This is a genomic window from Enterococcus sp. AMC2644 (assembly GCF_058216475.1).
Window position 1 is genome coordinate 1,876,201 of the sequence record NZ_CM177095.1, and the last position, 230,686, is coordinate 2,106,886.

At 35.1% G+C, this 230,686-nt stretch carries 213 protein-coding genes, 5 pseudogenes and 2 riboswitches (2 of these 220 running past the window's edge); of the genes and pseudogenes, 158 read left to right on the plus strand and 60 right to left on the minus strand.

All coding sequences use genetic code 11. The features are described 5' to 3' along the window. Positions 1-269 carry the end of an AI-2E family transporter gene (locus AC4BC5_RS09090; protein ID WP_490495119.1) on the plus strand. The gene continues 889 nt to the left of window position 1, outside the view, so the window shows 269 of its 1,158 coding nt (coding positions 890-1,158); its start codon lies off the left edge, out of view; its stop codon occupies positions 267-269. Positions 270-318: 49 nt separating this feature from the next. Here the strand turns inward: AC4BC5_RS09090 and AC4BC5_RS09095 are convergent, their stop codons facing one another. Continuing rightward, positions 319-939: an NAD(P)H-dependent oxidoreductase gene (locus tag AC4BC5_RS09095; protein ID WP_207871542.1), complete on the minus strand. Its 621-nt coding sequence runs from the start codon at positions 937-939 to the stop codon at positions 319-321. Between the two features lie 149 nt (positions 940-1,088). On the opposite strand from AC4BC5_RS09095, the gene phnX reads away from it, so the two are divergent. Next, entirely contained in the window at positions 1,089-1,892 is an 804-nt protein-coding gene (gene phnX, locus AC4BC5_RS09100; protein WP_207871541.1) for a phosphonoacetaldehyde hydrolase, read from the plus strand. A 27-nt stretch (positions 1,893-1,919) separates the two neighbouring features. Here the strand turns inward: phnX and AC4BC5_RS09105 are convergent, their stop codons facing one another. Further along, positions 1,920-2,210, minus strand: coding sequence for a rhodanese-like domain-containing protein (locus AC4BC5_RS09105; RefSeq protein ID WP_207871540.1), 291 nt, complete (start codon positions 2,208-2,210; stop codon positions 1,920-1,922). 302 nt (positions 2,211-2,512) lie between these two features. Here AC4BC5_RS09105 and rpsO point away from each other — a divergent pair, with 302 nt between their 5' ends. The 3 genes from rpsO to AC4BC5_RS09120 all read left to right on the plus strand — a co-directional run bounded on the left by rpsO (position 2,513) and on the right by AC4BC5_RS09120 (position 5,695). Beyond that, positions 2,513-2,782: a 30S ribosomal protein S15 gene (gene rpsO / locus AC4BC5_RS09110; RefSeq protein ID WP_016174218.1), complete on the plus strand. Its 270-nt coding sequence runs from the start codon at positions 2,513-2,515 to the stop codon at positions 2,780-2,782. 338 nt (positions 2,783-3,120) lie between these two features. Next, a complete protein-coding gene (gene pnp, locus AC4BC5_RS09115; RefSeq protein ID WP_490495120.1) occupies positions 3,121-5,241 on the plus strand; it encodes a polyribonucleotide nucleotidyltransferase in 2,121 nt (706 codons plus the stop codon). 58 nt (positions 5,242-5,299) lie between these two features. Further along, on the plus strand, positions 5,300-5,695 hold the full coding sequence (locus AC4BC5_RS09120) for a zinc ribbon domain-containing protein (RefSeq protein ID WP_490495121.1): 396 nt from the start codon (positions 5,300-5,302) through the stop codon (positions 5,693-5,695). A 700-nt stretch (positions 5,696-6,395) separates the two neighbouring features. Here AC4BC5_RS09120 and AC4BC5_RS09125 read toward each other — a convergent pair. Continuing rightward, positions 6,396-6,860 carry a GNAT family N-acetyltransferase gene (locus AC4BC5_RS09125; RefSeq protein ID WP_207871537.1) on the minus strand — a complete coding sequence of 155 codons (465 nt, stop codon included), beginning with the start codon at positions 6,858-6,860 and terminating at the stop codon, positions 6,396-6,398. Positions 6,861-7,021: 161 nt separating this feature from the next. Between AC4BC5_RS09125 and sufC the strand changes: the two genes are divergently transcribed. Genes sufC through sufB form a run of 5 tightly spaced genes read left to right on the plus strand, consistent with a single transcriptional unit; the run spans position 7,022 to position 12,200 of the window. Next, on the plus strand, positions 7,022-7,795 hold the full coding sequence (gene sufC / locus AC4BC5_RS09130; RefSeq protein WP_490495122.1) for a Fe-S cluster assembly ATPase SufC: 774 nt from the start codon (positions 7,022-7,024) through the stop codon (positions 7,793-7,795). Positions 7,796-7,809: 14 nt separating this feature from the next. Then, complete coding sequence (gene sufD, locus AC4BC5_RS09135) at positions 7,810-9,102, plus strand: Fe-S cluster assembly protein SufD (RefSeq protein WP_490495123.1); 1,293 nt, start codon at positions 7,810-7,812, stop codon at positions 9,100-9,102. Then, on the plus strand, positions 9,099-10,334 hold the full coding sequence (locus tag AC4BC5_RS09140) for a cysteine desulfurase (protein WP_490495124.1): 1,236 nt from the start codon (positions 9,099-9,101) through the stop codon (positions 10,332-10,334). The genes sufD and AC4BC5_RS09140 overlap by 4 nt, the downstream gene beginning before the upstream one ends. Then, a complete protein-coding gene (sufU, locus tag AC4BC5_RS09145) occupies positions 10,321-10,803 on the plus strand; it encodes a Fe-S cluster assembly sulfur transfer protein SufU (protein ID WP_490495125.1) in 483 nt (160 codons plus the stop codon). The genes AC4BC5_RS09140 and sufU overlap by 14 nt, the downstream gene beginning before the upstream one ends. Before the next feature lie 5 nt (positions 10,804-10,808). Continuing rightward, the gene (gene sufB, locus AC4BC5_RS09150; protein ID WP_490495126.1) at positions 10,809-12,200 is read left to right on the plus strand and encodes a Fe-S cluster assembly protein SufB; all 1,392 of its coding nucleotides are present in this window, start codon (positions 10,809-10,811) and stop codon (positions 12,198-12,200) included. Positions 12,201-12,297: 97 nt separating this feature from the next. On the opposite strand, the gene AC4BC5_RS09155 is transcribed toward sufB, so the two are convergent. The 5 genes from AC4BC5_RS09155 to AC4BC5_RS09175 all read right to left on the minus strand — a co-directional run bounded on the left by AC4BC5_RS09155 (position 12,298) and on the right by AC4BC5_RS09175 (position 15,542). Beyond that, on the minus strand, positions 12,298-13,488 hold the full coding sequence (locus tag AC4BC5_RS09155) for a site-specific integrase (RefSeq protein ID WP_002367047.1): 1,191 nt from the start codon (positions 13,486-13,488) through the stop codon (positions 12,298-12,300). Positions 13,489-13,567: 79 nt separating this feature from the next. Next, on the minus strand, positions 13,568-13,774 hold the full coding sequence (locus AC4BC5_RS09160) for a hypothetical protein (RefSeq protein WP_003744413.1): 207 nt from the start codon (positions 13,772-13,774) through the stop codon (positions 13,568-13,570). Positions 13,775-14,395: 621 nt separating this feature from the next. Continuing rightward, positions 14,396-14,596 (minus strand): helix-turn-helix domain-containing protein, encoded by a 201-nt coding sequence (locus AC4BC5_RS09165; protein WP_002372173.1) that lies wholly within the window; start codon positions 14,594-14,596, stop codon positions 14,396-14,398. A 65-nt stretch (positions 14,597-14,661) separates the two neighbouring features. After that, positions 14,662-15,066 (minus strand): sigma-70 family RNA polymerase sigma factor, encoded by a 405-nt coding sequence (locus AC4BC5_RS09170; RefSeq protein WP_002415733.1) that lies wholly within the window; start codon positions 15,064-15,066, stop codon positions 14,662-14,664. A 17-nt stretch (positions 15,067-15,083) separates the two neighbouring features. Continuing rightward, positions 15,084-15,542, minus strand: a complete 459-nt coding sequence (locus AC4BC5_RS09175; RefSeq protein WP_010783800.1) for a hypothetical protein — start codon at positions 15,540-15,542, stop codon at positions 15,084-15,086. A 267-nt stretch (positions 15,543-15,809) separates the two neighbouring features. On the opposite strand from AC4BC5_RS09175, the gene arsD2 reads away from it, so the two are divergent. The 14 genes from arsD2 to cadA all read left to right on the plus strand — a co-directional run bounded on the left by arsD2 (position 15,810) and on the right by cadA (position 29,645). Beyond that, positions 15,810-16,121 carry an arsenite efflux transporter metallochaperone ArsD-related protein gene (arsD2, locus tag AC4BC5_RS09180; protein WP_003744430.1) on the plus strand — a complete coding sequence of 104 codons (312 nt, stop codon included), beginning with the start codon at positions 15,810-15,812 and terminating at the stop codon, positions 16,119-16,121. 19 nt (positions 16,122-16,140) lie between these two features. Further along, on the plus strand, positions 16,141-17,880 hold the full coding sequence (gene arsA / locus AC4BC5_RS09185) for an arsenite efflux transporter ATPase subunit ArsA (RefSeq protein WP_003744432.1): 1,740 nt from the start codon (positions 16,141-16,143) through the stop codon (positions 17,878-17,880). Between the two features lie 90 nt (positions 17,881-17,970). Then, a complete protein-coding gene (locus tag AC4BC5_RS09190) occupies positions 17,971-18,264 on the plus strand; it encodes an As(III)-sensing metalloregulatory transcriptional repressor ArsR (RefSeq protein WP_002333381.1) in 294 nt (97 codons plus the stop codon). A gap of 1 nt (position 18,265) precedes the next feature. After that, positions 18,266-18,637 (plus strand): arsenite efflux transporter metallochaperone ArsD, encoded by a 372-nt coding sequence (gene arsD, locus AC4BC5_RS09195; protein ID WP_003744436.1) that lies wholly within the window; start codon positions 18,266-18,268, stop codon positions 18,635-18,637. Between the two features lie 132 nt (positions 18,638-18,769). Beyond that, positions 18,770-19,135, plus strand: a complete 366-nt coding sequence (gene arsR, locus AC4BC5_RS09200) for an As(III)-sensing metalloregulatory transcriptional repressor ArsR (protein ID WP_003744438.1) — start codon at positions 18,770-18,772, stop codon at positions 19,133-19,135. A 35-nt stretch (positions 19,136-19,170) separates the two neighbouring features. Next, the gene (gene arsA / locus AC4BC5_RS09205) at positions 19,171-20,913 is read left to right on the plus strand and encodes an arsenite efflux transporter ATPase subunit ArsA (protein WP_002333378.1); all 1,743 of its coding nucleotides are present in this window, start codon (positions 19,171-19,173) and stop codon (positions 20,911-20,913) included. 79 nt (positions 20,914-20,992) lie between these two features. Beyond that, positions 20,993-22,072 (plus strand): arsenite efflux transporter membrane subunit ArsB, encoded by a 1,080-nt coding sequence (gene arsB / locus AC4BC5_RS09210; RefSeq protein WP_003744447.1) that lies wholly within the window; start codon positions 20,993-20,995, stop codon positions 22,070-22,072. Positions 22,073-22,101: 29 nt separating this feature from the next. After that, entirely contained in the window at positions 22,102-23,157 is a 1,056-nt protein-coding gene (arsB, locus tag AC4BC5_RS09215; RefSeq protein ID WP_003744449.1) for an arsenite efflux transporter membrane subunit ArsB, read from the plus strand. Between the two features lie 20 nt (positions 23,158-23,177). After that, complete coding sequence (locus AC4BC5_RS09220; protein ID WP_490495127.1) at positions 23,178-24,851, plus strand: FAD-dependent oxidoreductase; 1,674 nt, start codon at positions 23,178-23,180, stop codon at positions 24,849-24,851. 24 nt (positions 24,852-24,875) lie between these two features. Beyond that, the gene (locus AC4BC5_RS09225; protein WP_003744454.1) at positions 24,876-25,055 is read left to right on the plus strand and encodes a hypothetical protein; all 180 of its coding nucleotides are present in this window, start codon (positions 24,876-24,878) and stop codon (positions 25,053-25,055) included. Between the two features lie 77 nt (positions 25,056-25,132). Further along, the gene (locus AC4BC5_RS09230; RefSeq protein WP_002372158.1) at positions 25,133-26,068 is read left to right on the plus strand and encodes an ABC transporter ATP-binding protein; all 936 of its coding nucleotides are present in this window, start codon (positions 25,133-25,135) and stop codon (positions 26,066-26,068) included. Continuing rightward, entirely contained in the window at positions 26,061-26,831 is a 771-nt protein-coding gene (locus AC4BC5_RS09235) for an ABC transporter permease (protein WP_003744460.1), read from the plus strand. Before AC4BC5_RS09230 ends, AC4BC5_RS09235 begins: the two co-directional genes overlap by 8 nt. A 338-nt stretch (positions 26,832-27,169) precedes the next feature. After that, positions 27,170-27,526 carry a Cd(II)-sensing metalloregulatory transcriptional repressor CadC gene (gene cadC / locus AC4BC5_RS09240; protein WP_003744462.1) on the plus strand — a complete coding sequence of 119 codons (357 nt, stop codon included), beginning with the start codon at positions 27,170-27,172 and terminating at the stop codon, positions 27,524-27,526. A 16-nt stretch (positions 27,527-27,542) separates the two neighbouring features. Next, positions 27,543-29,645 carry a cadmium-translocating P-type ATPase CadA gene (gene cadA / locus AC4BC5_RS09245; RefSeq protein ID WP_003744464.1) on the plus strand — a complete coding sequence of 701 codons (2,103 nt, stop codon included), beginning with the start codon at positions 27,543-27,545 and terminating at the stop codon, positions 29,643-29,645. Between the two features lie 151 nt (positions 29,646-29,796). Here the strand turns inward: cadA and AC4BC5_RS09250 are convergent, their stop codons facing one another. From AC4BC5_RS09250 to AC4BC5_RS09305, 12 genes are all read right to left on the minus strand, one after another. Then, on the minus strand, positions 29,797-30,822 hold the full coding sequence (locus tag AC4BC5_RS09250) for a lysozyme family protein (protein ID WP_010785418.1): 1,026 nt from the start codon (positions 30,820-30,822) through the stop codon (positions 29,797-29,799). After that, positions 30,809-32,596, minus strand: coding sequence for a CD3337/EF1877 family mobilome membrane protein (locus tag AC4BC5_RS09255; protein ID WP_003744468.1), 1,788 nt, complete (start codon positions 32,594-32,596; stop codon positions 30,809-30,811). Before AC4BC5_RS09255 ends, AC4BC5_RS09250 begins: the two co-directional genes overlap by 14 nt. 12 nt (positions 32,597-32,608) lie before the next feature. Next, positions 32,609-35,131 carry an ATP-binding protein gene (locus AC4BC5_RS09260; RefSeq protein WP_490495128.1) on the minus strand — a complete coding sequence of 841 codons (2,523 nt, stop codon included), beginning with the start codon at positions 35,129-35,131 and terminating at the stop codon, positions 32,609-32,611. Positions 35,132-35,145: 14 nt separating this feature from the next. Next, a complete protein-coding gene (locus tag AC4BC5_RS09265; protein ID WP_490495129.1) occupies positions 35,146-35,835 on the minus strand; it encodes a TcpE family conjugal transfer membrane protein in 690 nt (229 codons plus the stop codon). 2 nt (positions 35,836-35,837) lie between these two features. Next, complete coding sequence (locus AC4BC5_RS09270) at positions 35,838-36,176, minus strand: TcpD family membrane protein (protein ID WP_003744475.1); 339 nt, start codon at positions 36,174-36,176, stop codon at positions 35,838-35,840. Next, positions 36,177-37,196 carry a conjugal transfer protein gene (locus AC4BC5_RS09275; protein ID WP_003744477.1) on the minus strand — a complete coding sequence of 340 codons (1,020 nt, stop codon included), beginning with the start codon at positions 37,194-37,196 and terminating at the stop codon, positions 36,177-36,179. Positions 37,197-37,200: 4 nt separating this feature from the next. Further along, a complete protein-coding gene (locus AC4BC5_RS09280; RefSeq protein ID WP_010785415.1) occupies positions 37,201-37,575 on the minus strand; it encodes a hypothetical protein in 375 nt (124 codons plus the stop codon). Further along, positions 37,572-38,057, minus strand: a complete 486-nt coding sequence (locus tag AC4BC5_RS09285; RefSeq protein WP_010785414.1) for an antirestriction protein ArdA — start codon at positions 38,055-38,057, stop codon at positions 37,572-37,574. The genes AC4BC5_RS09280 and AC4BC5_RS09285 overlap by 4 nt, the downstream gene beginning before the upstream one ends. Positions 38,058-38,069: 12 nt before the next feature. Then, on the minus strand, positions 38,070-39,371 hold the full coding sequence (locus AC4BC5_RS09290) for an XRE family transcriptional regulator (protein ID WP_002367017.1): 1,302 nt from the start codon (positions 39,369-39,371) through the stop codon (positions 38,070-38,072). A gap of 376 nt (positions 39,372-39,747) precedes the next feature. Further along, positions 39,748-41,184 (minus strand): FtsK/SpoIIIE domain-containing protein, encoded by a 1,437-nt coding sequence (locus AC4BC5_RS09295; protein WP_010785413.1) that lies wholly within the window; start codon positions 41,182-41,184, stop codon positions 39,748-39,750. A gap of 16 nt (positions 41,185-41,200) precedes the next feature. Then, complete coding sequence (locus AC4BC5_RS09300) at positions 41,201-41,599, minus strand: DUF961 family protein (RefSeq protein ID WP_010783787.1); 399 nt, start codon at positions 41,597-41,599, stop codon at positions 41,201-41,203. Positions 41,600-41,614: 15 nt separating this feature from the next. Continuing rightward, positions 41,615-41,935 carry a hypothetical protein gene (locus AC4BC5_RS09305; RefSeq protein WP_002367014.1) on the minus strand — a complete coding sequence of 107 codons (321 nt, stop codon included), beginning with the start codon at positions 41,933-41,935 and terminating at the stop codon, positions 41,615-41,617. Positions 41,936-42,067: 132 nt separating this feature from the next. Between AC4BC5_RS09305 and AC4BC5_RS09310 the strand changes: the two genes are divergently transcribed. Next, positions 42,068-43,066 carry an IS30 family transposase gene (locus AC4BC5_RS09310; RefSeq protein ID WP_490495130.1) on the plus strand — a complete coding sequence of 333 codons (999 nt, stop codon included), beginning with the start codon at positions 42,068-42,070 and terminating at the stop codon, positions 43,064-43,066. Positions 43,067-43,110: 44 nt separating this feature from the next. Here AC4BC5_RS09310 and AC4BC5_RS09315 read toward each other — a convergent pair whose 3' ends face one another. Further along, positions 43,111-45,804 (minus strand): SpaA isopeptide-forming pilin-related protein, encoded by a 2,694-nt coding sequence (locus AC4BC5_RS09315; RefSeq protein ID WP_077150399.1) that lies wholly within the window; start codon positions 45,802-45,804, stop codon positions 43,111-43,113. Between the two features lie 411 nt (positions 45,805-46,215). Between AC4BC5_RS09315 and AC4BC5_RS09320 the strand changes: the two genes are divergently transcribed. Next, positions 46,216-47,082 carry a DNA processing protein DprA gene (locus tag AC4BC5_RS09320; RefSeq protein ID WP_002367012.1) on the plus strand — a complete coding sequence of 289 codons (867 nt, stop codon included), beginning with the start codon at positions 46,216-46,218 and terminating at the stop codon, positions 47,080-47,082. Then, entirely contained in the window at positions 47,066-48,229 is a 1,164-nt protein-coding gene (locus tag AC4BC5_RS09325) for a phosphoribosyltransferase (protein WP_077150400.1), read from the plus strand. The genes AC4BC5_RS09320 and AC4BC5_RS09325 overlap by 17 nt, the downstream gene beginning before the upstream one ends. A gap of 349 nt (positions 48,230-48,578) precedes the next feature. On the opposite strand, the pseudogene AC4BC5_RS09330 reads toward AC4BC5_RS09325, so the two are convergent. Both AC4BC5_RS09330 and AC4BC5_RS09335 read right to left on the minus strand, forming a co-directional pair. Next, positions 48,579-49,737: pseudogene (locus AC4BC5_RS09330) on the minus strand (site-specific integrase). Positions 49,738-49,801: 64 nt separating this feature from the next. After that, a complete protein-coding gene (locus AC4BC5_RS09335; RefSeq protein WP_490495131.1) occupies positions 49,802-50,536 on the minus strand; it encodes a helix-turn-helix domain-containing protein in 735 nt (244 codons plus the stop codon). Between the two features lie 186 nt (positions 50,537-50,722). Between AC4BC5_RS09335 and AC4BC5_RS09340 the strand changes: the two genes are divergently transcribed. From AC4BC5_RS09340 to AC4BC5_RS09370, 7 genes are all read left to right on the plus strand, one after another. Next, a complete protein-coding gene (locus AC4BC5_RS09340) occupies positions 50,723-50,998 on the plus strand; it encodes a MerR family transcriptional regulator (RefSeq protein WP_490495132.1) in 276 nt (91 codons plus the stop codon). A gap of 134 nt (positions 50,999-51,132) precedes the next feature. Continuing rightward, positions 51,133-52,011, plus strand: a complete 879-nt coding sequence (locus AC4BC5_RS09345; protein ID WP_490495133.1) for a DNA replication protein DnaD — start codon at positions 51,133-51,135, stop codon at positions 52,009-52,011. A gap of 246 nt (positions 52,012-52,257) precedes the next feature. Beyond that, positions 52,258-52,965 carry a hypothetical protein gene (locus AC4BC5_RS09350; protein WP_490495134.1) on the plus strand — a complete coding sequence of 236 codons (708 nt, stop codon included), beginning with the start codon at positions 52,258-52,260 and terminating at the stop codon, positions 52,963-52,965. Positions 52,966-53,470: 505 nt separating this feature from the next. After that, the gene (locus tag AC4BC5_RS09355; RefSeq protein ID WP_490495135.1) at positions 53,471-53,773 is read left to right on the plus strand and encodes a helix-turn-helix transcriptional regulator; all 303 of its coding nucleotides are present in this window, start codon (positions 53,471-53,473) and stop codon (positions 53,771-53,773) included. Further along, positions 53,748-55,217 carry a GmrSD restriction endonuclease domain-containing protein gene (locus AC4BC5_RS09360; protein WP_490495136.1) on the plus strand — a complete coding sequence of 490 codons (1,470 nt, stop codon included), beginning with the start codon at positions 53,748-53,750 and terminating at the stop codon, positions 55,215-55,217. The genes AC4BC5_RS09355 and AC4BC5_RS09360 overlap by 26 nt, the downstream gene beginning before the upstream one ends. After that, positions 55,195-56,304, plus strand: coding sequence for an AAA family ATPase (locus AC4BC5_RS09365; RefSeq protein WP_490495137.1), 1,110 nt, complete (start codon positions 55,195-55,197; stop codon positions 56,302-56,304). Before AC4BC5_RS09360 ends, AC4BC5_RS09365 begins: the two co-directional genes overlap by 23 nt. After that, positions 56,297-57,163, plus strand: coding sequence for a hypothetical protein (locus tag AC4BC5_RS09370; RefSeq protein ID WP_490495138.1), 867 nt, complete (start codon positions 56,297-56,299; stop codon positions 57,161-57,163). Before AC4BC5_RS09365 ends, AC4BC5_RS09370 begins: the two co-directional genes overlap by 8 nt. Before the next feature lie 280 nt (positions 57,164-57,443). Here AC4BC5_RS09370 and AC4BC5_RS09375 read toward each other — a convergent pair. Further along, positions 57,444-58,559: pseudogene (locus tag AC4BC5_RS09375) on the minus strand (site-specific integrase); the annotation flags it as partial. Between the two features lie 56 nt (positions 58,560-58,615). After that, positions 58,616-59,398 carry a helix-turn-helix domain-containing protein gene (locus AC4BC5_RS09380; RefSeq protein ID WP_490497532.1) on the minus strand — a complete coding sequence of 261 codons (783 nt, stop codon included), beginning with the start codon at positions 59,396-59,398 and terminating at the stop codon, positions 58,616-58,618. Positions 59,399-59,926: 528 nt separating this feature from the next. Between AC4BC5_RS09380 and AC4BC5_RS09385 the strand changes: the two genes are divergently transcribed. Then, positions 59,927-61,819: a DNA methyltransferase gene (locus tag AC4BC5_RS09385; RefSeq protein ID WP_490495139.1), complete on the plus strand. Its 1,893-nt coding sequence runs from the start codon at positions 59,927-59,929 to the stop codon at positions 61,817-61,819. After that, positions 61,812-62,156 (plus strand): DEAD/DEAH box helicase family protein, encoded by a 345-nt coding sequence (locus tag AC4BC5_RS09390; RefSeq protein WP_490495140.1) that lies wholly within the window; start codon positions 61,812-61,814, stop codon positions 62,154-62,156. Before AC4BC5_RS09385 ends, AC4BC5_RS09390 begins: the two co-directional genes overlap by 8 nt. Before the next feature lie 196 nt (positions 62,157-62,352). On the opposite strand, the gene AC4BC5_RS09395 is transcribed toward AC4BC5_RS09390, so the two are convergent. Continuing rightward, positions 62,353-63,672 carry an IS1380 family transposase gene (locus AC4BC5_RS09395; protein ID WP_003140845.1) on the minus strand — a complete coding sequence of 440 codons (1,320 nt, stop codon included), beginning with the start codon at positions 63,670-63,672 and terminating at the stop codon, positions 62,353-62,355. 141 nt (positions 63,673-63,813) lie between these two features. Here AC4BC5_RS09395 and AC4BC5_RS09400 point away from each other — a divergent pair, with 141 nt between their 5' ends. From AC4BC5_RS09400 to AC4BC5_RS09430, 7 genes are all read left to right on the plus strand, one after another. Beyond that, positions 63,814-66,204, plus strand: coding sequence for a DEAD/DEAH box helicase family protein (locus AC4BC5_RS09400; RefSeq protein WP_490495141.1), 2,391 nt, complete (start codon positions 63,814-63,816; stop codon positions 66,202-66,204). 156 nt (positions 66,205-66,360) lie between these two features. Beyond that, on the plus strand, positions 66,361-66,510 hold the full coding sequence (locus tag AC4BC5_RS09405) for a hypothetical protein (RefSeq protein WP_490495142.1): 150 nt from the start codon (positions 66,361-66,363) through the stop codon (positions 66,508-66,510). Continuing rightward, complete coding sequence (locus AC4BC5_RS09410) at positions 66,491-66,823, plus strand: hypothetical protein (RefSeq protein WP_490495143.1); 333 nt, start codon at positions 66,491-66,493, stop codon at positions 66,821-66,823. Before AC4BC5_RS09405 ends, AC4BC5_RS09410 begins: the two co-directional genes overlap by 20 nt. Positions 66,824-66,838: 15 nt before the next feature. Next, positions 66,839-67,723 carry a hypothetical protein gene (locus AC4BC5_RS09415; protein WP_490495144.1) on the plus strand — a complete coding sequence of 295 codons (885 nt, stop codon included), beginning with the start codon at positions 66,839-66,841 and terminating at the stop codon, positions 67,721-67,723. Between the two features lie 13 nt (positions 67,724-67,736). Further along, positions 67,737-68,651, plus strand: a complete 915-nt coding sequence (locus AC4BC5_RS09420; protein ID WP_490495145.1) for a hypothetical protein — start codon at positions 67,737-67,739, stop codon at positions 68,649-68,651. An 832-nt stretch (positions 68,652-69,483) separates the two neighbouring features. Then, a complete protein-coding gene (locus tag AC4BC5_RS09425) occupies positions 69,484-69,675 on the plus strand; it encodes a hypothetical protein (protein ID WP_490495146.1) in 192 nt (63 codons plus the stop codon). Continuing rightward, positions 69,668-70,288: a Fic/DOC family protein gene (locus AC4BC5_RS09430; RefSeq protein WP_490495147.1), complete on the plus strand. Its 621-nt coding sequence runs from the start codon at positions 69,668-69,670 to the stop codon at positions 70,286-70,288. The genes AC4BC5_RS09425 and AC4BC5_RS09430 overlap by 8 nt, the downstream gene beginning before the upstream one ends. Before the next feature lie 353 nt (positions 70,289-70,641). On the opposite strand, the gene AC4BC5_RS09435 is transcribed toward AC4BC5_RS09430, so the two are convergent. Together AC4BC5_RS09435 and AC4BC5_RS09440 are read right to left on the minus strand one after the other, a co-directional pair. Then, positions 70,642-72,033, minus strand: a complete 1,392-nt coding sequence (locus AC4BC5_RS09435) for an MmgE/PrpD family protein (RefSeq protein ID WP_490495148.1) — start codon at positions 72,031-72,033, stop codon at positions 70,642-70,644. A gap of 39 nt (positions 72,034-72,072) precedes the next feature. Next, the gene (locus AC4BC5_RS09440) at positions 72,073-72,909 is read right to left on the minus strand and encodes a phosphosulfolactate synthase (protein ID WP_207871528.1); all 837 of its coding nucleotides are present in this window, start codon (positions 72,907-72,909) and stop codon (positions 72,073-72,075) included. Between the two features lie 274 nt (positions 72,910-73,183). On the opposite strand from AC4BC5_RS09440, the gene AC4BC5_RS09445 reads away from it, so the two are divergent. From AC4BC5_RS09445 to AC4BC5_RS09470, 6 genes are all read left to right on the plus strand, one after another. Further along, a complete protein-coding gene (locus AC4BC5_RS09445; protein ID WP_207871527.1) occupies positions 73,184-74,098 on the plus strand; it encodes a LysR family transcriptional regulator in 915 nt (304 codons plus the stop codon). Between the two features lie 225 nt (positions 74,099-74,323). Then, entirely contained in the window at positions 74,324-76,267 is a 1,944-nt protein-coding gene (locus AC4BC5_RS09450; protein ID WP_490495149.1) for a bifunctional metallophosphatase/5'-nucleotidase, read from the plus strand. Positions 76,268-76,568: 301 nt separating this feature from the next. Beyond that, on the plus strand, positions 76,569-77,015 hold the full coding sequence (locus AC4BC5_RS09455) for a PTS sugar transporter subunit IIA (protein WP_490495150.1): 447 nt from the start codon (positions 76,569-76,571) through the stop codon (positions 77,013-77,015). Between the two features lie 8 nt (positions 77,016-77,023). Then, positions 77,024-77,875 (plus strand): PRD domain-containing protein, encoded by an 852-nt coding sequence (locus tag AC4BC5_RS09460; protein WP_490495151.1) that lies wholly within the window; start codon positions 77,024-77,026, stop codon positions 77,873-77,875. Between the two features lie 95 nt (positions 77,876-77,970). Next, complete coding sequence (locus AC4BC5_RS09465) at positions 77,971-79,359, plus strand: PTS transporter subunit EIIC (protein WP_490495152.1); 1,389 nt, start codon at positions 77,971-77,973, stop codon at positions 79,357-79,359. 14 nt (positions 79,360-79,373) lie between these two features. Further along, positions 79,374-80,228: a Nif3-like dinuclear metal center hexameric protein gene (locus AC4BC5_RS09470; protein WP_490495153.1), complete on the plus strand. Its 855-nt coding sequence runs from the start codon at positions 79,374-79,376 to the stop codon at positions 80,226-80,228. 54 nt (positions 80,229-80,282) lie between these two features. Here the strand turns inward: AC4BC5_RS09470 and AC4BC5_RS09475 are convergent, their stop codons facing one another. The 3 genes from AC4BC5_RS09475 to AC4BC5_RS09485 are packed head-to-tail and all read right to left on the minus strand — an operon-like array spanning position 80,283 to position 82,528. Then, positions 80,283-80,759 carry a YehS family protein gene (locus AC4BC5_RS09475; RefSeq protein ID WP_490495154.1) on the minus strand — a complete coding sequence of 159 codons (477 nt, stop codon included), beginning with the start codon at positions 80,757-80,759 and terminating at the stop codon, positions 80,283-80,285. 43 nt (positions 80,760-80,802) lie between these two features. Continuing rightward, positions 80,803-82,041, minus strand: a complete 1,239-nt coding sequence (locus AC4BC5_RS09480; protein ID WP_490495155.1) for a hypothetical protein — start codon at positions 82,039-82,041, stop codon at positions 80,803-80,805. Continuing rightward, positions 82,025-82,528 (minus strand): RNA polymerase sigma factor, encoded by a 504-nt coding sequence (locus tag AC4BC5_RS09485; protein WP_490495156.1) that lies wholly within the window; start codon positions 82,526-82,528, stop codon positions 82,025-82,027. Before AC4BC5_RS09485 ends, AC4BC5_RS09480 begins: the two co-directional genes overlap by 17 nt. 177 nt (positions 82,529-82,705) lie before the next feature. Here AC4BC5_RS09485 and AC4BC5_RS09490 point away from each other — a divergent pair, with 177 nt between their 5' ends. The 3 genes from AC4BC5_RS09490 (at position 82,706) to AC4BC5_RS09500 (ending at position 88,572) form a co-directional block, all read left to right on the plus strand. Further along, a complete protein-coding gene (locus AC4BC5_RS09490; protein ID WP_490495157.1) occupies positions 82,706-87,415 on the plus strand; it encodes an InlB B-repeat-containing protein in 4,710 nt (1,569 codons plus the stop codon). 160 nt (positions 87,416-87,575) lie between these two features. After that, positions 87,576-88,085: a GNAT family N-acetyltransferase gene (locus AC4BC5_RS09495; RefSeq protein WP_490495158.1), complete on the plus strand. Its 510-nt coding sequence runs from the start codon at positions 87,576-87,578 to the stop codon at positions 88,083-88,085. A gap of 79 nt (positions 88,086-88,164) precedes the next feature. Next, a complete protein-coding gene (locus tag AC4BC5_RS09500; protein WP_490495159.1) occupies positions 88,165-88,572 on the plus strand; it encodes a hypothetical protein in 408 nt (135 codons plus the stop codon). 35 nt (positions 88,573-88,607) lie between these two features. On the opposite strand, the gene AC4BC5_RS09505 is transcribed toward AC4BC5_RS09500, so the two are convergent. Then, a complete protein-coding gene (locus AC4BC5_RS09505) occupies positions 88,608-90,773 on the minus strand; it encodes an amidase family protein (protein ID WP_490495160.1) in 2,166 nt (721 codons plus the stop codon). Positions 90,774-91,330: 557 nt separating this feature from the next. Between AC4BC5_RS09505 and AC4BC5_RS09510 the strand changes: the two genes are divergently transcribed. The 3 genes from AC4BC5_RS09510 (at position 91,331) to AC4BC5_RS09520 (ending at position 93,528) form a co-directional block, all read left to right on the plus strand. Beyond that, on the plus strand, positions 91,331-91,831 hold the full coding sequence (locus tag AC4BC5_RS09510; RefSeq protein WP_490495161.1) for a hypothetical protein: 501 nt from the start codon (positions 91,331-91,333) through the stop codon (positions 91,829-91,831). Positions 91,832-91,920: 89 nt separating this feature from the next. Further along, a riboswitch (PreQ1 riboswitch) is annotated at positions 91,921-91,965 on the plus strand. Positions 91,966-91,983: 18 nt separating this feature from the next. Continuing rightward, positions 91,984-92,958, plus strand: a complete 975-nt coding sequence (locus AC4BC5_RS09515) for a nucleoside hydrolase (protein WP_490495162.1) — start codon at positions 91,984-91,986, stop codon at positions 92,956-92,958. A 15-nt stretch (positions 92,959-92,973) separates the two neighbouring features. Then, entirely contained in the window at positions 92,974-93,528 is a 555-nt protein-coding gene (locus tag AC4BC5_RS09520) for an ECF transporter S component (RefSeq protein WP_490495163.1), read from the plus strand. Between the two features lie 219 nt (positions 93,529-93,747). Here AC4BC5_RS09520 and AC4BC5_RS09525 read toward each other — a convergent pair whose 3' ends face one another. Beyond that, a complete protein-coding gene (locus AC4BC5_RS09525) occupies positions 93,748-94,404 on the minus strand; it encodes a Crp/Fnr family transcriptional regulator (protein WP_490497533.1) in 657 nt (218 codons plus the stop codon). 277 nt (positions 94,405-94,681) lie between these two features. On the opposite strand from AC4BC5_RS09525, the gene AC4BC5_RS09530 reads away from it, so the two are divergent. The 3 genes from AC4BC5_RS09530 (at position 94,682) to AC4BC5_RS09540 (ending at position 97,029) form a co-directional block, all read left to right on the plus strand. Next, positions 94,682-95,914, plus strand: a complete 1,233-nt coding sequence (locus tag AC4BC5_RS09530) for an MFS transporter (protein WP_490497534.1) — start codon at positions 94,682-94,684, stop codon at positions 95,912-95,914. 1 nt (position 95,915) lies between these two features. Beyond that, a complete protein-coding gene (locus AC4BC5_RS09535; RefSeq protein ID WP_490495164.1) occupies positions 95,916-96,098 on the plus strand; it encodes a hypothetical protein in 183 nt (60 codons plus the stop codon). 91 nt (positions 96,099-96,189) lie between these two features. Further along, a complete protein-coding gene (locus tag AC4BC5_RS09540) occupies positions 96,190-97,029 on the plus strand; it encodes an alpha/beta hydrolase (protein WP_490495165.1) in 840 nt (279 codons plus the stop codon). 212 nt (positions 97,030-97,241) lie between these two features. On the opposite strand, the gene AC4BC5_RS09545 is transcribed toward AC4BC5_RS09540, so the two are convergent. After that, on the minus strand, positions 97,242-97,991 hold the full coding sequence (locus AC4BC5_RS09545) for a MurR/RpiR family transcriptional regulator (protein ID WP_490495166.1): 750 nt from the start codon (positions 97,989-97,991) through the stop codon (positions 97,242-97,244). 176 nt (positions 97,992-98,167) lie between these two features. Here AC4BC5_RS09545 and AC4BC5_RS09550 point away from each other — a divergent pair, with 176 nt between their 5' ends. From AC4BC5_RS09550 to AC4BC5_RS09560, 3 genes are all read left to right on the plus strand, one after another. Next, positions 98,168-99,478 carry a family 4 glycosyl hydrolase gene (locus AC4BC5_RS09550; RefSeq protein ID WP_490495167.1) on the plus strand — a complete coding sequence of 437 codons (1,311 nt, stop codon included), beginning with the start codon at positions 98,168-98,170 and terminating at the stop codon, positions 99,476-99,478. 11 nt (positions 99,479-99,489) lie between these two features. Further along, a complete protein-coding gene (locus AC4BC5_RS09555; protein ID WP_490495168.1) occupies positions 99,490-100,236 on the plus strand; it encodes a carbohydrate deacetylase in 747 nt (248 codons plus the stop codon). A 185-nt stretch (positions 100,237-100,421) separates the two neighbouring features. Beyond that, positions 100,422-101,972: a PTS transporter subunit EIIC gene (locus tag AC4BC5_RS09560; protein WP_490495169.1), complete on the plus strand. Its 1,551-nt coding sequence runs from the start codon at positions 100,422-100,424 to the stop codon at positions 101,970-101,972. 154 nt (positions 101,973-102,126) lie between these two features. Here AC4BC5_RS09560 and AC4BC5_RS09565 read toward each other — a convergent pair whose 3' ends face one another. Then, the gene (locus AC4BC5_RS09565) at positions 102,127-103,176 is read right to left on the minus strand and encodes an ABC transporter permease (RefSeq protein ID WP_490495170.1); all 1,050 of its coding nucleotides are present in this window, start codon (positions 103,174-103,176) and stop codon (positions 102,127-102,129) included. Then, the gene (locus AC4BC5_RS09570) at positions 103,166-103,891 is read right to left on the minus strand and encodes an ABC transporter ATP-binding protein (protein WP_490495171.1); all 726 of its coding nucleotides are present in this window, start codon (positions 103,889-103,891) and stop codon (positions 103,166-103,168) included. Before AC4BC5_RS09570 ends, AC4BC5_RS09565 begins: the two co-directional genes overlap by 11 nt. Before the next feature lie 78 nt (positions 103,892-103,969). Between AC4BC5_RS09570 and AC4BC5_RS09575 the strand changes: the two genes are divergently transcribed. After that, a complete protein-coding gene (locus tag AC4BC5_RS09575) occupies positions 103,970-104,599 on the plus strand; it encodes a TetR/AcrR family transcriptional regulator (protein WP_490495172.1) in 630 nt (209 codons plus the stop codon). Positions 104,600-104,635: 36 nt separating this feature from the next. Here the strand turns inward: AC4BC5_RS09575 and AC4BC5_RS09580 are convergent, their stop codons facing one another. Together AC4BC5_RS09580 and AC4BC5_RS09585 are read right to left on the minus strand one after the other, a co-directional pair. Continuing rightward, positions 104,636-105,388 (minus strand): esterase family protein, encoded by a 753-nt coding sequence (locus AC4BC5_RS09580; protein WP_490495173.1) that lies wholly within the window; start codon positions 105,386-105,388, stop codon positions 104,636-104,638. 10 nt (positions 105,389-105,398) lie between these two features. Next, positions 105,399-106,577, minus strand: coding sequence for an ATP-grasp domain-containing protein (locus tag AC4BC5_RS09585; RefSeq protein WP_490495174.1), 1,179 nt, complete (start codon positions 106,575-106,577; stop codon positions 105,399-105,401). A 236-nt stretch (positions 106,578-106,813) separates the two neighbouring features. Here AC4BC5_RS09585 and AC4BC5_RS09590 point away from each other — a divergent pair, with 236 nt between their 5' ends. Next, complete coding sequence (locus tag AC4BC5_RS09590; protein ID WP_490495175.1) at positions 106,814-106,954, plus strand: hypothetical protein; 141 nt, start codon at positions 106,814-106,816, stop codon at positions 106,952-106,954. Between the two features lie 38 nt (positions 106,955-106,992). On the opposite strand, the gene AC4BC5_RS09595 is transcribed toward AC4BC5_RS09590, so the two are convergent. Next, positions 106,993-107,775, minus strand: coding sequence for a PHP domain-containing protein (locus AC4BC5_RS09595; RefSeq protein WP_490495176.1), 783 nt, complete (start codon positions 107,773-107,775; stop codon positions 106,993-106,995). Positions 107,776-107,880: 105 nt separating this feature from the next. Between AC4BC5_RS09595 and AC4BC5_RS09600 the strand changes: the two genes are divergently transcribed. Next, complete coding sequence (locus AC4BC5_RS09600) at positions 107,881-108,714, plus strand: aldo/keto reductase (RefSeq protein WP_490495177.1); 834 nt, start codon at positions 107,881-107,883, stop codon at positions 108,712-108,714. Between the two features lie 104 nt (positions 108,715-108,818). After that, a complete protein-coding gene (locus tag AC4BC5_RS09605) occupies positions 108,819-110,138 on the plus strand; it encodes an APC family permease (protein WP_490495178.1) in 1,320 nt (439 codons plus the stop codon). Between the two features lie 51 nt (positions 110,139-110,189). On the opposite strand, the gene AC4BC5_RS09610 is transcribed toward AC4BC5_RS09605, so the two are convergent. The 3 genes from AC4BC5_RS09610 to AC4BC5_RS09620 form a co-directional block, all read right to left on the minus strand. Continuing rightward, positions 110,190-112,232, minus strand: a complete 2,043-nt coding sequence (locus AC4BC5_RS09610) for a methyl-accepting chemotaxis protein (protein ID WP_490495179.1) — start codon at positions 112,230-112,232, stop codon at positions 110,190-110,192. A gap of 118 nt (positions 112,233-112,350) precedes the next feature. Beyond that, complete coding sequence (locus AC4BC5_RS09615; protein WP_490495180.1) at positions 112,351-114,405, minus strand: methyl-accepting chemotaxis protein; 2,055 nt, start codon at positions 114,403-114,405, stop codon at positions 112,351-112,353. A gap of 246 nt (positions 114,406-114,651) precedes the next feature. Beyond that, positions 114,652-116,175, minus strand: a complete 1,524-nt coding sequence (locus AC4BC5_RS09620) for a flavocytochrome c (RefSeq protein ID WP_490495181.1) — start codon at positions 116,173-116,175, stop codon at positions 114,652-114,654. Between the two features lie 224 nt (positions 116,176-116,399). Between AC4BC5_RS09620 and AC4BC5_RS09625 the strand changes: the two genes are divergently transcribed. The 4 genes from AC4BC5_RS09625 (at position 116,400) to AC4BC5_RS09640 (ending at position 120,581) form a co-directional block, all read left to right on the plus strand. Beyond that, positions 116,400-116,624 (plus strand): DUF1858 domain-containing protein, encoded by a 225-nt coding sequence (locus AC4BC5_RS09625; RefSeq protein WP_490495182.1) that lies wholly within the window; start codon positions 116,400-116,402, stop codon positions 116,622-116,624. Position 116,625: 1 nt separating this feature from the next. Further along, positions 116,626-117,951, plus strand: coding sequence for a DUF438 domain-containing protein (locus AC4BC5_RS09630; RefSeq protein WP_490495183.1), 1,326 nt, complete (start codon positions 116,626-116,628; stop codon positions 117,949-117,951). Positions 117,952-118,102: 151 nt separating this feature from the next. Further along, positions 118,103-118,834 (plus strand): metal ABC transporter ATP-binding protein, encoded by a 732-nt coding sequence (locus AC4BC5_RS09635; RefSeq protein ID WP_490495184.1) that lies wholly within the window; start codon positions 118,103-118,105, stop codon positions 118,832-118,834. Continuing rightward, positions 118,827-120,581: a metal ABC transporter permease subunit gene (locus tag AC4BC5_RS09640; RefSeq protein WP_490495185.1), complete on the plus strand. Its 1,755-nt coding sequence runs from the start codon at positions 118,827-118,829 to the stop codon at positions 120,579-120,581. The genes AC4BC5_RS09635 and AC4BC5_RS09640 overlap by 8 nt, the downstream gene beginning before the upstream one ends. Before the next feature lie 18 nt (positions 120,582-120,599). Here AC4BC5_RS09640 and AC4BC5_RS09645 read toward each other — a convergent pair whose 3' ends face one another. Both AC4BC5_RS09645 and AC4BC5_RS09650 read right to left on the minus strand, forming a co-directional pair. Continuing rightward, positions 120,600-121,466: a metallophosphoesterase gene (locus AC4BC5_RS09645; protein ID WP_490495186.1), complete on the minus strand. Its 867-nt coding sequence runs from the start codon at positions 121,464-121,466 to the stop codon at positions 120,600-120,602. A gap of 150 nt (positions 121,467-121,616) precedes the next feature. Next, positions 121,617-122,255 (minus strand): hypothetical protein, encoded by a 639-nt coding sequence (locus AC4BC5_RS09650; protein WP_490495187.1) that lies wholly within the window; start codon positions 122,253-122,255, stop codon positions 121,617-121,619. Positions 122,256-122,412: 157 nt separating this feature from the next. Here AC4BC5_RS09650 and AC4BC5_RS09655 point away from each other — a divergent pair, with 157 nt between their 5' ends. From AC4BC5_RS09655 to rsmA, 3 genes are read left to right on the plus strand one after another with little or no spacing between them, the layout of a single operon-like run. Beyond that, the gene (locus tag AC4BC5_RS09655) at positions 122,413-123,183 is read left to right on the plus strand and encodes a TatD family hydrolase (protein ID WP_490495188.1); all 771 of its coding nucleotides are present in this window, start codon (positions 122,413-122,415) and stop codon (positions 123,181-123,183) included. Next, positions 123,180-123,743 carry a ribonuclease M5 gene (gene rnmV, locus AC4BC5_RS09660; protein ID WP_490495189.1) on the plus strand — a complete coding sequence of 188 codons (564 nt, stop codon included), beginning with the start codon at positions 123,180-123,182 and terminating at the stop codon, positions 123,741-123,743. Before AC4BC5_RS09655 ends, rnmV begins: the two co-directional genes overlap by 4 nt. After that, on the plus strand, positions 123,740-124,627 hold the full coding sequence (gene rsmA / locus AC4BC5_RS09665) for a 16S rRNA (adenine(1518)-N(6)/adenine(1519)-N(6))-dimethyltransferase RsmA (RefSeq protein ID WP_490495190.1): 888 nt from the start codon (positions 123,740-123,742) through the stop codon (positions 124,625-124,627). The genes rnmV and rsmA overlap by 4 nt, the downstream gene beginning before the upstream one ends. A 614-nt stretch (positions 124,628-125,241) precedes the next feature. Here the strand turns inward: rsmA and AC4BC5_RS09670 are convergent. Beyond that, positions 125,242-125,715, minus strand: a complete 474-nt coding sequence (locus AC4BC5_RS09670; protein WP_490495191.1) for a GNAT family N-acetyltransferase — start codon at positions 125,713-125,715, stop codon at positions 125,242-125,244. Between the two features lie 301 nt (positions 125,716-126,016). Between AC4BC5_RS09670 and AC4BC5_RS09675 the strand changes: the two genes are divergently transcribed. Next, positions 126,017-126,586 (plus strand): hypothetical protein, encoded by a 570-nt coding sequence (locus AC4BC5_RS09675; protein ID WP_490495192.1) that lies wholly within the window; start codon positions 126,017-126,019, stop codon positions 126,584-126,586. A gap of 102 nt (positions 126,587-126,688) precedes the next feature. Continuing rightward, a riboswitch (THF riboswitch) is annotated at positions 126,689-126,785 on the plus strand. 30 nt (positions 126,786-126,815) lie between these two features. Then, a complete protein-coding gene (locus AC4BC5_RS09680; protein ID WP_490495193.1) occupies positions 126,816-127,355 on the plus strand; it encodes a folate family ECF transporter S component in 540 nt (179 codons plus the stop codon). A gap of 67 nt (positions 127,356-127,422) precedes the next feature. Here the strand turns inward: AC4BC5_RS09680 and AC4BC5_RS09685 are convergent, their stop codons facing one another. From AC4BC5_RS09685 to AC4BC5_RS09695, 3 genes are read right to left on the minus strand one after another with little or no spacing between them, the layout of a single operon-like run. Next, positions 127,423-129,258, minus strand: coding sequence for a carbohydrate-binding domain-containing protein (locus AC4BC5_RS09685; protein ID WP_490495194.1), 1,836 nt, complete (start codon positions 129,256-129,258; stop codon positions 127,423-127,425). A gap of 18 nt (positions 129,259-129,276) precedes the next feature. Next, positions 129,277-129,951, minus strand: coding sequence for a DUF4956 domain-containing protein (locus AC4BC5_RS09690; protein ID WP_490495195.1), 675 nt, complete (start codon positions 129,949-129,951; stop codon positions 129,277-129,279). Beyond that, positions 129,941-130,657 (minus strand): polyphosphate polymerase domain-containing protein, encoded by a 717-nt coding sequence (locus AC4BC5_RS09695; protein ID WP_490495196.1) that lies wholly within the window; start codon positions 130,655-130,657, stop codon positions 129,941-129,943. The genes AC4BC5_RS09690 and AC4BC5_RS09695 overlap by 11 nt, the downstream gene beginning before the upstream one ends. 126 nt (positions 130,658-130,783) lie before the next feature. Between AC4BC5_RS09695 and AC4BC5_RS09700 the strand changes: the two genes are divergently transcribed. The 4 genes from AC4BC5_RS09700 (at position 130,784) to AC4BC5_RS09715 (ending at position 135,438) form a co-directional block, all read left to right on the plus strand. Next, on the plus strand, positions 130,784-131,464 hold the full coding sequence (locus AC4BC5_RS09700; protein ID WP_490495197.1) for a response regulator transcription factor: 681 nt from the start codon (positions 130,784-130,786) through the stop codon (positions 131,462-131,464). Next, the gene (locus AC4BC5_RS09705; protein WP_490495198.1) at positions 131,461-132,753 is read left to right on the plus strand and encodes a sensor histidine kinase; all 1,293 of its coding nucleotides are present in this window, start codon (positions 131,461-131,463) and stop codon (positions 132,751-132,753) included. The genes AC4BC5_RS09700 and AC4BC5_RS09705 overlap by 4 nt, the downstream gene beginning before the upstream one ends. A gap of 21 nt (positions 132,754-132,774) precedes the next feature. Continuing rightward, complete coding sequence (locus AC4BC5_RS09710) at positions 132,775-133,923, plus strand: glycoside hydrolase family 3 protein (RefSeq protein ID WP_490495199.1); 1,149 nt, start codon at positions 132,775-132,777, stop codon at positions 133,921-133,923. Positions 133,924-134,031: 108 nt separating this feature from the next. Then, positions 134,032-135,438, plus strand: coding sequence for an aldehyde dehydrogenase family protein (locus AC4BC5_RS09715; protein WP_490495200.1), 1,407 nt, complete (start codon positions 134,032-134,034; stop codon positions 135,436-135,438). A gap of 148 nt (positions 135,439-135,586) precedes the next feature. On the opposite strand, the gene AC4BC5_RS09720 is transcribed toward AC4BC5_RS09715, so the two are convergent. Both AC4BC5_RS09720 and AC4BC5_RS09725 read right to left on the minus strand, forming a co-directional pair. After that, positions 135,587-137,338: an ABC transporter ATP-binding protein gene (locus AC4BC5_RS09720; protein ID WP_490495201.1), complete on the minus strand. Its 1,752-nt coding sequence runs from the start codon at positions 137,336-137,338 to the stop codon at positions 135,587-135,589. Beyond that, a complete protein-coding gene (locus AC4BC5_RS09725) occupies positions 137,335-139,047 on the minus strand; it encodes an ABC transporter ATP-binding protein (RefSeq protein ID WP_490495202.1) in 1,713 nt (570 codons plus the stop codon). Before AC4BC5_RS09725 ends, AC4BC5_RS09720 begins: the two co-directional genes overlap by 4 nt. A gap of 301 nt (positions 139,048-139,348) precedes the next feature. Between AC4BC5_RS09725 and AC4BC5_RS09730 the strand changes: the two genes are divergently transcribed. From AC4BC5_RS09730 to galU, 16 genes are all read left to right on the plus strand, one after another. Beyond that, positions 139,349-140,575 carry a 3D domain-containing protein gene (locus AC4BC5_RS09730; protein ID WP_490495203.1) on the plus strand — a complete coding sequence of 409 codons (1,227 nt, stop codon included), beginning with the start codon at positions 139,349-139,351 and terminating at the stop codon, positions 140,573-140,575. A gap of 290 nt (positions 140,576-140,865) precedes the next feature. Then, the gene (locus tag AC4BC5_RS09735; RefSeq protein ID WP_490495204.1) at positions 140,866-141,945 is read left to right on the plus strand and encodes a hypothetical protein; all 1,080 of its coding nucleotides are present in this window, start codon (positions 140,866-140,868) and stop codon (positions 141,943-141,945) included. Positions 141,946-141,975: 30 nt separating this feature from the next. After that, on the plus strand, positions 141,976-142,926 hold the full coding sequence (locus AC4BC5_RS09740) for an LCP family glycopolymer transferase (RefSeq protein ID WP_490495205.1): 951 nt from the start codon (positions 141,976-141,978) through the stop codon (positions 142,924-142,926). A 21-nt stretch (positions 142,927-142,947) separates the two neighbouring features. Then, on the plus strand, positions 142,948-143,733 hold the full coding sequence (locus AC4BC5_RS09745) for a YveK family protein (RefSeq protein WP_490495206.1): 786 nt from the start codon (positions 142,948-142,950) through the stop codon (positions 143,731-143,733). Positions 143,734-143,742: 9 nt separating this feature from the next. Next, positions 143,743-144,441, plus strand: a complete 699-nt coding sequence (locus AC4BC5_RS09750; protein ID WP_490495207.1) for a CpsD/CapB family tyrosine-protein kinase — start codon at positions 143,743-143,745, stop codon at positions 144,439-144,441. Positions 144,442-144,462: 21 nt separating this feature from the next. Beyond that, positions 144,463-145,227: a tyrosine-protein phosphatase gene (locus AC4BC5_RS09755; protein ID WP_490495208.1), complete on the plus strand. Its 765-nt coding sequence runs from the start codon at positions 144,463-144,465 to the stop codon at positions 145,225-145,227. A gap of 10 nt (positions 145,228-145,237) precedes the next feature. Further along, entirely contained in the window at positions 145,238-145,900 is a 663-nt protein-coding gene (locus AC4BC5_RS09760; RefSeq protein ID WP_490495209.1) for a sugar transferase, read from the plus strand. After that, positions 145,901-146,659, plus strand: a complete 759-nt coding sequence (locus tag AC4BC5_RS09765; RefSeq protein WP_490495210.1) for a DUF4422 domain-containing protein — start codon at positions 145,901-145,903, stop codon at positions 146,657-146,659. It begins immediately after the preceding gene. Positions 146,660-146,663: 4 nt separating this feature from the next. Beyond that, the gene (locus AC4BC5_RS09770; RefSeq protein WP_490495211.1) at positions 146,664-147,470 is read left to right on the plus strand and encodes a LicD family protein; all 807 of its coding nucleotides are present in this window, start codon (positions 146,664-146,666) and stop codon (positions 147,468-147,470) included. A 12-nt stretch (positions 147,471-147,482) separates the two neighbouring features. Next, the gene (locus AC4BC5_RS09775) at positions 147,483-148,658 is read left to right on the plus strand and encodes a glycosyltransferase family 4 protein (protein WP_490495212.1); all 1,176 of its coding nucleotides are present in this window, start codon (positions 147,483-147,485) and stop codon (positions 148,656-148,658) included. A gap of 41 nt (positions 148,659-148,699) precedes the next feature. After that, positions 148,700-149,854 (plus strand): hypothetical protein, encoded by a 1,155-nt coding sequence (locus tag AC4BC5_RS09780; protein WP_490495213.1) that lies wholly within the window; start codon positions 148,700-148,702, stop codon positions 149,852-149,854. A gap of 14 nt (positions 149,855-149,868) precedes the next feature. After that, positions 149,869-151,281 carry an oligosaccharide flippase family protein gene (locus AC4BC5_RS09785; protein WP_490495214.1) on the plus strand — a complete coding sequence of 471 codons (1,413 nt, stop codon included), beginning with the start codon at positions 149,869-149,871 and terminating at the stop codon, positions 151,279-151,281. Between the two features lie 22 nt (positions 151,282-151,303). Continuing rightward, positions 151,304-152,410, plus strand: coding sequence for a UDP-galactopyranose mutase (glf, locus tag AC4BC5_RS09790; RefSeq protein ID WP_490497535.1), 1,107 nt, complete (start codon positions 151,304-151,306; stop codon positions 152,408-152,410). Between the two features lie 135 nt (positions 152,411-152,545). Then, entirely contained in the window at positions 152,546-153,712 is a 1,167-nt protein-coding gene (locus tag AC4BC5_RS09795) for a nucleotide sugar dehydrogenase (protein WP_490495215.1), read from the plus strand. Positions 153,713-153,885: 173 nt separating this feature from the next. Continuing rightward, on the plus strand, positions 153,886-154,293 hold the full coding sequence (gene tagD / locus AC4BC5_RS09800) for a glycerol-3-phosphate cytidylyltransferase (RefSeq protein ID WP_490495216.1): 408 nt from the start codon (positions 153,886-153,888) through the stop codon (positions 154,291-154,293). A gap of 19 nt (positions 154,294-154,312) precedes the next feature. Then, positions 154,313-155,185, plus strand: a complete 873-nt coding sequence (galU, locus tag AC4BC5_RS09805; protein WP_490495217.1) for a UTP--glucose-1-phosphate uridylyltransferase GalU — start codon at positions 154,313-154,315, stop codon at positions 155,183-155,185. A gap of 46 nt (positions 155,186-155,231) precedes the next feature. Here galU and AC4BC5_RS09810 read toward each other — a convergent pair whose 3' ends face one another. After that, a complete protein-coding gene (locus AC4BC5_RS09810) occupies positions 155,232-156,041 on the minus strand; it encodes an alpha/beta hydrolase (RefSeq protein ID WP_490495218.1) in 810 nt (269 codons plus the stop codon). A 98-nt stretch (positions 156,042-156,139) separates the two neighbouring features. Between AC4BC5_RS09810 and AC4BC5_RS09815 the strand changes: the two genes are divergently transcribed. The 8 genes from AC4BC5_RS09815 (at position 156,140) to AC4BC5_RS09850 (ending at position 163,278) form a co-directional block, all read left to right on the plus strand. Beyond that, positions 156,140-156,346, plus strand: a complete 207-nt coding sequence (locus AC4BC5_RS09815) for a hypothetical protein (RefSeq protein ID WP_490495219.1) — start codon at positions 156,140-156,142, stop codon at positions 156,344-156,346. A gap of 198 nt (positions 156,347-156,544) precedes the next feature. Further along, complete coding sequence (locus AC4BC5_RS09820; protein ID WP_490495220.1) at positions 156,545-157,624, plus strand: DUF871 domain-containing protein; 1,080 nt, start codon at positions 156,545-156,547, stop codon at positions 157,622-157,624. Continuing rightward, a complete protein-coding gene (gene murQ, locus AC4BC5_RS09825; RefSeq protein WP_490495221.1) occupies positions 157,617-158,507 on the plus strand; it encodes an N-acetylmuramic acid 6-phosphate etherase in 891 nt (296 codons plus the stop codon). Before AC4BC5_RS09820 ends, murQ begins: the two co-directional genes overlap by 8 nt. 15 nt (positions 158,508-158,522) lie before the next feature. Further along, positions 158,523-159,962, plus strand: a complete 1,440-nt coding sequence (locus tag AC4BC5_RS09830; protein ID WP_490495222.1) for a PTS transporter subunit EIIC — start codon at positions 158,523-158,525, stop codon at positions 159,960-159,962. Then, positions 159,962-160,579, plus strand: a complete 618-nt coding sequence (locus tag AC4BC5_RS09835) for an HAD family hydrolase (RefSeq protein ID WP_490495223.1) — start codon at positions 159,962-159,964, stop codon at positions 160,577-160,579. The genes AC4BC5_RS09830 and AC4BC5_RS09835 overlap by 1 nt, the downstream gene beginning before the upstream one ends. A gap of 62 nt (positions 160,580-160,641) precedes the next feature. Then, positions 160,642-161,490 carry a MurR/RpiR family transcriptional regulator gene (locus AC4BC5_RS09840; protein WP_490495224.1) on the plus strand — a complete coding sequence of 283 codons (849 nt, stop codon included), beginning with the start codon at positions 160,642-160,644 and terminating at the stop codon, positions 161,488-161,490. 12 nt (positions 161,491-161,502) lie between these two features. Then, positions 161,503-162,498: a dTDP-glucose 4,6-dehydratase gene (gene rfbB / locus AC4BC5_RS09845; RefSeq protein ID WP_490495225.1), complete on the plus strand. Its 996-nt coding sequence runs from the start codon at positions 161,503-161,505 to the stop codon at positions 162,496-162,498. 201 nt (positions 162,499-162,699) lie between these two features. Next, the gene (locus tag AC4BC5_RS09850; protein ID WP_490495226.1) at positions 162,700-163,278 is read left to right on the plus strand and encodes a VanZ family protein; all 579 of its coding nucleotides are present in this window, start codon (positions 162,700-162,702) and stop codon (positions 163,276-163,278) included. 542 nt (positions 163,279-163,820) lie between these two features. Here the strand turns inward: AC4BC5_RS09850 and AC4BC5_RS09855 are convergent. Further along, on the minus strand, positions 163,821-164,633 hold the full coding sequence (locus AC4BC5_RS09855; RefSeq protein WP_490495227.1) for a hypothetical protein: 813 nt from the start codon (positions 164,631-164,633) through the stop codon (positions 163,821-163,823). A 181-nt stretch (positions 164,634-164,814) separates the two neighbouring features. Between AC4BC5_RS09855 and AC4BC5_RS09860 the strand changes: the two genes are divergently transcribed. The 23 genes from AC4BC5_RS09860 to AC4BC5_RS09970 all read left to right on the plus strand — a co-directional run bounded on the left by AC4BC5_RS09860 (position 164,815) and on the right by AC4BC5_RS09970 (position 185,227). Next, positions 164,815-165,294: an RNA polymerase sigma factor gene (locus tag AC4BC5_RS09860; protein WP_490495228.1), complete on the plus strand. Its 480-nt coding sequence runs from the start codon at positions 164,815-164,817 to the stop codon at positions 165,292-165,294. A 78-nt stretch (positions 165,295-165,372) separates the two neighbouring features. Further along, complete coding sequence (locus AC4BC5_RS09865; protein WP_490495229.1) at positions 165,373-165,579, plus strand: DUF1659 domain-containing protein; 207 nt, start codon at positions 165,373-165,375, stop codon at positions 165,577-165,579. Between the two features lie 13 nt (positions 165,580-165,592). Then, positions 165,593-165,805 carry a DUF2922 domain-containing protein gene (locus tag AC4BC5_RS09870; RefSeq protein ID WP_490495230.1) on the plus strand — a complete coding sequence of 71 codons (213 nt, stop codon included), beginning with the start codon at positions 165,593-165,595 and terminating at the stop codon, positions 165,803-165,805. A 52-nt stretch (positions 165,806-165,857) separates the two neighbouring features. Next, complete coding sequence (locus tag AC4BC5_RS09875) at positions 165,858-166,697, plus strand: GH25 family lysozyme (protein ID WP_490495231.1); 840 nt, start codon at positions 165,858-165,860, stop codon at positions 166,695-166,697. Positions 166,698-166,796: 99 nt separating this feature from the next. Next, positions 166,797-167,447 carry a DUF1361 domain-containing protein gene (locus AC4BC5_RS09880; protein WP_490495232.1) on the plus strand — a complete coding sequence of 217 codons (651 nt, stop codon included), beginning with the start codon at positions 166,797-166,799 and terminating at the stop codon, positions 167,445-167,447. A 143-nt stretch (positions 167,448-167,590) separates the two neighbouring features. Next, entirely contained in the window at positions 167,591-168,607 is a 1,017-nt protein-coding gene (gene lplA, locus AC4BC5_RS09885) for a lipoate--protein ligase (protein ID WP_490495233.1), read from the plus strand. Positions 168,608-168,616: 9 nt separating this feature from the next. Then, positions 168,617-169,339 (plus strand): ATP-binding cassette domain-containing protein, encoded by a 723-nt coding sequence (locus AC4BC5_RS09890; protein ID WP_490495234.1) that lies wholly within the window; start codon positions 168,617-168,619, stop codon positions 169,337-169,339. Continuing rightward, on the plus strand, positions 169,336-170,007 hold the full coding sequence (gene emtB, locus AC4BC5_RS09895; RefSeq protein WP_490495235.1) for a metal ABC transporter permease EmtB: 672 nt from the start codon (positions 169,336-169,338) through the stop codon (positions 170,005-170,007). Before AC4BC5_RS09890 ends, emtB begins: the two co-directional genes overlap by 4 nt. 8 nt (positions 170,008-170,015) lie before the next feature. After that, a complete protein-coding gene (locus AC4BC5_RS09900) occupies positions 170,016-170,846 on the plus strand; it encodes a MetQ/NlpA family ABC transporter substrate-binding protein (protein WP_490495236.1) in 831 nt (276 codons plus the stop codon). Between the two features lie 129 nt (positions 170,847-170,975). Further along, positions 170,976-171,728, plus strand: a complete 753-nt coding sequence (locus tag AC4BC5_RS09905; RefSeq protein WP_490495237.1) for an SDR family NAD(P)-dependent oxidoreductase — start codon at positions 170,976-170,978, stop codon at positions 171,726-171,728. Further along, positions 171,729-172,868: a glycosyltransferase gene (locus AC4BC5_RS09910; RefSeq protein ID WP_490495238.1), complete on the plus strand. Its 1,140-nt coding sequence runs from the start codon at positions 171,729-171,731 to the stop codon at positions 172,866-172,868. Next, the gene (locus tag AC4BC5_RS09915) at positions 172,861-173,484 is read left to right on the plus strand and encodes a hypothetical protein (protein WP_490495239.1); all 624 of its coding nucleotides are present in this window, start codon (positions 172,861-172,863) and stop codon (positions 173,482-173,484) included. The genes AC4BC5_RS09910 and AC4BC5_RS09915 overlap by 8 nt, the downstream gene beginning before the upstream one ends. Continuing rightward, positions 173,465-174,712, plus strand: a complete 1,248-nt coding sequence (locus AC4BC5_RS09920) for a glycosyltransferase (protein WP_490495240.1) — start codon at positions 173,465-173,467, stop codon at positions 174,710-174,712. The genes AC4BC5_RS09915 and AC4BC5_RS09920 overlap by 20 nt, the downstream gene beginning before the upstream one ends. Beyond that, the gene (locus tag AC4BC5_RS09925) at positions 174,709-175,686 is read left to right on the plus strand and encodes an NAD-dependent epimerase/dehydratase family protein (RefSeq protein ID WP_490495241.1); all 978 of its coding nucleotides are present in this window, start codon (positions 174,709-174,711) and stop codon (positions 175,684-175,686) included. The genes AC4BC5_RS09920 and AC4BC5_RS09925 overlap by 4 nt, the downstream gene beginning before the upstream one ends. Beyond that, entirely contained in the window at positions 175,661-176,461 is an 801-nt protein-coding gene (locus AC4BC5_RS09930; protein WP_490495242.1) for an MBL fold metallo-hydrolase, read from the plus strand. The genes AC4BC5_RS09925 and AC4BC5_RS09930 overlap by 26 nt, the downstream gene beginning before the upstream one ends. Further along, a complete protein-coding gene (locus AC4BC5_RS09935) occupies positions 176,458-177,726 on the plus strand; it encodes a F390 synthetase-related protein (RefSeq protein ID WP_490495243.1) in 1,269 nt (422 codons plus the stop codon). Before AC4BC5_RS09930 ends, AC4BC5_RS09935 begins: the two co-directional genes overlap by 4 nt. Before the next feature lie 13 nt (positions 177,727-177,739). Next, complete coding sequence (locus AC4BC5_RS09940; RefSeq protein WP_490495244.1) at positions 177,740-178,669, plus strand: 3-oxoacyl-[acyl-carrier-protein] synthase III C-terminal domain-containing protein; 930 nt, start codon at positions 177,740-177,742, stop codon at positions 178,667-178,669. Between the two features lie 215 nt (positions 178,670-178,884). Continuing rightward, on the plus strand, positions 178,885-180,702 hold the full coding sequence (locus tag AC4BC5_RS09945; protein ID WP_490495245.1) for an LTA synthase family protein: 1,818 nt from the start codon (positions 178,885-178,887) through the stop codon (positions 180,700-180,702). 124 nt (positions 180,703-180,826) lie between these two features. After that, complete coding sequence (gene efp / locus AC4BC5_RS09950) at positions 180,827-181,390, plus strand: elongation factor P (RefSeq protein WP_490495246.1); 564 nt, start codon at positions 180,827-180,829, stop codon at positions 181,388-181,390. Between the two features lie 59 nt (positions 181,391-181,449). Then, on the plus strand, positions 181,450-182,643 hold the full coding sequence (locus AC4BC5_RS09955; protein WP_490495247.1) for a chloride channel protein: 1,194 nt from the start codon (positions 181,450-181,452) through the stop codon (positions 182,641-182,643). Between the two features lie 256 nt (positions 182,644-182,899). After that, on the plus strand, positions 182,900-183,934 hold the full coding sequence (locus AC4BC5_RS09960) for a GtrA family protein (RefSeq protein ID WP_490495248.1): 1,035 nt from the start codon (positions 182,900-182,902) through the stop codon (positions 183,932-183,934). A gap of 13 nt (positions 183,935-183,947) precedes the next feature. Continuing rightward, positions 183,948-184,856 (plus strand): phosphodiester glycosidase family protein, encoded by a 909-nt coding sequence (locus tag AC4BC5_RS09965; protein ID WP_490495249.1) that lies wholly within the window; start codon positions 183,948-183,950, stop codon positions 184,854-184,856. Between the two features lie 11 nt (positions 184,857-184,867). Then, the gene (locus tag AC4BC5_RS09970) at positions 184,868-185,227 is read left to right on the plus strand and encodes a hypothetical protein (protein ID WP_490495250.1); all 360 of its coding nucleotides are present in this window, start codon (positions 184,868-184,870) and stop codon (positions 185,225-185,227) included. A gap of 79 nt (positions 185,228-185,306) precedes the next feature. Here the strand turns inward: AC4BC5_RS09970 and AC4BC5_RS09975 are convergent, their stop codons facing one another. Together AC4BC5_RS09975 and AC4BC5_RS09980 are read right to left on the minus strand one after the other, a co-directional pair. Beyond that, positions 185,307-185,609 carry a GIY-YIG nuclease family protein gene (locus AC4BC5_RS09975; protein WP_490495251.1) on the minus strand — a complete coding sequence of 101 codons (303 nt, stop codon included), beginning with the start codon at positions 185,607-185,609 and terminating at the stop codon, positions 185,307-185,309. After that, on the minus strand, positions 185,599-186,336 hold the full coding sequence (locus AC4BC5_RS09980; protein WP_490495252.1) for a tRNA1(Val) (adenine(37)-N6)-methyltransferase: 738 nt from the start codon (positions 186,334-186,336) through the stop codon (positions 185,599-185,601). Before AC4BC5_RS09980 ends, AC4BC5_RS09975 begins: the two co-directional genes overlap by 11 nt. A 224-nt stretch (positions 186,337-186,560) precedes the next feature. Between AC4BC5_RS09980 and licT the strand changes: the two genes are divergently transcribed. The 28 genes and pseudogenes from licT (at position 186,561) to AC4BC5_RS10120 (ending at position 219,352) form a co-directional block, all read left to right on the plus strand. Next, a complete protein-coding gene (gene licT / locus AC4BC5_RS09985; protein WP_490495253.1) occupies positions 186,561-187,397 on the plus strand; it encodes a BglG family transcription antiterminator LicT in 837 nt (278 codons plus the stop codon). A 143-nt stretch (positions 187,398-187,540) separates the two neighbouring features. After that, a complete protein-coding gene (locus AC4BC5_RS09990) occupies positions 187,541-189,418 on the plus strand; it encodes a beta-glucoside-specific PTS transporter subunit IIABC (RefSeq protein ID WP_490495254.1) in 1,878 nt (625 codons plus the stop codon). A gap of 236 nt (positions 189,419-189,654) precedes the next feature. Then, positions 189,655-190,275 carry a lysophospholipid acyltransferase family protein gene (locus AC4BC5_RS09995; protein WP_490495255.1) on the plus strand — a complete coding sequence of 207 codons (621 nt, stop codon included), beginning with the start codon at positions 189,655-189,657 and terminating at the stop codon, positions 190,273-190,275. A 102-nt stretch (positions 190,276-190,377) separates the two neighbouring features. Then, the gene (locus AC4BC5_RS10000) at positions 190,378-191,502 is read left to right on the plus strand and encodes an exonuclease SbcCD subunit D (RefSeq protein ID WP_490495256.1); all 1,125 of its coding nucleotides are present in this window, start codon (positions 190,378-190,380) and stop codon (positions 191,500-191,502) included. A 1-nt stretch (position 191,503) separates the two neighbouring features. Then, positions 191,504-193,075 (plus strand): annotated as a pseudogene (locus tag AC4BC5_RS10005) (AAA family ATPase); the annotation flags it as partial. Between the two features lie 921 nt (positions 193,076-193,996). Then, positions 193,997-194,596 (plus strand): annotated as a pseudogene (locus AC4BC5_RS10010) (SbcC/MukB-like Walker B domain-containing protein); the annotation flags it as partial. Positions 194,597-194,614: 18 nt separating this feature from the next. Next, positions 194,615-197,782 (plus strand): DEAD/DEAH box helicase, encoded by a 3,168-nt coding sequence (locus AC4BC5_RS10015; RefSeq protein WP_490495257.1) that lies wholly within the window; start codon positions 194,615-194,617, stop codon positions 197,780-197,782. Between the two features lie 177 nt (positions 197,783-197,959). Beyond that, positions 197,960-198,658: a TIGR00266 family protein gene (locus tag AC4BC5_RS10020; RefSeq protein WP_490495258.1), complete on the plus strand. Its 699-nt coding sequence runs from the start codon at positions 197,960-197,962 to the stop codon at positions 198,656-198,658. Between the two features lie 246 nt (positions 198,659-198,904). After that, positions 198,905-200,620 (plus strand): ABC transporter ATP-binding protein, encoded by a 1,716-nt coding sequence (locus tag AC4BC5_RS10025; protein ID WP_490495259.1) that lies wholly within the window; start codon positions 198,905-198,907, stop codon positions 200,618-200,620. A gap of 588 nt (positions 200,621-201,208) precedes the next feature. After that, positions 201,209-201,607, plus strand: a complete 399-nt coding sequence (spxA, locus tag AC4BC5_RS10030) for a transcriptional regulator SpxA (protein WP_016174349.1) — start codon at positions 201,209-201,211, stop codon at positions 201,605-201,607. Positions 201,608-201,760: 153 nt separating this feature from the next. Then, the gene (locus AC4BC5_RS10035) at positions 201,761-202,474 is read left to right on the plus strand and encodes an adaptor protein MecA (protein WP_490495260.1); all 714 of its coding nucleotides are present in this window, start codon (positions 201,761-201,763) and stop codon (positions 202,472-202,474) included. 171 nt (positions 202,475-202,645) lie between these two features. Continuing rightward, positions 202,646-203,602: a competence protein CoiA gene (locus tag AC4BC5_RS10040; RefSeq protein WP_490495261.1), complete on the plus strand. Its 957-nt coding sequence runs from the start codon at positions 202,646-202,648 to the stop codon at positions 203,600-203,602. Between the two features lie 79 nt (positions 203,603-203,681). Continuing rightward, positions 203,682-205,502, plus strand: coding sequence for an oligoendopeptidase F (pepF, locus tag AC4BC5_RS10045; RefSeq protein ID WP_490495262.1), 1,821 nt, complete (start codon positions 203,682-203,684; stop codon positions 205,500-205,502). Positions 205,503-206,085: 583 nt separating this feature from the next. Continuing rightward, positions 206,086-206,318 (plus strand): annotated as a pseudogene (locus AC4BC5_RS10050) (transposase); the annotation flags it as partial. 533 nt (positions 206,319-206,851) lie between these two features. Beyond that, entirely contained in the window at positions 206,852-208,780 is a 1,929-nt protein-coding gene (locus AC4BC5_RS10055) for a BglG family transcription antiterminator (protein ID WP_490495263.1), read from the plus strand. After that, positions 208,773-209,237, plus strand: a complete 465-nt coding sequence (locus AC4BC5_RS10060; protein WP_490495264.1) for a PTS sugar transporter subunit IIA — start codon at positions 208,773-208,775, stop codon at positions 209,235-209,237. Before AC4BC5_RS10055 ends, AC4BC5_RS10060 begins: the two co-directional genes overlap by 8 nt. Before the next feature lie 14 nt (positions 209,238-209,251). Next, the gene (locus tag AC4BC5_RS10065; protein WP_490495265.1) at positions 209,252-209,566 is read left to right on the plus strand and encodes a PTS fructose transporter subunit IIB; all 315 of its coding nucleotides are present in this window, start codon (positions 209,252-209,254) and stop codon (positions 209,564-209,566) included. Between the two features lie 25 nt (positions 209,567-209,591). Then, positions 209,592-210,650 carry a PTS fructose transporter subunit IIC gene (locus AC4BC5_RS10070; protein ID WP_490495266.1) on the plus strand — a complete coding sequence of 353 codons (1,059 nt, stop codon included), beginning with the start codon at positions 209,592-209,594 and terminating at the stop codon, positions 210,648-210,650. A gap of 29 nt (positions 210,651-210,679) precedes the next feature. Next, positions 210,680-211,957 (plus strand): class II D-tagatose-bisphosphate aldolase non-catalytic subunit, encoded by a 1,278-nt coding sequence (locus tag AC4BC5_RS10075; RefSeq protein ID WP_490495267.1) that lies wholly within the window; start codon positions 210,680-210,682, stop codon positions 211,955-211,957. A 17-nt stretch (positions 211,958-211,974) separates the two neighbouring features. Beyond that, positions 211,975-212,619, plus strand: coding sequence for a fructose-6-phosphate aldolase (gene fsa, locus AC4BC5_RS10080; RefSeq protein ID WP_490495268.1), 645 nt, complete (start codon positions 211,975-211,977; stop codon positions 212,617-212,619). 58 nt (positions 212,620-212,677) lie between these two features. Beyond that, positions 212,678-214,672 carry a transketolase gene (gene tkt, locus AC4BC5_RS10085; protein ID WP_490495269.1) on the plus strand — a complete coding sequence of 665 codons (1,995 nt, stop codon included), beginning with the start codon at positions 212,678-212,680 and terminating at the stop codon, positions 214,670-214,672. Positions 214,673-214,857: 185 nt separating this feature from the next. Continuing rightward, a complete protein-coding gene (locus AC4BC5_RS10090) occupies positions 214,858-215,040 on the plus strand; it encodes an RpiB/LacA/LacB family sugar-phosphate isomerase (RefSeq protein WP_490495270.1) in 183 nt (60 codons plus the stop codon). 194 nt (positions 215,041-215,234) lie between these two features. Continuing rightward, positions 215,235-215,948 (plus strand): HAD family hydrolase, encoded by a 714-nt coding sequence (locus AC4BC5_RS10095; protein ID WP_490495271.1) that lies wholly within the window; start codon positions 215,235-215,237, stop codon positions 215,946-215,948. 230 nt (positions 215,949-216,178) lie between these two features. Then, complete coding sequence (locus AC4BC5_RS10100; protein WP_490495272.1) at positions 216,179-216,691, plus strand: HAD family hydrolase; 513 nt, start codon at positions 216,179-216,181, stop codon at positions 216,689-216,691. A 20-nt stretch (positions 216,692-216,711) separates the two neighbouring features. Next, complete coding sequence (locus AC4BC5_RS10105) at positions 216,712-216,876, plus strand: hypothetical protein (RefSeq protein WP_490495273.1); 165 nt, start codon at positions 216,712-216,714, stop codon at positions 216,874-216,876. A 153-nt stretch (positions 216,877-217,029) separates the two neighbouring features. Continuing rightward, positions 217,030-217,206 carry a hypothetical protein gene (locus AC4BC5_RS10110; protein ID WP_490497536.1) on the plus strand — a complete coding sequence of 59 codons (177 nt, stop codon included), beginning with the start codon at positions 217,030-217,032 and terminating at the stop codon, positions 217,204-217,206. 134 nt (positions 217,207-217,340) lie between these two features. Further along, positions 217,341-218,243: a phosphogluconate dehydrogenase (NAD(+)-dependent, decarboxylating) gene (gene gnd, locus AC4BC5_RS10115; RefSeq protein ID WP_490495274.1), complete on the plus strand. Its 903-nt coding sequence runs from the start codon at positions 217,341-217,343 to the stop codon at positions 218,241-218,243. A 254-nt stretch (positions 218,244-218,497) separates the two neighbouring features. Beyond that, positions 218,498-219,352 (plus strand): MurR/RpiR family transcriptional regulator, encoded by an 855-nt coding sequence (locus AC4BC5_RS10120; RefSeq protein ID WP_490495275.1) that lies wholly within the window; start codon positions 218,498-218,500, stop codon positions 219,350-219,352. A gap of 66 nt (positions 219,353-219,418) precedes the next feature. Here AC4BC5_RS10120 and AC4BC5_RS10125 read toward each other — a convergent pair whose 3' ends face one another. The 4 genes from AC4BC5_RS10125 to AC4BC5_RS10140 all read right to left on the minus strand — a co-directional run bounded on the left by AC4BC5_RS10125 (position 219,419) and on the right by AC4BC5_RS10140 (position 223,260). Further along, positions 219,419-220,567 (minus strand): cation:proton antiporter, encoded by a 1,149-nt coding sequence (locus tag AC4BC5_RS10125; RefSeq protein ID WP_490495276.1) that lies wholly within the window; start codon positions 220,565-220,567, stop codon positions 219,419-219,421. A 163-nt stretch (positions 220,568-220,730) separates the two neighbouring features. Then, positions 220,731-221,879 (minus strand): cation:proton antiporter, encoded by a 1,149-nt coding sequence (locus tag AC4BC5_RS10130; RefSeq protein WP_490495277.1) that lies wholly within the window; start codon positions 221,877-221,879, stop codon positions 220,731-220,733. Between the two features lie 84 nt (positions 221,880-221,963). Continuing rightward, positions 221,964-222,605 carry a DsbA family protein gene (locus AC4BC5_RS10135; protein WP_490495278.1) on the minus strand — a complete coding sequence of 214 codons (642 nt, stop codon included), beginning with the start codon at positions 222,603-222,605 and terminating at the stop codon, positions 221,964-221,966. A gap of 85 nt (positions 222,606-222,690) precedes the next feature. Further along, positions 222,691-223,260 (minus strand): CYTH domain-containing protein, encoded by a 570-nt coding sequence (locus AC4BC5_RS10140; protein ID WP_490495279.1) that lies wholly within the window; start codon positions 223,258-223,260, stop codon positions 222,691-222,693. A 144-nt stretch (positions 223,261-223,404) separates the two neighbouring features. Here AC4BC5_RS10140 and yjbM point away from each other — a divergent pair, with 144 nt between their 5' ends. From yjbM to mgtE, 4 genes are read left to right on the plus strand one after another with little or no spacing between them, the layout of a single operon-like run. Continuing rightward, a complete protein-coding gene (gene yjbM, locus AC4BC5_RS10145) occupies positions 223,405-224,079 on the plus strand; it encodes a GTP diphosphokinase (protein ID WP_490495280.1) in 675 nt (224 codons plus the stop codon). Positions 224,080-224,084: 5 nt separating this feature from the next. Beyond that, a complete protein-coding gene (locus tag AC4BC5_RS10150) occupies positions 224,085-224,882 on the plus strand; it encodes an NAD kinase (RefSeq protein ID WP_490497537.1) in 798 nt (265 codons plus the stop codon). Positions 224,883-224,887: 5 nt separating this feature from the next. After that, positions 224,888-225,790 (plus strand): RluA family pseudouridine synthase, encoded by a 903-nt coding sequence (locus tag AC4BC5_RS10155; protein ID WP_490495281.1) that lies wholly within the window; start codon positions 224,888-224,890, stop codon positions 225,788-225,790. Between the two features lie 5 nt (positions 225,791-225,795). Beyond that, positions 225,796-227,163: a magnesium transporter gene (gene mgtE / locus AC4BC5_RS10160; RefSeq protein ID WP_490495282.1), complete on the plus strand. Its 1,368-nt coding sequence runs from the start codon at positions 225,796-225,798 to the stop codon at positions 227,161-227,163. Between the two features lie 48 nt (positions 227,164-227,211). Here mgtE and AC4BC5_RS10165 read toward each other — a convergent pair whose 3' ends face one another. Both AC4BC5_RS10165 and AC4BC5_RS10170 read right to left on the minus strand, forming a co-directional pair. Continuing rightward, on the minus strand, positions 227,212-229,350 hold the full coding sequence (locus tag AC4BC5_RS10165; RefSeq protein ID WP_490495283.1) for a GH92 family glycosyl hydrolase: 2,139 nt from the start codon (positions 229,348-229,350) through the stop codon (positions 227,212-227,214). 18 nt (positions 229,351-229,368) lie between these two features. Continuing rightward, positions 229,369-230,415 carry a GntR family transcriptional regulator gene (locus AC4BC5_RS10170; RefSeq protein ID WP_490495284.1) on the minus strand — a complete coding sequence of 349 codons (1,047 nt, stop codon included), beginning with the start codon at positions 230,413-230,415 and terminating at the stop codon, positions 229,369-229,371. Between the two features lie 153 nt (positions 230,416-230,568). On the opposite strand from AC4BC5_RS10170, the gene AC4BC5_RS10175 reads away from it, so the two are divergent. Beyond that, positions 230,569-230,686 carry the 5' portion of a glycoside hydrolase family 125 protein gene (locus AC4BC5_RS10175; RefSeq protein ID WP_490495285.1) on the plus strand. The gene runs 1,175 nt beyond the window's last position, so 118 of the gene's 1,293 nt are visible here — the first part of the coding sequence; the start codon lies at positions 230,569-230,571; the stop codon falls past the right edge of the window.

The following is a 230,686-nucleotide window of genomic DNA, read 5'->3' on the forward strand; positions in this document are numbered from 1 at the left end:
TAGTGAAAGTTCTGGTTGTATTTGTTATTGAACAAACGATTGAAGGCCGTGTGATCTCACCATTAGTTCTAGGAAGTCAGTTATCGGTTCATCCCGTTACGATTTTATTAGTGCTATTAACTTCTGGAAAACTATTTGGTTTAGTGGGCGTAATCTTGGGAATTCCAGCATATGCCGCAATTAAGGTAGTGATTGCTAACGTGTTTGAATGGTACAAACGCATTTCTAATTTATATGAAGAAGAAACAGAAGTTGTATCAAAAGAATAAGCAAAAAAAGCTAGAGACCTTTTTTCAAGGTTTCTAGCTTTTTTGATGACTAAAAGTTTAAGCTAATTTCTTCAGCTTTTTCAATAGCTTCATTGATAATTGATTCTGTTTTTTCTGGAAAATGATCGGCGCCTTCAACAAAGATTTGGTTGAAATCAGTCACGCCAATAAAGTTTAAAATACCTTTGACATATTGTGAAGCGAAATCCTGTCCTTCATAAGCACCACCACTCGCTTGAATATGCAAGGCTTTTTTGCCTTCTGTTAAAGGTTGTGGTCCAGCTTCTGTGTAACGGAATGTTTTTCCCGCAACGTTTATCGTATCAAACCATGCTTTCAAACGTGTAGGAATGTTTAAGTTCCACAAACCGTTTGCAATAACTACTTTATCAGCAGCTAAGAATTGGTCTGTTGATTCGTTGAAACGCGCAATTTTGCGTTGTTGTTCTGCTGTTAATGTAGAAAAATCTTTGCCTTCACGTAAATCGTTCCAACCAGACATAATATCATAATCAATTTCAGGAAAATCTTCATGATATAAATCTAATGTAATGATTTCGTCTTCCGGGTGACTTTTTTTGTAACTATCTAAAAAAGCATAAAAAACTTTCATGGATTTTGATGCTTCATCTGTCATTGGGTGCGCTTTAACCGCTAATAATGTTGCCATAGAATCTCTCCTTTTAATTTGTAAGTAAGTTCTTAAAAATAGTATACAAGATAAAAAAAGGAATTCAAATATATTTGTTTAATTTTTTTCTGCTTAAAGGCAATGTCTATTGTAGAATTAATTAAAACGTATATGGAGGATTTGAATGTATGATTAATACCGTAATTTTAGATTGGGCAGGAACAACAATTGATTTTGGATGTATGGCGCCAGTGGATGCCTTCTACCAAGCCTTTAAAAAAGAAGGTATAATAGTAACAAAAGAAGAAATTCGATTACCAATGGGGACAAAAAAACACGATCATATTATGACTATGTTAAAGATGCCGCGAATTGCTCAAGAGTGGTTAGCTGTTCATGAACAAGAACCAACAGAAACCGATATTAATCGTATCTATCAAACATTTGAAGACGTGATTTTTCAAACCTTAGATCAATATTCAGACGTGAAATTAGGTGTGTTAGAGGTAGTCGAACAATTAAAAGCGATGGGGATATCGATTGGCAGTACAACAGGATACACAAGTGACATGATGAAAATTGTTGCTAAAGTTGCAGCTGAACAAGGTTATGAACCAGATTTCATTGCAACTCCTGATTTAACAAAAGGAATTGGTCGTCCGGCACCGTATATGATTTTTCATATCTTAGAGCATTTTTGCACACCATCAGTTCAAAATGTTGTTAAAATTGGTGATACGATTTCAGATATTGAAGAAGGCAAAAATGCAGGTGTCTTTTCGATAGGTTTAATAGAAGGCAGTTCATTAGCGGGTTATTCTTTTGACGAGTATCAACAGTTATCAGAAACAGATAAACAGGAGCTGGATGAACGTGTGCGTGAGGAATATTATGTTGCGGGAGCAGATGCGGTGCTTGATAACTTAGCTGAATTGCCAGCGTTTATTGCGATGCTAAATAAAAAATCAAATGAATGCAAAAAGAGCAACTGAACGAGAACGCTCAGTTGCTCTTTAGTGTTATGCAGCTTCTTTTCTAAGAGCTTTCATACCACCGATGACATGTATTGCTTTATATCCATGATTATTTAAAAATTGTGCAATGATGTCTGAACGACGACCAGAATGACTGAGCACATAATAAGTTGTATTTTCATCTAATTCATTTAAACGATTCGGCAAACTAGTTGTCGGCATAGAAATAGCATCAGGTAGGTGACCTTCGCTAAATGCACTTGCATCACGAATATCCAAAATAGCAATAGATTGATTTAGCAACAGTTGAAAGTCTTGTACATTGATTGAATTCATAAAAAAATTCCTTTCTTTCTTGAATGAATTGATTTTATGTGCTTTTTTGAAAATATGCAACGTTTTTGTATATAGATGAAAAAATAATGAAACAAATCTTAATGTTTTCAACATCAAACATAGAACAACATACGTTTTGTTTGTATAAATATTGTTTTTCCGTAAATTAAACATAGAAACTTGCTTTTTTAGAGAGAATCAAGTAAAGTATATCTGTGCGTTAAGCACCACCTGTCACTTGGTTTGACGAATCACCAACGTTTTACTCAGTTGCAGGGAAATAATCGAAAGAGGTGGAAAACATGGCAATTTCTAAAGAACGTAAAAACGAAATCATCAACCAATTTGCTCGTCATGAAGGAGATACTGGTTCTCCAGAAGTACAAATCGCTGTATTAACTGAAGATATCAATACTTTGAATGCTCACATCCGTGAACACAAAAAAGATCACCATTCATACCGTGGTTTGATGAAAAAAGTTGGTCACCGTCGTAACTTGTTAGCTTACTTACGTAACAAAGACGTAGCGCGTTACCGCGAATTGATCAAAGCTTTAGGATTACGTCGTTAATCATTACAATGAGAAAAGTGAGGTTCAACCGAATCTCACTTTTTTGTTGTGAAACACAGCGATTCGCCAACTGAAAGGCGAGCGAGAGCTGATGTTGAACAATACTAGCTGAGCGAAAGCGAGGGTAGTAACCTTTTGTACCAAAGGATGGTCAGAAGAGAAAGCTTATGTTGCACAACATGATTTGGGTAAAGCAAATCATGAATTTCAAAAAAACAAAAAAATAAAATCGCTGTGACTGTTGGCCTGGCTTACTACTAACCAAATGAAAGCACTGAATTTTCAATGTTTTCATTTGTTTAGTAGCAGCCTTGACTCACAGTAGAAAAGGAGTTCTTATGACAAAGCAAGTATTTAAAACAACTTGGGGCGGACGCCCATTAGAAGTAGAAGTCGGACAACTTGCAAAACAAGCCAATGGGGCTGTTTTAGTCCGTTATGGAGACACTGTTGTCTTGAGTGCAGCTGTTGCCTCAAAAGAAGCAAAAGATACAGACTTCTTCCCGTTAACAATTAACTATGAAGAAAAAATGTATGCAGTAGGGAAAATCCCTGGAGGTTTTATCAAACGTGAAGGTCGTCCAAGTACTGATGCGACATTAACTGCACGTTTAATCGATCGTCCTATTCGTCCAATGTTTGCGGAAGGTTTCCGTAACGAAGTACAAGTAACGAATATTGTTATGAGTGTTGAACAAGATTGCTCACCTTCTATGTCAGCAATGTTGGGTTCTTCCTTAGCATTATCAATTTCAGATATTCCATTTGATGGTCCGATTGCCGGTGTGGATGTGGGTCGTGTAAATGGCGAATATGTCTTAAATCCAACTGTTGAACAAGCAGAAGCAACAGATATCGAATTAACCGTAGCAGGAACAAAAGATGCGATTAACATGGTAGAATCTGGTGCCAAAGAAGTATCAGAAACAGATATGTTAGGGGCATTATTATTTGGACATGACGCAATTAAAGAAATCGTTGCTTTCCAAGAAGAGATTGTTGCAGCTGTGGGTAAAGAGAAAATGGAAGTTACTTTGTTACAAGTTGCTGAAGACTTGAAAAAAGAAATTTTCGATGCGTATTATCAAACAATGAAAACAGCCGTTTTAACAGAAGAAAAATTAGCTCGTGAAGACGAAATTGACAAAGTAAAAGATACTGTCAAAGAAGTTTATGCAGAAAAAGCAGCTGAATTAGAAGCAGATGCTGCTGCGCAATTAACAAAAGAAGTAAAACAAATTGCTGAAGATCTTGAAAAAGATGTTGTTCGTGAATTGATTACAATTGATAAAATTCGTCCTGATGGGCGTAAATTAGATGAAATTCGTCCATTGGCATCAGAAGTAAGTTTATTACCTCGTGTGCATGGTTCTGGTTTATTCACTCGTGGACAAACACAAGCATTATCTGCTTGTACTTTAGCACCATTAGGCGAACATCAAATTATTGATGGTTTAGGTGTGGAAGAATCAAAACGATTCATCCATCATTATAATTTCCCTCAATTCTCTGTAGGTTCAACTGGACGTGCTGGTTCTCCAGGTCGTCGTGAAATTGGACACGGTGCATTAGGTGAACGTGCATTAGCTCAAGTAATTCCAAACGAAGAAACATTCCCTTACACAATCCGTTTAGTTGCGGAAGTTTTAGAATCAAATGGTTCTTCTTCTCAAGCAAGTATTTGTGCAGGCACCTTAGCTTTAATGGATGCCGGTGTACCAATTAAAGCCCCAGTTGCAGGGATTGCAATGGGCTTAGTTTCTGACGGTGAAAATTATACAATTTTAACAGATATTCAAGGTTTAGAAGACCATTTAGGCGATATGGACTTTAAAGTTGCTGGAACAAAAGATGGGATTACTGCGTTACAAATGGATATTAAAATCCAAGGTATCACAGAACAAATCTTACGTGAAGCACTAGCGCAAGCGAAAAAAGCACGTATGGAAATTCTTGAAGAATTAACTTCAACAATTGCAGAACCACGTGAAGAATTAAGCCAATATGCACCGAAGATTGAAATGATTAAGATTGACCCAGCGAAAATCAAAGACGTTATCGGTAAAGGTGGCGACACTATCAACGGAATTATCGATGAAACAGGCGTTAAAATCGATATTGATCAAGATGGAAATGTGTCAATCGCTTCTGCGGATGCCGATATGATTAAAAAAGCGATTAAGATTATTGAAGATCTAACAAAAGAAATCAAAGTTGGCGAAGTTTACTTAGGTAAAGTTGTCCGCATTGAAAAATTTGGTTGTTTCGTAAACTTAATTAAAGGAAAAGATGGTTTAGTCCACATTTCTCAATTAGCAAATGAACGTGTCAATAAAGTAGAAGACGTTGTGAAATTAGGCGACGAAATCTTAGTGAAAGTCACAGAAATCGACAAACAAGGTCGTGTGAACCTTTCAAGAAAAGCTTTATTAGCAGACGAAACAAAAGAAGAGAAATAAACAAAAAAGTTAGGATGGCAACATCCTAACTTTTTATGTATCTTAAAGGAGATTTCTTATGAAACAAAATTGGAAATTAAAAATCATGAAATTCATGCAAGGACGTTATGGACATTTTGATGCATTGGGTAAAATGCTTATTATCATTGCATTAATTGTATTGTTACTTTCTAGCGCATTTCGTTGGTTAGCCTATGTATTATTTATTGTGGCTTATTATCGCTTCTTTTCAAAAAAGATTTATGTACGCGCGAATGAAAATAAAAAATATTTAGTCATTCAAAATAAAGTCACAAATTTTTTTAAACAAAAAAAAGAAATGTTTCAGCATCGTAAAACCCATAGCTATTTTCGTTGTCCTGAATGTAAACAACAATTACGCGCACCAAAAGGGAAAGGGAACATTAAAGTGACCTGCAGTAATTGTCACCATCAATTTGTCAAAAAAGTTTAGCTTCAATCAAAAGGAAACTTTTGTATAAAAGAATAAAAGATGCTATAATACTTTTCCTTGCCCTTTGAAAACAGATGAATCGATGAACTCTGTGCAGAGCGTCTAAACAACGTGCAGTAGATAATTTGGGATCAGACCTTGCTGTTGCTTGATGGGATACTGTCAAGTAATGAGTTGAGAAATATGGTGACATATGATGAACGAGGAGTAAAAGCTCCTTAAGGCGAAGAATTATGCAAAATATTGCTAGATATAAGGTATGGTAGCTTACGGGGAGGAGAATAAAAAGCGTAGAGAAATACTCTCGCCTCTCCTTGCTGGCGCTTAAAAAGGGATTTTTAAGAAAGTCGAAGGAAGATCCAATTAACTCCTATGCTGTGAAGGTTAGAAATAATCTATAACGTAAGAAACGAGTAAAAGTAGCTCAAAGGCAGAAATTAAACCTAGAATGGTAGACAATTGACTGAATGTTTGAGTAAAATTTGTGGTCCGTTGTGATCGACAGCACTTAAGGTTGTTTTTACAACTGTATAAAGCAAGAGAAAGTTTCAGGTCGCTCCTGTGGCTCAGTCTTCTTGGGTGCGTGACTGAATAATATCACACCAATATGGCGTAGAGAGAAATACTCCAGCGATTCATTTGTTTTTAGAGGGTAAGTAAAAACTGCGAGAACGTTATTAACAATGTTCTCGCAGTTTTTTTAATTACGTGTAATTGTACATTGCATAATTAGTTCGCCATTTTTTGAATCTTCTTCATTTGTATGTGTGAAGCCAAATGATTCGTAAAAAGGAAAGGCTTTAAGATTTTCTTTGTGCACACTTAAATAAATAGTATCGACTTGTCTGTAGTGATCTTTTAAATAATTCAAAACAGCACGAAAGAGTGCATGTCCGTATCCTTGTTTTTGATGACGATAATCAATCATAAAACGATCAAACCAAATTGAGCGCTCTGTAGTATTTTCAGCGCCAATCATCGCAAAACCAACCATTTTATGATCCACATACAATCCGATAGGTGTCCATTGTAACGAACGATCATAAGCGGCTTCCAGTAATGAATCACGATTTTCTTCAATTAAATTTTTTTGGTTTTCCGCAACAGATAAGTTTGCTGCTTCACGCCAATTGTCTTGGGTAATTGGTTTTAATTGGTATCTCATATAAAAATCACTCCTTTCCCATAGTATATCAAACTTGAAATAATTCTAAAGTAAAACGTATTCATTTTTTAGAAAGCGTTTTTTTCAGTTCCAGTATTTGAACTTCATTCTCAATTAGTCTACAATGAATAGGAATAAATAATGAATTTGGAGGGAACGGAATGTCTGTTTTAGAAATCAAAAACTTGCATGTTTCAATTGAAGATAAAAAAATCTTAAAAGGTGTTAACTTAACTTTAAATACAGGTGAAATTCACGCAATCATGGGACCAAATGGAACAGGTAAATCAACTTTATCTGCGGCTATTATGGGAAATCCTAACTTTGACGTTACTGAAGGAGAAATTCTTTTGGACGGCGAAGATGTTTTAGAAATGGAAGTTGATGAGCGTGCGCGTTTAGGTCTATTTTTAGCCATGCAATACCCTAGTGAAATTCCTGGAATTACAAATGCAGAATTCATGCGTGCGGCAATTAATGCAAAACGTGAAGAAGATGACAAAATTTCTGTGATGGATTTCATCAAAAAATTAGATGAAAAAATGGATTTATTGAATATGCCAGAAGAAATGGCAGAACGTTACTTAAATGAAGGCTTCTCTGGTGGGGAGAAAAAACGGAACGAAATTTTACAATTATTGATGTTAGAACCAACATTTGCTATTTTAGATGAAATTGATTCTGGTTTAGATATCGATGCTCTAAAAGTTGTGGCAAAAGGGGTTAATGAAATGCGTGGCGAAGGTTTTGGCTCGTTAATCATTACGCATTACCAACGTCTATTGAACTACATCACGCCAGATGTTGTGCATATTATGATGGAAGGTCGCGTTGTAATGACTGGTGACGCTGACTTAGCTCGTCGTTTAGAAGCAGAAGGTTATGCTGATATCAGTAAGGAATTAGGTATTGATTACAAAGAAGAAGAAGCGTAAGGAGGTCAAGATATATGAAAAACAACTTGAAAGACTATCTTGACGCAGTCAACGTTTTTTCAGCTCTAAAGGAAGAACCTGCTTGGATGCTTGAATTGCGTCAAGCTGCGTTAGACAAAGTAGATGCACTACCATTTCCAGTAATTGAACGTGTAAAATATGAACGCTGGCCATTATTGAACATTGATGAAGCTGAATTGAATGGTGAAAATGTGGTAGAAGGAACTATTCCGTCATTTGACGAAATGAGCGACCATCCAATTTTAGTACAACAAGATGGCGCAACCGTTTTTGAACAACTTCCACAACATTTAATCGATCAAGGCGTCATTTTTACCGATTTGTTTACAGCAATGCAAGAGCATTCCGATTTAGTAAAAGAATACTACATGACGAAAGCTGTACCAGTGGATGAAGATAAAATGACGGCCGCACATGCAGCCTTTATGAATGGTGGTATGTTCTTATATGTACCAAAAAATGTTGTCATTGAAGAACCAATCGAAGCGGTTTTCCATCATAATGGAAATGCAGCAACGCATTTCTTCAAACATGTGTTAATCGTTGCGGATGAACACAGTGAATTTAGCTATTTAGAACGTTTTATTACAAAAGGTGCAGAAGCTGAAAAAGTTTCTGGGAATGTGGTTGTTGAAGTAATTGCTAAACCAGGTTCAAAAGTGAAATATTCAGCGATTGACCAACTAGGTGTGAACTTATCCACTTATATGAATCGTCGTGGTTATATCATGCGAGACGCTTCTGTTGATTGGGCTTTAGGCGTAATGAATGAAGGCAATATCGTAGCTGATTTTGATTCAGATTTAGTCGGTGAAGGTTCTCATTCGGAAGTAAAAGCAGTTGCAATCAGTGCGGGACGTCAAATTCAAGCAATTGATACGCGCGTAACCAATAAAGCACCACATTCAATTGGTCACATTTTACAGCACGGAGTTATTCGTGAACGTGGAACCTTAACATTTAACGGAATTGGTCACATTCTAAAAGGCGCAAAAGGTGCCGATGCCCAACAAGAAAGTCGTGTTTTAATGCTTTCAGATAAAGCTCGTGGCGATGCTAACCCAATTTTATTAATTGATGAAAATGAAGTAACCGCAGGACATGCAGCCAGTGTTGGTCGTGTTGACCCAGAAGAAATGTATTATTTAATGAGTCGTGGTCTACGTAAAGAAGATGCAGAACGTTTAGTTATTCGTGGTTTCTTAGGTTCTGTGTTAACAGCGATTCCAGTCAAAGAAGTTCAAAAAGAATTAATTGATGTTATTGAAGGGAAGTTGAACGCATGATCAATGCCCAAAATCTTCGACAAGAATTTCCCATTTTGAATCAAATTGTCAACGATGAACCGCTTGTTTATCTTGATAATGCTGCAACGACACAAAAACCGGATGCTGTTTTACAAGCCTTGACGGACTATTATCATAGAAATAACGCGAATGTTCATCGAGGAGTGCACACATTAGCAGAACGTGCGACCCATGATTACGAAGCCTCAAGAGAAAAAGTTCGTCGTTTTATTCATGCGAAAGAAACTGCAGAAGTTTTGTTCACTCGTGGAACGACAACTGGATTAAATTGGGTATCACGAAGTTTTGGGGATGCATTTGTTCAAGAAGGCGATGAAATCGTCATTTCATATATGGAACATCATTCCAACATTATTCCTTGGCAACAATTAGCAGCTCGTAAAAAAGCGAAATTGAAATACATTGCGCTAACACCAGAAGGCTTTTTAGATATGGAAGATGCCAAACGTCAGATTACAGATAAAACGGCACTTGTCTCTGTCGCGCATGCGTCAAATGTGCTAGGTGTGATTAATCCAATCAAAGAATTGGCGGAGATTGCCCATGCACACGATGCAGTGATGGTGGTCGACGGTGCACAAGCAGTCCCACATATGCCAGTTGATGTGCAAGCTTTAGACGCTGATTTCTATGCGTTTAGTGCCCATAAAATGTGTGGTCCCACAGGAATGGGGATTTTATACGGCAAACGTAAATGGCTAGAGCAAATGGAACCCGTGGAATTTGGCGGCGAAATGATTGATTTTGTCCATTTATATGAAAGTACATGGAAAGAACTACCGTGGAAATTTGAAGCCGGCACGCCTAACATTGCTGATGCAATTGGCTTAGGTGCGGCTGTGGATTATTTAGAAGCGTTAGGAATGCAAGCAATTCATGATTATGAAGCAAGTTTAGTGGCATATGTTTTACCAAAATTACAGGCGATTGAAGGATTGACGGTCTATGGACCACAAAATCCAGATGACCATACAGGTGTGATTGCCTTTAATTTAGATGGTATCCATCCACATGACGTGGCAACCGCATTGGATATGGAAGGGGTCGCTGTACGTGCAGGACATCATTGTGCTCAACCGTTATTGAATTACTTAGATGTTCCGGCAACTGCTCGCGCAAGTTTTTACATTTACAATACCAAAGAAGATGCTGATCGTTTAGTGGAAGCAATTCAAGCAACAAAGGAGTTTTTCAAACATGGCACTATCTAGATTAGATAATTTATACCGTCAAGTGATTTTGGATCACTCCAGTCATCCACATCATCACGGTAGCTTAGAAAAATCAAATCAACGAATCGAATTAAACAATCCAACCTGTGGCGATGTTATCCATTTAGAATTAAATATGGAAGATGACGTCATTCAAGAGATTGCCTTTTCTGGACACGGCTGTTCCATCAGTACCGCTAGTGCGTCAATGATGACTGAAGCTGTGATTGGCAAAACATTGGCAGAAGCAATGGCGTTATCCGAAAATTTCTCTCAATTAGTCCAAGGAAACGATGTCCCAGAGTTGGATAAATTAGGCGATGCAGCCATGCTTGGTGGCGTCGCAAAATTTCCCGCACGAATTAAATGTGCAACTTTAGCTTGGAAAGCCTTAGAAAAAGCCTTAGAACATCCTGAAACAGGAATTGGCGAAAGTGGCTTTATGAAGCATGAAGAAGAGAAGGAGTGAGAAACATGGGAGTACCTGAATTAGAAGAATATAAATATGGTTTCCACGATGATGTGGAACCAGTCTTTAGTACCGGAGAAGGACTAACAGAAGATATCGTCCGTGAAATCTCACGTGTCAAAGGCGAACCAGAATGGATGTTAGAATTCCGTTTGAAATCATTAGAAGCCTTCAATAAAATGCCGATGCAAAAATGGGGACCTGATTTATCAGATATTGATTTCAATGCCATTAAATATTACCAAAAACCAAGTGACAAACCAGCCCGTGATTGGGATGACGTTCCAGAAAAAATCAAAGAAACCTTTGAACGTATCGGGATTCCCGAAGCAGAACGTGCCTATTTAGCCGGTGCTTCTGCTCAGTACGAATCAGAAGTGGTTTACCACAATATGAAAGAAGAATTTGAAAAATTAGGGATTATCTTTACAGATACTGATTCAGCATTAAAAGAATACCCAGAGATTTTCAAACAATATTTCTCAAAATTGGTGCCACCAACCGATAACAAATTAGCCGCATTAAACTCAGCCGTATGGTCAGGCGGCACCTTTATCTATGTACCAAAAGGTGTTCGTGTTGATGTCCCACTACAAACGTATTTCCGTATTAATGCCGAAAATACAGGCCAGTTTGAGCGTACATTGATTATCGTTGATGAAGGCGCCAGTGTTCATTACGTAGAAGGCTGTACCGCACCAACCTATTCAAGCAACAGCTTACATGCTGCGATTGTTGAAATCTTTACCTTAAAAGATGCGTATTGCCGTTATACAACCATCCAAAACTGGTCAGATAACGTGTATAACTTAGTAACAAAACGCGCCAAAGCAATGGAAGGTGCAACCGTTGAATGGATTGATGGAAACCTAGGTGCCAAAACAACCATGAAATACCCAAGCGTTTACCTTGAAGGTGAAGGCGCACGTGGAACCATGTTGTCAATCGCCTTTGCCGGTGCCAATCAAGTCCAAGACACTGGTGCCAAAATGATTCACAACGCTCCAAACACCTCTAGTTCGATCGTATCTAAATCAATCGCTAAAGACGGTGGCGAAGTGAACTATCGTGGACAAGTAACATTTGGTAAGAGAAGTAAAGGCTCCATCTCTCATATCGAATGTGACACTATCATTATGGATGACCAATCCAAATCGGATACTATCCCATTCAATGAAATCCACAACAGCCAAGTCGCCCTAGAGCACGAAGCCAAAGTATCAAAAATCTCAGAAGAACAATTATATTACCTAATGAGTCGCGGCCTTTCAGAAGGCGAAGCAACAGAAATGATTGTTATGGGATTTGTCGAACCATTTACCAAAGAACTTCCAATGGAGTATGCAGTTGAGTTGAATCGATTGATTTCGTATGAGATGGAAGGCAGTGTTGGCTAAAGCCTTTTTTAGCACTAGAAACGTTGATTTATCAATGTTTCTAGTGCTTCTTTTTTTCGTAAAAGCAAACTAACTACAAAACTAACTACAACAGCGATTAAAATAAATATTTCTCTTTTTCAATGAATTGTGCGAATTGATCTGCACTGCGTTCTTCACGTTCAGGATAGAAGTAGTTATAGACCTGACGAGTCATTTTAGAATCTTTATGACCAACTCGGTACATAATATCCTCTAAGTTCATATCAGCCATTGCGCAAAGAGAGACATGTGTTTTTCTAAATTCATGAAGTGTAATTCGTTTTAAGTTGTACTTAGTCGCTATGACATCATACCAGTCATTTGGCTGACCGGGGCGACAAAAAAGATTATCTTTATTAGGGAAGACTAGCTGATGCTTATTCGTTGCTCTAATTCCCAAAACCTTAAACTCAAACTGCTGTCTAGTTCGCCATTCCTGTAACATAGCCATCGTTTCTAAATCAATTGAAATAGTCCTTTTACCGGCATTTGTTTTGGCGCTTTGACTGGCTACTTTAGTTTTTTTAGATTTTGGATCGTACTCAACTTCTGCCAATGTTTTACTGATTGTTAATTTGTTGTTATCAAAATTAATATCGTTCCATTCTAAGGCAAGTATTTCAGATTTTCTTGCACCAGTGTAGGCTAAAATACGAAAATAGGTTTCGATTTTCATATTGCCATGTTTTTTACAAGACTCCAAGAAAATAGCTAATTCTTTTGGTGTATAAACAGTCATTGTTTCTGTAGCGACTAAATGTTCATCAATTTCTTGACGTTTGATTGGTTCAGTTTTACGCATGGGATTTTCAAGAATCAATTCCTGTTGAACACCATATTGTAAAATTTGAGCAACAGCCCTGCGGAAATAATAAGCTTGCTTATAACCATCTCTTATCCAGCGACGATTGACTTGAGTACAAAATCGGACTGAAATGTCTTTAAGCATTTTATTTCCGAAGTATTCAAGTGCATGATCTTCAATCGCTCTTCTTGTTATCATGATAGTAGATGGTTTTACTTTTAAACGATATTGTTCAATAAATTCTTCATAAAGCTCTTTAAACGTAATATTACCATTCATCTTTAACTTATTTTTATCAAAATCAAGTTGTAACTGTCGATAAGTTTGCTGGGCTTCTTTTTTTGTTTGGAAACCACTTCTAGTAGTGCGTACTTCTTCACCAAATTCCGTTTTTCCAAGGTAACATTGGAATTTCCAAAGCTTTTGATTATACTTAGTGTATTGTTTAAAAGATACTGACATATAAAATCTTCCTTCCTAATTCATTATTTGGATTAGGATATTTTGTTGTTTGTAAGATTTTAATATTCGTTTTTATTCCCTATTTATGTTCAGCGCTTTTTAATTGATTTAAAACGTTCTTTAAGTCTTCTAGGTCATATAAATGTTGTCTCCCGATAATAACCGCTTCTAAACCGTTTAGATGAAGCATTTTTAACGTGTCGAAACCAATATGCAGCTCTTTCATTAAGGTTTGTTGGTTCACATATCTACCAAGAATCAAAGGTACTTTATCAGGAGTATTCATAGGCAATTTCCTTTCTGAGACTAATAGAATATTCAAAATTAATCAATAAAATTTTATTCAACCTTTCTTTCAGATATAGTATATGTTTCAAGGGATGCGAGCTAGAAGCAAATACTGTATATTGATTATAAGACTTCCAGCTCCCATTTCCTAGAAAAATATTGATGAGTTAAAATCTTACTTCTTACAAATATCGTTTTGATTTTATAAATTGGATAAATAGAAATATGTGTTTAAGCTTCAATATCTTAAATAGTTATCTGTAAATTTGTCTCTTTTCTTCTATCAAATTATCTTTTGTCAAAAGATATCATAGGAGTTTCACCTCTCCCCAGTTTATGGCGAGCTTTACAGAAGTATCATTATATTCTTTGCATGTCGTGGCAGTAGGTGACAAGTCTACTTTGCTTGAAAAAAATCGCTCGCAATAAAATACACGGTCATGGCGCTTTTCAAGCGTTGCTCAATACAAAGAAAACGTATTTGATAGAAGATTATTCAATTATCAAAGAACAATGTTTCTATAAGTAAATTGGAAAAAGAAGAAATAAAAGCAACATAATTCTGATTTTTTTCAAAAAAGATAGAAAAGAGACAGGCAAAGTAGCCTGTCTCTCTAATTTAACCAAGGTATTTTTCTGGATCAAAATTGCGGACTATTTTTATAAAAGTTTCAGTTAAGTTTTGAAAGCAATCTTCATCCAAATAGCCTTGTCTGGATGCTTCTTTAATTAGCAAGGGCTTGAAATCTTTAAGTAACAATTCCATAGCTTGTTCATCCCCTTTTTTGGCTTGTTCAATTAGTGGTAAGAAATTTTTCATTATATCCCCCCTTCCTTAATGTTAGGTGAAAGAAGGAAGGGGGAGCACGATTGTTACACCATTGATTATCTTTTTAAAAATACCTCAAGTTTTTTTAATAATCTTTTTCTGAATATAGAGACTCCTTGACGGCTGATATCAAAAATTCGGGCAATTTCACTATCTGTTTTACATTGAATATATTTTTCATAAAGTAGTTTTTTTTCTTTGAAGTTTAGTTGTTCAATAGCCCTAGATAGCGCTTCGTTCTCAGCGAAATTTTCTAGATTCATAATTTCAGATTCTGAGATAAAATCAAGAGATAAATAAGATTCGGATATACTGCTTCTCATAATATCTTCTAATGAATCAGTTGGAAAGTAGGTATGAGAATATTTTTGTTTCTTTTTTAGGCAAGCACTGGCAGAATTTTTAATAGATTGCTGTACATAACTAACAAATAAATAGTTAACTTCAACTTCTGATTTCATGATTGAATCATCCTTTACTAATTATTTAATTTATACTGCCAGTAACCTCGAGTCACTTTCTCGACGTTTATAGAAGAATCTGAATTCATTCTTGGTAAAATATTGTTCGTCAAATTTGAGTAGTTGATAGATAGTTGAAAATCATTAATCAATTTTTCATATATTTGTTTATTACTTAGTGGCACACCATGACTTTTAAGAAGATGAGAAATTTGTAATGCTATTTTTGAGTAAGGAAGGTAGGATTTTCCTTCTTTTTTTGCTAATAAGTACTTAGCGTTCTCAATATCTTCTTTTTTAATATGATTTTGTCTCATTGTCGAATATTCATTATTTTCGTGAACATTCGTGTTAGTTTGACTAAGCTCATTTAATCGCTCTTTTAAGTCAAAATATTGTTCAGTTAGTTGTCGTCTTTCAGTCATAATTGCTTGCATAAGATGGTAAATGACTTTTTTTTCTTCTGAAATATTCATGTTTTCTCCTTTCAAATTAGGTATTCAACAATAAATTGAAATACCTAATGGAAAAAGCAACAAATATTATATATTGACAACACATAGATTCTCATCTATATTATACATAGATGTCCGTCTATATGAAAGGGTGAGGCGTATTGAAATGAAAAGACTTAGTTGATATCAAAAAAGTATAAAAATAAACAGTAGTCTTAAGGGAGACAATCTCCTTATTTTTTTGAGCATCACATAGATGTGCATCTATGTGGTTGAGGAAGGGATAAAATGAAATCATTAGTTTTATTTGAGTCAGAGATGTGTTGTGGTATCAAGATGACAGGAGCAGAAGTAAATAAAAATCTATTATATTTGAGCCCAACATTACAGAAAATTCAACGAGAAACAAATTACGAAGTGGAGCGTCATAGCTTAACAATTGAACCAAATGTATTTTTGGAAAATGAGGAAGTCAAATCATTAATAGATAAAAATGGCATTAGTGTCTTACCGATAACCATTGTGGATGGAGAGGTAAAAAAGTTTGGTGCCTATCCCTCATTAAAAGAATTTGAAAATTTTACAGGTGTAAATGAATAAAAATTTAGGAGGAAATATCATGGAAATGTATCAACCAGAGGCAATTCATTTAACGAAATATCTATTTTTCACAGGTAAAGGAGGCGTTGGGAAAACTTCTACAGCTAGTGCTACAGCAACTTATCTAGCTGACAAAGGGAAACAAGTCATGTTGGTTAGTACCGACCCAGCAAGCAATTTGCAGGATGTCTTTGAATTAGAACTCTCAAATAAAGGGACTAAAATTCCTAATGTAGAAGGTTTAGTTGTCGCCAACTTTGACCCTGTGGAGGCGGCTAATGACTATAAAGAAAGTATTGTAGGACCTTATCGTGGTAAATTGCCAGATTCAGTTTTGGAAAATATGGAAGAACAATTGTCAGGCTCTTGTACTGTAGAGATAGCCTCATTTAATGAATTTGCCAATTTTTTAACGGATAAAGAAGCCTCTACAAAATTTGATCATATTATTTTTGATACTGCCCCAACAGGTCATACTCTGAGAATGCTTCAATTACCTTCTGCTTGGAATAATTATTTAGATGAGAATGAGACCGCAACTGCTCCTTTAGGACAATTATCAGGTGCTGTAGACAAAAAAGAAATGTATGATCTAGCTGTTAAAACCTTAATTGACGGTCAGAAAACGACGTTGATGTTGGTAACGAGACCGCAAAAAACTTCTTTATTAGAAGCAGATAGAGCGTCAAAAGAATTGGAAGAAATGGGGATTAAAAATCAAGCATTAATTATTAATGGGGTACTGGAAGAAGCAACAGATAAAGTCTCTGAGGAATTTTATGCTATTCAACAGGAAGCATTAAAACAGATGCCAGCAAGTTTAGCTAAGTATCCAGAATATTTTGTACCATTACGTCCATATAATTTAACTGGAATTGAAAATATTAGAAAATTATTGAATGAACATCAAGAAGAACTATTGACGGGATCAATTAAACCAAAAGAATTTCCCCACTTACAAGCCATTGTGGATAATTTATATAAAACGGATAAAAAAGTTATTTTTACAATGGGTAAAGGTGGCGTAGGGAAGACGACGATAGCCGCAGCAATTGCAATGGCATTAGCGGATAAAGGGAAAAAAGTTCATTTAGCAACGACTGATCCAGCAGCACATCTTCAATTTGTTATTTCAGAAACTGACAAAATTAGCGTGAGTCATATTGATGAAGAAAAAGAACTAGCAGATTATCAGTCTGAGATATTAACAAAAGCTCGTGAAACAATGTCAGAAGAAGATGTGGCATATGTTGAAGAAGACTTACGTTCCCCTTGCACACAAGAGATTGCTGTTTTTAGAAAGTTTGCGGAAATAGTTGAAGGAGCAGATAGTGATGTTGTTGTGATTGATACCGCACCAACAGGTCATACACTATTGCTATTAGATTCAACACAAAGCTACCACAAAGAGATTGAACGTTCTTCTGGAGATATACCCGAGTCTGTTCAAAAGCTACTGCCTAAGTTACAAAATGGGGATGAAACAGAAGTAGTAATGGTCACATTACCCGAAGCAACACCTGTTTATGAATCAATTCGATTAAAAGATGACTTGGAGAGAGCGGGAATCGCTCGTACTTGGTGGGTAGTGAACAATAGCATGCTTTCTAGCGGAACAACGAACCCAATGCTTTTAGCAAGAGCACAAAATGAAGAAGTTTGGATTGATAAGGTAGCAGAGCTGTCTAACAATCATTACGCAGTGATTGAATGGAAAGCTGAGGATATTTCAGGAGATGCTTTAAGAGATATTTTATAATTTACGAGATAACTCATATTTTACTCATTGACAAAACATAGATAAAGTTCTATATTAAATATAGATGAACATCTATATGGAGGTGAGAATATGGATTATTTAGGATTATCAAAAATTATGAAGGCAATTGCAGAGCCTAATAGACTTCAAATATTAGATATGATTTCAACTGGTGAAAAGTGTGCATGTGATATTTTGGATAATTTTGATTTTACTCAGCCGACACTATCACATCATATGAAGGTTTTAATTGAGGCGGGAGTAGTAACCGCACGTAAGGAAGGCAAATGGCAATATTATTCTCTGGTAACAGAGAACATTGAAGAATTTCAAGAATTAATACATCAGATATTGAATATAAAACAAAAAGAAGGAGTTATGTAAAATGAGTAAAGTATCGTTGTATGAACCAGCAATGTGTTGTGACACAGGAGTTTGTGGTCCCGGAGTAGATACAGAATTGCTTCGAGTTTCCTCTATTATTCAAACATTGGAAAAAGCCGATGGTGTAGAAGTAGAGCGTTTTAATTTAACAGGTAATCCTGCGGCATTCATAGAAAATGAAAAAATTGGGGAGTTGTTACAGTCTAAAGGAGCCGACATACTACCAGTTGTTTTATTAGATGGTGAAATTGTGAAAATGGCTGGTTATCCGTCAAATGAGGAGTTTAGTGTCTATACTGGTGTTAATTTCTCAGAGGATAAGAAAGAAGAACAATCAAATAGTTGCTGCTCTCCATCATCTGGATGTTGCTAAACGAAGAAACTAAAGCTTATGAGAAGAAATTCTCATAGGCTTTTTTATTAAGTGAGACAGAATCTATTGACAATAGATAGATGAACATCTATATTATATATAGAAGAACTTCTATGTATGGAGGGATGAAAGATGGATTATGAATTAACAGCAAAAGTTTTTAAAGCATTAGGAGACCCAAAAAGAGTTCAAATTGTGGATATGCTCTCTTGTGGTGAGCGTTGTGCATGTGATTTATTAGAGCATTTTGAATTTACGCAACCAACGCTTTCCCATCACATGAAAGTGTTAATGAATGCAGGGATTGTTCAAGCCAGAAAATCAGGGACATGGCACAACTATTCATTGAATGCGGAGAATATGAAAGTATTATCTGGTGTTATTCAAACAATAATTCAAAACACAGATGACTGTATTTGTCATACGATTGATAATGCTGCATGTTCTTGTGAGGGTAAAGGGAGAGTAACAGCTACAAAGAAAGTAACAACTGCTTAGAATGATGATGTTAAATTTAAAGGAGGAAACCAAACATGAAATTGTACCAACCAGATCAGCTACCATTAACAAAGTATCTATTTTTTACAGGAAAGGGAGGTGTTGGTAAAACAACGACTGCTTGTGGCACTGCTACTTATTTAGCAGATAGTGGGAAAAAAGTTATGTTAGTCAGTACCGATCCAGCAAGTAATTTACAAGATGTTTTTCAAACAGAATTAACAAATAAAGGGAAAGAAATTCCAGAAGTTCCGGGATTAACTGTAGCAAATTTTGATCCAGTAACAGCAGCTGATGACTATAAAGAAAGTGTTGTAGGACCATTTAGAGGGAAACTACCTGATTCTGCTTTAGCGAATATGGAGGAACAATTATCTGGTTCTTGTACAGTAGAGATTGCTGCCTTCAATGAATTTTCTGGTTTTTTAACTGATCCAGAAGCAGAGAAAAAGTATGACTATATTATTTTTGATACCGCACCAACAGGTCACACGTTAAGGATGTTACAGTTACCGTCTGCATGGAGTAATTTTATGGATGAAAATACAACAGGAGCTTCATGCTTAGGTCAATTATCTGGTTTAGGTGATAAAAAGGAAATTTATGAGCATGCTGTAGCCACATTAGCTGATGGAGCAAAAACAACTTTAATGCTTGTAACTAGACCACAAAAGGCACCACTTTTAGAAGCAGATCGAGCTTCTAAAGAATTACAAGAGATAGGCATTGAAAATCAAGTTTTATTAGTGAATGGCGTCTTAGAGGAAGCAACAGATAAAGTATCTCAATTGATTTATGATGGACAACAAGAAGCGTTGGCACAAATGCCAGATAGTTTGAAAGCTTTTCCTGAGTACAGTATTCCTTTACGTTCTTACAATGTGACTGGTGTTGAAAATCTACGCCAATTGTTGAAATCCAATCAAGGTGAATTTTTAACTGAAATAGTCACACCAAGAGCATTTCCTAGATTGAAAGACATCGTGAATGAGTTGCATCAATCTGGTAAAAAAGTGATTTTTACAATGGGTAAAGGTGGCGTTGGGAAAACGACTATTGCTGCGGCAATTGCCACTGGTTTAGCAGATAAAGGCAAGAAAGTTCATTTGGCTACAACCGATCCAGCTGCTCATTTACAATTTGTGATTTCTGAATCCGATCAAATCAAGGTGAGTCATATCGATGAGGACAAGGAATTAGCAGATTATACAGAAGAAGTATTAAGCAAGGCTCGTGAAACGATGTCACCAGATGATGTTGCTTATGTAGAAGAAGATTTACGTTCGCCTTGTACACAAGAAATCGCTGTATTCAGAGCTTTTGCAGAGATTGTGGATGATGCCGATTGTGATGTGGTAGTTATTGATACCGCACCAACAGGACATACATTACTATTACTTGATTCTACCCAAAGCTACCATAAAGAAGTAGAGCGGACATCTGGTGAAGTACCAGAATCAGTGAAACGTCTCTTACCTCGTTTGCAAGATGGAAAAGAAACCGAAGTGGTCATGGTCACTTTACCTGAAACAACACCTGTTTATGAATCTATGCGACTACAGGAAGACTTGGATCGAGCAGGCATTGCTCATACATGGTGGGTCGTGAATAACAGTATGTTAACAAGTGGTACAACAAATCCAATGTTATTAGCCCGAGCACAAAATGAAAATACATGGATTGATAAAGTAGCAGAATTATCTAATAATCATTATGGGGTTGTAGAATGGCATGCAGAAGAAATCTCTGGAGAAGCACTACACAATATATTGAATTAGAAGCATTTTATTTTTTTTATTGATAGATAGAAATTTTTCTATCTATCATGCACTTATTTGAATTTTATGATGGAGGAAGATGATGATGGAAAAAGAAGAACAAAAAGGATTGGGAATATTTGAAAAATATTTAACGCTTTGGGTGGCTTTGTGTATGGTTACGGGTGTTTTAATTGGGAAATATTTGCCAGCTGTTCCAGCAACTTTAGGGAAATTCGAGTATTATCAAGTATCTATTCCAACAGCAATCTTAATTTGGTTGATGATCTATCCGATGATGTTGAAAATAGATTTTACTAGTATTGTCAATGCAGCTAAAAAACCTAAAGGTCTGATTGTAACCTGTACAGTGAATTGGTTAATTAAGCCATTTACGATGTATGCCATTTCAGCATTTTTCTTTTTCGTTGTATTTAAAGGGATTATCCCAAATGATTTAGCCAAAGAATATGTTGCAGGAGCAGTATTGTTAGGTGCGGCACCCTGTACTGCAATGGTCTTTGTTTGGAGTTACTTAACCAAAGGAGATCCAGCTTATACATTAGTTCAAGTTGCGATTAATGATTTAATTATTTTAGTGTTGTATGCGCCAATCGTTGCTATTTTATTAGGTGTTGGAAATGTAGCTGTTCCAATTAATACATTGATTTTGTCGACTGTTTTATTCGTAGTGATTCCACTTCTTTTAGGTGTTGTCACTCGAACATTCATCATAAAAAATAAAGGACTTCATTATTTTGAAACAGTATTTCTAAAAAAATTTGATAAGGTTACGATTATTGGGCTTCTCTTAACGCTAGTGATTATTTTTTCTTTTCAAGGTGAAAGAATCTTGAATAATCCACTGCACATTCTTTTGATTGCAATTCCGCTAACCATTCAAACACTATTTATTTTTGCTATTGCGTATACATGGGCTCGCTTTTGGAAGTTGCCTCATTCGATTGCTGCTCCGGCAGGCATGGTTGGAGCTAGTAATTTCTTTGAATTATCTGTAGCAGTAGCCATCTCACTATTTGGTTTACAGTCAGGGGCAACATTAGCAACAGTAGTGGGCGTATTGGTTGAAGTACCAGTCATGTTGCTATTAGTTAAAGTTGCGAATAGTACAGTTGGATGGTTTCAAAAAAATGAGTTACCTCAATCGTTAAGAAGCTAGTTTAAGAAGACTAAATTTATTACTTGGAGATGTTGATTGTGGCAGGTGTAACAAAAAAATTATCATTATTGGATCGTTATTTAACCCTCTGGATTTTTCTTGCAATGGGCTTTGGTATTGGATTAGGTTATTTTGTACCAGAGGTTGTGACAGGAATAAATAAACTGGAAGTTGGAACAACTTCTATACCTATTGCGATAGGCTTGATATTAATGATGTATCCACCGTTAGCTAAGGTGAAATATGAAGAGATGTGGCGTGTCTTTAAAGATTGGAAGGTTTTATTATTATCACTTTTCCAAAACTGGATTGTCGGTCCCATTTTAATGTTTATTTTAGCTGTTGTCTTTTTACATGATTATCCTGAATATATGGTGGGGTTAATTATGATTGGTCTGGCTCGTTGTATTGCAATGGTAATTGTGTGGAGTAACTTAGCTCAAGCGGACAATGAGTATACGGCAGGATTAGTGGCGTTCAATTCCATTTTTCAAATTATCTTTTATTCAGTGTTTGCCTATATTTTTGTGACAGTTATTCCGGGATGGTTAGGCTTAGAAACGCATGCTGTTTCAATTGGAATGGGTGAGATTGCAACAAGTGTTTTCATTTATTTAGGTATTCCTTTCATTGCAGGCTTTTTATCTCGTTGGATTCTAATAAAGAAAAAAGGAAAGAAATGGTATGAAGAAAAATTCATTCCTAAAATTAGTCCAATTACATTGGTTGCCTTATTATTTACAATTGTTGTGATGTTCTCCGTTAAAGGAGAAAAAGTCATTGAACTTCCAATGGATGTAGTAAGGATTGCCATTCCATTACTCATTTATTTTGTCCTTATGTTCTTTGTTTCATTCTTTATTTCTAAACGTATGGGAACCAGTTATCCAATTGCAGCTTCATTATCGTTTACCGCAGCGAGCAATAATTTTGAATTAGCAATTGCGGTAGCAGTTGGCGTATTTGGTATTAATTCAGGGGAAGCCTTTGCAGCAGTAATTGGTCCACTAGTGGAAGTTCCGGTTTTGATTGGTTTAGTAAATGTAGCATTGAAATTTAAGCAAAAATATTTTAAGCAAACTTAAAAAAGGAATGAGGCATCTTTATGAAAATTGTGATTATTGGTTCAGTAGCAGCTGGGACAAGTGTGGCTGCAAAGGCTAGACGAAATACAGAGGAAGCAGAGATTGTTGTCTACGACCAAGACAAGGATATTTCCTATTCAATTTGCGGGATTCCTTATTATATAGGAGATGAAGTTGAAGAGTTAGATAAGTTGACCCCTAGAAATGCTGCATGGTTTAAAAAGCGTTATAATGTAGATATTTTTACAGAGCATCGAGTGACAGCTATTCATCCTGAAACTCAAACGCTTGAGGTTGAGAATCTTCAAACAAAGGAGAAGAAAACCGAATCCTATGATGAATTGGTTTTAGCAACAGGATCCAAACCGATTGTGCCAGAGATTTTTAAAGCACAGCAAGCTAATAGAAATCTTTTTCATGTTCGTACTATTCAAGATGCTGCTGCCATTCACTCATTTATTGAAAAAGAAAAGCCACAACAAGCTACTATTATTGGTGCAGGCTTTATTGGATTAGAAATGGCAGAGCAATTGGTTCATAAAGGAATAGAGGTAACTATTATTCAACGTGGCAATCAAGTCATGAAACAAATGGATGCTGATATGGCTTATCGTGTCCAAAAGGAGCTTGAAAAGAATCATGTTAAGCTCCAACTGAATACAACAATCACAAAAGTAATAGAGAAGGATGGCTATATTACTAAATTAGCAACCAATCAAGAGCAAACAATCAAATCGGATTTAGTCATTCTTGCAGCTGGTGTTACTCCGAATACTTCACTTATTCAATCGACAACTATTCAATTGGGAAAATCTGGTGCGATTAAAGTGAATAAGAAAATGCAGACAACGGTACCACATATTTATGCGGTAGGAGATGTTGCTGAGAGCTATTCTGTCATTACAGATAAACCAATATATCGTCCACTTGGATCAACTGCTAATAAGATGGGTAGAATTGCTGGTGATATCATCACAGGAGGAACACTGGAACATCGTGGTATTTTAGGAACTGGTATTGTTCGAGTTTTTGATTTAGCGGTTGCATATACTGGTTTAACAGAAAAAGAAGCTAAATTAGAAGGATTAGAGACAGCTATTCTTTATAATATTAAGCCAGATCATGCGGACTACTTAGGTGGAAAAGAGCTGACAATCAAAGCTTTAGCAGATAAAAGTAGCGGGAGAATTCTTGGAGCTCAGATTATTGGAGAGCAAGGTGTAGATAAACGAATTGACGTAATTGCCACTGCAATTTCATTTGGTGCAGTAGCAGAAGATTTGTTCCATTTAGACCTTGCTTATGCACCACCATTTGCGACAACGAAAGACCCCGTTCTTTATACTGGAATGGCGTTAGATAATGCAATAAGCAATGGAACACCTTTAATGACCCCAACTGAATTGATTGAGCGACAAGCAAGTGGAGAACAACTGCAAATTATTGATACTCGTTCCAAAAAACAATATGAAATTTCTTGTGTTAAAGGGGCTATCCATATTCCATTAGCAGAAATACGTGATAGAGTGGCGGAGCTAGATAAAAATGTAACAACAATCACGTATTGTAATAAGGGCGTAACTGGAAATGCTGCTCAAAATATCCTGTTAAACGAAGGATTTAAAGAAGTCTATAATTTATCTGGAGGAAATAAAAATTACCAGATAATTGCCCAAATGCTCGCCTCTAACTGATTTAATGATGAAGGGATTAAATAGATGACAGAAGAAAAAAGAGCGCTGGCAAGACTTGCTGGTATCTTGGGAGCTTTCCTCGCTGCCAAACTATTAAACTATCAAATAAATGTTAGTATATTTGTAAATTTTGTTATAATTGTTGTGGTTCTATATGTTTTAGCTAAAAAAAGAGAATCTAAAGCTAAAGAAGACAGAAAATAGTTTGTCGCAAATGCAGTTGCACCTTGACTGCATTTGTTTTTTGACAAAAGAAATATGAGTAAGGAGGTAATGAGTAAATGAGCTATGCACTAGATTTAAAAGGCTTAAAAAAAGTATATGCGACCGGTGTTGAGGCGCTGCGTGGTATTGATTTAACTGTAGAAGAAGGAGATTTTTATGCACTGCTAGGTCCAAACGGTGCTGGAAAATCAACAACAATTGGAATTATTACCTCACTTGTTAATAAGACTGCTGGTCAAGTAAAGGTTTTTGATTATGATATTGATAATGATTTAGAGCGAGCAAAGCAACAGATTGGTCTTGTGCCGCAGGAATTTAATTTTAATCCGTTTGAAACGGTTCAACAAATTGTAGTAAATCAAGCAGGATATTATGGTGTCTCAAGAAAAGAGGCACTGAAACGTAGTGAAAAGTATTTGAAGCAGTCCAATTTATGGGAGAAAAGAAACGTTCGTGCCCGTATGTTATCTGGAGGGATGAAACGAAGACTTATGATAGCTCGAGCATTAATGCACGAGCCACGTCTGCTAATTCTTGATGAACCAACTGCTGGAGTGGACATTGAGCTTAGAAGAGAAATGTGGGCATTTTTAAAAGAGTTAAATGAAAGTGGCACAACAATCATTCTTACAACTCATTATTTAGAAGAAGCAGAGATGCTTTGTCGTAACATTGGAATTATTCAATCAGGTGAGCTAATTGAGAATACAAGTATGAAAGCACTTCTATCAAAACTACAATATGAGACTTTCATTTTTGATTTAGATAGCTACGACAAAAAGCCTGTGATAAAAGGTTATAAGCACTTTTTTGAAGATGATCTAACACTTGCTATAGAAGTTGAACGAAATCAGGGAGTTAATAATATTTTTGAGCAGCTCAATCAGCAAAATATCAAGGTTCTTTCTATGCGCAATAAATCAAATAGATTGGAAGAGTTGTTCTTAAAAATTACCGAAGACAAACATCAAAAGGAGGAGAAAAATGTTTAGTATCTACTTTACAGCACTTAAAAGCTTAGCAGTTAAGGAAACCAACCGTTACCTACGGATATGGGTACAAACTTTAGTGCCTCCTGTTATTACGACCTCATTATATTTTGTTATTTTTGGAAAAATGATTGGTGGTCGTATTGGTGATATGGGCGGCTTCTCCTATATGGAATTTATTGTACCAGGTTTAATTATGATGTCTGCAATCACAAGTTCTTACGCAAATGTTTCTTCATCTTTCTTTTCTCAAAAATTCCAAAAGAATATTGAAGAGCTATTAGTTGCACCTGTACCCACACATGTTATTATTTGGGGATTTGTTATTGGTGGACTGGGTAGGAGTATCTTAGTTGGGACATTGGTTACAGTCATTTCTCTATTTTTTGTTCCACTTCATGTTTATTCATGGTTTATTGTGGTGATTACATTATTGATGACTGCAATTTTATTTTCATTAGCAGGCTTAATTAATGGTGTTTTTGCACAATCTTATGATGATGTTTCAATTGTACCAACATTTGTTTTACAGCCATTAACTTATTTAGGTGGTGTATTTTACGCCATTTCAATGCTACCACCTTTTTGGCAAGGAGTTTCAAAAGTCAATCCTATCGTTTATATGATTTCTGGGTTCAGATACGGTTTTCTTGGGACAACTGATGTGCCACTCGTCATTTCTATAACGATTCTAATTCTTTTTATTATCATCCTTTATTCTGTTTGTTGGTATCTTGTTGATAAAGGGAAAGGGCTGAGAAGCTAGTAAAGAAGGAATATCAAAGGTTGAGAGAGTAAAAATTAGATTATTAAACAGTAAAAAGATAGAAACTTATTTGTATTTCAATAATAAGCTTCTATCTTTTTTAATTTTAATGTCATCAAACGAATTAATTGAACAACAAATGATTGGAACAGGATTCAAATATTGAAACTTTTTCTAAGAAATTGCATATAGCGAAAATGACAAAGCTTGCTGTCTGTATAAGTTAGTATCGGAACAAGGGAGCGTTCATAGACAATTGTATGGAATCAACATTGACATAATAAATTTGAAAGGCTACAATACAGTTGAGTGATTGCTCAATTGAAAGGGTGAGAAATATGAATAAACAAGAATTGATCTGTGATTGCGATGTTATACATAAAGAAGTTGTAGAGAAAGTGAAAGAAGTGATGCCTGAAAAACAAGCAATAACTAATTTAACTAGTTTATATAAGGCATTTGCAGATAAAACTAGATTGGAAATACTGTATGCATTACACGAGAGTGAAATGTGTGTTTGTGATTTGGCTGTGTTGCTGAATATGACGAAATCGGCAATTTCTCATCAATTAAAAACTTTAAGGCTCGCTAATCTGGTAAAAAACAGACGTGAGGGTAAGATTGTGTATTATTCACTTACTGACAAACATGTGTATGAAATTTTCGAACAAAGTTTCAAGCATGTAGCAGAATGAATCTGGAGGTCCCGATATGAAGAAAGAGTATATTTTAGAGGGGTTAACTTGTGCAAACTGCGCAGGGAAAATTGAGAATGACGTTAAGAAAATAAGCGGTATAGAAAATGTGACACTTAACTTAATGAATACGACGTTAGCATTTGATAAGAAAGATGACAACGGTCTTGATGAAGAAATCGAAAAAATCGTGCATACGTACGAACCAGAAGTTGGTGTTTTTCCTAAACAGGAATATAAAAAAGAACCAACAAAAAATTTGAGTCTTAAAGATAATAAGATTTTTCTTCGACTAGTAGTTGGTGCAATTATACTTATATTTGCAGTTATAGCCAACATGCAAGACGGTATAAATGATTGGTTGAAGTTAGCGTTATTCTTAATCAGTTATGCAATTCTTGGTGGAGATGTATTGTTAAAAGCAATTCGTAATATTTTTAAGGGCCAAGTATTTGATGAAAACTTCTTAATGAGTATTGCAACGATTGGAGCCTTTATCATTGGAGAAACCGCAGAAGCAGTTGCTGTTATGCTTTTTTATCAAATTGGTGAATTGTTTCAAGATATTGCCGTTAAGCGTTCTAAAAAATCAATTACAGATTTAATGGATATTCGACCAGATTATGCTAACTTGAAAGTTGGAAACGACATCAAGAAAGTAAAACCTGAAACAATAAAGATTGGTGATATCATTATTGTTAAGGCTGGCGAAAAAGTATCTCTTGATGGAATTGTCGTTGCTGGCGAATCCCTGTTAGATACAAAAGCATTAACAGGTGAATCGGTCCCACGAAAAACAAAAACTGGAGATAACGTATTGTCTGGTTGTATCAATCAGAGTGGTGTCTTAACGATTGAAGTTACAAAAACATTTGGTGAATCAACGGTGGCAAAGATTATTGATCTTGTTGAAAATGCTAGTAGTAAAAAAGCCCCCACTGAAAACTTTATCACAAAATTTTCAAGATACTATACTCCAGTAGTGGTAATTGTTGCAACCCTATTAGCAGTCATTCCTCCCCTATTCTTTGGTGGTGAGTGGTCTGATTGGGTAAATAGAGGGCTAATCTTTCTTGTAATCTCTTGTCCATGTGCATTGGTTGTTTCAATCCCGCTAGGTTTCTTTGGTGGAATTGGTGGTGCTTCTAAACATGGTATTCTAGTAAAAGGCAGTAATTTTCTTGAAGCCTTAAACAATGTTGATACAATTGTATTTGATAAAACAGGAACACTAACAGAGGGAGTATTTGAAGTCACTTCTATTAATACAAGCAATGGTTTTACAGAAGAGCAATTAATAGAGTATGGAGCAAAAGCAGAAACACTGTCTAATCACCCAATTGCTATGTCAATTAAGAAAGCTTATGGTAAAGAGATTGAACACAGTGAACTTGATTCTTATCAAGAAATTGCAGGACATGGAATTAGTGTATTGATTAAAGAAAAACCTGTTCTTGCAGGAAATGAAAAATTAATGAAACAGCATAATATTGAGTATATGTCGAACAGCGAAACAGGAACGGTTGTTTATATTGCTATTGATAATGTATTTGCTGGTTCAATTGTGATTTCAGATAAAATTAAAAAAGATAGTTTTGAAGCCATTCAATCACTTAAGAGTAAAGGTGTTCAAAAGACAGTCATGCTAACAGGTGATAATAAAGTGATTGCTCAAAATATTGCTAAAGAATTGTCATTAGATGAAGTTTATTCAGAATTACTTCCAACAGACAAAGTGGATATTTTAGAAAGACTTGAAAATGAGGAAGTTGACAAAGGAAAACTAGCCTTTGTCGGTGATGGAATCAATGATGCTCCCGTATTAGCAAGAGCAGATATCGGAATTGCTATGGGCGGTTTAGGGTCAGATGCTGCTATTGAGGCAGCAGATATTGTCTTAATGACCGATGAACCTTCTAAAATAGCAAAAGCCATTGATATTTCAAGTTTTACAAAGAAAATAGTATGGCAAAATATTATTTTTGCATTAGGTGTTAAAGCCATCTTTTTAACTCTTGGTGCATTCGGAATTGCAACAATGTGGGAAGCTGTATTTGCTGATGTTGGTGTATCTGTATTGGCGATTTTAAATGCTACACGTGTCATAAGATATAAATAATCAGAAGCAGATATTGTAAAAAGTACAATACCTGCTTCTTTATCTGAATAGTGTAAAGAATAATTTTTTAGTTGATTTTACAAAATTAAGCTGCGACAAATATAGTTGTGCGAACTAAAAACTCTTTCTCAAGTATTTTTAGTTTTAAAATTTATGGTGTTCCATACCCTATAATATAAGGGCTATTTTTTTCATAACTTAGTTTAGCAATCTTGTCTCCTGAATTACCTTCAATTGTATAAACAACTTCATTTTCTACTTTCTCCACGATTCCTACATGGTCGCTGACAGAATCACCATCCCAATCAAAAAAAATGATATTGCCACTTTTAGGCAAATTACCTTTCCCTAGCCATTGGTTTTTAGCTTTAAAATTTTCAATACCTGTTGGGCAATAAGCAAACCGTTCCATTTTAACACCAGCTTTTTCAGCATTATAAGAAACAAAAATGGCGCACCATTCAACACGTCCGTTGAAGCCATACCATTGCCAATACTTCATCCCTCCATCATGTGTTCCTTCATCCAATTCTTTAAGTGCTGAGTTTACAATAGCCGAATTTCCTTGACTATTATTGCCGGAAGTAGAAGTGGTGTACTGTTTAACAATTTGAGCGTAAAACATATTGCCATACGCATAACGATAATCATAGCCTAAGTTAACAGCTATAGGATTAGTGTAAGTAACTGTTTTTCCACCTGCTTGATTTTTTGAGAATTGAATCGCATTATCCAGAGAGTAGCTCTTACCTGAATGACTTAGAAAGCCACCTCCAAAATTATATGATTGTACAATATTTAAAACATCGTATTCTCGGTGTCCTTTCCACATATCTGCAAAATATTTTACGCCAACTTCAATGGATTCATTTGGATCTTGAATTGAATTAGGTGGCTTTCCTTGGCTTTCGGAACATTGCATTACATCGGGATATTTTTCTGAATTTCCCCCTGATTCTGCCATAATGATTCCTAATAAATAAGGAACCGCTTCGGAAATCTCATTTTTAGCAGCTTCTTTTGTGACTTTATCTTTCCAACGAAGCACTGCTTCTGGAAGGTTTTGTCCTTCTTCCGAGCCAGAGTTGGTAGTTGAAGAGTCACTTCCAGCAATGAGCATGAAAAATATAAAAAAGAAACCTGCCAGTAATAAAAGAGATAACTTACGTGGTTTCATAGGGCTGTTCCTCTTCTAATTCTGGAGTGCTATAGGCTTCCTGTCTTAAATGACTAATTTCTTTTTCAAGTTGCTTTGCTTCATGTTGTGTTACTGGAGATGGAGAAGGTGATGAAGGGGTTTCTTCTAGAGAAACATGTTCTATAGTTTCTGTTATCTCTTTATTCTCAACAACTTGTTCCACAGAAGTTTCAATTTCTTCCGCTAAAGGACTTGGTGCAATTAATGTATCATCAACTTCTTCCATTGGTAATACAGTTTCCGTTATAAAAGGTTCTGTACTTGTTTCAAAGTCTGATACGTTTTTAACAGGATAGTTTGGCAATTCTGCTGAATCTTTTACACCAACAGTATTTATAGGGAGCGTTTCTTCTTTGGATGTCATTGGATGTTCATCAAAAGCTGTTGCCGTTTTATCAAGAGAAGTTTCTTCTTCACCAGCTTGCACTAATAAATTATCCTGTAGTTCGTTTTGACGATAAGCGTGATCCAATTCTACTCCAGAACGAAGGTAATCATTTTCTGCGGCTTGTGTTTTATAGGCTTGTTCAGCATAGCGATTTTGCTGATCTTCTTTTTGTGCTCGTTGCTGCTGCCTTTCTTGAAGAGCTTGTTTTGGATTGAAAGAAAAGTCTTTTAACTCTGCTTTTCCTTTGATAAGTGAGCGAACGATTTGTCCTTTATTCTTCCAAATGAATAGACCTAATAAAACTTTTACGAACAGTCCAACAATCATTGTGACAATGTTTGTTACAACAAAAAAGGAATCTAGCAAATTTAGAATAGAGAACAAGAGACCAAAACCGAATCCAATCCCTATTTTTGAAGCAAACAGTGTTCCTAGTAACATGAATCCATTTTTTAACAGATGGTGCATGTTTGGAATCAAAGCTAAAAATAGTAGTGAGGGGAAGAGAAACAGAATTCCGTAAATTAATAGCTGGATTAAAATATTTGCAACCCCAATGATTAGTACCGCTGTTCCAATCACAATCAGCATAATAAATGTATTTAGTAAAACAGCTACTTTTTCGGTCATACGATCAGAGGTGAGATAAGAATTTTTTTCGGAGTCTTTTTTTATTTTATCTGCAATTTCGTCTGTCTTTTTTTGATTAAATGTTTCGCCACTTTTAACAAGATAGGATTCAAATTGCTCTTTTGATAAGTCAGTTTTCCCAAAATTGAGTAAAGCATAAGGTTTAATAACAAATTCATCAAAAATAAGATTTCGGATATTGCTTGTTCCATCTAATTGTTGGTTTGATCCGAGTAAGTTCTCTGAAATATTGCCATTGCCTTTTGTCAAACTACCACTTGTTAAATCAACTAATTGTCCTTGAACATTTTGAGATAGTATATTCACTTCTTGGATTTTGTTAGCACCATCCGAAAAGAAGGTCATACTTCCAACATAGATTAAAGTAAAAACACCAAATCGAATTAATGCTTTGCTGATTCCTTTTTCAAAAAAATCTTTCACTGAAATAACAATCACGAACGTAAAAAGGAGAATTCCTACAACACTGAATAACTTATTGTAAATAGCACCAGTAGTAGAGAATAAATCCGGTAATACTCCTTCTAATAAATTTAAACTAAAGAGTTTGTCTATCACATAATCTAATGCCAGAACAAGGTATTTGATTAAGCCAAAGGCAATATTGAGCAACGCATTTAGCACACTTTGTAAATTTTCATTGATGCTAAACCAGCCGCCTTTTTCAAAAAAGGATTGGAAACTGTCAATATCAAATAAATCTTTTAGTAACATAGCAGCTCCTTTCTAAGTGCTAAAGGTCGTTTCCACATCTGCACTTGTATTTTTTTTGACCGTTTGCAGCATTTGATGGATTTCTTCATAAGGACAGTAGACAAGCATTTTGCCAACACGTCCTCGTAAATCTAAATAAAGGCAATGATATTTTGGTAGATTTTTTAACCACTCAATATTCTCATTAGTGATTTCTAATCCTAAATGACGAAGAATATCTTCTCGTTCATCTTTGTCATCGTATGCAAAAATTCGTCCAAAGTTTCCTGTATCATCTTCTTCGGCTGTATCTTTAACAGATTGAGTGACAATAATCAGGGTATTGTTAAAACTTCGACCAACTCTGCGCATGGATTTGATAATCACACGACCGTTTTTAGAAGAATTAAAAATCCAACTTTCATCAAATAGAACAACAGTGCTTTCCTCTCGGTCACGTAAGCCGAAAAGTTCACAGAATTTTCCAATAGACATCATCAACATGACCGATTTTCTTTGGGTAGCACTGTAATCATTGCTAAGTGTTTCTGCACGAGGCATTTCTAACCCCAAAACTTCTAAGATAGTCACCTTATTCGTAAGATTTAGTCCTTCATTTTCGCCATAACTAAAAGCTAATTCTAAAATAGAACCTTGTACTGATTTCTTGATTAAGCTGGCTGTATCTCGTACCTCCTCATGTGGACTTTCCAGCATGAAGTCAACTACATGAAGTAAGCCTATTCGTTCACCTTGATCTCTTCTTTTTAATACAGTTTCGATTCCTTCTAGCATTGCCAATCTTGATTTTTTCTCTCTAGCACTAGTAAAATCATAAAGCTCTTCAAATAAGTCTTGCGCCATGTCTTTTGCAGCTACTCGATTAGGAATAAAACAGAAGGGATCAAGAACGCCTTTGTTACTGGTTTTATTTGGATCAAGTCTCACTTGGTGGAAGTGCTGTTGAATGAAAGCACAAGTGTCGGGATACTTTTCTTGATAAAGTGGATGATTGATAACCTCCATAATCCAATCGAAGAACTCAGATTTAGGATCAACGTACAATCCTTTTCCATTCATTAAAACTGAAAGGAAGAAAATAAACTTTGCCAAGTAGGATTTTCCGTTTCCAGTGGGTCCAGTGATGGCAATGTGCGGGCTATTGGCTTTTTTATCAGCGATATCATTTTGGTTCCCAATAGATGGATTAAAGAAAATGGGTTTTCGACTCGTTTTTGCCACTTCTTTTGGTGTTAAGTTTCGAGTGTTTTTCAATTCCGAGACCATACCAATAGGAATTCCTACGTTATCACCAATCCGATTTTCAACACTCAATAACATTTCACTAATTCCTTCAACTGTGGTGTAGTGAAGCCAATTTTTTTCAGAACCTAGTTTGTTACCAGCTAAAAATTGATGGAAGAGAAATACTTGATCGGCTAAGCCTTTGACTATTTCAACATTTCGAGATTGGCATAAAGAAATGACGGTACGAATCCGACTACGACATTCCTCTGGTGTTTGTCCAAAGACACCAAAAAGTCCCAGCCATTTAATGACAGGGACTCTTAAGTCTATTTTATTGTTTAAGTCGGTCAAAGCATAACGATTAAAGCGACTGGATTTCATTTCGGAATCGCCCATAGAAACCGTTTCTTTTGCACTATTTTTTAATCGCTTGGCAGCACGAGAAGACTTTCCTTTTAATCCTCTACCACCTTTTAAGGGTTCAAAATGCCCTTTGAGTCGGAATTCTACTGGAAAGGGGAGACTTTGCACCACTTCTGCTATATGATTGAATGCCAAGTTGGGGGCGAATTTATGAATAGGAAGCAGAGCAATGTAGCTAGTTCCTTCTGAGCTTCTTAACTTTAATAAGCCTTGTTCTTCTGTAGGATCAAGAATAGTATCTGTTAATGAATAGCTGCTATTTTCAACAAAATCAAGATCAAAGGAAGTCTTCATTCCACGTACATAGGGATAACGGCAGGCTTGTAGCACTTCTTGTTCAGTAAGTCTACGCCCATTAACCGTTCCAACAAGTTGAAAAATTTCTGATTCTATTGAACGGTATCGTTTTAAAAAATCTTCATCAACAGTTAGGTGATAGTGGTTCAAGGATAATAACTTTCCTGCGTAATAGTCAACGACTTCCATCGCTTTTCCTTTTACAGTTGTTGCAGAAGATAAACTAGAAAGTTTAACCCCAATATAAAATTTTTCCGTTGTGAGAACTCGAAGTTGATTTTCTAATTCGGAAAGTGTTCGATCAACTAAACTATCGCCCATTGATTTTGCTTGTTCATCAAAATTTTCGGAGAAAGCTGCTAGCCGCTCACTAAGATTGTAAGAATGCGGATTTAGAAATAGTTCAAAGTCCTCAAAACGGCGTAAGCTTTGTAAAAATTGATTCCATTTTTGTTTATGCTTTTCTTGAATTTCTTTATTTTGACCAATAACATAGTCGCTAGGACAAGTAAAATATGCCCAAACTTCATTTTCTGTAGTAAGCAATAAATTATGATAAACCTTATGAAATGGCTGTTTAAACTTCATTTTTTTCCACCTTTCTATAATAATCTAGTGATTCGTTTACGAATGGATTGCTTGATTAATGAATGATATTGTTCCTTTAATTTAGGAATTTCTGACATCGGGATAACTCCGTCTGCAAATTGCCGAAAGAGTATTTTCTTCATTAGCAATACTTCATCATCTGTTTCAAACAATTCATAGAAACCTTCTTCTCTTGCCTTTAAGGATTCAAATTCATGGATTAGTTCTGGAACAACACTATCTTTTATTTCTTGTTTCAATTGGTCAACATCTAATGTATTCATTTTTGCTTCTCCTTCTTTTTTTATGGAAAGCTGTTCAACGGTACAGCGATCATAAATTACTTTTTCTTGTTTAAATGAGTGAAGTTGCTCATGATACAGTGATTTATGCCCAAATACAAAGGTCAGAAGATAGAGAAAATAATCTTTCAAAAAAATATCCGCTCTCTTTCCATCCGGCTCAACTCGGTTAAATAGTTGTACTAATCCATGAGGAATAGCTAGAGAAACTATGACGACTAATTGATTCATTCCAAAAAGTATCAAGAGAGCACTAAACACAATCGCAAAACTGACTGTTGCAACAGTGAAATCCTGTGCATAAACAACAAAAGGTAAGTGGACATTTTTGGCAATTTCTCTGATCATATAGGGTGCATTGAAGGGCTCTCTATAGTCTAATATCTGTTTTTCTATATTCATGACTATAACCCAAAGTAGCTTTTTAGATTAGAAAGTGAATTAAGAACGCCTGTAGGGTCTTTGATAACAGCGTAAATGATACCGCCAAAAAAGAGGATTGCAAAACCTTGAATCCATTTTGAATTTAGAAATTCTTTGATGACTAAATAAACAACAACTACACCAAAAATTGGTGCAATCCAGTCATTCAAGATATAGTTACTGGCTTCCTTAGCGTTTGCATCAGCATAAGCGACAGGAGATAGAGCGAAAAAGAATAAAAGGCTACTGAATAGTGTTGTGAGTTTGACAGTTAGTAGTTGTCTTTGCTGAGGAGAGCATACTATTTTCTTTTGTTTCATTTAAATTCCTCCTAAATAATGATGAATGGTTTCAATAAAATAAGTGTTTTCTCGTTGCTTCAACAATAAAGTCATGGTTTCCTTGTGACCTATTTTTGTTTCACCATCAATAACATCAAATGTAACAAAAGCAAAGAGTTGTTTGTCTTTGAAGAAGGGTTTAATTTGGCTATTACTTATCTGATAATTACCTGTTAGAATTTCTGGTTCTTTCATCATAAATGCCATATCTTCCAATGAAGCAGATACATATTTATCAAGGAATGACTGGATGAAACTGACAACCATTTTTTCTTCTTTGGTATCCACTTGTTGGTACTGAGAAATATCAGGCATTTTTAGTTGCCCATTTTTTGAAGTTAGTGAAGGCTCAAGAGTAAAATAAGGATAGGCAGTCACTTTAAACGATTGATTTTTTAATTGTATAAAAGGGATATTTAACAACACACGATTTTCAATTTTTTCGTAGTCAATATATTTTTCTTTGGTGACTACTTCTTTATTACCTTCTTTTTTCTTTACATCACGTTCTTTTGTAACTGGAGCATTGATTTCATAAGCAATACGGTATTGAGCCACCAATTGTCCATTTTCACTGATTAGATTATAAAAATCAGAAGAGAGTAGTTTTCGTTCAGTCCCCGTATTCTTTTCTTCATCTAGGGTAATCATGAAATAGGTCTCTTGGAGTGAATTAAAACGTTTTTCAAATGCTTGCTGCTCGGTAGGAATATTAATGTAAGCTGTAATGAAAGGCTGTAGAAACTGTTTATACAATTCTGATGTAACAGCTGTATTTGTCTTTTTTGCTAATTCTTTGTGAATCGTTTCAGTTAATGTGGTTTGTTCTTTGCGAATAAGACTTTGCATTTGGGTAGATTTAACAAAGGCAAAGGGACCACTGCTGATTAACAAAAGCGTTAGGATTAGAAAGAAGGTACGAGTCGTTCGGATACTAGCGGCTTTTTCTTCTTTTGGTAAAGCTGGGGGATGATTCTTTTTCTCTTTGATAAATTTCATTGAATTACTCCTTTGTGATTATTAAAAAAGGGAACCCCTTTACCAAATAAAGGAGTTCCTTTGCAGAAAGTTGCGTACCATAAATTTTTAAACGACTAGACTGAGAATTGAATAGATAGGTAGCTTTGTAAAAATCATACGAATAACCAAGATAAACACCGGAATCGCTATAACGTTCTAGTCCTTCAATATAAAGACTGGTGTGTTTAGAAAGAATTCGTTCAAAACAGACTTCTTTTTTAGGAATAAAAACCAGATTTTCTCGTTGAGTTAGTTTTTTTACAGTGAGAAATTGCCGAGCTTGTCTTTCGGGAATTTGTCCTTCTAAATAGAAAAAGCCATATTTTTTGAGTTCTTCTTTGAGATATTTCTGATTCATGACAATACCTCAATAATAGTATTGTCGTTTGCTTGATAGAGGCGTCCATCTTGGCGTAAATCTTCACCAATTCCCCCATAGTCAACATTCCACTTGATTAAATCAGGAACACCAGATAAATAGCCAAGATCATCCACTAATTGTTCTGCATAGTCTTTATAAGAATAACAGTCAGAGTAGACTTGAATTTCATCAATTTGTTCAAATGCATCTAAAATATCGCTGAAAAATCCGTACTCTACAAGTTCACCTAAATAGTGAATGGCTGGGTGTCCACTATGCTCATCCAGTTGTTCTGCTACTTCATTCATTTCACTAAAATTTTCATAGTGAGAAAGGGTAAATGGTGCCATGTAGTCTGTTATTAAATGTTCCTGCCCATCGTCCAATTCGATTTTTTCTTTGACCTCTTCCCAATCAATAGGTAGTTCAAACCATCGCCCTTTATGGGTATGAAGATTTTCGATATATAATTCAATCATTTTTTTCACCTCTCAATTAAATAAAAATTGTGCTAATAGCTGTTCGACTTCATCTTGTGTAACAGTTACAGAAGAGGGAGTAGCTGCTTGAGTTTCTTCTTGTAGCAATAATTCTTTTATTGTTGTTGTAAGTTTTGACAGCTCTTCTTGATCTTTTTCTTTTAGCTCTGCTTGCTGAATTCTAGACATTAACTCATTTTTGCCAAACGTTTGATCCATAATCCAAATTTTCTTTAGCGTAGGAGCAAGATAGTTTGAGAGCCAGCGTAACGCTTTATCATAATTTGGTTTTTCACCCTTCATGGTCAACCGTAATTCTTGCATGCTTTCAATGACCATGCGCCAATTTTGACTGTAATGAGTGCGCAGTCCATTTGAGTCGCAATCATATACTTTGATGGCAGTATCAATTAATTCTTTGACGATCCATTCAATTGTTTCTCCTGTAGAAAGTAAATATTCAACAAAGAGATAAGCTTTTTCGTCAGCCAAACGGATTTCATAACGATTTTTAATGCCATATTTCTGACGAGCCATTTCAACAGATATTTCTTCTTTTTTTGCCAATTCGTAATCTTTTTGGTAAAAGTTTAAATAAAACGGCGATTGTCTGGAACCAAAATAAAGAGAGAGTCCTTTGTTGAGCTGTTGTCCATTCTTCACAACAATTCCTCCTGTAAAATCAAAATTGCGAAAAGTGGTATCGACTAATCCTTGTTCAACTTTTTCTTTCAATTCAAATAAATCATAATTGGGATAAAGAAGAGAGAGATGTTCATCCAGAGCCAAATCAATTCGTGTAATTTTGGTGTCAATTATTAGACCTTCACCAAAAATATTCGATTGATAAAGCCGCCAAAAGAATGTCGTCCAAGTTTCTTCTTGTTCTTCTAGTACCAATTCATATTCTCGACAGCCTTGTCCACGCAGTTCAATCATCACTCCCATATCTAGGTTTTCTGGATTTGAGAAAACAAAGATGTCACTAAAACAATAGCTTTCTGTATAATGATTAAAGCCATAGTTTTTGTAAATGAATACATCTGGATTCATTTGTAATATTTTCTCAATTACTTGAGAAGGGGAGTGGATTTTGAATCGAACACGAAGAAAATCAATTTTTGCTTCCATGGGTAGAAAGCCACCGTCCAAATGGAATGTTTTGCGTATTTTTTCTATGGATTTTTTTGTGATCGTTCGTTTACCAGTTTCAATCATGGAAAGGTATGATTTACTCCAATCAAGCTTTTCAGCAAATTGCTGTTGTGTTAATTGAAGTCGCTTTCGTAAAATTTTTATTTCTTGATTATTCATGGGTCACCTGCCTTATGTTCACAAAATAAATGAAAATTGTTTACAGCTTTATTCTTAAAGAAAAGCTTTATTAATAAGGGATTTTGATAACTATTTTGTCTTTCTTGTAAAAAGTTACCCCCATGTTATTAAGCGGGGGGTAACAGGTTAGAGCGAGCGTTGCTCGCCCTAACCACGCACAGTCATAGTCAGGAAACCTGCCTATTCCTTTTCGTTCTACCGCCACACACCAAAGTGTGCGGCTTTCACAAGGAAACCTTGTTCATAAAACGAAGCGGTTAGTATCAGCTTCTTCCATCCGCTGAGGCAACGAAAAAAGGGCAACGAAAGATAAAACTTTTCCTTTCCCTTTTTTCATTGATATAGTGGGGGGATCTCACTCTAGCTTTTTCCGTGAAAGTCCAAATGCTGAATGTGCTTCATTAATTTCCTCAGTAGTCATTTCTTGTAAAAGCTCTTTTATATTTAACGTTTGCATAGAACCAATTTGTTGAAGAGCTGCTAGAAAGTCATATTTTCTAGGAACAAGAGGGGCATAGAATTCACGAGGAACTCCTGAGCCACTATCGCAGTAGCCTCTGCCTTTAATTCGTTTATTGATGAACGCTTTTCCTTTTTGATCCGATCCAAAAGTCATGTAATAGCCCTGTTCTGATAGCTTTCCCAAGCTAACTCGAAATAAAAGATTATCACGTACACCGCCACCAAAGTTATCTGCATCAGGACGTTGGGTTGCTAAAATGAGAAAAACACCTGCTTGTCGTGCTTTTAGAACAAGTTCCTTTACATATCGCAGAATTTCGTCCTGTTCTTTATAGGTTAAGGTGCCAAAAAAGGCTGCCCACTCATCAACAATAATAAAGTAGGGAGGAATACCATAGTATGCAAAGTTTTTCCCTGTTGTATAGTTAGGGAGAGCCTTCATATAAACATAACGTCGATTCATTTCTTCTACAGCATTCTTTAAACATTTCGTAATCCATTTTGTTCCGTAAAATACGTGATTTTTGAATAAATGTAGACTTTCTAAATCTTTTAAATCTGCTTCTTTTGGATCACATACATCAACCGTTCCAATCTGAATGAGCGCATGAATTAAGGTGAGCAGAAAGTAGGACTTGCCACCCCCTGTGCCTCCAGTTACTAACATGTGAGGCACTTCGGCATAGTCCCATATAACGCCATCCATGAGTTTGACTTGTCCATTTGTTACGATACAATCTTCAATTCTAATCCGCTTACTGATCACATCAATCATTAATAAATAGGTGGTGAAGCCCATTTCCTTTTGTTCCTCAATGAAGTCAGCAATGTACATTTCTTCAAAAGTTTTTGCAATTTTTTGAAAGCGATCATGCCATTTCATGCCATCTGTGGGAACCGTTAAATAAAGAATTTCCTTGGTATTACGGTAATAAACTTTTGGAAAAACCATTTTTTCAGTAGCCTGTTCTTTTGATTTCCGTTCCTTCTTCTCATACAATCCATTGCTTTTCAAGAGACGAGCTAACATTTGTCGTTGGTAAACTCGATAGAAGAAACCACCCTTTAAAAAAGAAACTCTGCGAATCATGACCAAAACTAACAACGGCAAGAAGAGTATTAAAAAAAGCCCTCCAATGGGAACTAAGAGGGCAATCCAATCAATTATTTGTCTTTGTTGCATCATCTGTATTAGCGGATAGATAAAAAGGTAGCTGTAGTAACCAGCAAATAATAGAAAAGGAAACCAAGCTAGTAGAAGGTAGGTACGATAAACAGATAGATGTAGAGGACGAATTCTACGTCCACGATAATGAAAGAATGTGTTCATAGTTGCCTCCATTCAATTAGTTTTTCAGATTTTGGTCCCCTTTAGCTTGCTTTACATTAACTGATTCTACTTTTTTTAGGGATTCTGCTCGGATTTTGAAGGCTTGCTCTGACTGAATCGAATCGTTATAACCAGTATAAGAAGAAAGCCAAGCAAGTGCAGTGACTTCTCCTGTAAGCTCTACTTCATCATCATAAGAGAACGCTGTAGTATCAACAGTTTCTGGAACAGTAATATCAATTTGGTCATTTTTAGCTTCGGAATAGACAGTAATGCGTTGTTCACGAACAAAATCTGTTCGGTTACCTTCTGTATCTGTTTCATAAATTTTTTGGCTATTCAAATAGAATAATTTTCCAAATGTTCTACGTGTATCAAAATCTTTCACAATGTTATCTTCAAATTTTAAACTCATCATTTTTCTCCTTTTCTAGTTCAATGTCAGCAGTTGTTTAGCGAAAATTTGTAATTCAAGTGATCGACTAACTGTTCCAATATTATTTCGTTTGGCACTAGGAACAAGTGTAACTTCACGCAGCTCGACTTCTTTACGACCTTCAAAACGTAGGGAGTTTCGTAAATTTGGAACGATGATTTCAAAGTCAGGATGAAGAGCAGAGGAGGCTGTAAAAATGCGACAAGGGATTCTTTTTCCCTCTACATAAATTTCTCGTTCTTCTTTAACGGTTGCTTTGATTTTATTTCCTAATTGATTGTCCTTTAAGACAATGCTTGTGACACGATTGGACATCTTTTTTCCTTCTTTCTTTTTTATAACTTGAATATACACTTTAAGTGCAACACCTAAAACATAAAAAAGGACTCATAGTAAACTTCCAGTTAAAATAGGTTTGTCGAGAACACTATTGAGAGGAAGATTACTATGAATCACTATAACCATCTTACAATATTTGAACGAGAAAAAATATACTTATTGTCTAATCAAGGATTCTCCATGCGAAAAATTGCACAGATTATCCATCGTAGTCCTTCAACTGTTTCTAGAGAATTAAAACGAAACACACGAAAACAGTGTTACTCACCGTCTACAGCACAAAGCTTTTACTCTTTAAGAAAACAAAAATGTGGACGGAAATCACTCTTATCAAACCCTACAATTTGGGCATTGGTTCGAAAACTATTTGTTGAACAACAATGGTCGCCAGAAGAGATTTCTTTTCGTATAAAGAGGGAAAAGAAAGATTTTTCAATTAGTTATTCGACCATTTATCGAGGAATTTATCAGGGGATTTTAGAAACAACGCCTTTAAAAGAGGGGAATCGAGGACTTGTTCGCTCTTTACGACATCGTGGGAAAACACGTCATACAAAAGAACACATAGAAAAGAGAGGGAAAATACGGATTACGCATACGATTCATGAGCGTTCTCAAAAAGCAAAGGATCGTTCTGAAATCGGACATTGGGAAGCGGATACAGTCGCTGGGAAAACAGGACGTGCCTGTTTGGTCACGTTGACAGATCGGAAAACAAGATTCTTATTAAGTGGTAAAATTGAAAAGAAGTTATCAGAACTAGTTAAGAATAAAATAATCGCATTATTTTCTACTATTCCTAAAAACTATCTTAAGTCTATTACTCCGGATCGTGGAAAAGAATTTTCAAAACATCCAGAGATTACCAATGAACTTCATCAAGTCCCATTTTATTTTCCTGATCCTCACGCCCCTTGGCAAAGAGGAACAAACGAAAATACAAATGGTTTATTACGAGAATACTTCCCCAAATTTCAAGAAATAGATTCTATCCCTGATGAAGTCATTCAGGGCTATATTGAGAGGTTAAATCTACGACCAAGAAAATGTTTAAACTGGAAAACACCGTATGAAGCTTTTTATAATGTTTCGTTGCACTTAATTTGACAATTCAAGAATAAAAAAGAGACATAGAACTGCCTCCGTTTTTTCTAATTATCGTTGTGATGCTTTTTCTTTTTGTTGTAAAGGTAATAGCCAGCAACTCCAGCTAACAATAAGCTCCCTAAAATAATTCCTGCAAAAGAAACAACTTCACCAGTTTGTGGTAAGCTTCCTGTTACAGAAGTTTCTTTTTTACTTGGAATCATTTCATTTGTCATGTTACATTTGACAACCTCACCATCTTCTTGAATTTCAAACTTAATCGGCGTTTCGTCTATTTGATAGCCAGTAGGGGCTTTATATTCTTGGAAATAGTAAACTCCTCGTGGTAAGTTTTCAAAACTAAAACGACCTTGATGATCCGTCTTTCCTTCAATGATGATTTTTTTATCTTTATCAAGAATACGAACGCCTGTATCTGGTAGCTCTTTTCCATTGGAAACATCCGTTTTGGTTAGTTCAGCAATCCCTTTGACTAAATGATTTTTAATCTCCAGCAGTAGAAGTGGCTCTTGATTGGTTTGTGGTTCCTCAACTGGGGTAGTTTCATTCGTTAATGGCTTGTTTGGATTTTCTTCTTTCTTCTCTTCATTAAGGATTTCACTAAGTAAAGTTCCTTTACTGTCATAGACTTGAATTCCTTTTAGAGTAGAGACGATTTGATAGGTCTCAGGAGATAGAACATACTGTTCAGAAGCTGATTGTTTTTCTTTCAAATAGAATGTTCCCACAGGGATATTGGTAAAGGTAGCAAGAGATTGTTCATCTACAGTGACTGTTTGAATCACTTCTTTTTCCTCATTTTCTAAAGTGAAAATAGTGCCTTTTCCATTCCCTGTAAAAGCAAAATCATAGCCATTTTTTTCTTTTAAAGTGGCTTCTTCATTTACTTTTTTTAGTGAGAATTGGTTGAAGTGAAGCTTATTTAGAAGTGGTACAGATTCATCCTCCAAGTTTTCTTTAGCAGCATAAATATCGATTACTTTTTCGGATTCGTGGTCAGCTGCTGTAAACTCAAATTCATGACGGCTAGTATCAATATCATGAATTTCACCAGCATCTAATTCTTGAAAGTAATATTTTCCTTCCATTAATTGTTGCCTAGGGAACGTAAGTCCACCATCTTTTACTGTGCCAAAACCTAGTAGAGAATCAGCAGGCAGCACTGTTTTATCTGTCATTGTAAATGCTTGATTAGTAAACAGACCGAATATTTTGTCGTTGGCTTTGATCTCTTCTATAATTGGTTTATTTTCTTTCCACTCCTGAATCTGCTCTTCGTTTTTATGGAGAGTGATCTTTAGTTGTTGAAAATCGTTTTTTGCTTCAATAGATTGAGATACAAGTTCAACGTTTTGTCCTTCATAGGTGAATTCAAAAGGAAGCGGAGTGGTATTCATCAAATAGCCAGCAGGCGCAGCTGTTTCAATGGCTTCATATTTTCCGAGATAAAGTTTTGGCATATTCATTAGTTCACCATTGTTATCTGTTTGAACAGTGGCAACTACACTTCCTTTTTTTGCATGAACATAGTTGCCTACTTTAATATCTTCACGAGCTTTGATGGTGAAAGTTACATCCGCCAGAGGAACATAATCGAAAGTGATTTCATGTAGCTTTCCATATTTTGAATCTTTGGTTGTAACACTAGAAGCTTTTTGCCCTGTTTTCTTTAGGTGAAGCAATCCTTGTTGGGCTTTATTTGCAAACACCACTTCAATTGTTTTATTGGGTTCAATCGTAATTTCTTTAGATTCGCCTTTATTTACAAAGCCATTGTTGGCAGTTACTTCGGTGATTTTTATTTTGGTACCAGCTTTTAAGTCATTTATTTGAGCTAAACCATTCGTATCAGTGACAATTTCTTTGGATTGTCCGTTAAACTCAAATTTCATTTTTGTATTGGGGACAGGCTGTCCGGTATCCTCATCTACTTTTTTCAATTTGACATTACCGTTTAAATTGACTTTGATATTTAGCTGAAAGGAGCCGGCATTAGATAATTTGAAAGTAGCTACTTTTTGTTCATTGGGTTTGTTGAAAACAAAACTTGTACCAACATCATTCGCATTTGCGATATTGTACTGTAATTTTCCTGTTTCTTTCGATGAACTGGTTGCGGTTAACTTCAATTGGTTTCCGGATTTATTTAGTTGTAGATTAGCGGAATTGCTAGCTAGATTGCCATACTTACTTAAAACACCGTTTGTATCATTAAGTGTGATTGTATCGCCAACATTTAACGTGATCGTCTGATTATTGAATGAAGGTTTTGTATTGTGCGCATTCACTTTTGCTAGAATTTCATTTTTCCGATTTTGATAGTTGGGAAGGGTGGTAGACAGTAGCTGATCGCCAAATGACTCCCAAATCATGTTTTGAGTGATTCCATAGTTTTCACTTGTAGGATTCGTTTTATAGCCATAATAGGCAATCAGAGACAAACGGTCTTTTTCAGCAATAGTGAGTTCAGATGGATCAAAACCAGAACCGCCATTTAAAATGGTACCATGTTCGATACAAAAGGCAGGCTCACCCTCTGCTTTAATCATGTGAACACCATCATCTGTCCAATGAAGACCAGCAGGGTTCGCTAAATACCAAGTAGAAACGTAATCAGCAATTCTTGTGTAGTTGACGGTAGCAGCAAGGACAGTGATAGGAGTAACAAAAAAACTAGCCATGATTACTATCAATGCGAGATAGCTGGCTAGTTTGTGCTTTTTATATTTAGTTGTCATTGTTTCTTTTCCTCCTTGAGTTATTTTTGTTTTTTTTAGAGTTACGAGAGGGACTTCTGATTTTTTTGGACAAGTGTTTTGATTCAGCTCCTTTAGATACTTATAATGGTATTTGATATCTTAGATATTTTGAAAAGTAATTGAATTATATATTTTCTGATAGTTATTAATTACTCTAACTGAAACTCTATTTAATTACGGCTAAAATGAAAGCCTTTTTTTGGAGCGAGAGAGTCGGTTTGGTTTCAGACTATTTTTGTACAAATTAAATTTTTATTTGTTTTTGTCGCTTCGTGAATTTGTTGACTTTTTATATTTAATAGTTCAATATTAAACTGAATAGTCTGGATATAGTTGAAACTGAATATATGTCTTCAATAAACAGATGCATATCATTAAGGAGAGAACATTATGCAAGAAAATATACGGAGTGAATTGTTTTTTTTAAAGCAGTTTGGATTTAATGATATTTTATTACAACATATATTTCTTTCTGGACTAGATCCTATACAGGTGATTTTTAAGAAAGATATCGATTTAGAAATCAATTTAGAAGATCTTTTTTCTGAAAAGGAAAAAAAGATATCAAATGATTTCATAGCCTATGAAGATTTTAAAAAAAATTTGTTTTCTAATGAGTCTTTTTTGGTGAAAAATAGTAAAAATAAAATTTTTTTTAAATATGATAGGAATGAAATAACTGAAATAGTCCCAGAAAAAATAATGCCTCTTTTTATTTATTGTAAAGGTGATACATCGTTGTTAACAAAGGACAAAAAACGCATGGCAATAATTGGAACACGCCATCCGTCAAAAAAAACAATTGAGATAACACAGAAATTGACTCAAAAATTTGTTGAAGCCGGTTTTGTTATTGTGAGCGGTTTAGCAGAAGGAACTGACACAATTGCTCATGAGACAGCATTAAAAAATAATGGTAAAACAATTGCTATATTACCAACAAATTTCAATAAAATTTATCCTAAAAGTAATAAGAAACTTTCGGATAAGATAGTAGAAGATGGGTTACTATTAACTGCTATTGGTCCTAAAGAGAATACTTATAAATCGAGTTTTTTGGAAAGAAACCAATACGTGGCAAATGTGAGTGATGTAGTTTTAGTTACGGAAACTAATTTAAAAAGTGGAACAATGAATACAATTAGAAATGCAAGTGAGGCAGCTAAAAAAATATTATTTGTAGACCAAAATGATGAAAAAATTAATAATAAAATTTATGAATTTGGAGGAGAGATGTTAAATGCCGATTATGAATAAAGTTGTAATTATGTCGAAATTATTTTTGTTTAATTCAGATAATCAACTGATCCAAGATAATTTATGGATTGTAGATTTTTTTGCAGACCAGGAGATAGAAATTGCTATTCTGGCAAGAAGTGCTTCAGTTAGAACAATGAAAAATCAGATACCTGAAAATTTTGAAAATAAAATAGCATTTGTGGACAGAAACCCACAAACTAAAAAAGCAATTATTGAGTTGAAAAATAAAGGAATAGTAGTTGCGGTAATAGGACTTGTAGATGAGGATGCCATTTTTGCATTCAACTGCAAATTGCCATTATTTAATCCAGAAAAAATGATTAATCAGAGATCAAATATTTCTGAAAAAGTTAAAAAATACGGACTACCTGTTATTGATTTTCAAAATGTTGTAGATTGTTTTAAAGCTTTTGACGTCCATCAAGGAAATTATTTTGAGATGCATATAAATGACCAGTACAGTGTTATGAGTTTGAATAATGCAAATACATTCTATCGACCAGAAGAAGAAGCTAGAATAAAAGAAATTTTTGAAGCTAATCTAAAGGGAAATGAATTTTCAAGAGATCAAAGAATTCTACTTATACTGCTATTTCATTTAATAAATGAAGTAACTACAAATAGTTACTATCAAGATGTAGATTACTGGGGAACGTTCCCTTCATCTAATCCTAGTAATACAGAAACGTCTATTTCTTTTTTGAAAGAGGCAGTCAGAGTTATTGTAAGTGGTGGCCCAAGAACTGGACCAGAGATACTAATCAGGCATACTGCTATGAAGTCAAAACATAGTAGTGGTTTATCGAGATTGCAGCAAAAATGCAATAGAGATTTTGAAACATTGAAGATTAATGATTCTTTAGTAGATAGGATTAAAGGAAAAGTTATTTGTATTATTGATGATTATATAACCAACGGCTATTCTGCTGAGGCAGCTAAACACTTGTTACTAAGTGCGGGTGCTAAAAAAGTTATTTTTCTTTCTATTGGTAAATTTGGGAGCAAATATTTTTTAACAAATTATGATTTGAATGAAGCAAGTTACGAATTTATTGGCGAAGAATTATTTCAAGGAAATTCAAGAGGTAATTTTTATGACAAATATAATGATAATGAAATCTTAAACTTTACAGATTTAGTTTGAAATTTTTAGGGACTTTAATAAAATCATTAGTATTCGTTCCAGCTCGCAATTTTCTTACTAAAAACTATCCAAAACATCCATATTTTTCTAATTAAAAAAGTTTGAAACTAAATCAAAACTAACTACAATTGACAAAAATTACTAGAATTTCGCAGCATTCACAGAAGAACCAGAATGCCGGTATACCAACGTTTAGAGCTTGTCAGTAGTTCTGAGAAAAGCAAGCCTTTTGCTGGAAGGGTCTGTGGGATAATAAATTTAAAGAGTACCAAAACATTGAATTAACAATGTTTTGGGCTCTTTTTTTGTTTCATGGTTTAAGAGTAAATGCCAAATTAAATGCCATTTGTTAAAAATTAACATATTTTGCAAATCGTTCTCCTGTTTCTCTAACTTTTTCAGGAGTAACGTGAGTGTAAATATTCATAGTAGTTTTGACATCTTTATGTCCTAAACGTTCTTGAACTTCTTTGATACTTGCTCCAGATTCAAAAAGTAAACTAGCATGAGTGTGTCTAAAACCATGTAAAGTAATTTTGGGTAAGTCATATTTTTCGAGAATATTATATAACCAATCATTTGGAGCTTGGGGATAATACAAATCATTGAATTTGTTTGTAAAAATAAATTGAGTATCTTTAGATGTATTATAACCAAACTTTAAATACCACTCTTTTTGATTGTACCGCCATTGTTCTATGACTTTAATCGTTTTAACATCAAGGGCGATAACTCTTTGAGAACTAATGGTTTTAGGCTCTTGAATAATAATTTGATTATACTCGTCCATAGCAAGCGTTTTTCCAATTGTTAGTTTTTGGTTGAAAATATCTATGTCTTTCCACTGTAAGGCAAGAACTTCTGATTTTCTCATTCCAGTGAAAGCTAAAATGCGGAAAAAAGTTAAAATTTTAGTGCTTGTTCTACTAACTTTCTCTGTGTGGCTCTCTAAACATTCAAAAAACACCTCTAATTGCTCTTTAGTGTAGAAGTAATTCTTCCACTTCTTTTTTACGAGGCAGTACAGTCTTTCTCATAGGGGTAGAATCGATTAACTCCATTTGGACACCAAACTGAAGAACTTGACCGACTACTTTTCTAAAATAGTGGTACTGTTTGTACTGATCATGCCAAAGATTAACTATCTCTTGACAGTATCTAACAGTGATTTTATCCAACTTTAATTTACCAAAGTGTTGCAGTGCATAGTTTTCAACAAATCGACGTGATGTAGCTACTGTTGAAGGTTTTACTTTTAGTCGATATTGTTTTAACCACAAGTCGTAAAGTTCTGAGAAAGTTATTTTTTCTTGATTAGTTAATTCACGATTATTTTGTTCAAAATCAGTTTGTAATTGAGCTAAAGCAATTTGAGCTTCTTTTTTGGTTTTAAAACCACTTCTAGTTGTTTTTATAGGAGTTCCCTTTACAGGATGAGTGCCCAGATATGCTTGAAATTTCCACCGTTTATTGCCGTTGTTTAACGTGTATTGCTTAAATGAAGCCATGTTGTACCTCCCAGTTGTATTGTTTTTGAGGAGCTATTTCAAAAATCAATTTAGGAGTTAAAAATTATTTATCTTCTAACGAATCAAAAATATGGTCAATACAGTTAATAATATTTTGGTACTCTGATTCTTTATCAAAATTACCCAAGCTAATATAGTTGATGTGCTGTAAAAGATTGATAACGTACTTGTACATTTCGGGGCTTTTAATACTCAATAAACGACTTTGCATAAATATTTCTGAATCTCTATCTAATTGAATACGATAATCCGATGTGAAATTATAATTATCTAATTCATTTTCTACCTCATCTAAGTATTTATACGGACTAATATGATAAGCATCTGTTTCATATTGACGTCTTTCTCCAGTTAAAAAATATAAATAGTGAGTATGAAGTAAATCAGCGATTCTTCGCAATTCTTTCATTGATGGAAATGTTATTTCATTTTCCCAAGAGTCTATAGTGTCAACCTTAATTGAAGGAGAAACATATCTTGCCAATTCTTCTTTAGATAAATTGACAGCTTCCCTTTGTTTTTTTAGGCGTTCTCCAATACCAAATTTTTCTTTACCGAAGAGTAAGTAATCTGTAGTAACACTACCTATATCAGCAATTTGCTTTAATCTTTCGTTGCTAGGTAAGTTATCTCCACTCTCCCAATTTCGAACCGAACTTTTTTTCACAGGGGGTGTAACAAGTTGACCAAACTCTGTTTGAGTCATTTTTTTCTTAAAGGATTGTGTACGAATCTTTTTTATTCTTTTTCCAACTTCTTTGTTGTCAATAAGGCTCATATAGTATCAAATTCTCCTCTCAAAGATAATTATACATAGAAATAAACAATAATGATAGCATAGTACAGTAAAAACTGGAATTTTTGTTGACGTCTAACTTCTAAGGTGTTAAATTTAGTATGTACAGATTTCGCTGTACTTTTTTGAGGAGCTACTCAGAAATTAATAAAGAAAGGAATGGTAAAAATGTCAGGATTTCAAGTTATGCTTAATGAAACTCAGACAAAAGAATTACAGAGGTATATTTTTGAATTAACGAATGAAGCGGTGCAACAAGCGATTCATAATGCTGGAACAGACAAGGAATTTTTGAACCAAAAAGAAATGTCTAGTTGGGTTGGAGTTAGTTCAAATACATTAAGGTCATACGTCGATGAAGGTATACCAATGATTGTAATTGGAGGGAGGAATTTATATTCAAAAAAAGAAGTATCAAAATTTTTATTGTCTAAACAAAAATAGAGCACTGTTCTTAGCTTGGCGGCATAAACAGTACTCGTATTTACAAAAAATAAATACAAAAGTATTTACAATTGGAATATAGCATTTTTTTATTGTTATTTCAATGATGTTGATACTTTGGAATGGAGAAGTTAGTGGCAGAAAGAAGAATGATGTCCAAACAATTTGTTAACAATGCTAGTTTTATGAAGATGTCTGATTCCGCAAAACTATTATATTTTTATTTGAATGTTAATGCTGACGATGATGGAATTGTAGAAGCCTATGCATACTCTCAAATGTTAAACACACCAGAAGATGATATAAAAATTCTATGTCAAAAAGAATTTATAGTATTTCTAAATGATGATTGGTTGGCATTTCTACCTCATTGGTTAATAAATCAACAATTAAGGGCGGATAGATATAAACCATCAATTCATAGAAATACATTATTGAATAAATACCCTGATAGTATCTCTAAGTTAAAAAAACTAAGTTTAGAGCAATTTAATAAATCTATACAACAGGAAGAATTGAAACCGGAGATTTATGAGAAGATTTTTGGTATACCAAGTGACAACCAGTTGGAGCCACAGGTAAGGTTAGGTCAGGAAAGTCAAGGTAAGGAAAGATTAGAAAAGGATAGTGTAGGTAAGTTAAGGTTAGATAAGATTAGGAGAAGCGAACTTCAAAAAACAATGAGTGCTAGTTTCTTAGATCCAAAATCTAAGGAAATTATTATGGATAGAGTTGATACGTTCTCAGAAGAAGAACAAGTACAAATATTCAAATTACTATCTCAAACTAAATCGTCAGTACAGAGAAAAACAGGAGTGATGATTGACTCTTCTAAATATGAATTATTAACCCATCAAATGCTGGAAAGAGTTTTAGAGACATTGGCAAAAAAAATGATATCTAGAGAGAATATAAATATTTTTGCTTATTTAAATAAATCCTATACAGAGTATTGGGAATCACTAGTCAAAACTGTTCATAATGAAAGAAAATTAAATTTTGTTCAGAGCTAAAATTTTTACAAAATTATAGAAAACAGGAATAGTATTTTTTATCTCTGTTTTATCCCAAAAATAAGAAATAGAGAATGACACTGTTCCTGCTTTATTAAAAGGGCAAGCAACGGGTTTGTCATGACAAACCCAAAAATCAAAGATTTTTTTCTTGTTAGGTTACACCTAAAACCGTTGAAATATAGTTCAAATTTTAGATGAAATTTAAGTAATATTTTTGTCGTTTTACTCGAAAGGAGAATGGAAATGACTAAAAGAAAAAAGACGTATTTACAGATATCTTTAGACCCTAAAGAGAAAGAATATATTAAGGAAAAAACCAAACTATTTGGATACGCAACGATATCAGCATTTCTAATAGATTCTGCTAATTCTTATATTATGTTGAATGTAGATATGTCTGTTTATAGGAAGTTATATAGAGAGGTAAAATACATTGGAAAAAATATAAATTCCATAGTTCGAAGAATTAATTCAGAAAAATTTTATAGTGATTTAGAAGTAGAACATCTTGAAAGAAGAATGGATGAAATTTATGGATTGATGGAAAAAGAATATGATCGGTTAGAAAAATTAGCTTTTCATTTTACTAGTAATGATTTGACAGAAGATGAAGTTGTAAAAATAATAAAAGCATATGAGGAAAATCATCTGCCTATTCCTAAATTTGTATTGCTTCAAGATGTTTATCAGAATATACATGATTCGTTGGTTTTTATAACTGAAATGATTCAAGAATCTAAATATCAAGATGAAGAAATAGAAGAGTACCTCTGGCGTTACTTAAACAGTGACTTCATTAAGAATCTAAGTGATGAGAGGTTAACAGAATTTTCCAATCGATTACTCAAATATTATGAAAACTTGAGACGAATGCAACTTAATCTAGATTATCATTTTTCTGATGATGATTGGTTTGACTTAGTTGATATATTAGATGATTACGAGAAATAATAAACAAAAATAAGAGAGAAAGAAGCGAAGATAAAATAAACTATCTTTGCTTCTTTTCTCTCATTTTCATTATTACGAGCGATATTAAATTGTAAGTATCGTATAAAAAAGGTAAAAGTAGTAGAAATACATTGGTGTACATGTATGTTTTACTTGAAATGTAACCTTGCTTTGTAATGCTATCAAGATAAACAAAGATTAGTGGAACAAGGAATACTAGAAAAGTAGTTTTTAGATATAGCAAAACAAGTATAAATAATAGAAGTAGCTAAGTAAGAAATATAATTCCTATTTTTGAATTATAAGGATTTGATATAGGTAAAAAAGCAATAATTAAAGAAATAATAATCTTTGAAAAAACTACTCTAGAGTATCTTTTTTTCTCAAAAATTTTAATATCATTGTAAGTCATAATCTTCTCCTTTAAGTGGACTAGTATTAGTCCCATTGTAACATATTAATTCTCTAAGATTAATAAAAAAGGACTAATTTTAGTCCAGAAAGTGTGTTAATCTTGAGGGAAGAGAAAATTATAGATAATGATAATATAATTGGGAGTGATATAAGACGAATTCGTCTTGAAAAAGGGATTGGACAGACTGAGTTGGTTAAACAATTACAATTGATGGACGTTGATATTACAAGGGAAACACTTGTTAAAATTGAGAGTGGTAAACAGCATATTAAATTGGAGCAACTTAATGCATTAATTACAATTTTAAAAGTTGAATATAAAGAAATCTTTATACCAAAATTTGATAATAGGATAGGGGAAAAAAGCGATGGAAAAATTGACAATTGGAATTAAAGTAACTAAGAACGGTATAAGAGAACAAATAGATGTACACTTTGTTAAAGATGATGCTTTCTCTGATCAAAATTCATATTATAATTTAAAAAATGAGTACTTGGATAAAAGAGAAATTATAGTAATTCAGGATTCAGAACGTGAAACATTCAGTGTTGAAATTGAATTTGGTGACAATATATTAGATGATGTTGATATAATTAGACAAGAATTTGATAAAGCCTATACAGAAAAAAAATTAAAAGAAGAAACAATGGGAGAAGAAGAAGAGGATGATGACTCAGAATATTCAAAAAATGAGATGAAACCTTATGATCCTAATCTAATTAGAGTTGATCAAAAACAATTTACTATTTCTGAGACAGTTCAAAAAATTGGAAGTAGTGAGATTGATTTAAATCCTGATTTTCAAAGAAAATTTGTTTGGACAGATATTACAAGAAAATCAAGGTTAATCGAATCGATTTTATTAAGAATTCCGTTACCTGTTTTTTACTTATCTGAGGATGAGGATGGAATTTACCATGTATTAGATGGTCTTCAAAGACTTACAGTATTAAATTCTTATTTGAATAATGAATTTAGATTAAAAAATTTAGAATATCTAGAGTCTGAGTGTGGAGGTAAATTTTACTTATCAGAAGAAGAAGGAAAAGCTAAAAATAATAAAGAAAGATATTTACCAGAAAAATATGTTCGACGGATTAAGAATACCATGCTAAATTTTAACGTAGTTGATTCAAGAACTCCTGAACAAGCAAAATATGATATTTTTCGAAGAATAAATACAGGTGGAAAACCATTAAATCGACAAGAAATGAGAAATGCAATGGCAACAGCTGACACACGTAAACTATTAAGAAAACTTGCTGATTTGAAAATATTTAAGGAGGCAACTGGTTTTTCAGTAAAAGATACAAGGTTTGCTGATCAAGAGTTGGTACTTCGTTTCATTGGATTCTACTTAATAGATAATTCATTTAAATATGCAATTCAATATAAAGGTGTAATGGCAACGTTTTTGGATGAGGTAATAGAAGTGCTGAATAAATATTATTCATCAAAAGAAAATTTTGTAAATAATATTTTTAATGATTTTACAACATCAATGAAAAATACATATACTATTTTTGGAGATAAGGGATTTAAGAGAACTCAAGTGATTAATAAAGCTTTATTTTTATCAGTTTCTAGAAACGCTTATGAATTAGAAGTGAAAAACGAATATGATATTAAAGAAAAACTGATTGCTCGTGACGAGTTCTTTAACAATAAAGACAGCGTATTTTGGAATGATGCTATTGATGATTTTAAAATAAAAAATGAATTAATAAATGACTCACTTAGTACCGGTACCAATGAAATTGTTAAAATAAATAATTCATATATTATTATGAGTGAATTACTGGAGGTTTTGCTAGATGAATCAATTATCAACAATTAAAATTAATGGGTTAAAAAGTTATATAAACGAAACATCAATTAGTTTAAGTCAATTAAATGTTTTTTCAGGCGTGAATTCTGTAGGGAAATCTACTGCCATACAATCAATTTTATTAACTAAACTTTTATATGATAATTATAAAAAAAATGGAAATATCTTAAGTGAAACATATCTAAATAGTGAATTGTACGGATTGGAATTAGGAACTTACGAAAAAATAATAACGGGTAGTAATAAGTATTTTGAATTAGGAATCAATGGAAAAAACATGGAAATTACTGCAAAGAGTGGAGATTCTTTGATGATACAAACCGATATGACAGAAATTGTTAACAATGAGAATACTAATATATTTAAAGGAAATTTTTATTATTTGTCAGCTGAAAGATTTGGCCCTAGAAACTATCAAGTAATTGACAGTTATGGAATTGATAATTGTGGAATTAGAGGTGAGAATTCTTTTCATATTTTAAATAAGTTTTCAGAAATGATAGTAGACGATCAGTTATTATATCCAGGTACAGAAAAAAAGGCTGAAAAAACCTTGATAAAACAAACGGAAAATTGGATAAATACTTTTTTTGATAGTGTAGAATTTAGTTCTAAACTAGATAGTGCATTAAGATTGGTTAAATTAGAAGTGAAACAAAGTAAACATGATATGGATTATGTTTCATTAAATAATGTAGGATTTGGGCTATCTTATGTGCTTCCCATAATATTAACATGTCTAACGTCTAAAGATGACTCACTAATTATTATTGAGAATCCTGAAGCACATCTTCATCCAAAAGGTCAGTCTTTACTTGGACAATTTTTAGCGCAAGTATCGTCATCAAAACGACAAGTAATCGTAGAGACTCATAGTGAACATGTAATAAATGGTATGAGACTACATTATTTAAAACAAAAAATTTCTTCAGATGATTTAACTATAAATTTTTTCTCAATAAATGATTCTAATACTAACGTAAAAAAAATAACACTAAATGAAGAAATGGAGCTTTTAGAATGGCCAGATAATTTTTTTGATCAACAAGAGAATGATTTAAGAATGATGAGGTTGATAAGGAGAAAAAATGAATAGTATAATTTCAACAGATATTTTTAATACGCTAGCCGAAGGAAACTCGAAAGATAAATTAAAATCAATTCTGGAGTTAATGGATAAACTTAGTGAACATGGTTTTTCAAATAGAAAAAATAATGGAATTTGGGAATTTCAGGTGGGTAATAACTATTTTTATGAGTGGTTATATGATAAGAATCCGCCTGAGTTAGTAGAATTAAAGAGAGAATTTTATCATGGAATAGAGAAAGCGACAGAGATTAGTATTGAGGAGTATGATGAATTTGAATCGATTTTGAAAAAACAGATGAGTAAGAATTCGGATTACCATGATTATCTAAACCAATTTTTATTTATTAAGGATGATACAGATGATGAGATTCATATGGTTTCTTCACTAACTAGGTTTTATAGATTGAGAAGATGGTATTTAGAAAAATGTTTTGATCAAAAAGAATTTGTAGAGGTATTACCACTGTTATTTCCTAATTTATATTTTCATCAAAATATTTTATCATCTTTAAGAACATTAAATAATGAATTTAGTATTATTTTGCCAGAAATAGTTCAACATTTAACAGCATTAGATTTATATTTTGATATTGATAAAATAAATTATCATGAATCAAATATTGTAAAATGTAAAAAATTTGAAGAGTATTCAAGTATAAATTGTAGCCCTGAAAGTAGTAGGGCTAAAGCGGAAAAATTAGTTTTTAAATCTGATTTAGGCGAAAAAATAAATTGTGAGTGTCATACAAAATTTAACACATTTGGAAAAGAAAAAGAAAAACAAGATCGCATTTATTTTTCTTTTGGAATTGATTCTTTTAATGGTGGAAAAATAGTTATTTATCACATTGGTGATCATATATAGGAAGTTTGTATAAATTTCTGAAATAGCTCCTCAAAAAGTTAATGCCAAATTAAATGCTATTTAGTTTAATTTAGTTGAACATCATTCATTATAATTAATAAAAATGAAATAAATAAGTATTGATTTAATAACTATTGCTATCCATTGATGACTAAAAAATCTAATGGAAAGTAGTGTGGGCTAGTTTCTATATATAAGCTCTAAACGTTGTTAAATCAGCGTTTAGAGCTTTTTCTTTTTGTCTAAAATCGTTTTAGATACGCTTTTGGGTACGTTTGAGTTACATTCCCATGAATTTAGCAAATCGATTCCCAGTTTCTTTGATGGATTGTGGTGTGACGTGAGCATAGATATTCATAGTTGTTTTTATATCTTTATGTCCTAAACGTTCTTGAACTTCTTTGATAGAAGCACCACTTTCAAATAGCAAACTATAATGAGTATGTCTAAATCCATGAGGGGTAATTTGTAAATCCATTGGAGATTTTTTGTAAATCCAATTTAGCCAGTCATTTACAGCCTGAGGGTAATATAAATTATTATCCTTAGTGGTAAAAACAAACTGTTCGGGTGAGTTGGTATTGTACCCATACATTATCATTGTTTCCATTTGTTCTTGTTTCCAGATTCTTAACTGTTTAAGCGTTAAATCATCTAGTTTAATTGTTCTGGTGGAACTATTTGTTTTTGGAACTTGTAGGACTACCTTCTGGAATTCGTCCTGAGCGACGGTTTTACCGATTTTAAGGGTTTTATTGAAGAAATCTATATCTTCCCACTGAAGGGCTAAACCTTCGCTTTTACGCATACCTGTGAAGGCTAGTAGGCGAAAGAAAGTATATAGTTTTGTACTATTATTCTTTTGAACATTATCTAAGAATAAAACTAACTGATCTTTTGTATAAAACTTAATCGGTTGTTCTTCTTCAATTTTTCTAGGGAGTAAGGTTTTAGACATTGGATTACTTTTACAGACTTCCATAGCTACGCCAAACTTGAATATTTGGGCGGTAGTTTTTCTAAGAAAAGCATATTGCTTCAATTTTCCATGCCACTTATTGACTTGTTGCTGACAATAGCTAACTGTAATTTTATCTAGTTTCATTTTACCGAAAGCGGGTAGGATATGATTCTTACAGAAACGTTGTGCAACAGCCACAGAAGAGGGTTTAACTCTCATTCGATAGTTATCTATCCATAATTCATATAACTCTTCAAACGTTGTGACATTGATATGGAATTCTTCTTGTTCCTTGTACTCAACTAGAAGCTTATTTAAAGCACTTTGAGCTTCAGCTTTCGTCTTGAAACGTCTTCTTTTGGTCCTAATATCTTTCCCAGTTCGAGGATCTTTCCCTAAATAAGTTTCAAATCCCCAGTATTTGTCGCCATATTGATTCTCTCCTTTACTTCATTTTGCAGGTAGAGAAGTTATTTGAAGAATCAATTATTTTAATGCTTATTGCTATATAATTTTTTTAAATAATCATAGTCTAAAACACCATAATTTAAAGCAATGGTCTTATTAAATGTATTTTCAATGAATGTATTAAGGAAAATTGTATCGTTATTACCAAAAATAATATTAGTATAATCAATATTATCACTAAAATCTTCAAGTATTTGTTCTTCATTAATTGTATTATCAAATATTATTGTTTCAATCTCTTGTGAATTATTAATAGACGTGTAGATTATTAAACTGGTAATTTTATCGTAAATAACTCGAGCTTTTTCATATATCTCTAATACTAAATCCATCGCATTTTTTTGATCTATATCAAGGAATTGGTATCCTATTCCAGTTAGTGAATATTCCCCAATTTCTTGATATATATGTAAATATTCGTTTTTTATCCCTGAAAACTTTAAACGATAAGTGTTATATTTGTCATCTGTCCCTGTTGGAAAAGCAAGAATAAAGTCATCATAAACATTATTTAATTTAATAATGTTTATACCATAATCATCATAAGTAAAGTAATCTTGTTCTAAAAAATAGCTGACAGGAATATCGTAAAAATTTGCGATTTTTTTTAATGTCTTATCACTAGGAATTCTTTTTCCTGTTTCAAACCTTGATAAACTCATATATGACATACCAATTTCGCTAGCTAATTCTTCTAATATGAGTTGATTCTTATTCCTGAGATCTTTTAATTTTCTTCTTAATTGTACCTTTTTTAAATTTTCATTAGGATTAATAGAAAAAGATGGGAAATTTGATTCTGTAATGGAATATTCCTATATTGAAGGCTTTGTTAAGTCAGCGTATGAATTAACAGAGGAAACGAGTAATAATTCAAAACAGACAGAAAAGTTACTCCAAATCGCAAATATCAAAGTATTAGAATCATTTAAGTATAAAGTTAGGTGTGAGTATCCAGAAATATTCAAAGATATTGATAAACTCATTACTACGGGTAGTCCAATATATATATGATACATATAATATTTCAGCTATCGAAGTGAATATATCAGATTTAAGAAATTTAGAAAATAGCCTGGAACGAAGTAAAAAATTATTGTGGCAACAAGATGTTGATAGTTTAGAAGAGTTTTATGTGAATTATATTCAATGATAAAGAGAGGCTAGAACTTATTTTCTAGTCTTTTTTACTATTTAATAGTTCATAGATAAAAAATGGTCATAGTATTAAGGATAAGTATATTTATTTGTTAATAAATTTGTTATCAAGAACTCTCAATAACTATCAAAATAATGATATAATCAAAGCAATTAAGTGTTTTTGAGGAGGAATTATGGAAACAAAAATAAACCAAGCCATCAAATCAGTGTTGCTGATGTTTGGTGATAAATATTTTATTGGTGAGATCATCAATAAGCAAAAAGTGATTCAGGACTTAGATAACTATGATAAAGAATTAATGACAAAAATGTTGTCAGATGACGTTGTGAAAAGTAATTTTACAATGGCTATCAATGATGCCATTATTTTTAATGTAAACAAATTAGTAGAATTATTTGAAACGAATGACTATTGGCAAGATTCTTATACAAAGTATTCAAAAAAAATTGGGTTAACAGCTAATGGGAAATTTATTGATGAAGCAACAGAAGTCGTGTTAGATTTCCCTTATAAAGATACGGTGATAAAAGCTGGAATGACTAAAGAAGACCTAGCGAAAGATGATTTGAGACCTGATGAACCATTTCTTAATGAAGTGGTTGCAAAAGAAGAAATTGATGTTCTGTTAGATAAAAAATTATTAGTTAACGCTAAAAAATATGATGCTGAGAGTGAGCATGATGTTTCTGATATAACAGAAGATGATAATCTAATTATAAAAGGCAACAATCTATTAGCTCTTCATAGTTTAAAAGAACGTTATGCAGGAAAGGTTAAATTAATCTATATAGACCCACCTTATAATACTGGGAATGATAGTTTCCAATATAATGATAGATTTAATCATTCAGCATGGCTAACATTTATGAAGAATCGTTTAGAAATTGCTAGGGAATTTTTAACAGAAGATGGAAGTATTTGGATAAATATAGATGATGATGAAAGCCATTATTTAAAAATTTTATGTGATTCCATTTTTGGAAGAGAAAATTTCATTTCTAATATAATTTGGAAAAAGAAATTTTCTCCTCAAAATGATGCAAGATATTTTTCTGATATGCATGACCATATATTGGTGTTTGGGAAAACTAAAGAAGAATTTGTAATCAATGGTTTACCGAGAACGGAAGCAATGAACAGTCGATATAAGAATCCCGATAATGATCCAAGAGGACCATGGACATCAGGTGATATTTCGGTTAGAACTTATAATGCAAAAGATGATTATCCGATAACTACTCCATCTGGGAAAATAATTAATCCACCTTCTGGAAGGTCATGGAGAACTTCTAAAGAGAGTTTTCAAAAATTAGTAGAAGATAATAGAGTTTGGTTTGGCCCTAATGGTGATTCAGTTCCAAGACTGAAAAGATTTTTATCAGATGTAAAGCAAACAGCTACTCCTCAGTCTATTTGGGATTACGAAGAAGTTGGACATAATCAAGAGGCTACACAGGGATTAAATAAATTATTTGGAGAGAATGTATTTGCTACACCAAAACCAGAAAAACTACTACAACGAATTCTTCATATAGGTTCAAATGAAGGTGACTTAGTTTTAGATTTCTTCATGGGTTCGGCGACAACCCAAGCCGTAGCTATGAAAATGAACCGTCGTTTTATTGGAATTGAACAAATGGACCATATTAATACCGTTTCAGTTCTTAGACTTCAAAAAGTCATTGAAGGAGAACAAGGTGGGATTTCTAAAGAGGTTGATTGGCAAGGTGGTGGTTCATTCATCTATGCTGAATTAATGGAAAAGAACACAGGTTTCTTAAAAGAAATTATTGAAGCTGACACCATGCAAGAACTACAAGTTGTTTTTGAGCGAATGAGTCAATCACCTGATATTGATTTTAGAGTAGATTTAGAAGTGGTTAAGGCAACGTTATGGGAACATTCACTTGAAGAACAAAAGAAGACATTGATTAAAATACTAGATAAAAATCAGTTGTATTTCAACTATTCAGAAATAGATGATGCGCACGTTCGAGAATTAGTGTCTGATTCAGATTATGCCTTTAATCAGAGTTTCTACAAGGAAGTGAATCAAGATGGCTAAGAAAACGAAAGAGACGTTTAAACCATTATCACTGCCTTTATATGATGAACTCGTTCAACTGGATCATAGCTTACTAAATGATGAATTAGGATGGACCACACCAACTTATTTAGCTGAAAATATGGTGCATACATTTCGTGATTATCAGGAGTCTGCCTTACGTTATTTCCATTACACCATGACGAATAAAGTCTTTGAGTACCGAAGAATTAATCATGCGTTGTTTAACATGGCAACGGGCTCAGGGAAAACAGATTTGATGGCGGGGTTAATCTTGTATTTATATCAAGAACATAGTTATCAAAACTTTCTATTTATTGTGAATACTAACACCTGAATAATTCATAGCTCTAAATTTAAGCTATTTTTTTGAACAAAGTGCCTATATTTAAATTAGGCAGATACATTCTTCCAAAATAATGTGTTTTCGAACAGGATATATACGGAAGAAGGCTATAATAAAAATTATTTGTCTATTTAAGGGCAGACTGATCCCTTGGAAAAATAGGTTAAAAATTTTTACGATAACTAGCCTAAATCCATTGCCTAGATCGCCGTAGGCGTTCAAAAACCTTATAAAATTCAGTTTGATACACATGATAACTCGACAGTTTGAGATAGACTTGTCTACCTGTTTTAACGAGTTTTCCGGCAACTTTAAGCAATGTCAATCGTATAGAATGAATCGTCATCCCCCGATTCACTTGTTCAAATCCAATGGTCTTTAAAAAATTGACGAGGTTGTAAGCCAGGACACTGATCATCATTCTGACATGATTTTCCAGGAAACGCGGACTATCTGTTTTGTCAAAATAAAAGCCTGATTTCGCTTCTTTGATGAAATTTTCCATTGTTCCACGCTTGCCGTAAAGAGAGAATATGACTTCAGGCGAGACATTATCGGATAGATTCGTCACAATGAATGCGTGGTGAAAAAGAAGCTCTCCTGCTTCACGGATTGATCGAATACAAACGCGACGGGGTTTTGACCAGGATTGTGCTTGATAAGGGAGTGAAAAATACTGTATTTCTCGGTCTTCCCATTTTTTATTATCCCCATAAAGAACAGAGTGTTCAGCTAACTGACTTAACCTCCGATTGCTCTTTAATCGGATAACGTACTGGCTTTCAGTTGCTTCACAAGATTCATACACCTCTGGTGTGGCGAAGCCGCTGTCACCCCGAACCAATATCTCGGTATGAGGTAACGTGCTCTTGTAGTGGTGTAACAGCGGGTCGATAAAGGCTTTTACCCCTTTAGACGTGTACTGATTGCCTGAACGCAGTTCAGCTTTTAGGAAATCTCCGGTCAATCCGTCAAATGCAACTAATGGGTGATAGCCGTAGGTTTGATAATGGGCATTATAATCTGTTTGTTCTTGGCGTCCAAAGGTATCCGAATGTGTGGAATCGACATCAATGATTAACTCGGTGTCATTGCGAATCAAACGCGCTTTATCAATCAGCGACTGATTTAATGCTTGGAGTTGATCCATGTTCTCCTCGGTGAAACGATCTAAAAACCGTGAGATTGACGATTGTGAGGCCAACTCTTTTTTACCGAGTACAGCTTGAAAGACTGGATCCTGTCTTAATAGATTAGCTGATGAGTCTGCCGAGTACCCAGCAATTAACTGCATAATGAGTTGTTCTAATATCGCTAAGTTATCATGTGTGAAGTAAACACGTTTGTCTTTAATATGGAGCCACTGTTTAGCTACGTGTGAAAAGTCGAAGGTATTCATCACCTCTTTAACTAAGACCAAACCCGAATCACTCGATAAGCGACCACCTGTATGTGAAATAGTCAAATTTGAATTGAATTTTACCTGGTTTTTGTGTAAGCTAGTCATGAGAAGAACTCCTTTCTTATGGTTGGTTTCGACACCTTTACCATATCAGAATGGGGTTCTTTTTGCATCACTTAACAGGTGAAAATGAAAAAGTAAATGAAGACTGCCGTTAGGCAGTTTCAGACGGTTTGAAGTCAAAGTATGAATTATTCAGGTAACAGTGTATTAAATAAAACGATTGATAACTTAACGAATAAGCAATCTAATAAGTATTTGTATCAACCAGTGATTGAAATAGATGGGGAACGTTTGTCGATTGTAAAAGTTGATGAGTTTCCGAAAAATCAAAGTAAGAACACGATTTACATTAAATTAGCTAGTGTGCAATCCGTTGCGATTGATATTTTCACACAAAGTGAGAACTCAATGGGAGCGCAAGATTATGCTAGAAATAAAGTCGCTATTTTAGGAGACGAAGCCCATCATTATTCTGCTTCTACAAAGTCTGAAAAAGAAGCAGAGCAATCATGGGAAAAGGCGATTAATACCATATTAAACGCAAACGAAGACAATAAGTTGTTAGAATTTACGGCGACTATTGATTTAGAAAACAAAAAAGTCTATGAGAAATATAAAGATAAGGTGTTATATCGTTACGGTTTAGATCGTTTTATTCAAGACAGATACTCTAAGAATGTTAAACGAATTCAATCAAGCAACACGGATGAAGAAAACATGATGAATGTCGTGTTATTAAGTGAGTTTAGACGTCGTTATGCCTTTGAATTATATGGTACTTATATTAAACCAGTGATTATGTTTAAATCACAAAAAATAGATGCCTCAAATGAAGCAAACGACTTGTTTAATCAACTGATTGACAAGTTAACCCCCGACTATATTTTAACGTTTCTTGAAAGACAAGCAAAAGTAATCGCTGAAGATCAAAGTGAGACGCTAGGATTTGCCTATGATTATTTCTTGAAAAATAAAGAAGACTTATCTCAAATTGTCAAAGAAATGAAACGTGAGTTCTCGCCAAGTCGCATTATTAACGCCAACGACAGTGATCGAGGGGCAGGAATGCTTGAAAAAGGACAATATGAAGCGTTAAACAGCTTAGAAAGTCCTAATAACTTATATCGTGTCGTTTTTGCGGTAGCGAAGTTAACAGAAGGTTGGGACGTTTTAAATCTGTATGATATTGTCAGAATCAGTAACTATAAAGATACAAAAGGGGATAAGAAAACCACCATGGCTGAAGCCCAATTAATTGGACGTGGGGCAAGGTATAATCCTTTTGAATTAGATGGCGAAAAATCTTATCAAAGACGATTTGAAGATGATAGCAATCCAAGTTTGATTTTAGAAACGTTACATTATCATACGATCAATGAACCACAGTATCTGAAGAACTTGGTAGCTGCTTTAGATGAAATGAACTTACCAACGGGAGAAGATAAGAAAAACCCTTTATTAGATGTCAAAGTTAAACCCAAATTCAAGAAAACTGATGTCTGGAAATACGGGAAATTGTATTATAACCAATCCATTGAGTTATCGGATGATTACTATGACGGTTTAACCAAATATTCACTAAATAATCAAGAAGATATTGTCATTAATTGGTTGTCTTCAGCAAAAGAAGTAAGCTATAAAGCGGATATGGTGTATGCAGATTATACAGATATGCACCAAGTTCCTGTTGAAATTGATAGACGTTTTATAGAAAAAGCCATGAATCGTTTAACATTTTTCCATTTCGATAATTTAAAGAAATATATGCCATTACTAAATTCAAGAGAAGAGTTTTTAGGGGAGAAATGGCTTAATATCGCTAATCGTACAATATACGCAAACGTTCCAATGAAAATGACTCGTTATGATTTAACCGCACAAGAAAAGTTGAGAATTGTTGAGTTATATTTAGCAGAAGTCGCTCAAAAAATTAAGAAGAACTTTAACAGTCATAGAGGGACGAATAAATTCATTGGCTATCCAGTAAAAGACTATGTGACGGATTATAAGAAACGAATTCCTAACTATGATACGTCAAAATTGTTCATGGATAAAAACCCTCAAACAGTACAACGTTTTGTGATTGATGATGATTATTTCGTGTACGAATCAGCGATTATTAACTTAACGGAAAAACAATTGATTGATCGTATTGGGGAACGGGTACAAGAGTTGAAAGAACACTATTCAGAAGTTTACTTGATTCGTATGGATGAAAACATGCATAGAGAATCAGCTAAAAGTGAAAACATGAAGCTACATGAGTTTAACCCTAACGCTAAAGACGTTCACTTTGAAGGATTCCAACCAGACTTCATACTATATCTTCAAAATGCCGACTTTTTCTTACAAGTCTTTATTGAACCAAAAGGCGGTAAAATAGAAGAACAACAATGGAAAGAAGACTTGTTGATGTATATCAACGAACATGAAGCAGAATTAGCCTTTGAAGATGAAATAGATGGCGTTAAAATCAAAGGACTTAAATTCTACACGATCAATGACGGTAGAAATACCATGAAACAACTCGCTCAAATTGCGATTGATGGGAAGTTTAGAGGGTTGAGTATGTAAGAAATAATATAATAATAATTTTAGTGTTAATAGAAAGTCTTTAAATGAAGCTAGCTATTAACACTTTAGATCATATTTTTTGTTTACTAAATATACGAATTATAAAATAAAGTGCAATGATATAATTATTTTTTGAAAAACGAACGGAGCAGTGATATGAAAATTATGTTTGATAGCAATATATTTGATAGACTAGATGAAATAGATGTTCAATTAAAGGGTAGTCATGATAGATTTGAATATTTTATCACATCAATTCAAGTCGAAGAATTAAGTGAAATACCTGATGAAAAAAAAAGCCACTAGAATAATTAATATGATTAGATTAGCAAGTTTAAGAGCAAAGCTGATACCTACTTCAGTGGTAATCTCTAATTATTCAAGATTAGATATGGCTAGAATGGGTAATGGAATTGTGTATAATCAAATGTTAAATGAAAGTAAAAATAACATTAAAGATGCTATTATTGCTGATACTGCAGTAACGGAATCCTGTACTTTAATAACTGAAGACGTAGAATTATACAAAAAAATGAAACGACATAGCTATTCAGTAATGAATATAACTGAGTTTCTAACATTATTACAAAATTTTAATAATGAAATAGAAATCTATTAATAAAGGAACTAAAAAATGTATACAGTTGAAAATTTTTTTGAGTATTGTGATGTTAATAAAATCAAGCCATGGGAATATGATTTTAAAAGATGTTATTCGGGAAATGATAAAGTATTTCAAGATAATATTGAACATTATTTACGATATAAAAATAATGAATTAGATGTAAAAAATGAATTTAACTTTACTGGAAAATCAGGAAAACATGCTGATTGTGATAAAGAAGCTTTTCCTATATATAAAATTTTGAATTGGCAATCTGATAAGGATGATATCATTCGAGGTGAAACAATGAATTCATTTATTACCACATTTGGAAGAAGTATTCGTGAGTCAGATAACAAAGAAAAAATTTTTAATGATAATTTGGAAGTGAATTCCAGATTCTATGTAACTACATATCTTGACGGTTTAATTAAATGTAATAACTATTTGAAATTTAATACTGTTAGCACTAATTTTCATGAATTGTCAAAATTTGCTTTATCAACTCATACAATTGGAAATTTCACGGTACTTCCTCATTGGATGAATACAGGTAGGTATAATTTCTCACAAGATTATTGGGATTTAACATTAAAATCATTATATGATTTTCTTAATCTTTTAGACGGATCAGCTTGGGAGTCATTTATTAAAAAATACTTTTTAGAATGTTATGTTTCTAAAAATGAGTATAAACCAATGGAACTTTGGAAGGACCATTTTCAAGAAGATACCCCTATATTACCGAATGCTAGTCAAATTGAGGAATTTCTAGTGAATACAAATAAAAGAATTGAGGTAAGAGGAAAGCTTATTACTAAAAAACTGTGTGAAAAAATAGAAAAATATGATTTTGATTTTTACAGTGAAATAAAAGATATAAAAGAAATATATTCAGATGAGATAGAAGAGTGAGGATGTAGAAGGAGTGAAAGAGTATATAATCAAGTATTTAATCCCTGCAATTATAAGTTCAACGGTAATTTCAGCAGTGATTAATCAATTATTTAATATGGTTAATCGTAATCATGTTGCAAAAATAGATAATATTACCAAAGAACGAGTGGAATGGAGAAAAGAACTTAGACGGCTTATCGAAGAACTATCAAAAGAAAAAGTTGAGAACAAAGATCATGTATTATATTTATTGAATAGTATTATTTGTAAAATTAATCCATATGGGAACAAAAAATTTTTTAGTAAAACTGATAATATTACTTTATGGGTAAAATATGATGGGTACGTTTGGGAAATTATTGATACAATACAAAATAAGTTAGCGATATCATCGGATAATTGTCGCTATGATAACGATGACTGGAATAGGGACAGAAATGAATTAATATATAGACTGAGTTTATTATTAAAATTAGATTGGGAAAGAAGTAAACAAGAAATAGCTGGTAATGTATTTAAAAGATTATCTTATGCTTTGATTTTAGTTATAGAAATATGTACTTTATTTTTTTTGAAAGAAATTATATTTAAGATAATTACAGAACCTATCGAAAAAAATTGGTATAACATACTATTTTTTATTGTCATACTGATTTATCCTATTTGCTTTAGAATTTTTTCGCTAGAATCAGAATTTAAAAACATACAAATATTTCTGATGATATTAATGACATTCTTGCCGTATGGGTATATTAATATGCTATATTATTCATTAAAGAAAACTTTTTTTATTGGTTTATTTGAATCTGGATTTTTAGTATTAATGAATTTATTTTTACTATTTTTTTGTGCATGTCAGGTTGGAATAAGTCATGGCAGCGTTGTTTCTTATTTTAAAGAAACAGAGAAATCAAAATGGTTTAGAAAAATAAATTTTTTCAAATAACTTCTCTACCTGCAAAATTGGATTCGTTTTTGGGTACGTTTTGATTACTATCAAGCAATATCATGTAGCAATAGTATCAGTATTTTATAATCAAAGAGTGCTGATATTATTGATTTTATTAGTTAATTATCTTCCAAATTTCCATTGGAAGGGTCTGTGGGTTAATAAAAATTATGCGTAATAAATGCTTATATATAGGCGTTTATTACGCATTTTTTGTTTCGTTTGAAAAAAATTGGCGTGGATTTTGGCGTACTAGCTAAAATTTGATTGATTTACATCGAATTAGACTTGGTTGAAGCAAACTCATCCAATTTTGTTACAGTACCTGTCAGTTTGTTTTTTGTAATATATGTAGATTTCTAATGTTACTTTACTATTTTCTTGCCTTAGTTGTTTTTGAATGACTTTGAAAGATTCCCCATCTTCCAATAATAAACTAGCATGCGTATGATTGAATCTACTAGGAGTGATATGGAGTAAAGTATATTTTTTTAATATATCTTAAAAAATCATTCACAATATTGGAAATGTGCAGAGTACTTGTAAACGTTGAAAAAACACATTGCTCTTCTGAACTAGTATTATAGACTAGCTTAAGGTAGTCAGTTCTCTAGTACATCTCTTTCTTCTAATTATGTAAGATTGCTAATAGATATTAAAAATCGTGCTGAACAAGTTTATTATTATCAATTGAATACAGGATATAATAGTAAGTGCAAATTTAGATGCTTATGTTGTATCATAGCATGAAACTCCATTCCTCATTACTGAAATTTCAGTAAAAATAAGATACAATAAGGGTAACTAATTAATAAAGGAAGTGCTACTTATGACAACTCTAGACATAGATAAATCTAAACTAACGATTATGGGTGTTCAATTTGACTCTCAACAAGAGTTCAAGGGTGTTTGGTATGCACTAAGTACGAATATGATTGAAGGCTGGGAGCCTGAAAAACGAGATGTAGAAGAAATGAAGCAATATATCATTCAAAAGAATAAAGAGAAATTGTATGAGTAAATGTGATTTATATGAAGAGTACTACTATGATGATCCTGACAATGAGTATACTTACTCAGATTCATCTGTATTAAGAAATAAATTTAACATTAGAGAATTCGAAGAACTAGTGAAACAAGAATATCAGCTGGTTAGAATCAAGGCTCTAGATCTTTACGTTTCTCCAATTTTAGTACATTCAATGAGAGATGTGTGTAAAATTCATTTTATGCTTTTTTCGGAGTTATATGAATGGGCTGGAAATTATAGAAAGGTGAACATTTCTAAGCAAGGAAAGGCATTTATGGCAATGCGGTCTTTTGCTACAGGTGAGCAGTATATGAATTCATTATTTAATGATTATTACGATAATGCTCATGATGTGAGTCAGATATCAGCTAAATTGGCAGTGATTTTAGATAATTTAAATTACATGCACCCATATAGAGAGGGAAATGGCAGAACGCAGCGTGAAGTTGTAAGAGTTTTGGCCTTAGCAAAAGGATACGAGCTATTGATAAATGTTGATGGAGAAGATGAAGTTTACAAGCAATATATGGATGGAACGGTTTATTCAGATGTAAAGGTGTTAGATCAGTTAATCAGTTCGTTGTTAGAGAAAATTGAAGAGTGATTATGTCAGTTGAAATAATTTCCCTGTCTGATATAGATTTTAAGGAGGATTGTTAGAGCCAATAACTTTTTAAAATGTTAATTCATAAGGATTTACAGAATGATAGTGAATTGTAGAATGAATGGAAAGGTCTGTGGGCTAAACGGTTTCAGTCTAAATAAACAGGCTCTTTAACAATTAGTGCTAGTAGTTTCTACCAATACTAATTGTTAAAGAGCTATTCAAGTCATCAGAGGAACATAAAACTCCCCTGATGACTTTTTTTGTACATCAACAACCTTCATCAGGCAACAAAAATTGATTGTTGATGAAATTGAATTTTTTTATGAAACAGTCTATTTTCTAGTATTCTCCTAAACCCCACCATTCAAAACCCTAACCTGACCCAACAACGAAGTTAATTCTATAATCTCAATTTCATCAATATGTTGGATAGTTGTGGCGATTTTATCCGCTAGTTGTTTATCAATGTTTTTGGTTAAATAATGATATTTTTTAAGTAAGACATCCCAAGAGGCAGGATTGGTGGTAAAGCCTTCGTAATCTTGTTTTTCTACAGAGAAAATAGTCCCGTCATTTGTTTCAATTTCAATTCGGCAGGCCATTTCTTGTGGGAAACGATTGCTATATTCGTCGGATACTTGAACATCTACTTTTTTTAATAGTTGTTGCACGTCGTCACTGTTAATGCGGTTAGTCTCGTACTGTTCTGGCATCACTTGTCCATCTAAAAAGGCGACAGCAAGCATGTAAGGAAGAGAGTGATCGGCTTCTTCTTTTGTTTTGATGGTTTTCTTTTCGCCTTCTTCTCCGCCGCCGATAATGTTATATGCAACATCGAAAGTTGCTAGTCGGATTTGTTTGATATCTTGTGCAGCTATTTGTTGGTTATTTCGAATTTCCAAGATACCTTCGATAGAGGATTGGGAATGAATTTCTGCGTTATATTTTTTTATGATTGTATCGGTTACTCGTTTAAGATTTTCTTTGGACCAATCGATTTCAAAGGAACCGGCAATACTGTCCATAAAGCCTTTATTTCCTTCAAACACTTCACGAGCGCCAGTGATTCCATAACTAGCGAGGAGTGTTGCGTGAACAGCACCCATGGCGGTATTTGGATACGCTAAACCTTTCCAATTCGATAAAGTTCCAGTTCTGGTGACTCTTAAAGCATTTTGCGTCGTGCCAGCGATTGCGATGGCATTTGCGATACCCGTAGCATCTAAACCGAGTGCTCGTGAAGCGCCAGCTGCGGCACCGTAAGCTCCTTGAACAGTATGATCAAAGCCATGTTTTCTAACCGGTGCTAGCTCAGATAGTCTAGCTTGTACTTGATAAGCGATACCTAATGACACTAAAAATTCTTTGCCGCTAATTTTATTGTATTCAGCTGCAGCAAGGACGGGTGCGATATTATCTGAAGGATGGCACGTTTCTTCTTTTGCTAGATAAGAGTCGTTATAATCAAGATAACGAATTGCTGCACCATTGTAGAAGGTAGCGTAATCTGGTGTTGTTTTTCCACCACCGATTAAGGTAACTAAGGGATTTCCTCCTAAATCGTCTGTCATTTGACGGATAGCTTTTATTGGTTTACCATCAAGTGCGCCAATGGCAACACCGATGCTATCAAGTAAACGTCCTTTTAATGAGTCAACTGCTTCTTTTGATAAATCTGTCCATTGTAGTTGAGCAGTCCATTCAGCAAGTTCTTCAACCATAGTCATGTTCGTGTTCGTCATTTATTCAACCTCCATATTCTAACTGTTTCAAAAATAAGATTAATCGTTTTTGCCGTCATCCAATGTAAGGACGCGACCAAATAATTCAGTATTGCCCCAAATACCTCTACGCAAACCTTCAAGTTGGACAATTTGGCTATGGTCGACAAAAAGGTTGATTTCAGGACCATAATTTTTAATGTACCAAGCAAAAACATTCGGGTCAGCAGCTTCAAACATCACTTTTTCTGTCCCCAATTCTTTCACAAATTTAGAGACCATATCTGTTCGCCAAGTATCCACACTTTCAGTAATGCCTTCTGATTCGATCATTAACATATAAGCGCCTGCTTCTAAACATTTTTTACCAGTCTCGATTGCTTTATCGATGTCTGTTAAACCGGCAGCTTCGTTTTGTGCAACTGTATTTGTTCCTCCAGAACCGAATTGAATGCCAATCTCTGGTTTAGCCAATAAACCAGCATCTTGCACACGTTTGGTTAAGCGCACAATATCGTCACTTGGTATTGTTAGGAATCCAGTTGAAATTTCGATAATATCAAAGCCTAATCTTTTACATTCGCTAATATAATGGTCAACTGCTTCGATACCTTGCGTCAAGACATATTCCATCCAACCACCAGTATCCACTTTTACATCATATTCATGGCAAATATTGATGAAATTGATTAATTGATCTTCTGGCATTAAGGAGAATGAACCACCAGCAAATTTTATGATATCTACATGTTCGCCCATTGTTTCCATAATGTCTCTTAAATAGCGTTCACCCATAACATTGTAGTAAGGGCCACGGATTTCACTGACACCATATTTTCTTGGTTTTTTTGGTCTACTATTATGTCTAATTTTTGAAAATGCTTTATTGTTTGTCATATAATCACAATCCTTTTCTAAGTTTAAATTGAAGTTTGCTAATTACTTTTTACTATCCACCTTTCCTCTGTTATATCTATAAACGTATTTTCCGTTTTTATCAGTTTCCTTATCAAAAAAATTAACTTCTAATAAAGAAATAATGGCGACTGTTTTACTAATGTGTGATAAAGTGTTGATGTAACCTTGGTGTTATAGTAGCATTGTAGCTTCTATATATAAATATAGATTCTCGTTATTACTATCGGTTTTTCCGATGATTAGGAGTGAAGTGATGAATTTAAATCAGATTAATGCGTTTCTAACGATTGTTGAAACAAACAATTTTACAAAAGCAGCAGACAAGTTATATATTAGCCAATCGACGCTTTCAGACCGGTTATCTGCTTTAGAAGAGGAGCTAGACACACGTTTAATTAAGCGTCGTTCGGGTAAAAAAAAGCTAGAACTCACGGAAAAGGGTATTGAATTTTTGGATTATGCCGCACGATATATCGAATTAGAAAATGAAGTGAATGAGTGGAAACAAGCACCCTTACTTCCACATTTAAAAATTGGTGCGCCGCAAAGTGTGAATACTTATTTATTTCGAGGTCTTTATAGAAGTTATTTAGCAGAGTCCTATCAAATTCATGTCAGTTCACATTGGAATCGAACGATTTATAGTATGGTGAATTCGTTTGATATAGATATTGGCATTGTTTCTAAACCCTATCAATCGAATCAAGTAACCACAAAAGAGTTAATCAATGAACCGTTATTGATTATTTATGATAACCGCTTTTCTAATTATCATCAGCTTGATGAGTTGAAACGGTCAGATCAAATCTATATTGGCTGGGGACCGGATTATAAAGATTGGTACTATCGTCAATGGGATAGTAGTATTCCTGCAAGAATTACGCTGGATTCTCCTGAACTGCTGATGGATTATCTAGAATCAGAAGATACATGGGCAATCGTACCGTTATGTGTTTATCAGGATATCATTCAAAAAAATGATCATATTAAAACAGTTCCCACAGAAAGTGACATTCATCGCACGCTATACTTAATTTATAAAATGGGTCAAGGAGAAGCACGTAACCAAAAAATAAACGGATTTATTGAAAGCTTGCATGACTATATTTTAGACTTAGAATCAAAAGAATTATGTACGGTTTTAGGGGATGAGTTGTACGAAAAGTAACAAAGGTGCCATGAATGGAGATATTGAGGAATCACTATCTCTTCAGCGGACAGTAATAAGATGTTATTTATTTTGGATAAAGTTTTCATATTTCACTTGAAGAAAACTAATAGTGTTCCTTCAATTGCCCATAAAACCGCAGTATGTTATGCTATTTCTTGAAACTGTTTTCAAAAAGTGTAGAGGAGGAATATCCTTAGAAAGGGCTAAGGGTAGATGGGGAATATGAAGAAATATATAAACAAGAAAGTAGTTGTTTTATTAAGCATGGGAGTACTTGCTGGCTGTGCGACTAATACGACCAGTGAAGACAAAGAAACGGAGAGCGCTAATTCTGAAGAGAAACAAATCACTATTTTAGGGACATCGGATATTCATGGTCGCTATATGGCGTGGGATTATGCGATGGATGTGGAAAATAAGGCGGGAAGCTTTGCGCAAATTAGTACGATTGTCAAAGAAGTTCGCGATAACAATGAGCATACAATTTTAGTTGATGCGGGTGATTTGATTCAAGATAATTCAGCGGAATTGTTTAAAAATGATGACCATCATCCAGCCACAGAAGTGTTAAAAGCCTTGGATTATGATGTTTGGACGATGGGAAATCATGAGTTCGATTATGGATTTGATGTTTTGGACAATATCACTGAGCAGTTTGATGGGGGTGTTTTAGCTGGAAACGTACAGTTGGAAGATGGAACGCCGTATTTTGATTCGTATAAAATTGTGGAACGCGATGGTGTGAAACTTGGTTTTATTGGGATGACGACGCCATTAGTTGCGGAGTTTAAGAAAGATACAGATATTTTTGATGGAAAAAAATTAACTGATCCTGTCAAAGAAACGATTGAAGTGGTAAAAGAGTTGAAAAAAGATGTCGATGTCTTAGTTGGTGTTGTTCACATGGGAATATCGAATGAAAACGATGTGCACAATACTGGCGTAGCAGATATGGCAGAAGCCGTTCCAGAATTGGATGTGGTATTTGCTGGTCACATGCATACATTGGTAGAAGAAGAGTTCATCAATGATGTATTGATTGTTGAACCTGATAAATATGGCCGTTTTGTTTCGCGTGTGGATTTAACCTTAACTAAAAATGAGGATGGTTATGAAGTGCAAGACAAATCTGGTTCTGCTATAGAAGTGGCTGGCTATGAAGAAGATCCTGAAATTAATGAATTACTAAAGCCTTCGCATGAACGTGCGAGAAAAGATGAAAATACAGTATTAGGCGAACTTGTAGGCATGGATTTAGTTCCTGAAAATGAGATTCAAGGGATTTCAGCAGCACAAATTCAAGAAACACCTTTAGTCAATTTCTTTGGTGAAGTGATGCTTCATTATAGCCAAGGAGCTGATGTGGTCGCGTTTCAAATTGATACTGACACACCGTCTTTAGATATGGGAGAAATTAAGAAAAAAGACATTGCACGAAACTATCAATTTACAGATGGTGAAGTGACGGTCTATGAAATCACTGGTAAAGATTTAAAAGATTATATGGAATGGGGCGCTGACTATTATAATCAAACGAGACCGGGGGATGTGACAGTCAGCTTTAATCCAGAACGTCGAACAAGCAAATACAATACAAATGACCGTTTTTACAATGTGAAATATGAGATTGATCTTACAAAAGAACCAGGTGAACGAATTGTTAATTTGAGACGCCTAGACGATACACCAATCAAAGAAGATGAAGCCTTGAAGATTGGGATGAATCAATATCGAATGAATTTTTTAGTATCTGAAGATGGACCGTTAGCCGGTAGAGAATTTAAAGAAGGCTATTCCACTTTTGCTCAAGACGCATTTGGTGAAGTAGAAGGTCGCATTAGAGAACTGTCTGCTCGTTATATTAAAGAAGAGAAAGATGGCGTATATGAAGGTGTTCTGCTAAACAATTGGAAAATTATTGGCGTAGAAAATGACGCAGAAGTACGCCAAGATGTCGTTGATTTAGTCAATGCAGAGATTTTAGAATTGCCTAGCATGGAAGAAGGCAAAGTGACGAACATTGCGTCAATCAATATCAACGATGAAGTAACCCAACAAGATATTGATACATTAGCTAAAAAAGCCAATGTAGCTGTTGAAGAGTTGCAAGATGTTCAAACAACAGGTGAATTGTACAAAGCGATTAATGAAAAACGTAGTAAATAAGCATGAACTGACAAAAATTATCGGATAAAAAGAGACGCAAATATTTTTTCTAGCGTCTCTTTTTGTCTCTATAGACTTTAGTTTTTTTCTAAAAAATAATCAATGGTGCAATAGTATGAATTAACTAGTGAAAATAAATTTTTTGGAAAGGGTTTACATTGTGTTTTTTATATGTTAGTATGAGTTCAGTAATTAAGGAATGTTATTGGTTCGGCCAAGCATGACCGGTTTACCAGATGCCATGGGGCTCTGTGTAAATGGGTCTTTTTTGCTTTTTTTTAGGAAAGGAGAGGATGATAGGATGAATATTTTTAGTCCTGTAGCTGGTGAAATAAAAGCAATTGAAGAAGTAAATGATGAAGTTTTTTCTACAAAAATGATGGGTGACGGAATAGCTGTGATACCAGAAGAAAATCAGATTGTTTCGCCTGTGGATGCGACAGTAGCGGCTGTTTTTCCAACGGGTCATGCAGTGGGATTACAAGCGGCAGATGGAGTGGAGTTATTGCTTCACTTAGGTGTGGATACCGTTGATTTGAACGGACAATATTTTGTAAGCAAAGTGGCACAAGGACAGATAGTTAAAGCTGGCGATCTTTTAGTGGAGATGGATTATCAAGCAGTTAAAAAAGCTGGGTATGAAAATGATGTCATTATGATTATTACTAATGCAAATGGAAAAGAACTAGAAAAAAATACTTCTAAAAATAAACTAACCAACAAGGATATCATTCTTACAATAAAGTAGGTAAAAAAATGATTATTAAACGTGTTTTAAATAATAACACCATCATTAGTTTGGATAAAAATGATGAAGAAATTGTTGTTAAAGGAAAAGGAATTGCGTTTGGAAAAAAAGCTGGTGAAGAGGCAGATAATCAAAAAGCAGAGAAAATATTTACTCTCGATAATAAAGAAACCGTTCGTCAATATCAAGAAGTTATCATGGATATTCCTGAAGATGTCATTGAAACAGCTGAGGAAATCATCGATATAATAAAGAAAACAACAACCAAAAAAATCAATGACAAGATTTATATTACATTAACCGATCACATTTCTAATTTATTGGAACGGATTTCTATGGGCATTCAATTTGATAGCTCGCTTTTGTGGAATGTTCAGGCACTTTACCCTGAAGAACATCAGCTAGCATTAAAAGCTGTAGAAGTCATGAAAGAACGATTTGATATAAAAATTCCCAATGATGAAGCTAATTTTATTGCAATTCATATTGTGAATTCTGAAATGGATGTTGAATTTCAAGACACGGTCAATATAACCAATACAATGGATGAAATCATGAAGGTTGTTCAAGAAGCATTCCCTAAAATTAATGTGCAAAAAAAGGAATTAGATTATGCAAGATTTATGTTGCACATCCGCTTTTTGCTTCAAAGAATTGTACAAAATGGTGTAATTGAGTATAAAGACAGCAACCACATGATACAGTTACTGCTTCAAAGTTATCCAAGGCAAGCAGAATGCGTATCAAAAATTATGATAATTATTGCAAATAAATATCACCGAGAAATTGAAAATGAACGTTTGTTTTTATTGATTCACGTTATTCGGTTAACGACTGCGAAAGAATCATTTCATAATTAAACAATTAAAAGGAGGGCAATGGATTTTAAAGAAATGGATAGTGACAGTTTGGCTGGCTAGACCTTATATATGTGCAAATATAAGGAGGAAAAAAGATGAATTATCAAGAATTAGCGCAATTTATTGTAACAAATATTGGCGGTACACAAAATATTCAATCAGTGACACATTGTATGACACGTTTACGTTTTGTCTTAAAAGACCTTAATCAAGCAAATCAAGAAGCGATTAAATCACAGTCTGAAGTGTCTGGGGTCGTCAACAAAGCAGGACAGTTTCAAGTAATTATTGGACCTGATGTTGCGAATGTTTACGATGAAGTAGTAAAAATCACGCCAATTACAACACAAGACGCTGTTGAGCAAGTGACAGAAGCAGAGAAAAAATCATTTTCATGGAAGAACTCAATAGACAATATTCTAAATGTTATTTCAGGATGTATGACACCGTTAATTCCTATTTTATTATGTGCGGGTTTTTCCAAAACAATTGCAGCTGTTTTAGGACCACAATTATTGGGCTGGATTTCTGAAACAAGCTCTACTTATATTTTATTTGATTTTATTGGAGATGCGGGTTTTTATTTCCTACCTGTTTTTGGTGGCTATACAGCTGCTAAACGTTTTGGTATGAATGAGATGATGGGGATTTTCTTAGGTGTAATTTTCTTGCATCCAACGTTGATGCAATTAGCAGCTGACGGTACAGCGTTTAATATCTATGGTATTCCTGCGGCGTTGCAAAATTATTCTGGTACCTTATTCCCAGTATTGCTTTCGGTTTGGGCGATGTCTTATATCGAAAAATTCTTTAAAAAATATACACCAACATCATTAAAAGTATTTGGTGTTCCATTTGGCACCTTACTTGTTACTTTACCGATTGCTTTATGTATCTTAGGTCCATTGGGGTCTTTCTTAGGAAATTATGTTGGTAATGGATTGATTTCTCTTTACGAAGTTGCCGGACCATTAGCTTCAGGCATTCTTGGCGGAACATTCTTATTAATTGTAATGGCAGGCATGCACCCGGTTATTTTCTCATTTTTATTCGTAACATTCCCGGTACAAGGTTATGATGCCTTTGTTATTCCAGCGATGATTATGGCGAGCTGGGCTTCAGCAGGTGTGGGTGTTGCTTGTATCTTTAAATTTAAGGATAAAAAGAAAAAATCACTTGCGACAGGTTATTTTTTAACTTGGTTATTAGGTGGTGTAGGTGAACCACAATTGTACGGACTACATTTAGTTTACCGTACACCAATTCTTGCAAGCATGATTTCTGGTTTTATTGCTAGTGTATTAGCTTCTTTATTAGGTTTGAAAGCATATGTTTTAAATATTTCAAATGGTATTTACGGATTAGCAAGCTTTTTTGGTGGACCATCTTCTAACTACACTGTTTTAGTTATTACACTATCGGTAGCCTTTATTCTTGGATTTGTTATTATGTGGTTTACAAAATTAGATGAAAGTTTAGGTTAAGGAGGAGAAAAAGCATGAAAATTTCAGAAGCTGTTGAACAAATTAAAAATTATTACTCAGGGATTGATTACTGGGATAACCAACCAATTGATCCAGAAAAAACTGGAGATAAATATTTATATGGTAATCCTGAGCAAGAATGTACGGGAATTGTAACAACTTGTTTTGCTTCATTTGAAGTGATTGAAAAAACTATCGAAAAAGGTGCAAATTTAATTATTGCTCATGAAGCACTTTTTTGGAACCATGGAGATAAGACAGACTGGTTAAAAGATAATTCTGTTTATCAAAAGAAAGTGAAGTTATTAGAAGAACATAACATTGTTGTCTGGCGTAATCATGGGTATATTCATACCGGTATGGAAACACCAGATGGTTTGAGCGATGGGATATTTTACGGTGTCATGAAGGCATTAGGTTGGGAAGACTATCAAACAGGCGATATGCGTTTTCCAGTAAACTACACGCTTCCAGAAACTACAGCAGAAGAAGTAGCGAAGCATCTGGTTGAAAAGCTAAGTCTAAATGGCTTGCGTTTAATCGGTGATCCTCAAGCCAAAATTTCTAATGTGCATATTCCATTACATGTGATGGGAAATGACAATGACAAAATTGAGCTAGTAGAAAAAGAAAATATCGATGGAATTATTGCAATGGAAGTGATTGACTATACATTAAGTGAATATGTGCGAGATGCGGCACTTTCAGGACATCCAAAAGTTATTTTCTCTGTAGGTCACTTTAATTTAGAAGAAGTAGGTATGGAATACATGCTGACGTATTTACCAGAACTTGTGGGGGATATTCCTTGTCACTTCGTACAGTCTGGCGATTCTTTTAGTTATTATACAGTGGAACAAGCTTTTTAAGTATCAAAGAAAAAAAACACTCTTATCAGCATAAAAGCTGATAAGGGTGTTTTCTCATTTATCTTTACGATATTCTAACATTAAACCTTTTAAGAAATTACGCGCATATTTATCTAAACAAGGTTTGTAATTGCGATGCCCTTCTTTACGTAAAATGGCACCTAGTTCTCCTTTAGAAACGTTCACTCCTGCGAGCGCTAAAATCTCTAACATATCTTCACTAGTTAGGGACAGGGCAATTTTTAATTTCTTTAGCAACAAGTTATTGGCATTGCCATTATGCAACTCTAGCGCAGGTTCAGGAGCACCTTCACGCACGCCACGCTGAGAAGTAATCATACCATTTAGAAAACGTTCAAAATTTTCATTGGTTAATGCTAATTCATAATTTTCTTCATCTTTTTTCTTCAACATTTCTCGAACTTCTTCTTTAGTAACAGTTACGCCACCTAATGCAAAAATTTTTATCATATCGTTATCTTTAATGTCTAGCGCATAGCGTAAACGCGTTAAACGATCATTATGATTCATACTTAACACCTTCCATTTCCCTTTGATTATAACAGATTTATCGTTATTCTGTTTGATACATTGAAAAAAGCGATAAATCTTCTAATGTAACGTAATAGAAATTTTCAGTTGTCACAAATGTAGAATAAACGGATTTCGGTATCGCTACTTCAATATGACTAAATTCCAGTTCATCATTTTTTAAAGTGGTAAGGGCATTTTGATAATTTTGTTTTTCGTCTTCAACTAGAGAACTAGATTCATTCATCATCTTCTCTAAATTATCTTCTGGATGTTTCAAAAGGTACGTAAAGTTAGAAATTAAAAATTCTTTGACCTCTTCGTCGGTTGTAGAAGGAGGAAGCGCACCAGTTAAACTAATTAACCGAGGGTATTTTTTTTCTAATTTTTCAACAAATTTTGAAGCATACCTTTGAGTGACAAAACCACCTAAAGCCCCTTGGTAGTTATCTTCATAATCTAATCTTACACCTAAATTATAAGAATCTTTTAGCGTTGCTGTGTAAAAAATAACTTCTGGATGTTCGGAAATGAACTGTTGCAATTCTTGCCAAGTGAGTGATTTTTGAAAGGACAAGCGTAACTTTAGCCAAGAAGATTCTGGAAGGCTGTCAATTTTAGATTTTAATTTGCTTGTATTAGTATCGGATTTTTCATCATCATAAATGGAATATTCAGGATAAGAGCCCGAATGATTATAAATTAAAGAAGTATTATTGTTAGTAGGGACTGCGGTTGTATCGACTTCCCCTTTGTCCATTATATACGTGTAGACACTATGCGTTCCTCTAAAATCATTGAAGTTAATTTGATGAATTTGATATTTCGCAGATCCAATTTTAGTGATGGAATTTTCTACAAACCGATCTTTATCCAAAGTCACTTGATGATAAACACGCTGATACAACTCGAAATGACTAGGTTGTAATTCACTGGAAGAATTATTTTCCGCCATTTTTTGATTTTCCAGCGGATTGTAATAATACGCATCAAGTATTTTAGGAAGAACGTAACTACTACCACCAACGATCAACAGAACGACGACTGTTATTAACGCAATCATTCGATAAAGACGTTTACGAATTTTCTGTTTCATTTGCTTATCTTCTTTGAAAAGAGAGTTAGAATCATTCGATGGGTGAAAATTCTCTAACTCTTCATGTTCCATCAAATAATCAAAAAGAGCAGCGGCATCTTGTAATTCTTTTTCAAATGCTTCGGCTTCGATTTCTGATAGTTCATGCTTTTGATATTTTTCTAATCGTTCACGATAATTTTTCATTTCTCATGACCTCCTTCAATTGCTTTCTACCGCGATGCAATAACACTTTGACATTGCTTAGTTTCAAATTAGTCATTTCAGCAATATTTTTTACAGATAAATCTAAAAAATAATAAGCAATAAGAATTTCCTGATACGGTTCTTTGAGTGTTTCAATTGCTTGATAGAGCTGTTCATGTTCTTTTAGTTGAATAATTTTATGAAGAATATCCGTTGTTTCTTCTTGATAAAAGGGTGTTAGCTTGGTTAATAGTGATGTTTTTTTCTTTCTTTTTCGTTGTTTATCAAAATAATAATTACGCATGACACGAAACAACCAGGCTTTGTAATTGGTGGTTTCCAATTGGTCATAGATTAATAAAAAACGATACAACGCTTCTTGTACGAGATCTTCTGCTTCATATCGCGACTTAGCCAACGAAATGCCATAAAGGAGCATAGAAGGATAAACGTCTTCAATTAATTGTTCCACCCATTTTTCCTTCATGTTTACCCCTCCTTTTACTAATATAACGTTTTAGGGTGAGTTTGGTTACAGCTTTATTAACTGAATTCGTAAAAAAATAGCGTTTTTTGTTGATTTTGTGTGTAAATAGACATAAATTAGATTGTTCTACTTACATTTTAGAAGTATAATTATTTAAAACGTAAAGGAGTGCATGGAATGAAAAAAATAGGGTGTTTGTTTATGGGGGTAGTACTGTTTTTACAACCAATCGGGGGTGCGGTTGTATTAGCAGAACAAGCAGAAAATACGGTTGAGTCTACAGCAGTGAGTAGCAGTACAGAACAACTAGAATCAACTTTAAGTAGTGCTACGATACCGATACCTGAATTTACAACTGAAAGTAGTATAGCTCAAGATGTGGAATCAACAGAAAGTATTGAGGAGACGTCTGTAGAATCAACTACAGAAAATACTGTTGATAGTAGTGTCGAAACAGAAGAAACAGTTGTGGAAGAAGAAAATTCTTCAGCAAGGATACAACCATTTGCTGTTGATGTTACAAAACCAGTCATTAATATTGATTCAATTAAAGTTGATAAAACGGAAGTGAGTGTAGGCGATAAAGTTACGGTAAGTGTTGAGATCACGGATGATATGAGTGGAATAAATTCATCACGTACTTATATACAATTAAAACACGTCCAAAGTGGTAAAACCAGTCCATTATTATATGCAACATATAATAACAAAACCCAACGATATGAGTTCAGTATGGATATTACTGAAAATACAGCAGAAGGTCAATGGATGGTTAATTCTGTTTCATCAATGGATAACAATGGAAATGATGAGTGGATATCGTTAAGGAATAAAGGATTATTTACGGTTAAGAATACAAATAAAGTTGATGTCACAAAACCAGTCATTAATATTGATTCAATTAAAGTTGATAAAACGGAAGTGAGTGTAGGCGATAAAGTTACAATAAGTGTTGAGATTACGGATGATATGAGTGGAGTAAATTCATCACGTACTTATATACAATTAAAACACGTCCAAAGTGGTAAAACCAGTCCATTATTATATGCAACATATAATAACAAAACCCAACGATATGAGTTCAGTATGGATATTACTGAAAATACAGCAGAAGGTCAATGGATGGTTAATTCTGTTTCATCAATGGATAACAATGGAAATGATGAGTGGATATCGTTAACGAATAAAGGATTATTTACGGTTAAGAATACAAATAAAGTTGATGTCACAAAACCAGTCATTAATATTGATTCAATTAAAGTTGATAAAACGGAAGTGAGTGTAGGCGATAAAGTTACGGTAAGTGTTGAGATTACGGATGATATGAGTGGAGTAAATTCATCACGTACTTATATACAATTAAAACACGTCCAAAGTGGTAAAACCAGTCCATTATTATATGCAACATATAATAACAAAACCCAACGATATGAGTTCAGTATGGATATTACTGAAAATACAGCAGAAGGTCAATGGATGGTTAATTCTGTTTCATCAATGGATAATAATGGAAATGATGAGTGGATATCGTTAACAAATAAAGACATTTTTGAAGTAATACCCAACGACTACACTAACGTCAACAAAAATACCGATGCAATATGGGTAACATCTTCCGAAAGTTGGAACAATCAAACAATTGAATCAGATTTATATATCGGTCCTGATGCAGTATTGACGTTGACAAATTCTATCGTAAAAGGAACTATCTATGTTTATGGTGGATTAAATGCAACATCTATTCAAGCTAAAAAACTCTATGCACAAACAATTCAATTTGGTTATGTCTATGGTTTTTATAATGGACTAGTTTCGCTTAAAGGTAGCAATTCTATTTCATCAATGGTATCTACTAATAACTACAATGAAGAATTGCCGTTACGAATTGATGACAAAGTGCTACGTTCATACGATGGGGTTGTTTCATTTACAGGAGCATATGTTCCAGTTAAAGATTTGTATTTTGAAGGAAAAAAAATCGACACAACGAATGGTCGTTTTATCATTAAAAATCTAAAACTCAAAGATCCAAAAAAACTTTCTGTTCAATTTATTGATGTTTGGGGAAATAAAACGTCAAAAGAAATCGCTGTTCTTCCAAGTGTGAAATCTACAGATGGAACTGGCAATGCTTCACCAGAAATTACCGGACAAAAGAAAATTGAATTGAATAGAGGCGATAAATTTACACTAGCTAATTATTTTTCAGCTTCTGATTATGAAGATGGCGATCTTACTAAATCATTGATTGTAAATAAGACCGTAGATACCGCAAAATTAGGAACGGAAAAATATACAGTGTCTGTAGTTGATTCAAAAGGACTAAAAACAACGTACAATTTTGAAGTAAGTATTAAAGCAAGTTTTTCAACGTCAAATTTTGCGATAAATCTATCGGATAAAAATATTGTCTATGACGGAAAAGCCAAAACACCAACTGTCACAGTGAAAGATGGAAATACGACCTTAAAACAAGATACGGATTACACTGTTTCTTATACGAATAACACAAAAGTTGGTCAAGCAACGGCTAAAATTACTGGAAAAGGCAATTACAGCGGAACCCTAGAAAAGACGTTTGCGATTACAGCTAAAGCTTTAAAAGAAACCACAGTAGCATTATCATCAACTACTTTCACATACGATGGAAAAGCGAAAACACCAACTGTCACAGTGAAAGACGGGAATACGACCTTAAAACAAGATACGGATTACACTGTTTCTTATACGAATAACACAAAAGTTGGACAAGCAACGGCTAAAATTACCGGAAAAGGCAATTACAGTGGGAATCTAGAAAAAACGTTTACGATTACTGCAAAATCGTTAAAAGAATTGGCAGTGACACTTTCAGAAGCTAATGCTGTCTATGATGGAAAAGCCAAAAAACCAGTAGTCACAGTCAAGGATGGAAATACGATCTTAAAACAAGAGACAGATTACACTGTTTCTTATACGAATAACACAAAAGTTGGCCAAGCAACGGTTAAAATTATCGGAAAAGGAAATTACAGTGATACTATTGAAAAAGGCTTTACAATTACTATTAAATCAGTGGAAAATGCAGTAGTGACACTATCGTCAACTACTTTCACATATGATGGAAAAGCCAAAGTGCCAACTGTCACAGTGAAAGACGAGAATACTACCTTAAAACAAGAGACAGATTATACAGTTTTTTATATGAATAACACGAAAGCTGGGAAAGCAGCAATTAAAATTACAGGAAAAGGTAATTATGGTGGAGTAATTGAAAAAGGCTTTACAATTGCTGCTAAAGAATTGAATGCAGCAAGTTTTGAGCTATCTTCACCCAGCTTTATTTATGACGGAAAAGCCAAAACACCAACAATCACAGTGAAAGATGGAAATACTACGTTAAAACAAGAGACGGATTATACAGTTTCTTATGCGAATAACACAAAAGTTGGACAAGCGACTGTTAAAATTACCGGAAAAGGCAATTACAGTGGCTCCCTAGAAAAGACGTTTGCGATTACAGCTAAAGCTTTGAAAGAAGCTACAGTAGCACTATTATCCACTACTTTCACATATGATGGAAAAGTCAAAGTACCAACTGTTACAGTGAAAGACGGAAATACTACGTTAAAACAAGAGACAGATTATGTTGTTTCTTACGCGAATAACACAAAAGTTGGACAAGCAACGGCTAAAATTACCGGAAAAGGCAATTACAGTGGAATTCTAGAAAAGACTTTTACGATTACTGAAAAATCGTTAAAAGAATTGACTGTAACGCTTTCAGAGACTAGTTTCGTTTACGATGGAAAAGCCAAAACACCAACTATTACAATTAACGATGGGAATATCACATTAAAACCAGACATCGATTACAGCTTCGTTTATAAAAATAATATAGGCATTGGTACAGCTGAAATTGAATTAACTGGAAACGGAAATTACACAGGAATTAAAACAGTTACTTTTGAAATTACAAACAGAAAATTAGAAGTTCAATTTGAGAGTAACGGTGGGACAGCAATCAAAGCTCAACTCATTCATGAAAATGAGAAAGTAACACAACCTGAGAAACCAATTAAAAAAGACTACAAATTTGATGGTTGGTATACCGATGAGAAACTTGAAAAAGCTTATAATTTTAATTCGCTTGTAACAAGTAATCAAGTTTTGTATGCAAAATGGATAAAAGAAAGTAAGGTTGGTCCGTATCAAAGCTATGGAAAATATGTAACGATTAAGAGCAAGAATTATGATATTTGGCAAAATTTTGATTGGAAAAAACGAGACCGTTCTTCTAAATATTATGGCCAAGTAGTAATGGCAAGGGGCTATTATGAACATACGAATGGAGCCCGTTATCTCACTTTATATGATAACAATGGAAATTGGATTGGCTATATGAATGAAACAGGAACGACTGTATCTAATAATAAGATGAGCACATATCAGAGCTATGGGAAGTATGTAACGATTAAGAGTAAAAATTATGATATTTGGCAAAACTTTAATTGGAAAAAACGTAATCATTCTTCTAAATATTATGGTCAAGTGCTTCTAGCAAAAGGATACTACACACATTATAATGGCGCGCGTTATTTAACTTTATATGATAATAAAGGAAACTGGATTGGTTATATGAATGAAACAGGTACAACAGTATCTAATAATAAAGTTGGTTCATATCAAAGTTATGGAAAATATGTAACGATTAAGAGTAAAAATTATGATATTTGGCAAAATTTTAATTGGAAAAAACGCAGTCACTCATCCAAATATTATAATAAAAAAGTTTTAGCAAAAGGGTATTATGTGCATTACAATGGCGCACGTTACTTAACTTTATATGATAATAAAGGGAATTGGATTGGTTATATGAACGAAACTGGGACAACTCTTGCAAAGTAATTAAGATAGAACAAGCAAAGAAGTTAGGATATACTTTCTAACAAAAAAACGGAAAAATGAACGATAATCGTCATTTTTCCGTTTTTTTTAGATAAAATAAAAAATGCTTTCATAATTCAAGTATTTCTCTCTAAAATCGACTATACAAGGAGGTTGCGATATGATTGTCTCTGAACGCTTAGTTTTAAAGGTATTAACATCAAAAGAAGTCGTGACATTTTATCAAAATCATCGGGAAGCGTCTTTAAAACAGTGGATGCCGAATGAAGTTTATCAGAATGTAGCTGAAGCGACTCGTGCGATTGAATTTTTTTCAAGCTGTGTTCATCAGAAGGAGTTGCCTTATGTTTTAGGGATTTTTTGTAAAGAAAAGCAAATAGTAATTGGGGATATTGGAGTGAATGTTGTTGATGGGACATCAGATGAAATAGAAATTGGTTACAGTGTTTGCGAAGCTTATTGTGGACGAGGATATGCTACCGAGGCAGTTCAAGCAATGATTGAATTTGTTTTAGAGGAATTAAAAATAACAAAATTACAAGGAAGAGTATTAAAAGGAAATCTTGGCTCACAGCGAGTGTTAGAAAAAAATGGCTTTACTTTTATGAGAGAAGAAGCTAGTAGCGATGATCCATATGGTCAGGGTATGCTTGTTTATATTCATGTATAATTATGATAGCGCATCCATTTTGTTTTTATCAGCATTGTTTTTTATGTTACGTTAAATATAAGAAAATGAGGTGACTTGTATGAAAAAAACAATTGATTATCTATTCGTTTCGATTGTTCCGTTACTTGCGTTACTGTTCAATCTCTGGATGCAACGTTATGTGACTATTTTTTATGGAAGATATTACATGTTTTCATTATTGTTTCGTTTGCTATCAATAGCTATATTGTTTTTCACAGCGATAGGGGTGACTATTGTTGTGATGCGTTCTTTGGTTTATGCGGAAGAGTCTAGTTATCACCGACTGTTATTGATTAATTTTGGTGTCTATTTCTTTTTATCCTTTGCGCTGATCTTTAGAATAGCTGTGCTTGTTCGTTCGGTAGTGATTATGAATGGAATTTATTATTTCCCACTACTGGCGGGTTTATATCTAGGGCTGTGGATATATCTTAAAGTTACACAACAAAATAAACGTCCATTATAGTTCAAACTATAATGGCGTTTTTTCTGTTAGACAAACTAGTTTTTAAGTTTTCGCCAAGCTACAAAACCACTCACCATCACGATGATACTAACACCAGCAATTGGCAAAATATTTTCGGATTCTCCCGTTCTAGGTAAATTCTTGGAAGGGGGATTTTTTTCTTTAGCAGTTGGTTTATTTGTTTTTTTTGTTGACGAAGTTGTTTTTGATTCAGTTGTATGCTTTTTTGTGCTACTAGTTGACGTTTCCTCTTTGGAAGAAGAATCGTTGGTACTATTAGTAGAAGTTTCATTTTCAGTTGTTGATTCTGTGGAACCAGTTGTTTCACTTGTCGAAGATTCTATGGTGCTGCTTGATTGTGTATGTGTATCTGAAGTCGATTCTCCCGAGTTTGATTCTGAGGTTTTGGTGCTCGATTCTATGGTGCTACTTGATTGAATTTCTTCATCACTTGAATCATCGGGTTCTTCAGGTATTTCTGGCGTTTGCGCGATTTGATTGAATTGTTGATTTTCTTCAAATAATTTTCCGACTTCCAGTAATAAATAGTCGTTATTTTGAGCAGCCATAAATTGAATGCCTAAGGGTAAGCCATCTGTTGAAACATAAGTTGGTAAACTAATCGCAGGTGTACCTGTTAAATTTGCTACTTGGGTAAACGGTGTATGCGTTAGACCTGGTAACCATTGATCATAAACTAGTTGCAATTTTTCTTCTTTAGACAAAGTTTCCATATTCTTGATAGCTTCAATGTGTTCTGGAAGCATAGCTGTATCATTTAGCAAAGGGGCAGTCGAAGCAGTCGTCGGTGTTAAAAATAAAGGATATTTTTCTTGAAACGAAGCCAGTTCTGCACCAATTTGTCGAACTTCTTCCCATGCTTGATCAACGTCTGCGGTTGTTAAATCTTTACTTGTTTGAAATAATGCCCAAGTCGTCCAATCAACATCTTCCATTTCAACCGGTCGTTTTGCTTGTTGTTTAGCTAAAAAATCAATGATGCCCATGGAGCTAGCACCGATTGTATAATAATTTTCCATCAACTGGACACCGTCATAAGGTTGCTCGACTTCTTCTACTTGAAAGCCTTGTTGACGTAAAAAATCAACGGCTGTTTCTACTGCTTGAACGGCTTCTGGTTCAACGGGCGTACCCACAGGTGATTTAGTCGAGTAGGCGATTTTAACGTCTTGTGTTAATGAAAGTTGTGGCAATTCTTGTGTTTTAAACGTATCAAACAAAGTGATGGTATCATCCATCGTTTTTGTTTCTGCGAAATGACTGGTTTGCCCACGTTCGCTAGCGGAATTGCCAACTAAAACACCTCGAGAAGGCTTCATCCCAATAATGCCATTCCAAGAAGCTGGGATACGAATGGAACCACCGGCATCGCTTCCTGTACCAATCGGTGTATAACCAGCAGCGACCCCAGTTGCTGAACCGCCAGAAGAACCGCCTGCTTGATATAAAGGATTCCATGCACTACCTGTCGGACCATAGAGCTTGGAATTTGTAATATTTTTTAGTCCCATTTCTGGATAGTTAGTCTGACCCACCACGATGAAACCAGCTTTTTGAAAAGCTTTTGTAAATGTTCCTGTTGATCGTGAGACAATATCTTTCGCAAAAGTTAAGCCATTTGAGTTGCTGCCACCAGCAATTGTATGACCCAATCCTTTGACAATCAAAGGTACACCTAAAAATGGTTGTCCGGTATCTTCAATTTCGGCAGCTTCTTTTAATGCTTCTGCTTCACGTAAAGAAATCATTGCATGATAGGTATCATCTTGCTCACGAATTTTTTGAAAAGCGAATTGGACAAGTTGGACACTAGTCACACGTCGTTGTCGGACAGCTTCTGCAAGTTCTAAAGCAGAACTATTTTCGTAATCTGCCAATGTAAAGGGACTTGCTGTTTCTGAAAAATTTTCTATAGATTCAGAAGAAACAGTAGATGACTCAGTTGTTGTTAAAGTAGAATCAGCTATGTTTTTTTCTGCACTACTAGAAGTTGCTTGTTCTTCTACTGATTCGAAAGTTTCAGACGAACTATTGGAAGTTTCTACACTTTCAGGAGTTGTCTGTTCAGTGTTGCTGGTCGAATCAATTGTATCTAAAACCCCTGTTGACACTGGAATAAGTAACATGCTTGTTGCTAATAAAATTCCCCATTGTTGCCATTTAAACCCTAACTTCTTCATAAGCATCCCCTTAAAATAACAAAATAGTTACATTTATTAGGCTAATGGAAAGCTAGATTCCTGTCAATTTACTTGATTGTTTGCTATTTCTATTGACGCTAGTTAACTAAAAGTATTCCGAATAAAAAGAATCAGTTAGCATTAGAGAATTTTGTTATGGAGGAATATCAAATGATTTTCATGCTACAAAATACCAATAGTATGAGTGGATGGTTCTTTTTGAGACTAAGGCATTGTTTGTTTTAGCTAGTCTCTTTTTTTACAAATGTTTGAAGGAATTGGTTATGAAGCAAAATGGTGGAACAAAAATGAAAATCCCGAAATGGCTTTGATTAATTTTGAAACGTCATCATGGAAAGCATTGTCTCAAAAAGAGATTAAAAAGATTTTACAAGCAGAATAAATTTCAACCGAGTGAAAGAAAAAGGCGAACGTACGACCCCCTCTTGTGATATACTAATAACGGATTAATATGTAAAAGAGGGGTTACTATCGGAAAAAGAAAAAAAACAATAAAAAGTCAGATGAAAAAAATACTACGTAAAAGCATTCGTAAATTGAAAAAAATATCACCATCAACAGCAGTCTCTTTATCTTCTGTTACCGCTAGTTTATATGGCGTATTAGGGGATGGTTTTGTGAAATTTTCGAATGATAATTTAATTACGTTATTTAATCAGATGGAGAGTATCATTAAGCGGTGGGCAGCATATCGTCCAGAATTATTGCTAAACTATCGTGATAATTTACCGCTATTTGATCTTGCAAAATATGCACTAATTGGTGTGCCTTTAATCATTTTAGTGTTACATTTTTTATCTTCTAAAAAAAGTCAGATTATTGCCTTTGCCTTTTCTATCTTACAATTAGGAATCTTTACGTATCTTAATAATTACACAGGGCAAGTTGTTTCAGCTGTATTAAATGATTATTCCGCTAATTTTGTTCGTTTGCTTTTTGATAATCCAAACAATATGTTTGGCATGCCGGCTTATTCATTAATGGTGGGCGTCATCGGCTTAGTTTTAACATCGTTATTTAAAGCAGTGAAGCGCTAGAATTTTTCTAGTGCTTTTTTCATTCTAGTCTTTTCATTCAAAAAAATTTACGGTATGATGAAATACGTGCATGAAATCGAGAATTTGTTCTCGGACTGGTTCGAAACCTCCCAGTTATAAAAAACTATATACCTCTTGAAAGGAGGTTGGAAATGCAACGACGAAAAGTAATTATTGATTGTGACCCTGGGATTGATGATATGCTAGCTCTAATGCTTGCTGTTCAAGCACCCGAGCTGGAAGTAGTTGGAATTACGATTGTTTGTGGAAATGTTCCGGTTCATTTAGGCGTAGAGAATGTCTTTCGCTGTTTGGAACGTTGTCACAGACTAGATATTCCTGTGTATCAAGGCGCAGCAACGCCTCTTAAGCGTGAATTTATTAGTGCCCAAGATACGCATGGGATGGATGGTTTAGGTGAAACGTATTTCCCTAGAACATCTGAAAAAACAATAGAAGCAGAAGATGCCGTAACTTATCTAGCGACTATTTTTGCTCAACCAACAGATATCTCAGTCATCGCCTTAGGACCATTGACAAATATTGCCCAAGCTTTGCAGAAAAATCCGCAGCTTGGAGTAAATATGCAACGTTTTGTTTCGATGGGTGGGACTTACAAAAGTCACGGCAACTGTTCACCCGTAGCGGAATATAACTATTGGTGTGATCCAGATGCTGCGTCCTATGTTTTTCAACATCTCAATCGAACTATCGAAATGATCGGATTGGATGTAACACGAGAAATTGTTTTTACGCCGACATTAATTGAATATTGTAAACGGATAAATCCAGAAATAGGACAATTTATTCAAGCAATCACTCGTTTTTACGTGGACTTTCATTGGCAACAAGAGCACATCTTAGGGTGTGTGATTAATGATCCACTTGCTGTTGCGTATTTTATTGATAGTACAATCTGTAAGGGATTTGAAAGTTTTACAGCCGTCGAAACAACTGGCATCAGCATAGGACAGACCTTAGTTGATCGCTATGATTTTTGGGAAAAACCTGTTAACAGTAAAATTTTAACTAAAGTAGATACGTATTCTTTCTTTGGGAAGTTTTTGACCGTCATTCTTCATGCACAAGAAGAGCTAATTCAAACGGACTTAAAAAACTTGATGTGAGGATGAATATGTACTATGAATCAAAAAAAGACCATCACTACTAGAGCAATTGCTATTGTTGCGCTCGCATTAGCATTAAACTACATCGGTGGGACAATTGCCTTATTTTTACGTTTACCTATTTATTTGGATACAATTGGGACGATTTTTGCAGCTGTACTATTAGGTCCAGCCTATGGTGTCTTAGCAGGAGTACTAAATGCTTTACTTAGTGGCTTAACAACTGACTTATTTGCCTTGTATTATGGACCTGTTCAAATCATTACTGGATTTTGTGCGGGTTACTTCTTAAAAAATCGTTTAGAAGGAAAACAAGTGGCAATCAAAGCCTTGTGGGTTTCATTGCCTGGAACTATTATAGCAACGATTATTACCGTCGTTTTATTTGGCGGAATCACATCGTCTGGTTCAAGTATTATTGTTCAATTACTACGTGGTATCGGCTTGTCACCAGTTGCCAGTGTATTACTTGTTCAACTCATTACAGATTATGCGGATCGCTTGGTTTCAATTATTTTAGTTTTATTAGTAGCTACTCGTATTAATAATCGTTCAATCAAAAAGTACTAGATTTTTCTAGTGCTTTTTTTTGAGCACATAATTGAGTCGTCTTGCAAAATCTAGGTGGAGATAAACAGTCATTTTTGCAAAGCGAATTTCTTCTTTGAACAGTTACCCAATCACTTTTTTTGCCACAGCTAGAACTACGATAAGCTAAAAAATAGAGGAAATAAGTAACTATGGCTAATTATTTCCTCTAAGCTTATTCTATTTGGTTTACTCTAATTGTTAAACAATCATATTTTCTTTAATTGCGTTTAAATCTTTAATTAAAATTTTACGATTTTGGATACTGATAGCCCCTGTCTCACGTAGTTGTTGCATCATGCGATTGACACTACTCGCAGAAGTGATACCACAAAAATGAGCGATTTCTTCATTCGTTACCACAAAATCAATTAAATATCCTTCCTGTGTTTTCACGCCAAATGTTTCATAAAGGTCATATAGCTGTGTACAGACTGCTCCAAATTTCCCATTCATCAGCATTTGCTGCATTTTTTTCATTGATTGTAATAAATTTACACGGTAATACTCTTTAACATAATTTTGTAATTGCGGACTTTGATTAATATCTTTCCAAAATTGTACACGATCAATTTGATAGAGCTCAGCGGTGGGCGATTCTACCCGAATATTAAAGGGGGCATCAATAAATCTTGAATATTCATCCCGTAATAAAGAAACAATTTCTAAGCCAGTAATATAACGCAGATTAAACTCTCGGCCATCATGAGAAATGACACTAGTTTTAATAATACCTTTTTTTAAAATATATGCGGAACTATCCTGTAATCCTTCATACATTAAATACTTTTTCTTCGTTCTAACAATCACTGGAAAAGAATGACTATCCAAATAATCTTGTAAGATTTGTTTATCCATCATCGTACTCCTTTTTTGCTTGTTCTCTAGCATTTAATCGTAGAAGCTCACAAAAAACAATAACAAATGTTAATAACATTTGCAAACGAAGAATGTTATTAGCAAATCGTTTGTACAAATCGACATTTTTTGTAAGGAGAAACTTTGTATAATGCAACTTGTGAAAGAAATTATTCGAAAAAATAATCTAATCATTTGAAAACTAATCTTTTAAAAAAGAGGTATGATATTTTTTCACAAATTTATGCTAGTAGAGGTGAACAAAGTAGTGGATGAGTTGGAAAAAGAATTGGGGGAGAAACATTTGGAAAGACCAGATAAACTATTTAATAAAGGATTTATTGGCATTACACTAATTAATTTTGTCGTTTACTTAGTCTATTATTTATTGATGGTGATTATCGCAGTAATTGCACAAGATCAGTTACATGCGACATTAGGACAAGCGGGCTTAGCGTCAGGCATTTATATTATTGGAACATTATTCGCTCGCTTATTGATGGGGAAAAAATTAGAATCTTATGGTCGGAAAGCAGTTTTGCGTTATGGATCCGTATTTTATTTATTAACAACCGTTGCATATCTGTACGTTCCATCGATTAGTCTCTTATATGTTGTCCGTTTGTTGAATGGTTTTGGCTATGGAACGGTCTCAACTGCTACAAATGCGATTGTCACAGCGTATATTCCTAAGGCGCGTAACGGTGAAGGCATCAACTATTATGGATTAAGTACCAGTTTGGCTGCCGCAGTTGGTCCTTTTATTGGGATGGTCTTATTAAATGTAACGAATTTTTACGTGATTATTGGTTTTTCAATTGCATTAATTACAATGACAACCATTGCTAGTTTTCTATTTCCTGTTAGAAACATGGTGTTGTCTGCGGAACATAAAAAGTTGGCTGCTTCATGGTCATGGGAAACATTTATTGAAAAGAAAGTCCTTTTTATTACGTTTATTGCCTTCTTAATGGGCTTTGCTTATTCTAGTGTATTAGCATTTCTTTCTTCTTATGCACAAATAATTCATCTCGTCAGCACAAGTTCGTTATTCTTTGTGGTTTATGCATTAGTTATTACAGCCACTCGTCCATTGTCAGGACGTATTTTTGATGCACATGGTGAAAATTATGTGATGTATCCAAGTTATATTTGTCTAACAATCGGTTTATTACTATTAAGTATCACTACGAGTAGTTGGTTGTTACTTTTCTCAGGCGCGTTTATTGGTTTAGGTTATGGAACATTTATGTCAAATGGACAAGCCATTTGTTTAAAAAAATGCGAAGGCCATCAAATTGGTGTCGCCTTGTCTACGTATTTTATCGGTTTGGATTTAGGCTTGGGAGTGGGCCCGTATTTATTAGGTGAATTGCGAAGTTTTATGTCTTTCCAAGGAATCTACCAGATTGCTAGTCTCTTGCCAATTGTTTGTATTGTCTTATATGCGTTATTTTATCAATCAAAAACTGTGTTACCAAGATTACAAGAAATTGAAGGAGAGAAGTAGGATGCAAACAGAAGAACAATTTGTTGAATTGATGAAACAAACTTTAACTACGCTGAATGAAATTAGTCATAAACTAGATGGCATTGAAGCGAATACGCAAGCTATCGATCAGGAACAACAAACCTTACAACACTCTGTATATTGCTTACAAAAAGTGGTGGAAAACGATAATTTTATTGGCTAATGAAATGCCACACATTCTCTTCTGAAAGTCTAGTAAACTAGGAAACTCTAAAAGAACATGCTAAAATGGAAAAAATAGACAATGATGAGGTGTGCCGATGAAGAAACCGATGAACTATTATTTGCCAATTATTTCCCATTATTTAGATGTTCCATATGATGATAAACCGCGACGTGTTCGTGTGTTATTACCTAGAGATTACGATCGACATGTCGAAGAAAACTATCCAGTTGTATACATGCATGATGGGCAAAATGTTTTTTACAGCAAAGAAGCTTACTCAGGCCATTCTTGGAAATTAATTCCTTTAATTAAGAACAGCCATGATTTACCCAAAATGATTGTTGTAGGGATTGATAATGCGGGAGAAGACCGATTAGATGAATACACACCTTGGCCCTTTGAGTTAAAAGAAGAAGTTGAAAGTCATGGCCATCCTGGTGGTATGGGAATACCGCATGGTGAATGGATTGTGAATACGGTCAAACCATTTATTGATAAACATTATCGGACTAAATCAGAACGCGAACATACTGCCCTAGTAGGAAGTTCCTTAGGAGGACTCATTACGGCGTATATGGGCGCAGCGTATCCTGAAACGTTTGGCTCCTTAGGTGTTTTTTCGTTAGCATCATGGTTGAGTGAAAAGGCCTTTTTAGATTTTATTGACAAGCATCCATTGCATCCAGAGACTAAAGTATATATTCAAGTTGGGACAGAAGAAGGTAACGAAGTAGATGAAGCCTTTGTTAATAAAAACATCAACCAAGCGTATATCGATAGTTCATTGTGGTACTATCAAACCATGCTACGAAATAATCACTCAATGGATAAAATTTGGTTGCGAATCTTAGCAGATGAGCACCATTTTGAGAAATACTGGGCTGACCACTTTGGTGAATACTTACAATTTACGTTTCATGATAAATAAAAAAAGTAGAAATTTCATTGTTGAAAATAGCTTGATTTCCTAGTTGAAGAATAGAAAAATGGCGATTTTCAAATTGGAAAAACTAAATAGAATGATCATCCGTTGCCGAAAAAGCAACGGATTTTTTAATAGAATAAAGTAGCAGTTTTCAAGAGAATCGAAAGCTTAGTTGTTATGTCTCTTTTATACTAGTCACCAGTCCGTTAACCAAGCTATCTATATTGTAGAACTTCTTGAATTAAAAGATTGACAAGATAAATTAAAGTCAACGCAGTCCAATGCTCTATATTTTTTCCTACCTGTTGATCGGCAAAATACAAGGAGACGGTACTTTGAGAACTTAATTCATTGATTGTGTCTAATGAGATTGAGATGAAAGGGATGTCTTTTATTTTTAATATATCTAGAGCTTCTTTATACTCATTTGTTAGCCCTTTCAAAGTAATCAAGATAAAAATATCCTCTTTACTTGCGTAGCCAGCGGTCAGTTCCAAATCATATTTATTACGCAAATAAAAAGTTGGCACGTCATAAATCAATAAATCAGTAGCTAGATTAGAAGCAACCTCTTCTTGTTTCCAGCCAGTTCCATAAGTATAGCGATTTTTGGCTTCTAAAATCATTTTAGCGGCTTTTTTTATGTTCACTTGATTGATCTTGTGGGTATATTCTATTTCATGTAACTGTAGGTTCAGAAAGTCTTGTGTAGATGAAGGTAAAATCTCTTCTGTATTTAATGATTCAGCAACTTTAAATTTAAAATCAGGGAAACCAGCGTACCCAAGTTTTTTAATTAATCGATATAAAGTTGAAGTAGAAACGTAAAGATTATCCGCTAAATCATTGATAGTAGAGTTTGGAATAGTCATACTTTGTTCACTTAGTTGCTTGAGTAACTGCTTATCGTTTTTGGATAAGCTATCTTCATATTCATTTAACAGTTGAGAAAATAAAAATTTCATTTTGTAAATCTCCTTTTCAAGCGTTCCTATTCTTTTATTTTAGCAGAAAAGAAAAATTTTTCATCTTTTGATAAGAATTTTCATATTAAGGAAAAGTCTATCATGATTGTAAGCGGTTAATAAATGAGGTGGAAAATATGTTATAAAGTACATATCAAAACAAAAGGAGCGATTTTATGACAAACATTATCACAATTGCTGGAGGCGGAAGTGGGTATACACCAGGAATTTTATTAACAGTTTTACAGTATAAGAAAGATTTTCCAGTAAATGAAATTCGTCTGTATGATATTGATAAAGAACGCAATACGGATATGGGAATCATTATTGATTATCTATTGAAAAGAGATAATCACGATGTGAAATTGGTAGTTACGGAGGATCCTGAAACAGCATTTGCAGGAACAGATTTTATTTTTTCTCAAATTCGTCCAGGCGGTATGAAGATGCGAGAAAAAGATGAAAAAATTCCATTAAAGCATGGCTTGGTCGGACAAGAAACATGTGGACTAGGTGGCTTTTCTTATGGTATGCGATCAATGAAAGCATTTATGGAATTATTAGGTTATATTCAAAAATTTGCACCTGAGGCTTGGGTCTTAAATTACACTAATCCTGAATCCATCGTTTCAGAAACAGTTCGTCGTCAATATCCAAATATAAAAATTGCCAATGCTTGTGATATGACAATTGGGATTGAAGAATTGATTGAAAACTCATTTGGCTATGATAGAGATAATTTTATTCCTACTTATTATGGATTGAATCATTTTGGTTGGTACAAAGAGATTTATGATACTAAAGCTGGCAAAGATGTGATGCCTGAAATCATTGAAAAAATCAAAGAAAAAGGATTTTACACAGATGATTTAGAAACTTCTTGGGCATATACGTATAATTTGATGGCAGAAATGACTAAGGACTTTTCAACAAATCTTCCAAATAATTACTTACAGTATTATTTATATTCAGAACAAATTACGAAGCATGAAAATCCTAATTACACCCGAGCGAATGAGATTATGGATGGTCGCTTAAAGAAAATCAAAGAGACTGTCGCAAAAATTGAAGAAAAACGTGAGTTAGACACGATTGATTATCAAGCTGGTGTTCATGGCATTTATATTGTAAAGATTGCTATTTCAATTTTACATAATAAAAATGATCGCTTCATGCTAATTGTACCAAATAAAGGGGCTATTCCTAATTTGAGAGAAGATGCAGTGGTTGAAGTTCCTTGCTATGTAAATGCTAGAGGTGTAGAGCCTATTTCATTACGTTTTGATATCCCAGATTTCCATAAAGGACTAATGGAAGCGCAAGTTGCAGCGGAAAAATTATTAGTTGATGCGTTCTTCGAAAATTCTTATCAAAAAGCATTAGAAGCGTTCACTTTGAATCAAACGGTACCAAACGCTGTTGTTGCTAAAAAAGTACTGGATGAAATGATTGAAGCTAATGGGGATTATTGGGTAGAGTTAAAATAGGAGATGAAAATATGAACTTATTAATTGTAAATGCGGATGATTTTGGTTACAGTGCTGGCATCAATTATGGAATTATTGACGCTTACCAGCAGGGAATTCTGTCTTCAACGACTTTGATGGCTAATATGCCAGGATTCGAGCAGGCGATTATTTTGGCTAAAGAGAATCCTGGACTAGGAATAGGTGTACATCTAACTTTAACATGCGGAAGCCCAGTCAAAAAAGGGGCTGAGAGTTTAGTTGAAGCTGACGGAAAATTTCATGCGTTGTCATTTTATGAAAAAAATTTTTCCATTAACTTAACGGAATTGTATGATGAATGGAAAGCTCAGATAGACAAGGTAATTGCAAGTGGTATCCAACCCACACATTTAGATAGTCATCACCATGTGAATTCGGTTCAACCATTGACAACAGTCTTTGAACGTTTGGCTCAGGAATACAATTTACCAGTCAGACATAATTATGAAGTGACAGCAGGTCTTGTGACAACCAAGCGTTTCTTTACCACTTTGGATTCCTTAGGCAGAGATAAAGACATTTGGAAACCAATGACTATCCACAATTTGATAGAGGACGTCAAAACTTTTGGAACAGTGGAAGCGATGACCCACCCTGGTTATATCGATGCTGTCGTTTTGGATAATTCGAGCTTAAGTGACAATCGAGCGTATCAATTAAGAGAATTGCAGAAAGAAAGTTACCAAGAGATAATAAAACATCATCAAATCACCTTAGGAACTTACGCAGATTTATAGTTATTATGGATCTGTAACATAAGGAAGAACAAGACGAAAATATCCGAACAAAATAGGAATGAGTTACGTCAAATCAAGGAACAATCTTCTAATGTTCGGATATTTTACTGGAAATCAACTTATGTTACAGTTCCATGATTAGATAATCTTCTACAAAAATGATTAAAATGGAAAAGGAGCCTACTATGAAAGAAAAGATGCAAAAAAGTATTCAAGCTTTTGCTAGAGCTATTATTCAGCCAGTAATGTTTATGGCAGTTACGGGTTTATTAATTTCCGTAGCAGCAGTATTTAAATTGGAACAAATGCCGACTCTGATACAAGATTTAGGAAATGGAATTTTTACAGTTTTAACGGGTGGTGTTATTGGTCAATTATCAGTCATCTTCTGTGTTGGTATAGCCGCAGCCATGGCTAAAAAGAAAAAAACTGATGCTGCGATATTAGGAATCATGGTTTTTCTAGTTTTTCTTTATACAAATAACTTTTGGTTAGAATTTACCGGCCGATTGGCAAAAGCTGGTGATCAAGGGTTATATGGTACAGGTCAAAATATGGTTTTAGGTATTCAAGTGACGGATATGGGTGTTTTTCTAGGTATTTTGTTAGGATGTCTGGTTGGTTATTTTATCAATCGTTTTGGTAATGTAAAATTTCATAAGTATCTTTCTCCTTATGAAGGAACAAAATTTGCTTACTTTTTACTATTGATTGTAACCGCTTTATTAGCTATTTTGGTTACTTATATTTGGCCAATAGTTAATAGTGGTATTAGTGTATCTGTAGGCGCGATGTCAAGTATGGGCGCATTTGGTTTCTTCCTATATGGTTTCTTAAACCGTATGTTGTTACCGTTTGGTATGCATCATCTACTCTATATGCCTTTATATTGGACACCATTAGGAGGCTCCGCCGAAGTTGCTGGCAAAACTTATAGTGGCGCTATGAATATCTGGTTGGCTGAAATCGGTAATATAGGTTCAGTCACATCCATTGATTCATCTATTGGTTATCTTGTAAACTTTGGTTATATTGCTTTGCCAATAGGTATTGCTCTAGCATTTATTAAAACTGCTCGCCCTAAAAATAAAGCTAAAGTAAAAGCTATCGTAATTCCGGCAGTAATTGCCGCTGCTTTAGCAGGGATCACTGAGCCAATTGAGTTTCTATTCTTGTTTATTTCACCATTCTTGTGGGTTGTTCACGGAATTATTTATGGATTAGGACTGTTAATTTCAAATGTGGTTGGTTTAAATGTTGTAGTAGAAAATTTGGTCAATACAATCATGTATTCTCTTACTATTCCTATGAATTTAGGTAGACAATGGTTGCTCTTGCCAATTGGAATTTTAATGGTAGCCATTGAGTACTTTGTGTTCAAATTCCTAATTATTAAGCTGAATATTCCTACTTTAGGTCGTGAAGATATTCTAGAAGAAAGTGGACCGACTGATGAAAAACTAGCGGAAGAAATCAATAAGTCAGTTGCGCCTAATGATCAATTAGCCATGATTGTTAGAGGGCTAGGTGGCAAAGAAAATATTAGTGAAATCAATAATTGCTACACTCGTCTGCGAATCGATGTCAATGATGCTGAAAAAGTGGATATGGAAGAATTAAAGAAATATCCTTCTTCAGGAATCGTTGATAAAGGCAAACATATTCAAATTATTGTCGGTTTAGGCGTACAAAATGTTCGTGATGATTTGGAAGTTTATTTAGAAAATTTATCTTAAAAAAATAATGAATTTAATAATAAGAAGCAGCCCTCTATTTGCATGCAAAGTAGAGGGCTGCTTCTTTTATAGTTAATTATTTAACTAGAATAGTACTCCAAAAGAAGGTCAGCCTTCTTATAAAAACAGTAGAACCTCTATTCATACTGACTTTTCATACTTTCCGATATTTTCGTAATCCTAAGATATTTGCACTGGTAAACAATAAAGCAAACAGGAGTAATACGCCTAAATCTGTAGCAATAGCATCAAAACCTTGTCCTTTAAACATCACGCTAGTTAATGCATCCCCCGCATAAGTTAAAGGTAGAAATTTACCGATTGTTTGTACCCACTTTGCCATCGTATCAAGTGGAAGAATACCAGCAAAAAAGATTTGGGGGATGACTACCAAAGGAATAAATTGCATCATTTGAAATTCTGAAGATGCAAAAGTAGAAACAAATAGTCCCATCGATAGCGCCACAAAAGCAATTAAGAGATTAATAACAAAGACCCAAATCAGGTCGCCAACAATGGTTAAATCCAAAATATAAGTTGCGTATAAGACGATTAAAATTGTTTGGACAATAGCAAATAAACCATAGCCAGTCATATAGCCTAAAATAATTTCACTACGCTTAACAGGAGTCGCTAATAAACGTTCCAATGTTCTCTTGGTTCGTTCTCGCAGTAACGAGATCCCTGAAATCAAAAAGACAAAGAAGAAGACAAAAAAGCCAATTAAAATAGGGAAGAGCGTATCAAAAAAATCAGAGTCATGACTACCATAAAGATACTGATTAGTAATGGTATAGGTTGGTAATTCATTAGAAATTGGAAGATTCTGTAGCGAACTGCTCATGAGCAGATTCGGCAAAAGACCTTCCAGTTGTTTACTTTTAGTAGGATCAGCATTTTCGTAAGTCACAGTCAAAGTGGTATCTTTTCCTTCGATAAAAGCATCCAGATTATTATTCTCAATAATATTCTTGGCAGAAGCGGTGACAGTAAACTCTGTTAGCGCCACGGTATCAGGAAATTGTTTAATCAGCGTACTAGGAACTTGTCGATAACCAATTGTTAGTTGATTGTCCGTTTCACGATCAAAAACAATGTGCATCAGTGTTAAAATGAACAAAGGTGCAATCATCATTAACAGGAGTGTCCGTTTGTCACGAATCATCTCTTTTAAAATTCGTTGAACGAGTGCTTTATAGCGCATGTTTTTCCACCTCGGCTTTTAAGAAAACTTCTTCAACTGTTGCGGCATGAAACTGTGTTTTTAATGATTGGGGTGTTCCTAAGGCAAATAGCTGACTATCAATAATTAGACCGAGAGAATCGCATTTTTCAGCTTCATCCATCACATGTGTTGTTACGAGAATACTTTTTCCACGATTCGCTAATTCTCGTAACTTTTGCCAAATTTCAACTCGTAAGCGTGGATCAATCCCGACAGTTGGTTCGTCCAAAATTAATAAATCAGGATCAGCAAGGAGCGTAATTGCTAACGAAAGACGACGTTTCATCCCGCCAGAATATTTTTTAACAGTAGTATTTTGAAATTCGGTTAGTTTCATTAAAGTTAATTGTTCCTCACAGGCTTGTTTTAAAACACTTTTTTTTAAGCCCATCATCTGTCCAAAAAAGTAGAGATTTTCTTTGCCAGTAAGTTCTTCGTAGAGGGCATCTTCTTGGGCCATGTAGCCAATGCGTTTTAAAATTGCCCGATTTGGCATAGTTGTTTCTAAGACTCGGCTGCTTCCTTTGGTTAAGGTTTCCATCCCCATCAAACATTTCACTAACGTTGATTTACCAGCACCACTTGGACCGATTAAGCAAAGAATCGTTCCAGCATCGACAGTTAGCGAGACATCATTTAAAGCAGTAAAATGTTGAAATATTTTAGTCGCATGTATTAATTCGATTGTCGCCATTAGTTTCTCCTCCTAAATTAGACACGGTGTCTAATAAAAAGTATACTCCTATTGTAATCCAATTTTTGGGGAAGACAATTGAAAAAAAGAGATAGTAAACATTTACAATACAATCGTCTAGTAAAATTGATTAAGGAGAAAAAGATGGAAGATACTTTCTTGGATGTTCGTGTGCAACGAACAATGAAAAAAATTACACAGGCATTAATTGAATTGCTAAAAGAAAAAAGTCTAGAAGAAATTACAGTGAAGGAAATTATTACAAAAGCGACCATTAGCCGAGGAACGTTTTATCTGCACTATCAAGATAAAAATGATTTAATCAAAAAATTAAAAGATACGTACTTACACCACTTCTTTCCAAAAGTCCTGGCAGCTTTTAATGGGCAACGAGTTGATTTTTTCTTAGAAGCGCTAACCTTTTTGAAAGGGGAAGGAGAATTAATTGCCTTATTACTTTCAACGAATGGCTCTCTCGTAGTACAGAATGATATTCGTCATGTTTTGCAACAGTATGGGAAAAAATATATGGTGGAACAATTAAAAGGGGACACACTTACTGCGTTAGAAGAGCATTATTTTGTGATTTATTACAGTAATGCGGCATTTAGTGTCATGCAAGAATGGGTGAACCGCGGGCAGCAAGAAACACCGGAAGAGATGGTGAAGATTTTAGATACAATTGTACCCAGTGAATTTTTTCGATAAAAAAGAAGCATAGGTTATCCATGCTTCTTTAACTGACTAAATTTTTCCTTGTCGCTCCAATGAACCGAAGAAATAAGGAAGTTGCTCACGCCAAGCAGTCCAGTCATGAGGAATATCATGTCCCCAGTAATCAAACCAGCCAGGAATTCTTTTACTTTCAAAAATATCTTGTAATTCGCGAGTTGCTAAGATATGAGGTCCTTCCCAGTCCCCTTGACCGACGCAGACAATAAAGGTATTTTGACGGTAACGTTCTAAGAACCAATTGTCTGCCATATTTTTTAGGTAGTCAACAGGGGAATTAAAGTAAACGGCTTGATCACCATAAAAATCACCTGTGAAGAAACGGGCATCATAGACACCACTTAACGCAATACTGATATCAAAAATATCTGGATGGCGTAAGGCAAAATTGGCTGCGTGGAAACCACCCATACTACAACCAGCTGCGATCATTGCACCGCCCCAATTTGATTCATAGCGAATTAAAGGCACCAATTCTTCAATGATATAACGGTCGTATTGATTATGCGTTTCACCAATATCATGCGGACTGCGACTAGTGGCGAGCCAGGATTCGTTATCTAGAGAATCAGGTGTATAAAATTTCACTAAACCACGATCGATAAATGAACGACAAGCTTCAATCATGCCGAAATCAGCAAATTCATTTTGGCTTCCACCAGATGAGGGAAAGACGATAACGGGTTTTCCTGCATGTCCATAAACATTAAAATGCATTTCGCGGTTCAAATGACCGCTATAATGACTTCTTCTTTCAAAGTGCATAAAAAACCTCCTAGTATTTTTCGCGAATAAATGCGAAATAGTCGAATAACTGTTCTTCCGATGGCGTGCGCACAAGGTAACCTTCATCGCCCATAATTGCCGCAAAAATGCCAGGAATAGTTTGAATGTTAATCAGATTTTCACCTAAATAGTGGCGAATATCATCGTTTGAATGAACGTAGTTATAGGTTTTGTACTGTCTTGAAACATAACCACAGTAATACGGACGATCAACTGTTGCGTAGAATTTATTGTCTTTTACGACATTTGCGTATTCTTTGAAGATATCAATGTCATTTCCGTAGTTGAACATATCAATAGTGGCACCGCCTGGTGGACGTAAATTGACTTCTAATGGTAAAAGAGTGCCGTCTGCAATACGGAAAAATTCGAAATGGAAGAAACGTTCTTTTGTATTGAAAGCCTGCACCATTTTTGAACCCATTTCGTATAAATCTTCTGGAACTTCACGAGACAGATAGAAATACATATCATTATTATTTTCAACAGTTTCTAATACAGCCACATTATAAAGTAGACTTGAATAATAAACGATGTTTCCATCATGATCTACTAGACCATCAAAAGTTACGATATCACCTGGAATGAATTCTTCCATGATATAAGTCACTTCTGGATGACGAATGTCAAAGAAGTGGGCTAATTCAGCTTCATTCTTAATTTTGTAGGTATCACCAGCACCAACCCCACTATCTGGTTTAATGATTACTGGGAAATTTAACTCGTTAGCTAATTCAAAACCTTCTTCACGTTCATGAAAAACGCGTCCATTCGCCACAGGTAATCCAATACTACGAAAAACTTCTTTCATCGCAGATTTATGCTTAATTGCATCCAAATCGTTTTCTTTATAGCCAAAAACATTAAAATCCGTTCGTAGGCGAGCATCAAGTTCTAACCAATGCTCGTTATGAGATTCAATCCGATGAATACGCCCATATTTATGAGCAAAATAGGCGACAGCACGGTAAACTTGATGATAGTCTTCCATATTATCTACCCGATAGTAATCGGTGAGCGCATTTTTTAATGTTTGAGACAATTGTTCATAAGGGACATCCGCAATTCCAAGAGTATTAAAACCAGTTTCTTGTAGACGTGGGGCAAAGGTAGCAAAGTTATCTGGAAAATGCGGTGAAATCATAACGAAATTTAATTTGTTTTCCATATAGATCACCTTTTATTGTTTTTATTGTTAATCATAGCATATTATCTTTTTGAAATCTAACTATTTTTTAATCTTAGAGACTGGTTTTCCCATCAAAATACAAGATAACTTTTTTGATAAAAATTAAGAAAAAAGCGGTTAGTTAGCCTTAGATTTTACAAATGAGCAGTTCTTTTCTATAATTAAATTATACAAAGTCTAGTATTTGTATAAATCTGATAAGGGAGAGGATTCAAATGACCGACAAAACCAAAGAAAAAGTTTATGCCGAGCGTCAACACTCATACAAGTCAGAAAAAGAGCAGATTTTTAAAGAGGCGCAGAAAGAAGCAGTCAAAAACAAAGTAATCGAGCCTAAGAAAAAAGAAGAGAAATAATAAATTCCCAGCAAAGAATGCCTTTGCTGGGAATTTTTTTAAGGTAATTTTGTATAAAAACGTTCATTGCCTTGAAAGACAACCAATTCTTTGACATCAAATGTCCGTAATAAGTTAGCCATTTCTGGAAATAGGAGGCGATAGTCTTCTGCGACATGAGCATCGGAGCCTAGCGTAAATAATTTGCCACCTAAGCTTTGGTACAACGGAATAGCATAACGATACAATTTTTCGTTTTGGTATCGGCCAAAACTTTTGGCGTTAATCTCCATCGCCAATTCACGCTGGATGACTTTTTTAAAGATAGCAATCAATTCTTTTTCAAAATGGTTTTCTAATTCTTCAGGGGTAAAATCAAAACGACGTAATCCATATTCGAAGTGAGTTAAAATATGACCATCTGGAAAAGAGTCCAACACTTTTGACATTTGATCAAAGTACATTTTTGCAACGGCAAATTTGTCTTTTTTCAAAACAATATCATCCATGTAGTCGAATTGACCATTTTGATGAATACTCAATAATTTTAAATCGTACGTATGACTAGCAAGATAGTCTTGAATTTTGTTTTCTTGACCAGGAACGATCCCTAATTCGATTCCACGCAAAAATGTAATATCGTACTGTTCATTTAATTCGGCTAATTTTTTCGTTAACATATCATAATCAGGAATATCATCTTTGAAACCTGTACCGGCATTTTCTAAATCAAAATGGTCGGTAGCTACAAAAAATTCAGGTTGATTTACAAGATAGTTTTCAAATTGTTCATCTGAGTCAAAGGATAAGAATGTGTGCAAGTGCTGATCGTAATAGTTCATATAAGAGCCTCCTTTTTTTCAAACAGTACCACAATTTTATTCGTTTAGCTAGTAGCGATGCTCTGATAGGTTGTGTTATCCTTTTAATAAGAGGAGGGAAAAAATATGCAAGAATTCTATGAATTATCTGATGGGTTTCAAATTCCCAAAGTTGGTTTTGGCACATACAGTTTGAATGGCTCTTATGGAACGCGCGTTATCGAACAAGCGTTAACTACAGGGTATCGCTTAATTGATACGGCATTTAACTATGAAAATGAAGGAGCGGTTGGTCGAGCAATTAAAAATAGTAGTGTTCCACGCGATCAAATTACTGTGGCCTCAAAACTACCAGGAAGACATCATCGTTATCAAGAAGCAATGGTGACAATTGAAGAATCAGTGGCTCGTCTGAATTTAGACTATATCGACTTATATCTTATTCATTGGCCCAACCCTATTCAAAATCACTACGTTGAAGCATGGCAAGCGTTAATTGATGCACAAAAAGCGGGCTTAATTCGTTCGATTGGTGTCAGCAATTTTTTACCTGAACACATTGACCGTCTAGAAGCTGAAACAGGTGTTTTACCAGTTATCAATCAAGTAGAATTACATCCACACTTCAATCAAGAAAAGCAACGCCAATACGATAAATCAAAAAATATTATTACTGAAGCGTGGAGCCCACTGGGACGTGCAACAGAAATTTTACAAGACCCTGTATTGGATGAAATTGCTGTTCGTTATGGAAAGTCTATTCCACAAATTATTTTACGTTGGCAGTTACAGTTAGGAGTATTGCCTATCCCTAAAGCTTCCCATATTGCACGTCAAAAAAATAATTTGGCTATTTTTGATTTCGAATTACTCAATGAAGATATGGCATTAATCGCTTTGTTAAGTAAAGAAGAGGGACGTTTACAACAGCAAGACCCAGCTACCTACGAAGAATTTTAAGAGAAAAGAGAGCATGGCTCTCTTTTCTTTCTTTTTTAGATGGTAATTTCATGAAAATATCAGTATAATCGGTCTATCGTAACAATAGAAAGAGGAGGGATTGTTTGACAAAACAATTAAAAAAAGAAATCTCGCTAATTGGTGCCTTATCAACTGTTATGGGAACAGTCATCGGCGCAGGTGTTTTTTTTAAAGCTGCTGCTGTCGTCTCGCAAACACAATCAGCCGGCTTAACCTTATTTGCTTGGCTATTAGCAGGATTTTTAACCATTTGTGGCGGTTTAACTGTAGCAGAATTAGCAACAGCGATTCCTGAAACCGGAGGGCCAATTAAATACATCGAAGTTGCCTACGGAAAATTGCCAGCATTTTTATTAGGTTGGGCTCAAAGCATTATTTATTTTCCAGCAAATATTGCGGCATTAAGTATTATTTTTGCGACCCAATGTTTGAATTTATTCCATTTAGAAGCTCAGTTTTTATTGCCATTATCCATTATAACAGCTTGTAGTGTCACAGGAATTAACTTATTGGGAACGAAAATCGCTGCTAATGTGCAGTCGGTGACATTGCTGGTCAAATTGATTCCTATTGCAGTAATTATTATTGCTGGTTTATTGATGCCTGGAAAGGTTGCTGTTTCAATTGTTGATATTTCAATTGGTAGTACCGATAAATCGTGGGCTGCTGGCTTTAGCGCAGCTTTATTAGCAACCTTGTTTGCTTACGATGGTTGGCTAAACGTAGGAACAGTAGCAGGTGAAATGAAACGACCAGAAAGAGACTTACCAAAAGCCATCATTTTTGGCTTAAGTTTTGTTACATTGATTTATTGGTTAATTAACTTAGTATTTTTAAAGACCTTACCAATCGAACAAATTGCTGGTAATTTAAATTCTTCTTCGGAAGTGGCAACTGTATTTTTTGGTAATATAGGTGGGAAAATTGTCACAATAGGAATTTTAATTTCAGTGTATGGCGCATTGAATGGTTATACAATGACCGGAATTCGCGTGCCGTATGCACTAGCGCTAAAAGATGAGTTTTTATTTAGCAAACAAATGAAAAAACTGTCAAAAAACACAGCAATCCCTTATATGGCTGCATGTTTCCAATTAGCCATTGCTTGCGTGATGATGAGTATTGGTACATTTGATTTGTTAACAGATATGCTCGTCTTTGTTATGTGGTTTTTCAGCATTCTAATTTTTGTTGCCGTCTTTTTATTGCGTCGTCGTTTTCCAGAAATGCCACGACCTTATAAAGTCCCGTTGTATCCAATAACACCTCTAGTTGCAATTTTAGGTGGAGGTTTTATCTTGATTATGACAACCATTACAACACCAATGTTAGTGATTACCGGAATTGGTATTACTGCTATTGGTATTCCAGTTTTTTATTATTTGCAACGTAAATACCATTAAAAAATGAGCCTGCAACATAAGTAAATCAACTTATGTTACAGGCTCTATTTTTTAGTTAAGAATCTTTAAGGTATTTACAATATCTTTCAAAGTTTTTGAAATGCTTTGTAATTCGCTGACGTGTCCGACAAATTCTTCCATCGTTGCTAAAACCTCTTCGGCATTCGCTGAAACTTCTTGCGTTCCTGCAGCATTTTCTTCCGTCGATGCTGAAATGCTTTCTAAGTTTTCTAAAACTGAGTTTTGCACAGTTACGATTCGGTTGGTTGATTGCTCAATTTCTTGGACGCCTTGAATCATCAAGGTATTTCGATTGAAGACCTCTTCAGCTGAGACAATGGCTTGTTCTATTAAACGGGTTTGAGTTTCGCCACCTTCTAGAGAGCGTGAAGCTTGCTCAACCATCTCTGTTGATTGATTTTGAATGGTTGAAATAATTGTTTCGATTTCTTTTGTAGAGCTTTTACTTTGTTCGGCTAATTGACGAATCTCAGCAGCAACCACTGCAAAACCTTTACCTGATTCACCCGCACGAGCTGCTTCAATGGAGGCATTTAAGGCCAATAAGTTTGTTTGATAAGAGATATCGTTGATGACATTGATAATTTGATTAATCGCTTGAATACTTTGATTCATGGTATTCATGCTACTTACTAAGTGACTCATTTGGGCAAGCTCTTGTTGCCAGCTTGAGTTAACGGCACTCATCACATCCATACTTTGTTGGTTAATTTGTGTTGATTCACTTGATTGTTCGTTCATCGTTGTAACGTTATTGGTTAGTTCGTAAACAACATCTGACAGTTGCTGCATTTGAGTGACACTGTGTTCTGTTTCTTGCGCTTGCGTACCTGTTACTTCTGCAATACCAGTAATCGTTTCAGTCACTTCACTAGTTGCAGAGCTGGTTTGTTGAGCTAATTCCAACAAAGAATCGGCCATCGTAGCAACAACGTCACTTTGTTTTTTGGTATTTGTTAGCAAATGACCAGTACTCTTAATCATTTCATTGTAACTATCAGCCATTCTGTGAATTTCATTTCCTTGCGGATCAGGATAGACGTAGTTTTTTGCACTAGCTGCGATATTAAAGTTGAGACGATTTTTCTTCTTCTTAGAAATAGGCCGGTAGACACCATTTTTTATTTCATCAAATAATTCTACAAAGACTAAAATGACATTTTTAATCATATTTCGTACTAGGTAAGAGAACAAAAATACAATGACGAAGAGAATCGCAGCAATAATCGCTGAAGAAGTCAATAAAGAATTTTTTTCCTTATCATATTCCGTTGAATGTAGGGAAGCAAATGCCCAAATTTTCGATTTGGGATTTGCACCCTTATCAAAGTAGATGCTCGAAATATCTCCCTCATGATAGGCAATATTGTCCGTTTCTTGACTGTTCTCTTTCATTTTTAGAAAAGCCTCGTTGTCAGAAATATCGATGCCGATACGTTTTGGATCAAAATCAGCAATAATAATTCCTTTATCCGTAGTAAGTGAAATTTGTCCAGTACGCCCAATTCGCAAATCCTGAATTAATTTATTAACACTTTCGTAGGATATTTCTAAGCTAAGAACGCCCCAATCACCCTTATCATTCGTAATAACTTGTGAAACGGCATTAACAAATTCCTTGGTTACGACATCTTGATAAGGAGTAGACCAATTGGATTTGCCATCACTCGCAACAGCTTCTTTAAACCAAGGTCTTTCCGGTGCTTGGAAATCTGCTGGGAGGGTTACATTGGATACAAATTTATTATCTGGTGTTGCAAAAATAATAGATTTAATCTGAAGATCGCCGTTGGCTGCAAAATCAATAGCAGAGCGAATTTCTGCCATATTAAAATCTTTTTTGAAAAAATCATTTTTAGCGAAAGTGTTAAAACGTGATTCAGCATTTGCAACAAGATTTTCTTTTTCAGTCATTACTGCCCGAGTCGCACTTTCTTTGGTGATATCATTACGCTTTTCCAGAATATTGGTAGTAAGAGCAAATGAGCTAAATAACATTGCCAATACAGGAATTAGAGCAAGCAACACTAAGACGCTTAGAATTAGCGTGCCAATACTTTTTGACTTTTTCATAACTCTCCTCATTTCTATATAGAAATTGTTTGTTGTTACACATAAGATAAATCGGTTAGTTAAAGGAATAGTTAAGTGCAAAAATGCATCGAAACAAAAAATGTTTCGATGCATAAAATTAGTCAGCTTTAATGATTTCTAAATTGCTTACCATTTGTTTCAAATTCTCTGAGATTCCTTGTAAATCAGCTACATGATTGACAAATTCTTCCATTGTTGCTAAAACTTCTTCGGCATTCGCAGAAACTTCCTGTGTGCCTGCAGCATTTTCTTCCGTCGATGCTGAAATACTTTCAAGGTTTTCAAGAACACTATTTTGAATAGAGACAATCTGATTAGTCGATTGTTCAATTTCTTGGGTACTATCAAAAATCGCAGTATTCCGTTCAAAGACTTCTTGAGCAGAAGTAATCGCTTCGTTGATTAAATAGGTTTGTTTTTCCCCACCATCTAAGGAACGTGTTGTTTGTTCAACCATATTGCTTGATTGGTGTTGAATGGTTTCGATAATTCCTTCAATTTCTTTGGTAGAAGCCTTGCTTTGCTCGGCTAGTTGACGAATTTCAGCAGCAACGACTGCAAAGCCTTTCCCCGTTTCACCTGCACGAGCTGCTTCAATGGAGGCATTTAAAGCCAATAAGTTTGTTTGGTAGGAAATATCATTGATGACATGAATGATTTGATTAATCGCTTGAATATTTTGATTCATATCACTCATTCCATCAACTAATGTTTTCGTTTGTGCTAGCTCACTTTGCCAACTTGTATTAACTTTGTTCATCACAGTCATACTTTGTTGATTACTTTGATTGGCGTTTTCTGATTGTTGGTTTAAACTATCAACATTTGTTGTTAGTTTTTGAATCACAGTCGAAAGTTGTTGCATTTGAGCAACACTATGCTCAGTTTCTTGTGCTTGCATTCCAGTCACTTGTGCCACACCAGTAATTGTTTCAGTGACATCGCCAGTTGCAGAAGTTGTTTGTTGAGATAATTCCAAAAGCGATTCCGCCATATTGGCAATTTGTTGGCTTTGTTGTTGTGTACGATGAATGATTTTTTCTACACCATCAATCATATCATTGTAACTAGCTGCCATTCGATGAATTTCATTCCCGTTCGCATTTGGATATAAGTAATGACGAGCATTTTCGACAACTTTATAGAAGGGCGCCCGTTTTTTCCTCTTCTTGGCAATTTGATGATATTTCCCGTCTTTTATCTGATTGAATAATTCAACAAAGATGAGAATAATTTCTTTGATCATGTTTGTTGCAAAAAAGGCAAAGATAGTCATTAACAACAACATAATTACCGCAATTATTGAAGAACTAAAGAGTAGTGAACGACTTTCTTTGGTATATTCACCTTTGTAAATCGTTGCATAAGTCCAACTGTGACTATCTGCTTCAGTACCTTTATCAAAAAAGATGTTTTCTATATTAGCCGGAAGATTTTCAGTAAGATTCCCTTTTTGAGTGGGGGATTGTTTTATTTGTTGATAAAGTGCAGTGTCAGACACGTCTTTCCCCACACGCTCTTGCTGAGCATCAGCAATAATGACCCCGTCTTTTGTCATTAGCGAAACATGCCCAGTTTGGCCAATCGTTAAGTCATTTAAAATTTTAGTAACGCTTTCATAGGAAATGTCCATACTAATAATTCCCCATTCTCCTTGATCGGAGCGAATCATTTTAGAGACCGTATTGACAAAATTCCCAGTGACTAAATCTTGATAGGGAACAGACCAAATAGGACTACCATTTCCTTCAACACCATCTTTAAACCAAGGGCGTTCGCTAGGCTTATAGTCCTTAGGTAACTCATTTGTTGCTGTGAAACGATCATCCAATGTAGCAAAAGTAATCGCTGTGATATTTGTTTCACCAGCTAGAGCTGTTCGTAAAGTTTTACGAATCTCAGGAAAATCAAATTTCTTTTTAAAAACTGCTTCTTCAGAAATGGCATCTAAACGTGACTTAGCATTGTCCAGCAGATTTTCTTTCTCAGAAATGACCGCCTGTGTGCCACTTTTTTGACTGATTAGATTCCGTTCTTTTAATAAATTAGTCGAGATATTAAAAGAACTGACTGACATAACAATGATTGGCAATAAGCTTAGAAAAATTAAGACGGATAAAATAATTGCGCCAATACTTTTTTGTTTTTTCACTTTTTCTCCCCATTTCAATCAATAATTTGTAGATAAATGATTTGTCTACAAAATTATTCAATCGGCTATTTATCGGATGAATTAAAGTGAAATGGCAAAAAATTTAAATTTTATCTGAAATATCTGGATTTATTTTAGATTACGGCATAAGGGAAATAAAAATAGCCAAACTATTTAGAGAAAACAGGCACTAAATAGTTTGGCTACATTATTCTTAAAGCAGCGTATGTCGCAGACGCTAAGTATTTATTCTTTTACGAAACTTGCTGATTGATTTCCAGCTTGACGACCAAAGATAATGATATCAGCAACGGCATTTCCACCGATACGGTTATTTCCGTGTAAACCACCTGTTACTTCACCAGCTGCGTATAAACCAGAGATCACTTTATCATCTTTATTGATTACTTGTGTATCTGTATTGATTTTTACACCACCCATTGTGTGATGGATTCCTGGAGCGATTTGAATGGCATAGAAAGGACCTTCTGTTAAATCGTAATCCATAGCTGTTTCACGACCAAATTCTTCGTCTTTTTTATCAGCAACAGCTTTATTCCAAGTATCTAAAGTTGCTTTTAGGGTTTCTTCTGGAACATCAATTTTTTTCGCTAATTCTTCAATAGTTGCTCCTTCTTCAACAACACCTTGTTCTTTATAAAAGTCTACTTGTTTGGCTCTTTTTGCTAAAGCGTCATCGAAAATTAGATAAGCGTAATGTTCAGGTAATTCCGTTTCAGCAGCTGAAACTTTATCGCGTGTTTCTAATTCGTTAAAGAAACGTTTCCCTTGTTGATTGACCAAGATAGCTCCTTCACCACGAACCGTTTCACTAATTAACATGCCATCTTTTTGAATAACTGTTGGATGAACTTGGATTTGGTCCATAGCTACTGTTTGTCCGCCTAAAGCTTCGATCATTTTAATACCGTCACCAGTGCTGCCTTCAGATGTTGTACTAACGTAACCTTTTAGGTCAGGACGGTATTCAGTAATCATTTCTTCATTTGAACCAAAACCACCAGTTGTTACGACAACTGCTTTGGCATTAACTTCTTTTTCTTCGCCATTAACAGCAACCGTTACACCTGAAATTTTTCCATCGGTCTCATTAATTTTTTTGACATCAGCATTTACAAATAAGGGGATTTCACGTTCATGAACATTACGTATTAACCCATCAACTAAATAGCCACCGACAGCTGATCCATCAGCTGGACGATGGATTCGTTTCACACTAGCACCACCACTATAGCTAATATTATTCAACGTAATTCCCATATTGTCTAACCAGTCAATAGCATCAGCGGAATGGTCCACGAAATAGCGAAGTAAATCACGATCGTTTGTTTCTTGACCACCTTTTAATGTATCTTCAAAAAAAGTATCGTTGCTGTCTTCAATCCCTTGTTCTTTTTGGAATTTCGTTTCAGAGGCATTCATACCACCTGAAGATTTTAATGTATTTCCCCCGGCAATTGGCATTTTTTCAAGAATGACTGGGTTTGCTCCATCTTCTTTGGCTTGAATGGCTGCTGCCATCCCGGCACCACCAGCACCCACAATAATTACGTCATAGCTCTCTTTTAATTGTGACGGATCTGTGTATTCTTGTTCAGATGCGCCAGAATTTGCATCGGATGAAGCACTAGTTTTTTCAGTAGATGAATTTGTCGCACTACTAGCACTACTAGAATTTGTGTTTCCACTACCACAAGCAGTAAGTAAGAAAGCTGAAACAATCAATAAACTACTTACAATTTTTTTCATTAAAATATCCCCCTAAAATTTGTTAACAAAGATAGTATAATATATCACAAATTAAAAAGCAATAATTTGTGCAAAATATGTTTAAATTCTCATGTTTTATTCTTTTTTTATTAAACATCCTTTTGTTTATTGGTTAATTTGTACTATAAGTTAGTGAAAAGTATATCAAAAAGAGGTATAATACTTCTAAATGAGAATCATTCTTATTGTAAGGAGGAGCACAAATGGAAATTGATTTAACAAAAAGTGTTTTTGAAATAGTGACATCTTATCCGCAAGTGAAGGAACTGATGTTTGAGATAGGTTTTAAAGAAATTACTAAACCAGGTATGTTACAAACGGCCGGTCGATATATGACGATTCCTAAAGGAGCAAAAATGAAAAAAATCCCTCTAGAAGAAATTGTCAGCTTATTTGAAGCCAATGGTTTTACAGTTAAAGGAGCATAGCATGAAACGAACACGAGAAGAACGTCAAAAACGAATTGTTGAAATTTTGTCTCTATTGCATGAAGGAGGGTCTTTTGAAGAAGCTAAACGTTTATTCAATGAAGAGTTTGATGGAGTAGATGTAACTGAAATTACGGCTGCTGAAAAAGCCTTAATTCAAGGTGGGTTAAATCCTGCTGAAATTCAAAGATTATGTAATATCCATGCGGCTGTTTTTAAAGGGTCGATTAATGATATTCACCATTCCAGTGCAGCTTATGCTCAACCAGGTCATCCAGTGCATACCTTGAAATTGGAAAACCAAGTGTTGCAATCGCTGTTGACTGACGAGATAGATAGTTTATTAGTGAAAATTTCAAAAGGTGATTGGGATGTAAAAGAGCGTCTTATTGCAGCAGTCACTGATTTATTACAGCTTGAAAAACATTATATGCGTAAAGAAACACTAATCTTTGCTTATATGGAAAAATATGGCATTACTGCACCTCCACAAGTTATGTGGGGCGTGGATGATGATATTCGTGCGATGATTAAAGAACTATTAGCTTATACTAAAAATGAAAAAATTGCTTATAATCCATTAGCTGAACGGTGGGAAGCTGTCAAAAATGAGATTGAGGAGATGATTTTTAAAGAAGAAGAAATTATGGTTCCGATGATTTTAGATGTTTTTAGCTTGAAAGACTGGGAAAAAATTGCTGCAGATAGCTTAGAAATTGGCTTTGCCTACATTCCCGAACCACTTCCATATAAAGCAAGTCAAGAAGAGATCGACAAAGAAGCTGAACGTGAGCCTTTACGCTTACTTGCTATCCAGCAAGCGAAAGAAACCACCGATGCGATTGCTGCTGGACTAGCTAATGAGTCAACAACTATTGAAGAAACCTATGAATGGGAACAAACAAATACAGCAGATAGTGTCGTTTTACCAACAGGTGTTTTACAAATTGAGCAACTGATTGCTGTATTTCAAGCTTTACCGGTTGACCTAACTTATGTAGATGAAAATGATCGCGTTCGGTTCTATTCAGAAGGCAAGGAGCGAATCTTTCCTCGGACGAAATCAGTCATAGGTCGTGAAGTAGTCAATTGTCATCCGCCAAAAAGTATGCACATGGTCCAACAAATTTTGGATGACTTTCGTTCGGGGACTCGCGAAGCTGCTGATTTTTGGATTGACTTAGGTCCCAAAAAAATCTATATTCGTTATTTTGCATTGAAAGACACATTAGGAAAATATTTAGGCTGCTTAGAAGTAACACAAGATATTACAGAAATACAAAAAATAGCTGGTCAAAACCGATTGCTGGAAGGTTTTACGAAATAGTTAAAAGGAAGAAATAAGACTAAAAACTTATTTCTTCCTTTTTTTTATTGCATTTTTATTGTGTTAGTTATATAATTCGCTTAAATAAAAGTTTAGGTTAACCTAAAAATATAGATGAGGTTAGCAATAATTATTTAAAGGGGGAAGAAACATGTTGAAGTTTCAACAAATTTCTGCTAGCTATGATGGGATTCATCAAGCCGTAGATCAAGTATCTTTTACAGTTGAAAAACCAGCAATCGTAGGCATTATTGGGCCAAATGGCGCAGGTAAGTCAACGTTTATCAAAGCAGCATTACATTTAATTTCAAATACAGGAGCCACCACTATTGATGGGCAACCATTAAAGACCGTTCAGAAAAAAATTGCTTACGTTGAACAAAAAACGGCCATCGATTACACATTTCCGATTACTGTTCGTGAATGTGTATCACTAGGTCTTTATCCTCAAAAAGCTATTTTCCAACGTTTTACAAAAAATGACTGGCAAAAAGTCGATGCAGCTTTGGAATTGGTGAAAATGAGTGAATTCAAAGAACGTCAAATTGGGGAGCTTTCAGGGGGACAATTTCAACGGGTATTAATTGCCCGAACATTGGTACAAGACGCTGCATATATTTTCTTAGATGAACCTTTTGTTGGTATTGATGCCACCAGTGAAAGCATTATTATGGATTTGTTACAAAATTTTAAAGCACAAGGTAAAACGATTTTTATTGTGCATCATGATTTAAGTAAGGTGGAAGAATACTTTGATGAGTTGGTCATTTTAAATAAAGAATTAATTGCTTACGGACCAACAAAAGCCGTCTTTACTGAAAATAATTTAGTTGCAGCATTTGGCGATTCAATTTTTATTAGAGGAGGTCGTTTAAATGATTAGTCATTTCATTGATGGGTTAGTCAATTACCATTTTTTACAAAATGCATTAATTACGTCGGTAGCGATTGGTGTCGTTGCTGGGGCGATAGGTTGTTTCATTATTTTACGAGGGATGTCCTTAATGGGAGACGCCATTTCCCATGCAGTCTTACCCGGTGTGGCATTGTCGTATATTTTAGGCGTGAATTTCTTTGTGGGGGCGATCGTGTTTGGTCTACTTGCATCGGTCCTAATTACGTATATTTCACAAAATAGTGTCATCAAAAGTGATACAGCAATAGGGATTACCTTTAGTTCATTTTTAGCACTGGGTGTGATTCTAATTGGTGTGGCTAACAGCTCAACAGACTTATTCCATATTTTATTTGGGAATGTCTTAGCTGTTCAAGATATTGATAAATGGATTACTTTAGGAATTACGTTACTTGTACTAATTCTGATTGCCTTATTTTTCCGACCACTGTTAATTACGTCGTTTGATCCGATGATGGCAAAAGCATTTGGTATGAAAGTCGAAGCATATCATTATTTGTTGATGATGTTATTAACTTTGGTTTCAGTTACAGCGATGCAAAGTGTTGGAACCATTTTGGTTGTTGCAATGTTGGTGACACCAGCAGCTACGGCTTATCTATTTACCAAACGTTTAAGTCATATGTTGTTATTATCTAGCTTTTTAGGAGGGCTTTCCTCTGTTATTGGTTTGTTTATCGGCTATAGTTTTAATATTGCAGCAGGCTCAAGTATTGTCTTAACAGCTGCAACAATGTTTGTTTTGGGCTTTTTATTATCACCCAAACAACGTGCCAAAAATGGCAAGAAAAATTGGCTTTTCGCTGTTGGCGTAGTTGCCCTGTTAGGTGGTGGTATCGCCTTATATACAAATCTACATGCTACGGAAGAAACAGAAGAAAAATTAAATGTTGTTGTAACCAATTCTATTTTAAAAGATATGACAGAACAGATTGCTGGCGATCATATCAACTTACACAGTATTGTACCGGTTGGTAAAGATCCCCATGAATATGAACCGTTGCCAGAAGATGTGCAAAAGTCAACCGATGCGGATGTCTTATTTTATAATGGGTTGAATCTGGAAACAGGAGGGAATGCCTGGTTCACGAAATTGATGAATAATGCAAAGAAAACCGTGAATGAAGATTATTTTGCAGTAAGTGATGGCGTGGAAGTTCTTTATTTAGAAGACGAAGCGGCTGGAAAAGAAGACCCGCATGCTTGGTTAAACTTAGAAAATGGCATGATTTATGCTAAAAATATTGCAAAACACCTTAGTGAAAAAGATCCAGAAAACGCAAGTATCTACCAAGAGAATCTTACGAAGTATTTAGCGTTGCTGAATGAATTGGATGAAGAAGCAAAAGCGAAGTTTGCCGCTATTCCGGATGATCGCAAATTAATCGTTACGAGTGAGGGCTGTTTTAAATACTTCTCGAAAGCCTATGATGTGCCGTCTGCTTATATTTGGGAAATTAATACCGAAGAAGAAGGTACGCCAGATCAAATTCGCTTGTTAGTGGATCAATTGAAAGAATCGAATGTTCAATCATTATTCATTGAAAGTAGTGTAAATCCTAAACCAATGCAAAGTGTTTCGAAAGATGCTGGAATTTCAATTTATTCTGAAATCTTTACGGATTCTGTTGCTGAACCAGGAAATGATGGAGATAGCTACTATGCTATGATGAAATGGAATTTGGATAAGATTCATGAAGGTTTAGCGAAATAAAAAGAGATCGTATCGAAATTAATCTTTCGATGCGATCTTTTCGTCTTTGGCAAGATGATAATAGATAATTTCGGGAGGAACGCCTAAACGCATTGGTACAACACTCATTCCTAAACCATTATTAATGGATAGCAATGTTTTATTGGCGAATAAGTACAGCCCTTTTTTATAAATGGTGGCACCAGGATGTTTGTATCGAACAAAGGGGAGGCGAATTTGACCGCCATGACTATGACCAGCTAAAATCAAGTCGTAGTTTTGGAGATTTTCAACTTTCTGTACACTATCCGGTTCATGAATCAACAGCAAATGCCATTGGGCAAGGGTTGATTCAAAATCAAATTTGGGTGAACCTTTTAAGCTATCGTCTATGCCAGCAATATTAATTGAAATATCTTTATTGGAGCCAAAAATTTCTTCGTTTTTTAGTAAGGTAAAACCAGATTCTTTAAGAACTTCACTGACAAAATACTGGCCATCACCTGAATAATCATGATTTCCTAAAACGGCAATTTTTCCCATAGGTGCAGACATTTTTTTTAATTTTTCAATTAAACGTTTTGTGTCACGACTTTGCCATTTTTTGTAGTTATCAATCAAATCTCCTGTAAAAATAATTAAATCCGGCGAAGTCTGCATGATTGAACGAATGACTCTATTTAAGCGGTATGGTTTATATACATGTGAAAAGTGAGTATCACTAATATGAGCAATGATCATATTGGTATTTTCTTCATATAAATCATAAGCATTGGAAATATCTAGGACCTGCATTTTATTTTTACGAATAAAATAATGCGTTTTCTTCAATCGGCGAGGCTCAATGAAGACCATATAAAGAAGAAGAAGAGCTATTGAAGTAAGTATCCCATAAAATATGTACATATACTGGGTCTCCTTTGCCATTTTTAATGAAACATATGTATATAGAATAGTGGATTACACACAAAAAAGCAATCGAACAAAAGAGAAAATTTCGCATAAAAAAGTCTGTCGAATACTTTATAAGAATCGACAGACACAAAAAAAAGCGAATTATTTTCTACGTCTAAAACGTGTTTTTTTGCCTTTTTTTGAAGGAAGTAAAAAGAGTAGACAATCATAAGGTAAGCTGATTAAAGACCACGCTAAGGCTTTACTTGATGGTTGGCTAACATACACACTACGGAATAAAAAATGCATGATAATCAGTCCAATAGCACCAAAAGCTAATAACCAGCTAGTCTGGTCAAAATAAGCAAATTGACGAAAGGATACAATCAACATGGGATATAAATAAAAGAAGGCAGCTGCTAAACCAAACCGCCAATTACGAGTTAATTGGTATAAGCTAAGTAAAAAGAACAAGGCAGATAAAAATATACCTAATGGTGGAAACAAACTTACTAAGAAAGAATACACCATCCCAAAAAGGAGCATTCCAGGACCTTTAACCAATGCAGTAATACCTACTAAAATGAGAAGGAAGACTACTTGTTGAGGAAAACTAGCAATCGTTAACAAACCAAATCCTAACAATAATAACCAATGAGTAAAGGTGTTGACTTGATTTTTATCAGAAACTCGTTGTTTTTGACGAAGGTGTTGTGCTACTTGTGGAAAATCTTTTTGAAAAGCTAATCCTTTGTCTTTGGCTCTTGAATAATAACGATATTGCGAACGTAAACGTTCCATCAAAATCCCTCCTTTTCCTTTTTCTACTATATTATAGGAAATCCTTGCTTCAAATGTATCCATCTTTAGGCGGATATTTCCCTAGGTCTTAAGAGATACTCGTTTCGAATTTAGCGAAAATGTGCTATTGTATACGAGAGAATTAGGAGGAAGAAAGATGATTTTTGATTCACATACACATTTAAATGCCGAGCAATTTAATGAAGATATTCCTGAAACGATTGCTCGTGCCAATGAATTAGGCGTAACTGAAATGGCAGTAGTTGGTTTTGATTATCCAACAATTGAGAAATCATTACAGTTAAGTAAAAACTATCAGGATATTTACAGCATCATTGGTTGGCATCCAACTGAAGCTGGTAGTTATACAAAAGAAGCCGAAGCATTCTTATTAGAACGTTTAAGCCAACCAAAAGTAGTGGCATTAGGCGAAATCGGCTTAGATTATTACTGGATGGAAGATCCAAAAGACGTACAAGAAAATGTTTTTCGTCGTCAAATTGCCATTGCTAAAGAGCATGGATTGCCAATCAGCATCCATATGCGGGAAGCTATTGAGGATACCTATCGTATTCTAAAAGATGCGGACATTCGTGAGATTGGTGGAATTATGCATAGCTTTAGTGGGGATGAAATTTGGGCTCAAAAATTTTTGGATTTAGGAATGCACCTTTCATTTAGTGGCGTAGTCACATTTAAAAAAGCATTAGACGTTCAAGAAGCAGCTAAAATTGTGCCGTGGGAGCGTCTATTAGTTGAAACAGATGCGCCTTATTTAGCACCAGTTCCTTATCGAGGCAAGCGTAATGAACCAGGATATACGCGCTTTGTTGTTGAAAAAATTGCAGAATTACGGGGAGTCACTTTTGAAGAAGTAGCCACTCAAACTACGACTAATGCTCATCGTCTATTTGGGATTGAGCGATGAGTAAGTTAGCGATTGAAGAAATCATTGTCGTTGAAGGCAAAGACGATACGCGCCGCATCCAAGAAGTGGTTATTGCAGATACCATTGAAACGATTGGTTCAGCAATTAATGAGGATATTTTAGAACAAATTGCCCATGCGCAAGAAACCCGTGGTGTGATTATTTTTACAGATCCTGATTTTTCAGGTGAGAAAATCCGCAAAACCATTATGCAAGTGGTTCCAGATGCGAAGCACGCTTTTTTACCTCGCAGTCAGGCCAAAGGCAAGCGTAAAGGAGCAAGTTTAGGTGTTGAGCACGCCAGTAATGCAGCGATTTTAGAAGCGTTGCGTAAGGTTGTTACACCGGTAACCAATCAAGAGCTAGGCATTCCGCGGCAGATGCTGTTAGATTATGGATTAATCGCAGGAGCGCAAGCAAAAGAACGTCGCGAAAAATTAGGCGATGAATTACGGATTGGCTATACAAACGGGAAACAATTAGCGAAGCGTTTAGCAATGTTTCGTATTACGGAAGAAGAGTTAGTAGAAGCAATGAAAAAAGTGGAGGAAAGCCTGTGAACGAAAAAAGAGAAATTGCTGTTCCATCAAGAACGAAAGAAATTCTTGCAAAACACGGTTTTACATTTAAGAAAAGTCTTGGACAGAACTTTTTAACTGAGCCCAATATTTTACGTAAGATTGTTGAAACAGCTGATATTACCGAGCAAACAAATGTCATTGAGGTCGGTCCCGGCATTGGTGCCTTGACGGAACATTTAGCTAAAAATGCGCAACAAGTGCTAGCTTTTGAAATCGATGATCGTTTGATTCCTGTTTTAGCAGACACATTGCAGGACTATCCGAATGTTCAAGTAATTCATCAAGACGTGTTAGCAGCGGATTTAATTCGTGTCACGAAGGAGAAATTTGCTAAAGACCTACCAATCAAAGTGGTAGCTAATTTACCTTACTATATTACCACACCCATTATGATGCACTTTTTAGAATCAGGTTTACCAGTCGCTGAAATGGTAGTAATGATGCAAAAAGAAGTTGCGGATCGAATTTCAGCGAAACCGGGAACCAAAGCCTATGGTTCGCTATCGATTGCTGTGCAATATTATATGGAAGCCAAATTAGCCTTTATTGTTCCCAAAACAGTTTTTGTTCCTCAACCTAATGTGGATTCAGCAATTTTAAAATTAACACGTCGCGCGCAACCAGCTGTTGAAGTTACAGATGAAAAAGAATTTTTCAAACTTACGAAAGCAGCATTTCAATTGCGTCGTAAAACACTTTGGAACAACCTGCAAAATAATTATGGCAAAGATGAAGCTACCAAAAAATGGCTACAGGATAGTTTAGAAACAGCTGGAATTGATCCTTCTCGTCGAGGCGAAACGTTAAGTTTAGCTGAATTTGCTGCTTTAAGCAACGCAATGGAAGCGAAAAAATCCTTGTAGACCAGCAATAAATAAACGCTATCAATGAAACAAAAATGACAGGAACGAACTAAAGCAATCCTCAAAAGCTAGACCCAAAAAACTAACTTTTGAGGATTGCTTTAGAACAACTGTTGTTTTTGTTTTTTTAAATTCAGGAAGTTTATTATCATGAGAAAACTGGAGTAGATGATGATTAGGGTAATCGAATGAGAAAAAACTTTTGAGATTAGTGGCGACTGCTAGAATATATATTTTTAGTACCCTACTAAAAATAAAGGTGAACATGCCTGTTATTGTGGTTTTGGCTTTACTATCCGAAGAATGGGGCAGTTGATTAAAAGGAGTCTGTCAACTGTTGTGAGAGAGCTGAATAGGAATGCTACGAAATTTAGAGTGTGTTCCTCTTCTTTAGCATAAAAGTTTTATCACAATACTAAGAGAAAATATAGTCGAAAGAGGATATTAGACTAGACTTCGTACTAGGAAATAATTCGTAAACTATTTTTTGAAAATAAATGTTTTTTAGAATAGATGTAACATCCGTTTCGGAAGAATATATCAAATCTATCATTCATAGAAAATACTTAAGTTGGAAAACGCCGTGTGAAGTACTTTCCAGTGAGTTCTCTACTTTAGTCTAACTGCTTATTATTGATGCTAAAATTGTATATCATAATAATTTCTCCATCTTCATCTTTATGACCAGTATCTTCAAATCCTAATAGTTTATATAGCTTAATTGCGGCTATATTATCGGGTTCTACACCCAAGGCAATTTTGTTCGTAATTCCTTCAGCCATGCTTTCTACTTTGTTTATTATAGCTACTAGAGCTTTTTTCCCTAACCCTTGACCTTGGAAATGTTTGTCAATAAAAAAGTGCCATAAATTGAACATATTTTCATCCTCGTCAAATATAATTGAAACATAGCCAATTAATATACTGTCTGAATAGATTCCAAAAGCATCTGTGACTTCTTTATTAGCAAAAGCATAAGCTAAGCTTTTACAAGGGTCAGCAACAAATGATTTTTGTTCTTCCTTTACACTTAGTTTTAATATGGAGTCAATATTTACCTTATTTACTTTTCTTAAAAAAATAGCCAATTCATTTTCCTCTTTTCTATCTAGTAATCTAAAGATGCTTCTTCTCTATCGCAGCGTTTTATTCAAATTATCTCTGGGAAATTTTCTTTTATTGTATCAATAATGGAAGTACCAGTAAATATGAATGATTTTGTATGTTGTACTTAGTTTAGTAATTCGACCGCGCTGAAAATCCAATTAGCTGTGCCGGATGAAAAATGACCGAAAGAATCGAATTTAGACGAAAGTGTCTTGACACCTTGCTTTTTTACGGATAGAATAGGTTCAGTTTGAAGTGTCTTGACACATTGGAGGAGAAAAAATGAAAACTAATTCTGTAAGAAAATTAACGATCGCAGCGTTATTAATAGCAATGGGAGTCATTATCCCCATGGTAATGCCTAAAATCGTGATTGGTCCGGCTTCTTTTACTTTAGCGAGTCATGTGCCATTATTTGTAGCGATGTTCTTTTCACCAAGTATTGCCATTGCAGTTGCCTTAGGTACGGCATTTGGTTTTATGATGACAGCCCCATTTATTATTGCCTTACGTGCTTTGTCACATATCGTTTTTGCGGTGATCGGTGCGAATTATTTACAAAAACATCCAGAAATCATTTTAAGTAATAAAAAATTTCAAGTATACAATGTTATTATTGGTCTCATTCATGCTAGTGTAGAAGCGATTGTCGTAGCCATTTTCTTCCTTGCCGGCAATAGTGCTGGTGCGACATATGATGGTAATCTTTTCGTTTTCGTGTTTGGGTTTATTGGTTTAGGTGGTTTTATTCATAGTCTAGTTGATTACAATATTGCTTTCTTCGTGATGAAATCATTGAGTAAAGCATTTGATGTCCCAGTTTTCTTACAAGCCAAAGAGGTTAATAAATAGATTTTCAGAATATTTACGGAAAATAACGAAAAATTAAGTGTATTTTATTGTTCAAACTTATTTCCTGTGCTATATTCAAGGCGTAGAGTAATCTACAAATAAAACAGAGTAGAAGACAAAGCGTTAAGTGCTGAGAGGATGGGATGTTGCCTCTTGGACGAAGGATGTTATCCGCGGTTTTGTTTTCGCATTCGCTGCATATTTATTTGTGTAGCAGCTCGTTAAGGAGATGCTAGAAATGAAAAGAAAAGTCAACGCACACATGATTACAAGCATGGGACTTTTGATCGCTTTAATGGTGGTCTTGACGCGTATTGTTGGATTCGAATCACAGTACCTTAAAATTACGTTTACCTTTGTACCAGAAATGGTCATGGGAATGTTGTTTGGGCCTTTTTGGACAGGCATAGGTGCAGTGGTTGCTGATTTGATTGGGATGGCATTGTTCGCCAAATCAACCTTTTTCATCGGCTTCACATTGAATGCTTTCGTTGGTGGAGCAATCTATGGATTCTTTTTCTACAATAAAGAAATAACCTGGAAAAATGCGATTTTGTGTACATTAACTAACACGATTATTATTGGTCTCATCCTGACACCGATTTGGTTAGCAATTATGTACAATCAACCATTAACAAGCTGGGTAATTTGGGCACCGCGTTTAGTTAAATCGGTGATTATGTTACCTGTTCAATCTGCAATGATTTATTTTGTCGGTCGTGTACTTCCGATGAAACGATTAACTAAAAATTTAAAATTTACAGCATAAATGCTAAAAAAATAGAGTTAAACATCCACTAAAGGAGGACACCATTTGAGGTCCTCCTTTTTTATTATTAGTGAGGCATTTCTCCAGGATTGCCCATCATACCACTAGGTCTGTCACCCATTATGTCAGTTTGAGTCACTTCTTCACCAGCTTCGGTCACATTAGTAATCGTATCAGAAAGTGTGAGCGTTCCAAGTTCAACACCATTAATAATCCCTTCGTCATATAAGCCGTTTTGAGCGCTGCTGTTCGCTTCAGTCCCGCTAATTAACGTATAAGTTTCACCGACTTTTAAATCGGCAGAAGAAATTGTGAGATGTTGGAAGTCTTTACTTGGCTGATAGGTGACGACTATGTTACCAGAACGATCTTGTAAACTAATGATGGAGCCTGCTTTTTGGATGCTATCAAAATAGATTCCCAAGGAAGGTTGGGTAGAAGTAGCAGAAACATTCATCGCCATCCCATTACTTCCTGCACTAATGAGGGTTCCACCAGTCAAGTCAAAAGTGCCATTGTAATCAAGTGCACCATTGTCGTTACCAGTAGGGCCATTGACAGTCACCGTACCACCAGTCATTTGAATTTTTCCATTACTATCCAAGCCATCTCCTTGCGCATCAATTGCTAGGGTGCCGCCATTGATAATTATTTGTTTACTATCATCTGCTTGCTCGCCACCGCCAGGGCCACCAACAGGTCCGCCAAAGGAATCTGCGTCAGATGTTCCTGCTTCAGAGCTACCGCCTGCATTGACCCCATCATCACTAGCAACCACTGTGACAGTCCCAGCATTTAAAGTAACAACACTTGCTTCTAATCCTTCGTAAGAGTCTGTGATTGCCAGCGTTCCGCCATCAATTGTTAACTGATTATCTGCGTGAATTCCGTCATCTTTTGAAGCTAGGTTTAACTTGCCATCAGTTATCGTAATATCCCCATTACTATGAAGACTATCATCGGCGCTATCAATAGCAATCGTCCCACTTTGAATCGCAATTGCTTTACCAGCTTTTAGACCTTTATAACTTTCATCAGCTGAAAGTGTGTCCTCGCCTGTTTGAATGGTCATATCTGCTTGTTGAATGGTCAGATTGCTTTCGGCTTGAATGCCATCACGCCCAGAAGTAATTAAAAAGCTCCCGCCATCGATGGTGACAAAACCCTTTGTTTCATCTTCCGAATTATTTGCTTGAATGCCATCGCCTTCTGTTGTTGTTAGCGTATAAAGACCATCTTTGATTTGAACAGAATCTTTCCCTTTTAGCGCATTATTTTTCGCATGAATTGTGTAATTGCCAGAAATTAAAATCAAGTCATCTTTACTACGAATGCCATTATTGAACTGTCCATTAATCACTAATTCGCCCTCACCGTTTAGCACTAAATCTTCTTTGCTAAAGAAAGCAGCATCCGGTTCAGTTGCCTCGGCTTCAAGTTGATAATCAGTGCCATCTGTTAAAGAATTAGTTGACTCATTTGCTAGAGTGGTAATTACTTTTTCAGCTTGCTCTATCAAAATAGCAGGACCAGAGTTGTTGGTAATGGTGACACCGTCTAAGATGAGATGAACCTGCTCTTCTTTTCCAACATGAACAAGAACTTGACCGTTAGTCAGTTCACCTGTCAGTGTATAGGTACCCGCCTTAGTAATGGTGACTAGCTGATTATCAACAGTCACGCCATCGCTTTCTTCAGTGTGCTCAGATAGTTGAATTGCTTGACTATCTGAGTCAGCAGTAAGGAAGTCTTCCTCTGCATATGAGCCAGCTGTTTCTGTTGTAGTAGCTAATTGAAGGACTTTGTTAGTAGCATCCGTACTTTCTGTGGCAGTTGTTTCATTGTGGGCACAAGCACCTAAGAATAAGGCACTCGCTAGCGAAACATACAACATTTTTTTCATAAACTTTCACGTCCATTTCTATAATTCGTCCCGATTGGTAGCGACTTTACCTAAAACAATTGGTAAATTACCATTACGTACACGAATGGCATCAATCAATGCTTTTTCTTGCTGTTGGTCTTTAAGTAATAAGCTATAACGTAATTCATATAGACTGCCCATAGTGGTTGTACGAACAGACTCGAGATGAGTAGTATAAGCAAAGGTTTCAAAAATATCAGTGAATAAATCAGGATAATCTAAATCTTCGGGAATCGTAATTTTTAATTCGCGTTCTGCCGTTTTTTGATTACCAAAGTTTGTTCGGTAAATTACTAATAAAAAGCCAGCGACAACCACAGAAAAAACAGCAATGTAAGAGACATAACCCATTCCAGTGGCTAAGCCAATTCCCATCGACCAGAAAATACTTGTAATTTCCCGAGCGCCCCCAGCAACTGAACGGAAACGAATTAAACTAAATGCGCCCAAAACCGCCATCCCAGTTCCTAAATTACCATTCACCAGCATAATTACCGATTGAACAAGCACTGGTAAAACAGCCAGCGTAATCACGAAATTTTTAGTATAAACATTGCGATACATGTGGATGAAAGCCACCAGCATTCCTAAAACGAGCGCACTCAGGATACAAATAATCAGCTCCTGAATATGAATATCTCCTGAACCTTCTGTAAATAGACTAGACAACATAAAATAATTCCTCCTTAAATAAGTAACGTTGATATGTTTGTGCATATTTTGAAAAACTGCCTTTTTGCACATGATGTTTCGTTAATAATTCGACAAACCATAAAGGATAAGCACCCATGGCTTTAACTTCCATTAAGACATCTAATTCTGGTGCAACCAATGCGCCACGATCGGCAGCTAAGGTCATTTCTTTCGTTTGATAGCGAATATTCTGATCAAAGGTCACACGAAAATCGTCATCCTCTTCTAAATAAAGAGAGAGGCGATCATACGAAATTAAAACTTTTGGAAGTAAATCGGTATGTTTTAAAAACAACCAATTAATTTCCTGCGTAATTTGTGAATGCTCAAGAGCTGTAGGAAGTTTTCCTGTGTGCTCCCATGCCAGATACTCTGTGTATGTTAAGGGGATGCGTCGTTTATAGACAATGCCTTTCACCTTCTTTTTTATTTCTAAAAAAACGAGACTATCCTTGGTTGGTGTACCATAACTACGAATTCGAAACTTTTCTTTATATTGTGGTTTATCCATCGAATGACGAATAAAGTGATAGTTGTCAGTATCGTAATATAAGGAACGGATTGTGTGTAAGCCATACTGATCAACGGTCATATACTGTTGCAGTTCTTGAAAAAATGCAGCAAACTGTTTTTGTTGAAAGAGATATTTGCTTTCCTTTCGTTGAAAGACTTTCTTAAGTTTCATAGTAACTCCTCCTTGATTTTCTTTCTGGGGACATCATAAAAGGTGAACCTTAAACGTAGCTTAAGCGAGAATTTAAGGTTGAATTAAGCTAAAAATGGTATGATATCCTTAAAGAAGGTGAAGGATATGATTAAATTTTTATTGATTGAAGATGATGTGATTCTCTCGGATACAATTAAAGAAATTGTCACAGAATTAGGTGAAGCAACACAAGTCTATACAGGCAACGAAGGATTATATGAAGCGGAATCAGGGGTGTATGATTTAATTATTCTTGATTTGATGTTGCCAGAAATGAATGGGTATCAAGTGTTAGCAGAACTTCGTAAACAAGGCGATCAAACACCAGTCTTAATTTTGACAGCCAAAGATGGACTCGAAGATAAGATAGCAGGATTTCAAAAAGGTGCCGATGATTATTTAACCAAACCTTTTTATCGGGAAGAACTAGTGATGCGGATGAAGGCACTTCTCAAACGCTCGTTGGGTTTATTTGATGAAAATACTTTGACCTATCGAACGATTACTTGCCAATTAGCAAGTAAAGAAGTTCTCTATGATAAGGAAGTTTTGCCCATACAAGGGCGTGAATTTGATTTGTTGGTTTATTTTTTACAAAATCAAGGAATGATTTTAACTAAAGAACAAATTTTCGATCGAATTTGGGGATTTGATTCGGAAACAACGGTGACGGTAGTCGAAGTATACATGAGTCATTTACGGAAGCATCTTCGTCCTACGGGGCTAGAAAAAGATTTTCGAACACTAAGAAATGTCGGCTATATGCTGAAAGGGGAGGAAGGATGAACAAAAGGCTCTCTTATAAACAACGAAGAAATTTTTTCTTAATGAATATCAGTGCTTTTGCACTAATTTTTGTCTTCTTAGGAATGATTATTTTACAATTGTTAAGTCAAACAGCTTATCGTGAAACCGATCAAGCAATAACTGAGATGAATCGTAATCCTGAATTTATCCAACAAGAAATTGCCCGTTACCGTGACGATGCCTTCCCTGAGGATTTTCATAAAGAACCTCCCAAAAGCCCATCAAGCAATCGATTTAATACGCAAATCATTTTGTGGTCAACAGAGGGCGAGATTTTAAATAAAGAAGCGTTAGGTGGACGATTTTCGCAAATGGAAAACCTGCGCTTGCAAACCAGTCAATTGGAAGAAATTCGAACCGTTACGATTCAAGATGAGGACGATGCTTTAGTTTTTCATTCCTTAACAAAAGAATACACTGATAATGAAATCGCATACGTTCAAATTCTATCAAACGTCAATCAGATTCAACATTCGCTAACGAACTTTCGTGTGATTGTGGTTGGTTGCATGGTTGTATTTTGGCTATTATCAATTGGAATTAGTTATTGGTTGTCAGCAATTTCGATGAAACCTGTGTTAAAAGCTTGGCAAAAACAGCAAGAGTTTGTGGAGAACGCTTCGCATGAATTACGAACACCATTAACTATTATCCACAATCGTTTAGAAAGTCTTTTTCGTAAACCAGACCATACCATTTTGGACGAATCGGAAAATATTGCACAGGCTCTTAATGAAACACGGCGCTTAACAGGGCTGACAGCTGATTTATTAACGATTGCAAGAAGCGATGCCAATCAATTGATGTTGGAAAAAGAGTCCGTTGCAACAGACACCTTTTTAACTGAATTGGTCTTACCTTTTCAGGAAATGGCAGAGCTCGAAGGGAAATCTTTTACAGTAGCCGTAGCAAATTCACCGCTAGCAGTTATCGACCGCAAGAGAATGTATCAAGTTATTGTCATTTTATTAGATAATGCGTTAAAGTATACAAAGCAAGGCGATACAATTGAGGTAATCTCAACTAAAAAAGCAAAATCATGGGAAATACATGTCAAAAATACTGGACCAAGTATTTCTAAAGAAGCCCAAAAGCATTTGTTTGATCGTTTTTATCGAGAAGACAAGTCGCGTTCAAAAGAAACCGGAGGCTACGGTTTAGGCTTAGCTATTGCGAAACAAATTGTAGAAGAACATCAAGGAACCATTACGGTGAGAGATGTAGATCCTCAAGGGGCTGATTTTTGTATTCAGTTGCCATTGAGTTAAGTTAACGTGAAAGGAGAGCGTATGGGAAAAAAACTTGTTATTACAGTTGAAGTATTGGTATTAATTGTCGTGATTATCGGCACGTATTTCTTTTTTACAAAGGATGAGAAAAAATCAAATGAGAAAGAGACTGAGCAAACGAATCAATCCTCTACTAGCTCATCTAGTCAAGAGGACCCGTTAGATAAATTGCTGGCTGAAATGACTTTAGAAGAGAAAGTTGGGCAACTCTTTTTTGTCCGTGTACCGGAGATTAATCAAATAGAAGATATTCAGACCTATCATTTAGGTGGCTATGTCTTGTTTGGTCGTGATACAGATAGTGAAACGCAGGAGAGTTTACAACAAAAAATTGCTAGTTATCAAGAAGCAAGTCACCTACCATTGTTAATTGGTGCGGACGAAGAAGGTGGGACGGTTACTCGTATCAGTCAAAACCCGAATTTAGTTGCGCAACCATTTGCTTCACCACAAGCAATTTACGCAGCAAACGGTTGGGATGGCATTATTGAAGATACCAAGCAAAAAGCTGCGATTTTGACGGATTTAGGGATTAATACCGGCCTGTTTCCAATTGCCGATGTGGCAACTGATCCAAATGCGTTTATTTACGACCGTACGATTGGTTTAGATGCAGAAGGTACCAGCGAATTTGTTGAAAAAGTAGTGACAACGTTAAAAGCAGCCAAAAGTGGTTCTACGTTGAAACATTTTCCAGGTTATGGCAATAATCGTGATTCTCACGTTGAGATTGTGACTGATGAGCGCTCATTAGCCGAAGTTGAAGCCGATTATCAACCATTTGAAGCAGGAATTAAAGCAGGGGCAGATAGTATCTTAGTGTCCCATAATATTATCGCTAGTATAGACTCCGCTGCACCAGCTTCCATCTCAGCAAAAGTTCATGAAGTCTTACGCAAGCAATTACACTTTGATGGTGTAGTGATGACTGACGATATGGATATGGCAGGTTTAGCCAATTTCATCTCACAGGAAGAAGCGGGATTAAAGGCATTACAAGCAGGAAATGATTTAGTCATGTCTTCTAGCTACCAACAACAGATTCCTTATGTGATTCAAGCTGTTCAAAATGGTGAGTACAGTGAAGAGCAGTTGAACGAATCCGTTCGTCGCGTCTTAACATGGAAACAACACTTAGGTTTGCTTTAAACGATGCACCTTTTTCGGAGCTTTCTGAAAAAGGTGTATTTTTTGACGAGTGCTTGTGCAAATGTTACCGTAAGAATAAGCACTTCATTATTAAAGGAGGAAGACAGTATGAAGAAATATGAGCAACTATTTTATGATGGTAAATGGCAAACAGCCGATTCTCAAGTATTTTCAGATGTAGTCAATCCTGCAACCGAAGAAGTCATCGCCCAAGTAATTCAAGCGACAAATAAGGATGTTGATCACGCAGTCGCTGCCGCCAAAAAAGCTTTTCCCAAGTGGAACGCACTGGCACCTCGTGAGCGTGCAGAGTATTTACAAAAAGTTTTAGAAATCGTCAAACGTCGTCAAACAGATATTCAAGAAATAATTATTCAAGAGTTAGGTGCAAGCAAACAATTTACAAAAAATGCCCAAGTCCCGTTATCCATTCGTGAAATGGAAGCCACGCTTTCTGAATTCGCCTCTTTTCCATTTGAGGAAACGATCGACAATGCCAAAATCATAAAAGAAGGATTCGGCGTGGTGGCTTGTGTGACTCCGTGGAATTATCCCTTTAATCAAATCCAACGAAAAATCACCCCAGCTTTATTAGCAGGGAATACGGTGGTTGTCAAACCAGCAAGTAATACGCCACTAACCGCTATTTTGTATGCTGAAATTATGGAAGAAGCTGGCCTACCTAAAGGTGTTTTCAATTTGATTACTGGCAGTGGGAAAGCAGCGGGTGATTATTTAGTAGCGCATCCTGACGTGGAAGTCATTTCTTTTACTGGTTCAACAGAAGTCGGGAAAAATCTTTATCATCACGCCGCAACAACCGTCAAAAAATTAGTTTTGGAATTAGGCGGTAAATCAGCGATGGTTTACCTAAAAGGCGGAGATTTAAGAGCTGCCGTTGAAGCCGCTGCAAGCACTGTCTTAGATAACCAAGGCCAAACTTGTTCGGCTTTGTCACGTTTGTTGGTTCCTAAAGATGAATTGGAAAAAACCAAAGCATTCTTAAAAGAATATTACGCAGCCATTCAAGTAGGCGATCCAGCAGATGAAGCCACACGCGTTGGTCCAATGGTATCAGAAAGTCAACGAGAAACCGTCTTGGAATATATTCAAAAAGGCAAAGAAGCTGGCGCAGAAATTTTAGTTGGCGGACAGGCAATTGCTGGTAAAGGTTATTTTGTTGAGCCGACTGTTTTTGTGAACGTTACGAATGAAATGAGGATTGCTCAAGAAGAAATTTTTGGTCCAGTGTTAACCGTGCTGACCTATGATACAGTCGCAGAAGCAATTGAGCTTGCGAATGACACCATTTATGGTCTATCAGGAGCCGTTGTTGGACCCAAAGAAGAAGCCGAGAAAGTTGCACGTAAATTGCGTACAGGGAATGTAACTGTTAATGGTAGCCAACGAACGGCAAAAGCGCCCTTTGGAGGATACAAACAATCTGGTTTAGGCCGTGAAAATGGCTTATATGGACTAGAAGATTACCTAGAAACCAAAGCGATTTTCTTATAACAAGCAAAAAGCAGTCTGCGGACTGCTTCAGACTGTAGATACAATCCCAAAAAACGGATGAAATCTACAGTCTTTTCTTTTATACGTTCCGAGGATTCAATGACTAGCAAAAACCAGCGAAAAAACGTTTTGTTTTTTCGCTGGTTTTCTATTGTTCAAACTGGGCATGATGCAATTGATAATAAGCGCCTTTTTGCGCAAGTAGTTCTTCGTGTGTCCCTTGTTCAACAATGTGCCCAGCATCCATCACTAAAATTTTATCAGCAGATTGAATGGTGGAAAGGCGATGGGCAATCACAAAACTTGTGCGGCCTTGCATCATTTCTAGAAAAGCCGACTGAATATTTTTCTCTGTTAAGGTATCTACAGAGCTGGTAGCTTCATCTAAAATTAACATTGCTGGATTACTAATCATAGTACGTGCAATCGTTAGCAACTGTCGTTGACCGTCAGAAATTTTAATTCCTTGTTGCCCAATCGGTGTAGCTAATTTTTGAGGCAAACGCATGACATAATCATACATATAGGCTTTTTTCAAGGCACTATAGATTTCTTCGTCCGTTGCTTTTGCATTCCCATAAGTTAAGTTTTCTCGCAAAGAAGCATCAAACAACCAAGTATCTTGTAAGACCATGCCAAATTGTTGGCGTAAATTGTCACGTTTTAATTCACGAATATCTACACCATCAATGGTAATTTTCCCACTATCTACATCGTAAAAGCGCATCAATAAATTAACTAATGTCGATTTACCAGCCCCTGTTTTTCCCACGATAGCGATTGATTCCCCTGGTGCAGCCGTAAAAGTGAAGTTTTCAATTAGTGGCTGTTTAGGATCGTAAGCAAAATCAACTTCTTCAAAACACACTTCGCCTTGAATCGCCGTTAATTCTTGTCCAGTTTCATCTGAGGATTCTGACGTTTGATCGATTAAATCAAACGTTCGAGTTAAACCAGCTAAAGCCGTTTGAATTTGCGTCGTAATCCCTGAAATTTCAATAAACGGTTTAGAAAATTGAGAGGAATAAATGGTGAAACTGGAAACAATCCCGATGGTAACCAACTCACTACCTGAAAAAATTAAATAGGCACCGGTAAAACCAACAGCCACATACGCTAAGTGATCGACAAAACGTGACAATGGATTGGTTAAAGAAGAAGAAAACTGCGCTTTTTGTCCGCGAACATATAATTCTTGATTAATGGCTTCGAAACGTTGCTGGTTCGTTTCTTCTTGTTGGAAAGCTTTGACAATTTTTTGATTGCCAACCATTTCCGTGATAAAGCCGGAAACTTGTCCGACAATTTCTTGTTGTTGGCGAAAATCATTTTGTGAAGCTTGGGCAACAAGCCAGCTTACTAAGAAAATAATTGGTGTGGACAATAAGACAACAATTGTTAACACCACACTCATGCGAACCATCATGAACAAAGCCAATAAGACAACCGAAACACCTGAAAATAGCTGATTGAAAATTGCCGATACAGCGACCGAAACGTTATCCATGTCATTGGTAAAGCGACTAACGATATTGCCGTGAGAGGTTTGATCATAATAACGCAAGGGCAGCTGATTTAACTTTTGATAAGCATCTTTTCGTAAATCGGCAGCCGCCAAATAAGCGACACGATTACCTAAGCGCTGAATGAACCATTGACTAATGGTTGTCACTCCGACAATTCCTGCAAATAGGCCTAAGATTTTGTATAACTGACTAAAAGCGACGGCCTCTTTTCCAAGCAATTGATCGACGGCTTGCCCAATTAGAAACGTCATATACACTGAAGTTAAACCAGTGATAATTCCTAAAACCATTGCTGCCATATTTTCTTTTTTATAGCGTAATAAGTATGGGGAAAATCGTTTGAGACTACTCCAATCAAAAGATTTTGTTTTCATTGGATGCCCTCCTCTTGTGACTCTACAATTTCTTGGTATTCTTGCGATGTTTGTAATAACTGCTCATGCGTGCCTTTAGCCACTAGTTTTCCCGCGTCCATCACAAAAATTTGTTGCGCATCTTGGATTGAACGAATGCGCTGTGAAATAATAATAACGGTTCCTTCAAGTGTCTTTAAAGCTTGCCGTAAATTTAAATCCGTTTGGTAATCTAATGCACTCAAAGAGTCATCTAAAATTAAAATTGCTGGTTTGGCAATTAATGCGCGAGCAATCGTTAAGCGTTGCTTTTGTCCACCAGAGAAATTCTTCCCACCTTCAAAAATCATCGTATCTAAACCATCAGGCAAGGCTGCAACAAAGTCACGTGATTGTGCTAGTTCTAAGGCTTCCCAACATTCTTCGTCCGTAGCATCGTCTTTTCCCCAATGCAAATTTTCACGAATCGTTCCGGTGAATAAGACGGCCGTTTGTGGCACCATGGCAATTGTTTTTCGTAAAGCCTTCAAATCCCAGTCACGAACATCTTTGTTTGCAACTTTTACCGAACCAGCAGCAACATCATAAAAACGTGGAATCAGTTGAGTTAAAGCTGATTTCCCACTACCAGTTGGCCCAGTAATCCCAATTGTTGCGTTGCTTGGGATAGCAAAATTAATGTTTTCTAAGGCCAAACCAAATTCAGGCGCAAAGCGGAAATCAACTTGTTCGAATGACAGACTACCATCATTTGTGAACGTTTCTGCGGTTTTAACAGATTGAATGGAAGAATTGACATCTAAAACTTCATTAATACGGCTTGCAGAAGCAGCTGCACGTGTAAAGAGAACCACTAAGTTAGACACAACAATTAATGCCAATAACATTTGATTCATATAATTCACTAACGCCAAGATTTGTCCTTGCTGCAGATGACCGATGTTCACTTTAAATCCACCAATGTAAAAAATAGCCAACACACCAAGATTTAAAATTAAAGTCGTTGCAGGCGTTAATAAGGCAGAAAGATTAGTTACCCGCAAATAGACTTTCGATAATTCATCCGTTGCATCATCAAACCGCTTGATTTCTGTCTGGCGACGAGCAAAGGCACGAATCACACGAACGCCACTTAAGTTTTGACTAACCAATTCATTCACATGATCTAGCTGGCGTTGGACGCTTTTATATAGTGGAACTGATTTAACAATAATAAAAAACAAAACGAAACAAAATAGAGGCAACATTAATAGGAAAATCAACCCAATTTGCCAATCGATATAAAAGGACATCACAACTGCCCCCACACTTAAGAAAGGCGCACGAACAACCAAACGAATCAACATAGCTAAGGCAACTTGCAATTGATTCACATCATTTGTCGTCCGAGTAATCAACGTATCTGTTCCAAACTGATTCAACTCTTGGTGCGACAGCTGATTGATTTTTTTCATCAATTGATTGCGTAGTTCCGTCCCAAAACCTTGGGAAGCATAGGAAGCGAAGTATTGACAAACCATTGCACAGAGCAAGCCAATTATCGACATAATCACCATCCAAATGGTCATTTCCATTACTTTAGACCAATTGTTTTTCTGAATCCCTTCATCCACTAAAATTGCCATTAACAATGGTAAAACAAGCTCAAAAATTGCTTCTAAAAATTTGAAAAAAGGACCGAGAAAAATCTGTTTTCGATAATTTTTAGCATAATGTAATAAACGAAACATAATTTCCTCCTTAAAATAATAAGATAGCAATATTGTAACGTAAAGAAACAATGAAAGAAAGGCGCAAGAACTAAAGCGCTATTAAAGAAGAAAAGCGTCAGTATGTTACAAGGGTATTACGAAATGGAATGCTATCAAATCAACGTTTGAAAGCTATTTAACACTGATAAGTTATGTTATGTATCAAAAATATCCTCTGTCTTGGTGAATTGTAATAATCTGTAAATGAATTGCAACAAATAAAGTAGTCTACTTTTGTATAATGAACAAAGTTGAAGAACAAAAGGAAGGTGTTGAATTCGTGAAAGCGAAGAATTTTTTAGCAATTTGTTTGTTGGGAATGACTGTTGCAACCCCACTGACAGTAAGTGCTGAGTCACTCGAGTCATTGGATAAAAAAGAAGAAGCACTTCTACAAAAAAGTGAAGCAATTAGTGCTGATGTACAATTAGCATTGGAAGGTGTCAATCATAAATACCAAGAAGTAGAAGCCTTAAAAGACAAAATAGTCGAAAATGAAGCAACCTTGGCATCTACAAAAGACGAAATGAAAGTAACGGAAGACAAAATTGCTCAAAGAAAACAACTCGTTGCAGATCGTTTAAGAACGTTACAGTTAAATCGAGCATCAGAAAATAAATTGATGCTTTTATTACAGGCTTCAAGTATTCAAGAATTTGTCAGCGGTGTGTACGCTATTTCGGTGTTACAAAGTGCTGAAAAAGATGCACTAGATGAATTAGATACAGAAGTTGCTAAATTACAAGAATTAGAAGAAAAAGCAATAACTACGCAAAAAGAGCTTGAGACAAGCGAGCATGCTTTAGTGACAGAAGCCAATGAATTAGATTCAAAAATCGATCATTTACAAGCGCAACTTTCTGATAATCAGGATGCGTTGCAATCTGTTGCACAAAGCAAATTTGTTGAAAATGAACGTTTAAAAGCAGAGGTGGAGCGTAAAGCAGCTGCCAAACGTGAAGAAGCTAAGGCTGAAAAAGAAAAACAACTAGCCGAAAGCCAAGCAAAAGAAACAGAGTCGGAAAAAGCTTCACAAGAAACCACTATCGAATCCGAAACAAGTACTGCGAATGCAAGTTCAAGTGTGACAGAAAGTCAAACTTCAGAAACTGAAACCGCAACAAACACACCCATAGAGTCTGAAGCAAAAGAAGACACACCAGAACCCGAAACACCAAAAGAAGAACCAGCCAGCCAACCAGAAGCATCACCAACAACTGGTCGGGTATTATACATGGAATCTACAGCCTATTCATATTCTGAACCAGGTGCCAGCTTCTATACAGCTTCTGGACTAGATTTAAGGCAAAATCCACAAGCCGTTGCAGTGGATAAGAATGTCATTCCTTTGGGGTCATTAGTAGAAGTAGAAGGTTACGGAGTTGCCATTGCAGCAGATACCGGTGGCGCAATTAATGGCAATATTATCGATGTCCATTTTAAAACAGTTGATGAATGCAAAAACTGGGGACGACGATTCAATGTCAAAGTCACCATTCTACAATAACGAAGAAAACTAGCGATACAATCATTCTTGTTTTAAAGGATGATTGTTTTGTTGTAAAAATAAGATCTTTTATGAAAAGAAAGATGTTTTTTTAAACGGATACAAATCTTTCAATACAGGGGGGAGAATAGAATACGAACGTTTTTTTAAAACGTTAATGGAAATGCCATGAAAAAATTTTCCTTTCATTTATACAGTAGATGCAGTAAAATTGGCATGGAAGTCTGTTATGAAGCGAATGATAACTAAAAATAAGAAGAAAAATTAGTACAAGGAGTGTTAATCAATAAATGAATAAAATGCTGAAAGGGCTTGGAGTGACAGCTGTCGCAGTTGTTGCTGTTGGAATTTGTTATATTGGCTATCAAAAAAACAATGACCGTCAATATGACCAGCGTGTTTCTTATGCAGAAACGGCTGTAACAAATGAAAAATCTAAATTGGAAGAACTACAAAGAAAAGTCAATGACTTTTATGCAGGCAAAGAAAAAGATTTCTTGAAAAAAGGCTTAAAGACAGCCGATGTAACGAAAGTAAAAAGTGATCTTGAATCTGTTCGTGTAACAGCAGAAGATTTTAAAATCAAAGAAGGTTCCTTACCTACAGGCATCAAAGACTTAGAAAAACAAAAAGCAGAAATTTCTAAGAACCTAACGGATGTTTCCGATAAATTACGTATCCAAGAACAAACCAATAAATTATTTACCAAAGAAGTTTCAGATTGGTTCAAATTTAAAGATGAAATGATTATTCAAGATAAATTGAAAAAAGACCAAGTCGATGAAGTCAGCAAAAAAGTAGCAGCCTTCCCAGAGGATAAATGGCAAAAAGTAGTTAAAGCCTACTTGAAAAGTGCCTCTGATCAAGTAAAAGCAGCAAGCGATTTACAAAAACGCTTTGATGAGCTATTGAAAGAGGGCGCGATTGTCACATACGAAGATTATATGGAAGTTTTAGCGAAAATTGAAGACATTCGTAATGAGAAACTCAAAGAAAAATTCACTGCTTTAGCCGAAGAGGTGTCACACATTGTTGGTTTAGTTCAAGAATCAACCTATGAAGAAGTGACAGAGACGTATGAGGAAGAATCAACAGTCGAAGAACCTATTGTTGAATCAACTTATTCTGAGCCAATTTATGAAGAACCAATTCCTGAATCTTCAGAAGAACAATGGTTCCCTGAAACACCAACTGATAATGGCAATCAAGGTGAAGTTGTTCCTCCAGTTGATAATAGCGGGAATACGAGTGAAAGTACTGTAGAAAATACAGAGACGACATCAAATACTGAGACTCCAGCAACTTCAGAATCAACAACAACTGTTAATTCTAATCAAGAGCAACCAGCAAATGATTCACCAACTGAATAAAATTATTCGACAATATTGGAGGAATGAGACATGTCACGAAGAAGCCGACATCGTTCAACAGGGAAAAAAGTCTTTCTAACGATTTTTGCAATCGTTGCTGTGTTAGTGGTTATTGCAGCAGGTGTAGGGGCAAAATTGTACTTTGATTTATCAGGCTCCATCAAACAAACCTATGAAGCAGTTGAGCGAAAAAATGAAGAAACCAAGAAACGTCAGCAACCAGTCGATTTGAACAAGAAAGAATCATTCAGTGTATTACTCTTAGGAATCGATACAGGGGATTTGGGTCGAACGGAGCAAGGTCGTTCAGATACCTTGATGGTAGCAACCATCAATCCTAACGACAATAAATCAACCTTAGTCAGTATCCCACGTGATACCTACGTTGATATTGTTGGTTATGGCACCCAAGACAAAATTAACCATGCCTATGCTTTTGGTGGGGCAGCAATGTCAATGGATACCGTTGAGAAATATTTGGATATTCCGATTGACCATTATGTTTCTATTAATATGATGGGAATTAAGGAGTTAGTGGATGCTGTTGGTGGGGTCGATGTGAATAATGACTTAGAATTTGAAAGTCGGGGAGAACACTATGACTTTGGTCCGATTCATTTAAATGGCGATCGTGCCCTAACTTATCTAAGAATGCGTTATGAAGATCCTCGTGGCGATTATGGTCGTCAATTAAGACAACGTTCTGTTGTCGAAGCAATTGTTAAAAAAGCATTGACTTTAGACGGCATTACCCAATACCGTAGCATTCTGGATGCAATGGAGGGCAATATGAAAACCGATATGAGCTTTAACGACATGCAAAAGATTGCCTTAGATTACCGCAGTGCATTTACAACCATCGATCAATTGCAAATGCAAGGAGATGGCTTTATGCAAGATGGCGTATCCTATCAGCGTGTGAGCGAAGATGAATTACATTCTGTTCAAAATCAATTGAAAAAACAATTAGATACAAAGTAATCGATAGAAAGTGGAGAAAAGATGGAAGAAACGATTAGTTTAAAAGAAATTTTTGAAATTTTGAAGAAACATATTGCTTTAATCATTGTGAGTATGTTTATTGGTGTAGGCTTGGCAGGTGCGATTACATTTTTTGTAATTACGCCACAGTATAGTTCAAGAGCACAGTTAATTGTCACTTTGCCGCAATCAGAAAGTTCTAATAATAATTTGAATGATATTAATTATAATTTACAAATGTTAAATACTTATAAAGATATTATTAAAGAAGGCGATGCGTTAGCACTTCAAGTTCAAGAACGATTATCTAATGAATATGATATTGAATTAACACCTCTAGAAATCAAAGATATATTAGATGTAACTCAATCACAAAATTCACAAATGTTTTCTATTTCAGCGACCAGCCCTAAAGCTATTGATGCAGAACATATTGCTAATACGGCGGCAGAAGTCTTTCAAGAAACAGTCAAAGATGTTTTAACAAATGTTGATAAAACTACAATAGTCTCAAGGGCTACAGCTAATGAGGATCCTGTCTCTCCTAATAACAAATTAAATTTGGCTATTGGATTGATTTTGGGATTGGGGCTAGGGGTTGGTTTAGCGTTTCTGATGCAATTATTGGATAGAACCGTCAAAGATAGTCGTTTTGTTACTGATAATTTGGAATTTACTATTTTAGGTACAGTTCCACAAATGACACAAAAAGAAATTAACGCAACAACGCAAAAAATGCCTAAAAAAGCAACAAAAAAAGTGAAAGATGATGAAACAGCTACCAGACGTAGCCGCTCACGCGTGTAGGAGGATATCATGGCAAGAAAAGATCGTAAAGAACAAAGAACTAACCCAGTCAGCCTAATTACTTTAGTTGACCCTTCATCACCAGTGTCAGAACAATATCGTACAATTCGTACGAATATTCAGTTTGCTTCATCTGTTGATCGTAAATTACAAACATTAGTTGTTACTTCTTCTGGTCCAAGTGAAGGTAAATCAACAACTTCGGCGAATTTAGCAGTTGTCTTTGCTAAATCGGGGCAAAGAGTATTATTAGTAGATTCAGATATGCGTAAACCAACCGTGTTTAAAACTTTTCAGTTAACGAATGAAGTAGGATTGAGCACAGTATTAAGTACTAGTACGAAGGTAGATCAAGCAGCTCAAAAAACAAGTATCGAAAACTTATCTGTGCTGACTAGTGGACCTAAACCACCGAATCCTTCAGAACTTTTGGGTTCGATGAGAATGGATCAAGTTATTCAAGAAACACGTAATTTATATGATATTGTTATTTTTGATATGCCACCAGTTGTAGCGGTAACCGACGCTCAAATTATGGCATCCAAAGTTGATGGAACACTATTAGTTATTCGTGAAAATGTAACAAAAAAAGAAGCGGTTACCAAAGCAAAAGAATTGTTACATTTAGTAAACGCTCGAGTTTTAGGTGTCGTGTACAATGGTGCAGAACAAAGCAAGGATCAAGGATATTATTATTATTCTAGTTAATAACTAAAGGAGTCGAATGAAATGATTGATTTACATTGTCATATTTTACCAGGAATCGATGATGGGGCAGAAAACATAGAGGCAAGTGTTGCCATGGCTGAAAAAGCCATTAGTCAAGGGATTACACATATTTTATGTACCCCTCATCATAACAATGGACGGTATGAGAATCCTAAAGATTCAGTCATTCATTCGGTTTCTGTATTGCAGACTGAATTAGATAAACGAAACTTAAACTTGACCTTGTTAGAAGGTCAAGAAGTCCGAATCACAGGGGATTTGATTGACGAAATCAACCAGAATAAAATTCTCTTCACTGATTTGGACGATACATATATACTGATTGAATTTCCTACGATGGATATACCAGCGTATACAGAACAAATTTTCTTTGAGTTACGTGCAATGGGAAAAATACCAGTAATTGTTCATCCAGAACGAAATGCGAAATTCAGAGAAGATCCTAATTTATTGATTCCTTTTTTAGAAATGGGCTGTTTGGCTCAATTGACTGCACCAAGTATCGTTGGGACATTTGGTAAATCAATTCGCAAAACAGCTTTAGAAATGGTGAAACATAATTTAGTGCAAATGGTGGCTTCTGATGCCCATGGAGTGAAAAAAAGAACTTTTTATATGGAAGAAGCATATCAAATTATTGAGGGGAAATTTGGTGTGAAAAAAGTCCAACAAATGAAACAAATAGCAAAAGACCTTGTAAATGGGGATTCAGTTGTTTATCCACTACCAAATAAAATTGTAAAGAAAAAATTGGGATTGTTTTAGGGGGAGAAAAATGAAATTGACTGGAAATACTGACACTAATAAAAAAGAAGACTATGTATATATTTTTATCAAAAGATTTTTAGATATAATAATTAGTATTATCGCATTAGTAATGTTATCACCACTTTTTTTTATTTTAATTATAATCATGAAATTGGAAGAACAAGATGGATCGGTTTTTTTTGTGCAACAACGTTTGGGAAGAGACGGTAAAATATTTAAAATATACAAATTTAGATCAATGAAAACTGATGCAGATGAACATTTAAGAAAAAATAAAGAGTTATATCAAAAATATATTGAAAATGACTATAAACTAGAACAACATGAGGATCCTAGAATAACTAAACTAGGCTCTTTTCTAAGGAAAACGAGTTTGGATGAACTTCCTCAATTATTTAATGTTTTTATAGGAAATATGAGCTTGGTAGGTCCAAGACCAATTATCTTGGAAGAACTAAAAGAGTATGAAAAAGAAGGTAAGGTACGAGAATTTCTCTCAATGAAGCCAGGAATTACTGGTATATGGCAAACGTCCGGAAGAAGTAATATTGGATATCCAGAACGTGTATATTTAGAAATTAGTTATATAGAAAAAAAGAGTATTTTAACAGATTTAAATATTATTTTAAGAACATTTGTTAAAGTCTTTAAAAGAGAAGGTGCATATTAAGTGTCAAAAGATATAAAAATTATGGTGGTTACTCATAAAAATACTGGTATGCCAGCTGATACCAGTCTCTTTGTTCCAACAGCAGTAGGTCCAAATAAAGATAAATTATTATATCGGGAATATATCACTGATGATCAGGGATATAATATTGCTGAAAAAAACCCTAATTACTGTGAACTGACTGCATTATATTGGGCGTGGAAAAATCTGGATGCAGAATATATTGGATTAGTACATTACAGACGCTTATTTATGGAACCATCGAGTAAAAACGAAATTGTAAAAAAAGAAACTTTAGAGAAACTATTTAAGAATATAGACGTTATTTTACCTAAGAAGAGAAATTATTATATTGAAAACACATTATCTCACTATAAACATAATCACAATATCAATGACTTATTGGAAACTAGACAGATTATAACTGAGTTGTATCCTAGCTATGTCATGTCTTTTGATAAAATTATGAAAGAAAAAAAATCTCATAGGTTCAATATGATGATTATGAAAGAAGAGAAATTTGATGAATATTCTAAATGGCTATTTGATATACTCTTTGAATTGGAGAATAGAATAGATATTAGTGACTATGATTCTTATCAATCTAGGATTTATGGATTTATTAGTGAGCGATTAGTAGATGTTTGGATTGATGCTAATAATATTCAGTATAAAGAACTGCCTGTAAAATTTATGGAAAAACAAGATTGGATTAAAAAAGGTAGTAAATTCATTTTCAATAAAATAAAAAAAGGATAAAAATATGAAAAATAAGAAAATACATGATGCGGAATTAAACATTGCAAAATATTTTATAAATATTTGTAGAGAAAATAATTTTCAATATTTTTTATTAGGAGGAACTTTTTTAGGAGCGGTAAGGCACAAAGGGTTTATTCCATGGGATGATGATATGGATTTTGGCATGCCTCGAAGTGAGTATGAAAAACTAATTATTTATTTAAAACAAAATCCGTCTTTAAAGTACAAATTATGCACTTTTCAAGATGGGACAAATTCAGATTATCCTATAAAAATAGAAAGTTCAGAAATAAGATTAATTGATCGTTCAACAGGAACAGAGAAAGAACGGAATGCATGGATAGATATATTTCCTTTGGATGGACTACCAACTAATCGAATTTTTTTAGCAATACACAAATTTAAATTACTGAGTTTGAGAGCTGTGTTTAAATTATCTCAACTATCTAATAATGTTTCAGTAACTAATCCATCTAGAACACAAATTGAACAATTTATTATTAAATTGGGACAAATTACTAAGATCGAAAACTTATTAAATGAAGAAAAATTATGTAATAAAATTGATAAAGTTTTAAAAAAATATCCTTACGAAGATAGCACATTTGTTATTAATTTTATGGGTGCTTACAAATTCAAAGAAATGTTTCCCAAAAGTATTTACGAGGAAACAGACGAATATATTTTTGAAGATATCTATATGGTAGCTCCCAAAAATTATAATTATATTTTAACTCAATTGTATGGCGACTATATGACACCTCCAAAAGACAATGAAAAAAATAAACATCAAACATTTATAGAATAATGGAGTAATTTCATGAAAAAAAATATATGCTTTTTTGCACATGATAATAATCTAACTGGTGCAAATAGATCAATGTTAGATTTAATAGAACAAATTCAAAATATGACTGAAGAGTATTCTATAAAAGTGATTATTCCTAAGCATGGGATATTAGAAAGAGAATTGAAAAATAGGGAAATAAATTTCAAAGTTATTAAATCATATAAATTAATTAACAATATAGATGATAATTTTTTTAAAAAATACTTAAAAACTATAGTAAAAATTTTTTTGAATATTCCTGCTTATTATAGAATTCGTAGATTTTTAAAAATGGAAAAAATAGACTTGGTACATATAAATAGCGTATTAAGTACAATTAGTGGGGAATGTTCAAAATCGTTGAATATTCCATACATTTACCATATAAGAGAATTTTTAGCTGAGGATCATAATATTGAGTTTAGTCAAGAAAATAAAATGAAAAAAATTTTACTTAATAGTGAAAAATGTATAGGAATTTCAGATATAGTAGTTGATTATTACAAAAGGAAATATGGGCTGAAAAATTTAGTAAGAATCTATAATGGGATACCTAAGGAAAGATATTATTTTTATAGAGAAAATATATCCTCTGAAATGAACATTTTGATGGTAGGTAGGTTGGCCAAAGGAAAGAATCAATTATTAGCTTTAGAGGCGTATAAAATTGTTAAGCAAGATAATGCTTCTAATATTGGTGATCTTTATATTATTGGTTCTACTGGAGATATTGAAGCTAACGTTGAGTATGAAAAAAAGTTAAAAAATTATGTAATGAATAACAACTTAGAAAAGTATGTTAAATTTATTTCTCATACTGATAAAGTATTAGAATATAGAAAATTAGCTGATATTGCTCTTGTTCCTTCAAGTTTAGAGGCTTTTGGGAGAGTAACAGTGGAAGGAATGTTTTCTCAACAGGTCGTTATAGCTAGTAATTCTGGAGCAAATGTAGAAATTATTGATTCAAACAATACTGGAATATTATTTGAATCTGGAAACAGTAAGAAGTTAGCAGAAGCGATTTTAAAATTATCGAAAATGCCTAATGAAGAAATACAAGTAATGCAAAAAAAAGCTTGTCATTATGCGATGAATAACTTTCCAATAGATAACACAGCAAAAAGTGTTTTGTCTGAATACAATGATTTCTTCAATAAAAATTAGTATTTTCTAAATCTGTGTATTTTAAATTGGGAGGTGTAGGAATGATGGAAAATGTAAGAAAATTATTTATAACTGCTTTATCAATCTTCTTTGCTTTATCTATTTTAATTGATATGAGTAATTTTAGATATGTAACTACATTGGTAACTATTAGCAAAGTTTTTTTTGCATTTTTAATAATTTTGGCCTTATTAGTAATATTTTTGGAGAAATATTCATATAAAGAATTTATTTTTTTAATGTGTCTTCTTTTTTTAGGTATATTACCACTATTAATTAATCGGGATATCCAATTACTATCTATAATTATTCTAGGAATAGCAATAAGTAGAATTGATATTAAAATCCTTTTAAAGAAGACATTTTTCTTATCTATCGTTGCATTTATACTAGTGGTATTGTCTTATCAAATAGGAATTATATCTCAGTATACGATGTATAGAGATGGTAAACCTAGATTATCGTTAGGATTCTATCATCCAAACACTTTAGGAATAGCCTTTTTTATAATTTTAGCTGAGTATTATGTTTTTAAAAATAAAAGTTTGACAATAGTAGATTTTACATTAGCTATTCTGCTGACTATTGGGGTATATAATTTAACTGATTCACGTACTACTTTAATCGTCACATTGTTGTTGACACTAGGAGTCATCTTTGTTAGATTTTTTGCCAATTCCAAAAGTATAAAATTATTGAATTTTAGTGTATTGTTACCGTTCTTATATTCTATTCTTTCTTGGTGGTCTTCAAAAAATTATTTTTTAGGATCTTCTGTTATTAACAAACTAAATGAGTTTCTGTCTGGTCGAATATATTATGCTAGTCAGTTTATAAATATTTATGGTGTTAGTTGGTTTGGATCAAAAAATATTGAAATTATAGGAACTAGACAAGTTTCTGAAAGTTTTGGTGCTGTCAGAGGAATGATACTAGATAATTCGTTCATGTATAATTTAATAAGATATGGAATTTTTACGATAATAGTATTATTAACGTTATACACAATACTAATAATTTATACAATTAAAGTAAAAGAATATTACTTAACAATAGTATTGATTTCTTTTTTAACATTAGGACTTAGTGAAAGCTATCTATTCAATTATAAATATAATGTATTTATTCTTTTGGTAATACTGCCATTCTTCAAAAATAACATTCTTTCAAAGATGAATAGTAATAGGATATATTAAAATGAGGTAATAAAATGAAAAATGTCGTAAAAAATTTTTTTTATCAGACTATGTTTCAAGTAACCAAAATTATTCTTCCAATTATAACTGTACCAATAGTATCAAATGCTATTGGTCCCGAAGGGATTGGTGTCTACAATTATACAAATTCAATCGCACAGTATTTTGTATTAGTTGCAGGCCTAGGGGTAGGTTTATATGGAAATAGAGAAATCGCGTTAGCATGGAGCAGAAAAGACAATATATCTGTAGTATTTTGGGAGATATTTTCTTTTAAAGCAATTTTATCAGTGATTGCAGTTTTTCTTTATTTAGGACTTATTTTCTTAATAGATGGTTCAGTATATTTTTATATTCAAGCATTAACCGTGTTTGCAGTTTTATTTGATATCTCTTGGTTTTTTATGGGGGTTGAAGACTTTAAAAAGACCAGTTTAGTTAGTTTAATGATGCAGGTTATTTCTTTCTTCCTAATCATATTATTTGTAAATAATTCAAATGATACATTGAACTATGTATTGATTCAAGCTTCTAATATCTTTCTTTCACAAGTTTTAGTTTGGTTCTTCTTAAAAAAATATATTCATTTCGAAAGAGTTAGCTTGAAAAATAGTTTCAAACATGTTCAAGGATCTATAGAATTTTTTATTCCACAAGTTGCGATTTTACTATATACTAACTTGAATAAGACTTTGTTGGGTTATTTTTTAGGAGAAAAAAGCGTTGGTTACTATACGAATTCTTTAACTTTAAATTTAGTTTTCATTACTATAATAACTACATTAGATACTGTGCTACTTCCGCATATGAGTGGTTTGTTTGCAAAAAATAATATAAAAAAAATTGTAGAAACTATGAATACTACGATTCATTTGCAACTGTTTTTTTCAATTCCGATTATGTTTGGAATGTTAGTTGTTTATGATAAGCTAGTTCCATGGTTTTTTGGAGAGAATTTTTTGTTTATTAATAATGTGATTCCATTCTTTACAGTTTTAATTGTTGTTGTACCATTAGGAATGGCAATTTCTAGACAATATTTATTACCGATTGGTAAAACAAGAGAGTACAATAAATCAGTAATTATAGGGTCAATTATCAATATTATTGGGAATATCGTATTGTTACCAGCTATTGGATTTTATGGTGTTGTAATCACGTATATTATTTCTGAATGTTTTGTCACGATTGTTAGAACACACTCATTTATTAAAGCAACTCAGTTTCATTTTGATATAAAAAGAATTATAAAAATATTTATTTCGGGCATATTCATGTATTGTATAACTCGATTTATGACAGGTTCAATGGATGCTTCGATTACGACTAATATATATCAATTTATTATTGCTATAACTATATACTTTATAACAACGACTTTGCTCAAAGTGAATTTATTCTTAGAGTTAATTAAAAAAAATAATTGAAAAATAGTAGAAAAGAGGAAAAATAGTGAAATATTTAATAGTAGGATCGGGATTATTTGGATCTGTGTGTGCACATGAATTAGCTAAAAATGGGCATCAAGTGAAAATAATTGAGAAAAGAAATCATATAGCAGGAAATATATATACTAAAGAAATTGAAGGAATAAATGTACACCAATACGGTGCTCATATTTTTCATACTTCAAATAAAGATATATGGGAATATATAAATCAATTTGCTGAATTTAATAGATATACAAATTCTCCTATAGCTAACTATCATGGTGAAATATACAATCTACCATTCAACATGAATACATTCAATAAACTATGGGGAGTAACAACTCCAGAAGAAGCTCAAAATAAAATTGAAGAGCAAAGAAAAGTATTAAATGAGAAAACTCCAGAAAACCTAGAGGAACAAGCAATTTCTTTAGTTGGAACTGACATATATAAGAAATTAATTAAAGAATATACTGAAAAACAATGGGGAAGACCATGTACGGAGCTTCCAGCATTCATTATAAAAAGGCTCCCTGTTCGACTAACTTATGATAATAATTACTTTAATGATAAATATCAAGGAATACCAATAGGTGGTTATACACAAATTATAGAAAAAATGCTTTCTCATGAAAATATATTAGTAGAGTTAAATACAGATTTTTTTGAGAATAAAGATATTTTCGAAAAAGAATACGACAAAATTATATATACAGGAATGATTGATCAGTTCTTTGACTATGAATTTGGTAGATTGGAGTACCGTTCTTTAAAATTTGAAACAGAAATTATAAACCAAGAAAACTATCAAGGTAATGCAGTTGTAAATTATACAGATTCTGAGCATGAGTATACTAGAATCATTGAGCACAAACATTTTGAATTTGGTCAACAGTCCAAAACAGTTATTACTAAAGAATATCCGGCGGACTGGAGACCAGGAGATGAACCTTATTATCCAGTAAATGACAGAAAAAATAATGCTATATATCTAAAATATAAAGAATTATCTGCAAAAGAAAATAAATATATTTTTGGTGGGCGATTAGGAACTTATAAATATCTTGATATGCATATGGTTATTCAAGCAGCTTTGAAAACAATTGATAAAGAAATTAAAAAATAGCATTTTATTTTAGTAATTATTTTTATGAAATTTAGAACGTATTTGAAAATTATTCCCAAAAAATTAACTTGTGATTCTTTGTTTTCAGATATGTTCTAATTGTATTTTGAAATTATCTTATAGGAGGAAGTTTCTATGAAAATATCAGTATTTGGTTTAGGTTATGTTGGGTTGGCAAATGCATTACTATTGAGTCAAGAAGAGGATGTAAAAGCATATGATATTATCGAATCTAAAATAGATATGCTTAAAAGAGGGAAATCGCCTTTGGAAGACAATGAGATATGTTCTTTTTTAAAACGCAATGATTTAAATATTGAGTTTACAAATGATTTCGAAGATGCAGTTAATTTTGCAGATTACTTAATTATTGCAACACCAACAGATTATGATGAAAAGAAGAATTATTTTAACACATCAACTGTAGAAGATGTAATTAATCGAGCATTAGAAATTCGTTCGGATGCAACATTTATTATTAAATCCACTGTGCCAGTAGGTTATACATTAGAGATTCAAAAAAAGTTTGATACGAATAATATTATATTTTCTCCAGAATTTTTAAGAGAAGGAAAAGCTTTATACGATAATCTTTATCCTTCAAGAATTGTGATTGGTGAAAACTCAGAACGTGGTAGACAAATTGCGACTATATTCAAACGTAATGGTTATAAAGAAGATGTGGAAATTTTATTAACTAATCCAACAGAAGCAGAAGCTATCAAATTGTTTTCAAATACATATTTAGCATTGCGAGTTGCATATTTCAATGAATTAGATACGTATGCAGAAGTAAGAGGGTTAGATTCAAAGCAAATTATTGAAGGAGTTGGGTTAGATCCTAGGATTGGCCAACATTATAACAATCCTTCCTTTGGTTATGGTGGCTATTGCTTACCAAAAGACACAAAGCAATTACGTGCTAACTATGAAAATATTCCAAGTAACATTATTAGTGCAATTGTTGAAGCAAACACTACTAGAAAAGATTTTATAGCAGAGCAAATTATTAGTAAGAATCCAAAGACAGTGGGAATTTATCGTTTAACTATGAAATCTAATTCTGATAATTTTAGATATTCCTCTATTCAAGGTGTAATGAAGCGAATCAAAGCTAAAGGGATTGAAGTAGTTGTATATGAGCCAAGCCTAGAGGATAGTTATTTTTATAATTCTAAAGTTATAAAAAACTTTAATGAATTTAAAGAAATTTCTGATGTAATTGTTTCAAATCGCATGGAAAAAATATTAGAAGATGTAGAAGAAAAAGTATATACAAGAGATATTTTTGGTAAAGACTAGAATGTATCTATCAATTTTTTAATAAATAAATGACTATAATGGTGTTGTATTTTTTTTAAATACGTCATATATATTAAAAATTGACTCGTAGATTTAGTTCTCATACATTTGTTGGGAATATTTAATAGATAAGGATTTAAAAATATTATATAACGATAATCTAAGGAGAGAAAATGAAAAAAATTATAACGTATGGAACATTTGACTTGTTACATTATGGACATATTAATTTGTTACGTCGAGCCAAAGAACAGGGTGATTACTTAGTAGTGGCCTTATCAACTGATGAATTTAATTGGAATGAAAAGCAAAAGAAATGTTACTTCTCTTTTGAAAAGAGAAAGCAACTTTTAGAAGCTATTCGCTATGTAGATTTAGTTATTCCGGAAAATAATTGGGAGCAGAAAATCACTGATATTGGTGAATATAAAATCGATACTTTTATTATGGGAGATGATTGGACTGGGAAATTTGATTTTATTGAAGAAAAAACAGATGCCGAAGTAATATATCTTTCTCGAACACCACAGATTTCTACAACTCAAATAAAAAAAGACTTAGGAATAAAAAACAACAAATGACATATGTAAGGAGAGAAAAATGACAACAGTACGTAAAGCAATAATCCCTGCAGCAGGATTAGGAACAAGATTTTTACCAGCAACAAAAGCGATTGCTAAAGAAATGTTGCCAATTATTGATAAACCAACGATTCAGTTTATCGTAGAAGAAGCAATTGCTTCAGGCATTGAAGATATTTTAGTGGTAACAGGTAAAGCCAAACGACCAATTGAAGATCACTTTGATTCAAATTTTGAGTTGGAACATAATTTGGAAAAATCAGGTAAAAAAGAATTACTTGCATTAGTAGAGGAAACTACAGGTATTCGTCTACACTTTATTCGTCAAAAACGACCATTGGGATTAGGTCATGCTGTATTACAGGCAAAATCATTTGTAGGAAATGAGCCGTTTGTAGTCATGTTAGGTGATGACATTATGGTTGATGAGATCCCTCTTACAAAACAATTGATGAACGATTATGATAACACCAAAGCGTCTACACTTGCTGTTATGCCTATTCCTCATGAAGATACTTCTAAATATGGAGTGATTGACCCAACTTCTGAGGTTTCTAAAGGATTGTACGATGTGAAAGCTTTTGTTGAAAAACCAAAACCTGAAGATGCACCTAGTGATTTAGCTATTATTGGACGCTACTTATTAAAACCAGAAATTTTTGATATTTTAGAAACGCAAGAGCCTGGTCTAGGTGGGGAAATTCAATTAACAGATGCAATTGATACGTTGAATAAAACACAACGAGTATTTGCTAGAGAATTTACTGGGAAACGTTATGATGTAGGGAACAAACTAGGAATGTTAGAAGCGAATATTGAATATGGCTTGAAACATCCTGAAATTAAAAATGAATTGAAAGCTTATTTAAAAGAATTAGCGACAAAATTATAAAGAATGAAACCCATCGATGACGACTTGTTATCGATGGGTTTTACTTTCAATCTAATCGTCTCTCTATCCAAGAGATGCAAGACGTGAACCAGCTGGCTACTTCTGGGACAATGCAGTTATCTGTCAGAAAGTGTGAGGATGAGCGTGTCGCAAGCGATAGGCCATGTTCACCAGATTCAAATATATGGCATTCAAATTTGACGCTGTTTTCAGTTAATTTTTCGCAAAATCTCAATGTATTTGATACGGATACGAGGGCATCATCAGCTGTATGCCAAATAAATGTATCAGGAGTTTGTGGTGTGACTTTTTTAGATGTATCGTATTGTTTAGGATCACCTAGAGGGAATTTGAAATACGATAAATCTTGTGGCCAGCCATACTCGAATCCAATGACTGGGTAGCACAAAATGGCACCTTTAGGCTGATAATTAACTGAGGTGGTATCGTTTTCAAATGTTTGCCAACTAGTTGAATAAGAAGCGGCTAAGTGTCCACCTGCTGAAAAACCGATTAGGAAAATATTATGGGTATCCATTTGCCATTCTTCTTGATTTTGATGAATCAACTCAAAGGTTTTAGCAACTTGTAAAATAGTTGAATTCAAGAAGTTCTCTTTAATTCCATCACCCATAGTTGTGTAATTCAAAATAATGGCCTGAAAACCTTGTGCCAAAAATGATAAAGCAATGGGTTCTGATTCTCTAGCTGAAAGAAAGTCATAACCACCACCAGGGCAAATAATGACTGTCGGTAAAGGTTTGCTGTCTATTTCGATGTTTTCACGTAAAAACACCTCGATAGTTGCTGGAAATTCTATTTCAGGTGATTCTAAGGATAATTTGAATGTTTTCATGTAGATTTTCTCCTTCTCTTGTTTATGATGATTGAAAAATAAGCCTTTTGTTGAAGGCGCATCCATTATACGGAATTCCAAAAGTATGATACAGTTCTTTGAGTAGCTTGTCAATTGCTTATTGGAATAAAAAGAAAACGTTTGCGATTGAAGATTCTAACCATGGCATCACTTCAGCAAAACGTGCGGGGATGTATACTATTGCAATGGAAGAAACTAGATTTCCTTTTTCTCAAAGTCATGCAGATAAAATTGTTGCTAGTTTTGAAGCAATCATCAAACTATTAGAGGGCAAAGGAATATAAATAGTACTGACAGGAAAATCATTTGGGTTTTCCTGTCTTTTTGATTTGTTTGTAGGGGAAGTATAAAGGGTCTAAGCTATCGGGAAAACAACTATTTTTGAAATTATATTTCTTTTTGTAGTTGTTTTAATTAAAATTATTGAAATAAAATTTCTTTTGGTTTATAATGTAAGCGTATTAAAGGAAGGGCGTGAGGTTGTGCTAGGTTTTTCAGTATTCTTAGGGGATACGTTTCAAGAGTCCAAGCGGATGTATATTGAAAAAATGTTTCATAGTGGATTTAATCGAATATTTACTTCGTTACACATTCCAGAAGAGGATGAGTCACAGGTTTTAGCTAATTTGAAAGAGCTTTGTAAAATTACGAAGGCATTTAATCGTTCATTGATGGTTGATCTTTCGAGTGATGGTTTGCGTCGTTTGCAGATTGATTTGAATGATGAGCAAGCGGTAGAGCAGCTTTTATCTTTAGGTGTGACTGGAATGCGGATGGATTACGGGATTGATTTTCAAACAATTGCTAAGCTGTCACAACGATTGGTTATTGGTTTGAATGCATCGACGTTAACGGATGCGGATGTGGAAGCGCTGGTTCAATATCAGGCGAATTTTGACAATATGGAATTATGGCACAATTATTATCCTCGACCTGAGACTGGTTTGTCGGAACAGTATTTACAATCCTTGAATCAAAAATGGCGAAAATTAGGCTTTAAAATTTTGGCTTTTGTTCCTGGAAATGAAAATTTACGTGGGCCGTTACATGCGGGATTACCCACATTAGAAAGTCATCGCTTGAAGCATCCTTTATTTGCGGCAGTTGATTTATTACAAAATTATGCCTGTGATGAGGTTTGTATTGGGGATGAAGGCTTAAGTGAACAGACACAACAGCAATTTATTGCCTATTTCCAAGAGCAAAAAGTTGTTTTACCGGTACACATCACAGATGAGACGCATCGTGACTTATTTATAGGAACCCATACCAATCGAGTAGATGATGCTAGAGATGTCTTACGGAGTCAGGAGGCGCGTTTTAAACAGGTGCCAATCATCCAACCAAGCAATACGCTACCGAGAACTAAAGGCAGTGTGACGCTAGATAATCAGCAATATTTGCGTTATATGGGAGAGCTTCAAATTAGTAAGACAGATTTACCAGCCGATGAAAAGGTCAATGTTGTAGCAAAAGTAGAGGCTTCGCAAAGAGACCTCCTTGCTTGCGTGTTACCTGGCTATCGATTTGAGTTAGTAGAAAGTAGGAACGATAATGAGTAATTTAGAGAATTTAACCACAGAGACGAGAAATCCAAAGACTATGCATCTTGATCAGATGACGATTATGGATGTCTTACAGACAATGAATGAAGAAGATCGCCAAGTGCCACTAGCGATTGAGAAGGTCTTACCACAAATTGAAGCAGTAGTTGCCCAAATTATTCAAGCGTTTAATAAGAAGGGCCGTTTGATTTATATGGGAGCGGGGACTAGTGGTCGCTTAGGTGTGTTAGATGCGGCTGAGTGTGTTCCAACGTTTGGTACGGATCCTGAAATGGTTCAAGGGTTGATTGCTGGTGGCATGCAGGCGATGACAGTTGCTGTAGAAGGTGCGGAAGATTCAGAGGAATTAGGTAGTAAAGATTTAGCAGCGATTTCGTTAACAGCAAATGATATTGTGGTGGGGATTGCGGCGAGTGGTCGGACGCCTTATGTGATTGGTGGCTTAGATTATGCTAATGAAATTGGTGCAACGACTGCAACAATTTCATGTAATACAAACGCGGCAATTAGTCGACATGCGACCTATCCGATTGAAGTGGAAGTGGGACCAGAAGTTTTAACCGGTTCGACTCGTCTAAAATCGGGAACAGCTCAAAAATTAGTTTTAAATATGTTATCAACGGTTGCGATGATTGGCATTGGTAAAGTCTACAACAATTTAATGGTTGATGTTCGTCCGACTAATGAAAAACTAGTGGAGCGTGCCAAACGAATCATTATGCAAGCCACGGAATGTTCGTATGAGGTAGCTGAAGCAGCCTTTGTTGAGGCAGATGAAAATGTGAAATTAGCGATTGTGATGATTTTGACTGGCGCAGCAAAAGAAGTAGCGGCTGAAAAATTGATAGCAGGAAATGGTTTTATTCGTCAAACATTATAAAAGGGGGAAATAAAAATGGCAGACAAGAATCAACAAATTGCACAAGGGATTTATGATCACGTAGGTGGCATGAATAATGTGAATAAGATTGTTCATTGTATGACTCGGGTACGCATGGAAATTAAAGATTACAATCTAGTTGACATTGATACCTTGAAAAAAGTTCCTGGGGTAATGGGTGTGGTAGAAGATGATACCTTACAAGTCGTCGTTGGACCGGGGACAGTAAATAAGGTAGCGCAACACATGGTAGATATGGCAGGGGTTGCTTTAGGTGAAACCTTGCCCGAAAAAGCAAGTGCAGCTAGTAATGGCCGTGCAGCAGTGGAAGAAAAAGCAGCGCAAACCAAAGCTGCAGTCAAACAAAAAAATCAAAAACCCTGGTCGAAAGCATTGAAAGCTATTGCTAATATTTTCGTTCCGTTGATTCCAGCGTTTGTTGGTGCTGGGATTATTGGTGGGGTTGCTTCGATTCTAAAAAACTTAATGGCGGCAGGTCAACTTTCGGGCGATATGTGGGTCAATATTGCCACCGTTTGTGCAATTATTCAAAGTGGTGTGTTTACGTATTTAGTGATTTATGTAGGGATTAATAGTGCACGTGAATTTGGGGCATCACCGAGTTTAGGTGGGGTAATCGGTGGTGTGACGACTTTGGCTGGTATGAGCCCTGATGCACCCTTAACCAATATTTTTACTGGTCAACCGCTTGCTGCGGGTCAAGGTGGGGTAATTGGGGTCATCATTGCCGTTTATTTAATGTCACTCATTGAAAAACGATTGCATAAAGTGATTCCTGAATCGGTTGATATTATTGTGACGCCGGTGATTACCTTATTGATTATGGGCTTGGCAACGATTTTCTTGATTATGCCTTTAGCTGGTTTTATTTCAAATGGTTTAGTCGGTGGAATTAACTGGGTTCTAAATGTGGGTGGAGCATTCTCTGGTTTTGTTTTAGGAGCGGCATTCCTACCAATGGTTATGTTTGGTTTACACCAAATTTTGACGCCTATTCATTTGCAAATGATTGAAAGTGGCGGCAGTACCTTATTGCTACCGATTTTAGCGATGGCAGGTGCTGGGCAAGTTGGGGCAGCAATTGCTTTATGGGCAAAATGTTACCGTAACAAATCGCTAGTGGAATTAATTAAAGGGGCGTTGCCAGTTGGAATCTTAGGAATTGGTGAACCGTTGATTTATGGGGTGACTTTACCATTAGGAAGACCCTTCATTACGGCTTGTATTGGTGGCGGTATCGGTGGTGCAGTGATTGGTTTGCTTGGAAATGTGGGTGCAACATCCATTGGTCCAAGTGGTGTGGCATTGATTCCGTTGATTGCTAACGGTCATTGGTTAAACTATATCATTGGCTTGCTTGCAGGCTATGCCGGTGGGTTTGTGATGACGTATTTCTTTGGAACAACAAAAGCAATGCAAGTAGGCGAAGAATAATGAAAAAAGCAGTCATTTTTGATATGGACGGTGTTATTGTTTTTTCAGAAAGTCATTATCGCAAACGACGTAAATTGTTTTTTAGCAAACATAATATTCCGGTAACGGATGAATTTCAGGAAAAACTAGTGGGTTCTAATTCAAAAGATATGTTTGAACTGCTAGTTGAAGAGCAAGAAAAACGCGACTGGTTAATGCAACAATATGCCAATTTTCGTGCGACCTATCCGATTGATTATCGTAAAATTTTTAATACAGAAATGGTTTCAACCTTAGAAGCACTAGCCAATCGAGGACTTCGCTTGGCAGTGGCATCATCATCTTCTTTAGAAAATATTCAAATGATTCTAAGAGAGAATCACATTTTGTCGTATTTTGAGTTGTTAGTCAGTGGCGATCGTTTTCAACGGAGTAAGCCCAATCCTGAAATTTATCATTATACAGTAAATCAATTAGCTTTAAAGCCAGAAGAATGCTTAGTGGTAGAAGATTCTTCCATTGGCATTTCAGCCGCTGTCAATGCGAATTTAGATGTGTTAGCATTAAACAATGCTGATCCTGCAGCGACGGCTTCGATTCAGTCGGTGTCTGAAATTTTGACATATATTGATTCATAGAGCATACGAACTGTATGCTCTTTCTTTTTTTTGTTGTATGATACACGTAGGGAGGATCAGATATGAATATTTTAATTACCATTCAAAGTCAATTAGAGCAGCTGTCAAAAACTGAAAAGAAATTAGCCGAGTGGATTTTGGCGCATGCCTCAGAAGTGATTCATATGAGTGCCAAAACTTTGTCTGAAGTAGCAGGTGCGAGTCCATCGACTGTGGTCCGTTTGTGTTACTCTTTGGGACTCGATGGTTTCCCCGATTTAAAGCTAAAACTTTCGGCAAGCTTGCCACAAATCAATCAGGAATTGTCTTCTGACATTGCACCTGACGAAGATATTGAAACGATTAAGCGTAAAATTAAACTGCGAGTAGTGAACGGCATTGAAAAAAACTGTGAGCTGTTAGAAAACCAGGCGATTGAAGCTGTCTTAGCCTTATTGGAAACCACCGATTTTATTTATGCGTATGGGATTGGTGCTTCTGGCGCAGTGGCGGATGATTTTTGTCAAAAGTTTTTACGAATTGGCCGCAAAGCGATGTTCTATCAAGATGCTCATTTGTTAGCAACGACAATGGTTACCAATGAAACGCCATCTTTTCTTTTTTTAGTCTCTAATTCGGGAGAAAAAAAAGCTGTGAATAGTTTGGCAGCTTTGGCAAAGAGCAAGGGGATAGCGGTTGTTAGTATGACAAGTCAAAAAAAATCCACTTTAGCAAAACTATCCGATATTGTTGTCCATATTGCAGATGGCGGGGAAGCACCGTTGCGGAGTTCAGCGACGAATTCGCTTTTAGTCCAATTGTATACAGTAGATGTTTTATTTTCTGCTTATGCTTCAAAGCATTATGACAAGACGATTTTACAACTAGAAGAAACCAAACGAGCGATAGATGTACTGGAGAACTATTCTTAAGGAGGAGCTGTGATGAAACGGATTTTAGTGACGGGTGGTGCCGGTTTTATCGGTTCGAATTTTGTGCATTATGTTGTCAGCAATCAAGCTGAAATACATATAACAGTTCTGGATAAACTGACTTATGCGGGCAATCAAGCGAATTTGCCCATTTCTAATCGGGTAGAATTAGTCGTAGGGGATATTTGTGATGCTCCGTTGGTAGAACGGCTAGTGCAAGCAAGTGATGCGGTAGTTCATTTTGCGGCAGAGTCTCATAATGACCAATCTTTAGATAATCCTTCTCCATTCGTCCAAACCAATATTATTGGAACATATACCTTAATCGAAGCCTGTCGTAAGTTTGCTGTCCGTTATCATCATGTTTCTACAGATGAAGTCTACGGTGATTTAGCCCTGGATGATCCACAAAAATTTACGCCAGCAACCCCCTATAATCCATCCAGTCCATATGCAGCTACCAAGGCGAGTTCAGATTTATTAGTGAAAGCTTGGGTTCGCTCATTTGGTTTGCGTGCTACGATTTCGAACTGCTCCAACAACTATGGGCCATATCAGCATATTGAAAAATTTATTCCACGACAAATTACCAATATCTTATGTGGAATAAAGCCTAAACTTTACGGTGACGGCAAAAATGTTCGCGACTGGATTCATGTTGACGATCATTCACATGCTGTTTGGTTGATTTTAACCAAAGGGAAAATCGGGGAAACCTATTTGATTGGTGCAGAAGGAGAATTAGATAATAAGACAGTATTGGAGACAATTTTAGCTCTGATGCAACAGTCTCCTACAGCATATGAGCATGTGAGCGATCGCCCAGGTCACGATTTACGTTATGCGATTGATGCTACGAAATTGAAAGAAGAACTAGGTTGGCAGCCGAAATTTACTGATTTTCGTTTGGGATTGGAAAAGACTATAGACTGGTATCAAAAAAATCAGCAATGGTGGGAAAAAGAAAAAGCGACTGTTGAAGATTGGTACGCACAAAGTAAACAATAACGCACCGTTGTTCTCAGCAAGAGTGTTCATTAAGAGCCTTCATGATGTATACGATTCTTTGGTAGTAGCCACTCAGTGTTTCTTTAGCACCAAAAGGTTTTTTTAAGCGATTCTTATGCTTTTGATAAAAAAGTGTATGTTTAGTATAAATTACATAATTTTCTGCTAAACTAATAGCAATGATGGTCAGGGGGGCTGCTGATGACACGGTTGGTAAAGAGTTTTTTAGCTTTAATTGTTTCAGGTATTCTGGGGTATGGCGTTATCCAATACATTGCCTATCCAACATTATTGCAATACAATCGCTTTGTTCATATGATGGAGCGATTTGCCTATACGAAGGAAACATTGACGTTGTTTTTGATTTTGAGTTGCTGGTTATTTTATTTGCAAGTATTATTTAAACGGTTTTCAGTCATTTATTTGTATCTAGTCTATAGTGTCTACTTATTTTTGTTATTCGTTGTATTATTTACGAAAGCGCCACAGTATCATACGTTTAGTTGGGAAATCATTGATTTTCTTGTGAAGGATAAGAAGACGATTTTAGAAGCTATTTTGAATGTCTTGTATTTTGTACCTTTAGGTGGCTTGTATGGGTTAAAAGCGAAGTGGTGGGAATTTGGTGTAATTGCTTTGCTGACGATTTTAGGAATTGAAACCATTCAATATGTCTTTTATATTGGGACATTTGCGTTGAGTGACATTCTTTTAAACTTGATTGGGTGTTCAATTGGGTATGGGATTTGCTTAGGATTAAAGAAATATATCATTTTATAAAAAAACATCGACTCTCTTAGGAATCGATGTTTTTTTGTAGTTCACAGAATGATAGCTGTCTGGTTCCCAATACTAACCAATATTTCTAAGTTGTTTCTTTAGAGAAAGAGACAGAATCCAATCTAAAAACAGCTGTTTGCCTTAGAAAAAGCAAGTAATTACCAGTAGATATCGGATTCGTCTCTGAACTAAACGATTGTTAGGTATTTAACAAGGCAATGCAAACAGGCTTTGGCAACTCACAATATAGTGAACGATCGTTTAATAAAACGTTCAAAAATGAATCAAGCAATACGTTACTCATTAAAAATTTTAAGGTGACATACGCGTAGTCGATGTATAGAATGCCACTCGTGACTGCTTTTAGAATCGATGGCTGTACGATATTAGTCAGTCGTTGAATAGTAAAAGCGAACGCAATAATGACACTTAAAAGAATCGTTGGCCTGACGAGTGCGTATTTCTTAATAGAGGGCACGATGCCTTGCTAAATGCAATTTAGCAGTAGAGTAAAAAATAGCAACGACCGAAGTTGACGAATGTCAAAGTTCAATTGAATAGCGACGATGAAATTCTTTTTTGGCTTTCCTCTGGCTATGCGCATCTTGATACTTAGGATAAATTCGGAAAAAATCATGTTGATAGCCTGGGATATGCTGAAACTCGATACCTTTTAAAATTTCGCGTGTCTCGACTGAAGAAGTAATGTTCAAAAATTCTAATAGACTAGTTGTACTACGAGTTCCGCGACAGTCATGTTCGCGTTTAATAATTGCATGGGCAAAAAAAGCTTTCTTCATGCCGTTTTTTAGACTGGCAATGTTTTTGGCGGTTGCTAGTGCAAATAAGTTCTCAAAGCAGACAACGGTTTGCTGTTTTTGTTCAATTAATGCATGAATACGTCCGGGATTTAACCAGATTGTCTCACTATCATCTACTTTTGCTGTAGGAAACAAACTGTAATTTTGGCTAGCGACAGGCGTTAGTCGTTCTTTCTTGTTTGTCATATATCCTAAGGCTTTGCGGTAGATAGGATACTCCATATGTTCTAAATTTCGTAACAGTTTACAGACGATATTGAAGGGATTGTCTTCGACTAGTAGCACGTATTCTCTATATATAACACAAGAAGCTCCCCATAATGGACGATTTACAGGAATAATTGCGTAAATTTCTTCTAAAAAATCTGCTTGAGAACTAAGAGAAATGTTCTCAATTAGTTGATAAATATCAATGGGTGATTGGTCAGCAACTGCTGAAAATGCTGGCAGATTCTCTAATTTTGGACGATATTCTCGAAAAAAAGTAGGGATCTTCTTTCTCTTTTTTGGATCATAAGATTTCGAATACACCATTTAATCATCTCCTAATAATTATTTTTTGAACAGGATTTATTGACAGTATTATACAACAAAACAGCTGTTTTTTTAGCATTATTTGTAAAAAAATGCAAATAAAACAATTAACGTTTTTTAATTTATTCTTTTATACTCAGGCTACCTCGAGGAATACAACGAATAAAGGAAAGAAACGATTATGAATCAAGAAGAATTAGAACAATTAGTAAATGATTATCAAGGCTTATTTTATAAAGTATTACGTCGCTGTAGTATTTTTCCTGGTCAAAATGACTTTGAAGATTATCTTCAAGAATTGCGAATTCTCTTCTTTTTACGAGCAGAAAAATATGAATCAAGAGGATATTTTGAGGCTGAAAACAACATTAGTTACTTGTTTCGTTATCTTTTGTGGTATCTCATTGATGAAAAACGTAAAGAACAAAAAGAATTAATAAAGGTTCAAGAGGAATTTCTTTTAGAAGTACAAATAGATGAGGAAAACTATGCAGCTATCGCTGAGTTGTCTCAGCTCGAAACATTTTATCGGCAATTAAAGCCTAAAGATCAACAAAAAGTCCTCTCTTTATTAACTGATGAAACCTTATCGCGTCAAAGTCGTAGTCGCTATCGCAAATATTTTCGAGATAAATTTACATTATTTTTCAAAAAAGTGTGACATTCTTTCTGGTATTTCCGTTTATAGAAGTGTAAGGCGCGCAACTTACTAAAAAAATTCAAGGAGGATGTATTTTTTATGAAAACACAAAGTCAAACAAAATTAACCGTTCAATTTACGCAAGAAGGAGATGACAAAACGCTTAAACAAAATTTTGCGAATGTTATCGCCAATCCGACCGAAGCGCAAGTCTTAGCTTTAGGCGATGTGGTTGCTAGTCTGGCACCAGATACGGTCACAATGGATACGGTAATTGAAACTGTCGAATACGAGTACAATAAATAGGAGGAAAAAGTAGATGAAAAAATTACATTTAACGTTTATGAATAGTGAAGGAAAAGCCCACAAATTAATTCCAACGGTTGCAGCAGAAAATCTGGATGAAGGTCAGGTGAAAGCAGCAATGCAACAATTTACGGAATTAAATTTATTTGAAAAAGATGGACTGCAACTGTACCAAGCTGCAACAAGTGCCAAATACGTTGAAACAATTGAAACAATCTTATTTTAAAAAGACAGGCGAGGGGTGAAAAACTCCTCGCTTTTTATAAAGGAGAATGAAGATGATTCCTAAACCAATTATTTTAGACATCAGTGAGTGGCAAGTACCTAACCAAATAAATTATGACCAGCTTGCCAAACAAATCGCAGGTGTCATTATTCGAGTCCAATATGGCTCTAATTATGTCGATAAGCATTATCAAACGCATTTACGTGAATTTCAAAAACGAGGTGTGCCGACAGCGGTTTATGCGTGGGTTCGTGGGACTTCAGCAAGTGATATGGAACAAGAAGCCCTCGATTTTTATCAACGGGCAAAAGCGTTTCAACCAGTCTTTTGGTGGTTGGATGTCGAGGAGCAATCGATGTCTAATATGCGCGAGGGCTGTGAATGTTATCGTGCAAAGTTGAAGCAACTTGGAGCAAAGAAAGTCGGTGTATATGTCGCCAATCATTTATATCAGCAGTTTAAACTAGACGTTAGTAAGTTTGATGGTTTATGGGTGCCAGCATATGGTCAAAATACTGGCCAATACATGGGCGCCAACCCGACTGCCACCAACGCCTATCATTTGCATCAATATACTTCGGCAGGAAAATTACAAGGATATTCTGGTAAGTTGGATCTTAATCGTTTAGTCAAAGGAGAATGGGAATTTTTCTTTGGTCAAACGGTTCCCAGTATAACCACGCGTCTATTCGAGTTTACAACAGATGTCAACTTACGAAAAGCAGCGAGTACCAAAGCATCTTCACTTGCTATATTGAAAAAAGGTGAGCGAGTGAGTCTTGAAAGCATTCAGTTGGCGGAAGGTTATGTCTGGGGACAGCAAAAACGAAAGGATGGTCAATTTGCGTATGTGGCTTTGGGGGAATACCTGGCATATGGCAAATATGTCTGATCTAGAAGGGGGATTCTCCTAAAATTTTATTAAATAACACAAACTGATTTTTTATTTTGAAGCAATTCGATTACAATAGTAGGAAAGATAAAGGAGGGGTTGCTTATTTATGCTTGGCTAATCCGTTTGATTACCTTAGGCACATTAATCATTACGTGGGAAACACACTTTGACTTTCTTGTGTTAAATACTTTTTTGGCGTATTTACCAATTGAATGTGCGTTTCAAGTGCAGCGAGTGAAGAATGGCTACTTACAATTGTTTTTTGGCTTTTTATGGCTATTATTTTTCCCTAACATTCCTTATCTAGTAACGGATATCGTCCACGCTGATTTATTGGGCTTATACAACAACTTAACGGGAATGAGCTTAGAAACGATTCGTGGTTGGGGCTTAATTCTCATCTTGTTTTTAGTTATTTTTGCTTACATTTATTGGGGATTTATGGAGTTTTTCGCATTAATGACCTTAGCAAAAGAAAAATTACAGCTATCTAGATGGGGAATTGCAAGTATTGTGCCAGTGATTTGTTGGCTGTCGTCTATGGCAATGTATGCTGGAAGATTTGCGCCACGCTTGCATTCGGTTCACTTTTTTACCAGGCCGTTATATGTTTTAGAAGTGATTTTTGGACATTGGACGATGAAAAAATTTGAGTTTGTCTGTTTGTTCTTTTTATTACATCTAGGCATTATCGGTATTTTATGGATTGCAAATGGTCGACAACAAGAACAGAAAGAAGCGAAATAAAGCGCTTCTTTTTTTATTCTATTAATACAGTGTTTTTGCAAAATAGATACAGTAAATAATGAGCATAATTCTTGCTTATTTTTGGCTTAAAAGGGATTATAGAAAGAGGAATAAAATCATGAGAAAGTAAAGGTGTCTTGTTTATGCGTTATTACATTATGGAAAGCAATGATATCCGTTGGAATTTAGCAACAGAAGAACACTTAATGAATACAGCGGATGTGACAGAACCCCTGCTTCTGTTATATATACAAAAACCTTGTGTTATAATCGGACGCAATCAAAATGCGTACGAAGAGATTGATTTTAATTATTTACGTCAGCATGATATTACCTTAACACGCCGTATTTCTGGTGGTGGGGCAGTATATGATGATTTAGGCAATATGAGTTTTAGTTTTGTCACCAAAAAAGATGACACAACATTTGGTGATTATCGTGGTGTGACTACGCCGATTTTACATGCGTTGCAAGCAATGGGAGCAAGCGATGCGACTGTCGGTGGTCGCAATGATTTGTACATTAAAGAAATGAAGTTTTCGGGAAATGCGATGTATACACGTCATGGTCGGACTTATTCACATGGGACCTTAATGTATGATGTCGATTTATCGGTATTGGATAAAATCTTGACTGTATCAAAGGAAAAGATTGAATCGAAAGCAACTAAATCAGTTCGTAAGAGCGTCACTAATGTTAAACCTTTCTTAGATGAACAATATCAACAGTTAACTACACCAGAATTTCGAGATGCGTTACTTTGCCATATCTACGAAGTCGCTTCAATAGCTGAAATTAAAGAGAAAGAATTTGTTCTAAGCAAGGCCGATGAAGTAGCTATTCAAAAACTATTTGATGAACGTTATGCTAATGATGATTGGATTTATGGAGAAGCGCCCAAATTTGAATTTAATCGACGGACACGCATCCCGGGAGTGGGGATTGTGGATATTCACTTATCCACAGAAAAAGGCCGTATTTCAGCTATTCAATTTTTTGGTGATTACTTTGGTACTAAAGATACAACAGATCTGGAAAAAATTTTGCTGGGAAGGGTCTTTAAATATGAAGACTTATCATCCGCTTTAGCACAAGTTGATGTATCAGAATATATCTTAAATTTCACCAATGACAATCTGTTAGAATTGTTAGTGGGTTAGGAGGCTGTCATGTATAGACTAGAACATGTCTCGAAGAACTATCAAGCGGTAAACGCCTTACAAGATATTTCATTTTCAGTTGCAAAAGGTGAAATTATCGGAGTCGTTGGAAAAAGCGGTTCGGGAAAGTCAACATTATTGCGTTTATTAAATTTACTAGAAACGCCTAGTGAAGGAAAGCTATTTTTAGCAGATAAAGATGTGAGCAAGCTCTCTAAAAAAGCCATTCAGCAACAAAAACAGAAAATTGGGATGGTTTTTCAACAATATAATTTGTTAAATAATCTGACTGTCAAAGAAAATGTGGCCTTGCCTTTAAAATTAATTGGCAAAAAAGATGAAACAAAAATGGTTGAATTATTGAGCTTTGTGGGAATGAGTCATAAAGCAGACAGTTATCCGGCACAACTTTCTGGAGGAGAAAAACAGCGGGTTGCTCTTGCCCGAGCATTGACTCGAAATCCAGATGTTTTATTATGCGATGAAGCAACGAGTTCCCTAGATGAAGAAAATACGGAAGATGTGATTCGTTTGTTACAACGCATCCATGAAGAATTTCCCGTCACGATTTTCTTTGTCAGTCATGAGTTGGATACGGTTAAGAAACTGTGTGAGCGCGTGCTAGTGATGGAAGATGGTCGTCTTTTAGGGACCGTTGACAATCAAGTGACTCAATTAGATAAAAATGACACCCCTTATTTAGAAAAAGTTAAAGAGAGGTTTGCTCAATGACACTTATGGAAAACATTCAGTATTATTTACCAGAATTCATCCTATCGTTGAAACAAACTGGAACTATGATGGGGATTTCAATGACCGCGTGTTTATTATTTGGCTTACCATTAGGTGTCGCTTTATTTTTATCTAATCCAAATATCAAGGGCAGTCAACCAGCTAGTTATTGGCTGTTAAATTTTTTGATCACGCTGGTACGTTCGTTTCCGTATTTATTATTTGTGATTACCTTGATTCCGGTTACTCGTTTTCTGATTGGTCGAGCATTCGGTCCAGTTCCGGCATCACTACCTTTAAGTATTGTTGCAGTCGCAATTTTTGCTCGCTTAGTTGAGCAAGTTTTATTGGATGTTCCTGAAGAAATTCGTTTATTAGCTGATTCATTGGGAACGTCAAAATGGCAGTATATTTGGCATTTTTTATTAGTCGAAGCCAGAAGTGGTATTGTGCTGGCTTATACGACAGCTGTTGTTAGCATGGTCTCTTATTCAACTGTCATGGGGATTGTTGGTGGTGGAGGAGTCGGAGATTTTGCGATTCGTTATGGGTACCAAAGTTATCAAACTGGAATTATGTACTTTGCAATCATTGTCATGATTGTCATCGTATTTATTATTCAAATGACGGGGAATTTTATTGCCCGCAAATTAGACAAAAGAAAGTAGGAGCAAAAATGAAGAAAATTTACATCGGGGCTTTATCATTATTAGCGGTAGTTACATTAGCTGCCTGTGGATCAAATGGGAAAACAGAAAACAGCAACAATGCGGACAAAACAGATAAAGTGATTAAAGTTGCGTCTCAAGCTCCTCCAATGACAGACGTTGTCAAAGTGGCAGCCGAGGTTGCTAAAGAAGATGGTTGGGAAGTTGAACTCGTTCAAGTAAATGATAACGTGGCTTACAACGATATGGTTAGCAGTAAAGAAGCAGATGCTAGTTTTGCGCAACACAAACCGTTTATGGAAAAATACAATAGTGAAAAAGGCACGGATTTAGTTGCGATTCAACCAATTTATGATGCAAAAGTTGGTTTTTATTCAAAAGATTATCAATCAATAGACGAAATTCCAGCCAATACCAAAGTGGCGCTTCCCAATGATGTGTCAAATGAAGGTCGTGCCTTAGCAATTTTAGAAGAACAAGGCTTGATTAAATTAAAAGATGGCGTTGGTGTGAATGGGACAATCAAAGATGTGGTTGAAAATCCTAAAAACTTTGAATGGTTGCAAGTTGATTTATTAAATTTAGCTGAAGCATATAGCGAACCAAATGTTTCATTGGTGTACAACTACCCAACTTATATTGCAAAAATTGGTTTGAAACCTGAAGACGCATTGTTCTTAGAAAAAAATATTGACCAACGTTTCTCTATTCAATTAGTTGCTCGCGAAGACAATCAAGATTCAGAAAAAATTAACGCGTTGAAAAAAGCGATGACTAGTGATAAAGTACGTTCATTCTTAGAAAATGACCATAGCGATACTTTAGTTCCAGCATTTTAGTTCATTATTTTAACTCCTTACTTCTCGAGTAGGGAGTTCTTTTTTTGTTTTTTTTATTCGCTATATTTGAATGCGCTCTCTTTTTTTGCGATAATTATAAATAAGAACAAACATAAAGGAGGCCGATAGATGAAAACTATTTTGATAACAGGAGCCTCTTCAGGGATTGGTCAAGCATTAGTCGAACGGTTCGCATCACCAGATGTTTGTTTATTACTAGTTGGACGAAATCCCGCAAGTTTACAACGAACAGCGCAAAAAATATCTGGTGACTATCAGATCATTCCATTAGATTTAACAGATTTAGAGGCGGTGGAGAACATTCCGATACGTTATAAAGTTGATTGTTTAATCAATTGTGCAGGCATCGGTCAAGTTGGTGATTTTCAAGAATTGTCGTTGGCACAAGAATTCGCTGAAATTGAAACAAATTTTTTAGCACCGATGATTCTTTCGAAGAGATATGCCCAACAATTTATTCAACAGCAACAAGGAGTGATTGTCAATATCTGTTCGACAGCTGCTTTTTATGTCCATCCTTATCTGGCGAGTTATAGTGCTAGTAAAGCAGCTTTGTGGCACTATTCTTTAGGCTTAACAGAAGAACTACGTGCGTACCCGCATGTTCGAGTGGTGACCATTTGTCCAGGACCAACCAAAACGGCTTTTTTTAAAGGGAAGATGTCGTCAGATTTACCAGGCGACCACTTTCAAATGACACCAGAAAAAGTTGCTATTGCAGTTGAAAAAGTGTTGAAGACGAATAAAAATCATCAAATTATTGGGTATCGCAATTGGTGGATGACGCAACTTTTACGTTGGATTCCGCTGAAGTTACGATTGAAATTAGTTGGAAATTATATTAAACAGGGGCGAATGTGAATGAATCTTTTTTATGGATTAAGTCTTAGTTTTTTCTTCTTTTTTGGATTACGTTGGTTATTAGCCAAACGTTATACTCGAAACATACCAAGTGGAAAGATTGATGAAAGTGAGTATACGGTTTTGCAGCCCATTTTGTCAGGAGATCCTCGATTAGAAGAAGATTTACGTGGTAACTTGCAACAAACAACAGATATGTTGTTTATTTGGTTAGTCGATCAAAGTGATTTAGTTGCCCAAGAAGTAACTCAAAAAATTCTTCAAGAGTTTGAATATGCCAAACGTGTCAGGATTATTTTATTGGATGAGGTACCACAAGAGGTCAATCCAAAAGTGTATAAATTAAAACAGGTGCTTCATCAAATTTCAACACCCTATTTTATAGTACTGGACGATGACTCGGTGTTTGATCGGGGACGTTTGAATGAAATGAGTCATTATGAAATGTTAATGGAAGATTTTATTGTGACAGGCATCCCTTATAATTTTGGGCAGACTGGTTTATGGTCCAAATTGGTGGCTGCATTTGTAAATAGTAATTCGCTCTTAACTTATTTTCCAATGGCGAATGTCCATGCAAATCAGACGATTAACGGCATGTTTTACATTAGTCGAACGGCACTTTTTCAGCGGTTAGATGTCTTTGAGAAAGTCCAATACGAATTATGCGATGATTTAGCAGTCGCAACATTTTTAGCCAAGAATAAGATCCGGATTATTCAGAGTCAAATTCCTTGTAATGTGCGCAACACAGTATTACAACCAAAAAAATATGTTTTGTTAATGAAACGTTGGTTGCTGTTTGCTTCAATTTATATCAAGAGATTTCCTTCGTGGGCTTTATTTTTCTTAGTTGTTCTGCCTTCCTTTTTACCAGGGCTGTTGTTGCTGCTAAGCGTTGTACTGGGCTGGCCTTATTTATTAGGCACGTTTCTATTATTTAGCCTAAAAGCATACTTGTTACGGATTTATCGGAATCGTTTTTTTGAAGTAGCAGAACCCTTATCGGTCATCGGTTATGAAGTACTGAATGATAGTTTCTTACCATTTATCTTTTTGTACACCTTAGTGACACCTCCGATTATCCACTGGCGTAATAAAAAAATTAAAGTCACCGATGGGAAAATTCGTTATGTTTGATTTTAACCAGTATTTAGTAGCTTTACAGCAATTAGATGTTAACCAGACTTTGTTGACAAGCTCACGGATTGTTGTCTTGTTGAGTGGTAGCAGTCATTACCAACATGCGTCATTGAGTAGAGAGCAACAGCAATTTTTGCATTATTTTCGGCAATTTGGTTATCAAGAGATTCCATCTAATTTTCCGTATAATCAGGAATTTGATTATCAACAAATGGTGTTTCCTTCGTTATTACAAGCGAGTCTAAGTAATGTTCATTATTATGGGCATACCTTGTGGAATCGAGCTTTTCATCAAGAACTAATACGTCATTTGCGCCCATTATTTGATTTAGAAGAAGTTATTTTAGTCACGCAAAGTTCTGGGTTAAACATGTTAACGCAAGTTTTAAGAGAGATGCCAGTGAAGGCTACTTTAAAAATAGTGGCATTGGGTCCGGTGTCTCTACAAAAGTTATCCTTACAAGAAAATGTTTGGGTATTAAAAGGAAAAAATGATTATTATTCACGACTTCTTGATCGAAATAGACAAACCAATCAAGTCGTCTGCGGTCATCATAATTATTTAGTATCACCAGCAGTTAAGGAGGTGCTTGATGAAATCATCCAAAATTAAAGTCGATTTAGTCGCAGTGCCTTTTAGTGGGCATCTTTATCCACTATTAGAAATCGCTCGTCCTTTATTAGAAGATGAAAGATATGAAGTACGTGTGTTTACTGGGATGAATAAAGTCGCAATAGCGGAAAAATTAGGCTTTACCGTCATCCCTCTGTTTCCAGACGATCCTTCTAAAATGGAACGCATTGCGAATACCGACAAACAAATTCGTCCTTATGGCATGTACCAACAATTAAAACAAAATCTTGAATTGATTCCTGAAATAATTCTTTTTTTCAAGGAGGCCTTTCAAGCGCATCAAACAGATCTTGTAGTGGCAGATTTTGTCGCTGTACCTGCTGGTATTGTCTGCAATCAATTAAAGATTCCCTGGATTACGACAATTCCTACGCCCTTTGCAATCGAAAGTCAGCGGACGACACCAAGCTATTTAGGTGGTTGGCAGCCAACAAACACAAAGGTAGGTCAGGTTCGTGATTGGTTTGGTCGAAAGATAGTCCGTTCCTTTAAACGACTGGTTGTGTGGTTATTAAGGAAGCAATTGAAACCTTATGATTTCTACTTGTATCATCAAGGAGAAGAAACAATTTATTCGCCGTATTCAATTTTGGGATTAGGTATGAAAGAATTGGAATTTCGTGATGATTTTCCAACCCAATTTAAATGGGCCGGACCTTGTTGTTCCTCACTTGCAACAAAAACTATCTGTTTAGAAGCCAAAGCGTATATTTTAGTAACCAATGGGACCCATTTGTTGTGGGGAAAAGAATCTTTAACGACGCTGATTTGTAAACTTGCCACGAACTATCCACAGTTTCATTTTTTGATTTCTTCTGGTAACGATCAAGAAGAAACGGTGGAACAGCTAAGAGAAAATGTATCGGTGTATAGCTATTTACCATACGAAGCAGTATTGCCCCATGTTCAATATGTCATTCATCACGGTGGTGCCGGAATTTTATACAATTGTATCAAATATCAGCGTCCTGCATTGATATTGCCCCATGATTATGACCAATTTGATTACGCTGTACGAGCAGAAATTGCGGGGGTTGCCGAAGTAGCTAATCGAAGCAACGTTCGCCAAATCTATGAGAAATTTCAGCGTTTACTGATACGTGATTGGTCAGAATTAGCGCAAGTAAGTCAGCAATGGCAGAATTATCAACCAAGTCAATGTTTGATGGATGAAATTCAACGCCTAAAAGAAGGTGATCTAAAATGAAAGTATTAGTAACAGGAGCCACAGGTTTTTTAGGAAAGTATGTAATTGAAGAATTAGTTGCATCTCAGTATGAAGTCGTTGCTTTCGGGCGTAATGAAGCTGTTGGCGAACAATTGAAACAATCCCAAGTAGCCTTTATTAAAGGCGATTTTGTTCAGTACGATGAAATTGAGCAGGCTGTTGCCAGTGTGGATGCAGTCGTTCATGCCGGTGCCTTATCAACCGTTTGGGGAAAGTGGCAAGATTTCTATAAAACAAATGTTTTAGGAACAGAAAATGTTTTAAAAGCTTGTGAAAAACATCAAATTAAAAAAGTGGTTTTTATCTCCTCGCCAAGTATTTATGCAGCTGGCAAAGATCAGTTTGATTTGCGGGAAGATGAGGCGCCCCATACGAATAACTTGAATTTTTATATCAAAAGTAAACTATTGGCTGAAGCAAAAATAAAACAATACCGTTGTGTCCCTACGGTCGTTTTACGCCCAAGAGGGTTGTTTGGAATTGGGGATACTAGTATCATTCCACGTTTATTACGTGTGCATCGAAAAGTTGGCATGCCCTTGTTTAATGAAGGGCAACAGTTGGTGGATGTGACTTGTGTAGAAAATGTGGCACTAGCCATTCGTTTGAGTTTGGAGAGTCCATTAGCTACTGGGCAAGTTTATAATATTACGAATGGTGAACCGCGCCCGTTTAAGGCCATTTTAGATGAATTATTAGCAGAATTAGGACTAGAACAAAAATACCTTTCCTTAAATTTTCCATTCATGTATGGCTTGTCTGCTAGTTTTGAAAAAATGTATGGTTGGTTGGGAATTACTAAGGAACCATTATTTACCCAATATACTATTTTTTTATTGCGGTATAGTCAGACGCTTTCGATTGAACGAGCACAAAGAGAGTTAGGCTATCAACCAAAAATGACGATTAGCGAGGGGATTAGAAAATATGCAGCCCATTATAGAGAAAGTTAGTTATTTTGCTTGTGGTTTTTGTACGAACCATTTGCATTGGATGTTTAAAAATGCTCCAAAAGAAACTCGGAGTTTTCCAGCGGGAGTGTTTTTAATGAAGCATCGCACGCAAGGTTATATTCTATATGATACGGGCTATTCAACTGATTTGTATCAAAAGAAACTCAAATACCTTTTGTATCGTACCATCAATCCGATTCAAGTATCATTTGAACAGACGATTGCTCAGCAATTACGTCAAAAAGGAATTCAAGCTTCGGAAATTAAATGGTTGATACTATCTCACTTACATCCAGATCATATCGGTGGTGCCAAACAATTTCCGAATGCGACATTTATCACTACAGCAACAGCCTATCGTAATTTTAAACAGTCAACTACCAAAGACTTAATATTTAAAGAGTTTCTACCTGATGATTTCGAAGAACGAGTGCTTCCTGTGCTGCCTAAGCAACAACATCCTCGTTTCCCTTATCAGGCAGTAGCGGACTTATTTGGAGATGGAAGTATGCTATTGTCTTCTTTTGATGGTCATGCACTTGGGCAAGGTTGTCTATTTTTGCCAGAAAAGAAGTTGTTTCTGGCAGCCGATATTTGTTGGGGGATGGATTTGTTATCAAAAACAGAACAAATGAAACCAATTCCTCGTTTGATTCAGAATAATATTCAAGCTTATCAACAAAGCTGTGCTATTTTACAACAAATTGATGCAGATGGTATTCAAGTGGTAGTAAGTCATGATGCACCGCAGCGGATTAAGGAAGTGTTGTCATGAACAAGTTGAAAATGATTGCTCCTTTTATCCAAGCTCGCTGGGGACATCGGTTTAAAAATAGACAGGCATTAGAACGGTATCAAGAAAAAGAACTGCAAAAACAATATGCGTATATGCGTGCTCATTCATCATATTATCGTTCCTTACCAGCGAATGCCGAATTTCCACTGATGGACAAAACGTTTATGATGACCCATTTTAATGAATTAAACACAAGAGGTATCAAAAAAGAAGAAGCCATGGCATTTGCATTAGCTAGTGAGAAAAGCCGAGAATTTAGTGAAGATTATCAAGGGCTCTCAATTGGTCTATCATCGGGAACTTCAGGGCATCGTGGGATATTTATTACGACAGCAGCTGAGCAAGCTTTATGGGCAGGAACAATTTTGGGGAAAATGTTGCCAAAAGGTAAATTAATAGGTCATAAGCTCGCTTTTTTTCTTCGGGCGGATAATCAGTTGTATCAAAGTATCAATTCAGCTGTGATTGAACTGGCTTATTTTGATACCTACCACTCGATAGCAGAACATGTCGCGCGTTTAAACAAGTATCAGCCAACTATTTTAATCGCACCTGCGTCTATGTTAGTTGCGTTAGCTCAGGAAATTGAACAAAAAAAATTAAACCTGAACGTCCAACAAGTGATTTCAGTTGCCGAAATTTTGGAAGAAACCGATCGCAGGTATTTGGAAAAGCTATTCGAATTACCAGTAATCCATCAAATTTATCAATGTACGGAAGGTTTTTTAGGTTGTACTTGCGAATATGGTCATTTGCATTTAAATGAAGACATAGTGTTTATTGAAAAAGAATATCTAGATGAAAAACGATTTTATCCTATTGTGACAGATTTTAAACGCACATCACAACCAATCATTCGTTATCGTTTAAATGATATTTTAGTTGAATCAAAAGAAAAATGTCCTTGTGGTTCCGCCTATCAACGCATTGAAAAAATCGAAGGGCGTTCCGATGATATTTTTCTTTTCGAAGGAAAAGGTGGGACGACTATTTCTGTTTTTCCAGATTTTATTCGGCGCTGTCTTTTATTTGTTCCTAATATTCGAGAGTATCAAGTGATTCAACATCACCCCACACATGTTGAAATCGCCAGTAACGAATTGTCTGAACAACAAAAATTACAAGTAATCCAAGAATTTGAACAATTGGCAGAAGACTTAAGATTTAACTGTCCACAAGTAACATTCAAAGCGTATCAATGGCATCCACAAGTGAAACTAAAACGTGTGGCACGTAAATTTTAAATGAGGTGAAGAGATGAATCATGTGGAAATTATCGGGTATGGCACGAGTTTACCAAAGCAAACTGTCCATTTTGACGAGCAGATACGTTATCGGATTTCTGGAGAAGAAACACAATTGAGCTTAGCAGTTGAGGCAAGTAAACGTGCATTAAAAAAAGCCAACTGTCGAATGAATGACATCGACTGCATTGTGGCAGCAAGTGCAGTGGGAATTCAACCGATTCCTTGTACTGCCGCATTGATTCATGAACAGATTGCGCAAGGACTAGACATTCCAGCGATGGATATCAATACGACTTGTACGAGTTTTGTGACAGCCTTAGATATGGTTTCTTATTTAATTGAAGCCGAACGCTATCAAACGGTATTAATCGTTGCTAGTGAAACGGGTTCTTTGGGACTAAATCCTAATCAAAAAGAAAGTTATGAGTTGTTTAGTGATGGTGCTGCGGCAATGATTGTTCGTCAAACATCCGCAGATAAAGGCGTGATTTATAGTCTTCAAAGAACTTGGTCAGAAGGTGCTCATGCGACAGAAATTCGTGGTGGTTTAACCAATTACCATCCTAAACACTATACAGAAGCAACGAAAGCAGAGTATATGTTTGATATGCAAGGAAAACAAATTTTGGCGTTAACAATCAAAAAATTACCACCAATGTTTCAAGAATTTTTGGAAAAAAGCGGCTTAGCTTTAACGGATATTGATCAAGTTATTCCACATCAAGCAAGTCGAGCCATGCCTTTGTTGATGAAAAAAATTGGCATTCAAGCTGATCAGTATATGGATTTAGTAACAGCTTATGGCAATATGGTCTCTGTTTCGATTCCTTTTAGTTTTTGTAAAGCATTGGAAGACAAACGAATAAAAGCCGGGGATACAGTGGTGTTGTTAGGAACAGCAGCTGGCTTAACAACCAATATGCTGGCATTGAAAGTATAAAAATAAAAACTTTGAGTCTTACGAGAGTCAAAGTTTTTTATTTTTTATGCATTTGATTGCAATCAACTATCGTCAAAGTTTTAACTTTCTTAATAACTATACCTATCTAATCAACCTTTGTAATTTTTAATTTTAAATTTACGTTACAACAATGCTACGAATCTCATGCCTATGCTATAATGGATGGCAACAGAATAATCAAAGGAGGATCTTACATGCTGATTGGATTGATTCTTTTATGCGTATTTGTTGTTAAATATGCTCCCGCAACGAAAAAAGCACGTCGCTTAAGCGGTCTCTATGTAGCATTTATTTATTTGTCATCAATTTTTTTCTTCTATAATCGAGCAAGTATTTCTTGGGACTGGGTGAATGTCTTTCTTCCCCTAACTGGCTTGCCTGCGAGTGCTATTATTGTCGGAACAACAGTTCTTTGTCTTATTAGTGTCATGGGCTATTTTTTTTATTTGCTACGTTCAAAACGAATTAAGAAGACTTATACGTTAACCCGTAAGAATTGGGTGGCTTTTTTATTGTCTGCGACGTTAATTTTTAGTGGCGCATTGGCCTATTCAAGTAGTCGTTGGGCAATGAATGGTATCGGAAACATGCGATTTGATCAGATTGTTTTTGCGATGACGCAACCGTTAAAAGGCAGTGATCCAGGACAAATTCAAGCGTTCATCTTACAACCATTATTAGAAGCCGTCTTGTGGAGTACGCCATTAACCTCATTAATGTATCTCTTCATGACATGCACTGTTCAATTTGGACGAAAGGCAATTAGTCGCCGCGTATTATCAACGCGTTTGGTCTGGATGTTAGGCCTGTTAGGTTTAGTTTTTGGTATTTCGATGAGTGCAAAAGAAATTGGCTATGCGGATATTAAAGCCTATTATTTTGAGAATACGGAGATTTATGAAAACTATTATGTTGATCCTAAAGAGGTTGAACTGAAATTTCCGAAGAAAAAACGAAATTTAGTGTATATTTTCTTAGAATCAATGGAAAGCAGTTATATGTCAACCGACTTAGGTGGTAGTCAAGAATCCAATTTGTTGCCGAATTTATCTACATTATCTGAATCAGCAGGTATTCATTTTTCAAATACCAATCAAGTCGGTGGCGGTATGCTACAAGTACCTGGTGCCAATCAAACAGCAAGTTCTATGGTTGCACAAACTTCAGGCGTGCCTTTACGACCATCTGCTAGCTTTGGTTTATCGGATGGTTCAGGTTCCAACAGTGCCGAATATTTTCCGGGCGCATATTCATTAGGTGAGATTTTAGATAAAGAAGGCTACAATCAAACCTTGTTAATCGGATCAAAAGCGGAATTTGCTGGACGTGACAAATATTTCCAACAACACGGAGAGTATGATATTCGAGACTATCATTGGGCTATTGAACAAGGATTAATTCCCGAAGACTATTACGTTTGGTGGGGCTATGAAGATAATAAACTCTTTGATTTTGCCAAAGATACGTTAGGTGAGTTATCTGCCAAAGACGAACCCTTTAACTTTACGATGTTGACTGCGGATACACATTTTGAGGATGGGTATGCAACAGAGGACACGCCGGATTTGTTTGGTGATCAATACAGCAATGTCATTCATGAATCCGATCGTCAATTAATGGCATTTTTATCTTGGATGAAAGAACAGCCTTTCTATGAAAATACGACGGTCATTTTATGTGGCGATCATTTAACGATGGATAGTGACTTCTTTGATGACTTAGATCCAGAGTATCAGCGAAGTGTGTTCAATCTCTTCTTGAATACCAATAAAAAAACTGTGAATAATCAAAATCGTCAATTTAGTGCGATGGATATGTTCCCAACAACGTTATCTGCACTTGGCGTGAAAATTTCGGGCAATCGCTTAGGTTTAGGGACAAATTTATTTTCTAAAGAACCAACGATTATCGAAAAATTAGGTTACGATACGTTTGAATCTGAACTGATGAAACGTTCAAAATTCTATGACGAAAAATTAATTATGAATGAAGTAACGACTGAGTCAGAATAAAAGAGCTCATCTTGTAAATAGCAAGATGAGTTTTTTCGTTATTTAATCAACAATGCTAGCTTATTTGATAGGCTTCTGCTAAAATGGTAGAGGACGATTTTAAGAACAAAGGAGACGTTAAAACATGATTGCAGCAAGTGATTTGAGAGCTGGTATGACTTTTGTACAAGATGGTAAATTAATTAAAGTATTGGATCAAAGCCACCACAAACCTGGTAAAGGGAATACAGTAATGCGTATGAAACTAAGAGACGTACGTACTGGTGCAACTTACGATACAACTTTCCGTCCTGACGAAAAGTTTGAAAAAGCACATATTGATACAAAAACAGTACAATATCTATATACAATGGAAGATACAGCATACTTCATGGATCTAGAAACATACGATCAATATGAAATCCCAACTGATGTAGTTGCGGAAGAAATGAAATATATTTTGGAAAATATGGAAGTTAAAATCCAATTCTTCGGTTCAGAAGTAATCGGTATTCAATTGCCAAACACAGTTGTTTTACGTGTGGAAGAAACACAACCATCTATTAAAGGTGCGACAGTGACTGGTTCTGGTAAACCAGCGACAATGGAAACTGGTTTAGTTGTAAACGTGCCAGACTTCGTTGAAGCAGGCGAATTATTAGAAATCAATACAGCAGAAGGTACTTACTTAAAACGTGCTGGTAAATAAGACAAATAAACGTTAAGTAGTGAAAACTGCTTAACGTTTTCTTTGTTAGGAGGGGAAACATGGAAATTACTAGTAAAAAACAAGAAGTAGCCATCATTAGTTTATTGAGTATTTTTATTGGGTTAATTGTTGGTGGGGTGGATACACTTTTTGGAAAAGTGTTACTGCTTTTAACTGAATTTCGTGAAGCACATTTTCTTTATCTGATTCCTTTTTTAGCGCCTGTGGGTATGTTGTTTGTTTATTTATTTTTAAATTATGGTAAAAATAGCTCGCAAGGCATGGGATTGATTTTTCAAGTAGGCCACAATGAAGAAAAACTCATTCCGAAACGTTTAACGCCCTTTGTTATTGTCGGAACGTGGTTGACGCATTTATTTGGTGGAAGTGCTGGGCGTGAAGGCGTAGCTGTTCAAGTCGGCGCAACGATTGCTCATTGGCTAGGCAAGGGAATCAAAGGCGTCGATGCTAGTCAGTTTATCGTTATTGGGATGGCAGCGGGTTTTGCTGGTTTATTTCAAACACCTATTGCTGCTAGCTTTTTTGCGATGGAAGTCTTAGTGATTGGAAAATTGCGTTATGATGCGTTGTTACCAACTTTAATTGCTGCTTTTGTCGCAAGTAATACGTCTGCATTTTTAGGATTAGAGAAGTTTTCGGTTGTCTTAGATGTACCAATCACCTTTGATGTTTGGTTTGCACTTAAGTTAATCATTTTAGGCATTGCGTTTGGTTTTAGTGGATGGGCATTTTCAGGTAGTTTAAAATGGATGAAAGGCTTTTTAGTAAAACATATTCCGAATGCGGTTCGTCGTATTGGGATTGTAGGAATTCTTTTAAGTATTTTATTCGTGCTCTTTTTCCAAGGTCGTTATTCAGGACTAGGTACAAACCTCATCAGCTTTAGCTTTAATGGCGGAAATATTGAAGTCTATGACTGGCTGTTGAAATTAATCTTCACGGTACTTACCGTGAGTGCAGGTTTTCAAGGTGGCGAAGTCACTCCTCTTTTTGCAATTGGTGCTTCACTTGGAGTTATTCTAGCACCTGTTTTGGGTATTCCTGTGGTTTTAGCTGCAGCGTTGGGCTATGCTAGTGTTTTTGGCAGTGCCACAAATACGTTACTTGCACCGATGTTAATTGGTGGCGAAGTATTTGGTTTTAATTATTTGCCCTACTTTTTAATTGTTTGTGGCATTGCTTTTATCTGTAATGGGAATCGGAGTATTTATGGCAATCAAAAAATAGGCTAATAGATTGGGGCTTTTGCATTTTATGCAAAGGCCTCAATTTTTTTGCTTTCATCAAAAAATGAAGCGGCAGCTTGTGATATTAGGAAATTGACAAATATCCGAACAATAGAAGATTGATTTGGCGCAACTCATGCTATGTTGTTTGGTTATTTTCGTCTTATTTTTTCTTAGGTCACATGCTCTTTTTGGTTTAAGGTGACTTTAAGGTAACTTTGTATAATCAAAGGTATCACTACATTGAATGGAGGAGTTACCGATGAAAGAAACCGTCTTATTGATTCCAAGTTATCAACCGGATGAACAGACACTCGCTTTTCTGCGAGTGTTAACTGAAGCTAGTACTGTTCCGATTGTTGTTGTTGATGATGGAAGTGGTGAAAAGTATCATTTCTTATTTGAAGAAATGCAAACATTAGGCATTACGGTCTTGTCCTATTCAGAGAATCATGGAAAAGGTTATGCATTGAAACATGGGATGACTTATATTATGGACCACTATCCCTCCGCACGTTGGGTAGTGACAGCCGATAGCGATGGCCAGCATTCGCTAGCTGATATTCAGCAAATGATTGCTCAATATCTCCCGATTTCTGGGGAGCTTTTATTAGGTACACGTCAGTTTAATTTGAAGCAAACACCTTTACGTAGCTGGTTAGGTAATCGCATGACAACGTGTATGTATTATTTATCAACAGGTATTTGGTTAACAGATACGCAAACAGGTTTACGAAAGTTTTCGTTGCATGATATTCCTGAGTTGTTGGTGATTTCAGGGGAACGGTTCGAATATGAAATGAACCAGCTATTAGAACTACCTCATAAAGGGTATCGATTAGCCACCATCCCAATTACCACAGTTTATGAAGAAAATAATCAAGGCTCACATTTTCGAGTGATTCAGGACTCCTTCTTGATTTATCAACCCCTGGTGACTTTTTTGTTTGCATCGCTCTCGTCTTCAATCGTTGATTTAGCATTGTTTCTCCTATTAAGTTTAGTTGTTGGAGAATCAGCTGGCGCATTACTTTTTGCGACATCGTTTGCCCGAATTTTATCTGGTTTTTATAATTACCAAATTAATCGCACGGTAGTTTTTCGTTCGCAGCGTAGTATGCGTCAATCGTTTTGGAAATATGGCATCCTATTTTTGACACAATTGCTTCTTAGCTGGTTAGGTGTTTCATGGTTTAATACGATGCTCTCGTCGGTATTTATTAGCAAGATTCTGGTTGACAGTTGTCTATTTATTGCTAGTTTTATCATTCAACGACGCATGATTTTTGCAAATTAAAGGAGGACATGAGATGAAGCGATGGTTTAAGAAAAAAATGGTCGTCGTCAGCATATTTATTTTTCTTTTGATAAGTGCTGACAGTTATGTGTTATTAAAGGCATTCGTTTTACCCCAAGCCGAAACGGTGATTGCGAGTGAGTCAACGCCGACAAACCAAACGACTGAAACGATTGAAACAACGGAGCCAATTATTACTGAAACAAGTTATTCTGATGAAAACATTCAACTTACGATTGAGGAGCAAGTTGTTAATAATACAACTGTCTATGTAGTGGATATTCAAGTATCTGATCCCAGTTATTTGAAGACCGCTTTGGCACAAAATACGTATGGTCGCAATATTAAGGAAGCAACTTCGACGATTGCCGAAGAAAAGAAGGCGATTTTAGCGATTAATGGTGATTTTTATGGGTTTAGAAGTAGCGGATACGTCTTGCGCAATGGCAATTTATACCGTGAAAGTGGCGTGGATGGACAAGCAGATTTAGTCATTGATGACAATGGCGATCTATCAATTATTGATGAAGGGCAAGTATCGGCACAAGAATTATTAGCTAGTGGTGTTCAACAGGTTTTATCATTTGGTCCAGCTTTAATTGAAAACAGTGAAATTGTAGTAGATACTGCTGCTGAAGTAGGGCAGTCGATGGGGAGTAATCCCAGAACTGCCATTGGACAAATTGGTAAAAATCATTATGTGTTAGTGGTCTCAGATGGTCGCACGGATGAGAGTGAAGGCTTGAGTTTATATCAATTAGCTGAAGTATTCCAACAAGCCGGTGCGACAACAGCCTATAACTTAGATGGGGGCGGTTCAACGACTTTGTACTTCAATGGCCAGGTTGTCAACACGCCCGTGGGTGGTCAAGGAAGCTCGGAACGTTCTGTTAGCGATATTGTGTATTTTGGTTATGAATAGGAGGAAAATCAATGGCTCTAAAAACCATCATTCGTTATGTAATAAGTAGCATTTTCTTAGTTATTTTTCAAGTTGTGTATCATCAATTTAGTCATGGTGTTGTTTCACCAAATTTACGCTATGTTTGGTTAGTTCCGATTGCAGGGCTAATAATCTGGCTAATTGTGGCAAGGGTCAGTCCTCTCAAATTAGCTTTTTTATACCATGCCGGAATAGTAGTCTTAATAAATGGTTTCATCTTACAAGGGATATTAGATATTGCCGGAAGCGACTCTCCGTATATTGTCTTTTATTTTATGGTTAGTTTCTTATTAATTATTCTTGGATTTATACCAATTTTCAAAAAACAAACAGAAAGAAGGCGTGTCTAATGTTATTATTGGTGATGTTTGCGTTTGGTTTATGTTGGATGCTGTTGCCCAAAAGAACCGTAACATAAAAAGTGTGTCTTCAATAAAACGAAGGCACACTTTTTTCGTCTAGAACAGAAAGTGACTGGTTGTTTTTAAGATAAATTTCTTTTTGTTTTCGTGACAACTTTTTAAAGGCTGCTTCGGCTTTCGTTGCCTCACTACGCGAATCAAAGCTTTCAGCGTGAATCATGTGCAAGGGTCGTCGCTTGGCTAAGCGTGTGTATTTGGCGCCTGTTCCGCTATTGTGTTCTGCCAAACGTCGTGCTAAATCAGTTGTATAACCACCATAAAATGTCTGATCCTTACATTCTAAGACATAAAAATAATGTTTATTCGCCATATAACATTTTCCTTGTTTCGGGATTATAGTTGCCGGCTTGGTCATAAGTAATCAGAGGTGGGGATACTTTAAAGCCGTCTAATTTCCCATCTTTAATCCCTTCAATTAGTAAAATATTGGCTTCTTTTCCTTCTTTAGGATAAACGAACTGAATGCGCTTGGGAGCAATGCGATGCCGACGCATGCTTTCGATAATATCGAGGAAACGATCTGGTCGATGAACCATGGCAATTCGTCCGTTTGTTTTTAATAGTCGACTTGAGATAGCAATAACCTCATCTAAATTTGTATGAATTTCATGCCGAGCAATTGCTAAATGGGGATTAGGATTTTTAATTCCTGTCTCAATATTTTTGAAATACGGTGGATTGCATAACAATAAATCCACTGAGTCTCCTTTGATTTTAGTTAATGATTCTTTTAAATCCATAGTATAGACAGTCATTTGTTCCTCAAGTTGATTTAATTGAATACTACGCTTGGCCATATCAGCTAATTTTTCCTGTAATTCAATTTGATAAATTTGGGCGTTTGTTTTACGACTAACAAACAAACCAACGGCACCATTTCCCGCACACAAGTCAACTATTTTTCCTCGCTTGGGGATGGCTGGAAAATTAGCTAACAGGACGGCATCAAGTGAAAAAGAAAAAACGTTGGTACTTTGAATAATTTGAATAGCATCTGCGTATAATTGATCAACTCGTTCGCCTTCGTTTAAATACATACAAGGGACTCCTTTATAATAAAAATAATGAGTTTATTATACGCTATTTTACTGAATATAAAAATATATTGAAAAGGTTTGCATTTTTAATTGCAATTCTCTAAGTCTTATGTTACTATCATTTTTGTAATACGGATTGTTACTGCACGGCAGGCAAAACCAGAACGAACCAAATGTTGTTGGGGGATTCTAGGTTTTTTTTTATTGTATAAAGAGAGGTTACCATGATTATTAATAAAATTTTGAATAATAATGTTGTTCTTTCTAGCAATGAGGCCGGTGAAGAAATAATTCTAATGGGCCGAGGGTTAGCTTTTAAGAAGAAGGTTGGAGATGAAATCGATCCGGCATTTGTTCAGAAAGAATTTATATTAAAAGATTCTTTTACAGGGCATCAAATGCAGCAACTGTTTTCAGATATTCCTAGTGATGAAATTGATACGGTCAAAAAAATAGTGGATATGATTGAAGCCGATTTAAATATAGAGTTTTCGACTAATATTTATATAACGCTGACAGACCATATTCATTATGCGCTTGTTCGATCAAAAGAAGGAATTGAAATGCCAAACCCGCTTTTATTGGAGACGCAAAGGTTTTATCCAAAAGAGTTTGCGGCTGCTCAAAAAGCGTTGAGTCTAGTTGAAAAAGATTTAGGTGTCCGGTTGCCTGAAACAGAAGCAGGTTTTGTTGCCTTTCATATTGTTAATAGTCATCAGGGCAATGACAATATGCAGACAACTATGAAAATGACAGAAATCGTTCGCGATATTTTAACGATTATTACTCGTTATTTTGGAAAAACACTAGATACGCAATCATTGAACTATCATCGCATCGTGACACATTTACAATATTTTGCCCAACGTTATTTAAATGATGAGCTATCAGATGAACAAGATGAATTTTTATTTGCTTTAGTACAATCGAAATATCCAAAAGCATTTCAAACGGTTCAACGAATTAATGACTATTTAATTAAGACTTATGGGAAACCATTAGGCCAATCAGAAATGATTTATTTGACGATTCATATCGAACGTGTTGTATCAGATAAATAAAAACATTCAATCATATAGGATTGTTACTGGCAGACAGGCAAAACCTAGATTGAAAATAGAGATCGAAAATGACTATTTTTCGTACTCTTTTTTCAGTCTAGGTTTTTTTGCATAGAAAAATATAGATAAAGGAGCGAAAGAAAATGAGTAAAAATAGTGAAATTGCTGCTCGCGTCTTGGAGGCTGTTGGCGGTAAAGAAAATGTGGAAAGTGTGGTTCATTGTGCAACTCGTCTACGTTTTGTTTTAAATGATGAAGGAAAGGCTGATACAGAGCGTTTAAAACAAGACAATGATGTCATTCAAGTTGTGCAAAGTGGTGGACAATATCAAGTTGTTATTGGAAGTCATGTGAGTGATGTCTACCAAGCATTAACCTCACTAGCTAATTTTGGTGGGGATGAGGTCGCTAAATCAGATAGAAAAAAAGGGAATATTTTTAATCAATTTGTTGACATTATTTCGTCTATTTTTACACCTTTTCTAGGAGCGATGGCCGGAGCTGGGGTCCTAAAAGGCTTCTTGACATTGGCGGTGACGCTAAACTGGCTTTCAGCTGAATCTGGCGTTTATGTTATTTTGTTCTCAATTGCCGATGGGTTATTTACTTATTTACCAATCCTTCTAGCAGTGACAGCAGCGAATAAATTTAAAACGAGTCCATTTTTAGCGATGGCTTTAGCGATGGCATTGGTTCATCCTTCAATTACCGCTTTAGCAGGTGCTGGTGAAAGTATTTCCTTCTTTGGCATCCCAGTTATTTTAGGCTTAAGTGGCTATACGTCATCTGTGATTCCAATTATTTTAGCGGTTTATGTTCAAAGTTATGTCGAACGCTTTTTCAAGAAAGTTGTTCCTGGTTTCTTACAAATTATTGTGGTACCATTATTGGTTTTTCTAATTATGGCACCGGTGACATTTATTGTCATTGGTCCTTTAGGTACAATTGTTGGTGACTGGTTAGGTTCTGCTTATAATGGTATCTATAACTTTAGTCCACTTGTTGCTGGAGCTGTTATGGGTGGCTTATGGCAAGTCTTTGTGATGTTCGGTATGCATTGGGGCTTTGTGCCAATTATGATGGTAAACTTAGGTCAAGCTGGTTTTGAGACGATGGTTCCTATGTTACTACCCGCAGTCTTAGCACAAGGTGGCGCTGCATTAGCTGTCTTCTTTATCACAAAGAGTGTCAAACTAAAAGGATTAGCACTTTCTTCAACGATTACCGCTCTTTTTGGCATTACCGAACCAACTGTATATGGGGTTACCCTTCCATTGAAAAAACCATTTATCGCCGCTTGTATTTCAGGAGCAATTGGTGGGGCTTTTATCGGTTTTAGTAATGTATCAAACTATACATTTGGTTTAGTCAGCGTTTTGAGTTTACCAGGATTTATTCCTCAAGATACAAAAGATATGTCAGGAATGATTGCAGCTGCAATTGGTACGGCCGGTGCTTTCGTATTAGCCTTCATTCTAACGTATATTCTTCGTTTTGATGATCCAGTCGAAGCAGCAATTGCAAAACCTAAAGCACCAGTAACAACTGAAAAGAAAGCTAAAGAACGTATAGTATTAGTTAGTCCTTTAGAAGGGAAAATCGTTCCTTTATCAGAAGTTCCAGATCCAGTTTTTGCTTCAGGTACATTAGGAAAAGGTGTTGCGATTGAACCGATTGTTGGGAAACTATTTGCTCCAGCAGATGGAACGATTACGACATTATTTCCAACAGGTCATGCAGTCGGTTTAACAACGACTGACGGTGCAGAAATTTTAATGCACATCGGGATGGATACAGTGAGTCTGGATGGTGAAGGTTTTGAAACTGCTGTTAAACAAGGGGATTTTGTTAAACAAGGCGAGCTATTAGTTTCATTTGATATTGAAAAAATTAAAGCAGCGGGCTTACCAATTATTACACCAGTTGTTGTTACTAATACAAGTGACTATTTAGATGTCTTAGATATGGATCAAACAGAAATTTTATCAGGTGAAGATTTCTTAACCATTGTTCCTAATTAAACAAAAGAATAATTTCAGGCAGCAATGTCTGAAATTATTTTTTTTCATTTATTAAGAAACAAAATAATTGTCATAATGATAGGGATAGAAAACGAACTTATTCTTTATTTTGTTGCTAGAAATTTTGTAGAATGAACATGTAAAAAAATATTGTATTTATTAGAAAGTAGAAAAAACTTGTCAACAGCGTTTTTTTTCTGCATACTACATTTAATGAGTATGAAAGGAACGAGCGTATGTTTTTTACATTTATGCGTGGCGTTGTACGCGTCATTTTATTTATCGTAAATGGGAATGCTCGCTATGAGCAAAGAGAGTTACTACCCAACGATGAAAATTATATTTTAGTTGCACCACACCGTACTTGGTGGGATCCTTTGTATTTGGCGGTGGCAGCCCGACCTAAAAAATTTGCTTTTATGGCAAAAGAAGAATTATTTAAAAATCCGATTTTACGCTTTATTTTGGTGAAAGCCAATGCATTTGCTGTGAAACGTGATAAACCAGGGCCGAGTGCGATTAAAACACCTGTCAAAATTTTGAAAGATACTGATTTAAGCTTAATTATGTTTCCAAGTGGAACGAGACATTCGACTGCTTTAAAAGGTGGTATGGCAGTGATTGCTAAGATGGCTAAAGTTCGTGTTGTTCCCTCTATTTATCAGGGACCACTGACATTAAAAGACTTATTTAAGCGTAAGCGTGTAACCGTTCGTTTTGGGGAACCGATTGATTTAAGCGACATCAAAAAGATGAACGATGAAGGATTAGCCGAAGTGGAGCGTCGTATTCAAGCCGCGTTTGATCAGTTAGACAAAGAAGTTAATCCAAATTTTCATTACGAACCAAACAAATAAATCACTAGGCATCTTGGCTTTTGCTGAGATGCTTTTTTCTTTAGAGACAAAGCGCAGAAAGTGTTATAATAATGAGAAGAACATTTTTAAGAGGTGAAATGCGTGCGATTTTTACATACAGCCGATTGGCATATTGGCAAAAAACTTCATGGCTATGATTTATTAGCAGACCAACGGGATAGTATTGAAAAAATCATACATATAGCCACAATAGAAGCGGTGGATGCCATTGTTATTGCTGGTGATTTGTATGATCGTTCTGTTCCTAGTGTGGAAGCCGTTGAAATGCTCAATCAAAAATTAATCGAAATCAATCTTGAGAAGAAAATTCCAATTTTAGCTATTTCAGGGAATCATGATTCGAGTGGACGTTTAGCAACAGGTGTTCCCTGGTTTAAACAAACTGATTTTTATTTGCATACGCAATTGAGTGAAGCTTTTCATCCTATTGAAATGGCGGACACCCAATTTTTCCTTTTACCTTATTTTGAGCCGATTGCTGCTCGTTTATATTTTGAGGATGAACAGCTGACAACGATTCAAGCAGCTATGGAACGAGTGATTACTGAGATGGTGACAGCATTTGATGATCAGAAGAAACATGTTTTAGTTACGCATTTTTTCATTGCTGGTGGTTTACGAACAGACTCAGAAACACCCATTCAAGTAGGGGGCTTAAACAGTGTTCCCTATGAATTGCTAGAGGTATTTGATTATGTTGCCTTAGGGCACTTGCATTCAAAAAATGCTTTGAAAAAAGAGAAGGTTCGCTATAGTGGATCACCATTAAAGTTTTCTTTATCGGAAATTAATGATGAAAAAGGCGTTTGGCTTGTCGATACCGATGAAAAAACACCGGAGTTTCATAAATTACAGCCATTACGTGATATCCAGCAGATGGAAGCTTCATTTGATGAACTATTACAACCAACTTTTTATCAAAACGTCAATCGCGAGCAATTTTGGCAAATTTCGTTAACTGATCGGTCGGTGATTCCTAATATGATGAATCAATTACGAGAGGTCTATCCGTATATTTTAAGCGTCGAACGTTTGAATGGTCGTGAAACATCACAACCATTTCATGAACGGCAACGTGAACAAAATCCCCAACAAATCATTACCAATTTTTTTGAAGAAATTACGGGGGATGCGTTGACTGAAAAGCAAGTCAAATGGTTAGCAGAAGGATTACAAACAGCATTAGATACAGAAAAGAGGGACTAACATGCAGCCGCGAACATTAACAATGAAAAATTTTGGACCATTTATTCATGAGTCAGTGGATTTTGGCGATTTTCAAGAGGCAGGTCTCTTTTTAATTAGTGGAAAAACTGGTGCCGGGAAGACTACAATTTTTGATGGTATGACGTTTGCTTTATTTGGTGAAACTTCAGGACAACTCCGTTCAGGAAAAGAAATGCGTTCGATGTTTGCCACGCCAGAAGAAGAAACCTGTGTGACTTTTTGTTTTGAACATCAAGGCTTCTTTTATGAAATTGCCCGCTCACCTGAACAAGAAGTTCAGAAAAAACGTGGTGAGGGTACGAAAAAACAAACAGCCAAGGTTCGTTTAACGATTTATAATGGGCAAATGGAAGAACAGAAACAGTATACCAAACGTACTGAGGTCGATCAGTTTATCAAAGATTTGTTGAATGTCGATGCAAAACAATTTTTCCAAATTATCTTATTGCCCCAAGGAGAGTTTCGTAATTTTTTAATTGCTTCTAGTAATGAAAAAGAAAAATTGTTACGCAATTTATTTGGTACCGAATTGTATCAACGTCTCAATGATTGGCTTCGACAAAAGCAAAAGGCTATGGATCAATCATTAAGTAAAAAACAACATCAAATAGAGGCTTTAGTCCCACGTTTCCAATGGGTAGAAGAAAAGAAAGCTTTCGTTTCCGTGCAAGAAACTGTGGATGATTGGCAAGCTGATATTGCGCAATTAGTCGAACGTCAAAAAAAATTAGACGAAGCTTTTGAACTAGCTAAAGGCAAAAAAAAACAAGCAGAAACGGCCTTATATACAGGGCAAGAACAGTTAAAGTTATTTAATGAACAAACTGAATTAACGGATAGACTGACCGCATTAGATACACAAAATGCCGAAATGCAAACAGTAAAAGCGACCATTGATCGCTTATCTTGGGTGGATAAACATGTCAATTTATTACACAACTTAGAAGAATCTCGAAAAGAACATACGACAATTGATGCGCAGTTGGTAGAGCTGACCGCTGCGTTAAGTGTGAATAAACAAGCCAAGGATGATTGGAAAACTGAACAAGCGACAATGAATCAGTTACAAGAACAAGTAGTGATGCAACAAAAAACAATTCAACAATTAGAAAGTTTGTTGCCCTTAGCAAAAAGAATTGAACAGTTACAAGGAGAAGAACGCACTTACCAGCAAGACCTAGCAGAACTACAAGTGCAGGTGAGTGACTATCAAGAACAACAAAATTGTCTTGAGGCAGCCCGTGATTTGACTATTTCAGCAGAAAAAGAGGCTTTGCAAGCAAAAGAGCTTCAACTTGTTCAATTCAAGGATAAAGTCAAGCGCTGGGAAGAGGAACAACAACAATTAGCTACTATCAAGCAACAAGCGCAAGAGAATGAACAAGCAATCCAAAATAATCAAGCAGCATTAGTCGTTCTTGAAAAAGCAATCGCAGAACTCGGTGAGTTGTTTAAGCAACATCAAAGTGATTACGCCAAACTACAAATTGCGCGTTTACAATTGTTACTAGTTGATGGGGAGCCTTGCCCTGTTTGTGGTTCAACAGAGCACATTCATGAAGAAACGCCGCTATCTGAAAAGGAGCTTAAAGCAAGCGAGCGTATATTTGAAAAAACGACGCAGCTGCTACGAGCAAAAGAAGACGAACATCAGACAATGAGGTATAAGCAACAAACCTTGCAAGAAAAGCAAAAGGAATTAGAGGAACAAAAGGTCAAAAGCCAAAATAGTTGTACGGTACTTCATCAAGAAATGGAAAAACTTTTAAATGAGAAGATTGCCAATCCAAGTGAACGATTATTGGTTTTCTGTAAGGACCTTGATCAACAAATAGACACCTTGAATCAGAAGGTTACTGAGCAACAAAGGATTGAAAAACAGTTAAGTGAGCTAGCAGAAAAGCATCAGGTAGTCACTCAGGAATTTCAAACACTTGAACAAACCTTACAACCTATTTCACTTGAGATTCAAACTCTGCAAAAACAAGTAAACGACCAAACACAGACGGAATTGATGGCGAAAATAGCTGAATGGCAACATCAAGAAGCCACTTGTCAAGAGCGTTTAACAACTCACCAGCTGCAAGGTAGCAAACTGAATGAGGAATTCATTAGCTTAAATGAACGATACCAACAACAAACAAAACAACTCCAAACGATTGTTACGAAAGAGCGCGAACAAGAACAAAAATTACAACAAGCTTTGGCTGCAGGTGTATTTGATTCAGAAGAAGCGATGCGCTTAGCCTGTGAAGAAATGGCTACTTTGCCAAGCTTGCAAGAAAAATGGTCGTCTTATAATCAAGAGATGACAGTAATCAAAAGTCGTTTGCATGATTTAGCCGCTCTGATTGTTGACAAGCAACCCAATATAACTGACTTAGAAGCCCAATATGAAGAAGCTGAACAAGAATTAGCAGCTTTCCAAACACAAAGTGTCCAACACAAGGGAATCTTACAAAATAATCGCCAATTGTTGGAAGAATTACAAGTATTAGCGCAACAATCGTCAGAGCAATTAACCGAAATGACGCAACTTCAGCAGTTAGCTCAAACGTTAAATGGTGATAATCCTGAAAAAATTAGTATTGAACGTTATGTGTTACAATCATTCTTAGCAGAGATTTTAGCAGTTGCGAATCAACGACTTAACAAGTTGACAAGAGGTCGCTATCAATTTTTATTAGCAGATAAAAAAGGCAGTTACCGTAGTTCAACCGGTTTAGAAATTAATATTTATGATGATAATGCTGGTATGAGTCGACGTGCACATACCTTATCAGGTGGCGAAAGTTTTATTGCTGCTCTAGCTTTAGCATTATCGTTAGCTGATGTAATTCAAAACCGTGCGGGGGGAATTGCCATTGAAGCACTTTTCATTGATGAAGGATTTGGTTCATTGGATGAAGAATCGCTGGAAATGGCGATGGAAGCTTTAGAAATTATTGAAAATGAAGGACGAATGATTGGAATTATCAGTCACGTCAGAGAATTAAAAGATCGCATTCAGCAGCAATTAATTGTCCAAGCGAATGGCAGCGGTCAAAGCCATATTAAGAGTCAAGTGGTGTAGCGGGGAGGAATAAATGATATGAAATGGAGTATTCCAGAAAAAATCATCGAAAAAGCAAGAACCTATCTAAATGATGGGCGGGTATTATCGGTAACTCCTGATCCAGAAAATCAAGTATGGCATGCAGAAGTTTTAGGTAGTGAATTGTATCGAGTGGATCTTGATACGAGTGCTAAAGAAGAAGACTATTGTCAATGTCCATATTGGGAAGAGCATCGTTATTGCAAACATACAGTGGCCGTTGAGCTTTATTTGCGTAAAGAAGGAAAAACACGAATGATTCCTAAAAGTGAGGTCCAAAAAATCGAAGCTTTTTCACCTTCTGTTATGTTTTCGAATGGCTTTCATCGTCTAGCAAATGAACCAGAACGAAAAACGCAGCCACTTGCAATTGAATGCCAATTAGATAGTTTGCCGACCAATCCGTATCGCTATGAATTAGATGTTTTAGGTATTTCTTTAAAAATTGGTGAACGCAATGGTCGAAGTTACGTTGTTAAAAATATTTATAAATTTTTACAAGTATATGATGAGGAAAAATTGTATGTGGCGAATAAGCAAAATAGTTTTTCGCTCGCACATCAGGCATTTGATGAAGCAACCAATGAATTTTTAATGCGTCTTTCTCACTTATCACAAACACAACAATTAATGGGGCAAGCAGGCATTCAAGTGAAAGGGAAACTTGATAAAAAATATCTTTTATTACCTGTTGAATCAGCCCGTGAATTAGTTGAACAAATGATAGAATTTCCATTTTTACTACAAACGGAACAGGAGAAGCTTCGCCTGTTACACTTTACCGATGAGCAGCAACCGTTGCGTTTTTCGTTAGCACGCGTGGAAGAACAATTTGAATTACGTATTGAACAAGATTTTGATCTTGTTTATAAATATTATGGTTGGGGCATTGTGAATGGACAAGTGTATGCTTTAAGCGTCAAAGATTTTGATATTTATTTAACGATGGAACAATTACTAAAACGGTTGGAAAACCCAGTGATTGCTTATCCAAAGCATGAATTATCCATTCTCTTTAAACAAGTGTTACCTTTCTTACGTAAAATTGGTGAAGTGCATATTTCAGAAGAGGTTTATAATTATATTAGTGATGAGAAGTTACACGTTATTTTCTATCTGAAAAAACGTCAAGGGAATATTGATATGCGGGCCGATTATGTTTATGGGGATGTGGTCTACTCCACTGACGAAGCCCATCAAGTTGTTCCTGACAATCATGCCGAAGTCTTACGTGATTATAAACAAGAGCAACGCATTGAACTACTAGCAAAAAGTTTAGATTTCGAACGAACGAAAACTGGTTGGCAAAAACCATTACCAGAAGGGGAAGCCCTTTATCGCTTCTTCACTCGTGAGTTGTCCTTTTTACGTCAATCAGGTGATATTCGTATGGGAAAAAAACTACGAGAACGTTATCTAGATGGTCGCAAATTCCAACCACAGATTGAGGTGCGGGAAGCAGGCTCTTGGTTAGATGTAAGTTTTGATATTTCAGGAATCGCTCAAAATGAAATTGATGAAGTGTTACAAAGTTTGTTGCGTAGCGACCAATTTTATACCATGGAAAATGGACAAATTTTAGCATTAGATTCAGAAGAATTTCAAGAGACTAGTCGAATTTTAGCGCAATTACGTGAAAATATCCAAACGGAAAAAGGGGTTGCCAAAATTCCTCTTAACCAAGGTTTACAGCTTCAGCAGCAGTTGGCTGATCGGGCACATTTCAGTGAAGGCTTTGACAAAATGGTAGTGGATTTGACACATCCAGAAGCTTACAATACAGAGCTACCACAAAATTTACAAGCAGAGCTTCGTGAATATCAAGTTGCTGGTTTCCGATGGTTAAAAATGTTAAGTCACTATCAATTTGGTGGAATTTTAGCAGATGAGATGGGGCTAGGGAAAACGTTACAAACGATTAGTTATTTGCTATCAGAAAAAGAAGAACATCAAACCATTCAAGTATTAATTGTAGCACCAGCGAGTTTGACGTATAACTGGTATCAAGAAATTAAGAAGTTTGCGCCTACGTTGCGAACAATTGTGGTCAGTGGGAATAAAGATGAGCGGGAACACATTATGAATCAACAAGCCGATATTTGGATTACGTCTTATGCCAGTTTACGTCAAGACGTTGAGCAATATCGCAAACGTGAGATAGGCTATTTGATTTTAGATGAAGCTCAAATGGTTAAAAATAGTAGCACTAAAACGGCTCAAGCTTTACGTTCATTAAAAGTTGACCATCGCTTTGCTTTGAGTGGTACTCCGATTGAAAATAATTTAGAAGAATTATGGGCGCTATTCCAAATGATTATGCCGGGATTTTTCCCAAGTAAACAGCGTTACCGAGAATTATCTACGGAGCAAATTGCTGGGATGATTCAACCCTTTATCTTACGTCGGGATAAGCGAACAGTGTTAAAAGATTTGCCGGAAAAAATTGAAACAAACTATTACAGTGCATTAACTGAAGAGCAAAAAACAGTTTATTTGGCTTATTTACGCCAAATGCGCGAAGAAATTTCAAGTATGGATTCCGCAACATTTAAGAAAAATCGAATTAGCATTCTTGCAGGCTTAACACGTCTGCGCCAAATCTGCTGTGATCCGAAATTATTTATTGAAGACTACGCAGGTGGCTCAGGAAAACTTGAGCAGGTCAAAGACTTGATTCAGGCTGCCAAAGAAAATAATCGTCGGGTGTTATTGTTCTCACAATTTACTAGCATGTTATCGATTATTGAAGAGGAATTAAATGAATTAGGGTTAGAAACATTTTATTTGAGAGGCAGTACGCCGCCAAAAGAACGAATTGAAATGGTGGATGCCTTCAATGAAGGTGAAAAAGATGTCTTCTTGATTTCCTTAAAAGCTGGAGGAACCGGATTGAATTTAACTGGTGCGGACACAGTTATTTTGTATGATCTATGGTGGAACCCAGCAGTTGAGGAACAAGCAGCTGGACGTGCGCATCGCATCGGACAAAAACGTGTGGTTGAAGTTTGGCGCATGATTGCTGAAGGAACGATTGAAGAACGAATGAACTCTTTACAGCAAGAAAAACGCGAACTATTCCAGCGTGTTATTCAAGGAAATGAAACACAACTTCAACAAATGACTGAAGATGATATTCGCTTAATTTTAAGTGTTGGCGAAGAATAAACAAACACACCAAAATGACACGCTCATTTTGGTGTGTTTTTTACTTTCTAGCAAAAAGACTACTTACAAAATTTGAAGAAGGTCTAAACGTAACGTTATTTCGAGTCATTCAAGCTGCTTTTTACATTTATCTGGTATACTAAAAGCAACAATATATTTTTACAAGGAGGCGTTATAATGAACTTTGAATTAACAGGTGGGACAGCGTATCCAATGGCAGTCATTCAGATGGAGCTGGGCGATGTAATCAATATTGAACGAGGCGCAATGGCTTATTCACGCAATGTCGAAATCAAAGGTAGAATGAACAGCAATAATCGTTCGGGATTAGGTGGTTTAATGTCTGCGATTGGTCGTTCGATTACCTCAGGAGAATCAATGTTTATCACTGAAGCAACGGCAACGGGGAATCAAGCCGAGTTAGCTGTTGCACCAAGTAATATTGGGAAAATTCAAAAATTAACCATTGGCTTAGCCCAATATCGCTTAAATACAGGTGCTTACTTAGCTTCTGATTCATCGGTGCACTATAACATGGTACGTCAAGATGTGGGCAAAGCAATTTTTGCAGGTACAGGTGGCTTGTTTGTCATGGAAACTTCTGGTACAGGTGATTTATTAATTTCAAGTTTTGGAGATATCGTTGAATTAACCGTTGAACCTGGAAAGCCGTTAACCGTAGATAATGAACATGTTTTAGCTTGGTCTGCGAATTTAGATTATAACATTCGGATTGCTTCGGGAATGTTTGGTTTTACCTCTGGAGAAGGGATTGTTAATGAATTTAACGGCTCAGGAACAGTGTATGTACAAACTAGAAATGTCCGTAACTTAGCAGAATCTTTACAAAGTTATTTACCGACTGGTGGAAAATAATTAAAACACGCTACCTAATAAAGCGTTAAAAATCACAACGACTACTTTTACATCATTCACAACGAATAAGCTTCTCTGAAAGAAGCAAATCATCGTTCAAAAATTGAAGAATTACGTTTGACAGGGCATAGCGTTTGGAAATATTTCATCAAGAAGTATTTCCAAACACTTGTTTTTTTGAGCTTGGCTCTTTGCTTTTCTTGGGTGCTTTCTCTATAATTAATGTTATGTGAAAGGAGGAAGTACATGTTAAAAAGATTTTTTAGCTATTACCGACCGTATAAGTCGTTATTTTTATTGGACTTTTGTTGCGCTGTCCTTGCCGGATTATTGGAGTTAGCTTTTCCGGTAGCTGTGAATCAAGTGATTGATAAAATTATGCCACAGAATAATTTTCGTTATGTCATTTGGGCGTGTTTAGGGCTTTTGCTTTTTTATGTTATCAATACGATTTTGCAATATATTGTTGTCTATTATGGGCACAAATTAGGTGTCAATATTGAAACCGACATGCGTCGTGAATTATTTAGCCATTTACAGAAGCAATCATTTGAGTATTATGATAATCAAAAAACTGGAAAAGTTATTAGTCGTTTAACCACAGATCTTTTTGAAATTTCAGAAGTAGCCCATCATGGTCCTGAAGACGTGTTTATTACCGTAATGACTCTCGTAGGATCATTTATTTTAATGATGCGCATGCACGTAGGTTTAGCTATTGCAACTTTTGCTTTAATTCCATTAATTACGATTGCATTGGTCTTTTTCAATAAAAAAATGACCAAAGTCAATACAGATATTTATGATAATCTAGGCGAATTTAATTCGGGAGTTGAAGCTGCTGTTAGTGGTATTCGTGTGACACAATCATTTGCCAAAGAAGATTATGAAGCTGCACGTTTTAATGGTTTAAGTGAATTGTACCGCCGTTCAAAAATTGTATTTTACAAAGTAATGGGTGTTAGTTCAGCTTACAACTATTTAATGATTCGTTTGATTAACTTATTTGCTTTAATTTTTGGTGCATATTATACCATCCAAGGCGAATTAACAAATGGACAGTTTGTAGGTTTTATCTTGTTATCAAACGTTTTTGTACGACCAATTGAAAAAGTGAATATTATGATCGAAAGTTATCCTAAAGGGATTGCTGGTTTCAAGCGTTTAACAGAAGAACTGGATAAAGAACCGTTAATTAAAGATAAACAGGGTGCAAAACCAGTGGGACATTTAACGGGAGATATCTCCTATAAAAATGTATCCTTTGCATATGCTGACGATACAAAAGTGTTGGAAAACATTTCACTTGATATTCAAGCCGGTGAAACGGTAGCTTTTGTTGGGCAAAGTGGTTCAGGGAAAACCACCTTATGTAATTTGTTGCCACGTTTTTACGATGTAACTGGTGGCCAAATTACTATTGATGGAATAGATATACAAGAAATGACGTTAACTTCTTTACGTCATCAAATTGGAACAGTGCAACAAGATGTTTTCTTATTTCCAGGAACGATTCGTGAAAATATCGCTTATGGCGATTTAGATGCATCTGAAGAAGACATTTTGCGAGCGGTGAAATTGGCACATTTAGAGGGTGTAGTTGCTCAGATGAGTCATGGCTTAGATACTATGATTGGTGAACGAGGCGTGAAATTGTCGGGTGGTCAACGTCAACGTGTGGCTATTGCACGTATGTTCTTAAAGAATCCACCAATTTTAATTTTAGATGAAGCAACTTCTGCTTTAGATACCGAGACAGAACAAGTGATTCAAGAATCATTAAATTCTTTAGCAGAAGGCAGAACAACGTTAATTATTGCTCATCGTTTAGCCACAATTAAACATGCTACAAGAATCATTGTTATGAGTGAAGACGGAATTCTTGAAGAAGGTACGCACGAGCAATTAATGGCGAAAAATGGTCATTATCGTAAGCTCTATAATGCGCAATTTCATAATTAATAACAATATAATGATGTGTCAATTCATAAAAATGAATGAATTGCACATCTTTTTTTTATTTTTCTGATATTTTATAGAGAATACAAAGCAATTACTCATAATTTTTTTTTTATAAAATTTGCTGATAGGAATTTTCTTGGAAAAAGTAACACAAAAAAAACTTACGTATCTTTTTTTGTCAATGTTTTTTTTTAAAATAACGAAAAATATTTATAGGGAAAAATGGAAGGATAATTGACGAATCCCTTGAATATATTGTCTTGAAGGAAGCTAGTTTTCAATAAGGAGTTAATCTTTTTTGGAAGAGGGTTGTTGTTTAATTTCACAGTTATGAATGATTTTATATAACAGTTTTTACAGTCTGTTACATAATAATAAAAAAGTTAGAAAAAATATAAAAATTATTCAAAAATAGAAAAAACATTGATAAAATGCGGATAATCATAAGGTTTATTTTTATTAAATAACATTTTTTTTGTTTGCAAACTTGCGAAAAACACTAGTAATTATCAATCGTGTGCGTTATAATGAAAACAGAAGTGAAACAAATGGTTCTTCTGTTTTTAATTTAAAAAGGAGTGATGCACGTTGTTGACACTATATACTTCCCCAAGTTGTACCTCATGTAGAAAAGCTCGTGCTTGGTTACAAGAGCACGAAATTCCTTTCGTTGAACGGAATATTTTCTCTGAACCATTGAATATTTCAGAATTAAAATCAATTCTGCAAATGACTGAAGATGGTACGGAAGAAATCATTTCGACTCGTTCAAAGGTTTTTCAAAAGTTGAACATGGATCTTGATGAATTGCCACTTAAAGAATTATTAACTCTTGTCCAAGAAAATCCAGGTTTGTTACGTCGCCCAATTATGATTGATGAGAAACGCTTACAAGTTGGTTTTAACGAAGATGAAATTCGTCGTTTCTTACCACGTGATGTTCGTCAATTAGAATTAAGACAAGCACAACTAATGGCAGGATTATAGAAGTCGGTAAGACAAAAATCATATTATGGTTTTTGTCTTATTTTTTTGTTTAAGAATGCTTGTGTCTTTTGCTTTTGTAATGTTTTTCTCTTTACATTTCTAGCCCATCCGTTACAATGGACTTATATGAAGGATAAGTGAGGTGTAGCTAATATGGAAATGGAACATATTAATGAGAACACAATCCGTGTCTTAATCAAAAGCGAAGATTTAGCTGCTAGAGGAATCACTTTTTTAGACTTACTGGGAAATCACAAGGAAATCGAAAATTTCTTTTATAGTATTTTAGAAGAAGTAGATGTGAATGATGAATTCAAAGGGAGCGAAGCCGTTACTTTTCAAGTGTTGCCTAAAGGCGATGGTCTAGAATTGTTTATTAGTAAAAATGCTTCTCTTGAAAACATGGATCCTTATGAGGTATATGGAGATTATTATTCACCAGAAGAGATTACAGACTGGTTAAAAAATGAAGATCCAGAGTCTTATGAAGGATTTTCTCAAGAAGAAATGATGGATTGGTTTAAAAATCAATTACCTGCTAAAAAAGAAAAAAATGAAACAGAATCCGCACCCGTTACTCGTGAATTAGTATTTGAAGTAGGCTCTTTTGAAGCAATGATTCAATTAGCTACAGAAATTGAATTAGAGGATACAACGACGAATCTTTACCTAATGAATGGAATGTATTATCTAGATGTATTCTTCTTAGAAGACACTTTAAGCGATAAGCAAATTGAAAATCGTACAGCGCTTCTTTCTGAATTTGCTCGAAAAAGTACCGTAACGCCTGATTACTTAGTCGAACATGGAGAAAGAATCATGGAAATGGATGCGATAGGAATGACTAAACGTTATTTCCTTAACTAAAAAGGTGGTAGATAGAAATTTTTGTATTTCTATCTGTCACTTTTTTTGATTAAAATCATACATGTCATTTTAGTAACAGGAAGAGCAATACCGACAACATGAATAAATAGCTAAAGACAGGAAAAAATTTTCTTGTCTTTTTTCGTATATAGTGTTGAAGAGGTGAAGTTCATGTTGGTTGCTGAAACGAAAGCAGGTGTTAAAAAATTTGCTAGCGATTTGAAAGAACGACCTAAAGAACCCTTTGTCTGTCCTGGCTGTAAAGAGCCTGTGATTTTAAAGAAAGGGCGGATTAACTTACCACATTTTGCGCATATTACTTGTAGGCAATGTATTAGTTTTAGTGAAGGTGAAACCAAAGAACATTTAATGAGTAAATCATTTATGCATCAATGGAGTGGTGGACAACTTGAAGCATATTTGCCGCAACTGAAGCAACGACCAGATATTTTAGTGAATTCATTAGCTATTGAAATCCAATGCTCGACCCTTTCGTTTGAACGGTATTTTGAGCGAACAAGAAACTATCAGAGGTATGGCTACCAACCTTGGTGGTTACTTGGGGAAAAGCTGTTACCACGACGGCGCTGGGGAAAATTGCAGAAAGCATTTTGTACATATGCTCCAGAAAAAGGAATTTATCTTTGGGGAATTACTGCACAACGAAAAGAAATTAGGTTATTTTATGCGATTACTTATCATTTTCGCTTAGGCTATTTTTATCGAATAAAGAAATGGCGGTGTATGGAGGAGTCTTTAGAACAATTGTTGATGTATGCAGATTGTCAAGCACCCTCTTTGGTATGGGATTTTATCGAATATCGCCAGCACATCCAACGAAAATTATTTTTAGCCGATGCCAAGATTCATCGCTTACAACAAAAAATATATCTTCTTGGTGGTAACATTCAAGTGTTACCCCAGTGGTGTTATCAAGTAAGTGCTTTTTATTTTTTCTTTGAAGACAATCTTTTGTTTTTGCGCTATTGCTATACACGAACGTCTAATTTTGCAGAATGGTTAAAGCTTTTAAAGCATCTAGAATTTACTTGGCAATATCCCTTAGTTTCGCAAAAAGAGATATTGGTTTTAGTCTATCAAGAATGTCAACAGCTCACGCATAAGTAGAAATTGATTGAACAGTTTCCCTATGGCAGATAAGAAAAAATGTGATACACTGGTCTTATTTAAGAGGAGGGAAACCTATATGTCAGAAACAAAACAATTACCGACACGTGAAGAAGTCGCAGAAATATCCACATGGGACTTAACGAAAATTTTTGTGGATGATTCAGCTTTTGAAGTGGCATTCACAGAGCTGCAAGAAGAATTAACGCACGCTTCATCTTATAAAGGAACGTTAAAAGATGGAGGCGCAGCTTTTTTAGCAGCCTTAGAGTATGTCTTAGATGTATCTCGTAAATTAGAGACATTGTATGTTTACAGCCATTTAAAAAATGATCAAGATACTGCCAATACCACTTATCAAGCATTATATGCTCGAGCAAGCAGTTTGTTGGCTCAAACTAGTGAAGCAATTTCTTGGTTAGAACCAGAGTTGCTAACTTTAAGTGATGAAGTTGTTTGGAGCTACTTTGAAGAAGAGCCTAAATTAGAAGTGTACCGTCATTTTGTTAAACAAACGGTAGACAATCGTGCGCATGTTTTACCAGCAGAACAAGAAGCGTTGTTAGCAGCAGCGGGTGAAATTTTTGGTTCACCAAGTAATACTTTTTCTGTTCTAAATAATGCTGACTTAGTCTTTCCAACGATTGAAGGCGAAAATGGCGAAAAAATTCAATTGTCACATGGCATCTATGGACAATTATTAGAAAGCACTGACCGTCGTGTACGTGAAGCTGCGTTTAAAGGTTTATATAGTGTATATGAACAATTTCGGAATACGTTTGCTTCTACATTAAGTGCCAATATCAAAGCACATAATTATCAAGCAAAAGTTCGAAAATTTCAGTCAGCACGTGAAGCTGCTTTAAGTAGTAATCATATTCCAGAGAGTGTCTATGACACCTTAGTAGAAGTAGTAAATCACAATTTACCATTGTTGCATCGTTATATGGAATTACGTAAACGTTTGTTGAAAGTTGATGAGTTACACATGTATGACGTGTATACTCCGCTCTTGGGTGAAGCACCTATTAGTTATACCTATGAACAAGCAGTTGAAAAGGCGATTCAAGCTTTGGCGCCAATGGGTGAAGAGTATTTAGCTATTGTAAAAGAAGCATTTGCTAATCGTTGGATTGATGTAATCGAAAATAAAGGAAAACGGAGTGGTGCGTATTCTTCTGGTGCTTACGATACGTTGCCATATATCTTAATGAATTGGCACGACACATTAGATCAGCTATTTACTCTTGTTCATGAAATGGGACATAGCGTACACAGTTATTTTACTCGTAGCAATCAACCTTATGTGTATGGAGATTATTCGATTTTCTTAGCAGAAATTGCCTCAACTACCAATGAAAATATTTTAACTGAACATTTATTAGAAACAGAAACAGACCCTCGAGTTCGTGCGTATGTTTTAAATCATTATTTAGATGGTTTTAAAGGGACTGTTTTCCGTCAAACTCAATTTGCAGAATTCGAGCATTTTATGCATGTGGAAGATGCTAAGGGCACACCATTAACTAGTGAATTTTTAAGCGAAAGCTACGGAGAATTAAATAAAAAATATTATGGAGCGGCACTAACAAATGATTCAGAAATTTGTTTAGAATGGTCACGCATTCCGCATTTTTATTACAATTATTATGTTTTCCAATATTCAACAGGTTTTTCAGCTGCTTCTGCTCTAGCCGGAAAAATTTTATCAGAAGGTCCAGAAGCCTTGGAAAACTATGTGAATTATTTGAAAGCTGGCAATAGTGATTATCCAATCGAAGTCATGAAAAAAGCCGGAGTTGATATGACAAAAGCAGATTATATTGAAGACGCGATGAAGATGTTTGAAAAACGTTTGAATGAATTAGAAGCTTTGGTCGAAGAATTAGAAAAAAACTAAGTGTTACTTAAAAAAAGGAATGAGACAAACGCCGATGGGTGCTTGTCTCATTCCTTTTTTATTACGTCTTTAGGTCTAGTCTAGCTCGCGTAGAATACGAAATAAAAAAACGTCTGCTATATGGATGGAACTTCAAAAATTAGACGAGAAAATCTTCTCACTAGCTTTACAATTTATTTAGTCCAACCGCATAGTAACGAAAGACTAATTATATAAATTCAAGCGAAAAAAATTAAACTTTCTGAATGAAAAATAACGAATAAGTGCATCACAAATAAACAGCAAGGAGCTTAATTTTTGCACTATTGACGAATTTCATAGGGGTTATTTTTCGTTAAAATTGCATGAATAATATAGCGTAGCTTCTTGAAACTGCACCAATCGCTGTGAGAGGGTGTTTTTCCTCTGCTCGTTTTATCTATCATAAAAGGATTGTATTTGGAAGTAACGAGTGCTGCATAGGCAACTAATTTTTTAGGAGTGGAAAATTTCTGAATATCGCCAATTTTATCTAAATTTGTAGCACCATGAATAGCTCCAACACTAGAAACAGTTTCTGTAATCGAATGGAGAGAGACCATTAATTGTGAAATTTTTCTTCAAAAAAGCTGAATTAATTAATATTGTATTCACTCCAAGTTATAGAAAAAAATAATTTATGATCAATATCGAGTAAGTTTATAAGAGCTTATAAAACGATTATGTAGCTATAAAGGAGTTGAAATTATCGAAGGTCATATGATGCTAGAGCATGTACACTTATTTTTAAGTATTCCACTAAAAATGAGCGTTTCAAGTTTTAGGGGTTACTCAAAAGTCGATAAAACCAATGTGGCTTGAACAAAGTGAAAGCCAGCTTGAGAGTCTAGCTAGTAACAGGGGCTTATAGTCTTAGAGTAAACCGCCTTTTTAAAGGGTGGTTATGATTTTTCGGATTTTTAATATATCAAATATATTAAGTTGAAGATATACTCATATTGTTTAGAAAAAATATTTCTGATTATCAGAGTTTAAAAAATTTTATTATTGAACAAATTAAAGGATTTTGAATCAATATAATAAATGACAGCAAAATCTATTTTGGAATATCATAGAATTTTCTATAGATAAATTAAACCATTCTTTTGCAAAATAACTTATTTCCAAAGAAAAAAATTTAAGCAGTATATAGCTAGTATTATACTGATACTGGTTTTTTTTAGTGGGAATTGCAACAAGTAAACGGTTGCTATAAAAACTTGTTGAAGATAATTGTAATATTCAAAAATATAAGACCTATCTATACTGTAAGTGTACTAGATGATAACGCTAACAGAAAAAAGCTGCTGAAGTTAGGATGTGCGTATCATATGTTAAAAAAAAGACAAAAGGAGTTACTTGAACTACTTGAATCACAAAATGATTTTCTAACAGTGAGTTATATTGCAAAACAATTAGGTGTTTCGAAACGAACTATTCATTCTGAACTTAAGGAGTTAGAAGATTATATTCAAAGTTTAGGTAAATACTTTGAAAAAAAGAGAGGAGTTGGGGTAGTTCTTAGGGAACTGAAGGAGAAAGATATTCAGAAGGCACATGATGAAAAGATTGATTTATACAATACTGTCACTAGACGTACCGAAATTATGCGAATTTTGTTGATTGAAGAAAGTACAGTAAGTTTTAATCAATTGTCAGAGATGTATATGGTTAGCAAGACGTCAATTATACGAGATTTAGAATTCATCATGCAGATACTTAAAGCGGGATCAAATATTGAATTAAAAAGTGATGCACACGGCACTCGGATTTATGGAAGCGAAGTAGATATCCAAAAGGCTTATCTCCAATTTAATCGTTATATATTAAGTAATTCAGATTTGTATTATGAGGAAACCATTCCTAAAAAAATGAATCTTCTTGAACCTTACTATGGTGAAAAAATTATCGCAGTATGTACTAATATTTTATACAACTATGTTCGAGAGAATGTCAATGCTATTTCAGATTATTACGTACAAAATGTATTAAATATTTATATCATTCTAGTATATCGTAATTTAAATAATAAACATATTCAAGAAAGTCGAGTAACAAGATTTTCAGATGATACACTTTTTTTTGAAGAAAGTGCTGTTCGATTATTGCACAGAGCGACATTACGCTTGAATTTTTCTTACACAAATGAAGATGTGAAATACTTTTCGCAACATTTAATCTCTAATCGATTTGAGTCACTTCCTGAGGAAAATATTGATAATCAGTTAGTGAATAAGTTAATAAATCAAGTGTCAGAAGCATTGAATATTGATTTTTCTAATGATGAAAAATTAGAAGAGCAACTGATAAACCATATCCCGCCAATGATTTATCGATTGCGTTCGAACAATAAAACAGAAAACCCTTTTACAGAACATATCAAAACGGAATTTTCTTTAACCTTTAATGTAATCTGGGTTGTGCTTAGTGAATATGAAAAAGAATTAGATATTTCTTTCAATGAAGATGAGATTGCGTTTTTGACTATTTATTTTCAATCAGCAATTGAACGAGCAAAAATTAATAGAAAAATTTTAATTGTATGTCAGATGGGAATTGCTACATCTGAGCTATTAACAAATAGAATTAAAAATATCATTCCTTCATTAGATTCGATTGAAGTAGCTTCTGTTGCAGAATTAGAACATCTTGACTTAGATCAGTTTGATTTAATTATATCCACTATCAAGGTAGATATCTCAGACAAACAAGTTATATTCGTCTCTCCATTTTTGACAGAAACGGATATAAAAAAAATAAAGGAATCGGGATATCACCCTAGTAGTATTCATAAGATAAATCCAATAATTAGTGTTCATCATTTAAAAAAATTTGTAGAACCAGACTTTGTTTATGTTAATACAGAATTCTCTTCAAAAGAAGAATTATTTGAAAATATTGGTAACAAACTAATTGAAAAAAACTATGTAACAGAAGATTTTGTGACAAGTCTTTTTCATCGAGAAAAATTTGGAGGTACTGATTTACCTTCTGGAACAGCAGTTCCTCATGGTAATCCAATTAATGTAAAAAAGACAACAGTAGTAGTTGTAAAAAACAAGAAAAAATTTAAGTGGGATAAGTATTATGTAGATATTGTATTTTTGATATGTATTTCAAGAGAAAATACATTAGATACTAGGGGGATTTTATCAGATATTTATAACTTAGTAGATGATTCTAAAATCTTAAAACAGCTTAGAATAGAGTCTTCTAAAAGCGGGCTATTGAAAAAATTTGGGAGTGGGTTAAATGGATAAAATTTCAAAAAATGTTATTTCAGAAGAATTGATTTTTTTAGATGAAAATTTTAAAAATCAAGATGAAGTGATTGATTTTATTGTGGAAAATGCAGAAAAAATAGGTTATGTAACAGACAAAAAATCTCTTTATACAGCTGTTAAAAAACGTGAACAAGAAGTTCCAACAGCTATTGGTTATTCAATTGCTATTCCGCATGGTAAAACCGAAGCAGTTGAACAAGCATTTATTGCATTTGTCAGAACTTCTAACGAAATAAAATGGACAGAACAGGGAGAAGAACTTGTGCGTTTGATTTTTCTGATTGGTGTCCCAGAAAAAAGTGAAGGGAAATTACATTTGAAATTTATTTCCCAATTGAGCAAGAAATTATTAGATGATGAATTTAGAGCGGAATTATTAAGTAAAGAGAATAAAAATGAGATTTTTGAACAATTAAGTTCAATTGAAATTTAAAGGAGGAATTTAGTATGAAAGTAGTAGCAGTTACAGCATGTCCAACAGGAGTAGCCCATACGTATATGGCACAAGAGGCAATTGAAAAAGAGTGTCGTAAAAGAGGATATGAAGTGAAGGTTGAAACACAAGGCAGCATGGGTATCGAAAATGAATTGGAGCAGGATGAGGTTGATGCTGCGGATGTCGTCATTTTAGCGGTAGCTATCGGTATTGAAGGTGAGGAACGCTTTGAAGAAAAAGAAGCGGATGGAAAAATAATTAATATTGATCCTGGTGAAGCAATCAAACATCCAGCTGAAGTAATTGACAAAGCAGAAAAACTATAAACTAGTTTAAAGGAGTAAAAACAGCATGAAAAAAGAAAATAAATTCTGGAAAGATTTACAAAAAGCGTTTAATACAGGCGTTTCGTTCATGTTACCTGCTGTAGTAGTAGGTGGTATTTTTCTAGCGGTATCTTTAGCAACAGGTGAGGCGACTGATGCGGGAATGGAAGTTACTAATCCTTTTATGAAAAATATTTTAGATATGGGATTGGCTGGTTTTGCCATGATGATTCCGATTCTTGCAGGTTATATTGCTAATTCACTAGCAGGAAAACCAGCGTTAGCTCCAGCAATGATTTTAGGATATATTGCTAATAATCCTATTGGAGAACAACAAGTTCAAACAGGGTTCTTGGGTGCGATGATTATGGGGGTTGCAACAGGCTATCTTGTCCGATGGATTAAAACTTGGAAAGTTCCTGCAACTATTCGAACAATCATGCCTATACTGATTGTTCCTGTCATTACAATATTTACTTTAGGTCTGATTTATATCTATATAATCGCTGTTCCAATCGGTGCTGCAATGGATTGGTTAGTCAAAATATTGGGAGAAATGCAAGGTGGAAGTGCGATTATTTTAGGTCTTATTATTGGAGCAATGACAGCAATTGACATGGGTGGACCAATAAATAAAACAGCGACAGCTTTTACGTTGGCTTTAATGGCTGAAGGAGTTTATGCACCAAATGGGGCTCACCGTGTGGCAGTAGCAATTCCACCATTAGCGTTGGCTATTTCGACTTTTATTGATCGTAAGAAATATACGGCAGAAGATAAAGATTTAGGGATTTCGGCTTTCTTTATGGGATTAATTGGTATCACAGAGGGAGCAATTCCTTTTGCAGTTAAGGACATGAAACGAGTTCTTCCAGCTATTGTTATTGGAAGTGCAGTTGGTGGTGCTATTAGTATGGCAAATGGTGTTGAAGCACTAGTTCCTCACGGTGGATTAATTATTCTACCTGTTGTAAATGGAAAATTGTGGTACGTTATTGCAATGTTAGTTGGAACATTGGTATCTGTAGCGATTTTACACTTCACAAAACCAAATGTTAATACTATTGAAGACAAAGTTAAATAATAAAATTAAATAATGGAGATGAAAGAATAATGGAAAAATTACCAATCAAAACAGTTGTAGAAGGTTTACTTGATCTACAAAAAACGGGGGAAAGTGCGACATTGTTAGGTATTGGACCAATGTCCAAAAATTGTGTGCAAGCGACTCTAGAATTGTCAAAAGAAGATGACTATCCAGTAATGTTTATCGCAAGTCGTAACCAAGTTGATGCCGATGAACTAGGTGGTGGTTATGTAAATGGCTGGAACCAATTTACTTTCGCTCAAGCAGTAGAAGAAGTTGCCGAAGAAATTGGTTATGATAATTTGTATTATCTATGTCGTGATCATGGTGGACCTTGGCAACGTGACAAAGAACGTAATGATCACCTACCAACAGAAATCGCTATGGAGCTAGGTCAAAAATCTTATGTAGCTGATATTGAAGCTGGATTTGATTTGTTGATGATTGATCCCACAAAAGATCCTTTCGAAGTTGGAAAAGTAATTCCATTAGATACAGTATTAGAAAGAACTGTAGACTTAATTGAGTTTTGTGAAAAAGAACGTAAATCACGTAATTTACCTGAAATTGGGTATGAAGTTGGAACTGAAGAAACAAATGGTGGATTGACTTCGACAGAAACATATGAAACATTTATTTTACAATTAAAAGATGAATTGGAAAAACGTGATTTACCAATGCCTACATTTATTGTAGGCCAAACGGGGACATTGACTCGTAAAACAGAACAAGTAGGTACATTTAATTTTAAAAATGCATATGATTTGGCTCAAATGGCTAAACAGTATGGTGTTGGACTAAAAGAACACAATGGAGACTATTTAGACGATGTAACATTATTAGAACATATTCCATCTGAAATTACTGCTACGAATGTTGCTCCTCAGTATGGAACAGAGGAAACTCGTGCATATTTAAATCTAGCAGCAGTTGAAGCTCGCTTAGTTGAAAATGATTTGGTGAAAAAAGCTTCTAATACTCGTGAAACATTATTGATTCATGCAATTAAGAGTGAGCGTTGGAGAAAATGGATGGTTGGTGAACAAAAAGAATTGACTGTTGAACAAATTCTAGATTCAGGTGATAAAGAACTACAAGCTGATATCTTGGATATTGCAGGACATTACACATTTAATGATGATGAAGTAAAAGCTGAAATTGAAAAATTATATGCTAATTTGAAAGAGCATAACATTGATGGTCAACGTTATGTTATTGATCATATCAAACGTCCAATTCGTGATTATGCAGAATGTTATAACCTTAAAGGTGTAACTACTCGAATCAAAAATATTTCAAAATAAAAGGTAGGAAAAAAGGAATGAAATTTTTCTTAGATACAGCTAATTTAAGTGAAATCAAGAAAATCACTGCTTTAGGATTAGTAGATGGCGTAACAACAAATCCGACTATCATTTCTAAAGAGGGCAGGGATTTTGAAGAAGTAATCAAGGAAATTTGTTCGATTGTAGATGGGCCGGTCAGTGCAGAAGTTACAGGATTATCATCAGACGAGATGATCAAAGAAGCAAAAATTATTGCTAAATGGGCAGAAAATGTTGTTGTAAAAATTCCTATGACTGAAGAAGGGTTACGAGCAGTGCATGTATTGTCAAATGAAGGGATTAAAACGAATGTAACGCTTATCTTTACTGTTGCACAAGGGTTAATGGCGATGAAAGCTGGTGCAACTTATATCAGTCCTTTTGTAGGTCGTTTAGAAGATATCGGAACGAATGCGTATCAATTAATAGCAGATTTAAGAAGTATTATAGACTTCTACAATTTTGATTCTGAGATTATAGCAGCAAGTATTCGTAATTTAGCACATATTGAAGCAGTAGCTAAACTAGGCGCTCATATTGCGACAATTCCTGGAAATCTATTTTCAAATTTATGGGGACATCCATTAACTGATCAGGGAATTGAAACATTTTTGAAAGATTGGGAAGCATTTAATAAATAGAGTAAAGAGAATAGCTGATCGTGCGATTAGCTATTCTTTTTGAGAAAAGAGGAGAATTATGTTTAGTAAAATTGATCAAAGAGCCATCAATACCATTCGTACTTTGAGTATTGATGCTATTGAAAAAGCAAATTCTGGTCACCCAGGACTACCTATGGGAGCAGCTCCTATGGCGTATGTTTTATGGAGTAAGTTTTTAAAAATCAATCCGACTACTTCTAAAAACTGGACAGATCGAGACCGTTTCGTTTTGTCAGCGGGACATGGATCAGCTTTATTATACAGTTTGCTGCATTTATCAGGATACAATGTCTCCTTAGATGATTTAAAGCAATTTCGTCAGTGGGGATCAATAACACCTGGACATCCAGAAGTTACTCATACAGAAGGCGTTGAAGCAACCACTGGTCCCCTAGGTCAAGGGATTGCTATGGCTGTAGGAATGGCCATGGCTGAAGCTCATCTATCGGCTACGTATAATCGTGAAAATTATTCAATTGTCAATCATTATACTTATGCACTATGCGGTGATGGTGATTTAATGGAAGGTGTTTCACAGGAAGCTGCTTCTATGGCAGGACATATGAAACTAAATAAACTAATTGTTTTATATGATTCGAATGACATTTCACTTGATGGCCCGACTTCAAAAGCATTTACTGAAAATGTAGGACAACGTTTTGAAGCGTATGGTTGGGAATATTTACTGGTACAAGACGGAAATGATTTAAATGAAATTTATCAAGCTATAAAATCAGCACAGCAATCAAACAAGCCTACTTTGATTGAAGTAAAAACAGTTATTGGCTATGGATCTGTAAATGAAGGTACTTCTAAAGTACATGGTTCACCTTTGGGTATTGATGATACAAAAAATGTAAAAACTTTTTATGGTGTGGACACAGAAGAATCATTTTATGTTTCGAAAGAAGTTCGTAGTCATTTTATTGAACAAATTGTTTGTGAAGGGCAACGTGCAGAGAAAAATTGGCAAATTCTTTTTGACAGTTATCAAGAAGTCTACCCTGAATTAGCTACCCAATATAAAAAAGCATTTAGCAATGAATTACCAGATACATGGGCAGAAAATTTACCAACTTATAGTACTGGAACAAGTGCCGCAAGTCGAGTGACAAGCAAAGAGATTATTCAGGTTTTATCAAAAAATATCCCAACTTTTTGGGGTGGTTCGGCTGATCTTTCGGCTTCTAATAATACGATGGTTTCTGAAGAATCTGATTTTACACCAGAAAATTATGCTGGTAGAAATATTTGGTTTGGCGTACGTGAGTTTGCAATGGCTGCTGCTATGAATGGGATTCAATTGCATGGTGGTACGAAAGTATATGGTGGGACATTCTTTGTCTTTGTAGACTATTTACGAGCTGCGGTACGATTAAGTGCTTTACAAAAGTTGCCAGTGACCTATGTGTTAACACATGATTCCGTAGCTGTTGGCGAAGATGGACCAACGCATGAACCGGTTGAACAATTGGCTAGCTTACGCTGTATGCCAGATGTTCAAGTTATTCGTCCAGCGGATGGAAATGAAACGGTTGCTGCTTGGAAAGTAGCTGTTTCTTCAAAAGATAAACCTACTGTTTTAGTTTTGAGTCGTCAAAATTTACCTGTAATTGAAGATACAAATAGATTAGCAACAGAAGGAGTAGCTAAAGGAGGATATGTCATTTCTAAGCAAAAAGGAGAATTTCCAGAAGGAATTTTAATAGCTACAGGCTCAGAAGTAAACTTAGCAATTAATGCTCAAAAAAGATTACTTGAATCTGGTAAAGATGTATCGGTTGTATCATTGCCAAGTTTTGATTTATTTGAACAGCAAAACGAAGTCTACAAAGAATCTGTATTGCCAACGACTGTTTTAAAACGAGTATCAATTGAAATGGGTGCAAGTTTTGGTTGGGAACGTTATGTGGGACTACAAGGAAAAATGATTAGTGTAAATCGATTTGGTGCCAGTGCTCCAGGAGATACTGTTATTGAAAGATATGGTTTTACCGTTGAAAACGTAGTAAATACGTATAATTCATTTTAATTAATATCATTTGGTAAACAAATATGATTACAAAACGGATGAGAGAATGTAAACGTTACTGTTTCTTCAGATCATGGAACTACTCATTAGAAGAAAATATAAAAGCACATCTGTCGAATTGAAAAATCGCTTATGAAGATTTTTGTACGGATAAGGCAATTGTTAGTGTAAATTATCCGAACTATGTGCAAAAAGTTTCGGAAGCTATTCTAGATAAAGAAATAGATTATGGAATTTTAGGTTGTGAAACAGGATCCAGAACGTGCATTGCGACCAATATCAACAAGGTCATTCATATATCAATTATGAGAGGTGTATTTTCAGAGATAGCTACTAAAGAGCACAATAATGCACTATTATTTGTTTAGATCAACATGTAATTGGTTATGGTTTGACACTAAAGATTGTAGATTTTTTGGCTAGATATTGATTTTCAAGGCAATCGTTATCAAAATAGAATTGATACGCTTGAAAAGTAAGAAGGTTAAAATTGATTACCTGTATTAAGTTCATTAGGAGTAATACAGGTAAGGTAATTGTAAAAAAATTGAGGAGGAAGTTGATGCAAAATGTTTTTATATTTGACATTGATGATACAATGTATGATCAACAAAGTGCATTTGGTAAAGCTATTAATAGTTTAGATCTTCCTAATGATAAAATTTTAGACATTCCACATCTTTATCAATTGATGAAAGAATATGGAGATGAGACATTTTCTTTAGGATTCGATAAAACAAAATTAAAGCAAATGCATATATACAGAATTAAACGTTCTCTTCTGGATTATGATATAGAGATTACTGATGAGCAGGCAATTAAATTTCAAATGAATTTTGATAAGTATCAAGATGAAATACAGTTGTTTCCTAAAATGGATAATTTACTTGACTTTCTTGTTAGAAAGAATCAAATTTTAGGAATTATTACCAATGGCACCTATACAAAGCAATCAAAAAAAATAGAGAAATTAAACTTAGCAAGATGGTTTCCTAGAAATAATATGGTGATATCTGAAGAACTAGGTATTTCAAAACCTAACAAAGATATTTTTCAGTATTTTGAAAGAAAAATATCTTTGCCTTCTAAAAATGAGAATTTTTATTATGTTGGAGATAATTACTTAAATGACATTGTTGGACCAAAAACAGTTGGATGGAATACCATATGGGTAAATTATAGAAACTATCAAAAGCCCAAAGTTTGTTTAGCTGATTATATTGTAGAAACTCCTAATGAATTAAGTACAATTATTAGCAAAATTATCTTTAATTAAACGACACCTCATTTGATTGCACTATGCTAATGCAATCAAATGAGGTGTTTATTTTTTTATTTATCATTTATATTAATTACAGGAAACGTTTTTTTATGGCAACACTTATATTTTCTGTCTGTTTTATCCTTTAATTCAAAGGTTCGTCTCTGTTTTTTCAGTTCTTATTATTAAGTAATTTGCAACAATTTTAAAATAACTAGAATAGTAGTTTTATAAAGGAGTTAATTATGAAAGCTGTATTATTTGATGTAGATGATACATTGTATGATCAATTACACCCATTTCAACAAGCATATGAAAAACATTTTAATTTTCCAAATGTTTCAATTGAAACGCTCTATATTTTAAGTCGTAAATATAGTGATGAAGTTTTTCATTTATCAGAAAGTGGCAATATGACTATGGAAGAAATGCATAGATATCGTATAGGAAAAGCTTTGGCTTATTTTGATTATGAAATTACCAGCGAGGAAGCTATGGAATTTCAAAAGACTTATCAACAATATCAACAGTTAATTGAACTTACGCCAGGTATGATTAATGCATTGGATTATTGTAAAGAAAAGCAAGCAATACTCGGGATTATTACAAATGGACCATTAGATCACCAAAAGAGAAAAATTAATCAATTACAGTTAAAAAAATGGATTCCTGAAAGCAACATATTTATTTCATCTGAAATTGGAGTTGCTAAACCAGATCCTGAGATATTTTATTTAGCAGAAAAAAACTCAAACTAACTAGAAAAGATACTTATTTTGTGGGAGATTCCTTTCAGAATGATATTATTGGAGCTAAGAGCGCAGGGTGGAAAGCAATTTGGAGTAATCAACGTAACCATCCAGAGCCAACAACCGTTGTTAAACCAGATTATATTATTAATAATAAAAAAACTTTACTGGAAGTGTTAGAGGAGCTTTTGTAGTTAAAATCAAGTAGTCATTTTTATAAAATAAAAATAGCTAAGAGGATTGGACTGGGTATAACAAACTAGATAAAAAGATAAAGGAAAGTGAGAATCTGGATTATGCCAAGACGTCCATTTGACAAAATATTTAAAATTGCTGCTGTAAAACTAGTGACTGAAGCAGATGTTCCTGTGCCAACATTCTCTTCAGCGATTTCATATTTCGATTCATATCGTTCAGAACGCTTACCAGCGAATATTATTCAAGCACAACGTGATTACTTTGGAGCACATACGTACGAACGTACGGATCGTGAAGGTATTTTCCATTATTCATGGTATGAGTAAAAAAGTGGAGGTTGGAGGAATCCAATCTCCTTTTTTTATAGTTTTTGTAAATTATTTCCTGTTATTATTTGACAAATGTAAATTATTTTCTTATTATAGAGTTAAGAAAAATAATAGTTAGGGGATAAATAATAATGGAAACGATAAATGAAATTGGAATGATTGGTCTAGGTAAAATGGGATTAGGATTAGCCAAAAACATGATCCGAAACGGGATTAGGGTAATCGGATATGACAAAGAAAGTAAAGTTGGAATTGAAGGCGATTTCAATCAAGTCGGTTCATTATCTGAAGTGGTTGCTGCTTTATCAGGTCGGCGTGTAATCTGGTTAATGGTTCCTGCAGGCTGTGTAACACGTCAGGTTCTGATCGAATTGGGTGAATTATTAGCTGAAGGTGATATCGTCATCGATGGTGGAAATTCATTTTTCAAAGACTCTCTTGCAAATTATGAATACCTAGCAATGAAAGGAATTTCATTTTTAGATTGTGGTTCTTCTGGTGGCATGAGCGGTGCATTAAATGGTGGGAATTTTATGGTCGGTGGTGACAAAGAGACCTTTGACTTTGTAGAATCTCTGTTTGAGAAGATTTCATGTCCAAACGGATATCTTTATACAGGAAAATCAGGAAGTGGTCATTATTTAAAAATGATTCACAACGGCATTGAATATGCCATGATGGCTGCGATTGGTGAAGGATTTGATTTACTAGAACATTCTGAATATGACTTTGACAATGAAAAAGTTGCTCGATTATGGAATAACGGTTCTGTCATACGTTCATGGTTAATTGAATTAGCGGAAGAAGCATTTAAGAATGATCCAAAACTAGATAAAGTAAAAGGGATTATGTATTCTTCAGGCGAAGGAAAATGGACAGTGGATGAAGCATTACAAAAACAAGTAGCCATTCCTGTGATTACGATGTCATTAATGATGCGCTACCGTTCTTTAGAAGAAGATACATTTACTGGAAAAGTTGTTTCCTCTTTACGAAATGGTTTTGGAGGACACGCAATGAAAACAATCAAATGATGACTATTGTCAAAAGGAGCAGAATAGTAGCAGCCATTTATTCGAGTTGTTTTCAGAAGAAATCTTTAGGTGATATGCACAAACAACCCGATACAATAGTGACGCCACTATAAAATAAAAAATCGTTGTGAAGTATCTGCTTCACGGCGATTTTATTTGTTCTAAGATTAGAAATGGAACTTGCTTTTGTGGCAGCTTTATTTTATGATTTACCAAAGATGTTTGGTCATTTAACATGAATGGGGAGGAGTTATATGTCTAATTTTCAAAGTATTGCTAAAAGTAATTATGAAAACCTAACAAAAGCAGAAAAAACAGTGATTGATTTTATTCTTGCAGATGTCGCAGCAGCTAGTATGATGACAATCTCTGATGTTTCTAAAAAAATAAATGTTTCAATTGCTACAATTTCACGTCTATCTAAAAAATTAGGTTATCAATCTTATCAAGAAATGCGTTTGAAAGTATATGAGGGGCATGATACGAAACCATCTAAGTTTTTTCCAAATCTTACCAAAGATGATTCATTTGTTGAGATTGCTACAAACTCATTTTATATGAGCAAGGTGTCATTAGATGAGACACAATCAATCTTAATAGAAGAAGATTTAGAAAAAGCAGTTGATTTATTGGCACGAGTGAAGACCTGTAGCATTTTTGGTTTGGGTGCATCACAAGTTGTTGCCATGAATACTTTTCATTGTTTTTTACGATCATCATTGAATTGTACGTACATTCAGGATTATCATTTACAGATGATGTCTCTCACCAAATTGGGAGAAGGGGATTGTCTTTTCTTAATTTCACATACGGGTCACAATAAAGATGTGATTCAATTAGCAACAATCGCCCGTGAAAAGAAAATTCCTATTATTACGATTACTAGTAACCGCCACTCGCCACTCGCTAAGTTGAGTGATATTATCCTGGTTTCTGTTTCAGATGAGACAAAATATCGACCAGAAGCTGTTTCCTCACTACTCGCACAAATTGCGCTTGTCGATGCATTATTTATGATTTATGCCATTAAAGTAGATGATAATGAAGAATACCTATTGAAATCACGAGCGATTATTAATAAAACGCGACTTTCATCGGAGGATGCTTAGTGAAAGCCAAGCTAATTAGCAAAACAAAAGAAGCTTTGAGCGAATGTGTGCTCAAAGCTTCTTTTTCTATGGGTACACTTTTTTTGTGAAGAATTCTAAAATTAATGGTGCGATTACTGTGCTTAATAGAATAATGATGACAAACGGTGAATAATAGCTAGGATCGATTAATCCTGCTTGGTAGCCAATCTGTAAAACGATTAAGGCCATCTCACCACGAGAGACCATTCCAGCACCGACCATCCAGGAACTGTTCGTACTAAATCCAGCAAGTTTTGAACCTGTAAAACCGCCTAGAAGTTTAGAGACAACAGCAATAAGTGTGAAGACGATTATGAAGAGCATTTGTGATTTGAAGTTTTCGAATGAAACATCTAATCCAATGCTAACAAAGAAGACTGGAACAAATACGGAGTAACCTAATGCTTCTACATTGTGCATTACTTCCTGTTGTACTTTTGTTTGACTTACTGCAACCCCAGCGAAAAAGGCACCAATAACAGCACTTAAACCGACAAAATCAGCAAGATAAGCCATAGTCAAACAAATTACGAGTGAAACAATGATAACAGCAGAATTAGCAAATAACTTTTCAGCTAAATCGACTAAATAAGGAGCAATCCATTTTACCAACATGAAAATTAGAAAGAAATAAGCAATTTCTTCTAAGATTAGAAGGGGTAATGGCGTACCGTTTGTAGAGGAACCTGTTAAAAGTGGAATACTTAGACTTAGAACTAAAACAACTAAGACATCATCCATAACTGATGCACCTAAAGTTGTTGAGCCTTCTTTTGTATTCATGACGTTCATTTCTTTTAGAACTTCGACAGTAATACTTACTGCAGTTGCTGATAAAATAATTCCGAAGAAGAAGGATTCCTGAAAGCTAATTTGAAATGCGGTTCCGGAAATTGCACCAAGAACCAAGGGGAAGATAACACCAAACGTTGCAACTAACAAACTAGGTTTTAGATATTTCTTTAATAAGCCGAGATCACTTTCTAATCCAGCTAAAAACATTAATAAGATGACACCAATTTCTGAAAACTCATGCACAAGTTCACTTGACTGAACCCAATTAAGTACTGCTCCTCCTAGTAACACTCCGACTAAAAGTTGCCCAACAACAGCTGGTATGCCAATTCGCCTCGATAAATGTGACGCGATTGTCGTCGACACAAGAATGAGACATAGAATACCAATAAATTCCATAACATCCGACCTTTCTTATTTAAAGTAACAAAATAATTGTACCATTTTAGGAAAGCGGATGCACTAAAAAAGTTTGGTAATCCTAACTTTTTTCACATAGTAAGAGGAAAAGTGAGGATTTTTTCATAAAAAAAGAGATAGAGAGAATTCTCTACCTAGTTTTTTATGAATATACTTTTTTAGTAAAATATTTCAAAATTAATGGGGAAAGTAAGGTGCTTAATAGAATAATGACAACTAAAGGTGAGTAATACTGCGGTTCAATCATTTTTGATTGATGACCGATTTGTAAAATGACTAACGCCATCTCACCGCGAGAAATCATACCGGCACCAACCATCAACGAACTATTGTTGTCAAAGCCAGCAATTTTTGATCCGAGAAAACCACCGAATAGTTTAGACACAATTGCAACAATAGTGAAAGCAACAATAAATAATAGTTGTTCTCCAAAGTTGGCAAAGGATACATCTAAACCGATGCTAACAAAGAAAACTGGGATAAAGATGGCATAACCTAAAGCTTCCACATTATGCATGACCTCTTGTTTAACTTTTGTTTGACTCACAGCGATTCCTGCGAAAAAGGCACCAATTACAGAACTTAGACCGACAAAATCAGCAAGATAAGACATCCCTAAGCAAATGACTAGTGAAGTGATGATTATTGCAGCATTTGCAAACAATTTTTCTGCTAAATGAATTAAGTAAGGAGCAATCCATTTAACTAACGCAAAAATAAGTACAAAATAAAGTACTTGCTCGATGAGTAATAGCGATAATGGCGTCTCGCTAGTTGCTCCTCCTGTAAATAGTGGGATACTTAAACTCAACACTAAAACTGCTAAAATATCATCCACAACCGATGCGCCCAGAATGGTGGAACCTTCTTTGGTCGTAACCACATTTAATTCTTTTAACACTTCAACGGATATACTAACCGAAGTTGCCGCTAAAATGATGCCAAAGAAGACGGATTCTTTAAAACTAACTTGAAAGGCTTCACCGGTTCCTAAGCCTAAAATAAGCGGTAAAACCACTCCAAAAACGGCCACTAATAAGCCTGGTTTAAAGTATTTGCGTAGCAGTGCTAAATCACTTTCTAAACCGGCCAAAAACATTAGTAAAATAACCCCGATTTCAGAAAATTCATGTACCAATTCAGTAGAATGGACAAGTTTTAACCCTGCGCTACCCAAGACAACTCCGACTAAGAGCTGCCCAATTACAGCAGGTATACCAATTCTTCTAGAAAAATGTGAAGCTAAAGTCGTTGTTACTAAAATGAGACAGAGAGTGCCAATAAAAGCCATATATTTCAACCTTTCTAAATTTAAAGTAATGATACAAGTATAGCATAAAATAAACCGTTAGAAATAGCTCTAACGGTTTGCAGCTTACAGTAATCTTAATCTGGGTATTTCTATTTGTATACGTTCATTGGCCCGTTTTAGACGTGTGGAGGATGAAAATATGTTGGCATGTTGGCACAAAGAAGGGATGGTGCGCAAGGCATTGCCACCTTGTAAAAGAATGCCATATTCCTCTTCACGATAAAAATTATAGATAACGGCTGAAGTTTGGTGCTGAATATGTAGGTCTCTGGCTGTTTGTTGATCTTGCCAAAATTTTTCTTTAACGAGTGCTGATTGACGATCTTCTCGAAACACATCAATATCCCCACCGGTTTCTGCGAAGAGAGTCTCCGCTAGTTGTGGTGAATAAGGTGTTTTTTGATAAATAACCGCCGTTTGCAGTTTAAGTAAAAAGGCGCGTGCATATTTTTTGCCCTGTTGTTGGGCTGCTTTGTAATCCAGTGCTGCTGCATAAGAATGGTTTAAAAAAGTATTTCTAGCGTCTAAATCTTTTTTATACCAATCATTATTGCGCATAACGGATGTTGTAGTAGACATATTAACAAAAGGTAAAATTTGTAAGTTGATTTTTTCAGGGCTTTCGTTAATAAAATCGATTAATTTGGTTTCTTCTTCTAAGCAAAATGAACCAAATGGGTGAATAAACAAATAGATCTCAATCACTAGGTGTTCCTCCAAATACAGTGCTTTCTAAAATAAATCATCTATACTTTAACAGAAAAAGCAAAAAAGTGAAAATGAAAACCTTTTACAGTGTGCGAGTGGCACGAATAATTTTGTTTTCTGCCGGGCAATAAGAGATTGCATGTGCTTGAAGATAGCGATCGAATGCTTGTTTTCCGACTTGAGCATCTGTAACTTCCAGCTCTAATTCATAATCGTGTTTTTGGTTGTACCAGCTTTCATCTAATGCTAGTAAGCCTTCTGGAATAGCAAATTCAGCACGTTTAGTTGTCAGGGAAGTTAAAATAGTTAATTGTTGGATAGTAATCCCTAGTTGCGCTAGTTCTTTGGCAACGGCTCCTGTAGTTAGAATTGTTTTTTCTTCAACTAAGCGTTTGGTTTCTGCTAAAGTTAAAGAATCTGTCGTTTCTAATAAACCAATTTCTTGTGGTGTTTTTAAAGTGAGTTCCCCTTTGTCTGCATATTGACGGATTCGTAAACCACAGCGTTTTTGTCGCAAATCTCCTTGAGGTGTGTCAAAATAAATATTTGTTTGTGTGTGAAAATCTTGTTCATTCAAATGATAAAAATTGCAAAAATAATCATATTCTGCTTTAGTTAGTAGTGTTTTAAATTCAATTTCAAGTTGTTTCATCTTTGTCAGCTCCTCTTCTTCTTTTTACCCTAGAAAGAGCGCTTCGTCAACTTTTTATACAAAACTGTAAAGGAACACTAAAGCTTTTTGGTTACTTATGATAAAATGATAAGTGAACGTTAGCTGAGAAATGAGGGAATGTGTATGGAAAAGAATTGGGATAGTTTTTTAGCCCCTTATGAGCAAACAGTTGCAGAATTGAAGGTCAAACTTCGCGGAATCAGGAAACAATTTCGTGAAAAAAATCAGCATGTTCCAATTGAATTTGTCACTGGACGTGTGAAACCAATCGAAAGTATTCTAACAAAGTGCGAATTGCGTAATATCCCAGTTGATCGCATAGAATCGGAAATGTCAGATATTGCTGGATTACGAATTATGTGCCAATTTGTTGAAGATATTCACGAAGTAGTGAAATTATTGCGTAGTCGTAAAGATATGAAAGTGCTTATTGAGCGAGATTATGTAACCAATCATAAAGCGAGTGGTTATCGTTCCTATCATTTAGTTATTGAGTATCCTGTTCAACTAGTAGAAGGTGAGAAGAAAATTCTTGCAGAGATTCAAATTCGCACATTAGCTATGAATTTTTGGGCAACAATTGAACATTCATTAAATTATAAATATCAAGGTGATTTTCCTAAAGAAATTGGGGAACGTTTAAAACGAGCGGCCGAAGCAGCCTATCAATTAGATGGAGAAATGTCGAGTATTCGTGAAGAAATACAAGAAGCCCAACATTTATTTTCACATGGCAAAGGCAGTTCCAACGATAGCCGTTATCAGCAGATTGCGGAATGGAAGGAAGAATCTTTATGAGACAATTGAAGGTGGCTGTGATTCACAGTCATGTCGAGAAATCCTTAAAAGCTGCTGACAAATTATATGAACTTTTAACCAAAAGAGGCCACGAAATTAATCGTGACCAGCCAGATATCGTCATTTCTGTTGGTGGAGATGGTACCTTGTTATCGGCTTTCCATCTTTATAACCATAAGTTAGATAAAGTTCGCTTTTTAGGCGTGCATACTGGTCACTTAGGTTTTTATACGGATTGGCGTGACTATGAACTAGAAGAATTAGTAGAAACTTTATGTACAGACCAAGAAAAAAGTGTTAGTTACCCATTATTAGATGTACGCATTAAGTACAGAAATGGGAAGCCTGATAAGCATTTTATAGCTTTAAATGAATCAACTATTAAACGTGGGAACCGGACAATGGTTGCAGATATATATATTAAAGATGAATTGTTCGAACGTTTTCGTGGGGATGGTTTATCAGTATCTACGCCAACAGGTTCTACAGCTTATAATAAAAGTGTCGGTGGGGCAGTATTGCATCCAAGTATCAATGCTTTTCAACTAGCAGAAATTGCCTCTTTGAACAATCGGGTTTTTCGTACGCTAGGTTCACCGATTGTTGTTGCACAACAAGAATGGGTTGAGATTAAGTTACAAAACAGTACCGATTATTTAGTAACTATTGATCAGTTTAACATCCAGCAAGATCAAATTGAGTCGGTTCAGTACCGAATTGCTGACGAGCGAATTCATTTTGCGTCGTATCGTCACATGCATTTTTGGCATCGAGTTCGTGATGCATTTATTGGAGAATTGTAAATCGTATGGAATTTATGTTTAATTATCAAAAGGAACATTCACAGCAAGTAAAAAGTTTTTTAAAAGAACAAGGCATTTCAAAAAGTTTATTGGCGAAAATTAAATTTCAAGGTGGCAAAATTTTTGTTAATAATGCGATTCAAAATGTATTATATTATTTAGAGGCCGGCGACCAAGTACGGATTATTATTCCGGACGAGGGGGAGCATGAAACAGTTTTATTAGATGAAACACCCATTGATATTATCTTTGAAGACGAACACATTTTAGTGGTGAACAAACCAGCAGGAGTTTCTTCCATACCTGCTCAATATCATCCGAACTATACGATGGCGAATCGTGTAAAGGCGTATTATAAACGTCAAGGCTATGTGAATCAGGTCGTGCATGTGGTGACCAGATTAGATCGTGATACGTCGGGGTTAATGTTGTTTGCCAAGCATGGATTTGCGCATGCGAAGCTAGATGTTCAATTACGTGAAAAAAAATTCATCAAAAAGTATCAAGCATTGCTTTCAGGGAAAGTAGACACTTTGCTTGCGCATGATAGGATTGAATTACCAATCGGTCGTGATTATACCTCTTTAATTAAACGAACGGTATTAGCAGAGGGCCGATATGCGAACACGGAATATTGGTTAGAAAAACGCAATGATGAGTTGGCTTTAGTAGATATTCAACTGCATACTGGGCGAACCCATCAGATTCGTGTGCACTTTTCGGCAATTGGTTGTCCATTAGTTGGTGATGATATGTATGGAGGAACAATGGATTTACCGCTGGTACGTCAAGCGCTGCATTGTTATGAGCTCCGTTTTACGCATCCTTTTACACAAAAAGCATTAGCTTTTCATTGCCCATTACCCTCAGATATGGCAGAAATCAGACAAACAATTGGAACGAGGTGAAGAGATTGGATGAAACAAAAGAATTAGAAGAACGTTTTGCTCAATTGCAGAAAGATTTGGATGAAGAGAATCTACAGGAATTTAGAGATGCATTTTTGGAGATGCATATTTATGAACAGGGACAATTTTATCAATCCCTCAAAGAAGATCAACGTCTTTTGGTTTATTCCTATCTTTCACCAAAAGAATTAGCAGATATGTTTGACGTAATTGAAGAAGACAATGAATACATGAAAGATTATTTAGCAGAAATGCGTCCGAGTTATGCCGCAGAAATGCTTTCTGAAATGTATACCGATAATGCTGTCGATTTATTAAATACATTAAACAAAAAACAAACTGCTAAATATTTAAGTTTAATGGATGCAGAAGATGCTGCTGAAATTAAAGAATTGTTACATTACGAGGATGAAACAGCTGGTTCGATTATGACGACAGAGTATGTATCCATTGTTGCTAATCAAACCGTTCGTTCCGCTATGTACGTTTTAAAAAATGAAGCCAAAGCGGCTGAAACAATCTATTATATTTATGTCGTTGATCAAGAAGGGCGTCTTGTTGGGGTTATTTCTTTAAGAGATTTAATTGTAAGCGATGATGACGCAATGATTTCTGATGTCATGAGTGAACGAGTAATGTCGGTCCATGTTGGTGATGACCAGGAAGATGTTGCCCAAACGTTCCGTGATTATGATTTCTTAGCTTTACCAGTTACAGACTACGATGATCATTTATTGGGAATTGTAACGGTCGATGATATCATTGACGTTATCGATGAAGAAGCAGCGAGTGACTACTCTGGTTTGGCGGGGGTTAACGTAGAAGAAATCAGTGAAAATCCCGTTAAAGCAGCAGGTAAGCGGCTCCCTTGGTTAATCACCTTGTTATTTTTAGGGATGGCTACTGCGAGTTTAATTAGTCACTATGAAGATTTAGTGAGTGAAGCCAGTATTTTAGCAGTATTTATTTCTTTAATTACAGGAACAGCGGGGAATGCAGGGACACAATCTCTGGCCGTTGCAGTTCGACGCTTGGCAATGAATGATGATAAGAGCAATACTTTTTTTGCAACAGTTTTAGGTGAGGTTTTAACTGGCGTTATTACTGGGGCAATCACAGGCTTAACTATTTTTGCAATTGTTGCTATTTGGAAAGGAAATCCAATTTTAGGTTTTGTCATTGGCATGGCGATGATGTGTGCTATTACGGTTGCCAATTTAGCTGGTAGTTTAATTCCCATGCTGATGGATAAATTAGGTTTTGATCCAGCCGTTGCCAGTGGGCCATTCATTACAACTTTAAGTGATTTAACTAGTGTGTTGATTTACTTTAACATTGCTAGCATGTTTATGAATTATTTTATTGGAAATTGAAAAGCAAGCGAGTCGGTACACACGATTCGCTTGCTTTTTTTTAATTTATTAACTTAATGAAAAAGGATAGTCGGCTGTTTGATAGTTTTTAGCATGTGGCACGATTCCTAATTGATTAAAGATAGAACCTCCGCTCATTAAATCAGCGTGTGAATAAAATAGTTTATTATATTCCTGACCGTTACGTAGCACTTGGTGGATGAACTGTTGTTGTGGATAGTTTGGGCTACTTTCGATTGTTAAGGTATGACCACTTGATAAATGGAGCGTTGCTTTGTCAAATAAAGGCATTCCTAAAACGTATTCACCAGCTCCGGGAGTAACTGGATAAAAGCCCAAGCTGTTAAAGATATACCAACCAGCCATACTACCATTGTCTTCATCTCCAGGATAACCACTAGTACTAGGATTAAAAGTTTGTGTCAATAACTGTTTAATCAAGGGCTGTGCCATTTCTGGCTTGCCAATGTAATTAAATAAAAATGGATAATGGAAACTTGGTTGATTGGAGATTGCTAATTGTCCGAATTCTAAAGCTGCCATTTCACTCATTTCATGGATTTCAAAACCATAACCTTCAACATTGAAAGTCGGTGCTTGATTGCATAATGCAACTAATTTTTCTTCAAAAGCATCATTGCTGCCAAATTGTTGAATTAAACCAGCAAAATCTTGGTAAACGGCAAAACTGCTTTGCCATGAGCTTCCTTCAGCATAGTCTTTGCCCCAACGAATGTCTAAAAAGTTTTCACGAAAGACTCCTTGCTTGTCTTTGGCGCGCATGAAACCTGTTTTTGAATCAAAAATATTTTGGTAGTTACGAGCTTGTTTTTGATAGTAAGTTGCATCTGTTATTTCTCCAAGTGTTTGGGCGACTTGGCTAATACAAAAATCACTATACGCATAATCAAGGGTATGGTTAACTGATTCATGGTAGTCACTTGGAACATAACCATACTTCAAATAATCTGTCGTTCCTTGTCGTCCATAATTAGGATTTTCGCTTTGAACGGTCGCTGCTTTTTTCATTGCAGTAAGAAATTCTGGCATTAAATCAGGGCGAATCTGTTTCACAGCTGCATCTGCAATGACCGCATCAATTAATGTTCCAGGCATTAAGCCACGTTCATCTGGTGAAAGCCATTTTGGTAAAAAGCCAGTTTCATTGTAACTATTTAAAAATCCTTCAAGCATGTCTTCATATTTTTCTTGGGCAATTAACGAATACAGCGGATAAACAGTTTTGTAGGTATCCCAAAAACCGTTGTTTGTATAAAGGACACCAGTCCGAACTTGCTTGCTTAAGGTATCATAATGAATGGCTTGATCATTTTCATCACGCTCATAAAAAGTTTGAGGGAATAAGAATGTGCGATAAAAATTATGATAAAATGTTGCAACTTGTTCGGCATCATGATGTTCGATTTCGATACGTTGCAATAAATCTTGCCATAAAGCTTGGCTTTGTTGTAGGTACTCATTTGGTTGCAATGATTTTTCTCGTTCTAAATTTAATTGTGCTTGTTCTTGGCTAATAAAAGATGTCCCAAAGCGTACCACCTGTTGTTGATTTGTAAAGGAAAGTAATAAACTGCCATCTTCACCCTGTGCCTGTGTTTGTTCTGTTGTAAAAGGCTGTTCGAAATGCAATGTAAGATAAAATGTGAAATCAGAATCTTCGCATCCCGAAAAATTAATGACTTCAAGTGTAACTGTTTGATTGTCCAAAATTTCATAGCGATAACGACCTGGCAGTGTCAATAAGACGCCATTTTCATTCTGTTGATAATTCATCGTCAACACGCCACCATACATACTCGGAATGATAGTTGATTGAATACCATAACGCAATTGTTTGATTGCTAAATGCGTTGGTTGAAAAGTGCTTTCTTCTGGTCGGTAAAAGCTTTGGGTATGGAATAATGAATACTCAGAAAGCTTGCCACTTACTGGTGTGAAAAGTAAATGACTAAAATCACCCATCCACGGGCTAGGTTGATGGGTTAGACGATAACCTTGGAAAGTGTGGTCTTCAGGATGAAACCACCAGCTTCCTTTTTGATCAGTTGTCTGTGGAGCGAAGTAGTTCATTCCAAAGGGCACACCTGTATAAGGTAAACAATTTCCATTTGAAAAACTATATTGATTAGCAGTGCCGTGGCGTGTATCGATTGTTTGAGTAAGCATAATTTCTCCTTTTTAACATTAAATTTGTTTTGTTGATTGACGTTGCACGAAAGTCACAGGAACTTTGATATCTGCTGGAACTTGATTGTTTTCAATCCATTCAATTAATGTTTGACCAGCAATTTCTCCAATTTTTTTGAAATCCTGAGCAATCGTTGTTAAAGGGGGTTCCACAAGTTGCGAGGCTTGGATGTCATCAAAGCCAATCACTGAAAAATCGTCAGGAAGCGTATAACCAGCTTGTTTTAAGGTACGCATAGCTTCAATAGCTACCAAGTCGTTTTCACAAACTAGCGCAGTCACTTGGTTTTCCATTACATAAGTCAAAAGATGTTCATTCGTAGCTGTCAGGTCGATAGAAGATGTATGGAATGTTAGATTGGCGCCATTTAATGTTCTTAAATAACCAATATAACGATTTCGCACAGATTGTGGATGAACCGAGTGGCCAAATAGATAGGCGATTCGAGTATGTCCTTCATCGATTAGAAATTGTGTAGCAAGCTGTCCACCAGCTACATTGTCTGATAAAATCGATGGAAAATTTAACTCAAAATTCTTTTTATCTAAAGAGATTACCGGAAAAGCTTTAATGGCTAATTCGACTAAAGTGTCTAAATATTGATCGGTATTTTCAGCATAATAAATCAATCCATCATATTCCTGCATTAATTCGCCTGCATTTTTTTGAGAAAAGACATCTAATGTTCCCATAGCGACTTCGACTTGTTGTTCTTGCATGATAGGGAGTAAACCATCCGTGAAATTTCCTAAAGAGAGATCATGCAAGAAAGGTAAAAGAAATAAAATCCGAGTCGCTTTTGTGGATACGCGTTGAGTGACTTGTTGAGGTGCTTCTTTTACAAAACTTCCCTTCCCCCGCACACGATAGATTAAACCGGCTTGTTCTAATTCGGTTAATGCTCGTTTAGAGGTAATCCGACTAACTTGGTATTGCTCTGATAATTCTTTTTCAGTAGGGAGTTGACCGTTAAGCGGCAATTGTCCTGAAAAAATTTGTTTTTTTAAATCATGGAGTATCATTTTATATAGTGGTTCTTTCATAAGGGGTGCCTCCTTAAATGATATATCATATAAGGATGATAACATAAAAACATAAAAAAATAAATCATTTATTTAAAAGAAAGCGTAGACATTTTCATGTTTTGTAGTATAATCAGGATATAAAATATATCAAATCGGTGGAGGATGACATAAATGACTTATAAAGATATACCAAATTCAGTACAAGTATTCATGGATAAAATTACAGAGAAATGTGGAGAAGCACACCAAGATTGGGCACAGAACTTTAATGCTGCTTTTGCAAATACTT

Excerpts from the sequence above, each read along its gene's own strand:
- AC4BC5_RS09600 (WP_490495177.1), top strand. The coding sequence starts at position 107,881 with ATGCAAGAATTCTATGAATTATCTGATGGGTTTCAAATTCCCAAAGTT.
- cadC (WP_003744462.1), top strand. The coding sequence starts at position 27,170 with ATGAATAAACAAGAATTGATCTGTGATTGCGATGTTATACATAAAGAA.
- AC4BC5_RS09340 (WP_490495132.1), top strand. The coding sequence starts at position 50,723 with ATGTCAGGATTTCAAGTTATGCTTAATGAAACTCAGACAAAAGAATTA.
- AC4BC5_RS09915 (WP_490495239.1), top strand. The coding sequence starts at position 172,861 with ATGTTTGATTTTAACCAGTATTTAGTAGCTTTACAGCAATTAGATGTT.
- AC4BC5_RS09500 (WP_490495159.1), top strand. The coding sequence starts at position 88,165 with ATGAAAAAAACAATTGATTATCTATTCGTTTCGATTGTTCCGTTACTT.
- AC4BC5_RS09170 (WP_002415733.1), bottom strand. The coding sequence starts at position 15,066 with ATGAAATCAGAAGTTGAAGTTAACTATTTATTTGTTAGTTATGTACAG.
- AC4BC5_RS09975 (WP_490495251.1), bottom strand. The coding sequence starts at position 185,609 with ATGGCGAATAAACATTATTTTTATGTCTTAGAATGTAAGGATCAGACA.
- licT (WP_490495253.1), top strand. The coding sequence starts at position 186,561 with ATGATTATTAATAAAATTTTGAATAATAATGTTGTTCTTTCTAGCAAT.
- rfbB (WP_490495225.1), top strand. The coding sequence starts at position 161,503 with ATGAAACGGATTTTAGTGACGGGTGGTGCCGGTTTTATCGGTTCGAAT.
- AC4BC5_RS09270 (WP_003744475.1), bottom strand. The coding sequence starts at position 36,176 with ATGAAACAAAAGAAAATAGTATGCTCTCCTCAGCAAAGACAACTACTA.
- AC4BC5_RS09285 (WP_010785414.1), bottom strand. The coding sequence starts at position 38,057 with ATGATTGAATTATATATCGAAAATCTTCATACCCATAAAGGGCGATGG.
- AC4BC5_RS09475 (WP_490495154.1), bottom strand. The coding sequence starts at position 80,759 with ATGAATCATAATGATCGTTTAACGCGTTTACGCTATGCGCTAGACATT.
- cadA (WP_003744464.1), top strand. The coding sequence starts at position 27,543 with ATGAAGAAAGAGTATATTTTAGAGGGGTTAACTTGTGCAAACTGCGCA.
- AC4BC5_RS09470 (WP_490495153.1), top strand. The coding sequence starts at position 79,374 with ATGAAAATTTCAGAAGCTGTTGAACAAATTAAAAATTATTACTCAGGG.
- tkt (WP_490495269.1), top strand. The coding sequence starts at position 212,678 with ATGTTTAGTAAAATTGATCAAAGAGCCATCAATACCATTCGTACTTTG.
- AC4BC5_RS09870 (WP_490495230.1), top strand. The coding sequence starts at position 165,593 with ATGAAAAAATTACATTTAACGTTTATGAATAGTGAAGGAAAAGCCCAC.
- lplA (WP_490495233.1), top strand. The coding sequence starts at position 167,591 with ATGCGTTATTACATTATGGAAAGCAATGATATCCGTTGGAATTTAGCA.
- AC4BC5_RS09395 (WP_003140845.1), bottom strand. The coding sequence starts at position 63,672 with ATGACTAGCTTACACAAAAACCAGGTAAAATTCAATTCAAATTTGACT.
- emtB (WP_490495235.1), top strand. The coding sequence starts at position 169,336 with ATGACACTTATGGAAAACATTCAGTATTATTTACCAGAATTCATCCTA.
- pnp (WP_490495120.1), top strand. The coding sequence starts at position 3,121 with ATGACAAAGCAAGTATTTAAAACAACTTGGGGCGGACGCCCATTAGAA.
- AC4BC5_RS09250 (WP_010785418.1), bottom strand. The coding sequence starts at position 30,822 with ATGAAACCACGTAAGTTATCTCTTTTATTACTGGCAGGTTTCTTTTTT.
- murQ (WP_490495221.1), top strand. The coding sequence starts at position 157,617 with ATGAGTAATTTAGAGAATTTAACCACAGAGACGAGAAATCCAAAGACT.
- AC4BC5_RS09365 (WP_490495137.1), top strand. The coding sequence starts at position 55,195 with ATGAATCAATTATCAACAATTAAAATTAATGGGTTAAAAAGTTATATA.
- AC4BC5_RS09580 (WP_490495173.1), bottom strand. The coding sequence starts at position 105,388 with ATGCACTTTGAAAGAAGAAGTCATTATAGCGGTCATTTGAACCGCGAA.
- AC4BC5_RS09900 (WP_490495236.1), top strand. The coding sequence starts at position 170,016 with ATGAAGAAAATTTACATCGGGGCTTTATCATTATTAGCGGTAGTTACA.
- AC4BC5_RS09555 (WP_490495168.1), top strand. The coding sequence starts at position 99,490 with ATGAACTTATTAATTGTAAATGCGGATGATTTTGGTTACAGTGCTGGC.
- AC4BC5_RS09755 (WP_490495208.1), top strand. The coding sequence starts at position 144,463 with ATGATTGATTTACATTGTCATATTTTACCAGGAATCGATGATGGGGCA.
- efp (WP_490495246.1), top strand. The coding sequence starts at position 180,827 with ATGATTGCAGCAAGTGATTTGAGAGCTGGTATGACTTTTGTACAAGAT.
- arsB (WP_003744447.1), top strand. The coding sequence starts at position 20,993 with ATGATGATGGAAAAAGAAGAACAAAAAGGATTGGGAATATTTGAAAAA.
- galU (WP_490495217.1), top strand. The coding sequence starts at position 154,313 with ATGACAACAGTACGTAAAGCAATAATCCCTGCAGCAGGATTAGGAACA.
- AC4BC5_RS10125 (WP_490495276.1), bottom strand. The coding sequence starts at position 220,567 with ATGGAATTTATTGGTATTCTATGTCTCATTCTTGTGTCGACGACAATC.
- arsD2 (WP_003744430.1), top strand. The coding sequence starts at position 15,810 with ATGAAATCATTAGTTTTATTTGAGTCAGAGATGTGTTGTGGTATCAAG.
- AC4BC5_RS09625 (WP_490495182.1), top strand. The coding sequence starts at position 116,400 with ATGGAAATTGATTTAACAAAAAGTGTTTTTGAAATAGTGACATCTTAT.
- AC4BC5_RS09435 (WP_490495148.1), bottom strand. The coding sequence starts at position 72,033 with ATGACGAACACGAACATGACTATGGTTGAAGAACTTGCTGAATGGACT.
- AC4BC5_RS09490 (WP_490495157.1), top strand. The coding sequence starts at position 82,706 with ATGAAAAAAATAGGGTGTTTGTTTATGGGGGTAGTACTGTTTTTACAA.
- tagD (WP_490495216.1), top strand. The coding sequence starts at position 153,886 with ATGAAAAAAATTATAACGTATGGAACATTTGACTTGTTACATTATGGA.
- AC4BC5_RS09405 (WP_490495142.1), top strand. The coding sequence starts at position 66,361 with ATGAAAATTATGTTTGATAGCAATATATTTGATAGACTAGATGAAATA.
- AC4BC5_RS09325 (WP_077150400.1), top strand. The coding sequence starts at position 47,066 with ATGCCGATTATGAATAAAGTTGTAATTATGTCGAAATTATTTTTGTTT.
- AC4BC5_RS09830 (WP_490495222.1), top strand. The coding sequence starts at position 158,523 with ATGGCAGACAAGAATCAACAAATTGCACAAGGGATTTATGATCACGTA.
- AC4BC5_RS09735 (WP_490495204.1), top strand. The coding sequence starts at position 140,866 with ATGAATAAAATGCTGAAAGGGCTTGGAGTGACAGCTGTCGCAGTTGTT.
- AC4BC5_RS10020 (WP_490495258.1), top strand. The coding sequence starts at position 197,960 with ATGAACTTTGAATTAACAGGTGGGACAGCGTATCCAATGGCAGTCATT.
- AC4BC5_RS09785 (WP_490495214.1), top strand. The coding sequence starts at position 149,869 with ATGAAAAATGTCGTAAAAAATTTTTTTTATCAGACTATGTTTCAAGTA.
- AC4BC5_RS09105 (WP_207871540.1), bottom strand. The coding sequence starts at position 2,210 with ATGAATTCAATCAATGTACAAGACTTTCAACTGTTGCTAAATCAATCT.
- AC4BC5_RS09125 (WP_207871537.1), bottom strand. The coding sequence starts at position 6,860 with ATGAGATACCAATTAAAACCAATTACCCAAGACAATTGGCGTGAAGCA.
- AC4BC5_RS09350 (WP_490495134.1), top strand. The coding sequence starts at position 52,258 with ATGACTAAAAGAAAAAAGACGTATTTACAGATATCTTTAGACCCTAAA.
- AC4BC5_RS10040 (WP_490495261.1), top strand. The coding sequence starts at position 202,646 with ATGTTGGTTGCTGAAACGAAAGCAGGTGTTAAAAAATTTGCTAGCGAT.
- AC4BC5_RS09465 (WP_490495152.1), top strand. The coding sequence starts at position 77,971 with ATGAATTATCAAGAATTAGCGCAATTTATTGTAACAAATATTGGCGGT.
- AC4BC5_RS09720 (WP_490495201.1), bottom strand. The coding sequence starts at position 137,338 with ATGAAAACAAAATCTTTTGATTGGAGTAGTCTCAAACGATTTTCCCCA.
- AC4BC5_RS09505 (WP_490495160.1), bottom strand. The coding sequence starts at position 90,773 with ATGAAGAAGTTAGGGTTTAAATGGCAACAATGGGGAATTTTATTAGCA.
- AC4BC5_RS09385 (WP_490495139.1), top strand. The coding sequence starts at position 59,927 with ATGGAAACAAAAATAAACCAAGCCATCAAATCAGTGTTGCTGATGTTT.
- AC4BC5_RS09560 (WP_490495169.1), top strand. The coding sequence starts at position 100,422 with ATGAAAGAAAAGATGCAAAAAAGTATTCAAGCTTTTGCTAGAGCTATT.
- AC4BC5_RS09890 (WP_490495234.1), top strand. The coding sequence starts at position 168,617 with ATGTATAGACTAGAACATGTCTCGAAGAACTATCAAGCGGTAAACGCC.
- AC4BC5_RS09920 (WP_490495240.1), top strand. The coding sequence starts at position 173,465 with ATGAAATCATCCAAAATTAAAGTCGATTTAGTCGCAGTGCCTTTTAGT.
- AC4BC5_RS09655 (WP_490495188.1), top strand. The coding sequence starts at position 122,413 with ATGATTTTTGATTCACATACACATTTAAATGCCGAGCAATTTAATGAA.
- AC4BC5_RS09590 (WP_490495175.1), top strand. The coding sequence starts at position 106,814 with ATGACCGACAAAACCAAAGAAAAAGTTTATGCCGAGCGTCAACACTCA.
- AC4BC5_RS10170 (WP_490495284.1), bottom strand. The coding sequence starts at position 230,415 with ATGAAAGAACCACTATATAAAATGATACTCCATGATTTAAAAAAACAA.
- AC4BC5_RS09715 (WP_490495200.1), top strand. The coding sequence starts at position 134,032 with ATGAAGAAATATGAGCAACTATTTTATGATGGTAAATGGCAAACAGCC.
- AC4BC5_RS09390 (WP_490495140.1), top strand. The coding sequence starts at position 61,812 with ATGGCTAAGAAAACGAAAGAGACGTTTAAACCATTATCACTGCCTTTA.
- AC4BC5_RS09645 (WP_490495186.1), bottom strand. The coding sequence starts at position 121,466 with ATGTACATATTTTATGGGATACTTACTTCAATAGCTCTTCTTCTTCTT.
- AC4BC5_RS09230 (WP_002372158.1), top strand. The coding sequence starts at position 25,133 with ATGAGCTATGCACTAGATTTAAAAGGCTTAAAAAAAGTATATGCGACC.
- AC4BC5_RS09760 (WP_490495209.1), top strand. The coding sequence starts at position 145,238 with ATGAAATTGACTGGAAATACTGACACTAATAAAAAAGAAGACTATGTA.
- sufB (WP_490495126.1), top strand. The coding sequence starts at position 10,809 with ATGGGAGTACCTGAATTAGAAGAATATAAATATGGTTTCCACGATGAT.
- AC4BC5_RS09780 (WP_490495213.1), top strand. The coding sequence starts at position 148,700 with ATGATGGAAAATGTAAGAAAATTATTTATAACTGCTTTATCAATCTTC.
- AC4BC5_RS09680 (WP_490495193.1), top strand. The coding sequence starts at position 126,816 with ATGCTAGAAATGAAAAGAAAAGTCAACGCACACATGATTACAAGCATG.
- AC4BC5_RS10100 (WP_490495272.1), top strand. The coding sequence starts at position 216,179 with ATGAAAGCTGTATTATTTGATGTAGATGATACATTGTATGATCAATTA.
- AC4BC5_RS09295 (WP_010785413.1), bottom strand. The coding sequence starts at position 41,184 with ATGAACACATTCTTTCATTATCGTGGACGTAGAATTCGTCCTCTACAT.
- AC4BC5_RS09220 (WP_490495127.1), top strand. The coding sequence starts at position 23,178 with ATGAAAATTGTGATTATTGGTTCAGTAGCAGCTGGGACAAGTGTGGCT.
- AC4BC5_RS09910 (WP_490495238.1), top strand. The coding sequence starts at position 171,729 with ATGAATCTTTTTTATGGATTAAGTCTTAGTTTTTTCTTCTTTTTTGGA.
- AC4BC5_RS09545 (WP_490495166.1), bottom strand. The coding sequence starts at position 97,991 with ATGAAATTTTTATTTTCTCAACTGTTAAATGAATATGAAGATAGCTTA.
- AC4BC5_RS09650 (WP_490495187.1), bottom strand. The coding sequence starts at position 122,255 with ATGGAACGTTTACGTTCGCAATATCGTTATTATTCAAGAGCCAAAGAC.
- AC4BC5_RS09335 (WP_490495131.1), bottom strand. The coding sequence starts at position 50,536 with ATGAGCCTTATTGACAACAAAGAAGTTGGAAAAAGAATAAAAAAGATT.
- AC4BC5_RS09595 (WP_490495176.1), bottom strand. The coding sequence starts at position 107,775 with ATGAACTATTACGATCAGCACTTGCACACATTCTTATCCTTTGACTCA.
- AC4BC5_RS10095 (WP_490495271.1), top strand. The coding sequence starts at position 215,235 with ATGCAAAATGTTTTTATATTTGACATTGATGATACAATGTATGATCAA.
- AC4BC5_RS09430 (WP_490495147.1), top strand. The coding sequence starts at position 69,668 with ATGAGTAAATGTGATTTATATGAAGAGTACTACTATGATGATCCTGAC.
- AC4BC5_RS09305 (WP_002367014.1), bottom strand. The coding sequence starts at position 41,935 with ATGTCCAATCGTGTCACAAGCATTGTCTTAAAGGACAATCAATTAGGA.
- AC4BC5_RS10075 (WP_490495267.1), top strand. The coding sequence starts at position 210,680 with ATGGAAAAATTACCAATCAAAACAGTTGTAGAAGGTTTACTTGATCTA.
- AC4BC5_RS09570 (WP_490495171.1), bottom strand. The coding sequence starts at position 103,891 with ATGGCGACAATCGAATTAATACATGCGACTAAAATATTTCAACATTTT.
- AC4BC5_RS10060 (WP_490495264.1), top strand. The coding sequence starts at position 208,773 with ATGGATAAAATTTCAAAAAATGTTATTTCAGAAGAATTGATTTTTTTA.
- AC4BC5_RS09525 (WP_490497533.1), bottom strand. The coding sequence starts at position 94,404 with ATGGATAAACAAATCTTACAAGATTATTTGGATAGTCATTCTTTTCCA.
- AC4BC5_RS09955 (WP_490495247.1), top strand. The coding sequence starts at position 181,450 with ATGGAAATTACTAGTAAAAAACAAGAAGTAGCCATCATTAGTTTATTG.
- AC4BC5_RS10130 (WP_490495277.1), bottom strand. The coding sequence starts at position 221,879 with ATGGCTTTTATTGGCACTCTCTGTCTCATTTTAGTAACAACGACTTTA.
- AC4BC5_RS09635 (WP_490495184.1), top strand. The coding sequence starts at position 118,103 with ATGTTGAAGTTTCAACAAATTTCTGCTAGCTATGATGGGATTCATCAA.
- AC4BC5_RS09535 (WP_490495164.1), top strand. The coding sequence starts at position 95,916 with ATGCAAACAGAAGAACAATTTGTTGAATTGATGAAACAAACTTTAACT.
- AC4BC5_RS09415 (WP_490495144.1), top strand. The coding sequence starts at position 66,839 with ATGTATACAGTTGAAAATTTTTTTGAGTATTGTGATGTTAATAAAATC.
- AC4BC5_RS09310 (WP_490495130.1), top strand. The coding sequence starts at position 42,068 with ATGAATCACTATAACCATCTTACAATATTTGAACGAGAAAAAATATAC.
- AC4BC5_RS09140 (WP_490495124.1), top strand. The coding sequence starts at position 9,099 with ATGATCAATGCCCAAAATCTTCGACAAGAATTTCCCATTTTGAATCAA.
- AC4BC5_RS09705 (WP_490495198.1), top strand. The coding sequence starts at position 131,461 with ATGAACAAAAGGCTCTCTTATAAACAACGAAGAAATTTTTTCTTAATG.
- AC4BC5_RS09690 (WP_490495195.1), bottom strand. The coding sequence starts at position 129,951 with ATGTTGTCTAGTCTATTTACAGAAGGTTCAGGAGATATTCATATTCAG.
- AC4BC5_RS10120 (WP_490495275.1), top strand. The coding sequence starts at position 218,498 with ATGTCTAATTTTCAAAGTATTGCTAAAAGTAATTATGAAAACCTAACA.
- AC4BC5_RS10165 (WP_490495283.1), bottom strand. The coding sequence starts at position 229,350 with ATGCTTACTCAAACAATCGATACACGCCACGGCACTGCTAATCAATAT.
- AC4BC5_RS09565 (WP_490495170.1), bottom strand. The coding sequence starts at position 103,176 with ATGCGCTATAAAGCACTCGTTCAACGAATTTTAAAAGAGATGATTCGT.
- AC4BC5_RS09935 (WP_490495243.1), top strand. The coding sequence starts at position 176,458 with ATGAACAAGTTGAAAATGATTGCTCCTTTTATCCAAGCTCGCTGGGGA.
- AC4BC5_RS09990 (WP_490495254.1), top strand. The coding sequence starts at position 187,541 with ATGAGTAAAAATAGTGAAATTGCTGCTCGCGTCTTGGAGGCTGTTGGC.
- AC4BC5_RS09685 (WP_490495194.1), bottom strand. The coding sequence starts at position 129,258 with ATGAAAAAAATGTTGTATGTTTCGCTAGCGAGTGCCTTATTCTTAGGT.
- AC4BC5_RS09905 (WP_490495237.1), top strand. The coding sequence starts at position 170,976 with ATGAAAACTATTTTGATAACAGGAGCCTCTTCAGGGATTGGTCAAGCA.
- AC4BC5_RS09695 (WP_490495196.1), bottom strand. The coding sequence starts at position 130,657 with ATGAAACTTAAGAAAGTCTTTCAACGAAAGGAAAGCAAATATCTCTTT.
- arsB (WP_003744449.1), top strand. The coding sequence starts at position 22,102 with ATGTTGATTGTGGCAGGTGTAACAAAAAAATTATCATTATTGGATCGT.
- AC4BC5_RS10055 (WP_490495263.1), top strand. The coding sequence starts at position 206,852 with ATGTTAAAAAAAAGACAAAAGGAGTTACTTGAACTACTTGAATCACAA.
- AC4BC5_RS09810 (WP_490495218.1), bottom strand. The coding sequence starts at position 156,041 with ATGAAAACATTCAAATTATCCTTAGAATCACCTGAAATAGAATTTCCA.
- AC4BC5_RS09740 (WP_490495205.1), top strand. The coding sequence starts at position 141,976 with ATGTCACGAAGAAGCCGACATCGTTCAACAGGGAAAAAAGTCTTTCTA.
- AC4BC5_RS09550 (WP_490495167.1), top strand. The coding sequence starts at position 98,168 with ATGACAAACATTATCACAATTGCTGGAGGCGGAAGTGGGTATACACCA.
- AC4BC5_RS09190 (WP_002333381.1), top strand. The coding sequence starts at position 17,971 with ATGGATTATTTAGGATTATCAAAAATTATGAAGGCAATTGCAGAGCCT.
- AC4BC5_RS10015 (WP_490495257.1), top strand. The coding sequence starts at position 194,615 with ATGAAATGGAGTATTCCAGAAAAAATCATCGAAAAAGCAAGAACCTAT.
- AC4BC5_RS09460 (WP_490495151.1), top strand. The coding sequence starts at position 77,024 with ATGATTATTAAACGTGTTTTAAATAATAACACCATCATTAGTTTGGAT.
- AC4BC5_RS09725 (WP_490495202.1), bottom strand. The coding sequence starts at position 139,047 with ATGTTTCGTTTATTACATTATGCTAAAAATTATCGAAAACAGATTTTT.
- AC4BC5_RS10025 (WP_490495259.1), top strand. The coding sequence starts at position 198,905 with ATGTTAAAAAGATTTTTTAGCTATTACCGACCGTATAAGTCGTTATTT.
- AC4BC5_RS09865 (WP_490495229.1), top strand. The coding sequence starts at position 165,373 with ATGAAAACACAAAGTCAAACAAAATTAACCGTTCAATTTACGCAAGAA.
- AC4BC5_RS09620 (WP_490495181.1), bottom strand. The coding sequence starts at position 116,175 with ATGAAAAAAATTGTAAGTAGTTTATTGATTGTTTCAGCTTTCTTACTT.
- gnd (WP_490495274.1), top strand. The coding sequence starts at position 217,341 with ATGGAAACGATAAATGAAATTGGAATGATTGGTCTAGGTAAAATGGGA.
- AC4BC5_RS09840 (WP_490495224.1), top strand. The coding sequence starts at position 160,642 with ATGAATATTTTAATTACCATTCAAAGTCAATTAGAGCAGCTGTCAAAA.
- AC4BC5_RS09265 (WP_490495129.1), bottom strand. The coding sequence starts at position 35,835 with ATGAATATAGAAAAACAGATATTAGACTATAGAGAGCCCTTCAATGCA.
- AC4BC5_RS09960 (WP_490495248.1), top strand. The coding sequence starts at position 182,900 with ATGAAAGAAACCGTCTTATTGATTCCAAGTTATCAACCGGATGAACAG.
- sufC (WP_490495122.1), top strand. The coding sequence starts at position 7,022 with ATGTCTGTTTTAGAAATCAAAAACTTGCATGTTTCAATTGAAGATAAA.
- arsA (WP_003744432.1), top strand. The coding sequence starts at position 16,141 with ATGGAAATGTATCAACCAGAGGCAATTCATTTAACGAAATATCTATTT.
- phnX (WP_207871541.1), top strand. The coding sequence starts at position 1,089 with ATGATTAATACCGTAATTTTAGATTGGGCAGGAACAACAATTGATTTT.
- AC4BC5_RS09875 (WP_490495231.1), top strand. The coding sequence starts at position 165,858 with ATGATTCCTAAACCAATTATTTTAGACATCAGTGAGTGGCAAGTACCT.
- AC4BC5_RS09445 (WP_207871527.1), top strand. The coding sequence starts at position 73,184 with ATGAATTTAAATCAGATTAATGCGTTTCTAACGATTGTTGAAACAAAC.
- AC4BC5_RS09400 (WP_490495141.1), top strand. The coding sequence starts at position 63,814 with ATGAATTATTCAGGTAACAGTGTATTAAATAAAACGATTGATAACTTA.
- AC4BC5_RS09980 (WP_490495252.1), bottom strand. The coding sequence starts at position 186,336 with ATGTATTTAAACGAAGGCGAACGAGTTGATCAATTATACGCAGATGCT.
- AC4BC5_RS09835 (WP_490495223.1), top strand. The coding sequence starts at position 159,962 with ATGAAAAAAGCAGTCATTTTTGATATGGACGGTGTTATTGTTTTTTCA.
- AC4BC5_RS09925 (WP_490495241.1), top strand. The coding sequence starts at position 174,709 with ATGAAAGTATTAGTAACAGGAGCCACAGGTTTTTTAGGAAAGTATGTA.
- AC4BC5_RS09165 (WP_002372173.1), bottom strand. The coding sequence starts at position 14,596 with ATGAAAAATTTCTTACCACTAATTGAACAAGCCAAAAAAGGGGATGAA.
- AC4BC5_RS09315 (WP_077150399.1), bottom strand. The coding sequence starts at position 45,804 with ATGACAACTAAATATAAAAAGCACAAACTAGCCAGCTATCTCGCATTG.
- AC4BC5_RS09155 (WP_002367047.1), bottom strand. The coding sequence starts at position 13,488 with ATGTCAGTATCTTTTAAACAATACACTAAGTATAATCAAAAGCTTTGG.
- AC4BC5_RS09290 (WP_002367017.1), bottom strand. The coding sequence starts at position 39,371 with ATGAATAATCAAGAAATAAAAATTTTACGAAAGCGACTTCAATTAACA.
- rnmV (WP_490495189.1), top strand. The coding sequence starts at position 123,180 with ATGAGTAAGTTAGCGATTGAAGAAATCATTGTCGTTGAAGGCAAAGAC.
- AC4BC5_RS09235 (WP_003744460.1), top strand. The coding sequence starts at position 26,061 with ATGTTTAGTATCTACTTTACAGCACTTAAAAGCTTAGCAGTTAAGGAA.
- AC4BC5_RS09710 (WP_490495199.1), top strand. The coding sequence starts at position 132,775 with ATGGGAAAAAAACTTGTTATTACAGTTGAAGTATTGGTATTAATTGTC.
- AC4BC5_RS09965 (WP_490495249.1), top strand. The coding sequence starts at position 183,948 with ATGAAGCGATGGTTTAAGAAAAAAATGGTCGTCGTCAGCATATTTATT.
- AC4BC5_RS09410 (WP_490495143.1), top strand. The coding sequence starts at position 66,491 with ATGAAAAAAAAAGCCACTAGAATAATTAATATGATTAGATTAGCAAGT.
- AC4BC5_RS10070 (WP_490495266.1), top strand. The coding sequence starts at position 209,592 with ATGAAAAAAGAAAATAAATTCTGGAAAGATTTACAAAAAGCGTTTAAT.
- sufD (WP_490495123.1), top strand. The coding sequence starts at position 7,810 with ATGAAAAACAACTTGAAAGACTATCTTGACGCAGTCAACGTTTTTTCA.
- arsA (WP_002333378.1), top strand. The coding sequence starts at position 19,171 with ATGAAATTGTACCAACCAGATCAGCTACCATTAACAAAGTATCTATTT.
- AC4BC5_RS09120 (WP_490495121.1), top strand. The coding sequence starts at position 5,300 with ATGAAACAAAATTGGAAATTAAAAATCATGAAATTCATGCAAGGACGT.
- pepF (WP_490495262.1), top strand. The coding sequence starts at position 203,682 with ATGTCAGAAACAAAACAATTACCGACACGTGAAGAAGTCGCAGAAATA.
- AC4BC5_RS09940 (WP_490495244.1), top strand. The coding sequence starts at position 177,740 with ATGAATCATGTGGAAATTATCGGGTATGGCACGAGTTTACCAAAGCAA.
- AC4BC5_RS09585 (WP_490495174.1), bottom strand. The coding sequence starts at position 106,577 with ATGGAAAACAAATTAAATTTCGTTATGATTTCACCGCATTTTCCAGAT.
- AC4BC5_RS09095 (WP_207871542.1), bottom strand. The coding sequence starts at position 939 with ATGGCAACATTATTAGCGGTTAAAGCGCACCCAATGACAGATGAAGCA.
- AC4BC5_RS09320 (WP_002367012.1), top strand. The coding sequence starts at position 46,216 with ATGCAAGAAAATATACGGAGTGAATTGTTTTTTTTAAAGCAGTTTGGA.
- arsD (WP_003744436.1), top strand. The coding sequence starts at position 18,266 with ATGAGTAAAGTATCGTTGTATGAACCAGCAATGTGTTGTGACACAGGA.
- AC4BC5_RS10140 (WP_490495279.1), bottom strand. The coding sequence starts at position 223,260 with ATGAAACAACTTGAAATTGAATTTAAAACACTACTAACTAAAGCAGAA.
- AC4BC5_RS09455 (WP_490495150.1), top strand. The coding sequence starts at position 76,569 with ATGAATATTTTTAGTCCTGTAGCTGGTGAAATAAAAGCAATTGAAGAA.
- AC4BC5_RS09610 (WP_490495179.1), bottom strand. The coding sequence starts at position 112,232 with ATGAAAAAGTCAAAAAGTATTGGCACGCTAATTCTAAGCGTCTTAGTG.
- AC4BC5_RS09675 (WP_490495192.1), top strand. The coding sequence starts at position 126,017 with ATGAAAACTAATTCTGTAAGAAAATTAACGATCGCAGCGTTATTAATA.
- AC4BC5_RS09995 (WP_490495255.1), top strand. The coding sequence starts at position 189,655 with ATGTTTTTTACATTTATGCGTGGCGTTGTACGCGTCATTTTATTTATC.
- yjbM (WP_490495280.1), top strand. The coding sequence starts at position 223,405 with ATGGAAAAGAATTGGGATAGTTTTTTAGCCCCTTATGAGCAAACAGTT.
- AC4BC5_RS09630 (WP_490495183.1), top strand. The coding sequence starts at position 116,626 with ATGAAACGAACACGAGAAGAACGTCAAAAACGAATTGTTGAAATTTTG.
- AC4BC5_RS10065 (WP_490495265.1), top strand. The coding sequence starts at position 209,252 with ATGAAAGTAGTAGCAGTTACAGCATGTCCAACAGGAGTAGCCCATACG.
- AC4BC5_RS09440 (WP_207871528.1), bottom strand. The coding sequence starts at position 72,909 with ATGACAAACAATAAAGCATTTTCAAAAATTAGACATAATAGTAGACCA.
- AC4BC5_RS09945 (WP_490495245.1), top strand. The coding sequence starts at position 178,885 with ATGCTGATTGGATTGATTCTTTTATGCGTATTTGTTGTTAAATATGCT.
- AC4BC5_RS10035 (WP_490495260.1), top strand. The coding sequence starts at position 201,761 with ATGGAAATGGAACATATTAATGAGAACACAATCCGTGTCTTAATCAAA.
- AC4BC5_RS09970 (WP_490495250.1), top strand. The coding sequence starts at position 184,868 with ATGGCTCTAAAAACCATCATTCGTTATGTAATAAGTAGCATTTTCTTA.
- sufU (WP_490495125.1), top strand. The coding sequence starts at position 10,321 with ATGGCACTATCTAGATTAGATAATTTATACCGTCAAGTGATTTTGGAT.
- AC4BC5_RS09700 (WP_490495197.1), top strand. The coding sequence starts at position 130,784 with ATGATTAAATTTTTATTGATTGAAGATGATGTGATTCTCTCGGATACA.
- AC4BC5_RS09520 (WP_490495163.1), top strand. The coding sequence starts at position 92,974 with ATGAATCAAAAAAAGACCATCACTACTAGAGCAATTGCTATTGTTGCG.
- AC4BC5_RS09485 (WP_490495156.1), bottom strand. The coding sequence starts at position 82,528 with ATGAAGGAAAAATGGGTGGAACAATTAATTGAAGACGTTTATCCTTCT.
- AC4BC5_RS09640 (WP_490495185.1), top strand. The coding sequence starts at position 118,827 with ATGATTAGTCATTTCATTGATGGGTTAGTCAATTACCATTTTTTACAA.
- AC4BC5_RS09280 (WP_010785415.1), bottom strand. The coding sequence starts at position 37,575 with ATGAATCAGAAATATCTCAAAGAAGAACTCAAAAAATATGGCTTTTTC.
- AC4BC5_RS09850 (WP_490495226.1), top strand. The coding sequence starts at position 162,700 with ATGACACGGTTGGTAAAGAGTTTTTTAGCTTTAATTGTTTCAGGTATT.
- AC4BC5_RS09750 (WP_490495207.1), top strand. The coding sequence starts at position 143,743 with ATGGCAAGAAAAGATCGTAAAGAACAAAGAACTAACCCAGTCAGCCTA.
- AC4BC5_RS09225 (WP_003744454.1), top strand. The coding sequence starts at position 24,876 with ATGACAGAAGAAAAAAGAGCGCTGGCAAGACTTGCTGGTATCTTGGGA.
- AC4BC5_RS09360 (WP_490495136.1), top strand. The coding sequence starts at position 53,748 with ATGGAAAAATTGACAATTGGAATTAAAGTAACTAAGAACGGTATAAGA.
- AC4BC5_RS09795 (WP_490495215.1), top strand. The coding sequence starts at position 152,546 with ATGAAAATATCAGTATTTGGTTTAGGTTATGTTGGGTTGGCAAATGCA.
- AC4BC5_RS09160 (WP_003744413.1), bottom strand. The coding sequence starts at position 13,774 with ATGAATACTCCTGATAAAGTACCTTTGATTCTTGGTAGATATGTGAAC.
- AC4BC5_RS10155 (WP_490495281.1), top strand. The coding sequence starts at position 224,888 with ATGGAATTTATGTTTAATTATCAAAAGGAACATTCACAGCAAGTAAAA.
- AC4BC5_RS09300 (WP_010783787.1), bottom strand. The coding sequence starts at position 41,599 with ATGAGTTTAAAATTTGAAGATAACATTGTGAAAGATTTTGATACACGT.
- AC4BC5_RS09860 (WP_490495228.1), top strand. The coding sequence starts at position 164,815 with ATGAATCAAGAAGAATTAGAACAATTAGTAAATGATTATCAAGGCTTA.
- AC4BC5_RS09855 (WP_490495227.1), bottom strand. The coding sequence starts at position 164,633 with ATGGTGTATTCGAAATCTTATGATCCAAAAAAGAGAAAGAAGATCCCT.
- arsR (WP_003744438.1), top strand. The coding sequence starts at position 18,770 with ATGGATTATGAATTAACAGCAAAAGTTTTTAAAGCATTAGGAGACCCA.
- AC4BC5_RS09930 (WP_490495242.1), top strand. The coding sequence starts at position 175,661 with ATGCAGCCCATTATAGAGAAAGTTAGTTATTTTGCTTGTGGTTTTTGT.
- AC4BC5_RS09515 (WP_490495162.1), top strand. The coding sequence starts at position 91,984 with ATGCAACGACGAAAAGTAATTATTGATTGTGACCCTGGGATTGATGAT.
- AC4BC5_RS09175 (WP_010783800.1), bottom strand. The coding sequence starts at position 15,542 with ATGAATATTTCAGAAGAAAAAAAAGTCATTTACCATCTTATGCAAGCA.
- AC4BC5_RS09480 (WP_490495155.1), bottom strand. The coding sequence starts at position 82,041 with ATGAAAAATTATCGTGAACGATTAGAAAAATATCAAAAGCATGAACTA.
- fsa (WP_490495268.1), top strand. The coding sequence starts at position 211,975 with ATGAAATTTTTCTTAGATACAGCTAATTTAAGTGAAATCAAGAAAATC.
- AC4BC5_RS09370 (WP_490495138.1), top strand. The coding sequence starts at position 56,297 with ATGAATAGTATAATTTCAACAGATATTTTTAATACGCTAGCCGAAGGA.
- rpsO (WP_016174218.1), top strand. The coding sequence starts at position 2,513 with ATGGCAATTTCTAAAGAACGTAAAAACGAAATCATCAACCAATTTGCT.
- AC4BC5_RS09770 (WP_490495211.1), top strand. The coding sequence starts at position 146,664 with ATGAAAAATAAGAAAATACATGATGCGGAATTAAACATTGCAAAATAT.
- AC4BC5_RS09495 (WP_490495158.1), top strand. The coding sequence starts at position 87,576 with ATGATTGTCTCTGAACGCTTAGTTTTAAAGGTATTAACATCAAAAGAA.
- AC4BC5_RS09745 (WP_490495206.1), top strand. The coding sequence starts at position 142,948 with ATGGAAGAAACGATTAGTTTAAAAGAAATTTTTGAAATTTTGAAGAAA.
- AC4BC5_RS09255 (WP_003744468.1), bottom strand. The coding sequence starts at position 32,596 with ATGTTACTAAAAGATTTATTTGATATTGACAGTTTCCAATCCTTTTTT.
- AC4BC5_RS09275 (WP_003744477.1), bottom strand. The coding sequence starts at position 37,196 with ATGAAATTTATCAAAGAGAAAAAGAATCATCCCCCAGCTTTACCAAAA.
- AC4BC5_RS09775 (WP_490495212.1), top strand. The coding sequence starts at position 147,483 with ATGAAAAAAAATATATGCTTTTTTGCACATGATAATAATCTAACTGGT.
- AC4BC5_RS09450 (WP_490495149.1), top strand. The coding sequence starts at position 74,324 with ATGAAGAAATATATAAACAAGAAAGTAGTTGTTTTATTAAGCATGGGA.
- AC4BC5_RS09260 (WP_490495128.1), bottom strand. The coding sequence starts at position 35,131 with ATGAAGTTTAAACAGCCATTTCATAAGGTTTATCATAATTTATTGCTT.
- AC4BC5_RS09425 (WP_490495146.1), top strand. The coding sequence starts at position 69,484 with ATGACAACTCTAGACATAGATAAATCTAAACTAACGATTATGGGTGTT.